Here is a 230,686-nt window from a genome sequence, read left to right as displayed (position 1 = left end):
GCCGCGACCGGTCCGGCGGCCTGGAGCAGCTGGAAGGCCGGGCTGATCAACGACCTGGTCAAGCGAGTGCACGTGCTGATCGGCCAGGGCGCGGCGCCGACCGTGAGACCGCGGCCGTTCGAGGTGTTCGCGGCGTCGGCGGCGTTGCCGGAGCCGGGCGAATGCTCGGTCGCCGTGCACGGCGACGAGGTCTCGGTGATCGGTGGTGAGGGCGTGCAACAGCTGCTGAGCCGGGCCGCGGGCATCTGCGCGATCCACCGGCTGGACGTCTACGCCGCCGACGCCGGGGTGTTCGACGGACACCCGGTCGTCGTGCTGCGGGCCGCGCCGCGGTTCGGCCGGCTGCCCGACACCGCGCTGCTCTCGGCCGACCTGCGCCGGGCCGTGGCGGGCAACTACGACGTGGCCGCCGCGCTCGCTCGCCGGGAGGCCGAGGCGAGAGAAGGTGCCGATCCGGTGCCGCCGCAGATCAGCTGGCTGCCCGACGCGTCCGCCGAGGCGACCGTGCTGGAGCTCCGGGCCGAAGACCGGCGCGGTCTGCTGCACGACGTCACGGCCGCGCTCGAAGAGGCGGGCACCGACGTCAGAGGCGCGAGGGTGAGCACGTTCGGCTCCGCGGTCGTCGACGCGTTCTACCTCAGCGACCCGGACGAGTCCCGCCTGGACCAGATCGGCAAGGCCGTCCTGGCCGCGGCCGGCAGCTAGTCTCCGCACTCGTGCCGGGTGGGGGTGCGGTCCGGGCCCGGCGGCGGCGGTGGGTTCAGCTCGCGGGAGCGGCGCGGAACGTGCGGCGGTAGGCGTGGGGAGACGTGCCCACTGAGCCGGCGAAGTGCTGGCGCAGGGATGCGGTGGTGCCGAAACCGGCCCGGTGGGCGACGCGATCGACCGGGAGATCGGTCTCCTCGAGGAGCTGCCGGGCCCGGTCGACGCGGAGAGCGGTGAGCCAGGGCACCGGGCTCTGGCCGGTCTCCTGCCGGAACCGCCGGGTGAACGTCCGGACGCTCATCCCGGCGTGGGCGGCCAGCGCGGCCAGGTCGAGCGGCTCGTCCAGGTGCTCCAGGGCCCAGGCCCTGGTCGGCCCGGTCGAGGTGTCCGAGGTGATCGGGATGGGGCGCTCGACGTACTGTGCCTGACCACCGTCGCGCCACGGCGGTGCGACGCACCGGCGGGCGGCATGGTTCGCGACCTCGCTGCCGAAGTCGCGCCGGATCAGGTGCAGGCACAGGTCGATCCCGGCAGCCACACCGGCGGACGTCGCGATCGCGCCCTCGTCGATGAAGAGCACGTCGGGGTCGAGCGTCACCTGCGGGTACCGGGCCCGGAACGCGTCGGCCCAGAGCCAGTGGGTGGTCGCGCGCCGGCCGTCGAGCAGGCCGGTGGCGGCGAGTACGAACGCGCCGGTGCAGATCGACGCGATCCGGGCGCCCCGGGCGGCGGCCGCGCGGATCGCGTCGAGTGCCTCGGCCGGGAACTCGCGGGTGCCCGCGGTCCGCCCCCGGATACCGGGGATGAGCACGGTGTCGACGACCTCCAGCTCCTCCAGGCCGTACCGGGGCGTGATCGTGTACCCGGCCGTCGACTCGATCGGTGCGGCCCCCGGCGAGCAGACGTGGACGCCGTAGAGCCTCCGTCCGTCGCGCTCGGCCGCTCCGAACACCTGCCCGGGGATGCCGAGGTCGAACGGAACGGCGTCGTCCAGTGCGAGCACAGCGATCCGGTGCATGGAAATCTCATTCCGGCTTCGGGTGGGGGAGCGTAGCGGCTGGATGGCCGAATTCTTGCACAGGATGTCCTACGGGCCACTGGTCGGAGCCCGGGGCATCGGTGACGCTGAAGCCGTGGTCAACACTGCTGTAGTCGGGAAGCGCAAGCTCCACCGCGCCTGGCTGGTCGCCGGGGTCGCGTTCATCGCCCTGATCGGGGCGGCCGCGTTCCGGGCCGCGCCGAGCGTCCTGATCCTGCCGCTGCAGCAGGAGTTCGGCTGGTCGACGGCCGACATCTCGCTCGCGGTCACGGTCAACCTCGTGCTGTTCGGCCTCACCGCGCCGTTCGCTGCCGCGCTGATCCAGAAGTTCGGGCTCCGCTGGGTCACCGCGACCGCGTTGTTGCTGGTCGCCACCGGTGCGGCCGCCACCATCGGGATGTCGGCCCGGTGGCAGCTCGTGCTCTGCTGGGGCGTCCTCGTCGGGCTCGGCACCGGCTCGATGGCGCTGGTGTTCGCCGCGTCGGTCGCCGACCGGTGGTTCGTCGCCCGGCGCGGGCTCGTCATCGGCATCCTCACCGCCGGCAGCGCCACCGGCCAGCTGATCTTCCTGCCGCCGATCGCCGCGCTCGCCGAATCCCAGGGCTGGCGTGCCGCCTCCCTGGCCGTCTCGGCCTGCGCGCTCGCGGTGGTGCCGCTGGTGCTGCTGTTCCTCCGCGACTCGCCCGAGGACGTCGGGACGACCCGGTACGGCACCGACGAGCCGAGCCCGGAACGGCCGACCGGCGGAGCGGCCCGCTCGGCGTTCAACGGCCTCGCGCTCGGCGTCCGGAGTGGGACGTTCTGGTTGTTGGCCGGCGGGTTCGCGATCTGCGGAGCGTCGTCGAACGGACTGGTGGGGACCCACCTGGTGCCGGCGGCGCACGACCACGGCCTGCCCACGACGGCGGCCGCGGGCCTGCTGGCCGTGATCGGGATCTTCGACATCGTCGGGACGATCGCGTCCGGCTGGCTGACCGACCGCTACGACCCCCGGTTGCTCCTGCTGGCGTACTACGGGCTGCGCGGAGCGTCGTTGTTGCTGCTGCCGGCGTTGCTGCCGTCGCTGGGGCACGGCGTGGGGCCCTCGATGCTGGTGTTCATCGTGTTCTACGGGCTCGACTGGGTGGCCACCGTGCCGCCGACCGTGGCGCTCGCCCGGCAGACGTTCGGGGCCCAGGCCCCGGTCGTCTTCGGGTGGATCTTCGCCTCCCACCAGCTCGGTGCGGCCCTGATGGCGAGCGGTGCGGGCTGGATCCGCGACACGTTCGGGACCTACACGCCGGCCTGGTACACGGCCGGGGCGCTGTGCCTTCTCGCCGCCACTCTCTCGGTCGGCGTCGGACGTGGTAACGGGGCGGCTACGCTCAAGGGGAAGGATCTCAGCCCGGCTGTAGTCGCCGCCAGCTAAACCCCGTGAGGACCGATGTTCGACACGCTTTCCGACCGGCTCTCCGCCGTCTTCACTTCGCTTCGGTCGAAGGGACGTCTGACCGACGCCGATATCGACAAGTCCATGCGGGAAATCCGGGTGGCACTGCTCGAAGCGGACGTCGCGCTACCGGTCGTGAAGTCGTTCGTCCAGTCGGTCAAGAACCGGGCGCGCGGCTCCGAGGTGCACCAGGCGCTGAACCCGGCCCAGCAGGTCGTCAAGATCGTCAACGAGGAGCTCGTCGGCATCCTCGGTGGCGAGACGCGCCGGCTGCGGTACGCGAAGACCCCGCCGACCGTCATCCTGCTGGCCGGTCTGCAGGGCGCCGGTAAGACGACGCTGGCCGGCAAGCTGGCGCTCTGGCTGCGCAAGCAGGGGCACACGCCGCTGCTCGTCGCGGCCGACCTGCAGCGCCCGAACGCGGTGCAGCAGCTGCAGGTCGTCGGTCAGCGGGCCGAGGTCGAGGTGTTCGCGCCCGAGCCCGGCAGCGGTGTCGGCGACCCGGTGAAGGTCTCCCGCGACTCGATCGAGTTCGCGAAGCGCCAGCAGCACGACATCGTGGTGGTCGACACCGCCGGCCGGCTCGGTATCGACGCCGACATGATGGCGCAGGCCGCGGCGATCCGCGACGCGGTGAATCCGGACGAGATCCTGTTCGTCGTCGACGCGATGATCGGTCAGGACGCGGTCACGACCGCCCAGGCGTTCAAGGACGGCGTCGGGTTCGACGGCGTGGTGCTGACCAAGCTGGACGGTGACGCCCGCGGTGGGGCCGCGCTGTCCGTGCGGCACGTGACCGGCGAGCCGATCATGTTCGCCTCGTCCGGCGAGAAGCTCGACGAGTTCGACGTCTTCCACCCCGACCGGATGGCGTCCCGCATCCTCGGCATGGGCGACATGCTGACGCTGATCGAGCAGGCCGAAGGCGTTTTCGACGCCGAGCAGCAGCAGCGCATGAGCGAGAAGATGCTCGGCGAGGGCGATTTCACGCTCGACGACTTCCTCGAGCAGATGGTCGCGGTCAAGAAGATGGGCCCGATCAGCAACGTGCTCGGGATGCTGCCCGGCATGAACCAGATGAAGGGTCAGCTCGACAACCTCGACGACAAGCACTTCGACCGGGTCGCTGCGGTCATCCGGTCGATGACGCCGCTCGAGCGGCAGGACCCGAAGATCATCAACGGGTCGCGCCGGCTGCGCATCGCGAACGGCTCCGGGACGACCGTCACCGACGTGAACCAGCTGGTGGAGCGGTTCTTCGAGGCGCGCAAGATGATGCGCCAGATGACCAGCCAGCTCGGGTTCGGCGGCGGGATGCGCCGGGGAGGCTCGAAGAAGGGCGGCAAGGGCAAGAAGGGGCGCAAGGGCGGAGGCGGCGGTGGCCGGCCGCGTCAGGGCCTGCCCGGCGGGATGCCCGGTGCTCTTCCGCCCGGGTTCCCCGGTGCGCTGCCGGCCGCGCAGGAGGCGCCGGAGCAGCCGGACGCGTTGCCGGGCGGCTTCAACATGCCGAAGATCGACTTCTCGAAGCTGCCCAAGAAATGAGCCTAGTGCGGGGGCGGTCCGCCGATCGTTCGCTCAGCCGGCACTTCGGTGACGGCGTGCGGCGGTGCGTTCGGTTCCGCACCAGTCTCCGATGACGCTGGTGGTCGACGGCGCCAACGTCGTCGGCTCGGTGCCGGACGGATGGTGGCGCGATCGGTTCGCCGCCGCCGTACGGCTGCGGGACGCGTTGGTGCCGGTCGCGGCGGCCGGGTTGCCGGGCGTCGTCCCCGGGCCGGTGCGGGTGGTACTCGTCGTGGAGGGCGCGGCCCGGGGCGTCGAGCCGGTGGACGGGGTCGACGTGGTGTCCGCGCCCGGCTCCGGCGACGACACGATCGTGTCGGTCGCCACTGGGGCCGGGGCCCCGACGTGGGTCGTGACCGCCGACCGCGCTCTCCGCGAGCGCGTGCGCGCGGTGGGCGCGCAGGTGCTCGGCCCGACCTCGGTTCCGCGCCGCTGAGCGGACGGCGGCGGCCGGCCGGGCGCGCCCGCTCGGCGCACCCCACCTGGGCCGGAGCCGAAGGCGGACGGCGCTTCTCCCCGGACCGCGCGGGTAGCGCAGAATCAGCCGGGTGACTCCTCTTCACTTGCGGGGCGTGGTTCTGCCGGACGACGTCGAGCGCGACGTCTGGGTCGTCGGAGACCGGCTGACGTTCGAGCCGGTTCCGGACGCGGAGACCGTGGCCTCGGGAGGCTTTCTGCTGCCCGGCCTCGTCGACGCGCACTGCCACCCCGGCATCGCCCCGGGCGGCGCCGTCACCGAGGTCGCCGAGGCCAAGCGGCTCGCCCTGATCGACCGCGACGCCGGGGTGCTGGCGATTCGCGACGCCGGTTCGCCGATCGACTACCGCGAGCTCGACGACGACCCCGACATGCCCCGGCTGATCCGGGCCGGGCGTCACCTGGCGCCACCCCGCCGGTACATCCCCGGGCTGGCGGTCGAGTGCACACCGGCCGAGTTCGTGGAACAGGCCGCGATCCAGGCCAAGGCCGGGCACGGCTGGATCAAGATCGTCGGCGACTGGATCGACCGCGGCGCCGGAGATCTCGGCCCGACCTACGACGACGCCACGTTCGCGGCCGCCGTCGCCGCGGCCCACGAGGCCGGCGCGCGGGTCGCCGTGCACACGTTCAGCGAGGACGCGTTGCCCGGGCTGGTCGCGGCCGGTGTCGACTCGATCGAACACGGCACCGGGCTGTCCACCGCCCTGATCGACACGATGGCGGCGAACAACACCGCGCTGGTGCCGACGATGACGAACATCCTCACGTTCGGCGGTATCGCCGAACAAGCCCAGGCGAAGTTCCCGGAGTACGCCGACCACATGCGGCGCCTGCAGGCCGGCTTCCCGGCGGTGGTGCGGGCCGCGTACGAGGCCGGCGTGCCGATCTACGTGGGCACCGATGCCGGCGGGGGAGTCGCGCACGGCCTGGCCGCGAGCGAGATGCTGCTGCTCGCCGACGCGGGCATGTCCCCGATCGACGTCCTCGCGGCGGGTTCGTGGGGTGCCCGCGCCTGGCTCGGCCTGCCCGGACTCGAGGAGGGCGGCCTCGCGGACGTCTGCGTCTACGCCGAGGACCCGCGCCACGACCTGCGCGCGCTGCGGTCCCCGAGCCGCATCGTCCTGCGGGGCCGAGTGATCGCCTGACGGTTACTCGGTCACGGTGCGTGGGCGCGACGCCCTAAGATCTCGGGGCATGGCAAAGGCTCCCGTTCTCACCCCCCAGGGCGAGGACTTTCCCCGCTGGTACCAGGACGTGATCGCGAAGGCCGAACTGGCCGACAACGGGCCGGTCCGCGGCACGATGGTGATCCGACCGACCGGGTACGCGCTGTGGGAACGGATGCAGCGCGAGATGGACGACCGGATCAAGGTCGCCGGCGCGCAGAACGCCTACTTCCCGCTCTTCATCCCGGAGTCCTACCTCCGCAAAGAGGCCGAACACGTCGAGGGGTTCAGCCCCGAGCTCGCGGTCGTCACCCACGCCGGGGGCAAGCAGCTCGAAGAGCCGGTCGTCGTCCGCCCCACCTCCGAGACGATCATCAACGCGTCGTTCTCGAAGTGGGTGCAGTCCTACCGCGATCTCCCGCTGCTCGTGAACGCGTGGGCGAACGTCGTCCGCTGGGAGATGCGCCCCCGGGTGTTCCTGCGCACCACCGAGTTCCTCTGGCAGGAGGGGCACACCTGCCACGCCACCCAGGACGACGCCCGCGCCTACGCCCGCGGCATCCTGCACAACGCGTACGAGGACTTCATGGTCAACGTGCTCGCGATGCCGGTCGTCGTGGGGCGCAAGACGGCCAGGGAGCGGTTCGCCGGTGCGATCAACACGATGACGCTCGAAGGCATGATGCGCGACGGCAAGGCGCTGCAGATGGGCACCAGCCACGAGCTCGGCCAGAACTTCGCCAAGGCGTTCGACGTCCAGTACCTGTCCGCGTCCGGCGAGCGGCACCACGTCTGGCAGACGTCCTGGGGTACCTCGACGCGGATGGTCGGCGGCCTGATCATGGGCCACGGCGACGACCACGGGCTGCGGCTGCCGCCCCGGCTCGCGCCGACCCAGGCCGTCGTCATGGTGGTCAAGGACGGCGAGGGCGTCGGTGAGGCGGCGGCCGCGCTGGTCGCCGAGTTGCGCGGGGCCGGCGTCCGCGTCGCTCTGGACGACCGGACCGACACCCCGTTCGGCCGCCGCGCCGTCGACGCCGAGCTCAAGGGCGTCCCCGTCCGGGTCGAGGTCGGCCCGCGCGACCTCGTCGACGGCAACGTGACCGTCGTCCGACGGATCGTGGGGACGAAGACCCCGACGGCGGTGGGCGCGACCGCGAGTGCCGTCACCTCCGCCCTCACGGAAGACCAGCAGGCCCTCTACGACGAGGCGCTCGCGCGCCGCGAAGAGAAGACCGCGGACGTCACCACGATCGAGGACGCGATCGACGCGGCCGCCACCGGTTGGGCGCGGATTCCGTGGGCGACGCTCGCCGAAGGCGGCGAGAACCGGCTGGCGCAGGACGCGATCACGGTCCGCTGCCTGGTCCGGCCCGACGGCTCGGTGCCGGAGTCGGACGACGAGCCCGGCGTGGTCGCGATCGTCGGCCGGTCGTACTGATGTCGTTCGAACCCGGCCGGACCGTGCTGGTCCGGCACTGCCGGGCCGGCGTCGTCCAGGCCGTGCGGCCGTGCACGGTCGTCTCGGACGACGCCGACGGGGTGCTCCTCTGGCTGGCCAGGGACACCCCGACCCGGGTGTCGCTCTTCGAGGACGACCGGCCGGTCCGGGACGTCCCGCTGGCCGAGCGGTTCACCCGGCCCTGGCACACCGGCCCGGGGGTCTGGGCGGGCACCAGCGTCCTGGAGTGGATCCCACCGGGGGCGCCCTGGCACACCGTGTACTGGTTCTTCGACAGCGCGGGCCGGTTCCGCAACTGGTACGTGAACGTCGAGACGCCCCCGGTGCGCTGGGCCGGTGGGTTCGACTCCGACGACCTGGAGCTCGACGTCGTCATCGCGCCCGACCGCTCGTGCGTGCTGAAGGACGACGACGAGCTGGAGGCGGCGGTCGAGGCGGGCGACCTCTCGCCGCGGGTCGCGGAGCGCACCCGGCTGGAGGCGTCGGCGGCGATCGACGCCGCCACCTCGGGCCGGCCGCCGTTCGACGGCCGCTGGACCGACTTCGTTCCGGTCGCGTCGTGGGTGCGTCCGGAAATGCCTTCCGGCTGGGATCTCCCGGCCGTCTCGACGCCGGCCGAGGCCCTGCTGAGCCGCACTTCGTGACGTCCGCCGAGGCCCGGCCGAGCGTCCGGCGGCGGCCTAGCCGAGCGTCCGGCGGCGGCCCGCCGGAGCGTGAGGCCGCGGCCCGACGGCCCGATTCGGAGCATCGGCCGCGGATCTGGCAGAATAGGCGTCTGAACTGACCACCGTGTGGGCCCTCTATCCCACCCACGGTGTGCGGTCCGCCGGGTCGGCGCACCATCGTCCCCACGTGGCGTCGGCGGCCCAACCCGTACCGGAACCCAGGAGCATCCACACCAGTGGCCACCAAGATCAAGTTGCTGCGCCTCGGAAAGATCCGCGCGCCGCACTACCGCATCGTTGTCGCCGACGCCCGCACCAAGCGCGACGGACGGGTCATCGAGACGATCGGTAAGTACCACCCCAAGGAAGACCCGAGCTTCATCGAGGTCGACTCCGACCGGGCGCAGTACTGGCTGGGCGTCGGCGCGCAGCCGACCGAGGCCGTCGCGGCGATCCTCCGGGTCACCGGCGACTGGCAGAAGCACAAGAACGAGCCGGCTCCGCCGCCGATGAAGGTCGCGGCGCCGAAGGCCGACAAGAAGGAAATCTTCAACCAGATCGCGCGTCAGTCGGCCGACGGTGCCCCGGTGGCCGACGCGACCACGCCGAAGAAGAAGGCCGCCAAGAAGGCGGACGCCGACAGCGCTTCCAGCAGCACGGCTCCCGCGGAGTCCTGACGTGGTCCTGCCGGCAGCGCTGGAACACCTCGTCCGCGGCATCGTCGACAACCCGGACGACGTCCGGGTCGACCTGGTGCACGGCCGCCGGGGAAAGGTACTCGAGGTTCGGGTCCACCCGGAGGATCTCGGCAAGGTGATCGGCCGGGGTGGCCGTACCGCGAAGGCCCTGCGTCAGGTGGTCACCGGAATCGGTGGCCGGGGCGTGCGGGTCGACGTGGTCGAGACCGACCAGCGCTGACCCGTGCAACTGGTGGTGGGGCGAGTCGGGCGTGCCCACGGCATCCGTGGCGACGTCTTCGTCGAGGTGCGTACCGACGATCCGGATGATCGGTTCGCGGCCGGGTCGGTGCTGGTCACCGACCCGGCCGACGCCGGTCCGCTGACGGTGGCTGACGCGCGGTGGCACTCGGGCAAGCTCGTCGTGCGTTTCGACGGGTCCGACGACCGGAACGCGGCCGAGCGGTTGCGCGGGCTGCTGCTGGTCGTCGATTCCGACGATCTGCCGCCGTCCGACGACCCGGACGAGTTCCACGACTACGAGTTGGTGGGGCTGGCGGTCTTTTCCGTGGAGGGCGCGTCGCTCGGGTCGGTGGTGGACGTGATCCACAGCGCCGCGGGCGAGATCCTGGTGCTCTCGGTCAACGGGGCCGAGCGCCTCGTGCCGTTCGTCCGCGAGATGGTGCCGACGATCGACGTCGCCGGCGGCCGGGTCGTGGTCGATCCACCGGAGGGGCTGTTCGACCTGTGAAGATCGACGTCATCTCGATCTTCCCGGGGTATCTGGCGCCGCTGCGGGAGTCGTTGATCGGCAAGGCCGTCGAGCGTGGCCTGATCGAGATCGGGCTGCACGACCTGCGGTCGTGGACGCACGACGTCCATCGGACGGTCGACGACTCGCCCTACGGTGGCGGTCCCGGGATGCTCATGCGTCCGGAGCCGTGGGGCGCCGCCCTGGACACGGTGGCGCCGGTGGGCGGGCCGCAGCCCCGGTTGGTGGTCCCGTCGCCGGCCGGGCGTCCGTTCACCCAGGCCCTGGCGCGCGAGCTCGCCGCCGAACCCTGGTTGCTGTTCGCCTGCGGACGCTACGAGGGCATCGATTCGCGCGTGGTTTCGTATGCCGCCGACCGGATGGTGGTCGACGAGGTGAGCCTCGGCGACTACGTGCTGGCCGGCGGCGAGGTCGCGGTTCTGGTGATGGTGGAAGCCATCGGGCGGCTGCTCCCCGGCGTGCTGGGGAACGCGGCCTCCCACCAGCAGGACTCGTTCTCGGACGGTCTGCTGGAGGGACCGGCGTACACCCGTCCGGAGGTCTGGCGGGATCGTCCGGTGCCCGACGTGCTGCTCTCCGGGCATCACGCGGCGATCGCCCGGTGGCGCCGGGACGAGTCGTTGCGTCGTACGGCGGCGAGGCGTCCGGATCTGCTGTCGGGTGTGGCGCTGGACGATTCTGATCGCAGGGTCTTGGCGGAGGCCGGGTTTCCGGTTACCCCGAAAGATGTGGCACTCTAGGAGAGTTGCCGCTGACGCCATCGGCGTTTCAGCGTGCCCTGCTCCGTCACTAATGCAGTCACGACGAGTTACAACGAGGAAAGCGAAGTCCGCGATGAACACCCTGGATGAACTGGACGCCGCGACTCTGCGTTCCGACATCCCGGCCTTCCGGCCCGGCGACACCCTCAAGGTGCACGTCCGCGTCGTCGAGGGCAACCGGTCCCGTATCCAGGTGTTCCAGGGTGCGGTGATCCGGCGGCAGGGTACCGGTGCACGCGAGACCTTTACGGTCCGCAAGGTCAGCTTCGGTGTCGGCGTGGAGCGCACCTTCCCGGTGCACACCCCCGTCATCGAGAAGATCGAGGTCGTCACCAGGGGTGACGTCCGCCGCGCCAAGCTCTACTACCTCCGTGGTCTGCGCGGCAAGGCCGCCAAGATCAAGGAGAAGCGCGAGACCGCTGGAGCCTGAGTCGGCGGACTCCGGCGTCGCGGCGTGACTGCGCCCGATCGGTTCGGCCGCTCCGATCCCGGAGCGGCCGACGGTCATTTCGACGAGCTGGCTCGTCGGCTGGGGCGCAGTCAGCGTGCCAACCCGTCCCGTGCGACCTCTGCTGGTCGCGACGGGTCGGGTTCTCTTGTTTGGCCCGGTGATCCGGTGCCTTCTGCTCGTGAGCCGCTCGCGGATGAACAAAACGGCCGTCCCGGCCGTGATCCCGGTGTGGGAAGAATGGGCGGCGTTGAGCATCTTCCGGCCGATCGATCCGGTCGGCGTCCGGACGGTCGCTCCGGCGACGGCCGGGGCCAGCGGCGTCCCGACCCCAACTACGACCCCTATGCGGACGCTCCGCGCTCGCCGGTGGACGGCTACGCGCCACGCTCGCCGGTCGACGGGTACGCGCCGCGCTCGCCGGTGGACGGGTACGCGCCGCGGTACCGGGAGCCGGAGCGCTATCCCGAGCCGGAGCCGGATCGCTATCGGCCCGAGGACGACTCGGCGTACTACCGGCAGACCTACGGACAGCCGCGGCCCACGTCGTCGGGGGGATCGTCATCGGGCGGGTCGGCGTCGGCCGACCGGGCCGGTGGCCGCCATCGGGCCGGAGCGCGGCCGTACGCGGGCGCGGCGACGAACCGCAACCGTCGGCGGGCGCTGCCGCTCTGGCAGGAGATCCCGCTCCTCCTGATCATCGCGTTCGTGCTGGCGACCGTCATCAAGACGTTCGTGGTCCAGGCGTTCTTCATCCCGTCCGGCTCGATGGAACGGACGCTGCTGGTCAGCGACCGCGTGCTGGTCAACAAGTTCGTCTACGACCTGCGTGAGCCGCGCCGCGGCGAGGTCGTGGTGTTCCGGGGCACGGATTCGTGGGTCCCGGAGAACGCGGTCGCCCAGAAGACCGGCACGCTGGCCACCGCCGGCCGGATGGTCGGTGGCCTGGTCGGCGCCGCACCCCCGGACGAGAAGGACTTCGTCAAGCGGGTGATCGGCGTCGGCGGCGACACCGTCCAGTGCTGCGACAAGAACGGCCGGGTACAGGTCAACGGCGTCTCGCTGGTCGAGCCGTACGTGTTCGAAGACAACCCGCTCGACGAGCGTCAGTTCGGGCCGGTGAAGATTCCCGCCGGTCGGCTGTTCATGATGGGCGACCACCGGGCCGCGTCCGCCGACTCCCGGGTGTACCTGAACGACCAATGGCGCGGAACGATCCCGGTCAACGCCGTCATCGGGCAGGCCTACGCGACGGCCTGGCCGATCTCACGCTGGAGGTTGCTCCAGACTCCCGATACTTTCGGCAATGTTCCGACCGCTCTCGGTGAGCCTGGCCGGTCTCCGGTCCGCCCGGCCGGAGCAGGGGTTTTGCTGGTTTTCCCGCTGCTGTTCGGTCCGTTCGGGGTGGTGAGTGTCGGACGTGCCCCCAGGTGGCTGTTGCGCCCAGATTCGCTCCGACACCGTAGGCTGCGTAGGTGATGCCCGAGACCTCCCGTCGGAAACAGCGGTCATTCTGGATCGAGCTTCCGATCCTCCTTCTCGTCGCGGTGATCGTCGCCGTGCTGGTTCGGACGTTCCTGGTACAAACCTTCTACATACCGTCCGGATCGATGGAAACCACGCTCCTGATCAATGACCGGGTGCTGGTGAACAAAATGGTTTATCGCTTCCGCGAGCCGCGGCGCGGCGAAGTAGTGGTGTTCGTGCCGCCCAAGGAGTGGGACGCCGGGCCGAGCAAGGACGACTACATCAAGCGCGTCGTCGCGGTCGGCGGTGACAAGGTCGTGTGCTGCGATGCGTCCGGCAAGATCACGATCAACGGCCGTCCGCTGAACGAGGACTACCTCTACGAGGACGACGTCCCGTCGGCGCAGCCGTTCGACCTCACGGTCCCGCAGAACCGGTTGTTCGTGCTGGGTGACCACCGGTCGGCGTCGGCCGACTCGCGGTTCCACACCGATTTCAAGAACGGCACGATCCCGGTCGACGCGGTGGTCGGGCGCGCCTTCGTGATCTTCTGGCCGTTCGGTCACGTCTCGACGCTTCCGGTGCCGAAGGGGTACAACGCGATTCCTGCGCCGTCGGGTGGCTGAGGAGCTTCTGGCGGCGGGTTCCTCGCCGCCGGCCGGAGCGCCGCCGCAGCCGTGGCGGCTCTCCGGGCGGCTGCTGGTCCTCGACCCGGCCGATCGACTCCTGGTCATCCGGTCCCGGGACCCGGACTATCCGGAGCTCGGGGAGTGGTGGGAGGTCCCGGGCGGTGGCGTCGACCCGGGTGAGGACACGGTGGGTGCCGCACTCCGCGAGGTGCTGGAAGAAACCGGGATCGAGCTTTCCCGCGAGGTCGTCGCCCCGGTGACCTGGCACTGCGAGATGACGTACTGCTGGCTGGGGCGTCGGCGCTGGTCCCGGCAGGCGATCCACCTGGCTCGCCCGGACTCCACGCCGGAGCCGGTCGCCGCACTCCGGTACACGCCGGAGGAGCGGGAGACGTTCCTCTCGGCCGAGTGGGTGCCGGCCTCCGTGCTCCCTCGGATCCGGACGTTCCCGGACGGCGTGGCGGCGGGGCTGGCGGCACTGGCCGCCGGGACGTCGATCGACACGGGGTTCGCGGTCTGGTGCTGAGCCGGTCTGGTGCTGAGCGGGTCCGGTCGGTCGCCGGAGGCGACGCCGGTCGCGGGTAGCGGCTAGGCTCGGGTGCCGATGGACAACTCGATTCCGCGGCGGGCGGCCCGGGTGCTCGTGCTCGATGGCCGCCGGGTACTGCTGTTCCGCTGCACCAGCGCACACCGGCCGCAAGACGGCCCCTGGTGGATCACCCCGGGTGGCGGCCTGGAGTCCGACGAAGACGTCCGCACCGGAGCGGTACGCGAACTCGCCGAAGAGACCGGGCTGGTCGTGGCCCCGACCGAGTTCGAGGGGCCGGTGTTCGAAGAAGAGATCGAGTACTCGACCTCCACCGGTCGCCAGCGTCAGCGGCAGCAGTACTTCGTCCTGCGGCGGCCCGAGTTCGCGATCGACCGAGCGTCCCAGACCGAGTGGGAGCGCGAGTTCATGGGTGAAGCCCGCTGGTGGAGCAGCACCGAACTGCGGGCGACCACGGAGACGGTCTACCCTCCGAATCTCGCCGATCTGCTCGACGGGCTGAAGAAGGAGGCCTGACGTGCTCGTCCCCCCGCGCGCGGTGGTCCGCCGCGACGGTGGTCTGTACGCGCTGGAACGGACGCTGCGCCGGCGCGGTTTCATCCGCGTCGCCGGTGCCGACGAGGCTGGTCGTGGTGCGTGTGCCGGTCCGCTGGTCGTCGCGGCCGCGATCCTGCCCCCGGGACCGCGCGGCGAGGTACCGGAGCTGGCCGACTCGAAACTGCTGACCCCGGCTGCCCGCGACCGCGTCTACGACGAGGTCGTCAAACGGGCCGAGGCGTTCTCGGTCGTCGTGGTCCCGCCCGGCGAGGTGGACGCCCGGGGCCTCCATCGCAGCAACATCGACGCGATGCGCCGATCGGTGGAACAGCTGGCGGTCCGGCCCGACTACACGCTCACCGACGGGTTCAGCGTCGCCGGGCTGGGCCTGCCCGGGCTCGCGGTCTGGAAGGGCGATCGGGTGGCCGCCTGCATCGCCGCGGCGAGCGTCCTGGCGAAAGTGACGCGAGACCGGATCATGACCGATTTGCACGAAACATATCCCTGGTATGACTTCGCCCAGCACAAGGGTTACGTGACCGCGGCGCACGCGGAGGCGCTCGCGCTGCACGGTCCGTGCCCCGAGCACCGGATGTCGTACGCGAACGTCGCAGCGGCGGGACGCGGGGCTGGCGCTCTGGTGTCGGTGGCGGTGAGCCACAATGGTCGGGTGGAGGACGACGCATGAGCGCTGAGGATCTCGAGAAGTACGAGACCGAGATGGAGCTGCAGCTCTATCGCGAGTACCGCGACATCGTCCGCCAGTTCTCCTACGTCGTGGAGACCGAGCGCCGCTTCTACCTCGCGAACTCGGTCGACCTGCAGGTACGCAACGCCGACGGCGAGGTGTACTTCGAGGTCGCGATGTCCGACGCCTGGGTCTGGGACATGTACCGGCCGGCTCGATTCGTGAAGAACGTCCGGGTCGTGACGTTTAAGGACGTCAACGTCGAGGAGCTCGACAAGCCCGACATCTCGCTGCCGGGCGGCGGTTCGTTCGGTTCCTGACGCTCGTTCCTGGGTAGGGCAGGGCCATGGACGAGGCTCGTGATGTCAGCGCGACCGAGCGGCAAGCACCGGGGGAGACCCCGGACAGCAACCCCGTGGCCGACCCGATGGACCCCACGGCGCGGGAACGGGTGGGTGACCTGCCGCCGACCATGCCGGAGCCGGCCCGGACCGGCGAGGGCGAGCAGGCCGATCCGGTGGACGCTCCGGCCGGGGGAGCCGGTGGGGTGCCGCCGGGCACCGCTCCCGAGGTGGCCGCCGCGCTCGGGACGTCCGAGTCCCTGGAGCCGGTCGACGGCGTGCACACGCCGGACGTCGGGCCGGGGGGTGAACAGTTCGACACCGCGTCCCGGCCGCTGACGCAGCGGCCGGAGGCGGCTCGCTAGCGTCCTAGTCGGCGGGCATTTCCAGCGGGGTCGCCAGGTCGGCGTGGGCGTACGTGGCGAAGGACTCGTACAGCTCTTCGAACTTGAGCAGGGCCGCGACGAACTCCTGTTCGCGTTCGGTGTCGCGCGGGGCCCGGGAGAGCCGGGCCGCGTAGTAGTTCACGGTCGGGACGTGCATGAGCAGGTCCGAGAGCCTCCTCGAGGCTTCCGGGCCGCCGTGCGCGGACACCCCGGCCAGCAGCGGCGCTGACCGATCGATGTCGGGCGGCAGGAACTCGGCGTTCTCGCCCCGCCCGACCTTGCCGTACTCCAGCCGGGCGGCGTCCGCGTACTCGAGCGCCCCGGTGTAGGCGTCCCGGCGCTCGTCCTCGCGGGCCATCAGCACGGCCTGCCGATGGCCCGCGGTGATCACCTCGGAGATCTGACGATGGCCCCGGCGGGCGATTCCGATCGCGGTCGCCGCGCCCAGCAGCGCGACCAGGAGACAGACCCCGGCGACGGTGCCTAGTGAGACCCATTCGTCCGTCATAGTCGGTAAGAGTAGTAAGTCCGATCTATTTCCACTGTTCGATACCACCGCACGGGGTGGCGTGCCGTTCTCCACAGGCCCGTGGGTTGTCCCCAGGGTAGGGATTCCGGCCCTGCACCGGCCCTCGCTCGAACGCACTCTGGACGCCGTTCGCAGGCGATCGGAGGGCACTGACCATGGGGGCGAAGCAAGCCGTCGGCGCGTACGGCGAGCGGGTGGCCGTCCGCCATCTCCAGCAGGCCGGGCTCACCGTGCTCGACCGGAACTGGCGCTGTTCCGACGGTGAGCTCGACATCGTGGCCCGTGAGGGCGACGCGCTGGTGTTCTGCGAGGTCAAGACCCGGCGCTCGGGCCGGTACGGCGTCCCGGCCGAGGCGGTGGTGGCGGCCAAGGTCGTCCGGCTCCGGCGGCTGGCCGCGCAGTGGATCCGGGCGTCCGGGCTCCATCCGGGCACCGTGCGGTTCGACGTGGTGAGCGTCCGGCCGCAGCGGTCCGGCGCGGCGCACGTCGAGCACCTGCGTGGGGCGTTCTGATGGCCGGGTTCGCACGGGCGTTCGCCGTCGGCCTGCACGGCGTCCACGGGCGGGTGGTGGAGGTCGAGGCCCATCTCGCGCAGGGGCTGCCCGGGCTGGTGATCACCGGCCTGCCCGACGCCGCGGTGACCCAGGCGCGCGATCGGGTCCGGGCCGCGGTCCTGCACTCGGGCCAGCGCTGGCCCGATCAGCGGATCACCGTCGGCCTGGGGCCGGCCTGGCTCCCGAAACACGGCACGAGCTTCGATCTGGCGGTGGCCACCGCCGTGCTGACGGCGGCCGGCGTCGTCCCGCCGGTGTCGCTCGAGGGCGTGGGGCTGATCGGCGAGCTCGGGCTCGACGGGCGCATCCGGCCGATCCGGGGTGTGTTCCCGGCGGTCGCCGCCGGCGCCCGGGGCGGGCTCGCGCGGTTCGTGGTGCCCGCGGGCAATTGGGCCGAGGCCGAACTGGTGCCGGGCGTCGAGGTGATCGGCCGCGCCACGCTGCGGGGTGTCCTGGCGCTGCTCCGGGGCGAGGAACTGCCCGCTGACGACGCGGCGACCGAGCCGCCGGCCGTCCGGGCCCGTTCCGTCGTACCGGCCGAGCCGCCCGGCGACCTGAGCGATGTCGTGGGCCAGGAAATCGGTCGGCGGGCGGTCGAGGTCGCGGCCGCGGGCGGCCATCACCTGGCGATGTTCGGGCCTCCGGGGTCGGGCAAGACCATGCTCGCCGAGCGCCTGCCGGGCGTCCTGCCACCGCTGGCCGAGGACGCGGCGCTGGAGGTGACCGCCGTGCACTCGATCGCCGGCACGCTTCCGGTCGGCTCCGGGCTCGTCCGTCGTCCGCCCTACCAGGCGCCGCACCATACGGCCACGGTGGCGTCGCTCGTCGGGGGTGGTACCGGGCTGGCGCGGCCCGGTGCGGTCTCGCTGGCCCACCACGGCGTGCTGTTCCTCGACGAGAGCCCCGAGTTCACCCCCAAGGCCCTGGAGGCTCTGCGTCAGCCGGTGGAACGGGGCGAGGTCGTGCTGGCCCGGTCCGGTGGGATGGTCCGGTACCCGTCCCGGGTCCAGCTCGTGCTGGCGGCCAACCCGTGCCCGTGCGCGAGCCCGGCCGGTGACCGGGCCTGCACGTGTACGGCCAACGTGCGGCGTCGCTACCTCGGCCGGTTGTCGGGCCCGTTGCTCGACCGCATCGACCTCCGGGTGATGCTGCTGCCGGTCGCGTCGGCCGCGCTCTACGCCGGCCTCGACCGGCCGGAGCCGACCGTGGTGGTGGCCCGCCGGGTCGTCGAGGCCCGCAGCGCCGGACACGACCGCTGGGGGCATCTCGGCTGGTTCGCGAACGCCGCCGTACCGGGCACGGCATTACGTGCGGAGTGGCGTCTGCCCTCGATCACCACGGCCGCCGCCGCCCGGGCGGTCGACACCGGCGAGCTGTCGGCCCGGGGCTACGACCGCGTCCTGCGGATCGCGTGGACGCTGGCCGATCTCGCCGGGCGGGCGGTGCCCGACAACGGCGACGTGAACGAGGCGTTGGAGCTGCGCCGAGGGGTGATGGCGGCGTGAGCACCGATCCGGGCTTCCGGGCGGCCGAGCGGCTCGCCTGGGTGGCGCTGAGCCGTCTGGTGGAGCCCGGGCGGCGCACCGTGCTCAGCGCGACCGCCGCGGGTGCCGCCATGGTCGTCGAGCGGGTGCTGGCGGGCGCGCGAGACCGCGTCAGCAGCGGCCTGCGCAACCGTCTGGCGGGTGTCGACCCGTGGGAGCGGGCCGAGGCCGACCTGGCCGCCGCGGCCAGGGCCGGCGTCCGGGCGATCACCCCGGCCGACCCCGACTGGCCCGCCGAGGCGCTGGCGCCACTCGCACCGGTCGCCGAGGCCGAGGCCATCGACGTCGCGCCGCCGCTGTGCCTCTGGGTACGCGGCCCGCTGGATCTCTCCACGGCGTTCCGGCGCTCGGTCGCGATCGTGGGCGCACGGGCGGCGACCGCGTACGGAAAGCACGTCGCGGGCGAACTCGGGTACGGCCTCGCCCAGCGCGGCTGGGTGGTCGTGTCCGGCGGTGCGTTCGGCATCGACGGCGCCGCCCACCGCGGTGCCCTGGCCGGGCCGGGTGCCACCGTCGCGGTGCTGGCCGGCGGCGTCGACGTGCCGTACCCGTTGGCGCACGCCGGAATGCTCGACCGGATCGCCGAGGACGGCCTGCTGGTCAGCGAGGTGCCGCTGGGGGAGTCGCCGCAACGGCACCGGTTCCTGACCCGCAACCGCCTGGTGGCGGCCTTCGGAGCCGGCCTGGTCGTCGTCGAAGCCGGGGCCCGCTCGGGTACCAGCGTCACCGCCGAACGCGCGCACCAACTCGGGCGCGTCCTGATGGCGGTCCCCGGCCCGATCACGTCGTCCCAGTCGGTGGGGACCCACCGGATGATCCGCGACTACGGGGCGGTGCTCGTGACGTCGGCCGCCGAGGTGATCGAGGAGGTCGGCCCGATCGGAGGCGTGCCGGGCGACACCGGCCAGCACGATCCGGCTGGCCCACACGATCCGGCCGGCCGGCGCGATCCGGCCGGCTGGGACGCGTCGATGCCTGCCTGGCGGGACGGCCGACGCCGAGAGGAGCTGCCGGGCGCACTCCAGGCCGTCCTGGAGGCCATCCCGGCCGGCCGAGCCGTCTCGATCGAAGACATCGCGCTCGCCGGTCGCCTGCCCCCGACCGAGGTGCGTCGCGCCCTCCCGACCCTCCGGTCGGAGGGCTACGTCCGGGCCGTGAAAGACGGCTACCGCCTCACCGAGGCGGGCCTGGGCCCACCCACGTTCGCCGCAGCCGACAGCGGGGGCGGCGAGACGTGGAACGACGCCGACTGGGGCACGACGCCCCCTCCCCGGCCGACCCGCCCTGACCAAGACCCCACCCTGACCAAGACCCCACCCTGACCAAGACCCGCCCTGACCGGGGCTCGTCCTGACCGGGGTCAGTCCTGAGCAGGCCCGCCCTGGGCGGTGCCCGTGCTGACCGGCGAGGACAGCCAGGGGGACGGCATCAAAGCTCAATCGGCGAGTTGCGCGGCAGTCTGTGCCAGTTGCGGCAGCACCTTCTCGCGCCACCCGGGGCCCATGCGGTTGAAGGCGTCACGGTCGGATTTCTGCTCGAAGTCAAATCCGCTGTGCTCGAAGAACAGCCTGGTGCCGTTGCCTTCCGCGGCCAGACGCCAGGTCAGCGTCCAGGTCTCGTTGAAGGTGTAGACCAGCTTCTCCTCGGGCACGGCTTCGAGGACTTCGCAGGGCACCGCTCCCCACCCAGGCATCTGGAGATGGAAGCGGTGGCCCACCGTGGGGACGATGTCGCCCGGCACCCACCAGCGGGCATGCAGTTCGGGGTCGGTGAGAGTGCGCCAGACCTTGCTCGGTGGTGCGGCGACGAACTGGTCGACAGCGATGGTTTGGGAGTTGGTGGTGGTCATTGGTCCTCCTCGGTGACATCGGCGAACGAGCGCAGCCGCTCGCGCCAGAACCGTTCGAATGGACGGAGCCAGTCGCCGACATGGGCGAGCGGCTCCGCGGTCAGTTGGTAGTGCCGGTGCCGGCCTCGGGGCTCGTCGTGCACCAGCGCTGCGTGTCGGAGCACCTGCAGGTGCTCCGCGACCGCCGGCCGGCTCAGGTCGAACTGGTCGGCGAGATCGCCCGCCGTCCGAGGTCCCTCCATGAGCAGTTGCAGCAGCCTGCGGCGAATCGGGTTCGCCAGGGCGAGGAAAACGTCGTCTTCAGCCACCGCGACAAAATACGTCGGAGATAGCCGACATGTCAACGATCTCCGACGCGTTAGCTCGGCAACTTCGGCTCAGATGTCCAGTCAGACCCTTGAGTCGTCGTCGTCGAACCGATCCGGACAAGTACCTACGGAACGCCCTCTGCCGGTGGGTCGGAGCGTGGGTGGGCCGAGCGTGGGTCGGCTTGAGCAGGGGGCTGCCTGAGCAGGCGGCTACCTGAACGGAGGTCGGCCCGAACGGGGCTCGTTCTGAGCGGGGCGTGTGCTGAATTCGTCCCAGCCCGGCGGTGGGCCAACCTGGGGTGGGCCGACCCTGGTGGTGGGCCGACCCTGGTGGTGGGCCGACCCTGGTGGTGGGCCGACCCTGGTGGTGGGCCCACCTGGCGGCGGGTCGGCTTGCCGGGGCGGGGTCGGACGGGGCACGGTCGGGGGCATGGCGCGTCACCGACCGCGCGTGGCGGAGCTGCGCGCCGCACTCCCGCCCGCGCTCGCGGAAGCCGTCGACGCCTTCGAGGTCTACCTCGAGCACGAACGGAGCCACCCACCGACGACACTCCGGGCCTACGTCGCCGACGCCGTCCTGCTGCTGGATCACGTCGCCCGCACCGGTGCCGACCAGATCGACGCGGTCGACCTCGCGTTACTCCGAAGCTGGCTGGCCCGCCAACGCAGCACCGGCGCCGCGCCGCGCACCCTGGCCCGGCGAGCCGCCGCCGCCCGTGCGCTCACCGCCTGGGCCCAGCGCACCGGCCGACGCCCCGACGACCCCGGGCGAGATCTGGCCAGCCCCAAACTCCCGGCCCACCTGCCCCGGGTCCTGGATGAACGCCAGGCCGCCACTCTCCTGGACGGCTCCCGAGCCGCTGCCCGTCTGGACGGCCGCCGCAAGCGCGCCGCCCGAGGTGTCAGCCCCTCGCCGGGCGGCGACCGCCCCCCGACCGCCGACACCCCGCCGGGGAGCGACCCGGTGTCGGGGGGTGGCCTGGCGTCGGCTGCCGCTACCTCGTCGGGCGACACGGCCGCAGGCGATGCGGCGGACGGTGCCCCCCGGGACGGGGGAGACCCGCTCACGGCGGCGGCCTTGCTCCGCGACTCGCTCGTGCTCGAGTTGCTCTACGCCACCGGCGTGCGGGTCAGTGAGCTCTGCGGACTCGACGTCGACGACACCGACCGGGAACGACGACTGCTCCGCGTCCTCGGCAAGGGCGGGCGCGAACGCAGCGTTCCGTACGGCGTGCCGGCCGAACGCGTCCTCGGCGACTGGCTCGAGCACGGACGCCCGCTGCTCGCCACCCCCCGCAGCGGCCCCGCGCTGCTGCTCGGCGTCCGGGGCGGACGCCTCGACCCCCGCACCGCCCGCCAGATCGTGCACGACCGTCTCCGCGAGGTGCCCGGCGCGCCCGACCTCGGCCCGCACGGCCTGCGCCACACCGCCGCGACCCACCTCCTGGCCGGCGGCGCCGACCTCCGCACGGTCCAGGAACTGCTCGGCCACGCGACGCTGGCCACCACGCAGATCTACACCCACGTCACCGTCGATCGCCTGCGCCAGGCCTACCGCCAGGCCCACCCCCGCGCCTGACCCCGCCGTCCCGACCCGAGCGGATCGCGCTCACCCAACCGAGCCCAACCCGGTCCACCCACGCGAGCCCGCCGACGCCCCGCGCCCCCGCGCTCCGCTCCGCTCCGCTACGCGGCCGCCGCCTGGTTCGCCTCGCGGCGTTCTGCCCCGTGGCGGCCTGCCTCGCCTCGGCGGCTCCGCCTCTCGCCCATCGCATGCTCGCCGGAGCCGGAGCCGGAGCCGGAGCCGGAGCCGGAGCCGGGGCCGGGGCCGGGGCCGGGGCCGGACCGGACCGAGGGCGGGGCGGGGCCGTCGAGGTGTCGGCTGGCCCGGATAGCGTGCGGGGGTGGCGGATGATCTGGTGCTCCTCAGCGACCCGGCGATCGCGGCAATCACCACCGTCGAGTCGGGCGAACCCGCAATCGACGCTACCGACCGCACGTCTCTCCGCGTCGATCGGCGCGAAGCCCGGTACAACCCGCTGCTCCACTACGTGCGCGCAGGGCTCCGCGAGCGTCTCGTCCGAGCCGAGGCCGGCCTGCCCCCGGGCGTGCACCTGCTGCTCGTCGAGGGGTATCGGCCGCCCGCCGTGCAGCTCCAGCAGTACACGGCCTACGCCGAGCTCCTGGGCGGACGATTTCCGGACTGGAGCCCCGACCACGTCCGCCGGGAGGCGTCGCGGTTCATCTCGCCGCCCGAGGTGGCTCCGCACTGCACCGGTGGCGCGATCGACCTGACGCTGTGCACCGGCGACGGCGCCGAGCTCGACCTGGGCACCGAGGTCAACGCGAGCCCGGTCGCCAGCGGCAACCGCTGCTACACCGCATCTCCCGACATCAGCGCCGAGGCGGCCGCGAACCGCCGGGTGCTCGGCGACGCCCTGACGGGGGCGGGGCTGGTCAACTACCCCACCGAGTGGTGGCACTGGTCGTACGGCGACCGGTACTGGGCCTACGCGAACGCCACCAGCGCGCGGTACGCACCGCTGGCCACCGATCAGGTCGTCACCGGGTAGAGGCGCACGCGCGCCGGGGCGAGCAGGGCCATCGGGTCGCGGTACGAGTCCGCGACGATCAGGCCCCAGTGCAGGCAGGCCGGTGCGGAACAGCCCGGATGACCCGCCACCAGCACGCCGAGCGGGGTTCCGGCGGCGACCCGGGCGCCGGCGCGCACCGAAGCGCGCAGCGGTTCGTACGTGGTGCGGGCGCCACCGGGATGGTCGACGCTCACCACGCTCCGGCCGCCCACCGGACCCGCGAACCGCACCACACCGGCCCCGGCGGCCAGCACGACCGCGCCCGGTACTCCGGCGAGGTCCACCCCCCGATGCCCGGCTCCGTACCGATCGAGCGGTGGCGAGAACCTCCGGACCACCGGCCCGTCCACCGGCACCCGCCACCCACCCGCCTCGACCACCGGCCCACCCGGCTCGCCGCCGAGAGGCTCAGCCACACCCGGCGACGCCGCCGGCATGCCCACCACTGCCGCGACCAGCACGGCACCCACCACCGACCGCACCCACGACCACCCAGGGCAAGCGTCCGCAAGAGGCATGGACGCGAGCGTGCCCGTCCGCCTCGGCCCGGTCCAGCCACCCTCCGCGGCCTGTGGAAAACCGCGCGTCAGCGCGCCCAGGCGCCCGGCTGATCGACCGTGCCGGGCATCCGCCTCGGCGCGGGCTCCACCACCGGCCCACCGTCGCGCAGGCCGGCCAGCCGTCTGACGGCCTCCTGCAGCACGTCGTCCTTCTTGCAGAACGCGAACCGCACCAGGGACGACCCCGGCACCACGTCGTGGGCCTCCTGGTCGTAGAACACGCCGACCGGCACCGCCACCACGCCCGCCCGCTCCGGCAGCGCCCGGCAGAACGCGATTCCGTCGACGCCGCCCAGCGGCGCCGCGTCCGCCGTCACGAAGTACGTGCCGGCCGGGATGTGGACGTCGAACCCGGCCGCGACCAGCCCCTGGCACAACAGGTCACGCTTGGCCCGCAGGTCCGTCGACAGCCCGGCGAAGTACTCCCGGGGCAACCCCAGCGCCGCCGCCACCGCGGGCTGGAACGGCGCCGCGTTCGTGAACGTCAGGAACTGCTTGACCCGCGCGATCGACGCGACCAGGTCCGGCGCGGCGCACACCCAGCCGACTTTCCAGCCGGTCGCGCTGAACGTCTTGCCCGCCGACGAGATCGTCACGGTCCGGTCGCGCATGCCCGGCAGCGTCGCCAGCGGCAGGTGCTCGCCGTGGAACACCAGGTGCTCGTACACCTCGTCGGTCACCGCGATCAGGTCGTGCTCGACGCAGAGCCGGGCGATCTCGGTGAGTTCCTGCCGGTCGAACACCGCGCCGGTCGGGTTGTGCGGCGAGTTGATCAGGACGACCCGGGTCCGCGACGTGATCGAGGCGGCCATCGCCGCGGTGTCGAGCCGGTAGTCCGGCGCACGCAGTGTGACCGGGCGCCGCACCGCTCCGGCCAGCGCGATCACCGCGGCGTAGGAGTCGTAGTACGGCTCGACGCACAGCACCTCGTCGCCGGGCTCGCACAGCGCCATCATGGTGGCCGCGATCGCCTCGGTGGCGCCTGCGGTGACCAGCACCTCGGTGTCGGGGTCGTAGTCCAGCCCGTACCAGTCGCCCTGATGGCGCGCGATCGCGGTGCGCAGGTCCGGCGTCCCGGGGCCCGGCGCGTACTGGTTCTGGCCCGACTGGATGGCCTTCACCGCGGTGCGCAGCATCAAGTCGGGACCGTCGGTGTCCGGGAAACCCTGCCCCAGGTTGATCGCCCCGGTGCGGGTGGCCAGTGCGGTCATCTCGGTGAAGATCGTGGTGCCGAAGCCGCGCATGCGCGCGATGCCTCGACGTGTTTCCGAGGATGGGCCGGACGTGTTACCACCAGGGGTCATGAACCCAGACGATAGGCGGTGTCTTTCCTGTTCAGTGCGCGGGGCGGGGTTTTTGGCCCACCATATCTTGACTTAAGGTCCGGATAAACGGCGGTTTCACTGGTTGCACCGGGTCGGTCACCGAGCCTCCGAAGACGAGTCGGTAACGTCTGCTATCGGCGTTGGCTCCAGGACGCGCCGATGCGGGAGGAGTGCCGATGGTCGAGGATTCGCCGTCAGCGGACGTGCCCGAGGAAGCGCCCCGTCCGGCCCGGGCGCCGCGCAAGCGCACGTCGGCCGCCTCCACGCGGGCTCCCCGCCGCGCCGTCGCGAAGGCACCCACCGATTCTCCCGAAACGCCCCAGCCGCCTACGGCTCCGAAGGCCAAGCCCCGCAGCACCGGTTCCCGTTCTTCTCCGCGGACGCCGGGCAGCCGCCCGTCGGCGGCAGCCGCCGATCCGGCCGGCGACGGTGCCCCCGACGCCACCGCGCGAAGAGGTGTCGCGAGCCGCCGACCGGCCGACGACGACCTGGCACCCGCTCCGGCGCCGGCTCCGGTGGAGCACCAGGCCGCGCTCGACCTGATCCAGGCGTACCGCTCCCTGGCGGTGCCCAAGCCGCTGCCCCCCACCCCGCCCGGGCCGCTGCCCCCCACCCGGCCCGGGTCGTTGGCCCCCAGCCCGCCCGGGTCGCTGGCCCCCACCCCGCCCGGGCCGAGCGACGGCTCGCCGGTCGGGAACGACACGGCGGCGTCACACTGGTCCGACACCGAGTCGGTGTTGCAGCGGCTGGGGCTGGTCGACGCCGACGGCCGCCCGATCGAGGGCTCCGCCGAGCGCCCGGTGGAACACCCGGGCGTGTTCGCACTCGACGGCACCACCGTTCCTCCGCCTCCCCACCCGATCACGATCGCCGAGCCCGTTCCGGCGTTCGACGACCTGGTCGCCCGCACCCGCGCCCGGGCCCGCGCGTCCGAGGAGACGACCCAGAAGCTCCCGCAGCCCGGCCCGTTCGGCCCCGGCCCCGACACCGCCGAGGTCCCGGTCGAACATCCGCTCTCACCGCGCCCCGGCACGTACGCGCTCGACGCCGCCCCGGCGTCGGCCCAGGCCGCCCCGGCGTCGCTCCGGGCCGCCCCGGTGTCGGCCCCGGCCGCGCCGGCGTCGCTCCAGGCGCTCCCGGCGGACGTCGAACCGCCCACCCCGGCGGATGCCCGGCCCCCGGCCCAGCGAGCCGAACCCCGCCCCGGCCACGCGCTCCTCCCGGTACGCAAGCTCGTGCAACGCCTGCTGCTGCCCGGGCGTCCACCGAGAACGCGGGAAATGCCGGTCGGACCGCCGGCCGCGGAACCCGCGCGGAGGGGCCCGGACGCGATGGAGGCTCCGCCGGAGCCGTCCGCGTCGCCGGAGCGACCCGCCTCACTCGAACGCGCGGTGCCGATGCCGGAGCCGCAACCCCGGCCGGTGCGACGCCGGCCGACGCCGAAGCAGTGGCGGCGGGCGGGCCGGATCGCCGGGATCGTGGCCGTGTTGCTGGTCGCGGCTATCCCCGCCGCCGGGCTGAGCTGGCGCGCGGCCTGGGGCGCTGACGCGGACCCGGCCGGCGCGCTCGGTGGGGGGTTCGGAGTCGTCGGCCTCGCGCTGCTCGCGGCCGGCGCGATCGCCCGGGTGCGGTCCGGGCCGGGGGAGCGGCGGCCCGCGACACTCCCGCAGGTGCTCGCCCGCCCGGGCGCGCTCGCGATCGTCGTGGGGCTCGCGATCCTGTTCTGCGCCGCGCTGGCCGTCAACTGACCTGCTGACCCGCGCAGACGGGCGGGTTCGTCGTTCCGGGCTCCCGCCGCGTAGACTCATTCCCGGCGACCCGCTCCCGTGGGTCGACTTCGCGTGCCCACCGTGCGAACGCTGGAGCTCTGGCTCAGCGGCGCGGCGGTCTCCTCGGTCCCCTGCTGGGGGCCAACGACCGTAGGGCACCAGGGCGACGGGCCCGGCCGCACCAACAGCCGACAACCCGACGCACAACCGAGGAAATGCGGCGCGCCGCAAGGCCGCCGCCCGAGCAAGGAAAGGACGCGCCTTTCAATGGCCGTCGTCGGAATGCGCCAGCTCCTCGAGAGCGGCGTGCACTTCGGGCACCAGACCCGACGCTGGAACCCGAAGATGAAGCGCTTCATCCTCACTGAGCGCAACGGCATTTACATCATCGACCTGCAGCAGACGCTCACGTACATCGACAACGCGTTCGAGTTCGTGAAGCAGACCGTCGCGCACGGCGGGACGATCCTGTTCATCGGCACCAAGAAGCAGGCCCAGGAGGCCATCGCCGAGCAGGCCCGCCGGGTCGGAATGCCGTACGTCAACCAGCGCTGGCTGGGCGGCATGCTCACGAACTTCCAGACCGTCTACAAGCGGCTGCAGCGCCTCAAGGAGCTCGAGGTCATCGAGCAGACCGGTGGCGACAACGTGCTCACCAAGAAGGAAGCGCTCGTTCTCAAGCGCGAGAAGGACAAGCTCGAGCGCACGCTCGGCGGTCTGCGCGACATGCAGAAGGTGCCCTCCGCGGTGTGGATCGTCGACACCAAGAAGGAGCACATCGCGGTCGACGAGTCGCGCAAGCTCCACATCCCGGTCGTGGCGATCCTCGACACGAACTGCGACCCGGACGAGGTCGACTACAAGATCCCCGGCAACGACGACGCGATCCGTAGCGCCGCCCTGCTCACCCGTGTGATCGCCGACGCGGTCGCCGAGGGTCTGATCGCCCGCGCCGGTGGCAGCAAGGCCGACACGAAGCCGGACGCGCCGGCCGCGAACGAGCCGCTGCCCGAGTGGGAGCGCGAGCTGCTCGAGACGAAGACCGACGCGCCGACGACCGGTGAGGCTCCGGCCGCCCTGGCCGAGGCGCCGATCTCCGCCGAGGCCCCCGTGGCCGAGGTCGAGGCAGTCGAGGCCGCGGTCGCGGCTGAGCCGGCTCCGGCCAGCACCGAGTCCTGATCACCCGCCGGTGGGCGGGCGGAGCCGCCCGCCCACCGGCACACAACTTCGATGTGAGAGAACGGACAATGGCGAACATTTCCGCCGCTGACGTGAAGAAGCTCCGCGACCAGACCGGCGCGGGCATGATGGACGCGAAAAAGGCGTTGACCGAGGCTGACGGCGACTTCGACAAGGCCATCGAGGTGCTGCGCATCAAGGGCGCCGCGAAGGCCGCCAAGCGCGGCGGCGAGCGGACGGCCGCCAACGGCCTCATCGCCACGGCCGAGGGCGCGATCATCGAGCTCAACTCCGAGACCGACTTCGTGGCCAAGAACGACGAGTTCCAGAGCCTCGCGGCCGACATCGTGGCGCACGCCGCCGCGGCGAAGGTCGGCGACCTCGACGCGCTGCTCGCCGAGAAGCTGAAGGACGGCAAGACCGTCGCCGAGAACATCGAGGCCGCCTCGATCAAGATCGGCGAGAAGCTCGAGCTGCGCCGCGTCGCGCTGCTCGACGGCCAGGTGGCCACCTACATGCACCGCAAGGACCCGTCGCTGCCGCCGCAGGTCGGCGTGCTCGTCGAGTTCACCGGTGACGACGTCGAGGCCGCCCGTGGCGCTGCCATGCAGGTCGCCGCGATGCGTCCGGTGTACACGACCCGCGACGAGGTGCCGTCCGACACCGTCGAGAACGAGCGTCGTATCGCCGAGGCCACCGCCCGCGAAGAGGGCAAGCCGGAGCAGGCGCTGCCGAAGATCGTCGAGGGGCGGGTCAACGGGTTCTTCAAGGAGAACGTGCTGCTCGAGCAGTCCTCGGTGCAGGACAGCAAGAAGACCGTGAAGGCCCAGCTCGATGGTGCCGGTGTCTCGGTGAGCCGGTTCGTCCGGTTCGAGGTCGGACAGGGCTGACGAGCCGGCCCACCGGGCCGGCTCTCGAGTCCAGACGACTCACGAAGCCGCCGGTGGCGATCGCCACCGGCGGCTTTTCTCGCGCTCAGAGGAGACCAGTGATGACTCTCGAGACCCGTCCCGCGCCGGATTCGATACCGGTGGGCCACGATCGCCCGTGGTCGCGGGTGATGCTCAAGCTCTCCGGCGAAGTGTTCGGCGGCGGGCAGTTCGGCGTCGACCCCGACGTCGTGCAGGCGATCGCCGTGCAGATCGCGGAGGTCGTCCGGCAGGGCCTGCAGGTCGCGGTCGTGGTCGGCGGTGGCAACTACTTCCGCGGCGCCGAGCTGCAGCAGCGCGGCATGGACCGCGCGCGCTCGGACTACATGGGCATGCTGGGCACGGTGATGAACTGCCTCGCGCTCCAGGACTTCCTGGAGAAGCAGGGCATCGACACCCGGGTGCAGACCGCGATCAACATGGCGCAGGTCGCCGAGCCGTACATCCCGCGGCGGGCGATGCGGCACCTGGAGAAGGGCCGGGTCGTGATCTTCGGCGCCGGTGCCGGCATGCCGTACTTCACCACCGACACGGTCGCCGCCCAGCGCGCGCTCGAGATCGGTGCGGACGTGCTGCTCAAGGCCACCCAGGTGGACGGCGTCTACGACGACGACCCGAAGAAGAACCCGGCCGCGGTCCGGTTCGACCGGATCAGCTACAACGAGGTGCTCACCCGCGGCCTCGGGGTCGCCGACGCCGCGGCGATCAGCCTCTGCATGGAGAACGATCTGCCGCTGGTCGTGTTCGACCTGCTGGTTCCGGGCAACATCGCGCGAGCGGTCCGTGGAGACCGGATCGGAACGTTGGTGACCACGGAGCTGGTCACGACGACTTCCGCAGGCTGAAATACTCTTCTCGCCGGCAAGCGACCGAGCCCAGGAGGCGACACCAGTGATCGACGAAACTCTCTTCGAAGCCGAAGAGAAGATGGAGAAAGCCGTCGAGGTCGCCAAGGAGGACTTCGGCTCGGTGCGTACCGGCCGCGCGGCGCCGGCGATGTTCGGCAAGATCTTCATCGATTACTACGGTGCGATGACGCCGTTGCCGCAGCTGGCCTCCATCACCATTCCGGAGGCTCGGATGGCGGTGATCAAGCCCTACGACAGCTCGCAGCTGGGCGCGCTGGAGCGGGCGATCCGCGACTCCGACCTCGGGGTCAACCCGGGCAACGACGGTTCGATCATCCGCGTCGTGTTCCCGCAGCTGACCGAGGAGCGTCGTCGAGACCTGGTGAAGGTCGCCCGGTCCAAGGGTGAGGACGCCAAGGTCTCGATCCGCAACATCCGTCGCCGGGCCAAGGAAGCGCTCGACAAGATCGGCAAGGACGGCGAGGCCGGCGAAGACGACGTGCGTCGCGCCGAGAAGGAGCTCGACGACACCACCGGACGTTACGTCCACCAAGTCGACGAGCTCATGAAGCACAAGGAAGCCGAGCTCCTCGAGGTATGAGGTCGTTCTCGTGGAATCTACGGCGACGGTGACGCCGCCGGCGTCGAGTCGGGCGGGGCGTAACCTCCCCGCCGCGATCGGCGTCGGTGTCGGCCTCGCTGCGCTCGTGCTGGTGACGCTGTTCACCTCGACGGTCGCGTTCGCCGCGGTGATCGCCGCGGCGGTCGGCGTCGGTACGTGGGAGCTGGTGCGCGCGATCCGGCCGGTCGAGGCGCGGCCGCCGATGATCCCGCTGATCGTCGGCGGGGTCGCGACGACCGCGATGACGTACACCGGCGGCACCGAGGCGTTGTTGCTCGGGCTGCTGCTGACCGTGGTCGCGGTGGTGATCTGGCGCATCCCGGACGGCCCGATCGGCTTCCAGCGCGACGTCACGGCCGCGGTGCTGGTCGCCGCGTACGTGCCGTTCCTGGCCGGCTTCGCGGTACTGCTGGACGTCGAGAGCGACGGCGTGATCCGGATCCTCGCGTTCATCGCCACGGTCGTCTGCAGCGACGTCGGGGGCTATGTGGCCGGTGTGCTGGCCGGGCGTCACCCGATGGCGCCGACCGTGAGCCCGAAGAAGTCCTGGGAGGGCATGGCCGGGTCGCTGATCGCCTGCGCGATCGGCGGGGCCGCGTTCCTCGAGCTGGGCTTCGACGACGGAGCGTGGTGGGAGGGCGTGATCTACGGCCTCGCGATCGCGGTCGCGGCCACCCTGGGCGACCTGACTGAATCGATGATCAAACGTGACCTCGGGGTCAAGGACATGAGTTCGCTCCTACCCGGTCACGGCGGCCTGATGGACCGGCTCGATTCGCTGCTGTTCGCCGCTCCGGTGGCGTACCTGCTGTTGACGGCGTTCGCTCCGGCGGGGTGAGCGCAACGTTCCAGCGGGTGAGAGCCTGCTGCGAAATGGTGCGAACCAGTGGCCCAGAGTATTTCTGTGGCTACGGATAGAGACGAAACGCTCGTAGATCACTGTGGGACATGCTTTCGTGGCGGATGCCTCTCGCCGAGACCGGTCGCGCGCCCCACGTGGCGTGTGACAATGAGCAAGCGATGACGACGACACTCCCTTTGGTGCTTGACGCGCCCCGCCGAACCGCCCCGCCCCGCCATCTGGCGGATCTCGACCCAGCGGAGCGTCGCGAAGCCGTGTCCGCCCTGGGCCGTCCCGCCTTCCGGGCCAAGCAGCTGTCCGCGCACTACTTCGGGCGGCTGAACGCCGATCCGGCCGGGATGACCGATCTCCCGGCCGCCGATCGCGAGACGCTGGCCGAGGCGTTCCTGCCCCAGTTGCTGACCTCGGTGCGCTCGGTGGCGTGCGACGACGACTCCACCCGCAAGTGGCTCTGGCGGACGTTCGACGGCTCACTGGTCGAGAGCGTGCTGATGCGCTACCCCGACCGGGCGACGGTCTGTATCTCCAGCCAGGCCGGCTGCGGCATGGCGTGCCCGTTCTGCGCGACCGGCCAGGGTGGCCTGAAGCGGAACCTCTCGACCGGCGAGATCGTCGAGCAGGTAATGGTGGCAGCGCGAGAGATGGCAGCGACGGGCGGACGCCTGTCCAACGTGGTGTTCATGGGCATGGGCGAGCCGCTGGCGAATTACAAGCGCGTGCTCTCGGCGTTCCACCGCATCACTGATGCTGCGCCCGACGGACTAGGCCTCTCCCAACGGTCGGTGACCATATCCACCGTCGGGCTCGTACCTGCGATCAGGCGGTTGACAGCCGAGGGCATTAACGCCACTCTCGCGGTGTCCCTGCACGCCCCTGACGACGAACTTCGAGACACGCTGGTGCCGGTGAACTCCCGATGGAAGGTCGCTGAGGTACTCGGGGCGGCCTGGGAGTACGCCGAGCGAACCGGGCGTCGCGTTTCGATCGAGTACGCCATGATCAAGAACGTGAACGATCAGCCGTGGCGAGCAGACCTGCTAGGTCGGTTGCTGGCAAAGCGGCTTGCGCACGTGAACCTGATACCGCTCAATCCGACTCCGGGTAGCGACTGGGACGCCAGCCCGAAGCCGGTGGAGCGGGAGTTCGTGAACCGGTTGCGGGCCGCTGGCGTCCCGACCACGGTCCGGGACACACGCGGTCGAGAGATCGACGGCGCATGCGGCCAGCTCGCGGCAGCGGAGGTATGAGGACGATGGCTCAGGGCGACAGGTTTCGCCGGAAGGCACTGAAGCGGGGCTACAAGGTCGACGAAGTCGACGAGTTCCTCGACCGGGCCGAGGCGACGCTGGCGCGGCGACCCATTGGTGATCCGCTGACGGCCGCGGACATCCGGGACGTCGTGTTCCGGACGCGGTTCGGCGGCTACGACGAGTGGCAGGTCGACCTGCACCTCGATCGGCTCGAGAAAGAGCTGGACGAGCTGGCGTCGGGTCTCCCGCCGCGGGGCTCGAACGGGTTCCGCGCGCTCGAAGCCGGTCCGTCGGCGTACCGCGACGAGCGCGAAGAAGTGCCGGCGTACGGCGCGGCCGCGCCGCAGCCGGAGCCGGCCTACGGCGGCGGGTACGGGCGGCCGGGCTTCCAGGAGCCCGAGTACCGCGAGGAGCCGTCCTACGGCGGCTACCGCGAAGAGCCCTCCTACGGCGGTGGTTACCGCGAGGAGCCGTCGTACGGCGGTGGTTACCGCGGTGAGCCGGGCTTCGGTGCCGGTGGTTACGACCGTCGCGAGCCGATGCGCGAAGCCGCGACGATCCATCAGTCCGCGCCGCCGATGTCCGCCCCGCCGATGCGTGAGCCCGACGGCTACCGCGGCGTGCCGGTGAGTGGCGGCGGCTGGAACGAGCAGGGCGCCCCCTACCGCGACGACCGGTACCGCGACGACGTCCCGTACCCGGAGCAGGCCCCGTACCGCGGCGACGACCGTTACCGCGAGGAACCGTCGTACGGCGGTGCCGGTGGCTACCGCGGCGGCGAGCGCTACGACAACGCGCCGCCGTACGTCGAGCAGCCGTCCTACGCGGAGGGTGCGCCCTACCAGGAGCAGCCCACGCAGTACGGCGGCGGCCGGTACCAGGAGAGCCCCTCCTACGGCGACCAGCCGCAGCAGTACCTGGACCAGACCGCGTACGCCGAGGTGCCGCCCTACGGGTCGGCCGGCGGGTATCGCGAGAGCCCCTCGTACGCCGAGGGCACGCCGTACCGCGAGGGTCCGTCCTACGCCGAGGGCCAGCCGTACTCCGGCGCCGGGTACGGCGGGCGTCCGCGTAGCGGCGGGTACCCGGAGCCGTACCAGGAGGCCCCGTCCTACGGTGGCTACCGCGAAGAGCCGTCGTACGGCGGCGGGTACCGCAACGGTGGAGGCCGCTACCCGGAGCCCGACGGCACCGGTCCGCAGCCGGTCGTGTCCGGGGTCCCGGTGTCGGGTTCGGTGCCGCCTCCGCGCGGTGGCCGCCAGTACAGCGGCGTCGAGCCGTCGCCGTTCGCCGGCCGTGAGCTCCCGGCCGGGCGCGGTGGCGTCGAGCCGGAGTACGCCGGGCGGTACGGCAAGGAGATGACGATGGAGATGGGGGCCGTTCCCGGCCTCGTCTCGCCGTTCACCAACGAAGACAAGGCCGTGGTGGCCGAGCTGCGGTCGAGCTTCCGTCCGCGCCGGTTCGGCTCGGGGTACGACCCCGGCCAGGTCGAGCGTCTGTTCGACGCCATCCAGGCGATGATGGAAGGCCGCAGCGGCGGCCAGGTCACCGACTCGGACCTGATGCCGGGCCAGTTCGGCCTCGTGCAGGGTGGTTACTTCGAGGACGACGTGGACGAGGCGCTGCGCCAGGTCCGTGGCTTGTACGGCCGCCGCGTCGGCTGAGTACCAGCGCACGACGCTGAGTGCCCATGGCACGACGAAGGCCCCGGGAAATTTCCCGGGGCCTTCGTTCTGTCTCAGCGCTTGACGCCGTACCGCCGCTGCACGCCGTCCCACACGATCAGGGCCAGGATGGTGAGCGCGCCGCCGATCAGGAACAGGTCTTCGACGTGCCCCTGGTGGTTGCCGACGACCATCAACAGCAGCGAGATGGCCGATACGACGGCAAGCCCGCGCCACAGCCTGGGGTGACCTTCCCTCAGCTGGTCAGGCGCGATTACCGGCTCTTCCTCCGCCACGGTTCCTCCTCGTCCGGCCTCGTTGAGCCGCATTCTTCCACGGGGTGATCACGCTGCCACGACCGGGCGCCGACACGCCGTAGAACAGCGTCCGAAGCACCGTTCTTGTGGTTCTGACGTGGAGCCCGCTGAGGGCGGCGGTGCCGATCGGGCGCGACGACGCCGCGTACACGTCGTACTCAAGTCGTCGCGCCCGCTCGGCACCGCCGCCCTCAGCGGGCCGTGCAACTAGATCTTGGTCCAGGCTTGGGTCAGGACGGCGCGCAGGATCTGCTCCATCTCGTCGAAGTGGGACTGGTCGGCGATCAGGGGCGGCGAGAGCTGGATGACCGGGTCGCCGCGGTCGTCGGCCCGGCAGTACAGACCGGCCTCGAACAGCGCCTTGGAAAGGAACCCGCGCAGGAGCCGCTCGCTCTCGTCCGAGTCGAACGTCTCCTTGGTCGCCTTGTCCTTGACCATCTCGATGCCGTAGAAGTACCCGTTGCCCCGGACGTCGCCGACGATCGGCAAGTCGTGGAGCTTCTCCAGGGTTGCCCGGAACGCGTCCTCGTTGGCGAGCACGTGGCCGTTGAGGTCCTCGCGCTCGAACAGGTCGAGGTTGGCCAGCGCGACCCGCGCCGACACCGGGTGGCCGCCGAACGTGTAGCCGTGGGGGAAGTAGTTGCTGCCGTCCAGGAACGGCTCCATGATCCGGTCGGAGAAGATCGCCGCGCCGATCGGCGAGTACCCGGACGTCATGCCCTTGGCACAGGTGATGATGTCGGGGACGTAGTCGAACTTGTCGCAGGCGAACATCGTCCCGAGCCGTCCGAACGCACAGATCACCTCGTCCGACACCAGCAGGACGTCGTGGCGGTCGCAGATCTCGCGCAGCCGCTGGAAGTATCCGGGCGGCGGCGGGAAGCAGCCACCGGAGTTCTGAACCGGCTCCACGAACACCGCGGCGACGGTGTCGGGGCCCTCCATCACGATCGCCTGCTCGATCTGGTCGGCGGCCCAGCGTCCGAACGCCTCGAGGTCGTCGCCGTGCTCGGGCGCCCGGTAGAAGTTCGTGTTCGGAGCCTTGAACGCGCCCGGCACCAGGGGTTCGAAGTACTTCTTCGCGTCCGGGATGCCGGTGATCGAGAGCGCGCCCTGCGGCGTGCCGTGGTAGGCGATCGAGCGGCTGATCACCTTGTGCTTCATCGGCTTGCCGGTGAGCTTGAAGTACTGCTTGGCGGCCTTCCAGGCGGTCTCCACCGCCTCGCCGCCACCGGTCGTGAAGAAGACCCGGTTCAGGTCTCCGGGTGCGTAGTGCGCCAGGCGCTCGGCCAGTTCGATCGCGGCCGGGTGCGCGTGGCCCCAGAGCGGGAAGAACGCGAGCTCCTGGGCCTGCTTGTACGCGGCCTCGGCGAGCTCGACCCGGCCGTGCCCGGCCTGCACCACGAACAACCCGGCCAGACCGTCGAGGTACTTCCGGCCGTTGGTGTCGTAGATGTAGACGCCGTCGCCGCGGGCGATCGTCGGCACCGGCTCGGTCTCGTACGTCGACATCCGGGTGAAGTGCATCCAGAGGTGGTCGTACGCGCTACGGGAGAGCTTGTCGTCCGCTCCTGCCCCGGTGTTTTCGGTCGGGGTGGTGGTCATCTGGTCCCCCAGGAGTAGGTCTGCTTCACCAGGCGCAGGTACATGAAGATCTCGGTGCTCCGCACACCCGGTACCTGCCGGATCAGCTCGTTGACGACGCGCAGCAGGTGGTCGTCGTCTTCGGCTACCACCTCGAGCAGCACGTCGTACGAGCCCGCCGTCAGTACGACGTAGTCGATCTCGTCCAACTTGCCGAGCCGCTCGGCCACCTCCCGGAGGTCACCCTCCGCGCGGACCCCGACCATCGCCTGGCGTCGGAAGCCCAGCATCAACGGATCCGTCACCGCGACGATCTGCATGACGCCCGCTTCGAGGAGGCGCTGGATCCGCTGGCGTACCGCCGCCTCGGACAGGCCGACGTCCTTCGCGATGGCCGCGTAGGACCGGCGACCGTCCTTTTGCAGCTGCTCGATGATCCGTTTGGCGATGTCGTCCAGGACGACCGGCGGGCCTGCGGAGCGACCGGAGGTGGTGGGCTGCACTCGCCCATGGTTGCGGAGACCCACCGGTTCTGGCAAGTGATTCCGTTGCATAAGCTCCTCGATCTTGCGGATTCCGTTTTGGATGCACTGAGATAGGAGGTGCTCCGCGCATCCGGAGGCCGGTGGCACGACACTGGTCCGGCTCTGTGCAGGTCAGGCGAGGTTACGGAGAAACGATGACACTGCAGAACTTCGTCGGTGGCGCCACGACCGGCGCTGCGGACGGGCGGACGACCGACGTCGTGGATCCGAGTACTGGAGAGGTTTACACCAACGCTCCGCTCTCCAGCGCTGCGGATGTGGATAAGGCGGTGAAAACCGCGCGGGCGGCGTTCGAGTCGTGGCGCGATTCGACGCCGTCGGAGCGGCAGCGGGCGCTGCTGAAGATCGCGGACGCGATCGAGGAGCGCGCCGACGAGATCGTGAAGGTGGAGTCGGAGAACACCGGGAAGCCGATCCAGCTGACGCTGGAGGAAGAGATTCCTCCGATGGTCGATCAGATCCGGTTCTTCGCCGGGGCGGCCCGGGTGCTGGAGGGCAAGTCGGCCGGCGAGTACCTGGCCGGGCACACGTCGTTCATCCGCCGCGAGCCGGTGGGCGTGTGCGGGCAGGTGGCGCCGTGGAACTACCCGATGATGATGGCCGTGTGGAAGTTCGCGCCGGCGATCGCGGCGGGCAACACGGTGGTGCTCAAGCCGTCGGACACCACGCCGGCGTCGACGCTGCTGCTGGCCGAGATCGCGGCTGAATTCCTGCCCGAGGGCGTGTTCAACGTGATCACCGGTGACCGCGACACGGGGAGGGCGCTCGTCGACCACCCGGACGTCGACATGGTCTCGATCACCGGAAGCGTCCGGGCCGGGATGGAGGTCGCGGGTGCGGCCGCGCGCGACCTGAAGCGGGTCCACCTGGAGCTGGGTGGCAAGGCACCGGTCATCGTCTTCGACGACGCGGACCTGGAGGCCGCGGCCGAGGCGATCGCGGTGGCCGGGTACTTCAACGCCGGTCAGGACTGCACCGCGGCGACCCGGGTGCTGGTGGCGCCACATCTGCACAACGACTTCGTCGCGGCGCTGGCCGAGCAGGCGCGCGGTACGAAGACCGGTGCCCCGTCCGACGAGGACGCCCTCTACGGGCCGGTGAACTCCGCGGCGCAGCTGGAGAAGGTGACCGGGTTCATCAACCGGCTGCCGGATCACGCGTCGCTGGACGCGGGTGGCTCCCGGGTCGGCGACCGGGGCTTCTTCTACGCCCCGACCGTTGTCTCCGGACTGAACCAGGACGACGAGATCGTGCAGAACGAGGTGTTCGGCCCGGTCATCACCGTGCAGAAGTTCACCGATGAGGAGGAGGCCCTGCGCTGGGCCAACGGCGTCAAGTACGGCCTGGCGTCGTCGGTGTGGACCAAGGACCACGGCCGGGCGATGCGGATGGCCAGGCGGCTGGACTTCGGGTGCGTATGGATCAACACCCACATCCCGCTCGTCGCCGAAATGCCCCACGGCGGCTTCAAGCACTCCGGGTACGGCAAGGATCTGTCGATGTACGGCCTGGAGGACTACACCCGCATCAAGCACGTCATGTCCTCGTGGGCGGCCAGCTGAGAACGACGATGCCAAGCGGGCGCGACCACTTGAGTATGTCCAATACGGGGCGTGGTCGCGCCCGCTAGGCCTCGTCGTTCTCAGCTGGCTCCAGGTCAATGCCAACGCCTACCACTGCGTTTTGGGGGACGGTCAGCCGCCTAGGAGACGTTGCATGGCGCTGGCGCGGCGGGCGCGGTGGCCGGTGCGGGCTTCGATCTTGTCCGCGCTGGTCATGGCCCAGAGGCCGCCCGACATGCCGAGCCAGCGGAACGGCTCCGGCTCCCAGTTGGGGGAGCGGTGGCCGACCCAGGGGAGCCGGGTCAGCTCGGTGTCCCGCTCCAGCACGAGGTCGGCCAGCGTCCGGCCGGCGAGGTTCGTCGTCGACACCCCGTCGCCGACGTACCCGCCGGCCCAGCCGATCCCGGTCGCCGGGTCGAGCCCGACCGACGCGTGCCAGTCCCGCGGCACTCCCAGCGGACCGCCCCAGGTGTGGGTGATCGCGGCACCGGTCACGCCCGGGAACATGCCCAGCAGCGTGCGGTGCAGGGCGGCGAACACGCTCTGGTCGCGCTCCGCCTCCGGGCGCAGCTTCGACCCGAACGGGTACGGCGCACCCCGTCCGCCGAGCGCGATCCGGTCGTCGGCGGTGCGCTGGGCGTAGATGATCAGGTGCCGGCCGTCGGTGAGCGTCTCCCGGGCCCGCCAGCCGACGCTGTCGAAGAACCAGGCCGGCAGCGGCTCGGTCGCGATCATCAGCGAGTACAGCGGCGCGACCGCCCGCCGGAACCCCGGCAGCGCGGACGTGTACCCCTCGGTGGCCCGGATGACGGCGTCCGCGGTCACGGTGCCGTCCGCGGTGACGGCCCGGCCCGGCTCCAGCCGGAGCACCCGGGTGTCTTCGAACAGCCGCACCCCGCGCGCCTCGACCAGCGACGCCAGCCCCCGCGCGAGCTTCGCCGGATGGATCGCCGCGCAGTGCGGTGTGTACAGCGCCCCGCGTACCCCGGTCGCGACCCCGACGCGCGTCCGCGCCTCCTCCGGGCCCAGCCAGCGGTAGTCGTCCTCGCCGAACCCCCAGTCGCGCTCTTCCGCGAGCTCGGCGCGCAGGCGCTCCTCCTGGGCGGCGCCGGCGGCCAGCGTCAGCGTGCCGCCCTTGGCCCAGTCGATGTCGAGACCCTCGGTGTGGGCGACCCGCCCCACCTCGTCGACGGTTTCGAACAGGGCGCGCCGCAGCGCGATCGCCGCGTCCCGTCCGTGATCCCTGGCGATCCGGGCGGTGGACGCCGGGAACAGCGCCGAGCACCAGCCGCCGTTGCGCCCGGAGGCCCCGAACCCGGCGAACTCCGCTTCCAGCACCGCGACTCGTAACCCCGGATCCGCCTCGGCGAGGTAGTAGGCCGTCCACAGCCCGGTGAATCCGGCGCCGACGATCACCACGTCGACGTCGAGATCACCCGTCAGACCGGCGCGCCGGTCGGCCCGGTCGGGCGCCAGACCGTCGAGCCAGAGGCTGAGAGCTGAGTCGGCCATGCGGTCACTCCTCGAAACGTACCCACTACGAAAGGTCAAACGGACGCGGTACGGAGTCGGATCAACAACGGGCGGAATGAGACTGATGAGGTCAATGTGAAACGCGTGCCCGGAACGTAGTTACTGGATTGTTTCTTCCGCTCCACAACGGATTCATCATCCGAGACCGGATTGTTTCACGGATTCCTTGCCCCGCGGCACGTCAGCCTGACATTCTCAGCCCATCCGGCCGGAACCTGCGCCCGGATCGGTTGTCCCCCCACCGGATACCGTTCCCGCGTCGAAACCGGCATGACGTAATCTCGCGGCGCGAGAAGGGGACGGGCAACGGGTGCACCAGTACATCGCCGGGCAACGGGCACGCGGTTCCAGCGGGACGCCGTATGACGTCATCGACCCCTCGACCGGGGAGACGCTCGAGTCGATCGAGCTCGCCGATCCCGGGGACGTCGACCGTGCGGTCGGCGCGGCCGCGACCGCGTTCGACGACTGGTCCCGCGCTACGCCCGGCGAGCGGTCCGCGGTGCTGACGAAGCTGGCCACCCTGCTGGAAGCCGACGCCGCCGCGATCGCGGAGACCGAGAGCCGTCAGACCGGCAAGCCGATCCGGCTCTCGACCGAATTCGACGTTCCGGGGACGGTCGACAACACCGCGTTCTTCGCCGGGGCCGCGCGGGAACTCGCGGGCAAGGCGGCGGCGGAGTACTCGCCCGACCACACCTCGATGGTCCGGCGCGAACCGATCGGCGTCGTCGGGTCGATCGCGCCCTGGAACTACCCGTTGCAGATGGCGGCCTGGAAGATCCTGCCGGCCATCGCCGCCGGCAACACGATCGTGCTCAAACCGGCCGAGAACACTCCGCTGACCGCGCTGCGCCTGGCCGAACTGGCCACCGAGGCCGGGGCGCCTGCCGGCGTCGTCAACGTCGTGACCGGCACCGGGCCGGTCGCCGGCGAGGCGCTGATCTCGCACCCGGACGTCAGCATGGTGTCGTTCACCGGCTCGTCCGGAGTCGGACGCCGGGTGATGGAGCTGGCCAGCGGCGGCCCCAAACGCATCCACCTGGAGCTGGGCGGCAAGGCACCGTTCGTCGTCCTGGACGACGCCGACCTGGAGGCCGCGGCCCACGGTGCGGTCGCGGGTGCGCTGATCAACACCGGTCAGGACTGCACGGCGGCCACCCGCGCCTACGTCCACCGCTCGCGGTTTTCGGAGTTCGTCGACCGGGTGGCCGAGCTGATGGCGGCGGTGCGCCTGGGCGCGCCGCTGGACCCCGCGACCGACCAGGGCCCGCTGATCCACCGGGCCCAGCAGGACCGCGTAGCGGGCTTCGTCGACCGCGCGCGAGGCTACGGAGCCCGGGTCGTCGTCGGCGGCGAAATCCCGAAGACCGACGAACTGATCAGAGGTTCGTACTATGCGCCGACGCTGATCGTCGATGTTGCACAGGACGCAGAGATCGTCCAGAAGGAGGTCTTCGGACCGGTCCTGGTGGCGCTACCGTTCGGCAGTGGGAACGCCCGCCGTGGGAGCGATGACCCGGATCTGGATGAAGCGATCGCCTTGGCCAACGACACGCCGTTCGGTTTGGCCGCGTCGGTCTGGACTCGTGACGTCCATCGGGCGATGCACGCGACCCGAAGAATCCGGTCGGGCTGCGTGTGGGTCAACGACCACATCCCGATCATCAGCGAGATGCCGCACGGCGGCGTCAAGGCGTCGGGCTTCGGCAAGGACATGTCGAGCTACTCCTTCGAGGAGTACACGGCCGTGAAGCACGTGATGCTCGACTTGACCGCGACCGCAGCCAAGGCCTGGCACCGAACGGTGTTCTCCGGCGCGTAATTCTGCGACCCGCTGACACCATCCGCACCGTAGCGGCAGCATTACCCCGGCACACTCAAATAATCACGGTCCGCAGTCGCGGTCCAACAGAGGTTTGAAGGAGCAGCTCCGATGACGGATGTCGACCCGGACGTAATGCGGTCGCTGCGCCAGCTGCTGTCGCGTCGGTCGGTGCTCCGTAGCGCCAGTGCCGCCGGCTTATTGGCGGCCGGCGGTCCATTGCTCGCGGCATGTGGAACGAAGGGCGCCGCCAAGACCGAGGCCGACCAGGCGGCGTCAGCCGACCTGTCCGACAAGGACAAGGTCGTCAACTTCTCCAACTGGCCGCTCTACATCGACGTGGCCGAGAACGACGAGAAGGTGCACCCCACCCTCAACCAGTTCAAGTCGAAGACCGGGATCACGGTCAACTACGTCGAGGACATCAACGACAACGACCAGTTCTTCGGCAAGGTCCGCGCCGACCTGGCCGCCGGCAACGACATCAAGCGCGACGTCATGGTGCTCACCGACTGGATGGCCGCCCGGCTGATCCGGCTCAAGTGGGTCCAGAAGCTCGACGAGGCCAACGTCCCGAACGCCAAGAACATCCAGCCGTCGCTCACCGAGGTCGAGTTCGACCCGCAGCGTCAGTACTCGCTGCCGTGGGCCGGCGTCATGGCCGGGATCGCGTACAACACCGAAGTCACCGGGCCGGTCAACACGATGACCGACCTGCTCACCAAGCCGAACCTCAAGGGCAAGGTCACCGCGCTCACCGAGATGCGCGACACGATGGGCCTGATCCTGCTGGACAACGGGGCCGACCCCGCGTCGGTCACCGAGGCCCAGTTCGACGAGGCGCTGGCCACGCTCGAAGCCGCGGTGAAGAGCGGCCAGATCCGGCGCTTCACCGGCAACGACTACACCCAGGACCTCGCGGCCGGGAACGTCGCCGCGTGCGTCGCCTGGTCCGGTGACATCGTGCAGCTGCAGAACGACAACCCGAAGATCAAGTTCGTGACGCCCGAAGCCGGCGCGACCCGGGCCAGCGACAACATGATGATCCCGAACAAGGCGGCTCACAAGAAGAACGCCGAGCTGCTGATGAACTACTACTACGACCCCAAGGTCGCCGCCGAGCTCGCCGCGTACGTGAACTACATCTGCCCGGTCGTCGGGGCCCAGGAAGAGGTCCAGAAGACCGACCCCGACCTCGCGAAGAACGAGCTGATCTTCCCGACCGAGGCGACGCTCGAGAAGCTGCACACGTTCAAGCCGCTGGACGATGCCACCGAGCGCTCGTTCTCGGACAAGTTCTCGAAGGTCATCGGCGCGTGACCGCGGCGGGCACGGGGCGAGACCTCCGGCTGGTCGAGGTCTCCAAGCGATTCGGGCCGATGACGGCGGTCGACAACCTGTCGCTCACGATTCCGGAGGGCTCGTTCTTCGCCCTCCTCGGCCCGTCCGGGTGCGGCAAGACGACCACGCTGCGGATGGTCGGCGGGCTCGAGGAGCCGACCGCGGGCCGGGTCCTGCTCGGTGCGGACGACATCACGACGAAGAAGCCGTACCAGCGCCCGGTCAACACGGTGTTCCAGAGTTACGCGCTCTTCCCGCACCTGACGATCTTCGAAAACGTCGCGTTCGGGCTGCGTCGCCGTCGCCAGTCCGAGGTGAAGAAGAAGGTCGCCGAGGCGCTGGAGATGGTGGAGCTGGCCGACTTCGGCCAGCGCAAGCCGACCCAGCTCTCCGGCGGTCAGCAGCAGCGGGTCGCGCTGGCCCGCGCGCTGGTCAACCGGCCGCAGGTCCTGCTGCTCGACGAGCCGCTCGGCGCGCTCGACCTGAAGCTGCGCCGTCAGATGCAGCTCGAGCTCAAGCAGATCCAGACCGGCGTCGGGTCGACGTTCGTGCACGTCACGCACGACCAGGAAGAGGCCATGTCGATGGCCGACACGATCGCGGTGATGAACCAGGGCCGCGTCGAGCAGCTCGGCGGCCCGGTCGAGCTGTACGAGCGACCGGCCACGGTCTTCGTCGCGAACTTCCTCGGTCAGTCGAACCTGCTGGCCGGCACCGTGTCCGGCCGGTCCGGCGGCGACCTGCTGCTGGACGTCTCGGGATACCGGGTGGCGCTGCCGGCCTCGCGGTCGGCGTCCACCGGCAACCGGCTCTACATCGGCGTCCGGCCCGAGAAACTGCACCTGAGCCCGGTGAGCGCGCCGGTGCCCGACCGGCACAACCGGCTCGACGTGCAGGTCATCGACTCGAGTTTCATCGGGGTCAGCACCCAGTACCAGGTCCGGACGCGCTGGGGGCAGCCGCTCTCGGTCTTCACCCAGAACCTGACGTCCGACCTCGGGCCGCGGCCCGGGCACGAGGTGCAGGTGCACTGGGACCCGGCGTCCGCGTTCGGGCTGGACGGCAGTCAGGACGCGCACGCGGGCGAGATCCTCGACCCGGAGCTCGGCGGGGTACCGGTCCCATGAGCGAACGTTTGCGCGAGCGACGGCTAGCGGAGTGGCCCCGCCGTCGTGGCGGCACGGAGCGCAGCGAGGTGCTGCCATGACGGCTCGGAAGTCGACCGCGTACCTGCTGGTCCTGCCGGGGTTGCTCTGGCTGGCGGTGTTCTTCGTCATCCCGACGGTCACGCTGATCAGCCAGTCCCTCCAGGAGGGCTCGCTCGACCTCGGGTACTCGATGACCTGGAACTTCGGCATCTACGCCGACGTCATCGGTGACTACGCCCCGCAGTTCCTCCGGTCGCTGGTCTACGCCGGTCTGGCGACGCTCGCCGCGCTGGTGATCGCGTACCCCCTCGCGTACACGATCGCGTTCAAGGCCGGCCGCTGGCGGAACGTGCTGCTGATCCTGGTCGTCGCGCCGTTCTTCACCAGCTTCCTGGTGCGGACGCTGGCCTGGAAGATCATCCTGGCCGACCAGGGCGTGGTCGCCGACGTGCTGCGCACGCTGGGCCTGTTGTCGTTCACCGACGACCGGCTGCTGGCCACGCCGATCGCGGTGGTCTGCGGTCTGACGTACAACTTCCTGCCGTTCATGACGCTTCCGCTCTACACGAGCCTGGAGCGCCTCGACGGCCGGTTACTGGAAGCCGCCGGTGACCTCTACGCGAGCGCGTTCACGACGTTCCGGAAGGTGACGTTCCCGCTGTCGCTGCCCGGCGTGGTCGGCGGCACGCTGCTGACGTTCATCCCGGCGGCGGGCGACTACGTCAACGTCGAGTTCCTCGGTTCGCCGCAGACCTCGATGATCGGCAACGTCGTCCAGAGCAAGTTCCTGGTGTCGCTGGATTACCCGGGCGCCGCGGCGCTGTCGGTGATCCTCATGGTCGTCATCATCTCGATGGTGCTCGTCTACGTGCGCCGAGCTGGGACGGAGGATCTGGTCTGATGGCTGCTCCAACTCAGGCCCGGCCGGGCGAGTGGACCGGTGGCGGGCACCGGGCCGCTCCGCCCCGCTCCGGTGGCTCGGCGGCGCTCGCGTGGGTCCGCGAACACCTGGTGACGTTCGCCGGGCTCGCTGCGCTCGGGTATCTGCTGCTGCCGATCGTGATCGTCTTCGTGTTCTCGTTCAACAAGCCGGCCGGACGCTTCAACTTCGCCTGGCACGAGTTCTCGCTGGACGCCTGGACGAACGTGTGCGGGATCGGCGGGATGTGCGACAGCCTCTGGCTGTCGATCCGGCTCGGCCTGCTGGCGACGCTCGGCGCCACGGTCCTCGGCACCCTGCTGGCGTTCGCGCTGGTGCGGCACCGGTTCCGCGGCCGGGGCCCGACGAACCTGCTGGTCTTCCTGCCGATGGCGACCCCAGAGGTGGTCATGGGCTCGTCGCTGCTGGCGTTGTTCGTGCAGGGCGGTATCGACCGCGGGTTCCTCACGCTGTTCATCGCGCACGTGCTGTTCTGCATGAGCTTCGTCGTGGTGACGGTCAAGGCCCGGTTGCAAGGAATGGACCCGCGGCTGGAACAGGCCGCGGCCGACCTGTACGCGACGCCGTACCAGACCTTCCGGCGCGTCACGCTGCCGCTGGTGTTGCCGGGCATCGTGGCGGCGGCGCTGCTGTCGTTCTCGCTGAGTTTCGACGACTTCATCGTCACGAACTTCAACTCGGGGAACCAGGTGACGTTCCCGATGTTCGTCTTCGGAGCCAACCAGCGCGGGGTGCCGCCGCAGATCAACGTGATCGGCTCGATCATGTTCTTCCTGGCGCTGTTCCTGGTGCTGGCAGCGCAGTACCGCACGCGGTTCCGCTTCCGGAAGGCCGCGAAGTAGTAGCACTTCGCCGGCGCCCGCTGCCCCTGTTGGGGGGTGGTGGGCGCCGGCTTCTGCGTGGGTGGGGTGTTCGCGCTCCCGTGGATGGAGGATCCCTGAGGCGATGGCACCAGTGATCCTCCATCCACCGCCGGCGCCCCCGGTGCTCGCAGCGATCGGCTGGGTGGCTGTGGGGCAGGTGGGTTCGATTTGGGTGGGTTCGGGGGCTTGAGGGCGGGACGGGGGCTGCAAGTGGGGCCCGCCGCCGCGGCGCCCCCGCTCGGGGCCGCGCGGCGAGGTGAGCGGGGCGTGTGGGGCGCGCGGGGTGAGCGAGCCGTGGGGTGCGTCCGTTGGCGGGCGCGCGTGTTGGCGGGGGAGCGTGTTTGCGGCTGGCCAAGCGTGGCGGCCGCGCGTCCCGCCCGTGGGGAAGGTCCCGAATGGGCGGTCGTCGCCAGGGAGCGGGTTGATCCGGGAGGGCAGCTCCCCGCCCGAAGCGGCCAGATGCCGACACGACGATCGGCCGGGCGGACTGCCCACCAAGCGGACTCCTGCCGGGCGGGCTGCCTGCGGGGCGGGCTGCCCGTGCGAGGTGGGTTCACGGCGGGGCGAGTGGTGGAGGGGCGGGCGGCACGGGGTGGGCGGCGCGGGCGGCGCGGGGTGCGCGGTGCTAGGTGGCGGGCAGATAAGCGCTCAACGCCGACTGGCACTCGCCGAGGACGGCGACCCGCCCCGCGGCGGAGCACCACCCAACCCCAGAAACGACAAAAGCCCCTTCGCAGGGGCGGCTTCACGCTATGGGCTCGGGTCCCCCAACAACGAAAGCCCCTGGCAGGGGCTGGGGCTGGGGTACCACAGGACTACGGGACGGCGGCCGCGCCCGGCGCGGCTCCTTACGCGCTCACCGCCACCGGCATGTCGTCGATCGGAATGCCCGCCTGCCGCAGGACGTCCTCAGCCCAGATCCACCGCTTGCACGGCCACGGCACCGCGTACGCCCCCACCGCGCACGTGAGCGTCGGGCATTGCCGCTTGTAGTCGGGCCGGTGCTGCTGCACGAACAGGCGGGCGGTCTCGATCTGCTCGTCGGTCGGTCGTGCAGGCATGTCGGAGCCTCCGTGCATCATTCGAACCACTCCTTCGATCTCATTTCCCGTGACCCACAGTATGGTACCCCTGATTCCAACGTGTCAACGAGTAATCGTGAGAATGACCGTGGGTAGCGTCCGCCGTATGATCGATCCGCACGGTGACCGGGCTGTTTACCGTCAGCTCGCCGACCAATTGCGTGCAGAGATCGCCGGCGGTGAGTACGGCCCGGGCTCGGCGATCCCGTCCGAGACGACGCTGATGCAGCGCTACGGCGTCGCTCGCAACACCGTCCGGCTCGCCATGACCATGCTCCGGGAAGAGGGGCTCGTCGTGACCTACCACGGTCGCGGCACCTTCGTCCGGGACGCGTTGCCGATCCGCCGGATCTCGTCGGGCCGCTACCGCACCGCCGCCACCGCGGCGGCCGATGGCAGTGCGCAGGAGGCGAGCGCCTACCGCGCCGAGGCGACCCATCAGGAGGTTCCGGCCACGGAGCAGGTCGCCGAGTTGCTCGGAGTCGAGCCGGGCACCCTCGTCCTGGAGCGGCGGATCATCTTCTTCGACGGCAGCCTGCCCCAGCAGCTCAGCTGCTCCTACGTGCCGCTCGACCTGGTCGCGGGCACGCCGGTGGTCGATGCGTCCAACGAGCCGTGGGCCGGCGGCACGGTCGCGGCGCTGGCCGGCATCGGCGTGACGGTCACGTCGGTCCGGGAGCGCGTCCGGGCGCGGATGCCGCAGCCGGAGGAGACGCGCTCGCTCGCGGTCGCGGTCGGCACCCCGATGCTCACGGTCACCCGCACGATGTTCGCCGGCGAGCGTCCGGTCGAGGCCGCGGTCGATATCGTGGTTCCTGGCGACCGCGGCGAGCTCGAGTACCTCATCGACCTGACCTGACCTCGTCGGGCGCGACCCGGCGAGGAGCACAATGGCCGACCCCAGACGTGACGAGACCGAAGCTCAGCGGCTCGACCGCAACCTGGGCGAGCTCCTCCAGGAGCTCCGCGTCGCCCAGACCGGCGTCCAGATCCTGTTCGCCTTCCTGCTGACGCTGGCCTTCCAGCAGCGCTTCGCGGAGGTCGACGCGTTCGGGCGCTGGGTCTACGTCATCGCGTTGTTCTGCGCCCTGCTCTCCAGCGGCTTCCTGATCGCCCCGGTCGGCTACCACCGGCTGGTCTTCCGGCGGGCGATGAAGGAAGAGGTCGTCCGCACCGCGAACGTCTTCGCGCTGGTCGGGCTGGGCTGGCTGACGATCGCGCTCGGCGCTGCGCTGACCGTGATCCTCGACGTGCTGTTCAGCCAGGAGGCGGCGATCGCCGGCGGCACGGTCGCGCTGGTCTTTTTAGTCGTGCTCTGGTTCCTGATCCCGTGGTTCCGGCTCCGGGAGAAGCGCGGCTAGTCCTCGCCCTCCGCGATTTCGCCGCGCTCGTCCGCGGCCAGCACGGACACCGCCCAGCGGTGCCGGGCGCAGGGCCACAAGGCCGGCGTGTAGTGCGTGGCGCTCGCGCAGTAGGACCGCTCGTGGGCGTCCGGCGCCGAGGGCTGATGCATCGTGAGCAGCCGGTGGGCCGTCTCGACGTCCTCCTGCAGCAGTGGCCGGTGGTACTGCACTGGCCCTCCTCTCGGTCCGCGCTCGTCTCGAGCCTCGTTGCCCCATCACGGATCGCGCGGACGATGTCACAGTTCCCGTACCACGCTGTTCGCATCCCGGCTGCCGGTCCACCGTTTGGGGCCAACTCGACCGAAATGCGGATACCCGGATCCGCCGTGAGCGAACGCGCCCGGGCCGGGGAATGATCGCAACGCTGTAAGCATTGAGCGGGGTGCACTCAACTTTCCGACTGCTAAGAGGTACGGCGATGGATCGATCCCCCGGCGGGCCGCGCGGGCCCGTCACCACCTTCACCCTGCCGGTGCTCCCGCTGGCCGACGCAGTCGTGCTTCCCGGAATGGTGATCCCGGTCGAGCTCGACGGTGAAGCACGAGCGGCTGTGGACTCGGCGAAGGCCAAGGACGGCGAGGACGCCAAGCTCCTCGTCGTCCCCCGCATCGACGGCAAGTACCACGAGGTCGGCGTCCTGGCGACGATCGACCAGGTCGGCCGCCTCCCCAACGGACGCCCGGCCGCGGTGCTGCGCGCCGAGACCCGGGCTCGCGTCGGCCAGGGCGTCAACGGCCCCGGCGCCGCCCTCTGGGTCGAGGCGACCACCATGCCCGACCGGATCCCGGCCACCGACCAGGAGAAGGTCGACACGCTGGCGGCCGAGTACCGCGAGGTCGTCCAGGAGATCCTGGGCCACCGTGACGAAGACTCCCAGGGCGCGGGCTGGCAGATCGTCGAGATGATCCGCCGGATCACCGAGCCGGGCGAGCTCGCCGATGTCGCCGGTTGGGCTCCCTACCTGGAGATCGACCAGAAGCTCCGCCTGCTCGACACCCCCGAGGTGGCCATCCGGCTGCAGAGCGTCCTCGACTGGGGCAAGAACCAGCTCGCCGAGCTGCAGGTCACGGCCACCATCCGGAACGACGTCCGGGAATCCATGGAGAAGACCCAGCGAGAGTTCCTGCTGCGTCAGCAGCTGGCCGCGATCCGCAAGGAGCTCGGCGAGATCTCCGGCGACGACGACAACCCCGAGGCCGACCCCCGGGCCCGCGTCGAGGCCGCCGACCTGCCCGAGAAGGTCAAGAAGGCCGCCCTCCGCGAGGTCGACAAGCTGGAGCGCACCGGCGACCAGTCGCCGGAGGCCTCCTGGATCCGCACCTGGCTCGACACGGTTCTCGAGCTCCCGTGGAACGTCCGTACGGACGACGCCACGGACGTCACGAGCGCCCGCACGGTTCTCGATGAAGACCACGCCGGCCTCGACGACGTCAAGGACCGGATCGTCGAATACCTGGCGGTCCGTAACCGCCGGGCCGCCCGCGGTCTGGAGATCGTCGGCGGACGCGGCAGCGGCGCGGTGCTCGCGCTCGTCGGTCCTCCCGGTGTCGGCAAGACGTCGCTGGGGGAGTCGGTCGCGAGGGCGCTCGGCCGGAAGTTCGTCCGGGTGGCGCTCGGCGGCGTCCGCGACGAGGCGGAGATCCGTGGTCACCGGCGTACCTACGTCGGCGCGCAGGCGGGCCGCATCGTCCGGGCGATCAAGGAGGCCGGGGCGATGAACCCGGTCGTCCTGCTCGACGAGGTCGACAAGATCGGCGCCGACTACCGCGGCGACCCCGCGGCGGCCCTGCTCGAGGTGCTCGACCCGGCGCAGAACCACACGTTCCGCGACCACTACCTCGAGGTCGAGCTCGACCTGTCCGACGTGCTGTTCCTGGCCACCGCGAACGTCGCCGAGGCGATCCCGGAGGCGCTGATCGACCGGATGGAGGTCGTCCGGCTGGACGGCTACACCGAGGTCGAAAAGGTCGCGATCGCGAGGGACCACCTCTGGAAGCGCCAGATCGAGCGCGCCGGGCTCGACGAGAAGGACGTCACGATCGACGAGGGCGCGCTGAGCCGGATCGCCGGCGAGTACACCCACGAGGCCGGCGTCCGCCAGCTGGAGCGCGCGCTCGCGAAGGTGCTCCGCAAGGTCGCGACGAAGCTGGCCGGCGACAACCCGCCGGCCACCCCGGTCGAGATCACCGAGGAAACGCTCAAGGACTACCTGGGACGACCCCGGTTCCAGCCCGAGTCCGCCCAGCGCACCGCGGTCCCCGGCGTGGCGACCGGTCTGGCCGTCACCGGCGCCGGTGGCGACGTCCTCTTCATCGAGGCGAACGCCGCCCCGGGTGGCGAGAAGAGCGGCGAGCCCGAGCTCGTCCTCACCGGCCAGCTCGGTGACGTCATGAAGGAGTCCGCGCACATCGCGCTCTCCTACCTGCGGAGCCAGGGTGACCGCTTCGGCGCCGACCCCGAGGAACTGCGGGGCCGCCGGCTGCACGTCCACGTGCCGGCCGGTGCGGTGCCGAAGGACGGCCCGTCCGCGGGCGTCACGATGGTCACCGCGCTCGCGTCGCTGCTCACCGGGCGGCTGGTGCGGGCCGAGGTCGGCATGACCGGTGAGGTCTCGCTGACCGGCCGGGTGCTGCCGATCGGTGGCGTCAAGCAGAAGCTGCTCGCCGCTCACCGGGCCGGCCTCACCGAGGTGCTGCTGCCCGCGCGCAACGCCGCTGACCTGGACGACGTCCCGGCCAGCGTCCGCGAGGCGCTCACGATCCACCTGATGGAGGACGTGGCCGACGTGGTCCGGCTCGCACTCGAGCCGGCCGCGGCGGCGCAGGAGGCCCACGCCGCCTGATTCAGCCCGAAGGGCGCCGGGGGAACATTCCCCGGCGCCCTTCACTGTGTCCAGGTTAAGCCAGCGTGTCCGGCTGTGTCAGGATCTGGGCGCGGTATAGAGAGAGCGTGCCGAAAGCGCTGCGGGGAATGGGGCGTCCGCTCGCGGGCGTCCTGCCGCTGTGCGTGATGCCGATCGCGCCGCCGCACCTCGCGGTCGCGCTGTTCTTCGCCACGACGTTCTGGCTGATCTGGACCACTCTGCAGGACCAGGTCGCCGAGATCGGCTACGCCACCCGGGGAGCGCCGGTCGCACTGATCGGGATCGCGGTCGTGCTGATGGGCGACGGGCTGGCCGGGGCCCGGCTCGCGGTCGGCGGCCGTCCGGACGCGATGCTCCTGCTCGCGATTCCGCTGATCGGCCTGCTGACCGTCGTGGTCGGCCTGGTGCAGGTCGTCAAGGCGCTGACGTCGACCGGCCGCGGCGGCGGGCTGATCGACGTCACGGTGGTCGTGTTCGGCGTCGGCACCAGCATCGCGACGCTGGTCGGCACGCACCGCGTCGAGCTGCCGGCAGACCTGTCCGGGCGGCTGACCGTGCTCGTGCTCACCGGGATCTCGATCGTGGGCTGGGGCGTGATCATCCGTCTGCTGCTCACGGCCGAGGGCCGGACCGAGACCGGGTTGCTGGTCACCGCGGTGGCGCTGCTGCTCGTCTCCAGCCTGGTCTGGTGGAAGCCCCTGTTCGAGGGCGGCGACCCGCGGTGGGGGCTGACGATCACGCTCGCCGCCGGCACCACCGCGGCGTACGCGTCCCGCTGGTGGACCCTGCACTCCGCCGGGCAGCCGGCCGGACTCGGAGTGGATACCCGCATGCCGTTGTTCCTGCTCGCGGTCGTCGCGCCGCCGATCGCCCTGACCGTGGCGGCACTGAACGCGACCGAGCTCGACCCGGTCCGCAACGTCGTGCTCCCGGCCGCCGGGATCGCGGTGCTCTCGATGGCGCTGTTGCTCCGGGTGCACCGGCAGGCGCGCGAGTCGCAGCACCGGGCGCTGCACGACGCGCTGACCGGTCTCGCCAACCGTGCCGCGCTCACCGACGCGCTGGATGCCCTCCCCCCGAGCCGGCCGGCCCTCCTCCTGCTCGACCTCGACGGCTTCAAGGCCGTCAACGACGGCTTCGGCCATCCCACCGGTGATGCGCTGCTCCGTGCCGTCGGCGCCCGGCTCTCCGCCGTTCTCTCCGCGGACGCCGGACCCGACGGCGTCGACGTCGTCTGCGCACGTCTGGGCGGCGACGAGTTCGCGGTCCTGCTCAGTCGGGCCGACCGGGAGAGCGCGGTCGCACTGGGCCGGCGGATCGTCGAGGTGATCGCCGAACCGTTCCGGGTCGACGGCCGGGAGCTGTGCGTCACGGCCAGCGTCGGTATCCGGGTCGTCGCGGGCGAGGTCGGCGCGCCGCTGGCGTTCGTCCTGTTCCGGGACGCCGACCTGGCGCTGTACGCGGCCAAGCAGAGCGGCCGGAACCAGGTCGTGGAGTTTTCGGCCGACCTCGGTGCCGCGCACGTCGAGCGGGCGGCGCTGGCGGCCGGACTGCACGAGGCCGTGGCCCGGGACGAGTTCGTCCTGCACTACCAGCCCGCGGTGGACGTCGTGACCGGTCGCGTCCACACGGCCGAAGCGCTGCTCCGATGGGCCACGCCGAGCGGGGAGCTCCGGCCCTCGACCGACTTCCTGGCCGTGGCCGAGAGCGCCGGGCTGGGCATTCCGATCGGCACCTGGACGCTGCGCACCGCGTGCCGGGAGGTCCGTCCGTGGTACGAGCGGTACGGCGTCCGGGTCGCGGTGAACCTCGCCGCCCGGCACCTGCGCGATCCCGGCCTGCCCGCGACGATCGCGGACGCGCTGGCCGAGAGCGGGCTACCGCCGCACGCGCTGGTCCTGGAACTGAGCGAGTCGACGGTCAGCGGATCGGCCGACCGCACGGCGGAGGTCGCGGCCCGCCTCGCCGAGCTGCGCGCCCGCGGCATCCGGGTCGCGGTCGACGACTTCGGTACCGGCCAGTCGTCGCTGGCGCTGCTCCGGCAGCTCCCGGTCGACACGCTCAAGCTGGACCCGGCGCTCGGCGGAACCGACGCGGTGTTCCGCCCGGGAGCCGAGGAGGCGGTTGTGGACGCCGCCCTGACCCGGGCCCTCCTGCAGATCTGCGAGTCGCTGAAGCTGTGTGCGGTGGCCGGGCGGGTCGAGACCGCGGAACGCGTCGAGTGGCTCCGGGCGCTCGGCTGCCGGTACATGCAGGGCGACTACTTCAGCCCGCCGCTCCCGGCCGACCAGTTCGACACGTTCCTGGCCGCTACGCAGCAACCGGTAACGACCGGGACGGAGCCAGCCGCTCCGCCACGTGAGCGCTCACCGCGCTGAGGGCGGCGTTCCAGCCGATCGTGACCTCGTTGGTCGCCCACGAGCCCGGGTCGTCGATCCAGCAGAGCTGCGGCGGCGCGGTGCCGAGCTCCGCCGCCGCGACCGGGTCCTCCAGGCCGCTGTTCGGCCCGCCGACCAGGATCCCGGGCGGCGCCGCCGGGAACGACGGGTCCACCGAACGCGCGAAGAACCGGTGGTGCGGCCGGGACGCGGCCCGCGTCCCGTACCCGGTCACCTGGCTTACCCCGGACGCGTTCCGGCCGAGCAGGTGGTCGAGGCAGGCGAGCTCGCCGGCGAAGAAGCGGTGATCGCCGGTGTGATCGGCGGCCGCGCCGAGCGTCAGTGCGTGGGCCACCACCCGCGAGTTCGAGCCCCAGCAGTACCGGCCGTCGGACGGCGCGTACGGCGTTCCGTGGCCTTCCGCGTCGATCGTGGCCAGCAGCGTCTCGCCCGCGGTGGCCAGCGCGGCCCGGGCGGTGGTGGCCGAGGAGGCCGCCGTCCAGCCGGAGCTGAGCGCGAGCGTGAGCAGCCCGAGCGGAACCGTGGACCGCCAGTCGAAGCCTTCCCGAAGCGCGGCGATCGGATCGAGACCGGCCTGCAGCATCGCGTACCGGTACTCCTCGGCGCCGGTCAGCGCCGCCAGTTCGGCCGCCGCCCAGTACCGCTCGTCGCGGACATCGTTGTCGTCGTACGGCCCACCGCCCAGCCCGGACGAGTCCGCCGCGCTCGCGTACACCACCGGGTGGTGGGTCGCCGCCCGCCAGGCGAGGTCGGCGACCGTGCGGCACCGGCCCGCGAACGCCGGGTCGTGGACCTCCCAGACCCGCGCACCCTGGGCCGCCACCGCCGCCAGCCCGTAGGTCGCCGCGGTGCTCGGCGCGCGGGCCATCCGCGGCTCGGGGTCCTGGTCGGGACGCATCGGAATCCCGGTCCAGCGGACGTCGTGCACGGCGTGGAACACCATGCCCGCCTGCGGGTCCGTGAGCGGGAGCTGGCAGCCGAGAAGGAATTCCAGACCCCAGCGGGCCTCGTCCAGCAGCGCGGCCTCACCGGAGCGCTCGACCGTGTGCTGCAGCATCCAGACCGTCACCGCGGTCGTGACCGCGTATTTACCGTGGTCGCCGGCGTCGTACCAGCCGCCGCGGAGGTCGTGGCCGCGGCAGCCGAGCAGGAGGCGGCGGCGGGGACAGTCGTGCCGCTTGCAGGCCACCGAGCCGTCGCCGCGGTTCGGCGGGACGTCGACGTGCCCGGCCGGGCGTCCGGGGACGGGGGTGCCGCTGCGCTGCAGGTTCAGGAAGCGGGCCGAGTCGGTGGCCAGCGTGCGGTATCCGTCCGCGGCCACCCGGCCGAGCGCGAACGGGGGGCTCTCCACCTCGTCGACCACCAGCTTCCAGCCGGTGCCCTCGGCGGTGACCGGCGGGGTCGTGATCGTGTGGACCTGCTCGCCTGCGGCGCGGTCGAGCCCGTGCCTGGTGGTGGTGCCCGCGGTCGCGATCCGGCCGGTCGCGTCGACCAGCCGCCAGGCCCGGGGGCGGTCGACGTCGGTCGCGACGGTGGCGCGGAGGGGCCACCCGGCCGGGTAGCCGAGCTGATTGACCCGCACCGCGCGCGTGCTCACCCCGCGGTGTCCCCGCCGTCGACGTGCGCCCCACCGGCGTCCGCGTACCCGTCGGCGCGGTCACCGTCGGCGCCGGGCTCGTCGGCGTCCGCGAAATCGTCGTCGGCGGGACCGTCGTCGGCGGGACCGTCGGAGACCGAGCCGCTCCAGTCCTGCCTGCGGACCTCGTAGCAGGCGATCGCGGCCGCGGTCGCCACGTTGAGCGAACCGACGCGGCCGATCAGCGGGACGTACCCGATCGCGTCGCAGCCGGCCAGGCCGGCGGCCGAGATCCCGCGCTCCTCGTGGCCGAGCACCAGACAGACGTCGGTCGCCAGGTCGACCTCGGCCAGCGGCGACGCCGGATCGGCGAGTTCGATCCCCACCACGCGGTACCCGTCGGACCGGGCGGCTGCGATCGCCGCGGTGATCGTTTCATGTTCTGACCAGCGCAGATACCGGTCGGTGCCGAGCGCGGTCTTGGCCGCTTTCGGCGCCCGCGGCGATACCGACGACCCGGACAGGTACAGGTGGTCGACCCCGAATGCGGCCGCCGACCGCGTGATCGATCCGACGTTGTACGGGTTGCCGACGTCGTCCAGCAGCAACGCCAACCGGTTGCCGCTACGCCGGCGCCAGGTGCGGTGCAGACGCTTGAGCTCGGTGCCCCGGAGCTGGTGGATCGGGTGAGTCACTGACCGTCCGTTCTCACTGCCAGAATTCGATATCCCTTGCGGGAGGCTAGCCGGTCGGTCGGGAAACCCTCGGACTCCAGCCACCGGTGCAGCGAGTCGGCCCCCAGATGCCGCTGCACCACCAGGTACGCGACCCCGTCCGCGGTCAGCCGCGGCAACCACTGCCGGAGCATCCCGTGCAGGACCGGCTTCCCCACCTTGATCGGCGGGTTCGACCAGATGGCGGCGAAGCGTACGTCGTCGGGTACCCCGCCCGTTTCTTCGATGCGGACGTTGGCCAAGCCGGCGGTGTTGAGCCGGGCGAGATCCCGGGCCCGCTCGTTGACGTCGACGCCCCAGACCGTCGCGCCGGGCGCCCGGTGGGCGAGCGTCACCGTGATCGGGCCGTAGCCGCAGCCGAGGTCGAGCAGGTCACCGGTGGCCGGCGGAGGCGGAACGGTCTCCAGCAGCACGACCGTGCCCGCGTCGACGGCGGTGGGGGAGAAGACGCCGGTGTCGGTCGTCAGGCCGGCCTGCACGTCACGGAGGGCCAGCCGCACCTGCCGCCGGGCGCTCTTGGCCGTGGGCTGCGCGGAGAAGTAGTGGTCGGACACAGTGCGACAAGACTACGGGGTGCGCCCCGGAGTCGGATCGAGGAACACCTCCCGGAGCGCCGGGATCGCCTCCTTCAGACGACGCTCGGCCTCCTCCGCGGTGCGCTCGATGTCGTCCGCGCCGTCGTCGGTGAAGTCGACCTTCGCGGCGACCAGCAACTCGTGCGGCCCCAGGTGCTGGGTGTAGAGCATCATGACGTCGACCACGCCCGGCGTCTCGTTCAGCGTCCGCCGGATCAGGTCCTGGACGGCCGGCGCGGCCGAGCGTCCGACGAGGTAGGAGGCGTTGTCGCGGCCGAGGGTCACCGCGACGAACGCCAGGAGCACACCGATGAGGATCGAGGAGACGCCGTCGAAGAGACCGTTGCCGGTGATCTCGGTGACGGCCAGGCCGAGGGCCGCCACCACCAGTCCCACCAGGGCCGCGGAATCCTCGAACGCGACCGCCTTGAGCGCGGTGTCCGGGGTCCGGCGCAGGTAGCGAGCCGGATGCATGCGCGACCGGCGCGCACCGCTGCGGACCTGCCGGATCGCCTGTCCCAGCGAGATCGACTCGATGACGAACGCCACCCCGAGGACGATGTACGACACCAGGTAGTCGCCGGCCTCCTCGCCCTCGAGGATCGTGTGGACGCCCTGGAAGATCGCGAACACCGAGCCGGCCGTGAACGTGGCGAGCGCGGCGACGAACGCCCAGAAGTAGTGGGCCTGGCCGTAGCCGAACTGGTGCTGGTCGTCGGCCGGGCGGCCGCCGCGCTTCACGGCCGTGAGCAGCAGCACTTCGGTGATCGTGTCGGCCATCGAGTGCGCGGCCTCCGACAGCATCGCCGACGAACCGGCCAGGATGCCGCCGACCGCCTTGGCGATCGCGATCGCCAGGTTCGCCGCGCCGGCGACGACGACGGTGAGAGTGCTTTCGCCGCCGCCCTCGTTCTCGGTGGTGACGTCGGCCGCTTCGATGGTCTCGCTCACGGGCGGGGTATTACCGGTGGATGCGGAGTGCAACCGTGAGTAGGGCCTTCCGGCCCTGATTTCTGCCGGGCCGCTACGGTAGGAATCGAGTGCGACGAAGTTCGGTCGAAGTTGGCAGCGGCGAGACAACTCGTCGCAGGAGGGTCGGAACGCTGTGCGAGTGACGGGCTTGGGCCACGCGAGTGCCTTGATCGAGACCGCTCACGGCAGTGTGCTCTGTGATCCCTGGGTGAACCCGGCCTACTTCGGCTCGTGGTTCCCGTTCCCCGACAACTCCGAGCTCGACTGGGACGAGATCGGCAAGGTCGACTACCTGTACGTCTCGCACCTGCACCGTGACCACTACGACCCGGAGAACCTCAAGCGGATCTCCAAGTCGGCCACCGTGCTGCTGCCGGAGTACCCGACCGACGAGTTGCACGACGCGCTCCACGACCTCGGCTTCACCAAGATCTTCCGGACCGTCAACGGCGAGGTGCACGACCTCGACGGGCTGAAGGTGATGATCCAGGCGCTGAAGTCGCCGACCGACGGCCCGATCGGCGACTCGTCGCTCTGGCTCGACGACGGCAACCTGAAACTGCTCAACCAGAACGACGCCCGGCCGACCGAGCTCTCGACGTTCGCCGAACTCGGGCACGTCGACATCCACATGCTCCAGTACTCCGGCGCGATCTGGTACCCGATGGTGTACGAGCTGACCGACCACGCCAAGCAGGTGTTCGGCGAGCAGAAGCGGGCCCGGCAGTTCGACCGCACGATCCGCTACATCGACGATCTCAAGGCGAGTTGGATCGTCCCGATCGCCGGCCCGCCGTGCTTCCTCGACGAGCAGCTCTGGCAGTTCAACGACCTCGGCACCGACCCCGGCAACATCTTCCCCGACCAGCAGGTCTTCATCGATCACCTGCAGGAGAAGGGCTACGACAACGGGGTTCTGCTGTTGCCGGGGTCGAAGGCCGACTTCGCCGCCCCCGGGGCGCCGGTCGAGCACCCGTACGAGCCGTCCTCTGTGTTCGGTGAGAACAAGGAGCAGTACCTGCGGGCGTTCCAGGAGCGCAAGAAGGGCGTGCTCGAGGCCGAGAAGGCGTCCTGGTCGCACCCGGAGATCGACCTGTTCCCGGCCCTCAAGGAGTGGATCGAGCCGCTGCTCGCCCAGGCCGACAAGCTGGCCGCGGGCATCAACGGCCCGGTGCGCTTCACCGCGGCCGACGCCGAGCGCGGCGACGTCGACCTGGTGATCGACTTCGTCGAGCGCGAGGTCCGGCTCTACGACGGTGAGCGCGCGCGGTACCGCTTCACCGCGCCGCGGAACCTGATCGAGCACCTGGTGGCGATCCACGAGATCGACTGGGTGAACAGCCTGTTCCTGTCGTGCCGGTTCAGCGCGGCGCGGGTCGGACCGTACAACGAGTACGTGTACGCGTTCTTCAAGTGCCTCAGCGAGGAGCGGCTGACCTACGTCGAGGGCTGGTACGCCGAGCAGAGCACCGACGACGAAGACTGCGAGATCGACGGCTGGGCCGTGCAGCGGCGCTGTGCACACCTGAAGGCCGACCTGACCCGGTTCGGCAAGGTCGAAGACGGCGTCCTGACCTGCCAGATGCACGGGTGGAAGTGGCGGCTGAAGGACGGCTCCTGCCTCACCTCGGTGGGTCACCCGATGCGCAGCCGTCTCGTCGGAGAGCCCACGCCGGCGGAGTGACCGTTGTCGTGACCGTGCGGCCGGCGCGGCGGGGCGGCCTCGCGGGGCGGTTCCGCCGGAAACCGGCCGAGCCGCCCGGGCCGCGTGGCCTCGCGCTCGGCCCGGACTTCTTCGCGGTGCTGGCGCGGGTGCCCGAAGGGTGGACCCGGACGCTGGACCCACTGGGCGTTCTCTCGGACGAACTGGTCTGGGGCGCCCTGGAGATCCGGATGGCCGTGACCGAGCTGAGCCGGATCTCGCCGTATGCGGAATCCTCCGCCGAACGGGCCGAGTTCTCGGCGTTCCGGGAACTGGTCGGCTCCGTGCCACCGGATTCTGAACTCGTGCTTCGGAATCACTCGTGACAAGCGCCAGTTAACGCGGTTATCGTTGCCCCAGGCTGCCTGGGAGGCTGAATCTGTATGCGCGTTCTCGTCGTCGGCGCGGGTGGAGTGGGAAGCGCGGTCGCCGCGATCGCGGCCCGCCGGGAGTTCTTCGAGACGATGGTGGTGGCCGACTACGACGTGTCCCGGGCGTCGCGGGCCCGGCCGGACGATCCGCGGTTCACCGCGGCCGCCGTCGACGCGTCGGATTCGGACGCGGTCGCCGCGCTGATCGCCGAGCACCGGATCACGCACGTGCTGAACGCCGTCGACCCGCGGTTCGTGATGCCGATCTTCACCGCGGCGCAGGCCGCCGGGGTCGACTACCTCGACATGGCGATGTCGTTGTCGTCACCGCACCCCACGTCACCGCACTCGGAGGTGGGCGTGGCGCTGGGGTCGGAGCAGTTCGCGGCCGATTCGGCCTGGCAGGACGCCGGGCGGCTCGCGCTGGTCGGGATGGGCGTCGAGCCCGGGTTGTCGGATGTCTTCGCCCGGTACGCCGCCGACCACCTGTTCTCCGAGATCGACGAGATCGGCATCCGCGACGGGGCGAACCTGGTGGTGACGAACGAGGCCGGCGAGGAGGTCTTCGCGCCGTCGTTCTCGATCTGGACGACGATCGAGGAGTGCCTCAACCCGCCGGTCGTCTACGAGGAAGGCCGGGGCTGGTTCACGACAGCGCCGTTCAGCGAGCCCGAGGTGTTCGACTTCCCCGACGGCATCGGGCCGGTCGAGTGCGTGAACGTCGAGCACGAAGAGGTACTGCTGGTGCCGCGCTGGGTGAAGGCCAAGCGGGTCACGTTCAAGTACGGGCTCGGCGCGGAGTTCATCGGGGTGCTGAAGACGCTGCACCAGTTGGGGCTCGACCGGACGGCGCCGGTGAACGTGCGCGGGGTGGCCGTCTCGCCGCGGGACGTCGTCGCGGCCTGCCTGCCCGACCCGGCGACGCTCGGCGACCGGATGAGCGGCAAGACCTGCGCCGGAACCTGGGTGACCGGCACTGGCGTCGACGGCCGCCCGCGCGAGGTCTACCTGTACCACGTCGTCGACAACGCCTGGACGATGGCGGAGTACGGCTCCCAGGCCGTGGTGTGGCAGACCGCGATCAACCCGGTGGTGGCGCTGGAACTGCTCGCGGCCGGGACCTGGTCGGGCAGCGGTGTGCTCGGCCCCGAGGCGTTCGACGCGGTGCCGTTCCTCGACCTGCTCACGGCCTACGGTTCGCCGTGGGGCGTGCGCGAAGGCTAGCGACGACCGCACCGGCGGCGGCCGCGACCGTCCGGGCCGGACGCAGTTCCGCGCGGCTCCAGCAGTGCTCGTGCCGCCGTCCGCACACCAGCAACCCGACGGCTTCCCCGGCCGACACCAGCGGGAACAGCACCATCGACCGGGCACCGGTGGCGGCCAGCCACGCTTTCTCGGCGGTGTTCGGCGCGACCGTGCCGGCCAGCACCTGACCGACCGCCCGCTCGTCGACCACCTGGCGGGCGATCGGAGCGCGGCTCAGCGACCACCGGCCGCCGAAGTCCAGAAGGGGCCGGTCGAGCACGGCGAGACCGACCGACTGGCAGCCGAGCAGCGTCGCCGTGCCGGCCAGTACCGCGGCGGCGTCGGCGAGCGTCCGGACCTCGGCCAGGGTCTCGAGCACCTCGGCGAGGTCGAGCAGCGGCCCGGGTGCCGCGGGGCCGGGTGCCGGGCGACCGCGCCCGGTGTGGCAGGCCTGCCGCGCCACCGGGTCGACGGCCGCGAAGTCCGCGGTCGGACGCCCGATCACCCAGCCCTGCCCGAGACCGACGGCCAGGTCGGTGACCACGGCCAGATCTTCGACGGTCTCCAGGCCCTCGGCACAGACCCGGGCCCCGGTCCGGGCCCCGAACTGCACGATGGCCTCCACCATCGCGGCCTTCCGCGGCTCCCGGCTCACGCCGGTGACGAGGGCCCGGTCGAGCTTGAGGACGTCCGGCGTCACCTCGACGAGACGACGGAACCCGGCATACCCGGCGCCCACGTCGTCCACCGCGATCCGGGCGCCCCGCCGCCGCAGCCGGTCGAGTGCCTCGTGCAACGCCGCACTGTCGTCGGCCAGTTCGTGCTCGGTGACCTCGAACTGCAGGCCGGTGAGGTCGGCGGGCAGCACCGCCTCCAACTCCGGCGTGCCCAGGACGCTCGGGCTGACGTTGACCGACAGCACCGTGCCGGGTGGCCGGCCCGCGCCCAGCCGCAGCGCCTCGGCCACCGCGAACGCCTCGAGCTGGGCACCGACGCCGCCGCGATGAGCGGCGGCGAACCAGTCGTCCGGGGTCGCGGCCGGGAACTGGCGGAACCGCGCCAGCGCTTCGTATCCGGACAGCGTCCCGGACACCAGGTCGAGGATCGGCTGGGCGTAGACCACCGGCCCACGGTCGTCCCGATCGGCGAGCAGCCGCCGGACGTCCGCGGGACCCGGGCGGCGGCCGCTCGCCCGCCGGGGTTCCGGGGTGCGGCAGTGCAATGCGGGCACTAGTGCAGCGCGGGCTCGACGTCGGTGATGTCGAGACGCGCCGCGATCTCCGCCAGCTCGCCCTCGAAGAACGGCTCGGGGTCGGGCAGGGCGAAGCTCATGTGGTTGAACACCTCCAGGCTGACCAGGCCGTACAACCGCATCCAGCACCCGAACACCACTGCCAGCGCACCCAGCGGAAGGCTGCTGCCGAGCCGCTGCCGGTAAGCCGCCAGCTGGTCGGTCAGCCGCGGAGGCAGCGAGTCGGACTCCGGCGTCGGGAAGCGGCGCTCCCGCCAGACGTCCGCGAACGCCGACAGGAACAGCCGTCCGAACCGGGCGCCGCCGTTGTCGAGCCGCTCGGTGGCCGGCGTGCTCTGGTCGGTGTCCGAACCGGCCGAGTCACTGGCCGCCGTCCGGCTGGTCTGCGTCGGCGTCAGGCCGCTGGGCCCGGCGTTGTACGCCGGGGTCCCGTATCCCGGCGTCGGTGCGCCGAAGATCAGCCCGAACTCCGCCGGGTGCCCCACTGACCAGGCCCGGAACGCCCGGCACACGGCGAGCAGCCGCGCACCGGCATCGTCCGGCGACGCCAGATCGCGGGCGTGCTCGACCGCCGCACACAGCTCCGTCGACAAATCGGTCACCAGCGATTGCACCAGGTGATCGAAACTCGGGAAGTACCGGTACAGAGCCGGTGCCGTCATTCCCATTTCGCGGGCGATGGCCCGCAGCGAGACCGCTGATGGCCCGTCGCCGACCAGCTGCCTCCGCGCCACGTCCTTGATTTCCTGGACCGTCGCCGCCCGGACGCGCTCCCGACGGTTCACCATCACAGTCACGACTCCAAGACCCCCTCGCGAACTTCCGCTCCGGCGATTTCGCCGTATGCCGTGGAGCCGCCCGGTGCTCCATCGACTCGGCGTAACCGCCCTGACACCCGACACAACGACGCCGACGGCTTTCGGTAACCGCCCGAGTTCGATCTGTTCATCTTCCGTGTCATCGGCCGGGTCCCGTCCGGCCGTTCGGATGATTTGTCGTTCGGTGTCTTGTCTGTCCCAACTGGCCTGAGGAGCGGTGGGCCCAGGGGGTACGAGACAATGGCCGCATGAGTTCGCGCGAGGTCATCCTCCTCGGCAGCACCGGTTCGATCGGCACCCAGGCGCTCGACGTGATCCGCCGCAACCGCGACCGGTTCCGGGTGGTCGGTCTGGCCGGCGGTGGCGCCCAGGTCGAGCTGCTGGCCGCCCAGGCGCTCGAGTTCGAGGTCGACGCCGTCGCGGTGGCCAGAGCGACCGCGGCCCAAGACCTCCAGCTCGCGTTCTACGCCGAGGCCCAGCGTCGCGGTTGGAGCGAGGGCCGGTTCGCGCTGCCGAAGATCCTCGCCGGTCCCGACGCCGCGACCGAGCTGGCGTCCTGGCGGCTCGGGGAGAACGGCCTGGTGCTCAACGGCATCACCGGGTCGATCGGTCTGGCGCCCACGCTCGCCGCGCTGGCGGCCGGGTGCACGCTCGCGCTGGCCAACAAGGAATCGCTGGTCGCCGGGGGGCCGCTGGTGCGGGCGCTGGCCAAGCCGGGGCAGATCGTGCCGGTCGACAGCGAGCACTCGGCGCTGGCCCAGTGCCTGCGGGGCGGTGCGGCGTCCGAGGTACGCAAGCTGATCCTCACTGCGAGCGGCGGGCCGTTCCGGGGCCGCACGCGCGCCGAGCTCGCCGGCGTCACGGTCGAGGACGCGCTGGCGCACCCGACCTGGTCGATGGGGCCGGTCGTCACGATCAACTCGGCGACGATGGTGAACAAGTCGCTCGAGGTGATCGAGGCCCACGAGTTGTTCGGCCTGCCCTACGAGCGGCTGGAGGTCGTCGTCCACCCGCAGTCGCTCGTCCACTCGATGGTCGAGTTCGTCGACGGATCGACGCTCGCCCAGGTGAGTCCGCCCGACATGCGGCTGCCGATCGCGCTCGGCCTGGCCTGGCCCGACCGGGTGCCGGAGGCGGCCGCGGCGGTCGACTGGACGAAAGCCGCCACCTGGACGTTCGAGCCGCTGGACGACGACGCGTTCCCGGCGGTCCGGCTGGCGCGCGAGGTGGGTCGGGCCGGTGGCTGTCTCCCGGCGATCTACAACGCCGCCAACGAAGAATGTGTCGCGGCTTTCCTGGCCGGAGCCCTCCCGTTCACTGGGATCGTTGACACTGTACGTTCTGTAGTTGAATCGGCAGAAAAGGCTGATTCGCGAGTAGGCGGACTACTGGACGAGCCAGGTAGCGTCGAGGACGTTCTTTCCGCCGAGCGCTGGGCGCGAGCGGAAGTGAACTCCCGGGCGTTCGGGTCGGACGCCGGGCTGGCTGCAGAAGGGTCGAGGTAAGCGCCGATGGCGTATACGGGTGGAATCATTCTGTTCGCCCTGGGCATCTTGATCTCGGTAGCGCTGCACGAAGCCGGCCACATGTGGAGTGCGCGGGCGTTCGGGATGAAGGTCACACGATTCTTCATCGGCTTCGGCCCGACGCTGTTCTCGTTCCGCCGCAAGGAGATCGAGTACGGCTTCAAGGCGATCCCGGCCGGCGCGTTCGTGAGCATCGTCGGCATGACGCCGCTCGACGAGGTGGCACCGGAAGACGAAGACAAGGTCTTCTGGAAGCGCCCGCTGTGGAAGCGGACGATCGTCCTCGCGGCCGGTTCGATCACCCACTTCATCCTCGGTGTGCTGATCCTCTTCGTCACCGCGATGTTCATCGGGCTGCCGAACCCGGCGCGGGCCGACTACGACGCGAACGAACACCCGGCCGTCCTGGGCGTGGTCAACGAGTGCGTCCCGGCGACGCCCGACTCCTACGAGTGCTCGGTGGCCAAGGGAGACCCGAGGTCACCGGCGTCGGCCGCGGGCCTCAAGGCCGGCGACCGCATCACGTCCTTCAACGGCGTCACCACGCCGACCTACGGCGAGCTGGTCACGACGGTGCGCAAGACGCCGGCCGGCCCGGTGCCGCTGACCTACGAGCGTGACGGCAAGACCGTGTCCACGACGATCACGGTCATCCGGCGCAACCTCGACATCAGCACGACCGAGACGCCGAACGTGCAGAACGTCGGATTCCTCGGCGTCTCGCCGAAGGGCTCGGACGCGCCGCTGACCGTCACCTACGGCCCGATCGACGCGGTCGGTCAGACGTTCGACTACACCGGCCAGATCTTCGCCGGCACGTTCCGGGCGATCGGCAACTTCCCGGAGAAGATCCCGAAGCTCTGGGACGCCCTGCTCGGGCAGGAGCGCGACCCGGAGACGCCGGTGAGCGTCGTCGGGGCCAGCCGCATCGGTGGCGAGGTCGTCGAGCGCGGGGTCTGGCCGATCTTCTTCCTGCTGCTGGCCAACCTGAACTTCTTCATCGGCGTGTTCAACCTGTTCCCGCTGCTGCCGCTGGACGGCGGGCACATCGCGATCGCCTGGTTCGAGAAGATCCGGTCGTGGTGGGCGCTCAAGCGCGGGAAGCCCGACCCGGGCCGGGTCGACTACACGAAGCTGTTGCCGGTCACCTACGCGGTGGTGCTGATCTTCGGTGGCATCACGCTGCTCACGGTCGCGACCGACATCATCAACCCGATCACGCTCACGCGATAAATGAGGACACCGCTGTGACCGCCGTCTCGCTCGGCCTGCCCCGCCCCCCTGCTCCCAAGCTGACCGACCGCCGGGTCTCCCGCCAGATCATGGTCGGCACCGTTCCGGTGGGCGGCGACGCGCCGGTCAGCGTGCAGTCGATGACCACGACGCCGACGTCCGACGTCAACCGCACCCTGCAGCAGATCGCTGAGCTCACCGCGGCCGGCTGCCAGATCGTCCGGGTCGCGGTGCCCAGCCAGGACGACGCCGACGCGCTGCCGGCCATTGCGAAGAAGAGCCCGATCCCGGTGATCGCCGACATCCACTTCCAGCCGAAGTACGTGTTCGCGGCGATCGACGCCGGCTGCGCGGCGGTCCGGGTCAACCCGGGCAACATCAAACAGTTCGACGACAAGGTCAAGGAGATCGCGCACGCGGCGTCCGAGGCGCGCGTGCCGATCCGGATCGGCGTCAACGCGGGCTCGCTCGACAAGCGGCTGCTGCAGAAGTACGGCCGTCCGACGCCCGAGGCGCTGGTCGAGAGCGCGCTCTGGGAGTGCTCGCTGTTCGAGGAGCACGGTTTCCGCGACATCAAGATCTCGGTCAAGCACAACGACCCGGTCGTGATGATCAACGCCTACCGTCAGCTCGCCCGGGCCTGCGACTACCCGCTGCACCTCGGCGTCACCGAGGCCGGGCCGGCGTTCCAGGGCACGATCAAGTCGTCGGTCGCGTTCGGCGCGCTGCTGGCCGAGGGCATCGGCGACACGATCCGGGTCTCGCTGTCGGCTCCTCCGGTGGAGGAGGTCAAGGTCGGCAACCAGATCCTGGAGTCCCTCGGCCTGCGCGAGCGGGGCCTGGAAATCGTCTCCTGCCCCTCGTGCGGCCGCGCCCAGGTCGACGTCTACACGCTGGCCGAGCAGGTCACGGCCGGTCTCGAGGGCCTGCCGGTGCCGCTGCGCGTCGCCGTGATGGGGTGCGTCGTCAACGGGCCCGGTGAGGCGCGGGAGGCCGACCTCGGCGTCGCGTCGGGCAACGGCAAGGGCCAGATCTTCGTCAAGGGCCAGGTCATCAAGACCGTGCCGGAGTCGCAGATCGTCGAGACGCTGATCGAGGAGGCCCTCCGCCTCGCGGAGGAGATGGGAGCGGAGCTCCCGGAGGAGCTACGCGGCCTCACGCCCACGGTCGAGGTGCACTGAGCTTTGGCCTGTCGGGTGGTCCGTGGCAGGCTGAGGTCGTGAGTTCCGAACACGGGCGGAGTCGGTCGTGCTGACGACCCGGCCGGTGCGGGTCCTGCGGGACGCCGACCGCGTCGACGTCGAGGCGTTGCTGGACGCCGATCCGGTGTCCAGCGTGTTCGTCGCCGCCCGGGTGGGGACGCACGGCATCTCGCGCTGGCGCCTGGGCGCCCAGCTCTGGGGCTACACGCTCGACGGCGAGATCTGCGGGCTCTGCTACTCGGGCGCGAACCTGGTACCGCTCTCCACCGAGCCGAGCGCCGTGCGGGCGTTCGCCGACGTGGCCCGGGAGCAGGGGCGGGTCTGTTCGTCGATCGTCGGGCCCGACAAGGCCGTGCTGCCGCTCTGGGACGACCTGGCGCGAGACTGGGGGCCGCCGCGCGAGATCCGGGCGGCGCAGCCGCTGCTGGCCACCTCCGTGCTGCCCGGCGTGACGCCCGACCCGTGGGTGCGGCGGGCCGACATGCGTGATTTCGACGCGCTGCTGCCGGCCTGCATCGCGATGTACACCGAGGAGATCGGGGTCTCGCCGGTCGAGTGGGACGGCGGGGTGGCGTACCGCGCCCGGGTCGCCGAACTGGTGCGCGCCGGGCGCTCGTACGTCCGGATGGAGAACGGTCAGGTCGTCTTCAAGGCCGAGCTGGGCGCGGTGAGCTCGCGGGTCGCGCAGGTGCAGGGCGTCTGGGTGCACCCCGACCGGCGCGGCACCGGCGTGGCCACCGCGGCGATGGCCGCGGTGGTCGCCGACACCCTCCGGACGGTCGCGCCGATCGTCAGCCTGTACGTCAACGACTTCAACCACGCCGCCCGCAAGGTCTACGACCGCTGCGGCTTCGTCCAAGTGGGCACCTTCTCAACCGTTTTGTTTTGAGGGCGGCTCGCCCAGGGCTCCAGGTCAGAGCCGGCTGCGCCGGGCGGAATCCGCTGGGCCACGGCGTCGGCGCGCTCGACTGTCGGCGTCGTTCTGGGTGGGCTCCGGGTCAGAGCCGGGACTCGCTTCGTGACGTCTTTTCACGCTAGCTCGGCGACGGCCGCGTCTAGGACCTGGAGGTGGGCGTCGACGTCGGCTCGGGTGGTGTCCGGGCAGACCAGGGCCATGTTGTGGAACGGCGTGAGCAGGATGCCCCGGTTCGCGGCGTAGACGTGCAGGTAGTCGTCGAGCTCGGCGTTCTCGGCGGCGTGTGACTCACCACCGGTGCGCGGCGCCGGGTCGGCGAACCGGAACTCGGCCCGGGCACCGACCTGGGAGACCGACCAGGGCTGGCTCTTGATCGCGTTCCGAGTGCCCTCGGCCAGGTACTTACCGAGCCCGGTCATCTTCTCGAACGCCTCGTCGGTGAGGACGTGTTCGAGCGTCGCCCGGGTGGCGGCGACGCTCAGCGCGTTCCCGGCCAGGGTGCCGCCGACGCCGCCCATGTCGATGAGGTCGAGGTCCGTCCTCGCCTCGATCCGTTCGCTCACCTCGGCCGACAGTCCGTAGGCGCCGACCGGCACGCCTCCGCCGATGGCCTTGCCGATCGTCACGACGTCCGGCTCCAGGCCCCAGGCCCGGGTGGCGCCACCGGGGCCGGCCGAGAACGTGTGGGTCTCGTCGTTGATGAGCAGCACGCCGTGCTCACGGGTGAGCCGCCGGACCCCTTCCAGGTAGCCCGCCTCCGGCAGCACGATGCCGATGTTCGTCAGGGCCGGCTCCATCAGCACCGCGGCCACGTCGCCGTGTGCGAGTTCGGCCGCGAGGCCCTCGAGGTCGTTGTACTCCGCGACCCGGCTGGTGACCCGGGTGTCGACCGGCGCACCCACGTTGCCCTCGCGGATTTCCGCCGTCCCGTCCGGGCCGACCACGATCAGCGACTCGTCGACGCTGCCGTGGTAGCAGTAGCTGTTGACCAGGATCTTCGGTCTGCCGGTGATGGCGCGGGCCAGCCGGATCGCCCAGCGGTTGGCGTCGGTGGCGGTCAGCGCCAGGCTCCACTGCGGGAGGGCGAACCGGCGGGTGAGCTCCTCGCCGACCCAGGCCGCGTCCTCGGTCGGGAGCATCGCGGTGGCGCCGCCGAGGTCCTTGAGCCGGTGCTGCACGGCCTCGACGACCGGGGCGGGGGAGTGCCCGGCCATCGCGCCGGTGTCACCCAGGCAGAGGTCGATGAACGTGTGCCCGTCCAGGTCGGTGACCCGCGCTCCGCGCGCGGTCGCGAGGTAGAGCGGGAACCCGCCGGCCTGCTTGGCCATCCAGGTCATCGGCGTGCGGCCGAAGAGATGCTTCGCGTTCTTGAATGCGGACGCCGAGCGAGGGTGCTGCTCGGCGTAACGCGCGCGCTCGCGGCCGAGAAGTTCGTGCAGACGGGTGTTCATCCGAACAGTTTGCCGTGCGGTGTCGGCGTTGCACCCGGGGCAGGGCGGGGTTACTGTAGAACATGTTCGAACACTAGTTCGAACACTCCGGAGCGGGTGTCGCGACCCACTCCGGGTCCCTTCGCCGCCGGTGGTCCGACCCTACTTACCGGCGGTGAAGGCTGCTGCCGGCTCGGGTAAGGCGAGGGGAAGCGCCTTGCCCGGGCCGGCGGTGCCGCTCCCTTCCCCTTCGGGCGGCGCCGGGTGTCCGTCCGGGCTCCCGGCAGAGCGGCGTGGAGGGGAAACGGTGGCCGAGGAGACCGAGGTCCGGCGCGGTGGTGGCGCGGACGCCCCGGTGGAGTTCCGCTGGAACGGTCAGATCCACCGGGTGCGGGAGGTTCTGATCCATCACCGCATCCGGTACTCCTCGGGATCCGGGTCCTCCGTGCGCCCCGAAACCCCGCCTTCCCCGCCCGTGGTGGACGAGTTGGAGGCGCGCCGGGCCGCTCGTGCGGCCGAGCCGCCGTCCGAGCTCTCCGAACCGCCACCCGATGCGACCCGCCCGCCCGACCACGAGGTCTGGCGGGTCCGGGCGAGCCCGTCGGCATTGCAGCCGGCTCCCGCGCTCGCCGGAGTCTTCGACCTGCGCTTCGACTGGACGGTCGGGCGCTGGAGCGTCACCCGGATCGACATCCTCGAGGAGGACCTGTGATTTTGTGTCCCGCCCTGTTCCTTCGCTCCGCTCCCCACTCGCTAGCGCTCGCTGCGATGCTCACTCCGGGGGCGGGACGATGACTTACCCCATCCCCGTCTCCCTCCGGCCGTCCACGGCCGTCGGAGACACGTCTCGTGGGACACCGGTCGCGATCCCGGCCTCGGCGCTGCCGCACCGCTCTCCACGGGAGCTGCTGGCGCTGGCCCGGCACGGGCTGGGAGAGGCGGCGGTGACCCGGGCCGCCGGTCCCCGCTACGCCACCGCGCACCTGGCCGCGCTGCGGGCCGCCGCGGCGGTGCTCGCGGTCCGTGCCCGTCCGCTGCCGCCGGGCGTCCGGCGGCCGCGGTCGCGGCCGGCCAGCGTCTGGGTGCTGCTCACCCAGGTCGCGCCGGAGCTGGGGGAGTGGGCGGCGTTCTTCGCGACGGCCGCGGTGAAGCGGGCCGCCGCGGAGGCGGGGCTGCCCCGGGCGGTGACGGCCCGTGAGGCCGACGATCTGCTCCGGGACGCGGAGCGGTTCTGCACGCTGATCGAGACGACGCTCGGCCTCCCGGCCGAGCTACCCGCTCACGCTCCCCGGGCCGGCTGACCCGCACTGTTTTCGTCGGTTCCGGGCGAGTTCAGGGCGAAGAGAGCAGGGGGGCGTGGCGCGATGGATGCGCAACGGGGGAGAGGTGCCTGGGCGCGCCCGGCCGGCGCGGTCGGGTGGGTGGGGTGAGCGCGACGGGTGCGGCGCGGGCGGCGCTGGCCGAGAAGGTCAGGGCCGCGACCACGCTGAGCGAGAAGCACCAGGTCACCGATCTGTTGCCGGTCCCGGCGGCGTTGGCGTCGCTGTTTCCGGCGGGCGGGCTGCGGCGCGGTTCCGCGGTCGCGGTCGCCGGGTCGACGAGCCTGCTGATCGCGCTGCTCGCGGAGGCGTCGGCGGCCGGTTCCTGGTGTGCGGTCGTCGGGCTGCCTGCGTTCGGGGTGGTGGCGGCGGCCGAGGCGGGTGTGCCGGTCGAGCGGCTCGCGCTGGTGCGTGATCCGGGGCCCGACACCGCCGGGGTGGTCGGTGCGCTGCTCGACGGGTTCGACCTCGTGGTGGTGGGAAACCCGGCGGCGCTCGGGCTCGCCGAGGTCCGGCGCCTGGCCGCGCGGACCCGGCAGCGTGGCGCGGTGCTGGTGGGGGTGGGTTCCTGGCCGTCGGCCGAGCTGCGGCTCACGCTCACCGACGCGGTTTGGCAGGGTGCCGGCCGGGGAGACGGGCGGCTCCGCCAGCGCCGGGTCGTGGTCGTGGCCGAGGGCCGGGGGAGCGCGGCGCGCCCGCGCGAGGCGACGGTCCTCCTCCCCGCCGTCGGCGGAGGCATCGCCCCGTTCACGGATCCCGCCCGCCCCGCACTCCGGCCCGCACCCCCGGCGGTTGGGCGCTCCGGGCCCGCGGCGGTTGGGCGTTCCGCGCCTGCGGTGGTTGGGCGTTCCGCGCCTGCGGGGCTCGGGGAGCGGTCGCCTGCGGTGCGGATCCGGCCGATCCTGCCGTCCCTGGTTCCGGCCGGCGAGGCCGATCCCGCTACCGGCTCAGTCGGCTCGGCTGACTCGGCCGGCTCGGCTGACTCGGCCGGCTCGGCCGGCTCGGCCGGTCGGCAGCGTCCGGCCGCGGCCGCGGCACCGGAGGCGGGATGAGCGCGGTGGCGCGGGTGGCGGCGGTCTGGTGTCCGGACTGGCCGGTGGTGGCGGCGGCACAGGCCGCGGACGTGTCGTTGCACCTTCCGGTCGCGGTGCTGTCCGCGAACCGGGTCGTGGCCTGCTCCGAGGTGGCCCGCGCGGACGGCGTCCGCCGGGGGCTGCGCCGACGGGAAGCCCAGTCGCTCTGCCCCGAGCTCGTACTGCTCGACGCCGACCCCGACCGGGACGCCCGTGCGTTCGAGCCGGTGGTCGCCGCGGTGGAGGAGCTGGCGCCGGGCGTCGAGATCATCCGGCCCGGGCTGTGCGCGTTCCGCGTCCGGGGCCCGGCCCGCTACTTCGGCTCCGAGACCGCGGTCGCCGAACGCGTCGTCGACGAGATCGCCGCCCGCACCGGCGTCGAGGTGCTCGTCGGTATCGCCGAGGGGGTGTTCGCGGCCGGGCTCGCGGCCCGCCACGGCGGGATCGTCCCGGCCGGTGAGAGCCCGGCATTCCTCGCCCCGCTCGACCTCGCGGTCGTCGACCGGCCCGACCTCGTCAGCCTGATGCGGCGGCTGGGCGTCCGGACGGTGGGAGCGTTCGCCGCGCTCCCGGCGCAGGACGTGCTGTCGCGCTTCGGCCCCGACGGCGCCGCCGCGCACCGGCTCGCCCGCGGGCTGGAGCCCCGCCCGCTGGTGGCTCGTCTGCCCCCGGTCGACCTCTCGGCCAGCCGGGAGATCGACCCGCCGGCCGAACGCGTCGACACGGTCGCGTTCGTCGCCAGGACGCTGGCCGAGGAGTTCGCCGAACGGCTCGCCGGCTACGGCCTGGCCTGCACGCGCCTGGTGATCGAGGCGGCCACCGAGAACGGCGAGGAGCTCAGCCGCACCTGGCGGCACGACGGCGTCCTCACGGTCGCCGACATCGCCGACCGGGTGCGCTGGCAGCTCGACGGCTGGCTGACCGGCCGCTCCCGGGAAGACCGCCCGACCGCGGGCGTCACTCTCGTCCGGCTGGCCCCCGAAGACGTCGTCGAGCACGGCGGCGCCCAGCTCGGGCTCTGGGGCGACACCGGCGCCGACGACGAGCGGGCGCACCGGGCGCTGACCCGGGTCCAGGGCCTGCTCGGCCCGGAAGCCGTGGTGACGCCGGTCCTCGGCGGCGGCCGTGACCCGGAGAGCCGGGTCCGGTACGTCGCCTGGCGCGACGCCCGCGAGCCGTCGCTGCCCCCCGAACCACCGTGGCCGGGGCTACTCCCCCCGCCGGCTCCGGCCACGGTGCCCCCCGACTCCCCGCCGGTCAGCGTCCTCGGGACCGACGGCGAGCCGGTCGGCGTCACCGGCCGGACTTTTCTCACCGGTCTGCCCGCGCGGGTGAGCCTCGGTTCCGGCCCGGACCGGAACGTGGTGGCCTGGGCCGGCCCCTGGCCGTCCGACGAACGCTGGTGGAGCCCGGTCCAGGCCCGGCGGCGCGCCTGGATGCAGGTCGTTCTCGACGGCGCCGAGCCCTCGGCGTTCCTCCTGGCACTCGAGGCCGGAAGCTGGCAACTAGCGGGGGTCTACGACTGATGGGCTTCGACAACCCGGTGCTGCCGTGGAAGACGCTGGAGCGCGCGCTCTCCGGGGAGATCCCGGACGGCGGCGACGCCCCCGCCTGGTCCCGCAAACGGGAGACCTACAAAGCCGGCCCGATCCGGCACGAAGTGACCACCCCCTACGCCGAACTGCACTGCCACTCGAACTTCAGCTTCCTCGACGGCGCCAGCCACCCCGAGGAGCTGGTCGAGGAGGCGGTGCGGCTCGGGCTGACCGGACTCGCGCTCACCGACCACGACGGCATGTACGGCGTCGTCCGGTTCGCCGAGGCGGCCGCGGCCCACGGTCTGGCCACCGTGTTCGGGGCCGAGCTGAGCCTGGGCCTCGGAGGCCCGCAGAACGGCGTCCCCGACCCGGAGGGTGACCATCTGCTGGTGCTGGCCCGCGACCCCGCGGGTTACCACCGCCTCTGCTCGGCGATCAGCGAAGCGCAGCTGCGCGGGAAGGAGAAGGGACGGCCGGTCTACGACCTCGACGAGCTGGCCGAGGCGGCCGACGGACACTGGCTGATCCTGACCGGCTGCCGGAAAGGATCCGTCCGGAAAGCCGCAGACCCGTCCGAAGCCCTCACGGACCTCATGACCCGCTTCGGCCGGGACAACGTCGTCGTCGAGCTGACCGACCACGGCGATCCGCTGGACTCCGAGCGCAACGACCTGCTCGCCGAACTGGCCGCCGACCACGGACTGCGGACCGTCGCGACGAACAACGTCCACTACGCGACCCCGTCGCGGCGCAAGCTCGCCACCGCCCTCGCGGCCGTCCGGGCCCGGCGCAGCCTGGACGAGATCGAGGGCTGGCTCCCCGCTGCGGCCACCGCCCACCTGCGGTCGGGTGAGGAGATGTCACAGAAATTCGCGCGCTACCCGGGCGCGGTGGCGAACGCCGCGGCGATAGCGGCCGAGTGCGCGTTCGACCTGACGCTGATCGCCCCGAAGCTGCCCGACTGCGAGGTCGGGCCCGGTCACACCGAGATGAGCTGGCTCCGTCACCTGACCGCGAAGGGCGCCGCCGACCGGTACGGCACCCGCGAGCAGCACCCGCACGCCTACGCCCAGATCGACCACGAGCTGGAGGTGATCGAGCGCCTGGGCTTCCCCGGCTACTTCCTGATCGTCGAGTCGATCACCACCTGGTGCAAACAGAACGACATCCTCTGCCAGGGCCGGGGCTCGGCGGCGAACTCGGCGGTCTGTTACGCGCTCGGCATCACGAACGTGGACGCGGTCCAGTACGGGTTGCTGTTCGAACGGTTCCTGGCCCCGGAGCGCGACGGTCCGCCCGACATCGACCTCGACATCGAGTCCGGCCGCCGCGAGCTGGTCATCCAGCACGTCTACGACACCTACGGACGCCGCCGGGCGGCGCAGGTCGCGAACGTGATCAGCTACCGGCCGAAATCCGCGATCCGGGACGTCGCCAAGGCGTTCGGCTTCTCGCCCGGCCAGCAGGACGCCTGGAGCAAGCAGCTGGAGCACTGGGGCAAGATCGGCGACGCCGAGATCCCGGAGCACGTCACCGAGATGGCCGAGCAACTGCTGAACTTCCCCCGGCACCTGGGCATCCACTCCGGTGGCATGGTGCTCTGCGACCGGCCGGTGACCGAGGTCTGCCCGGTGGAGTGGGCCCGGATGGAGAACCGCACGGTCCTGCAGTGGGACAAGGACGACTGCGCGATCGCCGGGCTGGTCAAGTTCGACCTGCTGGGGCTGGGCATGCTGACCGCGCTGCACCACTGCGTCGATCTGGTCCGCGACCACCACGGCCTCACCGTCGACCTGCACAAGATCCCGCTCGACGACGACGCGGTCTACACGATGCTCTGCGAGGCCGACTCGGTCGGGGTGTTCCAGGTCGAGAGCCGGGCCCAGATGGCGACGCTGCCCCGGCTGCGGCCGCGGGAGTTCTACGACCTGGTCGTCGAAGTCGCGCTGATCCGGCCCGGCCCGATCCAGGGCGGCTCGGTGCACCCGTACATCCGCCGGCGCAACGGCCTGGAGAAGCCCCGGTACGCGCACCCACTGCTGGAGAACGCCCTGCACAAGACGCTCGGAGTCCCGCTGTTCCAGGAGCAGTTGATGCAGATGGCGGTCGACGTCGCCGGGTTCAGCGCATCCGAGTCCGACCAGCTGCGCCGGGCGGTCGGCTCGAAGCGGTCACCGGAGAAGATGGCCGCGCTGAAGGCCCGGTTCTACGACGGGATGGCCGCGAACGGCATCACCGGCGAGCTGGCCGACCAGATCTTCGCCCAGCTCGCCGCGTTCGCGAACTTCGGTTTCCCGGAGAGCCACTCGGTGAGCTTCGCCGCGCTGGTGCTCTACAGCTCCTGGTTCAAGCGGTACTTCCCGGCCGCGTTCTGCGCCGCGCTGCTCGCGTCGCAGCCGATGGGGTTCTACTCGCCGCAGTCGCTGGTCGCCGACGCCCGGCGTCACGGCGTCACGGTGCGAGGGCCGGATCTCAATGCGAGCCTTGAACAAGCCACGCTGGAAAGTCTAGATTTGCCCACTATGTCGGAGTGGCCGTCGTCCGGCTCGGAACCGCGGCTGAGCCACGCCGTCCGCATGGGCCTGGCCTCGGTGCGGACGATCGGCGACGACCTGGCCGGGCGCCTCGTCGCCGAGCGGGACGAGAACGGCCCGTTCACCGACATGACGAACCTGACCCAGCGGATCGCGCTCACCACCGCGCAGGTCGAGGCGCTGGCCACGGCGGGGGCGTTCGACGGGTTCGGGCTCTCCCGGCGCGCCGCGCTGTGGGCGGCGGGCGCGGTCGCGCAAGGGCGTCCCGACCGGCTGGCCGGGGTCGTGGTCGGGGTCCAGGCCCCGATGCTGCCGGGGATGTCGGAGGTGGAGGAAGCGGTCGCCGACGTCTGGGCCACCGGCGTCTCGCCCGACAGCTACCCGACGCAGTTCGTCCGCGATCAGCTGGACGCCCGCGGCGCGCTGCCGATCTCGGCCCTCCGCGAGGTCGCGGACGGCACCCGGGTGCTGGTCGGCGGCGTGGTCACGCACCGGCAGCGGCCCGCCACCGCCGGGGGCGTCACGTTCGTGAACCTCGAGGACGAGACCGGCATGCTCAACGTCGTCTGCACCGAGGGTTTCTGGGCCCGGTACCGGCGGGTCGCCCGGGGCTCGGCGGCGCTGCTGATCCGGGGGCGCCTGCAGAACGTCGAAGGCGTGATCGGAGTGACCGCCGAGATGATGGAGCCGCTCCCGCTCCGGGTGGCCAGCACTTCGCGCAACTTCCGGTAATAGGCTTCGGTCCAGACGTCACGACGAGAGGTGGGACCAGTGCCCCGCAGCCCGCGCAACGCCGTGGTCTGGGCCGTACTCGACGCGGAACTCGACCGCCGCGGACCGGCGCACGTCGTGGACGCCGGCGGTGGCACCGGCGGGTTCGCGGTGCCGCTCGCACAGGCCGGTCACACCGTCACGGTGGTCGACCCGAGCCCCGACGCGCTGGCCGCGCTCGCCCGCCGGGCCGCCGAGCGAGGCGTCTCCGACCGCATCACCGCCCACCAGGGTGACGCCGACGACCTGCCCGGGCTGCTCGAACCCGGCACCGCCGACGTCGTGCTCTGCCACAGCGTCCTGGAGGTCGTCGACGACCCCGGGCGCACGCTCGCCGCGGTCGCCGGTGCGCTGAAGCCGGGCGGCTGCGCCAGCATCCTGGTCGCCAACCGGGTCGCCGCCGTGCTGGCCCGGGCGCTGGCCGGGCATTTCGGGGCGGCGCGCGATTCGCTCGACGGTGAACTCGACCCGCGCCGTTACGACCTGGAGGCGGTGTCCGCGCTGATCTCCAAGGCCGGTCTCGTGCCCGAACGCGCGCACGGCGTGCGGGTGCTGGCCGACCTCGTCCCCGGCGCCGTCGCCGACGTCGAGCCCGGTGCGGCCGAGGCGCTCACCGCGCTCGAGCTCGCGATGGCCGAGCGTCCGCCGTACCGCGACATCGCCACCCAGCTGCACGTGCTGGCCCGCCGGTGACGGCCCTTCCGGAGCCGCCTGCCTACGGCCGCCGATCGGCCGCGGACCTGTTGCCCGCCGTCGTGCGCGCGCTCGGTGCGAAGCTTCCGGACGCCACGAAGGGCACGGACGACACGGACGACACGCTCCGGCTGCCGGCCGCCGACCGGATCTGCGTCCTGATCCTGGACGGGCTGGGCTCGGGGCTGCTGGCGGCGCACGCGTCCGACGCCCCCTTCCTGGCGTCGCTCGACGGGGCGCCGCCGCTCACCGTGGGGTTCCCGTCGACGACCGCGACCAGCATGGCCAGCTTCGGCACCGGCCTGCCGCCGGGCGAGCACGGGATGTTCGGCTACCAGGTGCGCGACCCCGAGCGCGGTGTGCTGCTCAACCTGCTGCGGTGGGACCGGACGGCGGTGCCGGAGCGCTGGCAGCCGCTGCCGACCGTGCCCGAGCGGGCGGTGGCCGCCGGGCTGCCGGTGTTCCACGCCGGCCCGGCGGCGTTCTCGAACTCTCCGCTGACCCGGGCGGTCTGGCGCGGCGCGGAGTACCGCCCGGCCGACGGTGCCGGGCCGCTCGTCGCCACGGCTGCCGCCGCCGTGGCCCAGGAGCCGCGTTCGCTGACGATCGCGTACTACGCCGGGGTGGACCATGCCGGGCACGTGTACGGGTCGGAGTCGGCGGCCTGGCGGCACGAGCTCGCGATCGCCGACCGGCTGGTCGAGCGTCTGGCCGGCGCGCTGCCGCCGGACGCGGTGCTCGTCGTGACCGGCGACCACGGGATGAGCGATCCCCCCGGGCCCGGCCGGGTCGATCTCGACGCGGTTCCGGCGCTGGGGGAGGGCGTGGCGCTGCTCGGTGGCGAGGCGCGGGCCCGGCACGTCTACACCGAGCCCGGTGCCGGGGACGACGTGCTGGCCGCCTGGACGTCGGTCCTGGGCGACGCGGCCTGGGTGCTCTCGCGGGAGCAGGCGATCGAGGCCGGGTGGTTCGGGCCGGTCGTGCGGCCCGAGCTCCTGGGGCGGATCGGCGACGTCGTGGTGGCGGCGAGGCCGGGGTCGGCGCTGATCGCCACCGAGCTGGAGCCCCGCGAGTCCCGCCTGGTGGGACTACACGGCTCGCTGGCCGCCGAAGATCTTCACGTTCCACTCCTTCTCGCGCGGGCCGGGCAATCTGTCGGTGGGGCCGCCTAGGCTCTGACCATGGGCCGGAGCCAGTCGTTGCCGCGAAGTGGGCCGGGCGGCGAACTCGGTGACGACACCGGGTGCACGATTCTGCACGTCGACATGGATGCGTTCTTCGTCTCGGTCGAGGTGCGGCGAGACCCGTCGCTGCGCGGGCGTCCGGTCGTGGTGGGTGGCACCGGCCCGCGTGGGGTCGTCTCGTCCGCGAGCTACGAGGCCCGCGCGTTCGGCGTCCGCAGCGCGATGCCGACGGCCCGGGCCCGGCGGCTGTGCCCGCAGGCGATCTACATCCAGCCCGAGCACGGTGCCTACGGTGAGGCCTCGGCCGCCGTGATGGCCATCTTCCGCGACGTCACCCCGCTGGTCGAGCCGCTCAGCCTGGACGAGGCGTTCCTCGACGTCAAAGGGGCCCAGCGTCTGCTCGGCTCGCCGGCCGAGATCGGCAGGCAGATCCGCCGGCGGGTCGCCGACGAGCAGCAGATGACGTGTTCGGTCGGGGTCGCGTCCACGAAGTTCGTGGCCAAGCTGGCGTCCACCCGCTGCAAGCCCGACGGGCTGGCCGTCGTCCCGGCCGACGGCGTGCTCGAGTACCTGCACCCGTTGCCGGTGGGCGCGCTCTGGGGTGTCGGTGACCGCACGGCCGAGCAGCTCGACCGGCTCGGGCTGCGCACGGTGGGCGATCTGGCCCAGCTCCCGCCTGCGGTGCTGCGCCGCTCGGTCGGGGAGGCGCAGGCGGCCCACCTGCATGCGCTGGCCTGGGGGCGAGACCCGAGGCGCGTGGTCGTCGGCACCCCCGACAAGTCGATCGGCGCCGAAGAGACGTTCGACGAAGACCAATCGGATTCGGATTTGATCAACCGGGAACTACTTCGGCTGTCGGAAAAGACCGCGGCCCGGCTGCGGTCGACCGGGCAGGCGGGGAGAACGGTCGTGATCAAGGTGCGGTTCGCCGACTTCTCCACCGTCAACCGCTCCCGCACGCTCCAGTCGCCCACCGACGGCACCCAGGAGATCTACGACATAGCGCGACGCTTGTATGTTGGATTGTCGACCACGATGCCGATTCGTCTTGTCGGCGTCCGGGTCGAGGGCCTGGGCCCAGCCGCCGCGGTGGCCCGTCAGCCGACGCTCGACGAGCCCGATCGGGGGTGGGCCGAAGCCGATCGTGCGGTCGATGCCGTCGCGCGTCGCTTCGGAAGCGGAACGATTCGTCCGGCGGCTCTCGTACGCCCGAACGCTCGAAGCGGCTCGGACGTTGAAGAGATCAGGATGCGTCCGGACGGACGCGGGGAAAGAAAAAGTCAGAATGGGCCTAATAAGGGCCCCAAGGAAGGAAACGGACGGGTGTGATCGGGTTTCGGGGTAGTGAACGCCAACTCGTGACCGACACCTGTCCGAGTCCCGACTACCAGCGTGGCCGTCTGTCTTTCCGACATCGCGGACCGCTCGTAAACTCATGGTCGGATAGCCGCAACGGCCGTTCCACAGCGGTCGCCCATGCCCGGGCCTCCGGCCCCCGTGGAGTGGCCCTGAAGAGCGGGGAGGAGTGCCGTGCCGCTCTCTGAGAACGAGCAAAGGCTGCTCGAGCAGATCGAGCGCGGCTTGCTCGCGGACGATCCCAAGTTCGCGGACAAAGTTCGCTCGACCGACCCTCGGCATCGCGCGGTCCGGCGTGGTGCGCTCGCGGTCGCGCTGTTCCTCGTTGGTGTTGCGATCATGGTGTTCGGCCTGGTCAGCAAGATCGCTCCGGGTGGAGTGCCGCTGCTGGGCATCCTCGGTTTCGTGGTGATGTTCGGTGCCGCGGTGCTCGGGGTGCAGTCCTACCTGTACACCGGTCGTGGTGATCAACGACCGTTGCACGCCGTCGGCAGCGAGCCGCCGAAGACGCGGGGACGCAACCGGGGCCACCGGTCGTCGCTGCTCGACCGGCTCGAAGAGCGGTGGCGTCGTCGGGCCGACGAGGATCGCTGAGCAAGCAAGCAGGAAAGATGCGCGCGCTGACCGGGTGAAGTCCGGTCAGCGCACCTGTCTCACCTGACCGTGCCGTCACACTGGCCGCCGCCCCTCGGGCGGCGGCCAGTGTGTTTTCGCTCACCCCACGGGCGCCGCCCGCCTGCCTACTTGCCGCGGGCTTTCGCCGGGAGGGAACGCACCGCGGAGCCGACCCGCTCGAGCGTCGAGGCGGGGGCCCAGTCGGCCATGATCCGCCGGCGCCGGGGCGACTTCTGGTGCAGGGCGGCCCGTACGGCCACCACCGCCTCGGCCAGGCCCGGCGTCGCGGCCACGCGCGGCGCGTACCGGGCCTGCTCCTCCGCGTGCGCGAGCAGCGTCAGCGCACCCTGAGCGGAACCGTCGAGCCCGTCCGAGGAGAGCCGCTTCGAGAGCCCTCGGGGTGTCTCACCGCTGTCGCCGCCCGCGTCCAGGTCCACGAGCGTGTCCAGGACCTCGTCCCAGGCCGCGTGTGCCGCCGCCGACGGGTCGTCCGGACGCTGCAGCGCCGCGAGCCGCCTGGCCCGCACCCGCCGCCGTACCAGCGCCGGTGTGATCGCCAGCGCCAGCACGATCAGCACCCCCAGCACCCACACCAGGATCGTCCGGATCGTCTTCAGCAGCGACGCGGAGTCTCCGGCGGACTTGTCGTCCGAGGTCGCCGCGGCGGCCGCGTCGTCGCTCGGCTCCGGCTCCGGCGCGGCCGAGGACGGACCGGCGGCCTGCTCCCGCTCGTCCGGCGCCGTCTGCTCGGTGCTCTGGCCCTGGTCGCTGACGTTGTTGTCGACCCAGGCCAGGTCGCCGGTGCGGCCCTGACCGGTCGGCGGCGTGGGGTCGAAGGGCACCCAGCCGATCCCGCTGAAGTAGACCTCCACCCACGCGTGGGCATCGTGGCTGGTGATCGTCGTGTAGTTGCCCTGGGGCGTCCCGTACCCGAATCCGATCGCCACCCGGGCCGGTAGACCGGCGACCCGGGCCATGTACGCCATCGCCGACGCGTACTGCTCGCAGTAGCCGCGCCGCTTGTCGAGGAAGTTGACGATGTCGCTCTGGCTGGTGCCGGCCTGGGTCTGCAGGTCGTAGACGAACCCGTTCTCGGGCGCGAAGAAGTTGTTGAGCGCGACCGCCCGGTCGTACTCGTTCGACTTACCCGCGACGAGTTCCTGGACCTGCTTCTTGACGCTCGGCTCGGGGTTGTCGAGCTGCGTGTACCGGACGATCGAGCCGTCGGTCGGCGGCGGAGGCGCGCTGCGCAGCATCTGCGCGGTGTAGAGCACCCGGCGCGATTCGAACGTGTACTTCATGTTCTTGGTGGTGTCGACCGTGCTGAACACGGCCTCCGAGCCCCGGTCGAACCGCCAGTCGCCGTCGGCGGCCACCGCGGTCGGATTCGAGTACAGCGGCAGGTACCGCGACTGCGACAGGCCCCGGATCTCCACTGTCGTCTTCTGGGACCGGGTCGGCGTCCCGCCGCTGATGCCGGAGACGTTCGGCACGCCGTTGCTGACCCTGGCCTCGGGCTTGGCCGACATGTCCTTCAGCGTCCAGCCGTTGCCGGTGAACCGCTCCAGCGTCGCCAGCCGCAGGTAGAACGGGTCGGGGTCGCTCGACCGGATCCGCAGCAACTCGACCGGTTCGCTCTGGGTCAGCTGGCCGCGCAATTCGGTGACCGGGTTGATCGCGGTGACGGTCCGGCCGTTGCCGGTGCCCGGCAGCCCTCCGTTGAACAGCGAGTGCAGGCCCTCGGCGGAGAGCGCGGGCACACCGGCGGGCAGCAGCACGGCGAGGACGATCCCGAAGACCGCGAGCCGCCCGGCGACCAGCGATCCGGAGCGGGACGGCTCGGCGGCCGAGCCCGATCGGAACGGGCGGCCCCAGCGCCGGATCGTCGTACCGTGCTCGGCGCTCAGCAACCAGCAGAACCCGGCCGCACCCAGCGCGAACGGAATCCAGCCGATGCCCTCGCGGTCGACCGCCACCGGCACCGTGTAGAGGCCCAGCAGCGGCAGACCGGCCAGCGCGGCCCGGCCGAGCACCGACGCCAGCAGGTCGACGAGGATCGCGACCAGCCCCACCCCGGCGACCGTGAGCAGCAGGATTCCCGGCCGCGGCGGCACCGGGGCGGCCAGTTCGGCGATGTCCGCGAACGCGGCCTGGACGTCGGCGCGCAGCCCGGTGATCGTCGCCGGGGTCGGCACGATGCCGAGGAAGCGGTCGTGGCCGAACACGATCGTGGTGTAGAGCAGGACGGCGACGGCGCCGACCACCGGCTGCAGCCAGGGCGGCGTCCGCAGCGCGCGGGCACCGAGGCCCGCCAGCGTCACGACGATGACGCTGCCGGCCACGACCGGGAACCACGACATCCCGTCGAAGATCCCGGAGAGCGAGGTCGCGGCCAGCAGGGTGGCCGCACCGGCCACCACCGATACGTACGTCCGACGATTCATGGGGACACTCCGTGGAACCCGTTCGAACGGGGCTCGTACTCGGGGGCCGGCGGGATGTGCAGGCCGGGTGACGAGGACGGCGGCCCCGAACCCCGCTCGGACGGCACCCAGAGGCTGCTGATCCGTGCACCGGGCCGGGCCGGCATCACCCGCCAGCCGCCGGCCGACAGGCGCGCGATGTTCTCCTGGTAGCGCCGGTCGGCCTCGGCCTTCGCCGCGGACGGCATCGACGCCCAAGCGGTCGAGTCGATCAGCACCGCGATCGACGTGCCACCGGTGCGGGCCGCGGCCAGCCGCGTGCACTCCTCCGGCGTCAGCAGGCCCACGACCGCGACGAGCAGCTGGTCGCGCTCGTGGCGGAACCGGTCGAGCGCCATGCCGAGCGACTGGATCCGGCTCGGCTCGACCTCGGCCAGCAGCCCGAGCGCGAGGTTCTCGCCACCGGCTCCGGCCGACAACGACTGGTCGACCCCGGAGTCGGTGACCAGGTTCAGGTCGAACCCGGCCCGGAGCAGGTGGCACGTGATGCTGGCGGCCGCGCTGACCGCCCATTCCAGGCTGGACGCGGGCCCGGATCCGCGGTGGGCGGCGAAGCGGGCGTCGAGCAGCACCGTGCCGGTCGATTCGCGGGGCTGTTCCTCGCGGCGGACCATCAGCTCACCGGTGCGGGCCGTCGACCGCCAGTGCACCCGGCGGTAGTCGTCGCCGTGCCGGTACTCGCGGGTGGTCGCCGCGTCCTGCCCCCGGGCCGCTGTCGACCGCGGCTGGCTCAGCGAGCTGCCGGACCGGTCGCCGTCCAGCGGGATCGGCGCCAGCGGCGCCACCTGGGGCGTGACGATGATCCGTTCGGTGCGGGTGAACGACCGGGTCAGCTCGCAGAGGCCGAACGGGTCGGACAGCCGGACGGTCAGCGGGCCGATCTCGTACCGGCCCCGGACGTCGACCCGGATCGGATAGTCGACGCTGCTCCACTGCCGGCTCGACAGCCGGTCGAGGACGAACCGCGGCGGCTCACCGAGCGCGGGCGGCAGTTGCTCCTCGAGCAGCAGCACCCCGGTCGGGACCCGGGACAGGTTCTCCAGCCGGAGCGTGACCGAGGCCGCCGTACCGGCCTCGATGCGGCCCGGGTGGACGGAACGGGTGCACGACAGGCGGTAGCGGGTGCGGGCCACCGCGATCACGGCCAGTACCGGCAGCGCGGCCAGCAGCCCGGCCACTTGGAGCAGCTCGCGTTCCCCGAGAACGAAGGCGGACAGCGTCGCGGCGGCGGCCGCCGCCAGGAAGCTGCGGCCGCGGGTGGTGAGCCCCCGGAGCGCGGCTCGGATCACCGGGTCCGACGCCCGCCCCGCGCGTCCGGTACCGGGACCCTCGCGACGAGATCGGCCAGAATGACCTCGGCCGTCCGCCGGTTGAACACGGCTTCCTCGGTCGGGATCAGGCGGTGGGTGAGCACGGGTGCGGCGAGCCGCTGGATGTCGTCGGGAAGAACGTAGTCGCGGCCCTCGATCGCCGCGAAGGCCCTGGCCGTGCGCAGCAGTTGCAGGCTGGCCCGGGGGCTCGCGCCGAGCCGCAGGTCGGGGTTGTTGCGGGTCGCGCTGACCAGATCGATGACGTACCACTTCACCGGCTCGGCCACGTGGACGCGGTGCACGGCGTCGATCAGCATGCGGATCTCGTTGCCGTCGCACACCGGGCGGAGGTTGTCGAGCGGGTCGGCCTCGCCGTGCCCGTCGAGCATCGCCAGCTCGGCCCGCCGGTCGGGGTAACCCATCGCGAGCCGGGCGGTGAACCGGTCGCGCTGCGCCTCGGGCAGGGGATAGGTACCGGCCATCTGGGTCGGGTTCTGCGTCGCCACGACCATGAACGGGTGCTGCAGCGGGTAGGTGATGCCGTCGACCGTGACCTGCCGCTCCTCCATGCACTCCAGCAGCGCGGACTGGGCGTGCGGCGACGCCCGGTTGATCTCGTCGCCGACGACCAGGTTCGCGAACACCGGACCCGGCTTGAACTCGAACGAGCGGTTCTCCGGGTTGTAGATGCTGACACCGGTGACGTCGGAGGGAAGCAGGTCGGGCGTGAACTGGATGCGCCGCACCGAGCCGTCGATCGACCGGGCGAGTGCCTTCGCGAGCTTGGTCTTGCCGACGCCGGGCACGTCCTCGATCAGGAGGTGGCCCTCGGCCAGGAGAACAGCGACCGCCAGCGTGATCGTCGCGGTCTTGCCTTCGATCACCCGCTCCACGTTGGCGACGATCCGGTCGGCGACGACCCGGACCCCGCCGAGCTCGGCCGGGGGTCCGTAGTTCTCCAGTGTGCCGTGCGTCGTCACCGACTGCCCTCTTCCTGGGGTGTATTGAAGGCTGATGGCCCGCAGCCATTGTTCCAGGATCCCGCACGACTGCCAGGCGATCCGAATTGCTCTGCACTTCCATACCGGTTGATGCAGTTATGTTCTCAGGGTTATCGGGTTCGTCAGGCACATCCGGCGAGCGGTATGATGCGCGCATGATGAGCGCAGGAGTGCTCCTTACCAGGCCGTGCTGACGTCTGATCAGCACGGCTACCCCTCCATGGCGAGGGGTTTTTTCGTGTCTTGAGACGTTCACCCGGTAACTGGTGACCCCGCAGTTCTTTATCCAGTTTTAAGCCCTGAGGAACCCCACGATGAGCGAGCAGAATCCCGCCGACGCGCCGGCCCACCGCTACACCGCCACGCTGGCCGCGGCGATCGAGAAGCGCTGGCAGGACCGGTGGGAAGCCGAAGGCACGTTCCACTCGCCCAATCCGTCCGGCCCACTGGCCGCCCCGACACCGGGCTGGCACAACGACGGCGGCAAGCCGCTGTACGTGATGGACATGTTCCCGTACCCCTCCGGCGCGGGCCTGCACGTCGGTCACCCGCTGGGCTACATCGGCACCGACGTCTTCGCGCGTTACCACCGGATGCTGGGCTTCAACGTCCTGCACCCGATGGGTTTCGACGCGTTCGGCCTGCCGGCCGAGCAGTACGCGGTGCAGACCGGGACGCACCCTCGGAAAACGACCAACGAGAACATTCAGCGGTACACCGCGCAGCTGCGGCGGCTGGGCTTCGGGCACGACAGCCGGCGGCAGCTGGCCACCACCGACGTCTCCTATTACCGCTGGACGCAATGGATCTTCCTGCAGATCTACAACTCCTGGTACGACGAGAAGGCCGGTAAGGCCCGCCCGATCGCCGAGCTGGAGGCCGAGTTCGCCGGCGGTCACCGCGTCGCGTCCGGTGCGCCGTGGGCCGAGCTGTCCCGCATCGAGCAGCGCAAGCTGATCGACAGCTACCGGCTGGCGTACCTGTCCGAGGCCCCGGTCAACTGGTGCCCCGGCCTGGGCACGGTGCTGGCCAACGAGGAGGTCACCTCCGACGGCCGGTCCGACCGCGGCAACTTCCCGGTCTTCAAGCGACGGCTGCGCCAGTGGAAGATGCGGATCACCGCGTACGCCGACCGGCTGGCCGACGACCTGGACGAGGTCGACTGGCCGGAGTCGATCAAGGTCATGCAGCGCAACTGGATCGGACGCTCGACCGGCGCGTACATCGATTTCCGGATCGTCGACACGGCCCCGCAGAACGGCCGTCACAGCGCACCGGCCGAGCCGATCCGCGTCTTCACCACCCGGCCCGACACGGTGTTCGGCGCGACCTACCTGGTCCTGGCGCCCGAGCACCCGCTGCTGAACGCGATCGTCCCGGACTCCTGGCCCGACGGCATCCCCGCCTCCTGGACCGGTGGGGCCGACGATCCGTCGACCGCCGTCGCGACGTACCAGGCGCAGGCCGCCTCGAAGTCCGATATCGAGCGGTCCGCCGAAGCGCGCAAGAAGACCGGCGTGTTCACCGGCGCCTACGCGATCAACCCGGCCACCAGCGAGCGCGTACCGGTGTTCGTCGCCGACTATGTTCTGACCGGTTACGGCACCGGCGCGATCATGGCCGTTCCGGGCCAGGACGAGCGCGACTGGGAGTTCGCCGAGGTCTTCGAGCTGCCGATCGTCCGGACCGTGCAGCCGACCGACGGGTTCGACGGCAACGCGTTCACCGGTGACGGCCCGGCGATCAACTCGGGCTTCCTGGACGGCCTGCGGGTGGCCGACGCGAAACGGCAGATCATCAGCTGGCTGGTCGAGAACGGCCACGGCGAGGCGACGACCACCTACAAGCTGCGCGATTGGCTGTTCAGCCGTCAGCGCTACTGGGGCGAGCCGTTCCCGATCGTCTACGACACCGACGGCCTGCCGGTCGCGCTGCCCGAGAACATGCTGGCCGTCGAACTGCCGGAGATCGACGACTACTCGCCGCGGACGTTCGATCCGGACGACGCCGACACCGACCCCGAGCCCCCGCTGGCCCGCGCGCAGGACTGGGTGAACGTCACGCTGGACCTGGGTGACGGCCCGAAGCCGTACCGCCGGGAGACCAACACGATGCCGCAGTGGGCGGGTTCGTGCTGGTACGAGCTGCGCTACCTGGACCCGACGGACGAGAACGAGTTCGTCAGCCCGGCCAACGAGCAGTACTGGATGGGCCCGCGCGACGACAAGCCGGCCGGCGGCGTCGACCTGTACGTCGGTGGCGTCGAGCACGCGGTGCTGCATCTGCTGTACGCCCGTTTCTGGCACAAGGTGCTGTTCGACCTGGGGCACCTGCGTTCGTCCGAGCCGTTCGGCCGGCTGTTCAACCAGGGCTACATCCAGGCCTACGCCTACACCGACGCCCGTGGCACCTACGTCGCCGCGGACGAGGTCGTGGAGGAGGACGGCAGCTACCGCTGGCAGGGCGCGCCGGTGAACCGCGAATACGGCAAAATGGGCAAGTCGCTGAAGAACGTCGTGACCCCGGACGACATGTGCGCCGAGTACGGGGCCGACACGTTCCGCGTCTACGAGATGTCGATGGGGCCGCTGGACGTCTCGCGTCCGTGGGAGACCCGGGCGGTCGTCGGCTCGATGCGGTTCCTGCAGCGGCTGTGGCGGACCGTGATCGACGAGGAGTCGGGCGCGACGCGCGTCACCGACGACGCGGCCGACGAGAAGACCCGCCGGTTCGTGCACCAGACGATCGACGGCATCCGGGGCGACCTGGAGGGGCTGCGCACGAACACCGCGGTTTCCAAGCTGATCGAGCTGACGAACCACGTGACGTCGGCGTACGGCAGCAAGGGCGCGACGCCGCGCGAGGTGGTGGAGCCGATGGTGCTGATGGTGGCGCCGTTCGCACCGCACCTGGCCGAGGAGCTGTGGGAGAAGCTGGGCCACGCCGAGACGCTGACCTACCACTCGTTCCCGGCCGCTGACGAGAGCCTGCTGACCGCACCGGAGATCGAGTACCCGGTTCAGGTCAACGGCAAGGTGCGGGGCCGCATCACGGTGCCGGCCGATGCGGACGAGGCCGCGGTGCGCGCGGCCGCGCTGGCGGAGCCGAAGGTCGCCGCGATGCTGGCCGGTGCCGAGCCCCGGAAGCTGATCGTCGTCCCCGGTCGAATCGTGACGATCGTGGTCTGATTTTCACATCTGCAACTCCCGTCCCATAGGGCCGGTGTTTCCGAGTAATCGGCAGCACCGGCCCTTCGTGTGTGTGCCAACCTGCTCCCGCCCGCCAAACCGCTCCACCTGCGCTCCACCGTGCTGACCTGCGAAGACATCGGTCCGATATCTGGCAGCTACAGGTTTGAGTCGTTGACGGTGGGGGGAAGTGGAGTACAGTGGGGCGTGATGGAGCGTCTGGGATGCTCCGATCCAAGGGGTGGTGGGTGCGTTGTTTCTCGGCACGCACACGCCTCGCTTGGACGAGAAGGGTCGGCTATTCCTGCCGGCGAAGTTTCGTGACGAGCTGGCAGGAGGTTTGGTGGTGACGAAGGGGCAGGAACGATGCCTTTTCGTCTTCCCGATGGCCGAGTTCAGCCGCGTCGCCGAGCAGCTTCGCGCGGCACCGATGACGCACAAGGCAGCCCGGGCCTACAGCCGGGTGTTCTTCGCCAGCGCCCACGACGAGGTTCCTGACCGTCAGGGGCGCATCACGATCCCCGCTCACCTCCGCGAGTACGCCGGTCTCGACCGGGACTGCGTGGTGATCGGGGCCAGCACGAGGGTCGAAATCTGGGATCGGCAGGCCTGGGACACCTACCTGGCCGACTCCGAGGAAGCGTTCGCAGAGGTGGAAGAGGAGGTGCTGCCCGGCATCTTCTGACGACGTTCACGTCCCGTGGCGTGAGGTCTCCAGCCGCTTGGCGAATCTCCTGGCGCACCTTCCCCGGCGCCAGGCCACGCGAAGCGGATGGGGACCTGGCGGCATGGGCCACCGACGAGGGGGCGGCATGGCGGCTGACGAACAGGCGTGTCCGCACGCCTCCGTTGACGCCGGGGCCGCCCCCGAGCCGCACGTTCCTCCCCATTCCCGGATACACCGCCCCGTCCTGCTCGACCGCTGCCTCGAGCTGCTCGCCCCGGCGATCAGTGGCCCCGGCGCCGTCGTGGTCGACGGCACGCTGGGCCTCGGCGGCCACACCGCGGCGATGCTCGCCGCGCATCCCTCTCTCACCGTCGTCGGTATCGATCGTGATCCGGACGCGCTACGCCGCGCCGCCGAACGTCTGGGTGCGGACGCGGGCCGCGTCCGGTTCGTCCACGCTATCTATGACGCGATTCCGGATGCTCTGGTTCAGGCCGATGTGGACTCGGTTGACGGGTTCCTTTTCGACCTGGGTGTCTCGTCGCTCCAGCTGGACGAGGACGACCGGGGCTTCTCGTACGCCCGGGACGCGCCGCTCGACATGCGGATGGACACCAGCCGCGGCATCACTGCGGCCGACGTGCTCAACACGTACTCGCACGGCGACCTGACCCGGGTTCTGCGGACGTACGGCGAGGAGAAGTTCGCCCCCCGGATCGCGTCGGCGATCCTGCGTGAACGGGAGAAGGCGCCGCTGACGTCCAGCGCCCGGCTCGTCGAACTGGTCCGGGACTCGATTCCGGCGCCGGCCAGGCGCACCGGCGGCAACCCGGCCAAGCGCACGTTCCAGGCGCTGCGCATCGAGGTCAACGGCGAACTCGACGCGTTGCGCGACGCGCTCCCGGCCGCGCTGGACGCCGTCCGGCCGGGCGGCCGGATCGTCGTGATGTCGTACCAGTCGCTGGAAGACCGCCTGGTCAAGCAGGCGTTCGCCGCGGTGACGCAAGACCGCACACCCCCGGAGCTGCCGGTGGTTCTGCCCGAATACGGGCCACGGTTCCGGCTCCTCACCCGAGGGGCCGAGGTGGCCGGGCCGGAGGAGATCGAAGCGAACCCCCGCGCGGCGTCGGTGCGCCTGCGGGCGGTGGAACGGCTGGGAACTTCTGAGAGCGGGGTGACATGATGTCGAGCTCACGTACCGGTGTGCGATCGCGTCCGGGCGCGGTCCGCGAGGGACGGCCGATCGCGCCGAAGGCTCCGGCGCAAGGCCGGCCGGCGGATCGCCGGTCAGCGCGGGACAGGTCCGCGCAGAGCAGGCGTCGGTCCGCCGCTCCGATCAGCGTGCCGCCGTCGCCGTCGGTGCCGTCCCGGCGGTCGGCGGCGTCGGCGCGGGCGCCGTTCGTCGTCCTCGTGCTGACGCTGGCGATCGGGGGGCTGATCGGGCTGGTGCTGCTGAACACCGCGGTCAACGAGAACGCGTTCCGGCTGCACGACCTCGACACCCGGCAGGACCGGCTCGACCAGGAGGAGCAGCGGCTGCAACAGGCGCTGGACAGCCAGGAGTCGCCGAAGAAGCTCGAGGAGCGGGCCGGCAAGATGGGGCTCGTGCCGGCTGGTGACCCCGGGTTCGTCAAGCTGCCCGACGGGGAGGTCGCGGGGACGCCCGCCCCGGCCACCGCGCCGCCGTCGCCCACTCCGTCGGCGTCCGACGCGGCGGCGGGTTCTCCGAAGCCCGGCACGTCGCCTCCGGGGGAGACCAGCACGTCGCCCTCGGCGGACCGGTGATGGCAGCGCCGCCCCCGAAACGACGGCGCGCCGACGAGAACGTCGTGCCGTTCCGACCGCGCCGCCAGACGCTGTCGGACGCTCAGCAGTACCACCCCCGGGGCCAGACCGTCCGCGAGGGCGGCCCGGCCAAGCCCGATGGGGCCAAGCCCGGTGGGTCCAAGGCCGGTGGGTCCAATGCCGACCGGGCCAAGCCTGACCGGGCCAAGCCCGGCGGGTCCAAGTCAGCCGCCGGCCGCAGCGGTGCGTCCGGCACCAGCACGTCCGGCACCGGCCGCAGCGGTGCGTCCGGCACCGGCATGTCCGGCACCAGCCGCAGCGGTGCGTCCGGCACCGGCCGTGCGGCTGCGTCCGGCAGCGGCGGCAAGGCACCTTCCGGCGACAGCCGCGGTGGCGCCCGCAACAGCGCATCCAGCGGTGCCCGCGAGAGCGCGTCCGGAGGAGGCCGCGGCAGCACGTCGGCCGGTGCGCGCGGCAGCACGTCGGGCGGTGCGCGCGGCAGCGCGTCGGGCGGTGCGCGCGGCAGCGCGTCGGGCGGCGGCCGCGGCAGCGCGTCGGCCGGTGCTCGGGGCAGCGCGGCCGGAACGGGCCGGGCCGGTCCGGCTCGGGCACCGCGTGGCGGGCAACCGGTGCGGCGCCGCCCCGCCCCGCACGACCGGCCGAGGCGCGGCAGCAGCTCCGCGCGGTGGGAATCCACCGGCGCACCCCCACCGGGGCGGCGTCAGTCGGTCCGGATGCCCCCGCTGCCGCCTCCACGACGGCAACGGAGGCACCTCCCGCGCCTGGGCAACCCGAACGCACGGCTGCGCATCTCGCTCGCGGTCATGCTCGCGTTGTTCGTCGCGGTCGGCGGCCGCCTGGTCCAGATCCAGACCACCGAGGGCACTCAGTACGCCGAGCTCGCCGCACACTCCCGCCGGGTCAGCCTGGTGGTCTACGCGCCCCGCGGCGCGATCCTCGACCGCGACGGCAACGCGCTGGCCCACGACGTCGAAGGCGCGACGATCGCCGCCGACCCCGGCTACATCGCGAACAAGTCCGAGGTCGCCGCCGCCGTCGCCCCGCTGCTGCAGATGACGCCCGCGCAGGTCGAGGAGAAGCTCTCCCACGACAAGCACGCGGACGGCAGCGCCAACCGCTACGTGATCCTGAAGAAGAAGGTGTCGCTCGCGGTCGGCGACGCGGTCAACCGGCTCCGCACGAAGATCCCCGGGCTGATCGTCCAGTCCGACCAGGTCCGCGAGGTGGCCGGCGGTGACTTCGCCGCGAACGTCATCGGCTACACCGGCACCGACGGCACCGGCCTGGCCGGTCTCGAGTCCGGCTTCAACGACGTGCTCCAGGGCGTCAACGGCGAGCGGGTCTACGACGAGGGCACCGGGGGTCAGGAGATCCCGGGCGGCTACAACCGGACGACCGCCGCCAAGGCCGGCTCCGACCTCGTGCTGACGCTCGACCGCGACCTGCAGTACCAGGCGAACAAGCTGCTCACCGCCCGGCTCAAGGCCACCAAGGCGTGGAACGGCTCGGCGATCGTCATGGACGTGAAGACCGGCGAGATCCGGGCGATGGTCAGCTCGCCCAGCTACGACGCGTCCAACCCGTCGACCGCCAAGCCCGGCACCACGCTCGACCTCGCGACGACCGCCATCGTCGAGCCCGGCTCGGTCCACAAGGCGCTGACGATCTGCGGCGGCCTGGACGCCGGCGTGATCAAGCCCGATTCGGTCCTCACACTGCCGCAGACGATCGAAAAGGGCGGTGTCACCTACCGGGACACCCACAAGCACGGATCGCCCGACTACACGCTGATGGGTGTGCTCGCGCAGTCCAGCAACGTCGGCACGATCATGGTCGCCGACCGGCTCGGCGCCGACCGGCTCTACGCCTACCAGCGCGCGTTCGGCCTCGGCACCAAGACCGGTGTGGGGCTGCCCGGCGAGTCCGCGGGCATCGTGCAGCCTCCGGCGAACTGGAGCGGCCCGTCCGCCGGGTCCATTCCGATCGGGCTCGGCGTCGCGGCGACCCCGCTGCAGATGACCGCGATCTACGCGACGCTGGCCAACGGCGGCATGAAGGTGCAGCCGCAGCTCGTCAAGAGCATCGTGAGCCCGGACGGCACCGTGCGGCCCATGCCGCGGGCGAAGCCGAAGCGGGTCGTCAGCGCGCAGGCCGCCGAGACCGTCGTCCGCGACATGACCGCGATCGCGACCAAGGAGGGGACCGCGCCGCTGGCGGCCGTTCCGGGGTACATCGTCGCGGGCAAGACCGGTACCGGAAAGCGCGCCGAAGGCAACAAATACATGCCGGGCAATGTCACCTCGTTCATCGGCATCGTCCCGGCCGACTCCCCGCGCTACGTCATCAGTGTGTTCATTCACACTCCGGAGGGTGTCGGCGGGGCCATCGCCGGACCCACGTTCTCCGACCTGGCGGGTTTCACGCTGCGTCGTTACGGGGTGTCACCCTCGGGCGCCCCGGCCCCACCGATCACCTTGTACGGCTAGGGCGGCGGTAGGGTCTGTGCCCGTGTCCAACGCCCCTGTCCCGCGACCTACGGTCGAGGCCGGAATCCCGGTGGTGGAGCTGGCGGAAATCGCCGGTGGCCGCCTGATCGGGAAGCCGTCTTCCGACGTCACCGGGGTGACGCACGACAGCTCCGCGATCCGGCCCGGCGATCTGTTCGCCGGTCTGCCGGGCGCGCGTACGCACGGTGCGCGCTTCGCGGCCCGCGCCGCCGAAGCCGGTGCGGTCGCGATCCTCACCGACCCGGCCGGCGTCGAACTCGCGCGGGAGACCGGGCTGCCGCTGATCGTCGTCGACCGGCCGCGGGCCGTGCTCGGCGCGGTGAGCGCCCGCGTCTACGGCGACCCGAGCGCGTCGCTGACCGTCATCGGCATCACGGGGACGAACGGCAAGACGACGACGGCGTATCTCGTCGAGGCCGGATTGCGGGCGGCCGGTCACCGGACCGCGCTGCTGGGCACGGTCGAGACGCGGATCGCCGGTGAGCGGCTGAACTCGGCGCGCACCACGCCGGAGGCTCCGGATCTGCAGGCGTTGCTGGCGGTCGCGCGCGAGCGGGGCGTCACCGCGGTCGTGATGGAGGTGTCCAGTCACGCGCTGGCGCTCGACCGGGTCGCCGCGGTGCGGTTCGCGGTCGGCGCGTTCACCAACCTGGGCGCCGACCACCTCGACTTCCACCGGGACGTCGAAGACTACTTCCGCGCGAAGGCGCGGCTGTTCGACGGCCGTTCGCGGCGCGCGGTGGTCAACACCGACGACGCCGCCGGCCACCGCCTGGCCGCGGCGATCAGGGCCGGTGACGGCGACCTGCGGCTGACCGGGGAGCTCGTCACCGTCTCGCCGGCCGGTGACCCCGGCGCCGACTGGCGGGTCGTCGAGCGGGGGCCGGACGCGTTCGTGCAGGACTTCACACTGGCCGGTCCCGGCGGGGCCGACACGAACGCTCAGGTCGCGATGCCCGGCGCGTACAGCGTCGAGAACGCGCTGCTGGCGATCGCCCTCCTGGTCACCGTGGGGGTTGTGACCGCCACGGCGGTGGACGCGGTGGCCCACGCCGGTCAGGTCCCGGGCCGGATGGAACGGGTCGGCGGCCCGGGCGGCCCGGTCGGCGTCGTCGACTACGCGCACGACCCGGGCTCGGTGGCGGCCGCGCTGGCCGCGCTGCGCCCGGTGACGTCCGGACGGCTGATCTGCGTGCTCGGCTGCGGCGGGGATCGGGACGCGGGCAAGCGTCCGCTGATGGGCGAAGCGGCCGCGCGCGCGTCGGACGTGTTCGTGGCGACGGACGACAATCCGCGCTCGGAGGAGCCGGCCGCGATCCGGGCGGCGATGCTGGCCGGGGTGGCGCGGGTACCGGCCGCGGAGCGGGCCGAGGTGATCGAGGTCGGTGACCGCGCCGCGGCGATCGCGGCCGCGGTCGAACGGGCCCGGCCCGGAGATTGCGTCGCCGTACTGGGCAAGGGACACGAGCAGGGCCAGGAGGTCGCCGGAGTGGTGCACCCGTTCGACGACCGGGAGGTCCTCGGCGCCGCGCTGACGGCCCGCGAGCAGGGGGCACACGCATGATTCCGCTCACGCTGGCCGAGGTCGCGGCCGCGACCGGCGGTGACCTCCGGAACTGCGACCCGGCCGCGGTCGTGACCGGCACGGTCGAGTACGACTCGCGGCGGGTGACGCCGGGCGGGTTGTTCGTCGCGCTGGAGGGCGACCGGGTCGACGGCCACGACTTCGCCGCCGGTGCGATCGAGGCCGGTGTCGTCGCCGTGCTGGCCACCCGGCCGCTGACGGTTCCGACGATCCTGGTCGAGGACGCGCTGATCGCGCTGGGCAAGCTGGCTCGCGCGGTCGTCGACCGGCTCGGGAACCTGACGATCATCGGGGTGACCGGGTCGAGCGGGAAGACCTCCACGAAGGACCTGCTGGCCGCGGTCGTGCGCAGGCTCGGTCCGACGGTGGCGCCGCCGGGCTCGTTCAACAACGAGCTCGGCCATCCCTGGACCGTGCTGCGCGCCGACCACGACACCCGGTACCTGGTGCTGGAGAAGAGCGCCCGTGGTGTCGGCCACATCCGCTGGCTCACCGAGATCGCGCCGCCGCGGATCGGCGTCGTCCTCAACGTCGGCACCGCCCACGTCGGCGAGTTCGGAACGGTCGAGGTGACCGCGCAGGCCAAGGGCGAGCTCGTCGAGGCGCTGCCGGACGGGAACTCGGGCGGCCTGGCGATCTTGAACGCGGACGATCCCCGGGTGCGCGCGATGCGCGACCGGACGAAGGCCCGCGTCGTGCTGGTCGGTGTCGCACCCGACGCGGACGTGCGGGCGACGGACGTCGAGCTGGACGCGGCCGGACGGCCGAGCTTCCTGCTGCACGCCCGCGACGCCACCACGAAGGTCGCGCTGCGCCTGCACGGCGAGCACCACGTCGGCAACGCGCTCGCGGCCGCCGCGGTGGGCCTGGAGCTGGGCCTGGCGCCGGACGAGATCGCCGAAGTGCTGGCCGCCGCGGTGCCGGTGAGCCGGCGCCGGATGGAGGTCACCGAGCGGGCCGACGGCGTCACGATCGTCGACGACAGCTACAACGCGAACCCGGACTCGGTGCGGGCCGCGCTGAAAGCGCTGAAGGCCATGTCGGTCCGGTCGGAGGGCCGTCGGAGAGCCTGGGCCGTGCTCGGGTTCATGGCCGAGCTGGGCGAGACCAGCCGGGAACAGCACGACGCGATCGGCCGGCTGGCCGTGCGGCTCGACATCGACCGGCTGGTCGTGGTGGGACCCGAAGCGGGTGCCGTTCACGCCGGTGCGGTACTCGAAGGGTCCTGGGGAGAGGAATCGGTGCACGTGCCGGACGTGGACGCCGCTGTGCGGCTGCTCGAGGAGCAGCTCGCACCGGGGGACGTGGTGCTGGTGAAGGCGTCCCGGTCGGCGCGCCTGGACCGGGTGGTCGACGCGCTGGCTGAGCCGGCCGGGGGTGTCCCGGCGTGAAGAGTGTTCTGGCCGCGGCGTTCGTGGCCTTCGTCGTGTCGATCTTCGGTACCCCGGTCGCGATCCGGTACCTGCACCAGCTGAAGTTCGGTCAGGAGATCCGCGACGACGGCCCGAAGCACCACGCCTCCAAGCGCGGTACGCCGACGATGGGCGGCATCGTCTTCATCCTGGCCACGGTGATCGCGTACATCGTCGCCCAGCTCGTGATCGGTGACGGCCGGGTCAGCCCGACCGCGGTGACGCTGCTCGGGCTGTTCGTCGGCATGGGGCTGGTCGGCTTCCTCGACGACTTCATCAAGATCCGGAAGAAGCGCAGCCTCGGCCTGAACAAGCGGGGCAAGCTGATCGGCCAGGCCGTGGTCGCGGCCGGGTTCGCGTTCCTCGCGCTGAACCTGCCGGACGAGAACGGCTGGGCGATCGCGTCCGAGAAGCTCTCGTTCACCCGCGACCTCGACTGGGCCAACCTGACCCAGGTCGGCGCGGCGCTGTTCTTCGCGTTCGTCGTCATCGCGGCGGCCAACGGCGTGAACCTCACCGACGGCCTGGACGGTCTGGCGACCGGGCCGTCGATCATGGTGCTGTCCGGCTACATCCTGATCGGTTTCTGGCAGTACCGGCACATCTGCGGCGAGGTCTCCGGCCCGAACGGCTACTGCTACGAGGTCCGCGACCCGCTCGACACCGCGCTGATCGCGGCCGCGGCCGCCGGGGCGCTGGCCGGGTTCCTCTGGTGGAACGCGCCACCGGCGCGGCTGTTCATGGGCGACACCGGCGCGCTGGGCATCGGTGGTCTGATCGCGGGCCTGGCCCTCACCACCCGGACGACGCTCCTGCTGCTGATCCTGGGCGGGCTGTTCGTCATCGTGACGATGTCGGTCGTCATCCAGATCATCTCGTTCCGCAGCACCGGTAAACGGGTGTTCCGAATGGCGCCGCTGCAGCACCACTTCGAGCTGGCGGGCTGGCAAGAAACCACGATCGTGGTCAGATTCTGGATCATCGCCGGGTTCTTCGTGGCCGCCGGTCTCGGTGTCTTCTTCGCCGACTACCTGGGCGCGCTGAAATAGTGAGCGCGTACGCGGGCCGGCACGTCCTGGTCGGTGGTACCGGCGTGACCGGTGCCGCGGTGGCGCGGGCGCTGCAGGTGGCGGGCGCGCGGGTCACGGTGTTCGACCAGAAGGACTCGACGGCCCTGCAGACGCTGGCCGAGACCGGGGTGGGGGTGCTGGTCGACCCGGCCGCGCTCCCGGGCGACACCGACGAGGTCGTGGTCTCGCCGGGGTTCAAGCCCGACCATCCGCTGCTGGCCGCGCCGATCGCCGCGGGGATCGAGGTCTACAGCGAACCGGAGCTGGCCTGGCGGCTGCGGCCCGCCGGTGCGGCCCCGTGGCTGGCGGTGACCGGTACCAACGGCAAGACGACCACGGTCACGATGCTCGCGACGATCCTGAAGGCGGCCGGGCTGCGGACGCTGGCCGTCGGCAACATCGGCATGCCGCTGATCGACGCGGTGCTCGACCCGGTCGGCTACGACGTCCTCGCGGTGGAGCTCTCCAGCTACCAGCTGCACTGGTCCTCGACGCTGGCCCCGCGAGCGGCCGCGCTGCTCAACCTGGCCGACGACCACCTGTCCTGGCACGGCGACTTCGCGGCGTACTCGGCGGCCAAGGCCAAGCTCTGGAACTTCGCCGACACCACCGCGGTGGGCAACGCCGACGACGCGCTGGTGGCCGCGCTGCTGGCGAAAGCACCGGGCCGGCGGGTCGGCTTCACGCTGCGGGCCCCGGCGCCGGGCGAACTGGGCGTCGTCGAAGACCTGCTGGTCGACCGGGCGTTCACCGGCGACCCGTCGGAGGCCGCCGCCGTCGGGACGATCGGCGACGTGCGGCCGCCGGGCGCGCACAACGTCGCCAACGCACTGGCCGCGGCCGGGCTGGCCCGGGCGTACGGCGTCGCTCCGGAGGCGGTGGCCGACGGGCTGGCGACCTATCTGCCGGAACCGCACCGCAACTCCGTGGTGCTGGCCGGACCCGACGTGACCTGGGTCGACGACAGCAAGGCCACCAACCCGCACGCGGCCGAGGCGTCGCTGCGCGCGTACCCGCGCATCGTCTGGATCGCCGGTGGTCAGCTCAAGGGCGTCGACATCGAACCGTTGGTGTCGGCGGTGGCCGACCGGCTGGCGGGCGCGGTCCTGCTCGGGGCCGACCGGGGCGAGGTCGCCGAGGCGTTGCGCCGACACGCGCCGCACGTCCCCGTGCGCGAGGTGCGGAGGACCGATGATGGTGCCATGACCGAGGTCGTCGCTGCCGCCGCCGGGCTGGCCCATCCCGGTGACACCGTCCTGCTGGCGCCGGCCGCGGCGTCGCTGGACATGTTCCCGAGCTACGCTGCACGCGGGCAGGCGTTCGCCGAGGCGGTCGAGAAGCTCGCCGCGGGCGGCTGAAGTGGCGGCGCCGGCCGAGCTCACCGAGCACAGCTCTCCGGTCAGGGCGAAGGAGGCCGTCAGCGGGCTGCTGCGGCGTCCGATGGCGTCGTACTACCTCCTGCTGGCCAGTTCCGGGCTGCTGCTCGGTCTGGGCCTGATCATGGTGCTCTCCGCCTCCAGCATCGACTCGTACGCGAACTCCGGCTCCGCGTTCACGATCTTCATCAAGCAGCTGACGTTCGCGCTGATGGGGCTCCCGGCGTTCTGGCTCGCGCTGCGCCTGCCGATGCGGGCCTGGACCGTGCTCGGCTGGCCACTGGTCGTGCTCGCGGTGATCCTCCTGCTGCTGCTGCCGTTCTTCGGCAAAGAGGTCAACGGGGCCAAGCTCTGGCTGGCCATCGGCCCGGTCCAGATCCAGCCGGTCGAGGTCGCGAAGCTCGCGCTGGTGCTGTGGGGATCGGCGGTGCTGGTGCGCAAGCGTCCGCTGCTGACCGAGTGGCGTCACCTCGCGGTGCCGCTGCTGGCCGGTTCGGTCGTGCTGTTCGGACTCGTCGGCATCGAGGACTTCGGCGGCATGATCCTGCTGCTGTTCATCCTCGTCGCGCTGCTGTGGACAGCCGGTGTGCGGTTCCGGGTGTTCGCGACGCTGGGCGCGATCGGCGTCGTCGGGCTGGTGCCGCTGATCGCCGGCAACCCGGAGCGGATCTCCCGGCTGACCAGCTTCACCGACCCGTTCGCCCACCAGGACCAGGCCGGCTACCAGGTCGTCCGGGGCTTCTACTCGCTCGGCACCGGCGGCTGGTGGGGGCTGGGACTCGGGCAGAGCCGGGAGAAGTGGGGCCACCTGCCCGAGGCGCACAACGACTTCATCTTCGCGATCATCGGCGAGGAGCTCGGAGTCCTCGGATGCCTGGTCGTCGTGGCGCTGTTCGGCGTCCTGACCTATGCCGGTATCCGGGTCGCCAGCCGGGTGGACGACCCGTTCCGACGGTTGGTTGCCGCCGCCGGTACGGTCTGGCTGGCCGGGCAGGCTCTCGTCAACATGGGGGGCGTCGTGGGACTGCTGCCGATCACCGGCGTCCCGCTCCCGCTGATCTCGGCCGGCGGCAGCTCGCTGGTGCTGACGATGTTCGTCGTCGGCATGCTGGCCAGTTTCGCCCGTCACGAGCCCGAAGCCGTGCTCGCACTGCACGCCCGCGGACGCGCCTGGTGGATGCGCTGGACCGGCATCCCGATGCCGGAGCTGCCCGGCCGACCCGGGCGGGCGCGGCAGGCGTTACGGTCTGGGCGGGCCGGGCGCCCCTTAGGCCGGTCCACTCACCGAACACGTACAGGAGGTCGTCGGTGACCGTGTTGCGATCGGTCGTCCTCGCCGGTGGCGGGACGGGCGGACACATCGAGCCGGCGCTGGCGCTGGCCGAGTGCATCCGCCGGTACCACCCGGACGCCCGGATCACCTGCCTCGGCACACCGAAGGGCCTGGAGACCGAGATCATCCCGGCCCGCGGCTGGGATCTGGAACTCGTCCCGGCGTATCCGCTGCCCCGGCGTCCGAACGCGGATCTGGCGCGCACGCCGGGCCGGATCCGCAAGGCCGTCGCCGCGGTCGGCGAGGTGCTCGACAAGGTCGAGGCCGAGGTCGTCGTCGGCTTCGGAGGGTACGTGGCGCTGCCGGCCTATCTGGCCGCCCGCAAGAACAAGATCCCGGCCGTCGTCCACGAGGTGAACGACCCGGCCGGTATCGCCAACAAGGTGGGCGCGCGCTTCACGCCGTTCGTCGGTCTCGGCGGCGAGCACGTCACGCTGCGCAACGGCACGGTCGTCGGGGTGCCGCTGCGGCGCACGATCTCCACGCTCGACCGGTCGGCGGCCCGCGCCGCCGCCCGTGAGCACTTCGGGCTCGACCACGACAAGCCGGTGCTGTTCGTCTCCGGCGGTTCGCAGGGCGCCCGCTCGCTGAACCTCGCCGTCACCGCCGCCGCGAAGGCGCTGGGGGCCGCGAACATCCAGGTGTTGCACGTGATCGGGGCCCGCAACACGCTCGACATCATGCCCGAGCCCAGCGGTACGAAGTACGTGACGCTCCCGTTCCTCGACCGGATGGACCTCGGGTACGCCGCCGCCGACCTGATGCTCTGCCGCGGTGGCGCGCTGACCTGCGCCGAGGTGGCCGCGGTCGGGCTGCCCGCGGTCTACGTCCCGTACCCGCACGGCAACGGCGAGCAGCGGCGCAACGCGCTGCCGGTGACCCGCGCGGGTGGCGGCCTGCTGGTGGAAGACGCGGAGTTGTCCGCACCCTGGCTGGAGGAGAACGTGATACCGCTGTTGAGTGAACCCGACCGGATAGCCGCCATGGGCCGCGCGGCAGCCGGATACGGTCGCCGGGACGGTGACGAGGCGCTGCTCGCCCTGGTCTACCAGGCGGTGCGCGAGAACCAGCGTGCGGAGGAGCAGGCGTGACGGACCTCGCGAACCTGACGGCCGAGGACCTCGGCCGGGTGCACGTGATCGGCATCGGGGGCGTCGGCATGCTCGGCGTCGCCCGGCTGCTGCTCACCCGTGGCATCCCGGTCAGCGGCAGCGACATCAAGGAGTGGCCCGCGCTGGAGACGCTGCGCGCGCTCGGTGCGAGGATCCATCTCGGACAGGCGGCCGGGAACCTGGACGGCGTCGACACGGTCGTGTACTCGACCGCGATCCCGGCCGACAACGTCGAGCTGGTCGAGGCCCGGCGACGCGGCCTGCGCGTGCTGCACCGCGCCGAGGCGCTGGTCACCGCGATGAACGGGCGCCAGGGCATCGCGGTCGCCGGCACCAACGGCAAGACCACGACCACGTCGATGGTCACCACCGTGCTGCAGCACTGCGGCGTCGACCCGTCGTTCTTCATCGGCGGCGAGTTCGCCGACGCGGGCGTCGGCGCGCACCACGGCTCCGGGCCGCACTTCATCATCGAGGCCGACGAGAGCGACCGCTCGTTCCTGCTCTACGCGCCGTACGTGGCGATCATCACCAACCTCGAGGCCGACCATCTCAACACCTACGGCGACATGGCCGGGCTCGAGGCCGCTTTCCGCGAGTTCATCGACCGCGTCGACCCGAAGGGCTTCGTCGTCGTCTGCGCCGACGACGAGGGCGCTGCGCGTCTCGGTGACTACGCCCGGTCGACCGGCCGCCGCGTCTTCACCTACGGACGCTCGGTCGACGCCGACCTGCGGCTGGCCGAGGAGGCCAGCGACGTGGCCGGAACCTCGTACGTCGCGGTGCTGGACGGCACGAAGATCGGCGCGGTGAGCGTGCCGGTCCCCGGTGTCCACCTGGCGCTGAACTCGGCGGCCGCGCTGCTGACCGCGATGAAGCTCGAGCTGGAGCCGGCCAAGGCGGTGGAGTCGCTGGCCCAGTTCCGGGGCGTCCGGCGGCGGTTCGAGCTGAAGGGCGTGGCGGCCGGCGTCCGGGTGTACGACGAGTACGCCTACCACCCGACGTCGATGACGGCCGCGATCTCGACGTTGCGCACGCTGGCCGGCACCGGCCAGCTGATCGTCGCGTTCCAGCCCTACCGGATGTACCGCACGGTCGCGTTCCTGGACGAGATCGCCGAGTCGCTGGGGATGGCCGACCAGGTCGTCGTCATGGAGGTCTTCGGGCCGGGCGAGGAGCGCGCACCGGGCGAGGGCGGCGCGCCGCTGGCCCGGGCGGTCCCGCTGCCGCGCGAAGACGTGGTGTTCGAACCGTCCTGGTCGGCGGTCGCTCCGGAGGTCGTGCGCCGGGCCCGCCCCGGCGACCTCGTCGTGACGATGGGAGCGCCGCCGATCTCCATGCTCGGCACCGAGATCCTGGCTGCACTGGAAGAGCAGCGCGTCGATCGGTGAGCGTGGCGCACGGGCCGGCCCGACCGTCCGGGCTAGAGTGTCGCGGTTATCGCCGGGGGATCGGCGGCCGACTCCCGGGAGGATCGCATCGTGAAGCCCGACCGGCCGGCGCGCCGCTGGCGCCTCCGCCGGGACGCGGCCACGACCACGGCCAGAGCCGGTGGCCGGCGCGCCCTCCGTCGTGGCCGTAGGGGCCTCCGCGCGGTCGCGCCCTACGCCCTTGTGGCCGGCGTCGTCGTGGTGGCCTCAGTGGCGGTCTGGGCGCTGCTGGGCTCGGCGCTGCTCGGCGTCCGGACGGTCTCGGTGCGTGGCGAGCGGACGGTGACCGCGGAGCAGGTCGCCCGCGCGGCGGCGATCCCGGTCGGGACGCCGCTGGCGCGGCTCGACACCGCTGCCGCGGCGGCCCGGATCCGCGCACTGCCCGCGGTGGCCTCGGTGCAGGTGCGGCGGGCGTGGCCGAACACGGTCGTGGTGACGGTCGCCGAGCGCACGGCGGTCGCGGTGGCCCAGCGGGGCAAGCAGTTCGTGCTGATCGACGCGGGCGGATTTCCGTTCCGGACGGTGACCGCGCGCCCGGCCGGGCTGCCGCTGATCCGGGTGAAGAAGCCGGCCGAGGGCGATCCGGCCACCCACGCGGCGCTCACGGTCGCGGTCGCGCTCACGAAGCCGCTGCGCGAGGTGGCCACCGCCGTCGTCGCGAACTCCCCGCAGCGGGTCGAAGTCCGCCTGGACGACGACCGGGTGGTGTTCTGGGGCACCGCCGACGACAGCCCTCGCAAGGCGACGATCGCCACGGCCCTGCTGGGGGAGTCCGGGAAACGGATCGACGTCAGTGCACCGGACGTGGTGACCGTGCGCTAAACAGTGCTCATTGACAAGTGGACCTCAGCCTCAGGATGAGGGACGGGCCGGGGTGGCGGACCGGACGGGGTTGCGCAAGGCTTGTCCGGTCTGAGTGTTCAGATCCGGACCAACAGCGATCACTTTGGACATTCAACCCGTATGGGGAACAATGTTGCATAGACGGTCGAGTCGGGGCGGGCCCCGCGATCCTCCCGAGACACGCCCGCGTGGCTGCTTGAATCACTCCCGCGTGGACGCTTACCGTCCCATCACATCAACACTTGACATAATAGTAACGCTCTACTAGAGGGTGAGAGTTCGGCCGCGTGAAGCTGGGTCGCCCTCATGGGACCATGCGCACTGCTTAGGGAAGGCACACCGATGACACCTCCGCACAACTACCTGGCGGTCATCAAGGTCGTCGGCATCGGCGGCGGTGGCGTCAACGCCGTCAACCGGATGATCGAGGTGGGCCTCAAAGGGGTCGAATTCATCGCGATCAACACCGATGCGCAGGCACTGTTGATGAGCGACGCCGACGTCAAGCTCGACGTCGGCCGTGAACTGACCCGCGGCCTCGGCGCCGGGGCCAACCCGGACGTCGGCCGCAAGGCTGCCGAAGACCACAAGGACGAGATCGAAGAAGTCCTCAAAGGCGCGGACATGGTGTTCGTCACCGCCGGAGAGGGCGGCGGGACGGGCACCGGCGGCGCGCCGGTCGTCGCCAGCATCGCCCGCAAGCTCGGCGCGCTGACGATCGGCGTCGTGACGCGTCCGTTCGCGTTCGAGGGCCGTCGCCGCGCCGTCCAGGCCGAAACCGGTATCGACGATCTGCGCAACGAGTGCGACACGCTGATAGTCATCCCGAACGACCGGCTGCTCTCGCTCGGCGATCGCGACATCAGCATGATGGACGCCTTCAAGATGGCCGACCAGGTCCTCCTGCAGGGCGTCCAGGGCATCACCGACCTGATCACCACGCCGGGTCTGATCAACCTCGACTTCGCCGACGTGAAGTCGGTCATGAGCGGCGCGGGCTCGGCGTTGATGGGAATAGGGAGTGCGCGCGGGGAGAACCGTGCCGTCGAGGCCGCCGAGGCCGCGATCTCCAGCCCGCTGCTGGAGGCCAGCATGGAGGGTGCGCACGGCGTGCTGCTCTCCATCGCCGGCGGGTCGGACCTGGGGCTGTTCGAGATCAACGAGGCTGCCTCGCTGGTCGCGGACGCCGCCCATCAGGACGCGAACATCATCTTCGGAACGGTCATCGACGACGCGCTCGGCGACGAGGTCCGGGTCACGGTCATCGCGGCCGGATTCGACAGCGGCGCGCCGGCCTACCGGGCCGCGACCACCCGGGTGTCCTACGCCGACCAGCACCAGCAGCGCTACACCGACCAGTCGGGGTACGCGCCGCGTCAGCCGGCCAACCAGCCGGTGTCCGCTGCTCCGGCTCCGCAGCCGCCGGCTCCGGCCCCGAAGCGTGTGATCTTCGACGACGTCGACGTCCCCGACTTCCTCAAGAACGGGGCGTGACCTCGTCGGCCGGCCGCACCGGCTCCGCCGGGCGGCCGGCTGACGGTGGTGCGGCGGATGGGTGGAACTTCATGCATGTCCTGACCGGTGTGAAGTTCCATTCATCGATCGGCATCCCCGTCCTCGAGGGTGGGGCACGATGACCCCGTCGGCGTCGGCGTCGGACGTGCGACGGGCCGAACTGGCCGAGGGTCTCGCCGACGTCCGGGGCCGGATCGCGGCCGCGTGTGCCGGCGCCGGACGAGCGCCGGGCGACGTGACGCTGATCGCGGTCACCAAGACGTGGCCCGCGAGCGACGTGGCGGCGCTGGTGTTACTCGGCGTCCGCGACGTCGCGGAGAACAAGGACCAGGAGGCCCGCGCCAAGCACGCGGAACTGCCCGATCTCGACGTGCGGTGGCACTTCGTCGGCCAGCTCCAGCGCAACAAGGCGCGCTCGGTCGTCCGGTATGCCGACGTCGTCCACAGTGTGGATCGTCCGGAGCTGGCGTCGGCGCTCGGGACCGCGTCCGAAAAAGTGCGGGACCGACCGCTGGACGTTTTGCTCCAGGTGGACTTGGGTGACGGCGAGGCGGCCGGCCGCGGCGGGGTGGCTCCGTCCGGAGTGGCCGCGCTCGCGGACGCGGTCGCCGACACGCCGGCGCTGCGGCTGGCCGGAGTGATGGCGGTCGCACCCCTGGGTGGGGAGCCCGACCGGGCCTTCACCCGGCTGGCCGAGCTCAGCGCCGAGCTCCGCGCGACACACCCGGGATCGACGTGGATTTCGGCTGGAATGAGCGGCGACCTCGAGTCGGCAGTCCGACACGGAGCAACACATGTGCGTGTCGGATCCGCTTTGCTCGGGAAACGGGTGTCCGGACACGCTAGTGTGAGGCCTTGAAAATGCGGAATTACACGCGTGTCATTTAGATTCGGCTCAGCTGATCGTCACGTCGAGGAGGAGGGGGCGCTCCATGGGTGCATGGCGGAAGGCAGGCGTCTGGCTCGGCCTCGTTGAGGACGACCCGCGCTACGAAGACGACCCTCGGTACGAGGACGGCCGATACGACGGCCGTCGCTTCGACGAGCGTCGCTACGCGGACGACGACCTCGACACCTATGAGGACGAGTTCGAGGAGCCGGCGGCACGCCCCGCTCGGCTGGAGCGCACGGCGAGTCGCCCGGTCAGCCGGATGCCCGCTACGCCGGCGCCGCCGACACACGACAACCTGGCCCTCGCGCCGCAGCTGTCACTTCACGAGAGGTCGGTGGTGAGTGACGTGAGCGCGCCAGACGAGACGTCGTACCGGATCACCACGCTTCATCCGACGAACTACAACGAAGCTCGGATGATCGGAGAGCAGTTCCGTAATCACATTCCGGTGATCCTGAACCTCACCGAAATGGACGAGGCGGATGCTAAGCGACTGGTTGACTTCGCGGCCGGACTTACTTTCGGCCTTCGCGGTAGCATCGAGCGCGTGACCAACCGGGTCTTCCTGCTCTCGCCGGCCAATGTCACCGTTACCGCGGAGGACAAGGCACGGATCGCCGAGGGCGGATTCTTCAACCAGAGCTAAGGACGTCGTACTCCGTGTTGCTCGTGTGGCAGCTCGCCTACCTGCTGCTGTATTTGTTCCTTTTGGTACTTCTCGGGCGACTTGTAGCGGAGTACGTGCTCGTGTTCGCGCGGCGCTGGAGGCCGGGCCGCGCGGCGTCTGCTGCTCTCGAGGTCGTGTACAGCACCACAGATCCGCCGCTCAAAGCGTTGCGCCGGGTGATCCCCCCGCTGAGGATCGGGAGCGTTAGCCTCGACCTCGGTTTCCTGTTGCTGCTCATGATCGTCACCATCCTCATGAGCGTGGTCCGACGGCTGTCAGAGACGTCATACTGACCCCACGCCGTCCAGCCACCCCGACGTGTCCGGAGGAGTTTCGATGCCGCTGACCCCCGCCGACGTTCATAACGTCGTCTTCAAGAAACCGCCGATCGGTAAACGCGGTTACGACGAGGACGACGTCGACGCCTTCCTCGACGAGGTGGAGCGGGAGCTCGCTCGGCTGATCGAGGAGAACAACGACCTCAAGGCGCAGGTCGAGCGCGGCCGCACCGGTGGTCCGGCGACGGCTGCGCCCACCGCCGCGCCGGGGGCCGACCCCGACGTGCGCCGCTTGCACGCCGAGAACGGCGAGCTCAAGCAGCAGGTCGACCGTCTCCGGCAGGAGACCCAGCAGGCCAAGCAGGCCGCCGCGGCTGCACAGCAGCAGGCGCAGAGCGCCGCCGCGCAGAGCCAGAACACCGGTTCCGTGCTGCCCGCCGTTCCCGGCAGCGACGACCAGGGTGAGAAGGCACTGCGGGTGCTCATGCTCGCGCAGCGGACGGCTGACGACCACGTGGCGGACGCCCGCCGTGAGGCCGACAAGCTTCTCTCCGAGGCCCGGTCCAACGCCGAGGAACTCACCCGGGACGCCCGGGCGAAGGCCGAAGCGCTGGAGCGGGACGCTCGGCAGCGTCACCAGGAGGCAATGGGCGGCCTCGAGGCGAAGCGCACGGCACTGCAGAAGCACATCGAGCAGCTGAAGGCGTTCGAGCGCGAGTACCGCACCCGGCTCAAGGCCTACCTGGAGAGCCAGCTGCGTGACCTCGAGGCTCGTGGCCAGGCGACCGAGGCGGAGATCAGCCGCGAGGGTGTCGGTACCTCCAGCTTGTCCGGTGCGTTCGGGGGTCCGCATGCCGGATTGCCCCGGTCCGGAGACGTCGCCGACACCCACGGTCGCTGACCTGGGTCTGGTCGAGGCCATGGGCCAGGATTCTGCTACGCCGTGATCGTCGTCAGCCTCCTCTTCGTGTGCGCGTCTGCCGTGCTTCTGGGTGCGGGAGTCGTGCAGCCGAACGACGGCCTCGTTCTGGGCTCCATCGCAACCTGCCTCGTCGCGGGCGTGTTTCTGGCGTTCGGCATCCGCCGGCAACGCGCTCGCGCCTCGGTGGCTGCGGGAGAGGTCCCGGAAGAGGAGCCGTCCGAGCAGCCTGCGCTCTTACGGGTCAAGGCGGAGCGGCTCATGGCCGTGGGGGAATCCGCGGAGCAGGGCTCCGAGGATTCGCAGTACCGCCGGGACGGGGAATACCGGCCGCCGGAGTACCGGCAGGAGCCGTACCGACCCACCGGAGCTCCGGCTTCGCCGTCCGGCGAGCGCTCGGGGGCCGACCAGGCGCGTCGGGATTCCGCGCGGCCTGACGGTGGTCGGCAGGAGTACGCGCGCCCTGAGGGTGCGGTTCGGCCGGACTACGCCCGTGGCGAGAGCGTTCGGCCGGAGTACGTGCGTTCTGAGGGTATTCGGCCTGAGGGCGTTCGGCCTGAGGGTGTGCGGGCGGATTACGCGCGGTCTGACGGCGGTTGGACGGATGGCGGTCGGCCGGGCTCGGGGAGGCCTGAGCCGGGGCGGCCGGGTGGGTCGTCGTATCGGCCGCCGAGCGGCCACCCTTCTTCTTCGCCACCCTCAGCGCAGCCGGCGGGCACGCGACCGGGTGCGGCGCGCCCGGCGGCTGCCCAGGCAAGTCCTGGCCGTCCGCCCGGTACCCCGTCCGGTCCGCAGCGCCCGGCGGGACAGCCCGGTGGGGCGCGGCCCGGCTTCGAACAGGCGGGTGGGACGCGGCCGGGCTTCGAGCAGGCTGGTGCGGCATCCGCCAGCGGGTTGCGGCCGGGCTCTGAGCAGCCTGGTGGGGCGCGGCCCGGGTTTGAGCAGCCTGGCGGGGCGCGGCCCGGGTTTGAGCAGCCTGGTGGGGCGCGGCCCGGGTTTGAGCAGCCCGGTGGGGCATCGCATGGCGGGGCGCGGCCGGGCTACGACCAGCCCGCTGCGGCGCAGCCCGGTGCGGGCCGCTCGGCCGGTCCTGTGCACGGTGAGTCGTGGGTCACACCTACTCGTTCCCAGCCCGACCAATCACCTGCGGCCCAGTCGGCGTCGGCCCAATCGGGGGCCCCTGTGGGGGCGGCCCAGCCGGGGGCGGCGCAGTCCGGGGCGGCCCAGTCGGCGGGGGCGAAGCCCTCGGAGGGTGGTCAGTTCCCGATCGGGGCACCGCAGCAGCGGCCGGCCGAGGGTTATGCGAGCGGGCGCTCGTCCGATCGCAGCTACGGCCAGAGCCCAGACCCTCGGCGTCCCGAGTACGCCGAGCGCCCCGACCCGGGCGCGCGTGCCGGCTACAACGAGCAGCTCGCCGACCGATCCCCGTACAGCGCTCGGCCGCAGGAATCCCGCGCCGAGGGCGGTCGCTCCGACAGCGGCCGTCCCGAAGGGATCCGCGCCGACCCCCGGATGTTCGATGGGACCCGGTCCGGCGATGGCCGGTCCGATGGCGTGCGGTCCGATGGCGTGCGGTCCGGGAGCAGCCGGCCCGATGGCGGCCGGCCCGGCGATGGCTGGTCCGACGGTGCTCGGTCCGGGGGCGGACGGTCAGACGGCGGCCGGGCTGGTGATGGCCGTCCGGACGGGGGCTGGCGGGAGGACGGCCGACCTGAGGTCAGTCGCCCGGAGAGCGGCCGTCCTGTCAGCGGGCGACCGGACAGCGGGCGACCGGACAGCGGGCGACCGGACAGCGGGCGACCGGACAGCGGGCGGCGAGATGGTGGCCGGGCCGGGGCTGGGCGCTTTGACGACGATCGCCTCGAGGGTGGGCGTCGTGAGGAGGCCCGCGCCGAGGGTGGGCGTCGTGACGAGGGCCGCTCCGAGGGTGGGCGTCAGGAGGCCCGCGCCGAGGGTGGCCGTCGTGACGAAGGTCGCCCTGTCGGCGGTCGTCCGGACGGCGGACCGCGCGAGGGTCGGCCCGGTAGCGGGCGGTTCGACAATGGCCGCCCAGACGGCGGGCGCCCAGACGGCGGGCGCCCGGACGGTGGGCGGCCGGACGGTGGGCGGCCGGACGGTGGGCGGCCGGACGGTGGGCGGCCGGACGGTGGGCGGCCGGACGGTGGGCGGCCGGGGGCTGGGCGCGGGGAGCCACCTCGGCAGCGGCCGGCGGCGGAGGCGCCTCTGCGGGTGCAGTCGGAGCCGATAGAGCCCGATCTTGCCGACGCCGAGACCGTGATCGTCACCGACGCTGACGTGATCGCCGAGGTCGTGAACACTCCGTCGTCGAGCGCACGGAACGTGGACGAGCCCGTCATCGACGCCGAGTCGTCCGACACGATCCGCCTGGACGGCGCTCCCGTTCTGGTCGTGAGCTCGACCAGAGTCGAAGACACCTCGCCCGAGCGTCCGTCCGACCAGGACGACCGGGACGACCAGGACGACCGGGACGACTGGCGCCGCGCCTCCGACGGCAGGACCGCCGACCAGCGCCGCCAGTCCGATCCACGACCCGCGGACCGGGGCGGACGCGACGACCTGCGCCGCCCGTCCGACGCCCACTCCGCGGACCGGCGCGGACTCGACGACTCGCGCCGCCCCTACGAGCCGCCGAGGTCCTTCGATCAGCCCCGGTCTTCCGACCGGCTGCTGTCCTCCGACCGGCCGGGGATCTCCGACCGGACTGGGGGGCCTTCCGACCAGGTGCGCCCGGACGAGCCACGGCGGTCGTCGGAGCCACCCCGCTCGGCTGACCCGTGGGGCTCGGGTGAGTCGCGGCGGTCACCCGGGGAGAGCAGGTCCTCCGACCCGCAACGTCCGGACGACTCCTGGCGGCAAGCCGAGCCGCCCCACTCCGGCCCGTGGGAGGACGACGCGCTGGGCTCGTCCGACTACCCACGGTCGCGGGACTCGCGGTCCGAGGACGCCCGGCGGTCCGGCGACGGCGGCCGTGGCCCGGCTCCGCGAGACTCCGAGTCACGGGACTCCGAGCTGCGGGGCTCGTCGGAGCCGTCGTGGTTCTCCGAGTCGCGCCCGGCCGAGCCGACCGGCGAGACGTCCACCCCGGACGGCGACCCCGTGACCGAGCCGATCTCGCTCGCCGACCGACGGGCGCAGAAGGCCGGCGGCACGGCCCCGAGGGCCACCACTCCGGCCCAGCGACCGGAGCCGGCCTCACCCGCTCCGTCAACAGGCGACCGGCCGACGTCTCCGGCCCAACGACCCCCCTCCGACCAGCGCGAACCCGCCGCGACCGCTGCGCCGTCCAGGCACGCCGAGGCACCGGCCAGGCCCGCGGCGGCGAGCGGACCGACGCCCTCGCCCACCGGGGACGACTCCGACCCGGAGCCCGCGGCCGAGTTGCTCCTCTCGTCCGAGAAGAAGAAGCTCGCCACCGCCGCCGACGACGTCCTCGTTGTCGACGGACGACCGCGCTACCACCTCGACGGCTGCGCCCAGCTCGACGGACGGACCCCGGTCGCGATTCCGGTGACCCAGGCCATCGACCTCGGCTTCACTCCTTGTAGTCGGTGCGCGGCGGCGACGCGGCTCTTGGTCGCACTGCGCCGGTGACCCACGGTTACGAATTCGTCGTTCCGGTGCGCGTGAAACCGGGTGTTTCCCGGCCTCGCGTGGGCGGCTCGCACGACGGCCCCTACGGAGCGGCGCTGGTCGTCGCGGTCTCCGCCCGTGCGGTCGACGGCAAAGCCACCCGGGCGACCCTGGACGCGGTCGCGGCGGCGTCCGCTCGTCCGGCGTCACGCTGGTGGCCGGCCGGACGAGCCGGGACAAGCTCGTCGCGCTCACCACCCCACCCCCCGACGCCGCCGACCGACTCGCCACCCTCCGCGACGCCTGAAGCCCGCCGCCCGGAAACCCGCTGCCCGGAGGCCCGCTGCCTACCGACTCGCCACCGCTCGACTTGCCACCCTTCGCGACGCCTGAGCCCCGACACCCGGAAGCCGACGCTCGAGGCCCTACCTTTGAGGCCGACGCCGACGCCTGAGGCCCGCCGCCTGAGGCCCGACGCCTGAGGCCCGACGCCCGCCGCCCGTGGCTCGAGGCCGACGCCGCGGTGCCGGGCGCAGGGCGGCTCGCGTGCGGCGCCTGAGTCCCGACGCCCGCCGCCTGAGGACTGAGGCCCGAGGCCGACGCCGCGGCGCCGGGCACACAGGGCGCCGGAGGCTCGAGCCCGGCGCCCGGCGCCCGGCGCCCGCCGCCCGCCGCCCGCCGCCCGTGGCCGACGCCGCGGTGCCGGGCGCAGGGCGTCGGAGGCTCGCGTGCGGCGCCTGACGCCCGAGGCCCGACGCCTGGGCCTGGGGCTCGAGGCCTGACGCCCAGCACCCCGAGGGCCGAGGCTTGGGGCTTGACGCCGGGGGCCCGGTGCTCGAAGGCCGGTCGGGGGCTGGAGACGCCACTGGGGCGGACGCATACGGCAGTCCGGTTCGGGAGGTTTGAGGGAGTCAGCCGGAACGGTAGGTGAGAGAAGACTCACAGTGCGCGCAGGCTCCGACAACGCTCGGCTGCGACCGACGCGGCCGTGTACGGCGTCAGCATTGGTGCGCGTCGCATTGTCGGGGCGGCATCGGCTACGTATCCTGAGCGCTCTGACCAAAGCCGGGTTCGATCCGGCGATAGGGGCGGAGGTGGCCGCGATGGCGGAACGGGCGAAGGCCACGAAGGAGACCCCACGCCGGGCGACGGCGAAGACCGGTGTTCGCCGGTCGACGCGAACGGCGGCGAACGGGGCAGCGGCCACGGCGGAGCCGGCGGCTCCGCGCACGCGAGCGAAGACCGCCACCAAGGCGGCTCCGATCGCGGACGACCGGCACGAGGAGCTGAAGAGCGTCCTCGAGGCACGGCTGCACGAGCTCAGCACCGAGTACGACGAAGCAGTCGTCTCGCTGACCGAACTGCAGCGCAGCCGGGTCGCCGACGGCGCGGGTGACGATCAGGCCGATACCGGCACCAAGACGTTCGAGCGGGAGCAGGAACTCGCGCTCGTGCACGGTCTCGGTGAGCGCGTGCAGCAGGTCGAGCACGCGCTGGCGCGGCTGGCGGAGGGGCAGTACGGCTCGTGCGAGCGATGTGGGAACCCCATTCCGACCGCACGGCTGGAAGCATTCCCTAGTGTGACCCTGTGCGTGAGTTGCAAGCAGATCGAGGAACGCCGCTGAGCCGGGCAACGGACAGCGATCCATCGGGCGCCCCGGCGGCGAGCGAGGCGGAGCCGCCCCCGGCGGCCCCACCTGCTCCCCCCGCCGTATCGGCGGACCCACCCCCCGCGGCGGCTCCAGCCGCCACTCCGGCGACCCCAACCGGGATCGGAGCGAGCCCGGACCCCACCGGGGCCGATCCGGGCGGCCCGGCTGACGCCGCGCCTGCCGGCCCGTCCGCCGCAGCCGATCCGGACGCCCCGGCGGATGCCGCGCCCGCCGGCAGGGCGGATGCCGCGCCTGCCGGTCCGGCCGACGCCGCGCCTCACGGCGTCTCCGACACCGCCGCCGCCCCGGACAGCGTCCCCGACGACGCAGCCGTCGCCGCTGACGGCCCGGACGATCCCCACGGGCCCCCGCCCCGACCCCGGGTGCGGCGGGGGCGGTGGCTGTTCGCGCTGATCGCGCTCCTCACCCTCGCCGCCGACATCGCCAGCAAGCTGGCCGTCGTCGGGAAACTCGAGAACACCGATCACCCCCCGATCGAAGTGATCCCGAACGTCCTGTACTTCGTCCACACCCGGAACACGGGCGCCGCGTTCTCGATGGGTGAGAGCTACACCTGGGTACTCACCGGCGTCGCGCTCGGCGTGATCATCGTGATCATCCGGTTCGCGCGGAAACTCGCCTCCAGCGGCTGGGCCGTGGCGCTCGGCCTGGTGCTCGGCGGTGCGTTCGGCAACGTCATCGACCGGCTGTTCCGCGAGGGCGGAGGGGTGGTCGACTTCCTGGCGATCGTCGACCCGTTCGACCCGCCGTGGCCGATTTTCAACCTGGCCGACTCCGCGCTCTGCGTCGGCGTCGCGATCCTGGTGTTCATGGAACTCACCGGGCGCCGGATCGACGGCACGAGGGTGACAAAATCGGGGAGTGCGAAATCGAAGGATGACTGACACCGAGCCGCCCGTCCCCGACGGAGCGGCGACGGTCGGCGTCCGCGGTGAGCACCGTTCACTCCCCGTCCCCGACGGGCTGGAAGGAATGCGGCTCGACGCCGCACTCGCCCGGTTGTTCGGTCTCTCCCGTACCGCGGCCGCCGGCGTGATCGAGGCCGGTGACGCCTACCTGGACGGCGCACCGGCCGGAAAGTCCGACCGGGTGTCGGCCGGCTCCTGGCTGGACGTCACGCTGCCCGCGCCACCGGCCCCGCCGTCCGCGAACCCCGAGCCGGTCCCCGGCCTGCGGGTCGTCTACGCCGACGACGACATCGTCGTCGTCGACAAGCCGGTCGGTGTCGCGGCCCACCCCAGCCCCGGCTGGACCGGCCCGACCGTGGTCGGGGGGGTGGCCGCGATGGGTTACCGGGTCTCGACGTCCGGCGCGGCCGAGCGGCAGGGCATCGTGCACCGCCTCGACGCCGGGACGACCGGCCTGATGGTGCTGGCCACCAGCGAGCGGGCCTACACGCTGCTCAAGCGGGCGTTCAAGGAGCGCGAGGTCAGCAAGATCTACCACGCGCTGGTCCAGGGCCACCCCGATCCGAGCCGCGGCACGATCGACGCCCCGATCGACCGGCATCCGTCGTCCGACTGGCGGTTCGCGGTCGTGGCCGGAGGGAAGCCCAGCGTCACGCATTACGACACGCTGGAGGCGTTCCGGGCCGCGTCGCTGCTCGAGGTCACGCTGGAGACCGGCCGGACGCACCAGATCCGGGTGCACTTCTCCGCGCTGCGGCACCCCTGTGTCGGAGACCTCACCTACGGAGCCGACCCGACGCTCGCCGCCCGGCTGGGCCTCACCCGGCAGTGGCTGCACGCGATGCGGCTGGGCTTCGAGCACCCCTCCACCGGCGAGTGGGTCGAGTTCACCAGCGAATACCCCGCCGACCTGCAGTCCGCGTTGGACCGCGTCCGCGCCGAGTCGTGAGGCCGGCCCTCCGCCGGCTCGCGCGCGGCGCGCGGCGGCTGTCCCGCTCCTGGACGGCGCTGGTGACGGTGCTGCTGGCCGTCGGGCTGGTCGTCGTCGCCTACCGGGCCGGGACCCGGTCCACCCCGGTGGACGACACGGTGTCCGACGTCCCCCGCGTCGGCCCGGCCGAGGGACAGCAGGCGGACGCCTACCGCGCGGCCGCGTCCCGGGAGCTGGACGCCGCGCCCGCCGGCCGGCCGGTGTGGGCGCTGGTCTCGCTCACCGCCTACCAGCGCCCGGCCGCACTCGACGCGTTGTTCGCCACGACGTCGGTGACCCGGGTGATCGCACGGGTGCCGCTGCCGGACGTCCAGACGCAATTGGTGACGCTCGTCGTCGACCGGCTCGCGGTGGACGTCGCGACCGGCATGCGGCGCACGGCGACCGCGAAGGAGCAGGCGGCGGCGACGGCGGCGAGTTCCGCGGCGTCCGCCGGAACGGACGAGCTGAAGCAGGTGTACGCGGCCGACGCCGCGGTCGAACGGCGGGAGGCCGCCGCCTACCGGAGCCTGTGCGCGTGCGTCTACGGCGCGGTGATCCGGGCGACGCCGGAGCAGCTGCGGGAGCTCGCGCAGCGGGCGGGCATCCGGGTCGTGGACCCGGCGCCGGAGGTGACCAGGCTGGATCGGGCGACGTTCGTGCCGCTGCGGCCGGAGCAATCCGGAACTGTCGGTCCGCCGTCGGATACTGCTGCCGGTCCGAGTGCGACGCCGTCTCGGTCCGCGGCCGGGTGAAACCGGCGGTGACGTGAAGTGCTGTTCCGATACGTGCGAAGGGCCTCGGCAATGCATATGAAGTCTGGCTCGGGCTCACTCTGGGTCACGGAGTCGACGCCGGCGGAGATGCCGGCCGTGTTCGCGCTCCGTCACGACGTGTTCGTCGTCGGGCAGAACGTTCCGGCCGATCTCGAGCGGGACGAGTTCGACGGTGTCGCCGTGCACGTCGGCGCCTGGGAAGCGCAGCCCGACGCGGCGGTCGGGGTGGCCCCGCGGCTGGCGGGCACGGGCCGCCTGCTCGGTGAGCCGCCTGCGCCCGGCCGGGTCGGGCGGATGGCGGTGCGGCCCGATCTGCGCGGCCGCGGGGTGGGCCGGGCGGTGCTGCGCGGCCTCGAGCGGGCCGCGATCCGGCGGGGCAATCCCGAGATCGTGCTCCACGCCCAGCTGCACGCGCGCGAGTTCTACGCGAAGGCCGGCTACCGCGTGCGCGGTGACGAGTTCGACGAGGCGGGCATCCGGCACGTCGAGATGCGCAAGGCGCTGCCGGTGATCCGTGAGGTGGCCGATTCCGACTCGGCCGCTCTGATCGCCCTGATCGGTGCGGCCTGGGCCGAGTACCCGGGTTGCGTGCTCGACGTCGACGGTGGAGAGCCGTGGCTGCGCGCCCCGGCCACCTACTACGCCACCCACGGCGGGCGGCTGTGGGTGGCCGAGCTCGACGGCGCGGTCGTCGGCTCGATCGGCATCCGGCCCAGCGGGCCCGACGTCGCCGAGCTGAAGTCTCTCTACGTGAGCGCGTCCGCACGCAGGCACGGCCTGGGTGAAGTGCTCACCTCGCTGGTGGAAGACGAGGCTGTGCGCCTGGGCGTCCGGCAGCTCGAGCTGTGGAGCGACACCCGTTTCGCCGACGCCCACCGGTTCTACGCGCGGCTCGGCTACGAGCAGCTGTCCGGGTCCCGTGAGCTGCACGACCTCTCCGCCACCGTCGAGTTCCCGTTCGTGAAGGCGTTTCCGTACGCCCCCTACGCGGCCGATCTGGTCGGATGACCGATCAGTTCGTCACCGGCGAGCACAACGAGGCAGAAGATACGTAGGCTGATCCCAGCGGCGTCGAGCTCGGGGAGGTGGCGGTGGGGCCCACTGAGCCCGCCGACCGGGGTGAAGCGGTCCGACGCTGGCGCGCGTTACTCGGCCGGTCCCGCAGCAGGCCGCGTCCCGCCGTCGGTTCCCGGCCCCTCGCGCCGCCTCTCGCACCTCCGCTGGCACCCCCGTTGGCCCCGTCGCCGCCTCAGCAGCGCACGGGTTACGAACGACCCCTGGTCCCCGACTACCCGCCGCAACCGCCGCCCCCGCTCGTCGGGACGGTCCCGGTGCAGCAGGCGATCGAAGTGATCCGGGGCGACGTGGGGCGTCCGAAGGCGGTCTCGTTCGTCAACCCGAAGGGCGGCGTCCACAAGACCACCGCGACCGTGCTGGCCGCGGCGACGCTCGGCAGCGTGCGCGGTGGCGGAGTCCTGGCCTGGGACGACAACGAGCTGCGGGGCACGCTCGGGTTACGGGCCGGCACCGCCAGGCACGCCCGCACGATCAAGCACCTGATCCACGACCTGACCGCGGTGGAGACCGCGATCAACCAGGGCCACGGCATCACCGAGGTGCTGGAGAACTACCTGCGGCACTCGTCCGACGGGTCGTTCGACGTACTGGCCGGTGACGAAGACCCGCGGGTGGCCAGGCACCTCGACCCCGACACGGTCCGTCGGCTGATGACGTTGCTGACCAGGGCGTACGACATCGTTTGCGTCGATACCGGCAACAACGTCGAGAGCCCGAACTGGAAGACGGTCATCGAGCAGACCGACCGGATGGTGATCACCACCCTCCCGCGGGAGGATTCGGCGTTCACCGCCGACTGGATGCTCGATCTCCTCGAGGAAGACGGCTACGGCGACCTGGTCGCCGACGGTGTGACGATCCTGTCCTGCCCGAGCCCGATCCCGTCGCCGCTGCTCGACGAACTGGTCGATCACTTCTCGCACCGCACCCGCGCGGTCGCGGTGATCCCGTACGACCCGGCGCTCGAATCGGGGTCCACGATCTCGTTCTCCGGCATCGCCGAGCAGACCCGGCGCGCCTGGCTGGACGCGTCGGCGGCTCTCGTCCAGGGCTGGGGGCAGTGAGCACTATGGTTGAGCGGTGCGCCATGAATCGCCGAGTCCGGACGGCGTGACCACGCCGCCACCGGCGCCCGGGCCGCGACCCGGTGGCCCACCGGCGGCCGGTCCTCGTTTCTCGTCCGAGCTCGTTTCGGTGCGCCGCCGCCATGCCGGTGACGAGCCCGAAGACCCGCCCGGGTTGTCTCCGGCGGCCATGATGACCGGCATCCGGGCGTCGGTGGCCTGGCGGGACGCGCTCGTGGCCGTGCTGCTGGCGATCGTGGTCGCGGCGTCCGGCGCCGCCAACGGCGTCCTCTGGGCCCTGATCGGGCCGCACGTCCCGGTGCTGATGACCGCCAACGGGCCGATCCTGGCCGAGTACTACGGCGAGTCGTCGTTCGGGGCCCAGGCGACGTACGGCGGGCTGGCGCTGGCCGCCGGGTTGCTGCTCGGTCCGCTCGCGTACCTGGTCCGGCGCCGCCGGGGGCCGATCGTCCTGCTCGGGCTCGCTCTCGGATGCCTGGCAGCGGGATACGTCAGCTGGAAGACCGGCACCTGGTGGGGCCGCGACGAGTACGACTCGCTGTTGCAGCACGCGGCGCCCGGGCGCCAGTTCCCGATGCCGGTCGAGCTGAACGCGAAGGGTCTGCTGTTCCTCGAGCCCCTGCTGGCCGTGCTCGGATACGTCGTCGTGGCGGCCTGGAGCCGTTACCCCGACCTCAAGGTCGACCCGGGCCTGAACCGCGACGTCGGCCGCCACTGGGGAGATCGCCCGCCGGACCAGTGACCCCGCCGAACCGGTGACCCCGACGGGCCCGGCCCGGCCCGGCCACTTACTTCAGTTCGGAGACTGGTCGACCCGCAGTTCGGCCAGCGGCACCGGCACCGCGTGCAGCCGCGAGAGCATCGTCGCCTCGCGCTTGAGCAACCGGAGCTGCCTGCGCAGCCGGCTGACCGTGTCGTCGATCGCCAGCAGGCTCTGCTGGTCGTCGATCGTGAGCGGCGCCGCCGAGCCGACCAGGTACGACAGCATCGCCGGGTCGCTGGGAAGCGGCAGCGCGGGCAACGCCGGGGCCTTCGCCGACTCGGACGCGGCCTCTCCGGCGCGCAGCGTCGCGTGCAGCAGCGTCCGGCACCGCGCGAACACCTCACGCACGCCCGCTGCCAGCACCTCGGCCTCTTCTTCTGCCCGCTCGTCGAGCCCCGGTTCGGGCAGGCGCTCGATCCGCCCCCGCAGGTACGGCACGTCGGATTCGCCCGGCAGCACCTCGATCAACCGGAACCGGTCACGCCCCACCGAGACGACGTCGAACCGTCCGCCCGGGTAGGGATGCACCTGACGCAGCTCGGCGGTGCACCCCACGTCGTGCAGTGCGGTCACCGAGTCCTCACCGACCTCCCAGCCCTGCCGGATCGCGAGCACCCCGAACTGCCTCCCGTGAGGCTCCGCGGCCATCAGGTCGCGGATCAGCGCGCGGTAGCGCGGCTCGAAGATGTGGAGCGGCAGCACCACTCCCGGAAACAGGACGGTGCCGAGTGGAAAGAGCGGAATGATCTCGGCCACGTGGTTCAGCGTAGGAGCGGAGCGGCCACGCTGCGCGCTGAACGCCAGGGCTGCGTCGGTTACCACACCGGCCGGGCCCTACCGCCGGGGCGGTAACCACGGCAGAAACCTCTCGTGCTCGCTCCGTAGACTCTTACCCGTGCTGACCCGAATCGACCTCCGCAGCTCAGCCGGTGCCCCGCGCCGCTCAGCGGCCGAACTGCGGGGCGTCCTGCCCCGCGCCGCCCTCGACGTCGACGCTGCCCTCGCGCAGGTCCGTCCGGTGGTGGAGGCCGTCCATTCCGAGGGTCTGCCCGCGGTGCTGGCGGCCACGGCCCGGTTCGACGGCGTCGAATCCACCGGGGTCCGGGTGCCGGTGGAGGCGATCGCGGCCGCCGAGGCCGGTCTCGACCCGAACGTCCGCGCCGCGTTGGCCGAGGCGATCCGCCGCGCCCGGCTGGTCCACGACGATCAGCGCCGCGTCGATGTGACGACCCGGGTGGTCCCGGGCGGCACGGTCACCGAGCGGTTCGTCCCGGTCGGCCGGGTCGGGCTCTACGTCCCCGGTGGCCTCGCCGTCTACCCGTCCAGCGTCGTGATGAACGTGGTCCCCGCGCAGGCGGCCGGGGTGCCGTCGCTCGCGGTCGCGTCGCCGCCGCAGAAGGAGTTCGGCGGCCTGCCGCACCCGACGATCCTGGCCGCGTGCGCGCTGCTCGGCGTCGACGAGGTCTACGCGGTCGGTGGAGCGCAGGCGGTCGCGGTGTTCGCCTACGGGCTGGCCGACGCGGGTGACGGTGCCGGCCCGGTCGAGCCGGTCGACCTGGTCACCGGTCCGGGCAACATCTTCGTCACCGCCGCCAAGCGGCTGCTGCGCGGTGTGATCGGCATCGACTCCGAGGCCGGCACGACCGAGATCGCGGTGCTGGCCGACGACACCGCCGATCCGGTGCACGTCGCCGCCGATCTGATCAGCCAGGCCGAGCACGACCCGGCCGCCGCGTCCGTGCTGGTCACCGCGTCCACCGCGCTGGCCGGTGCGGTGGAGGCGGAGGTCGTCCGGCAGGTCGCGCTCACCAAGCACGTCGAGCGCGTGCAGACCGCGCTCTCCGGGCCGCAGTCCGGCATCGTGCTGGTCGACGATCTCGACGCTGGGCTGCGGGTCGTCGACGCGTACGCCGCCGAGCACCTCGAGATCCAGACCGCGGGCGCCCGCGAGGTGGCCGCGCGGGTGCGGAACGCGGGGGCGATCTTCGTCGGGGCCTGGTCGCCGGTCTCGCTGGGCGACTACTGCGCCGGCTCGAACCACGTGCTGCCGACCGGTGGGTGCGCGCGGCACTCGTCCGGGCTCTCGGTGCAGACGTTCCTCAAGGGCGTCCACGTGATCGAGTACACCGAAGACGCACTGCGCGACGTCGCGTCGTTCGTCACGACGCTCGCCGACGCCGAAGACCTCCCCGCCCACGGTGCCGCGGTCAAGGCCCGGTTCCGGTGACCGGTCCCGGGCCCGACGGGCGCCGGCCCGGCCGCGACGTGCGGCTCGCCGACCTGCCGATCCGCGACGAACTGCGCGGCAAGGAGCCCTACGGCGCCCCGCAGCTCGACGTCCCGGTCGCGCTGAACACGAACGAGAACTCGTATCCGGTCCCCGGGCCGGTCGTCGACGCGATCGTGGCGGCCGTCCGCGCCGAGGCGTCCGGCCTCAACCGGTATCCCGACCGTGAGGCCACCGCGCTGCGCGAAGACCTCGCCGGCTACCTCGGCCACGGCCTCACCGTCCACGACGTGTGGGCGGCGAACGGGTCCAACGAGGTCCTGCAGGAGCTCCTGCAGGCGTTCGGCGGCCCCGGCCGCACCGCGCTCGGCTTCACGCCCGCGTACTCGATGCACCCGATCCTCGCTCTCGGCACCGGTACCGCCTGGGTCGACGGCCGTCGCAACGACGACTTCTCGGTCGACGCCGAAAGCGCCGCCGCCGACGTGCGGAAACACGATCCCGACGTGGTGTTCCTCTGCTCGCCGAACAACCCGACCGGCACCGCGCTGGGGCTGGACGTCGTGGACGCGGTGCTGGCCGAGTCACGCGGGATGGTCATCGTCGACGAGGCCTACGCCGAGTTCGCCCGCGCGGGCACCCCGAGCGCGCTCACCCGTCTGGGCGCCGACCACCGCCTGGTCGTCACCCGCACGATGAGCAAGGCGTTCGCGCTGGCCGGTGCTCGCCTGGGCTACCTGGCCGCCCACCCCGCGGTGGTAGACGCGATCCAGCTCGTGCGGCTGCCTTACCACCTGTCGTCGCTCACCCAGGCCGCCGCCAGGGCCGCGCTCGCGCACACCGGCGTGCTGCTCGCGACCGTCGAGGCGATCAAGGAACAGCGCGACCGGATCGTCGCGGAGCTGGGTGTCCGGGGCCTCCCGGTGGTGCCGAGCGACGCGAACTTCGTGCTGTTCGGTGGACTCGGCGACCAGCGGGCGGTCTGGCAGAGAATCCTCGATCACGGCGTCCTGATCCGTGACGTCGGACTGACGGGCTACCTGAGGGTGACCGCCGGAACCCCGGCCGAGACCGACGCTTTCCTCGCGGCCCTCGACGCCGCGCTTGACGAGAAGGGCCAGCAATGAGCCGCATCGGGCGGATCGAACGGGTCACCGGCGAGTCGAAGGTGCTCGTCGAGATCGACTTGGACGGACAGGGCCGGGTCGAGGTATCCACCGGCGTCGGCTTCTACGACCACATGCTCAACCAGCTCGGCAAGCACGGCGGGTTCGACCTGACCGTGCAGACCGTCGGCGACCTGCACATCGACGCCCACCACACGGTGGAAGACACCGCTATCGCGCTGGGCCAGGCGTTCAACCAGGCGCTCGGCGACAAGGCCGGCATCCGCCGGTTCGGTGACGCGCTGGTGCCGCTCGACGAAGCGCTGGTGCAGGTCGCGGTCGATCTGGCCGGGCGTCCGTACCTGGTGCACGAAGAACCGTCGGTGATGGAGGTGGCCACGATCGGGCCGGCCTTCCCGGCGACGCTCGTGCGGCACATCTGGGAGGCGTTCACCCACAACGCGTCGATCGCGCTGCACGTGCTCGTCCGCTCCGGGCGCGACCCGCACCACATCGCGGAGTCGCAGTTCAAGGCCGTGGCCCGGGCACTGCGCGACGCGACCGCGTTCGACCCGCGGGTGACCGGCATCCCGTCCACGAAGGGGCGGTTGTCGGGATGAGCCCCCGGGTGGTGGTTCTCGACTACGGCTCGGGCAACCTGCGGTCGGCCGAGCGCGCGCTGGTGCGGGCCGGCGCCGAGGTGACCGTGACGCCGGATCTGGCCGTCGCCGCCGACGCCGACGGGCTGGTCGTGCCGGGGGTCGGGGCGTACGCGGCGTGCATGGCCGGCATCGAGAAGCTCGGTGCGCAGGACGTCGTGCGCGCGCGGGTCGCCGACGAGCGGCCGGTGCTCGGGATCTGCGTCGGGATGCAGGTGCTGTTCGAGTTCGGCGTCGAGCACGGCGTACGTACGCACGGGCTCGGGGTGTTCCCCGGCGGCGTCACCCGGCTGACCGCGGAGCGGATCCCGCACATGGGCTGGAACACGGTGTCGGCGGGTCCGGGGTCGGTGCTGTTCCAGGGGGTCGAGGGGGAGCGGTTCTACTTCGTGCACTCCTACGCGGCCGCGCCGGCCGGTATCGAGGGCGTGCTCACCACGTCGGCGCACGACGAGCCGTTCCTCGCCGCGATCGAGCGCAGCGCGGTCGCCGCGACCCAGTTCCACCCGGAGAAGTCCGGCGACGCCGGCGCCACCGTGCTCGCGAACTGGGTCCGGGCGATCTCGTGACCGCAACCCTCCCCGCTGCAGCCGCTGCGCGGCCGGCCGGCGATCCGGGTCGGGCCGGGGCCGCGAACCGCGCCCGGGGCGCGCGATGACCAAGGGGGTGCGGGCGCGCGCCCGCGCTGTCCGGGAGGCCGAGGCCGAGCGGGCGCGGCTGCGGGCGCGCCGGCGCGCGATCCTGACCGCACCGTGGCGCGCGGTCCGTGCTCTGGTCCCGGGCCGTGCCCCCTCCCGCGGCGGCCGGTCCCGCAGCGCCCCGTCGCGCGCCCGTCGGTGGTTCGGCCTCGGCCAGACCGGGCGGATACGGACGCGGCGCGATCGGGCCCAGCTGTCCGCGATCGCGATGGGGCTGATCGTCGTGCTCGTGTTCGTGTTCCTCACGATCGACTCCTGGGCGCTGCGGATCGGCGCGGTCGTCCTCGCGTTGCTGCTGGCCCCAGTCCTGCTGGCTCTGACTCGTACTGATTACTCCCGGAGTGTGCGCTGAGATGACAAGGCTCGAACTGCTTCCCGCGGTCGACGTCGCCGACGGCCAGGCGGTGCGGCTGGTGCAGGGCGAGGCGGGCAGCGAGACGTCCTACGGCGACCCGCTGGAGGCCGCGCTCACCTGGCAGCGCGACGGCGCCGAGTGGATCCACCTGGTCGACCTCGACGCCGCCTTCGGCCGGGGGTCGAACGCGGCCCAGCTCGCCCAGGTGGTGGGTGCTCTCGACGTCCAGGTCGAGCTCTCCGGCGGTATCCGCGACGACGCCTCGCTGCGCGCCGCACTCGCGACCGGCTGCCGGCGCGTGAACATCGGCACCGCCGCCCTCGAAGACCCGGAGTGGTGCGCCAAGGCCATCGCCGAGCACGGCGACCGGATCGCGGTCGGCCTCGACGTCCGGGGCACGACGTTGTCCGCGCGCGGCTGGACCAAGGACGGCGGCGAGCTGTTCGAGGTGCTCTCCCGGCTGGACTCCGAGGGCTGCGCCCGGTACGTCGTCACCGACGTGCGCCGTGACGGCACGCTGACCGGCCCGAACGTCGAGCTGCTGAAGTCGGTGTGTGCGGCGACCGACCGTCCGGTGATCGCGTCCGGCGGAGTGTCCACGCTGGACGACCTGCGCGAGCTCGCGACGCTGGTCCCGCAGGGCGTCGAGGGCGCGATCGTCGGCAAGGCGCTCTACGCCGGAGCGTTCACGCTGCCCGAAGCCCTCGCGGCGGTGGCGGAGTGACCGTCGCGGTCCGGGTCATCCCGTGCCTCGACGTCGACAACGGCCGGGTCGTGAAAGGCGTCAACTTCACCCGCCTCCGCGACGCCGGTGACCCGGTCGAACTCGCCCGCGCCTACGACGCGGCGGGTGCCGACGAGCTCACGTTCCTCGACATCACCGCGTCCTCGTCCGGCCGCGAGACCACGTTCGACGTCGTGCGCCGGACAGCCGAGACCGTGTTCATCCCGCTGACCGTCGGCGGGGGTGTCCGGACGACGGCTGATGTCGACGCGCTGCTGCGGGCCGGTGCCGACAAGGTCGGCATCAACACGGCCGCGATCGCGCGGCCGGAGCTTCTGCGGGAGGCGGCCGAACGGTTCGGTTCCCAATGCGTCGTGCTTTCGGTGGACGCCCGGCGAGTGGTCGACGGCCCCCCGACGCCGAGCGGGTTCGAGGTCACGACGCACGGCGGACGCCGGGGCACCGGAATCGACGCGGTCGAGTGGGCCGAGCGGGGGCAGGAGTTCGGGGTGGGCGAGATCCTGCTCAACTCGATGGACGGTGACGGCACGAAGGACGGCTACGACCTGCCGCTGATCACCGCGGTACGGAAGGTCGTCGACGTCCCGGTGATCGCGAGCGGCGGCGCGGGAGCGCTCGAGCACTTCCCGCCCGCGATCGCCGCCGGTGCCGACGCCGTGCTCGCCGCCAGCGTCTTCCACTTCGGCGAACTCACGATCGGCCAGGTCAAAGACACCCTGCGCGCGTCCGGCGCCGCTGTCCGCTAGCAACGCACAACGGCGACCCGCCGAGGGCGGGTCGCCGTTGGTCCGACGTCGAGCGCCGAATCAGAGCTGGAGCAGACGCCCTATCACTTCGCGGTGCCGCAGGAGCGCCACGCGCAGGTCTTCGGTGCCGTCGGCGGCTTCGGCGGCATCCGTCACCGAGCGGCGGAGCTTCTCCAGCCCCCGGCCGATCGCCGCGATCGAGTCTTCCAGCACGACGCTGGCCTCTCGCACCGCGCTCTCCGGGTCGTCGACGAAGGCCGACTGCACGCCGAACCAGCGCTCGCGCACGGTGGCCGCGTACTCGGCGTCCAACAAAGCCTGGACGTCGGGACGGGCCGCCGCGGCACCGTCGTTCAGACCGGACCGCCCTCCACCGGCCGACGGCCGGGAGGCCGGGACGAGGCCGGCCGTACCGCCGTCCGTTCCGGCGGCGGGCGGGGTAGTGGGGGTCCCGTTGGGCGTGGGCGAGCTCGACCCCGACGGGGTACCGAACGTGGGGTTCGTCCCTCCGGCCGGCGGGGTGGTGCCCGACGTGCTGCTCGACGAGCCACCGGGGGTGGACGACGGGCCGGTTCCGGCCGGCGTCGTACTTCCGGGGGCGCCGGGCGCACGCGTAGCCGGTGTGGCCGGCGGCGTGGTGCGGGCGCCGTCGCCGGGCCGGTCGCTCGTGTCGACGTCTGACTGCACTCGAGGCTCCTGTCCTTTGCTCCGCTGGAGGGCCGCCCAGAGATTGTCGACGACCTCCTCGGCCGACTGCCCGGCCGGGTCGTCCCCGGTGGAGGCAGCGGGCGGCGCCGAGGGGGATGGCGAACCGGGGTGCATCTGAGGGTCCTCTCCTGGGGTCTCAGATGCGGACGTTACCAGCAGCTATTCGCGGGAATGCTGTTTCCTGGCAGCCTCGGACGCCACCCCGCCGTGGAGCAGCCGTTACTCTCAGATACCGAGATCGGTGGAGCGCAGCTGCCCGGCGGATTCCTCGTCGCCCTCGATCGCCACCTGCGCGTGCTCCTGCCTGCCCATGCAGAACAGCACGAGCTCGGCCGGTTCGCCGATCAGCCGCAGCATCGGCTCACCCTTCTTCGACAACCGCTCGCCGTATCCGGGCGACACGAGCGTCACGCCGGAGGGCACGGAGCGCAGGAACAGCCGGGCGCTGCCGAGCGTCCGCCAGAGTGCGTTCTGGGTGTCGTCCGGCAACGCACGCGGTTCCCAGCCGTCCTGGGCCCGGCGGACGTCCTCGTGGTGGACGAACATCTCCGTCGAGTTCGCGAGCCCGTCGACGCCGGGAAGCCCGAACGGGCTCAGCAGCGGAGGGCCGGACCGCAGCTCGCGGATCAGCGTGTCGTACCCGCGGGTGAGCGCGCCGCGGCGGACGCGATCGGTGTAGCCGGCCAGCGCGGTGAGGCGGATGCCCGGCAGGCTGTCGGGCCGCCGCTCCCGGACGACGAGGTGCGCGGCGAGGTCGGCGGTGGTCCATCCGGCGCACAACGTCGGCGCCTCGGGGCCCAGCGACGTCATCAGGTCGGCGAGTGCGGCACGCTCGGACTGCGCGATCGACGGCATGCCCCCAACCTAGAGCGTGACCAGTTCCCCCGTTCGGCCAGTCGGGACGGACGCTCGACTAGTCGTTCGGCAGGCCGAGCGGCTCGGTCAGGTAGCGCTGCACCGTGGCACCGATACCGGCGACCAGTTCGTCCGGCGCGGCCTCGACCATCGCCGGCAGTTTGATCAGGTACCGGGTCATCACCAGACCGGCCATCTGGGAGGCCACCATCGCGGTCCGCAGCTCCGGCCGGTCGGCGTCGATGGCTTGGACGATGCGGCCGAAGATCGCCTGCGTCGCGTACTCGCGGAACATCGCGGCGGCCTTCTCGTGGGTGACCGCGCTGCGCAGCAACGCGATGAACGGGTTGTACGGCCCGGCGGTGTCCCAGACCGACAACAGCATCCGCACGATCCGCTCGCCGAGACCGTCCAGACCGGGTTCGATCAGCGCGGGAATGACCACGGCCGGATCGAACGGCAGCTCCGTCGTCGCGACGAAGAGCTGTTCCTTCGTGCCGAAATAGTGGTGGACCAGCGCCGGATCGACCCCGGCCTGTCCGGCGATGCCCCGGATCGTCGCGCCGTCGTACCCGGACTCGCTGAACGCGGCCCTGGCGGCGTCGAGGATCGCGTCCTGCGTCCCCGATCCGCCGCCCGGCCGTCGTCCGGTTCGTGCCATGTAGCCCCTTACTCAGTGCGGCGGCGCAGGGTCGCGGCCGCCAGGCCGAGCGCTGCGACCGCGGCGCCGCCGACGATCGCCAGGTCGCGTACGAGGATGCCGGTGACATCCGCGTGCGCCGTCACCTCGTTGAGCGCGTCGACCGCGTAGCTCATCGGTAGCACGTTACTGATCCATTCCAGCCAGCCGGCCATCGCCTCGCGCGGGGTGAACAGCCCGCAGAGCAACAGTTGCGGCAGCACGAACGCCGGCATGAACTGCACGGCCTGGAACTCGGTACGGGCGAACGCGCTCACCCAGAGCCCGAGCGCCATGCCCAGCGTGGCGTCCGCGACCGCGATGACGACGACCAGCCAGGCCGGGCCGCTCGTGTTCAGGTCGAGCAGCCAGTACGCGGTCGCGCAGGCGATCACGGCCTGCACGGCGGCGGCCAGCGCGAACGCGATGCCGTACCCGAGCAGCAGGTCGAGTTTGCCGAGCGGGGTCGTGAGCAGGCGCTCCAGCGTCCCGCTGGTTCGCTCGCGGAGCATCGCGACGCTCGTGACCAGGAACATCACGATGAACGGGAAGACGCCGAGCAACGCCGGCGCGAGCCGGTCGAACAGCTGCTCGCTGTTGAACACGTACCGGAGCAGCACCATCAGGACGCTCGGGACGATCAGCAGCAGCGCGACCGTCCGGCGGTCGCGGAGGAGCTGCGTCAGCACCCGCCTGGCCGTGGCGGCCGTGATTCGGGCCGACATCTCAGGCCACCTCCATCGACTCGGCGCGGATCAGCCGCAGGAATGCTTCTTCGAGGTCGTCGGTACCGGTGGCGGCCCGCAGCGCGGCCGGGGTGTCGTCGGCGATGAAGTGGCCGTCGCGCATCAGCAGCAGCCGGTCGCAGCGACCGGCCTCGTCCATCACGTGGCTGGACACGATCAGCGTCGTGCCGCCCGCGGCGAGCTCGTGGAACCGCAGCCAGAGGTCGGCCCGGAGCACCGGGTCGAGGCCGACGGTGGGCTCGTCGAGCACCAGGACGTCGGGGCCGCCGACCAGCGCGCACGCGAGCGAGGCCCGGGTGTGCTGGCCGCCGGAGAGCGCGCCGACGAGCTGGGTGGCGTGATCGTCGAGACCGACGTCGTGCACCGCCTGGTCGGCCTTCGCCGGATCGACGCCGAGGATCGTCGCGAAGTAGCGCGCGTTCTCCCGGACGGTCAGGTCGGCGTAGACCGACGGCGCCTGCGTGACGTAGCCGACCCGGGAGCGCAGGGGAGCGGACCCGGCCGGCGCGCCGAGGACGCTGACCGTGCCGGACCGAACTTTCTGGACGCCGACCAGGCAGCGCATCAGCGTCGTCTTGCCGCATCCGCTCGGCCCCAGCAGGCCGACCACCGCACCGGCCGGTGCGGAAAAGCTCACGCCGCGCAGTACTCGGCGCTTACCGCGATCAACGACCAGTTCGTCGACCGCGATGGCGGCATCCATGGCGTTCCTCCTTGAAGTCATCGTCTGTTGAATTCAACGGTAGAGGAATTAAGGCCATCGGCGCAAGGCTGACCTAGGCTGGAGTCATGACGACCGTGCAGGAAGCGGCTGACAAAACCGGGCTGACCGGACACACGCTGCGGTATTACGAGCGGATCGGCCTGATCTGGGACGTCGAGCGGGATCCGTCCGGGCACCGCCGGTACACCGAGAGCCAGGTCGGGTGGCTGGTGATGCTCACCCGGCTGCGCGCGACCGGCCTGCCGATCGCCGGAATGCGCCGCTACGCCGACCTGGTGCGTTCGGGCCGGGGCGAGGCCGAGCGGGTCGAACTGCTCCGGCGTCACCGCACCGCGGTGGTGGCGCGGATGGCCGAGCTCACCGCTGACCTGGCCGTCATCGACGGCAAGATCGAGTCCTACGAGCGGGCGTTGGGGAAATCGGCCTGACAGACTGGGGGCGTGTTGGATCCCTCGATCGCCGCTCAGCTCAAACGTGACGACCGCGGCCTCGTCGCCGCCGTCGTCCAGCAGGAGGGCACCGGTGAGGTGCTGATGGTCGGCTGGATGGACGACGAGGCACTGCACCGGACTCTCACCACCGGCCGCGCCACCTACTGGTCGCGCAGCCGGCAGGAGTACTGGGTCAAGGGCGAGACGTCCGGGCACCGGCAGTGGGTCCGGTCGGTCGCGCTCGACTGCGACGGCGACACGCTGCTCGTCACCGTCGACCAGGAGGGTGCGGCCTGCCACACCGGCGACCGCACCTGCTTCGAAGCGAACGTGCTGCTGGCCCCGGCCGTCGACTGAGGCGCCCGGTGCCCCCGTGCGCCGGGCACGTGGCTAGCGAAGCCACTCGATCAGGAGCACGGTCGCGTCGTCCTGGAGGTGGCCGTGCTGGTGATCGAGGATCGACCGGATCAACCGGCGCAGGGTCTCCGGCGCCGGTAGGCGGTCGGCGTCCGCCCGGATGACGAAGTCGACCAGCCGCTCCAGCCCGAACTCCTCGCCCTGCTCGTCACGCGCCTCGGTGACGCCGTCGGTGTAGAAGATCAGCCGGTCACCCGGCTCGAGCTGCACCGTGCCCAACTCGGTCGGGCGCCGCAGGCCGATCCCCATCGGCAGCCCGGGTTTCAGCTCGAGCGTCTTGATCCATTTGCCGTCCCGGAACACGACGGGCGGCGGATGGCCGCGGAGCACCCATTGGAGCTTTCCGGCCGCCGCGTCGAAATGGGCCAGGACACCGGTCACCAGGTCGGGTGGCCCGAAGCGGTTGGCGAGCGTGGCGTCGATCTCGTCGCCGAGCTCGAGCAGGTCCAGCCCGGCCCGGCGTCCCCGCCGATAGGCGGCGGCGGCCAGGCCGACGACGACGGCGGAGGTCAGATCGTGGCCTGCCGCGTCGAACAACGCCACGTGGACGCCGTCGTCGACGACGCCGTAGTCGAACGTGTCGCCGGCGACCTGATAGGCCGGCTCCAGCGCGCCCGCGACCACGATGCGCTCGGTGGAGAACGTCAGCGGGGGCAGCAGCCCCCACTGCATCTCCGCCGACAGGCTCAGGTCACTGCGGCGGGTCAGCTCGACGAGCGTGTCGCTGTAGGCCTTCTTCGTGACGACGAGCAGCGCGACGAGGGACGCCAGCCGCCGGGCCCGGCGCGCGATCACCGGGTCGATCAGGCCTTGCGGGGTGCCGTCGACGGTGAGCCGCAACACGCCGATCCTTTCGACGCCCTCGAGGAGCGGGATCCAGATGTGGAAGCGCCCGCCGTCGATCGGCACGTTGCGTACCTGGTTGTGGCGGTAGACCCGGCCGATCGCGGTGGTGTCGACCGGGTGGCGCTCGACCGGCTCGATCGGCGGGTGCTGCCGTCCGCGCGGGACCCGGACCAGCGACACCTGCTGCAGATCGGCCAGGTACAGCGCGGGATCGTGCAGACCGACCGGAGCGGCGTGCTTCGTGACGAGATCGACCAGATCCTCGGGGTGACAGAGGTGCGAGTCGTGCAGGAGGCCGTCGAACATCTCTTCACCGAGCTCGGTCACCCCGACCCCCTTCCGCCCCTCGGGATTACCTGGCCGTCCGAGCCTACGTACCCCACTTCCCGAATCTGGCACGTCCGCCACAATGGGATCCGTGACTACCGGAACGCTGAGCCCCACCCGCGACGAATTCCTCGGCCTGGTCCGTGACCGGCGGGTCGTGCCGGTGACCCGACGCCTGCTGGCCGACGGCGAGACGCCGGTCGGGCTCTACCGCAAGCTGGCCGGCGGCCCGGGCACGTTCCTGCTCGAGTCCGCCGAACACGGCGGCGTCTGGTCGCGCTACTCGTTCGTCGGGGTGCGCAGCGTGGCCACGCTGACCAGCCGGGACGGGGCCGCGTACTGGCTCGGAGACCCACCCGCGGGCCTGCCGGTGTCCGGCGACCCGCTGACGGTGCTCGGTGAGGTGGTCGAGGCGCTGGCGTCACCGGTACTGCCCGGGCTGCCGACGCTGACCGGCGGCCTGGTCGGGTACCTGGCCTACGACATCGTCCGCCGGATCGAGAAGCTGCCGAGCAACGGGATCGACGACCTCGAGGTGCCGGAGCTCGGCATGATGCTCGCGACCGACCTCGCGGTGCTCGATCACAGCGACGGGTCGCTGCTGTTGATCGCGAACGCGATCGTGCCGTCGGGTGCCTCGGCCGATCTCGCGTCCGAGGCCTACTTCCGGGCCGTGGGCCGGTTGGAGTCGATGACCACGGCGCTGTCGCGGCCGACGCCGCCGGGCGTGTCGACGATGACGCGGCAGGGGCCGGGCAGCTTCCGCAGCCGGACGCCCGCCGGGGAGTTCCCCAAGGCCGTGGAGATCGCGAAGGAGGCGATCCGGGCCGGTGAGTGCTTCCAGATCGTGCCGAGCCAGCGGTTCGAGGTGTCGACCGACGCCGACCCCCTGGACGTCTACCGGGTGCTGCGGACGACGAATCCGAGCCCGTACATGTACCTGCTGCGGTTCGACGGGTTCGACATCGTCGGGTCGTCGCCGGAGGCGCACGTCAAGGTCACCGACGGGCGGGCGCTGCTGCACCCGATCGCCGGGACGCGCTGGCGGGGCGGGACGCCGGAGGAGGACGCGCGGCTCGCGGCCGAGCTGATCGCCGACCCGAAGGAGCGGGCCGAGCACGTGATGCTCGTCGACCTCGGGCGCAACGACCTCGGGCGGGTGTGCCGGCCGGGCACGGTCGACGTGGTCGACTTCATGGAGATCGAACGGTACTCGCACGTGATGCACATCGTGTCGACCGTGGTCGGGGAGATCACCGCCGGACGGTCGGCGTTCGACGTGCTGACCGCGACGTTCCCGGCCGGGACGCTGACCGGGGCGCCGAAGGTGCGGGCGATGGAGATCATCGACTCGCTCGAGCCGACCCGGCGAGGGCTGTACGGCGGGACGGTGGGGTATCTCGACTTCGCGGGCAACCTCGACATGGCGATCGCGATCCGGACCGCGCTGATGCGCGACGGGACCGCGTACGTGCAGGCCGGGGGCGGTGTGGTGGCGGATTCCGATCCGCTGGCGGAGGAGCGGGAGTCGCAGAACAAGGCCGCGGCCGTGCTGTCGGCGATCGCGACCGCCGAGACGCTGAGGGCCGCACGATGAGCGATCCCGAGCCTCCCGAGGGCGTGGACGCTCCGGGCCGGGCCGAGGGAACCCGGGCCGAGGGAACCCGGCCGGGTCGGCGGGGGCTGGCCGTCGCGGTGGCGGCCGCGGTGCTGGGCGGGGCCGCGGGCTGGCTCGCGACCGGGCGGGTGTGGGTTTCCGAGACCGTCGAACGGGTCGCGCCGCTGCCGCCGCACGTCGTGCACACGACCGGGCGCGACCTGGTGCCCTGGGCCTCCGCGGCGGCGGTCGTCGGCATCGCCGGTGGCCTCGCACTGCTCGCGACCCGCGGACGCTCCCGGCTGGCGGTAGCGACGCTGCTGGCCGTGGCGGGCGTCGGCACCGCGGCCGGTGGGCTGCGCGGTCTGGCCGACCACGACTCGACGTTCGTCTGGCCCGTGCTCTGCGTCGTCGGCGGCGCGCTGATCCTGGCGTCCGGGCTGGTCTCGCTGGCCCGGGGACGCCGGTGGGCCGCGATGGGGGCCCGCTACGACGCTCCTGCGGCCCGGGCCAGGGCTCACGCCGCGGCCGGCCCCGACGCGCCCCCCGCAGCCCTCTGGGACGCCCTCGACCGGGGAGACGACCCGACCCGCTGACGGGATCCGAGCCACCGGGTTCGGCCGGGGGCTAGATCCGGGCTTCGGTGCGCCGGGAGACCCCTAAACGGGGGATTTGTGCGGCGGTGCGACGTCCAAGGGGCACCCGGAGTCACCCCGGATCATTCCGGTCTGGCACTCTCGTTACGATTCCGCCATGGCACCACGGGATGGAGCCGCATGACGAGCGCGCTGGACGAGATTCTGGTCGGTGTACGAGCCGACCTTGCTGACCGCGAGAGCCGCGTACCGTTCGATCGGGTGAAGGAACTGGCCGCTGCGGCCCGGCCGGCCCGCGACGCGTGGGCTGCGCTGCGCGCGCCCGGCGTCGGGGTGATCGCCGAGGTGAAGCGTGCCTCGCCGTCGCGCGGGGCGATCGCCGACATTCCCGACCCCGCCGCACTGGCCACCGACTACGAGGCCGGCGGCGCCCGCTGCATCAGCGTCCTGACCGAGCGGCACCGCTTCGGCGGCTCGCTCGACGATCTGGACGCCGTGCGCGCCGCGGTCGAGGTCCCGGTGCTGCGCAAGGACTTCATCGTCTCGACGTACCAGGTGCACGAGGCCCGCGCTCACGGCGCCGACCTGGTGCTGCTGATCGTCGCGGCGCTCGAGCAGAACGTGCTGATGGGCCTGCTCGAGCGGGTCGAGTCGCTGGGCATGACCGCGCTGGTCGAGGTGCACACCGAGCAGGAAGCCGATCGGGCGATGGAAGCCGGCGCCCGCGTGATCGGCGTCAACGCCCGTGACCTGCGCACACTCGAGGTCGACCGGTCGGTGTTCGAGCGGATCGCGCCCGGTCTGCCGTCGCAGGTCGTCAAGATCGCCGAGTCCGGTGTCCGCGGCCCGCACGACCTGATCTCGTACGCGGCGGCCGGTGCCGACGCGGTGCTCGTCGGCGAGGGCCTGGTCACCGACCGCAGCCCGCGCCAGGCCGTGGCCGACCTGGTGACCGCCGGTTCCCACCCGGCGACCCCGCGAAGCCCCCGCTAAGAGCATGGCCACGACCTACCGCACCGGGGACGACAGGGCTCGTCCCGACGGGAGACGATGGCGCAGCGGCTGAGCCGTTGCCCATTACTTCCTAAGGAAAGACCATGACCGCAGTCCCTGACAGCACAGGGCACTTCGGCCGCTTCGGCGGTCGCTTCGTGCCCGAAGCACTCATCGCCGCGCTCGACGAGCTCGACGCCGAGTACACCAAGGCCCAGTCCGACCCCGCCTTCCGCTCCGAGCTCAAGAACCTGCTCGACGACTACGCCGGACGCCCGAGCCGGCTCTACGACGCGACCCGGTTCTCCGAGAAGGCCGGCGCCCGCGTCCTGCTCAAGCGCGAAGACCTGAACCACACCGGCGCCCACAAGGTCAACAACGTGCTCGGCCAGGCGTTGCTCACCCGCCGGATGGGCAAGCAACGCATCATCGCTGAAACCGGCGCCGGCCAGCACGGCGTCGCCTCGGCCACCGCGGCGGCGCTGTTCGGCCTCGAGTGCACCGTCTACATGGGTGAGGTCGACACCGAGCGCCAGGCGCTCAACGTCGCCCGGATGGAGCTTCTCGGTTCGACGGTCGTCCCGGTCAAGTCGGGCAGCCGGACGCTCAAGGACGCGATGAACGAAGCGTTCCGCGACTGGGTCACGAACGTCGACACGACCCACTACCTGATCGGTTCGGTCGGCGGGCCGCACCCGTTCCCGATGATCGTCCGCGACTTCCAGAAGATCATCGGCGAGGAGGCCCGGGAGCAGACGCTGGTGCTGACCGGAGCGCTCCCCACCGCCGTCGCGGCGTGCGTCGGCGGCGGCTCCAACGCCATCGGCATTTTCCATGCGTTCCTGGACGACACCGACGTGAAGCTGTTCGGTTTCGAGGCCGGCGGTGACGGCATCACGACCGGGCTGCACGCCGCGGCCATCACCGGCGGCGCGCCGGGCGTCCTGCACGGGGCCCGTTCGTACGTGCTGCAGGACGAAGACGGCCAGACGATCGAGTCGCACTCGATCTCGGCCGGCCTCGACTACCCGGGTGTGGGCCCCGAGCACGCGTACTTGCACGACGAGGGGCGGGTGACCTACGAGCCGGTCACCGACGCCGAGGCGATGGACGCGTTCCGGCTGCTCTGCCGCACCGAGGGCATCATTCCGGCGATCGAGAGCGCCCACGCGCTGGCCGGTGCGCTCCGGGTCGCGAAAGACCTCGGCCCGGACGCGACGATCCTGGTCAACCTGTCCGGTCGCGGCGACAAGGACGTGGCGACCGCCGGTCGCTGGTTCGGGCTCCTCGACGAACGCGACCTCGAGGCGAGCGAGGGCCGCTGAGATGGGTGTTGCAGAGGTCTTCGCGAAGGCCAAGGCCGACGGCCGCGGCGTGCTGGTCGGCTACCTGCCGGTCGGGTTCCCCGACGTCCAGGGCTCGTTGGACGCCATGCGCGCGCTGGTGGACGCCGGGGTGGACGTCTTCGAGATCGGGATTCCGTACTCGGACCCGGTGATGGACGGCCCGACGATCCAGGCCGCGGCCGAGCAGGCGCTGCGCGGTGGCGTCCGGGTGAAGGACGTGTTCAAAGCCGTCGAGGCGGTGACGTCCGCCGGGGCGCCCGCGCTGGTGATGACGTACTGGAACCCGGTCGACCGGTACGGGGTGTCGCGCTTCGCGGCCGATCTCGCCGGTGCCGGGGGAGCGGGGCTGATCACGCCCGACCTGATCCCCGACGAGGCCGGTGACTGGCTCGCCGCGAGTGACGAGCACGGGCTCGACCGGGTGTTCCTGGTCGCGCCGTCGTCGACCACGGCGCGGATCGCGTCCACCGTCGCGGCGTGCCGCGGGTTCGTGTACGCGACCGCGGTGATGGGTGTGACCGGGGCGCGGGAGTCGACCAGTGCCGCGGCTCCGGCGCTGGTGGAGCGGGTGCGGGCGGCGACCGACCTGCCGATCGGGATCGGTCTCGGCGTCTCGACCGGAGCCCAGGCCGCCGAGGTGGCGGGCTACGCCGACGCGGTGATCGTCGGCTCCGCACTGGTGCGCTGCCTGCTGGACGCGCCGGATCGCGCGTCGGGCGTCCGCGCGGTCGCCGACCTCGGAGCGCAACTGGCCCAGGGCGTGCGTCGGCGCTGATCGCGCACGCCGATTTCGCGAACGGCCCGCCGTGAGGCGGGCCGTTCGTGTCGGTGCGGAGGCGTCGGCGTCACACCGCCAAAGCGGGCAGGGCTCGCGCGACGAAAATCCGCGTGTGAAAACGCGGTCCTGAGGGGACTGAACTGTCGTGACCGCGAACGTTGAGACCACAGCGCCCAAGGCCATGGATCGCCTCCGCACCCGGGTGCTCCCGGCTCGGAAAACCCGACCGGCCAAGCCCGCGAAGGCAGCCGAGCCCGCGAAGGCGGCCAAGCCCGCGAAGGCAGCCGGGCCAGTGAAGCCGGCCAAGTCGGAAGCCGACAAGGCCCCCCGGCGCCCGTTCCTGCGATTCGGCTGGATCCTGCTCCTGCTGGTCTACCTCGCGGTCATGGCCGCCGTCACGCTCGGCCCGGGCGACCCCGAGGCGGCCGCCGGTGCCGGTGCCAGCGACAACTTCACCCCGTTCGCCGAGATCAACCGCTCGCTCGCGGACGGCTCGCTGCGCTCGCTGGCCCAGATCGTCGGCAACGCGCTGCTGTTCGTCCCGTTCGGGATCCTGGTGCCGCTGTCGTTCCCGCGCCTCTCCATCGTCACCGCGGTTCTCGCCGCGGCCGCGGCGTCCGCGGTCGTCGAACTCGTGCAGCTCACCCACCTCGCCGGGCGCATGTTCGACATCGACGACGTGATCCTGAACGTCGCCGGTGCGCTGTTCGGTGGATTGTTGGTCGCCACTTGGCGTGGTGTTGCCGCCCTGATCCGTCTGGTGCGGCGCTGACGGTCTAGCGTGGGCCGCGTGACGACCGGAGAGACCCTCGCCTCGCTCCCGAGCCCGACGACGAGCGTCTGGCACCTCGGCCCCTTGCCACTGCGTGCCTACGCGCTCTGCATCCTGGCCGGCGTCCTCGTGGCGGTCTGGTTGTCCGACCGGCGCCTGCGTGCCCGCGGCGGCCCGCCCGGGCTGATCGTCGACATCGCGGTCTGGGCGGTGCCGTTCGGCATCGTCGGGGCGCGGATCTATCACGTCATCACGTCGCCCGATCACTACTTCGGTGCCGGTGGCCAGCCGCTGGACGCGTTCAAGATCTGGGAGGGCGGCCTCGGCATCTGGGGCTCGATCGCCGGTGGCGCGGTCGGCGCCTGGATCGGCGCCCGCCGTTCGGGTCTGCCGCTCGCGGTTCTCGGCGACATCGTGGCGCCCGGCATCGTGCTGGCCCAGGCGATCGGACGCTGGGGCAACTGGTTCAACAACGAGCTCTACGGCAGCGAGACCTCGCTGCCGTGGGGCCTCAAAGTGCACGCGATGGGCGCGGACGGCCGGTCGATGGGCGAACTACCGGGCACCTACCACCCGACGTTCCTCTACGAGTCGATCTGGTGCGTGGTCGTCGCCCTCTTCCTGCTGGCCGCCGAACGGAAATGGAAACTCGGCGCCGGCCGCATCTTCGCGCTCTACGTGATGGCCTACACGGTCGGCCGGGCCTGGATCGAGCACCTGCGCATCGACGAGGCCCACCACTTCCTCGGCCTGCGCCTGAACGAGTGGACGTCGTTGGTCTGCTTCATCGGGGCCTTGATCTGGTTCCTCACCCACCGGGGCATCACCGAGCGGCTCGCGGTCACCGAAGACGGGCGGGTCGAGGTTCTCCGCGACGGCGCGACCGCCCCCGTCGCTACCCAGACGACCGGCGCGACCGACGTCCGCCACAGCCACGTCGACGAGGACGACGACGACGCCGAGCCCGGCCCGACGTCCGCGGACGAAGCGGATTCCGCCGCAGACGAGACGACTACCGAGGGTGCGGATTCCGCACCCCGGCGGGCCGACTGAGCCCGAGTAGGGGCAGGACCTGCGGGGTTCCGAAACTGGATCGGTGTCAATTCGCCCGTCGTCGGGCATAGTAGAAGGATCGGCCCTGGGGCGGGCCCGGCCCGAGGGCGCCCAGTCGAACCGGAAAGTGGTTCTCGTTCGGGAGGGAAGACTCTTTAGCAGAGGTCCGCACTACGAGCGGACGGGCGAGTGGCCGTGCGGGACGGCCGCAGGCCCCGTGAACGCTCCGGACCGACCGACGCCGATGGATTTGAGCAGGTCCCGGACGGTGTCAACGCCGTGCCGGTGACCTTGTTCACTTCTTCGCATGTTACCGGCGGGTCGCCAGATGTGTAACCTCTAGGAAACTTGGGCCGACGTCGTCCCGCAACGACCTTCGCCCCGCTGATCGCGCATCCAGCCGTTCAGCGAGGCCGACGACGGAAGGAGCCCGCGCGTGACCTTCTCCGCGCTCCCCCCGGCTCAGGGCCTGTACGACCCCGCGAACGAACACGACGCTTGTGGCGTCGCGTTCGTGGTGGACGCCCGGGGCCGTCGATCGCACCGCATCGTCGAGCAGGGAATCACCGCGCTGGCCAACCTCGACCACCGCGGTGCCGCCGGCGCCGAGGCGAACTCGGGTGACGGCGCCGGACTGATGTTGCAGGTACCTGACGCGTTCCTCCGGGAAGTCGCCGGCTTCCCGCTGCCCGAGGCCGGCGCGTACGTGGTCGGCAACGCGTTCCTTCCCGCCGACGCCGCCGACCGGGCCCGCGCGATGGAGCTGGTCGAGCGTCTGGCCGTGGAAGAAGGCGTCGAGCCGCTGGGCTGGCGCACGGTTCCCACCGACAACGACGGCGCCGACATCGGGCAGATGGCCCGCCGGGTCGAGCCGCACGTCGCACAGTTCTTCTTCACCGACAGCGTGGTCGATGAAGAAGCCCGAACAGGGCTCGACCTGGAGCGCGTCGCGTTCGTCATCCGCAAGCGGGTCGAGCACGCCTCCCGCGCCGCCGGTGTCGAGGTCTACTTCACCTCGCTGTCGTCGCGGACGCTGGTCTACAAGGGCATGCTGACGACGAGCCAGCTGCCGTTGTTCTTCCCCGATCTGCTGGACCCGCGGGTCGAGAGCGCGATCGCGCTGGTTCACAGCCGCTTCTCCACGAACACGTTCCCGTCCTGGCCGCTGGCCCACCCGTACCGTTTCATCGCCCACAACGGCGAGATCAACACGGTGCGGGGCAACCGCAACTGGATGCGGGCCCGCGAGGCGCTGCTGCGCTCGCCCGGCACCACCGAGCTGTTCGGCGGCGACATCGAGCGGATCTTCCCGATCTGCACGCCGGGAGCGAGCGACTCGGCCACGTTCGACGAGGTGCTCGAGCTGCTGCACCTCGGTGGCCGGTCACTGCCGCACGCGGTGCTGATGATGATCCCGGAGGCCTGGGAGAACAACACCGCGATGGACCCCGCGCGGCGGTCGTTCTACCAGTTCCACTCCACGATGATGGAGGCCTGGGACGGCCCGGCCGCGGTCTGTTTCACCGACGGTTCGGTGATCGGCGCGGTGCTCGACCGCAACGGTCTGCGTCCGGCGCGCTGGTGGAAGACGAAGGACGACCTGGTCGTGCTGGCCAGCGAGGCCGGTGTCCTCGACATCGACCCGGCCGACGTGGTGGCCAAGGGCCGCCTCCAGCCCGGCCGCATGTTCCTGGTCGACACCGAGGCCGGTCGCATCGTCGCCGACGACGAGATCAAGGCCGAGCTCTCCGGGGCCGAGCCGTACACCGAATGGCTGCACGCCGGGCTGATGGACCTCGCCGACCTCCCCGATCGTGAGCACGTCACCTACGGCCACGAGTCCGTTCAGCGCCGTCAGCAAACCTTCGGCTACACCGAGGAAGAGCTGCGGATTCTGCTGACGCCGCTGGCCCGCACCGGTGGCGAGGGCCTCGGCTCGATGGGCACCGACACCCCGATCGCCGTGCTGAGCAGCCGGCCGCGGATGCTGTTCGACTACTTCAGCCAGCTGTTCGCGCAGGTCACGAACCCTCCGCTGGACGCGATCCGGGAAGAGATCGTGACCGCGGTCAGCGGCTCGATCGGCCCGGAGCAGAACCTGCTCGAGCCCGGCCCGGCGTCGTGCCGCCAGATCACGCTGCCGTTCCCGGTGATCGACAACGACCAGCTCGCGAAAATCGTCCACATCAACGAGGACGGCGACAAGGCGGGCTTCCAGGCCGTCACCGTCTCGGGTCTGTACCGGGTCGCCGACGGCGCCGCCGGCATGAAGGCCCGGCTCGACCAGATCTGCCAGCACGTCTCCGAGGCGATCGAAGACGGCGCGCGGCTGATCGTGCTGTCCGATCGCGACTCGACGCGTGACCTGGCGCCGATCCCGTCGCTGCTGCTCACCGCGGCCGTGCACCACCACCTCGTGCGCGAGCGGACGCGCACCCAGGTCGGCCTGATCGCCGAGTCCGGTGACGCCCGCGAGGTGCACCACGTCGCGTTGCTGCTGGGGTTCGGCGCGTCGGCGGTCAACCCGTACCTGGCGTTCGAATCGGTCGAGGACATGATCTCGACCGGCGAGCTGGCCGGGCTCGACCCGCAGAAGGCCGTTTACGACTACCTGAAGGGCCTCGGTAAGGGCGTCCTCAAGGTGATGTCGAAGATGGGCATCTCCACGGTGGCGTCCTACACCGGCGCGCAGGTCTTCGAGGCGATCGGGCTCTCCCAGGAACTCGTCGACCAGTACTTCACCGGCACCACGTCGACGCTCGGCGGCATCGGCCTGGACGTCGTCGCGGCCGAGGTGGCGGCGCGGCACGGGCGGGCCTGGCCGGCCAACCCGACCGAGCTGGCCTACCGCCGGCTCGAGGTCGGCGGCGAGTACCAGTGGCGCCGCGAGGGCGAGGTGCACCTCTTCAACCCGGAGACGGTGTTCCTGCTCCAGCACGCGACCCGCAGCCGCCAGTACGAGGTCTTCAAGAAGTACACGTCGGCGGTCGACGAGTTGGCGGCGAAGTCCGGCACGCTGCGCGGTCTCTTCACGCTGAAGTCCGGTCGCACACCCATCCCGATCGAGGAAGTCGAACCGGTCTCGGAGATCGTCAAGCGGTTCTCCACCGGTGCGATGAGCTACGGCTCGATCTCGATGGAGGCGCACCAGACGCTGGCCATCGCGATGAACCAGCTCGGCGCCAAGTCCAACACCGGTGAGGGCGGGGAAGACCCGGAGCGCCTCTACGACCCGACCCGCCGCAGCGCGATCAAGCAGGTCGCGAGTGGACGTTTCGGCGTCACCAGCGAATACCTGGTCAACGCCGACGACATCCAGATCAAGATGGCCCAGGGCGCGAAGCCCGGCGAGGGCGGCCAGCTGCCGGGCCACAAGGTGTACCCGTGGATCGCCAAGACGCGGCACTCGACGCCGGGTGTTGGCCTCATCTCGCCGCCGCCGCACCACGACATCTACTCGATCGAGGATCTGGCGCAGCTGATCCACGACCTGAAGAACGCGAACGACGCCGCCCGGGTTCACGTCAAGCTGGTGGCGGAGATCGGAGTGGGCACGGTCGCGGCGGGCGTCTCCAAGGCCCACGCCGACGTCGTCCTGATCTCCGGGCACGACGGCGGCACCGGCGCGGCGCCGCTGACCTCGCTCAAGCACGCGGGTGCGCCGTGGGAGCTCGGCCTGGCCGAGACCCAGCAGACGCTGCTGCTCAACAACCTGCGCGACCGGATCGTCGTGCAGGTCGACGGCCAGCTCAAGACCGGCCGCGACGTGGTGATCGGCGCGCTGCTCGGCGCCGAGGAGTTCGGTTTCGCGACCGCTCCGCTGGTGGTCAGCGGCTGCATCATGATGCGGGTCTGCCATCTCGACACCTGCCCGGTGGGCGTGGCGACGCAGAACCCGGTGCTGCGGGAGAAGTTCAGCGGCAAGCCGGAGTTCGTCGTCACGTTCTTCGAGTACATCGCCGAGGAGGTGCGTCAGTACCTCGCCGAGCTGGGCTTCCGTTCGATCGAGGAAGCGGTGGGCCACGCCGAGATGCTCGACGTCGCCGGTGCGATCGAGCACTGGAAGGCCGACGGGCTCGACCTGACGCCGATCTTCGAGGTCCCCTCCCTTCCGGAAGGAGCCTCGCGGAAGCAGGTCGTCCTCCAGGACCACGGGCTCGACCGGGCGCTCGACAACACGCTGATCCAGCTCTGTGAGGGCGCGCTGCTCGACGGGGCGCCGGTGAAGTTCGAGATCCCGGTACGCAACGTCAACCGCACCGTCGGCACGATGCTCGGCTCGATGGTGACCCGTCGCTACGGCGGTGAGGGTCTGCCGGACGGGACGATCGACCTGACGTTCACCGGCTCGGCCGGTCAGTCGTTCGGCGCGTTCGTCCCGAAGGGCATCACGCTGCGGCTGTTCGGCGACGCGAACGACTACGTCGGCAAGGGTCTGTCCGGTGGGCGGATCGTCGTCCGCCCGGCACCCGAGGCGCCGTTCGTGCCGCAGGAGAACGTCATCGCCGGCAACACGATCCTCTACGGCGCCACCCAGGGCGAGGTGTTCCTGCGCGGCCGGGTCGGCGAGCGGTTCTGCGTCCGTAACTCGGGCGCGACCGCGATCGTCGAAGGCGTCGGCGACCACGGATGCGAGTACATGACCGGTGGCACGGTGGTCGTGCTCGGCCCGACCGGCCGGAACTTCGCGGCCGGCATGTCCGGCGGCACCGCGTACCTGCTCGACCTCGACCCGGTGCTGGTCAACACCGGGATGGTCGATCTGGAAGAGCTCTCGGCCGACGACGCCGCGACGCTGCGCGCGCTGATCGGACGGCACCTGGACGAAACCGGATCGACGGTGGCCGAGGGGCTGCTGTCGGACTGGAACCGGCACGTCCGGTCGTTCACGAAGATCATGCCCCGCGACTACAAGCGGGTCCTGGAAGCGACTCGTCAGGCGCAGGCCGCTGGCCGCCCGGTCGACGAGGCGATCATGGAGGCGGCACGTGGTTGATCCGTCCGGTTTCTTGAAGAGCGGGCGGGAGCTGCCCGCCCGGCGCCCGGTCGACGTCCGGATCATGGACTGGCGCGAGGTCTACGAGGAGTTCCCGGAGAAGAACCTGCGCACGCAGGCCTCCCGGTGCATGGACTGCGGCATCCCGTTCTGCCACAACGGCTGCCCGCTCGGAAACCTCATCCCGGAGTGGAACGACCTGGCCCGCACCGGGCAGTGGTCGCTCGCGATCGACCGGCTGCACGCGACGAACAACTTCCCGGAGTTCACCGGGAAGCTCTGCCCGGCCCCGTGCGAAGCGGCCTGCGTCCTCGGCATCGCCGACGACCCGGTCACGATCAAGCAGATCGAGGTCGAGACGATCCTGCGTGCTTTCGACGACGGGCTGGTGGTGCCGCAGCTCCCGGAGAAGCTCTCCGGCAAGAAGGTCGCGGTGATCGGCTCCGGCCCGGCCGGCCTGGCCGCGGCCCAGCAGCTCACCCGGGCCGGGCACGAGGTCACCGTCTACGAGCGCGCCGACAAGATCGGCGGCCTGCTCCGCTACGGGATCCCCGAGTTCAAGATGGAGAAGTCGAACATCGACCGCCGTCTGGACCAGATGGCGGCCGAGGGCACCCGCTTCGTCACCGGGGTCTCCGTGGGTACCGACCTCCCCGTCTCGGAACTCGACGCCGACGCCATCGTGCTGGCCACCGGGTCGACCGTGCCGCGCAACCTGCCGGCGCCGGGCCGGGAGCTCGCCGGCATCTACGCCGCGATGGAGTACCTGGTTCCGGCGAACAAGGCCGCGCTGGGTGCCACCGACGTCGAAGGGCACATCGACGTCCGCGGCAAGCACGTCGTGATCATCGGCGGCGGCGACACCGGCGCGGACTGCCTGGGCACCGCCCACCGGCAGGGCGCGAAGAGCGTCACGCAACTGGAGATCATGCCGCAGCCGCCGGAGGCCCGGGCCGCGCACATGCCCTGGCCGACCTACCCGATGCTGTACCGGGTCACCTCCGCCCACGAGGAAGGTGGCGATCGGGTCTACGCGGTCAACACCGAGAAGTTCGTGGGCGACGCTCACGGGAACGTGCGGGCGCTGGTCCTGCACGAGGTCGTCTCCGAGGGCGGGAGGTTCGTGCCGGTCGAAGGGTCGTCGCGCGAGATTCCGGCCGAGGCGATCTTCCTCGCGATGGGCTTTGTCGGCGTCGAGAAGGGCCCGCTCTACGACGAGCTGGGCGTCGAGATCGACGACCGCGGCCGAGTCGTGCGGGACGCGAACTGGAAGACCACCGCCGACAACGTCTTCGTCACCGGCGACGCGGGCCGGGGTCAGTCGCTGATCGTCTGGGCGATCGCCGAGGGCCGCGCCGCCGCCGCCGCGGTCGACAAGCACCTGGCCGGTTCGACGTTCCTGCCTGCACCGATCGCGCCCACGACGATGGCGCTCTCGCCCCGCTGAGTAGCTCTCCGGGGTGACGCTGCGGCGGCGATCAGGCCGTAATCTCGTCGCATGAAAACGGTCGCGTCCTACGTCCTCGGGGTGTGGGACGCGGCCGTCCGGGCGCCGATCAAGCCGACGCAGGGGCGCCCGTGGCTGCCCCGCCGGGGGTGGCGGCGCTGGGTGCTCGGCGCCGTCTCGGTGGTTCTCGGCGTCGGGCTGGCCGGTGGTTCGATCGCCGAACTCGTCGCGCTGCTCAAGGTCCCGAGCGTGGTGGCCGCGTTCCTCGGCCTCTCGCTCTCGTTGCCGGTCGCCGTCGCGCTGGTCCGGCCCCTGCTCGCGTGGCGGATCCAAGTCGTCAGCATGTTGTGCACCCCGCTGGCGGTCATGTTCGGGCCGCGCGAGGGCGTGGTCTGGCCCTGGCCGATCACCGCGTGCGTCGCGATGCTGGTGACGCTCGGGCCGGTCGGGGCGTCCCACCCGCGGCGGATCTGGGTCGGCGTCGGCATACTGACCTCGGCCGCCGTCTTCGGCCTCGGCTGGATCGCCGGGATGCCGTTCTGGATCGGCGACATCCTCGCGGCCACCGCGTTCCTCGCGCTGCTCTTCGGCGACGCGACCGGCGGCCGGCGCAGCGTCCAGGCCCGGCTGGACGAGCAACGGGCGCTGCGCAGGCAGGACCTCGCGCGCCAGGCCGTCCTGGAGGAACGCGGCCGGATCGCCCGCGAACTGCACGACGTCGTCGCGCACCACATGACGATGATCGCCATCCAGGCCGAGGCCGCTCCGCTGAAGGTGCCCGACGTGCCGCCGGCCGCCGCCGAGATCTTCGCCGCGATCAACCGGGCCGCGCGGGAGGCGCTCACCGAGACGCGCACCGTGGTCGGATTGTTGCGCTCCGACGACGAGGCCGCCGAGCGTGCGCCCGCGCCCGGCCTGGAGTTGCTCGACGACCTCGTCGAACGCGCCCGGTCGGCCGGGCTCACGGTCGCGTCGACCGTGGTGGGGGTCCCGCGGCCGCTGTCCGCCGCCGTCGACGTCTCGGCCTACCGCATCCTCCAGGAGGCCCTCTCGAACGCCTCGCGCTACGCGCCCGGCAGCGCCGTCCGGGTCGAGGTCCGCTACACCGCCGCGGCCGTGCACCTCGCCGTCACGAACTCCGCTGTGGACGCCACGCAGCGCGCCGCCGCGCCGTCCGGTGCCGTCTCGACCACGGTGGGCGGCCCCGCACCGGCCGGCGACCCGAAAGCCCCCGCGGGCAGGTCGGTCGACGGCTCGGCCGGCGGTTCGGTCGAAGGTTCGGTCGAAGGCTCGGTCGGCGGTTCGGTTGGCGGCGGGTCGGCCGGCGGCGGGCCGATCGGCGGCGGGTTGGCTGGCGGCGGGTCGGTCGGCGGCGGGTTGGCTGGCGGCGGTTCGGTCGGCGGGTTGGCTGGCGGCGGGCTGGTGGCTGGCGGTTCGGTCGGTGGCGGTTCGGTCGGTCGCGGGCTGGACGTCAGCGATTCGGTCGGTGACGGGCCGGGCCGGAGCCGGGGGGACTCGCGGGCCGATGCGCGCGCGGCGGCCGCCCGCAACGGCGCGGTCGGTGGCCGCGGCTCGGCCGCCCGCAACGGTGCGACCGGTGGCCGTGGCTCGGCCGCCGAGCGGGCAGCGGCGGAGGCCGCTGAGCGGGCCAAGCTCGGCGGCGGCCACGGGCTGGTCGGCATCCGCGAGCGAGCGGCGATGCTCGGCGGACAGATGACCGCCGGCCCCCACCCGGCCGGCGGCTGGTCGGTCACCGCCGTCCTCCCCACCGCCGACTGAACGCCGTCCTTCCCGGGCCGGCTGACCCCACCCTTCCCACGGCGGGTTGACCGCCGCGCGTGGCCGCCCGCACCGTGCCCGCGGTCGCCGGTCGCCGGCCGCGCGGGCGAGGGCTGCCCGGCGACCAGCGACGGCCGCTCGGCGAGGGCCGTCCCGGAGACTGCCGCCCACCACCCGCCGAGGGCCGACCGGAGACGGCTGCCCGGCGAGGGCCGGTGGTCGCCCGGCAAGGGGCGCCCGCTGAGGGTCGCCCGGCGAGGGCCGACGGCTGCCCGGTGAGGGCCGATGGCCGCCCGGCGAAGGCCGATGGTCGCCCGGTGAGGGCCGATGGCCGACCGGCAAGGGCCGTCCGCCGCCCGCCGAGGGTCGCCCGCTGAGGGTCGCGCGGCGAGGGCCGACCGCCGACCGGAGACAGCTGCCCGGCGAGGGCCGACGGCCGACCGGCAAGGGCCGTCCGCCGCCCGCCAAGGGTCGGCCGCTGAGGATCGTCCGGGAAGGGCCGACCGCCGTCCGCCGTCCGCGGACGGGCCGACTGCCGCCCGGCGAGGGCTGACCGCCGACCGGAGACTGCCGCCCGGCGACCACCGCCAGCCGCCAGCCGACGGACGGCCGGCCGCCCCGCGACGGCCGACCGGCAAGGGCCGTCCGCCGCCCGGCGACCACCGCCAGCCGACGGTCGACCGCCAGCCGCCAGCCGCCAGCCGCCAGCCGCCAGCCGCCAGCCGCCAGCCGCCTGGCCGTTGGCCGGCAGGCAGCAGACCGGCGACCGGGGGCTGGATCAGGCGGCTTTCTTCGGGCGCTTTTTCGAGGCGCGCTTCTGCTCCTCGGCCGCCGCCTCGAGCGCGTCGCAGAAGGCGTTCACCGACTTGCGGAGCCGGCGCGCCTTGCGGAGTGCGTTCCGGCGCTCGGCAGCGCTCGAATTCGAGTAGACGTCGAAGTCGAGTGCGGCCGAACGACGGCAATCAGCGAGCTCGTACGACGCGATGAGGTCGAGACCTTCACCGTCCGCACGCAGCTCGACTTGGGACAGGACGAACGCGGTGCTGTGGAATCCCGGGCGGTTCAGCCAGAACCGCCGGTAGAAGATTCGGCCGCGCAAAGGCCGTGACATGGGTGCTCCAGGCGGAAGAGATGGGCCGGGATCCGCCGTGATGCTCAGCGGATCCCGCTGGGCAAGCACTCCCCGCGAGGGGAAGCAGCCCTCTCTTCTGTGGTCAGCACCCCGTCATTATGCGTCGCCGGACAAGGCGCGCCAACCGAATAAGGTGCGTGCATGACGATCCGGGTAGTGGTCGCCGACGACCAGGTGATGATCCGCGACGGCCTCGCGACGCTGCTGACCGCGGCGGGCGACGTCGAAGTGGTCGGCCAGGCCGGCAACGGACGTGAAGCCGTCGAGCTCGCCCGCACGCTCAGCCCCGACGTGATCGTGATGGATGTCCGGATGCCGATCCTCGACGGCATCGCGGCCACCGCCGAGATACTCGGTGAAAACCCCGAGGACGACGCGCCGAAGGTCCTCGTCCTCACGACGTTCGATCTCGACGAGTACGTCTACGACGCGCTCTCCGCCGGCGCCAGCGGCTTCCTGCTCAAGGACGCACCCGGCGCCGACCTGCTCAACGCGGTCCGGATCGTGGCCCGCGGCGACGCGCTGCTCGCCCCCTCGATCACCCGGCGCCTGATCGGCGACTTCGCCCGCCGCCGCAAGCGTGACCTGCCCGGGGGCGCGGTCACCGAGCTGACGCCACGCGAGCGCGAGGTGCTCAGCCTGATCGCGCGGGGCCTCTCCAACGCCGAGATCGCCGGTGAGCTGTTCCTCGCCGAGCAGACGATCAAGACCCACGTCGGCCATATCCTGACGAAGCTCAACCTCCGCGATCGCACCCAGGCCGTGGTCTTCGCCTACCAGCGGGGCCTGGTCAGCTGAGTCAGGGTACTAAGGGTTGAGGCCGGTACCGATACCTGAGAGGGAGGCGAGCCGGACTCCGCAGCGTGACGATTCGGGTAGCCGGAATTCCTAGCTTCTTAGGCATGAAGGCCACCATCGTTCTCCTCCTCAGTGGACTCGTCCTGGTCGGTTCGCTCGCGGTGACCGGCTGGTGGGCGACCGGCAACTCTTCCTCCCGTCCGCAGCAGCCGCTGGGTGCCGAAGCATGGACCAGCGTCGTTGCCGCGATCGCCCCGAACCTCGACCGTGCGGACGTGCCCGACCCGGCGTCCGCGTCGCCGGCCGCCGTGGCAGCTTTCGTCCACCGGCTGACCCCGCGTCAACGCGGCGAGCTGGTCCGGCTGGCACCGGCGACGATCGGCAACCTCGACGGCGTCCCGATCACGATGCGTTACCAGGCGAACGAGAGCGTGCTCGCCGGGACGGCACCCCGGGCGGTGGAGAACACGCTCACGGTGGCGTCAGCATCCAACGTCCGGAAGGACCGGACAACGGACGTCCGGCCGGGGCGGACGCTGGCGTACGACCCACGCGGGGACGGTCGCGTGGTGCAGGTCCTCGGCGACCTCGACCGGGCCAAGCACATCGCGGTGCTGGTGCCGGGGAGCAAATGGCGGGGGCCGGACATCCTGCGCTGGCCGCACGGCAGGCGGCTCTCGCCGCTGGCCAACGCGGTCGAGCTGCAGCGGTCGGCCGGGCCCGACACCGCGGTCGTCGTATGGCTCGGCTACGACGCTCCGGAGCGGATCGACATGGCCGCGGTCGGGTCGGCCCGGGCGATCGCCGGTGCGCCGGCGTTACGGCGGTTCCTGCAGAGCCTGCCGGCCGCCCACACGACGCTGATCTGCCACAGCTACGGGTCGGTCGTCTGCGGCCGCGCGGCGGCGGGCTCACCGGTCGACGAGATCGTGGCGATCGGGTCGCCGGGCCTGGACGCGAACTCGGTCGCCGGCCTGCACACCGACGCCCGGGTGTGGGCGGCGCGGACGGCCGACGACCCGATCCAGATCACGCCGCCGGTGCGGATCTTCGGGCTGGGCCACGGAACGTCGCCGGTCAACCCGGCGTTCGGCGCCCACGTGTTCCGGACCGGCACGATCACCGGTCACGACCAGTACCTCCAGGCCGGGTCGGAGTCGCTGGAGAACATCACCCGGATCGTCGTGGGCCGGGACGCCGAGGTGACGCTGCGATGAGCTTCGCGACGAAGATCGAGGCGGCCACCCCGGTGGGCCGGGACCGCGCGCTCGACGGGCTGCGCGCACTGGCCGTGGCCGGCGTGGTGGTGGGGCACTTCCTGGTGATGGCGCTGGTTCCGGACGCGGCGGGTGCGCTGCGGGTGAAGAGTCCGCTGACCGGGCTGCCCGACTTCGCGCCGCTCAGCTGGGCGCTGCAGTTGCTCGCGTTGTTCTTCCTGGTGGGCGGCTACTCGGCCGCGCGCTCGCGGGAACACCGGGAGTACCGGCCGTGGATCCGGCGGCGGCTGGTGCGGCTGGTCCGGCCGGTGGTCGGGGTGACCGCCCTGCTGGCGCTCTCGTTCCCGGCCCTCGCCGTTCTCGGCGTTCCGTCCGGCACCCTGCGGACGACGACCGCGCTGGTGATTCAACCGCTCTGGTTCATCGGGGTGTACGGCGTGGTCACCGCGCTGACGCCGGTGGCGGCCGGGATGGTGCGGCGCTGGGGCGCGTGGGCGGTGGTACCGCTGGTGCTGGTCGTGGCGGTGGTCGACGTGCTGCGGTACGGCGGGTTCGCGCCGGGGTGGATCGGGCTGGTCAACGTGCTGCCGGGGTGGGCGTTCGCGTACGTGCTCGGGGTGGCGTGGGCGCGGGGAGCGCTGTCGCGGCGGTTCGCGCTCGGGCTCGTCGGCCTGGGGGCGGTCCTGCTGGTGGCGCTGGTCTGGCGGTTCGGGTATCCGGCCAGCGTGGTCGGGGTGCCCGGGGCCGGGCGGGTGAACTCGCATCCGCCGTCGTTGCTGGTCGTGGCCCTGGCGATGGCGCAGTGCGGGCTGGCGGTGCTGGCCCGCGACCGGCTCGGGGCGTGGTTGCGCCGACCGCGGCGGTGGGCGGCGGTGGCGATGCTGAACCTGGTCGCGATGACCGTGTTCTGCTGGCACCAGGTCGCGCTGGTGCTCCTGACATCGGTGACGCTGCCGCTCGACTTGCAGGGCCTGCACCAGCCGCCGGACGGTCTGGCCTGGGCCGGCTGGCGACTGGCCTGGCTGCCGGTGCACGTAGGGGTGCTGGCCGGGTTGGTGTGGGCGGCCCGTCGCTTCGAGGCGCCCTGGACCGGAACGCTGAAGCGCCTGGCGCCGGTCGCGGCCCTGGCCGCACTGGGGTTCGGCGCGTACGCGCTAGCGGTGCTCTGACGTGGTCGCGCGGACGTCGTGGGCGGTGACCGGCCGGCCGCAGGTGCCGCAGGACAGGGTGGGGGAGAGCTCGCCCTCGCAGTCGCGGTGGGTGAGGCGCACGGGCGCGCCGTTGCCGTCGTCCATGTGCTGATCGCCCCAGCTCATCAGCGACACGATCACCGGGTACAGGTCCACGCCCTTACGGGTGAGCCGGTACTCGTACCGGTCGGGCTTCTCGGCGTACCGCACCCGCCGCAGGATGCCCGCCTCGGTGAGCTGACGCAGCCGATCGGAGAGCACCGGCCGGGCCGCCCCGGTGCGGTGCTGGATCTCTTCGAACCGCCGGACGCCCATGAACGCCTCGCGCAGCACGAGCATCGTCCAGCGCTCGCCGATCACCGACAGCGTGCGTGCGACCGAGCACCGCTCGCCGCCGATCTCCGACCATCGCATGTCGCGATCCTACCTGAGCTGCTACGTTCTGAATTAGAACTTACGAACAGGAGCTGCCGTGACCACGACTGAGCTGACTGGGCTCGAGCTCATCCGCGCGATCCGCGACGGCAACGCGCCGCCGCCGGGTATCGCCCAGCTGCTCGGGATGGACATCACCGAGGCCGAAGAGGGCCGGGTCGTGTTCACGCTCGACGCGAAGCCGGAGTTCTCGAACCCGCTCGGCACCGTGCACGGCGGCATCCACGCGACGATTCTCGACTCCGCGATGGGGTGCGCGGTGCACACCGCACTGCCGGCCGGCGTCAGCTACACCACGCTCGAGCTCAAGGTGAATTACGTCCGCGCGATTTCTCTCGATGCGGGGACGATCAGCTGCGTCGGCTCGGTGATCCACCTCGGCAAGCGCGTCGCCACCGCGGAAGGCAAGGTCACCGACAGTGCCGGCCGCCTGCTCGCCCACGGAACCACCACGTGCATGGTCTTCCGCTAGTGGGCGGCCCGCTCAGAACGACGCCCTGAGCGGGCTCCAGGTCCGTGCGGCGCCTGCGGCGCTTCACAGGTAGTTCCTCATCGCGTCTCAGCGTTCCGCAAGCTTCGCGGGAGATCGTCGGCTCCGTGCTGGAGACTGCGACCCCCACGCGGAGGCTGACCGAGTGACCGCGCCGTGCCCTACCCCTACCGACGCCGAGGTGCTCGCACCTGCGGAGCCGCCGCCCGGAGGGCGCCGTGTCTTCCGTGTTTTCCGTGGCCGCCCGGATGACCCCGCGTGGGTGCGCCCGGTCCTGCTGGTGATCCTGGCCGCCTCCGCGATCCTGTACCTCTGGGACCTCGGCGCCTCGGGCTGGGGCAACGACTTCTACGCCGCCGCTGTTCAGGCCGGCACGAAGAGCTGGGAGGCGCTGTTCTTCGGCTCGTCCGACTGGGGCAACGTCGTCACGGTCGACAAGCCGCCCGCGGCGCTCTGGGTGATGGCGCTGTCCGGCCGGATCTTCGGGTTCAACAGCTGGAGCATGCTGGCCCCCCAGGCGCTCATGGGCGTCGCGTCGGTCTGGCTGTTGTACGCCGCCGTCCGCCGGTGGTCCGGCCCGGCGGCCGGGCTCGCCGCGGCCGCGCTCCTGGCGGTCACACCGGTCGCCGTCCTCATGTTCCGGTTCAACAATCCGGACGCTCTGCTGGTGCTGCTGGAGATCGCGGCGGCGTACTGCGTCGTCCGTGCGGTGGACGCCGCGGCACGGCGGGCGGGCACGGCCTGGCTGGCGCTCGCCGGGGTCGCGCTGGGGTTCGCGTTCCTGACCAAGACCCTCCAGTCGTTCCTGGTGCTCCCGGCGCTCGCGCTGGTGTACCTGGTGTGCGCGCCGACCGGGCTCTGGCGCCGGGTCCGGCAACTCCTCCTCGCCGGCCTCGGGCTGGTCGTGGGCGCCGGGTGGTTCATCGTCGCGACGATGCTCTGGCCGGCCGGCAGTCGTCCGTACATCGGCGGCTCCGGAGACAACACCGAGCTCGGGCTGGCGTTCGGCTACAACGGCCTGGACCGGGTCGTGTCCGGTGGCAGCGGCCCAGGTGGTGGCCGCGGGATGGGCGGCGGTGGGTTCGGCGGCGGGACCGGCCTCGACCGTCTGTTCAACGAGCAGATGGGGACGCAGATCGCCTGGTTCCTGCCGGCCGCGGTGATCGCGCTGGTGGCGGGGTTGTGGCTCACCCGCCGGGCACCACGAACCGACCGGACCCGGGCCGCGCTGATCCTCTGGGGCGGCTGGACGCTCGTGACGGCCGGGGTCTTCAGCTACATGGAGGGGATCTTCCACTCGTACTACAACGTCGCGCTGGCCCCCGGGGTGGCCGCGCTGCTCGCCGTCGGCGGCCGGGAACTCTGGCTGTCGCGGGAGTCGGTGGCGGCGCGGGTCGGGCTGGCGGCGCTGGTGGGCATCACCGCGATCACGGCCTGGGACCTGCTCGGCCGGGCGTCCGACTGGAACCCGTGGCTGCGCTGGGTGGTCGCGGTGGCCGGGGTGCTCGGCGTCCTGGTGGTGCTGGCCGGTGCGCGGGTCGCACGGCGGGTGGCGGTCGTCGGCGTGGCGGTCGGTGCGGTGGCGGTGCTGGCCGGGCCGGCGGCGTACGCGGTCCAGACGTCGGGCACTCCGCACACCGGTTCGACGCCGACCGCGGGCCCGGCCGGAACCGGCGGTTTCGGCGGCCCCGGAGGGGGCTTCCTCGGCCGGAACGGCGGCGAGTTCCCCGGCGGGGGTGCCTTCCCCGGCGGAGGTACCTTCCCCGGTGGCGGGAACGGCAACAACCGGTTCGGAAACGGCGGCCAGCTGCCCGGCGGCAGCCAGAACCAGCTGCCCGGCGGCAGCCAGAACCAGCTGCCCGGCGGCAGCCAGAGCCAGGAGCCCGGCGGGGCCCGGACCGGCGGCGGGACGTTCATGTCCAGGGGCGGTCGCGCCAGCGCCGAACTCGTCGCGCTACTGAAGAAAACGACCACCAAGTGGGCCGCGGCCGCGATCGGCTCCCAGAGCGCCTCGATCCTGCAGCTGGAGAGCGACCGGGCCGTCATCCCGATCGGCGGCTTCAGCGGAAGCGACCCCGCCCCGACGCTCGCCACGTTCGAACGGTGGGTCGCCGAGGGCAAGATCCACTACTTCGTCGCCGGCGGAGGCAGGGACGGCGGCCCCGGCGGAGCCAGCAGCCCCGGCGGCGCCAGCCCCGGCGGAGCCAGCAGCCCCACCGGAGCCAGCAGCCCCAGCGGCTCCGGCGGTCCCGGGAACCTCGGCGGCCGGGATGCCCGGGGCACCGGCAGCGAGATCAGCACCTGGGTCGAGCAGCACTACACCGCCACCACCGTCGGCACCGAGACCGTCTACGACCTCACGAAACCGAAGGCCTAGCCGCAGCATCCGCCCCCGCAGCACCCGCCACCCCCGGCGGGTGCCGCGGGGGCGAGAGAACCACCGGTCACCGACACCGCGGAGAACACCCGCGTGGTCTCGGCGTGCCCGGACGGGCAAGCGACGCTCGACGGAGCGCTGTCGTGCATCGAGCGGCGGACCTCGAAAACGGTCTCGCACGCCCGGCATCGGTACTCATACGCGGCCACCTCCACAGGGTATCCGCGGCCCCCTACACGGTGGCGTGACGCTATAGCACTTGAACTGCCACCTTTCGTCCATGGGAGGGATGTGAATCGGTTCACTACGGGGTCTAAGTTGGCCTCATGACGCGTCGAGCCAAGATTGTCTGCACCATCGGACCGGCGACAGCGTCGGCGGAGCGCCTCCGCGCGCTGGTCGACGCCGGTATGAACGTCGCCCGGCTGAACTTCAGCCATGGTGCCCACGCCGACCACGAAGGCGTGTACAAGCGGGTCCGGGAAGCGGCGGAAGCCACCGGAATAGCGGTCGGCGTGCTGGCCGACCTCCAGGGCCCCAAGATCCGCCTCGGCAAGTTCGCCGACGGTCCCACCGAGTGGAAGACCGGCGAGGTCGTCTCGATCACCACCGACGACATCGAGGGTGACCACGACCGGGTCTCCACCACGTACAAGAAGCTGGCCGCCGAGGTGGCGATCGGCGACCGGCTGCTCATCGACGACGGCAAGCTGGCGCTCGAGGTCACCGGTGTCGAGGGCAACGACATCCGCTGCCTCGTGCTCGAGGGCGGGCCGATCAGCAACAACAAGGGCCTCTCGCTGCCCAACGTGAAGATCAGCGTGCCGGCGCTCTCCGAGAAGGACGCCGAAGACCTGCGGTTCGCGCTGCGGCTCGGCGTCGACATGATCGCGCTCTCGTTCGTCCGCTCGCCCGACGACATCAAGCTCGTCCACGCGATCATGGACGAGGAGGGCCGCCGGGTCCCGGTGATCGCCAAGATCGAGAAGCCCGAGGCGGTCGAGTACCTCGAGCAGATCGTGCTGGCGTTCGACGCGCTGATGGTCGCCCGGGGCGACCTCGGCGTCGAGCTCCCGCTCGAGCAGGTGCCGCTGGTGCAGAAGCGGGCGATCCAGATGGCCCGCGAGAACGCCAAGCCGGTCATCGTCGCGACCCAGATGCTCGACTCGATGATCGAGAACTCCCGCCCGACCCGTGCCGAGACTTCCGACGTCGCCAACGCGGTGCTCGACGGCGCCGACGCGGTGATGCTGTCGGCCGAGACGAGCGTCGGCCGCTACCCGGTCCTCACCGTCCGCACGATGGCCAAGATCGTCGAGACCGCCGAAGAATCGCGGATCCCGGTGCCGCCGCTGCAGCACGCACCGAAGACGCAGGGTGGCGCCATCGCCGCGGCCGCCCGCCAGATCGGCGAGGTGATCGAGGCCAAGGCGCTGGTGGCGTTCACGCTCACCGGTGACACCGTCCGCCGGGTGGCCCGCCTGCACACCGGGCTGCCGCTGCTCGCGTTCACGCCGATCGAGAGCGTGCGGAACCAGCTCGCGCTGTCGTGGGGCGTCGAGACGTTTCTCTCACCGTCGGTGGAGCACACCGACGACATGGTCGCGCAGGTCGACTCGCTGCTGCAGGAAGCGCACTGGGCGAACCACGGCGACAGCGTGGTCATCGTCGCGGGCACCCCGCCGAACGAGGCCGGCGCCACGAACACGGTCCGGGTGCACCGGATCGGCTCGCTGCGCTGAGGCCGGTTGCGCTGCGCTCCGGACGAAACAAGGGCCTGGCCGGGTGGCCAGGCCCTTGTCGGTGGTGCCGGGAGCGGGATTCGAACCCGCACGCCCTTTCGGGCAGACGCTTTTGAGGCGTCCGAGTCTGCCATTCCTCCATCCCGGCCTACCGCAACGGAAATATCACCGTACGAGTGTCCTCCGCAAGCGAATCTCGCTGTGGAGCAGCGCACGCCGAGGCACCCGCAGCCGGCGGATCGAGCCGCGCGCGGAAACGTTGACAGCTTAGCCCGGTACGCTGCTCGGCAGCAGGTACCCGGCTCCACATCGATCCAGAGGAGGCCCCATGGCTGAGTCTCCGGCGTCCACCCCGGCCCCGGCCGCTAGCGAAGCCGCCGCCGTGACGCGACGCGTCCTCATCGCCGAGGACGAGGCACTGATCCGCCTCGACCTGAAAGAGATGCTGGTCGAGGAGGGCTACGAGGTCGTCGGCGAGGCCGGCGACGGTCAGAAGGCCATCGAGCTCGCCGAAGAGCTCCATCCCGACCTGGTCATCCTGGACGTCAAGATGCCGGTTCTCGACGGTCTCGCGGCCGCCGAGCGCATCGCCGGTGACCGCATCGCCCCGGTGGTCATCCTCACCGCGTTCAGCCAGCGAGACCTGGTCGAGCGTGCGCGCAGCGCGGGCGCCATGGCGTACCTGGTGAAGCCGTTCCAGAAGAAAGACCTGCTGCCGACGATCGAGATGGCGGTGTCGCGGTTCGCCGAGATCACCGCGCTCGAGAAGGAGGTCACCGACCTCACCGAGCGGCTGACCACTCGCAAGGTCATCGAGCGGGCCAAGGGCCTGCTGCAGGAGCAGGGCATGAGCGAGCCGGAGGCGTTCCGGTGGATCCAGCGGACCGCGATGGATCGCCGGACCACGATGAAGCTCGTCGCCGAGACGATCGTCGAAACCCAGACGCAGCGCGCCGGCAGCTAGCCCGCAGCGTGCCCGGGCGCCGACCGGCCGCAGCCATCGTGGCTGCGGCCGTTCTGGTCGTGGGTGCGGCCTGCACCGGTCCGGCTCCGCGTCCGGTGGCGTCGCTGCCGCCGGACTGGCGCGCGGTCGCGCTGCCCGCGCCGGGCATCGGGCCCGCGGAGGTCAGTGATCTGGTCTCGTGTGCCGGGCACTGGTTCGCGGTCGGGTCGACCGGCGCGGCCGGTCACTCCACCGGTCCGGACGCCACCCGCGGCCCGGCCGCGTGGGTGAGCACCGACGGGCGGCGGTTCGTGCCACTGCCGGTGGGGCCGCGGTCGGTGTACGGGCGGGTGAGCCGGCTCTACGCGGCCGCGTGCGTGGGGCCGGACCTCGCCGCGCTCGGCGCCGGGGTCGGTGGCGTCCACGGCAATCCGCGGACGGCGGCCTGGCGGCTGTCCGGGGGCGTGCTGCGGGAGCTCCCGGCCCCGTTCGAACTCTTCGGCGGCCCGGACGCCCTCTCCGTCGACCGGGTGGCCGGTGGCCCGGCCGGCTGGCTCGTGGTCGGCGGCCGAGTCCTCGACACCCGAGGCGGCGCCGCCGCCTGGCGCGCGGCCCCGGGCACCGCCCCGAGCGCGGTCCCGGGCACCGCCCCCAGCGCGGCCTCGAGCGCGGACCCCGGCGCCGCCCCGGCGGGAGAGTTCGAGCCGGCCAGCGTTCCCGGCGCGCTGGTCAGCGCGCCGGGCGAACAGACCGCGGCGGCCGACGCCGCCGCGCTCGGCGGCGGCTGGCTCATCGGCGGGGCCACCTCGATCCTCACCGGCGCCGACGCCGGGGCCCGCCGCCCACTCGCCTGGGCCTCCACCCCCGGCGGCTGGCGCCGCGAACCCCTCCCGAGCACCGGCACCGGCACCGACGCGGGCATCGACCGGGTGGCCGCGGCCGGCTCCGAGATCCTCGCCGCCGGCACCGAGGGTGACCACTTCGTGCTCTGGCGCCGGACGGCCTCGGGCCACTGGACCGGGCCGGCCACCGTCGCGAGCTACCCGGGCAGCAGCGCGGTGCTGCCCCGGGTCCGGAGCCTCTCGGCCGACGGCTCCGACGTCGCGCTGGCGGCCGGCGACGGCCACCGGCTCCGGTTGTGGACCTCGCGCGACACGGGCCGCACCTGGCGCGAAACGCCGCTGCCGGGCCCGGCGACGGATTCCGGCGAGGCGCGATATTCCGTCACTCTTCGTGGTGACGCAGTGTTGCTGACGTTAGGGAATGGGGACGTTGCGCAACTGTGGGGCATCTCGCTCCCCGCGTGACGAAGTGCAGGTCAGCGGGGTGCCGTCCGGCCACGATGGGGTAACGGTCGGACCGCGCAATCCACGCCGCGGACCACGGTCCACATCCTCCGAACGGACAGATCCGAGCGCCCAGAGGCTGTCGTGGGGTCACGACCCTGTTACGACGACCGCCAAGGCTGGTTCCCGAAACTCACCGCTCCTATAGTCCACCCGATAACAGGGGGACGGATGTGACCTCGGCCGCGCTGGCCGGGACGCGCCGCGCCCACACGTTCAGTGGAGGTTCTCTGTGCGCTACCGGCACATCGCGCGGATCGCGGCCATCGGTGCCGCCGTCGCGCTTGCCGCAGCCGGATGTAGCTCGAGTGACAGTGACTCGAGCTCCGGTGGCAAGGCTTGCGACCTGAAAATTGCGTTCTTCGGCGCCCTGACCGGCAGTGCCGCCAACCTCGGTATCAACGAGCGGAACGGCGCGAAGCTCGCGGTCGACGAGTACAACGCGAAGAACTCGGACTGCAAGGTCACCTACCAGGAGTTCGACTCCGAGGGTGACCCGGCCAAGGCCCCCGGTCTGGCCCGTCAGCTCGTCAAGGACGCCAAGATCGTCGGCGTCGTCGGCCCGGGCTTCTCCGGTGAGTCCGAGGCTGCCGACCCGATCTTCGAGTCGGCCGGCATCCCGACGATCACGCCGTCGGCGACCCGTCCGAGCCTCTCGACCAAGGGCTGGAAGGTCTTCCACCGCGCCGTCGGTAACGACGAGTCGCAGGGCCCGGCCGCCGGCAACTACATCAAGACGGTCCTGAAGGCCCAGAAGGTCTTCGTCGTCGACGACCAGTCGGCGTACGGCGCCGGTCTGGCCGACGAGGTCAAGAAGATCGTCGGCAGCGCGGTCGTCGGCACCGACAAGGTCGGCGCGGACGGCAAGCAGACCGACTTCTCGGCCACGGTCACCAAGATCAAGTCGAGCGGTTCGACCGTCGTCTTCTACGGCGGCTACTACCAGAACGCCGGCCTGCTGCGTAAGCAGCTCACCGCCGCGGGCGTCACCGCCACGCTGGTCGCCGGTGACGGCGTCAACGACCCCGGCTACATCAAGACCGCGGGCAACGCCGCTGCCGAGGGCACGATCCTGACCTGCCCGTGCGCCCCGGCGTCGGAGGCCAAGGGTGACTTCGTCAAGAACTACAAGGCCGCGTTCAACGTGGACCCCGGTACCTACAGCGACGTCGCCTACGACATCGGCAACATGTACCTGAAGGGCATCGAGGCGGGGAACACCAACACCGCCAAGATGCAGAAGTACGTGAACGGCCTGAACTACACCGGCATCGCGAACACCTACAAGTTCACCGACAAGGGCGAGCTCGACCCCAGCCTGGTGATCGTCTGGGCGTTCAAGGTCACGGCCGGCAAGGTCGTGCCGGACCAGGAGGCTCCGAAGTCCTGACGAGTCGCTGACAGCGAGATCGTCCGCGTCGGCGACTGACGTGAAACACCGACGCGTCAGCGGGTGTGGCCGGAAGGCTCTTCCGGCCACACCCGCCTTTACTCTTCATCGACCGGAGCAACGTTGGACGTCCACGAGCTTGTATCGAACTTCTGGGACCTCTCCATTACCGGGCTTGCTCAGGGCGCGATTTATGCCCTGTTCGCCCTCGGATATACGCTTGTTTACGGTGTGTTGCGGCTGATCAACTTCGCGCACTCCGAGGTTTTCATGGTCGGCACGTTCGCCGCGATCCTCACCTGGAACGCGTTCGGCAAGGACACGAACTCGGCCATCCCGGGCTTCGTCGCGGTGATCGGCCTGCTGCTGATCGCCCTCCTGGCCGCCGCGCTCGCGTCCGCGGCCACCGCGGTCGCGGTCGAGCGACTGGCGTACCGGCCGCTCCGGCGCCGGAACGCGCCCCCGCTGGCGTTCCTCATCACGGCGATCGGCGCCTCGACGGCGATCTCCGAGGCAGTGGGCGTGTGGACGAATCGCAATCCCAAAGGCACGCCCTCGCTGATCCACCAGAAGGTGCAGTTCCATCTGTTCGACGCAAACGTCACGAACCTGCAGATCGGGATCGTGCTGCTCGCGCTGGTCATGATGGTCGCGCTGGATCTGTTCATCAACCGCTCGCGGCTGGGCCTGGGCGTCCGCGCGGTGGCGCAGGACCCCGACACCGCGGCGCTGATGGGCGTCAACAAGGACCGCGTGATCGGGCTGATCTTCGTCATCGGCGGTCTGATGGCCGGTGTCGCCGCGGTCATGTACGTGCTGAAGATCGGTAACACCCGCTACGACGCCGGCTTCATGCTCGGCATCAAGGCGTTCGCGGCCGCCGTCCTCGGTGGCATCGGCAACCTGCGCGGCGCGCTGCTCGGCGGGTTCCTGCTCGGCGTCATCGAGAACTGGGGTTCGGCACTGTTCGGCACCCAGTGGATCAACGTCGTCGCGTTCGTCGCGCTCATCATCATTCTCCTTTTCCGACCGACCGGCCTTCTGGGCGAGTCCCTGGGGAAGGCGAGGGCATGAGCGCACTGGACACACTTCGCGACAACTGGGCCGCGTTCACCAACCGCTGGCGCCGGACCTGGGCGGGCCTGCCCCGGCCGGCCAAGTGGGGCGTCATGGCCCTGGTGCTGATCTTCTTCGTCGCGCTGCCGAACCTGACGTTCCCGGGCATCGACTTCTTCGTGACGCAGGAGACCGACTGGGCGACCACGCTCTTCACGGTCTCGTACTACGTCCTGCTGGCGATCGGCCTCAACGTCGTCGTCGGCCTGGCCGGTCTGCTCGACCTCGGGTACGTCGGCTTCTTCGCCGTCGGCGCCTACACGGTCGCGGTCCTGACGTCGCCCGACAGCGACCTCGACCTGAAGTGGGCCTACCTGGCCGCGGTGCCGGTCGCGATCGCGCTCGCCGCGCTCTCCGGCCTCATCCTCGGCTGGCCGACCCTGCGGCTGCGCGGTGACTACCTGGCGATCGTGACGCTCGGCTTCGCCGAGATCATCCGGATCGCGGCGGACAGCTCCTCGTTCCTCAAGGGCGACCGCGGTATCTCCAGCATCCCGCCACCGCCGGGGACGAAGGGCGACGGCATGCCGCTCTTCGGCGTGACCGACGCCCGGCCGTACTACTGGCTGGCGCTCGCGGTCATCGTCGTGATCCTGATCGGCGTCCGGAACCTCGAGCGCAGCCGGGTCGGCCGCGCGTGGGTGGCGATCCGCGAGGACGAGGACGCCGCCGAGGCGATGGGCGTCCCGACGTTCAAGTTCAAGCTGTGGGCGTTCGCGATCGGTGCCTCGATCGGTGGTCTCTCCGGCGCCTTGTTCGTGGGAGAGCAGGGCTTCATCAACTCGAGCACGTTCCAGCTGCAGTTCTCGATCCTGGTGCTGGCCGGAGTCGTCATGGGCGGCGCCGGAAACCTGCCCGGCGTCATCCTGGGCGGCGCTCTGATCGCCTATCTGCCGGAGCGCTTCCGGGGTATCAAGATCGCGGGCACCGACGCGTTCGAGTACCGGTACATGTTCTTCGGGCTGGTGCTGATCCTGGTGATGATCTTCCGGCCGCAGGGCCTGATCCCGAGCCGGCGGCGCGCGGCGGAGTTCATCGACCGCAAGAAGGAGGCGACTCCCGTTGAGTGAGGCCACTACCGAGGCAGCCCCGCCGGGAGCCTCCACGCCCCGGGCGTTGCTCGAGGTCGACGACGTCGTGCTGAAGTTCGGTGGTGTCACCGCGCTCAACCACGTCAGCTTCACCCTCAACGAGGGCGAGATCCTCGGTCTGATCGGCCCGAACGGCGCCGGGAAGACGACCTGCTTCAACGTGATGACCGGCGTGTACCAGCCGACGTCGGGGCAGGTCCGGTTCGACGGCAAGACGCTGTCGAAGGTGAAGCGCAACGAGATCACCCGGCTCGGGATCGCCCGGACGTTCCAGAACATCCGGCTGTTCCCCGAGATGACGGCGCTGGAGAACGTCCAGGTCGGTGCCGACGCCCGGCACAAGACCAGCGTCCCCGGTGCGCTCTTCCGGGTCTCGCCTCGGCACTACAACGAGGAGAAGGCGGCGAAGGAACTCGCCCGCGAGCTCCTCGAACTGGTCGGTATCGCCGACCGGATGAACGACACGGCCCGCAACCTGCCGTACGGCTACCAGCGCCGGTTGGAGATCGCCCGCGCGCTGGCGACCGAGCCGAAGCTGCTCTGCCTGGACGAGCCCGCCGCGGGCTTCAACCCGGCCGAGAAGGCCAACCTGATGGATCTGATCCGGACGATCCGCGACCGGGGCTACACCGTGCTGCTCATCGAGCACGACATGCGCCTGGTCATGGGTGTGACCGACCGGATCGTGGTGCTGGAGTTCGGCAAGAAGATCGCTGACGGGCTGCCCGCGGAGATCCGCGACAATCCGGACGTCATCGCCGCCTACCTCGGCACGTCGGACGAGGACGAGGAGCCGACGGATGTTGCTTGAGATCGAGGACCTGGTCGTCGAGTACGGCCGGATCCAGGCGCTGCACGGCATCTCGCTGTCGGTCGAGGCGGGTGAGATCGTGTGTCTGATCGGCGCCAACGGGGCCGGCAAGACCACGACGATGAAGGCGATCTCCGGTCTGCTGCCCGCGGTCCGGGGCCGGATCCGGTTCGACGGCGAGGACATCACCACGCTGCGGGCCGACCGTCGCGTCGTGAAGGGCATCTCGCAGGCCCCGGAGGGGCGTGGGATCTTCCCCGGCATGACGGTCATGGAGAACCTGTCCATGGGCGCGTACACGCGGTCCAAGAAGGGCACCGAACGTCAGGCCGACCTCACCCGGGTGCTGGAGCTGTTCCCGCGGCTGGCCGAGCGCCGGACGCAGATCGCCGGCACGATGTCCGGTGGTGAGCAGCAGATGCTCACGATCGGCCGGGCCCTGATGGCGCACCCGCGGGTGCTCCTGCTCGACGAGCCGTCGATGGGCCTCGCGCCCAAGCTGATCCAGCAGATCTTCTCGATCATTCGTGAGATCAACAGCCAGGGCACGACGGTCCTGGTCGTCGAACAGAACGCCCAGCAGGCGCTCTCGATCGCCGACCGGGCCTACATCCTCGAGACCGGCGCGGTCGTCAAGGAAGGCCCTGGACGGGAGCTGCTCGGCGACCCCGCCGTGAAGGCGGCGTACCTCGGCGTGGCGTAGTACCCCGCGGGTCGGCTCGATGCCGTCGCCGGCCCGCGGGTTATGTTCCGAACACCGGTTCCGCAGCTGGTGGCAGTACCAACGGTCGTGGCAACGGCCGGTGGCGGTTCCGCCGGATCCCCTCGACCGGCGGCAGTTATCCGGGAGGTAACTCCAATGCGCTCGCTCCCCGTCGGCCGAGGCCGTCGAATGTTCGCCACCGTTGCCGTGCTCGCCGCTGTCGCGGCCGGGCTGGCCGGTTGCGGCGACGACCCCAGCGACAGCTCGTCCTCGTCGTCGCCGGCGCCGACCGCCTCGGCGGATACGGACCTGGCCTCGAAGGTGCCCGACGCGATCAAGTCGGACGGCAAGATCCTGGTCGGCACCGACACCACGTACGCGCCGAGCGAGTTCCTGGCCGCGGACGGCAAGACCGCCCAGGGCTTCGACATCGACCTGTTCACCGCGGTCGCGCAGAAGCTCGGCCTCAAGGCCGAGTTCCAGACCGCGGACTTCGGGACGATCATCCCGGGCATCGGGTCGGGCAAGTACGAGGTCGGCGTCTCCTCGTTCACGATCAACGCCGAGCGCAAGCAGAGCGTCGACATGATCAGCTACTTCTCGGCCGGCACCCAGTGGGCCACCAAGAAGGGCAACCCGAGCACGATCGACATCGAGAACGCCTGCGGCAAGAAGATCGCGGTCCAGAAGAACACGGTCCAGGCCGACCCCGACCTGAAGGACCGATCGAAGAAGTGCACCGACGCCGGCAAGCCGGCGATCACGATCGACCAGTACGCGGGTCAGGACCAGGCCACCGCGGCGGTCGTCTCCGGCAAGGACGCGGCGATGCTCGCCGACTCGCCGGTGACCGCGTACGCGGTCAAGCAGGCCAACGGTCAGCTCGAGCTGCTCGGTGACATCTACGAGTCGGCGCCGTACGGCATCGTCATCAAGAAGGGCCAGACCGAGTTCGGCCAGGCCATCGCGGACGCCGTGAAGGCGTTGATCGCGGACGGCACCTACAAGACGATCCTGGAGAAGTGGGGCGTCGAAGCCGGCGCGATCACCGACCCGGCCGTCAACCCCTGATCATGGCCGATCCGGAGGACGATTCCCCGGCGGACGACACCACCTCGGCGGGCGCCAACACGGCGCCCGCCGAGCGGGTTCGTCCGGAGCCGATCCAGGCCGTGCCGGTCCGTCACCCCGGCCGTTGGGTCGCGGTGGCGGTTGTCGTCGTATTGGTCGCCATGTTCGCTCACATGCTCGTGACGAACCCGGCGTTCCAGTGGTCGTTCATGCTCAACCACATGTTCCGGAGCCCGATCATCGAGGGCGTCCGGACCACGCTGGTGATGACGGTGCTGGCGATGATCGCCGGTGTCCTCCTCGGCGTCGTCGCGGCCGTGCTGCGGCTCTCGCCGAACCCGGTGCTCTCGGCCGCGGCCTGGGTGTACATCTGGTTCTTCCGCGCGGTGCCGCGGTACGTGCTGCTGGTGCTGTTCGGCAACCTCGGCATCCTGTACGCCCGGTTCGAGTTCGGGCTGCCGTTCGACCACCAGATCGGTGAGCTGCTCGGCGTCGATTTCAGTGCCCGGATCTTCGGGCTGGACGCCAACACGTTCCTGACCGGCTTCACCGCGGGTCTGATCGGGCTGGCGCTCTCCGAGGGCGCGTACATGGCCGAGATCGTCCGGGCCGGTATCCAGTCGGTCGACCCGGGCCAGGGCGAGGCCGCGCAGGCGCTCGGCATGTCCCGCACGGTCACCATGCGGCGGATCATCCTGCCGCAGGCCATGCGGGTGGTCGTCCCGCCGACCGGCAACGAGACGACCGCGATGCTGAAGGACACCTCGCTGCTGGTCGCGGTCCCGGTCACCAACGAGCTGTTCTTCCAGCTCGCGGCCGTTGGCAGCCGCACGTTCCAGGTGTTCCCGATGCTGGTCGCGGCGTGCCTCTGGTACCTCGCGCTCTCCAGCGTCCTGATGGTCGCGCAGTACTTCCTCGAGCGGTACTTCGGCCGCGGATTCGGCACCCAGACCCGCACGCGGATGCGGCTGCTGGGCCTCAACGCGAGCCACGGCAAGGGGGGTGCGGCATGACCGAGGTCCGGCCGATGGTGCTGGCGGAGAACGTCCACAAGTCGTTCGGGCACCTCGAGGTGCTCAAGGGGATCGACCTGAAGGTCGACCCCGGCGAGGTGATGTGCATCCTCGGCCCGTCCGGTTCCGGCAAGTCGACGTTCCTCCGGTGCATCAACCACCTGGAGAAGATCAACGGCGGCAAGCTCTGGGTGGACGGCGAGCTCGTCGGGTACCGCGAGCGCAACGGCAAGCTGCACGAGATGACCGAGAAGCACATCGCCGAGCAGCGACGTGACATCGGGATGGTGTTCCAGCGCTTCAACCTGTTCCCGCACAAGACCGTTCTCGACAACGTCATCGAGGCGCCGGTGCAGGTCAAGCGGGAGAAGAAGTCCGAAGCGCGGGAGCGGGCGGTGACGCTGCTCGACCGGGTCGGGCTCGGCGCCAAGGTCGACAACTACCCGTCGCAGCTCTCCGGCGGGCAGCAGCAGCGGGTCGCGATCGCCCGGGCGCTGGCGATGCGTCCGAAGCTGATGCTGTTCGACGAGCCGACCTCGGCGCTCGACCCCGAACTGGTCGGCGAGGTGCTCGACGTCATGCGTGGCCTGGCCGTCGACGGCATGACGATGGTGGTCGTCACCCATGAGATCGGGTTCGCCCGTGAGGTGGGAGACAGCCTCGTGTTCATGGACGGCGGGGTCGTGGTCGAGGCCGGCCCGCCCCGTGAGGTGATCACGAACCCCCAGCACGAGCGCACGAAATCGTTCCTTTCCAAGGTGTTGTGAGCCGCTGAGCCCTGACGTCGCCATTGCCTGGTGGTAACGTCAGGGCTCATGGGCGTCCAGATCGGGCCTTTGATCGCGCAGCGCGAACGGCGCCGCACCAGGACGCGGAACGGTCTGGCTCTGCCGCCGGGGCCGGGTTTCTCGTTCGACCGGATGACCGCCTTCCGGCGGGAGCACCTGCCGTGGATCATGCGGGCGACCGCCCGGCGGTGGCCGGGCGTCGCCTACCTCGGGCTCCTCGGACGGCGGCTCTACCTGGTCTCCGACCCGTCGCTGGTGCGCCAGGTACTGGTCGCCGACGGGAAGAGGGTCGACAAGGGCGAGGCGCTGCGGACCGCGAGCATCGTGCTCGGCGAGGGTCTGCTGACCGCGCGCCGCCGTCTGCACCTGCCCCGCCGCCGGCTGGTGAACCCCGCGTTCGCGCACTCCAGGATGGCCGGTTACTCCTCCACGATGGTGGACGCTCTGCAAGCCGCGTCCGCGCGCTGGCGGGACGGTGAGCGGATCGATCTCTCCCGCGAGCTGTCCCGGGTGACGCTCGACATCATCGGCCGCACGGTGCTGGGCAGCGATCTGGACGCCCGGTTCGCGCACGTCGGCAAGGAGCTGACGCTGGCGCTGCGCGGCTGGGAAGCGATGATGGTGCCCGGTGGTTCGTCGTACCTGCGGTTGCCGCTGGCGGGGCCACGCCGGTTCTGGGCCGCGGCCGACAACCTGCACGCGGTGGTCCGGGACGTGCTGGGGTCGCCGGCCGGCGCCGAGAGCGTGGTCGCGGCCATGCGCCAGGCCCGTGACGAGGGCGCTTCGCTGGACGAGGCGGCCCTGCACGACGAGACGATGAACCTGATGCTCGCCGGCCACGAGACGACCGCGCTGGCGCTGACCTGGGCGTTCTGGCTGCTCTCGCGGCATCCGTCGGAAGCGGCGGCGCTGCGGTCGTCGTTGTCCGATGTGCTCGGTGATCGCGCGCCCGGCTACGCCGACCTGCCGGACCTGCACCGGGTGTACGCGGTCGTGGCCGAGACGTTACGGCTGTTTCCGCCGGCGTGGATCCTGGAGCGGGAGGCCACCGAGCCGCTCGCGCTGGGGGAGTGGGTCGTCCCGGCCGGTGCCACGGTGCTGGCGTCACAGTTCGTGCTGCATCGCGACCCCCGGTTCTGGCCGTCACCGGACTCGTTCGTTCCGTCGCGCTGGCTCGACGCCGACGGGCGGTTCAGCGAGGAGAACCCGGGCGTGCCGCGCGGGGCCTGGTACCCGTTCGGAGCCGGGACCCGGATCTGCATCGGCGAGTCGTTCGCGTGGACGGAGGCGGCGCTCGCGCTGGCGGTGCTGGCCCGTCGCTGGGAGTTCGCCGCCGACCAGGGACACCGGATGGCGTTGCACGCGGCGATTACGTTACGGCCGGCGAACGGCTTGCCGGGGACGTGGCGATCGGTCGGATAGGACCGGGCCGGTCACAGGGCCAGGTTCTGCAGGCGTACCTGGCCGCGGGCGACGAGCCGCTCCTGTTCGTCGCGGGTCTCGACGACCCAGACCTGCTGCGTGCGGCCGCGGTGCACGGGGGTGGCCTTGCTCATGAGCTTGGCCCCGTCGTTCGTCGGGCGGTAGAAGTCGGTGGTGTTGGACGCGCCGACGACCTTGCCCGTCTCGCCGATCCACACTGCGGCCCCGGTGCTGGCCAGGCTCTCGACGACCGCGCAGTGGACGCCGCCGTGCAGGATGCCGTAAGGCTGGAGCAGATCGGCCCGCACGGTCCAGCCGGCGGAGACCTCGTCGGCCGTCACGGTCTCGAGTTCGAGCCCGAGGAACTTCGCGAACGGGCCGAGATCATCCATGGTCAGCATGCCGATCAGACTAGGTGCAGGAAATGTCGGTGGTCGTGACTAGGCTCGGGGTGTGAGCCAGACCGCCTCCCGACTGCTTCTGCTCGATGGCCATTCGCTGGCCTACCGCGCGTTCTTCGCGCTGCCGGTGGAGAATTTCTCCACGACCACCGGCCAGCCGACGAACGCGGTGTACGGCTTCACGTCGATGCTGATCAACGTGTTGCGCGACGAGCAGCCGACGCACCTCGCCGTCGCGTTCGACGTGTCGCGCACGTCGTTTCGCACCGAGGCCTACGCGGAGTACAAGGCCGGGCGCTCAGAGACGCCGTCCGACTTCAAGGGCCAGGTCAGCCTGGTCCAAGAGATCCTCGACGCGCTGAACGTCCCGTTCCTGAGCGTCGAGAACTACGAGGCCGACGACATCCTGGCGACGCTGGCGACCCAGGCCAACGCCGCCGGGGCCGACGTCCTGATCTGCAGCGGTGACCGAGACGCGTTCCAGCTCGTCAACGAGCACACGACCGTGCTCTACCCGCGCAAGGGCGTCTCCGACCTGGCGCGGATCGATCCCGACGAGGTCGTCGCCCGGTACGGCGTGCCGCCGTCGCTCTACCGGCACCTGGCCGCGCTGGTCGGCGAGTCGAGCGACAACCTGCCCGGCGTCCCGAAGGTCGGGCCGAAGACCGCGGCGAAGTGGCTCACCCAGTACGGCTCTCTCGAGGGCCTGGTCGAGCACGTCGACGAGGTCAAGGGCATGGCCGGAGAGAATCTGCGCACCCATCTCGCCGACGTGCTGCGCAACTTCCAGATCAACGAGCTGCGCCGTGATCTCGAGCTGCCGCTGGGGCTGGCCGACCTCGAGCGCAAGTCGTGGGATCGCGAGAAGGTCCACCAGGTCTTCGACACGCTGCAGTTCCGCGTGTTGCGTGACCGGCTCTACGCCACGCTCGAGGCGGCCGAGCCCGAGGCCGATTCGACGATCGAGGTGGCCGGCGAGCTGCTCGGCCCCGACACGGTGGCGCCCTGGCTCACCGCGCACGCCCCGGCCGGCGTCCAGACCGGGGTGGCGTTCGGTGGCACCTGGGGCCGCGGCACCGGTGAGCTCACCGCGGTCGGCGTGGCCGGTGCCGACGGCGCCGGGGCCTGGTTCGACCCGACTCAGCTCACCGCGGCCGACGAGACGGCGGTCGCGGCCTGGCTGGCCGACGAGAGTCGCCAGAAGGTCGTTCACGACCTGAAGGGCCCGCTGCTGGCGCTCACCGCCCGCGGCTGGAGCATCGAGGGCGTCAGCGCCGACACCGCGCTGATCGCGTACCTGGTCAAGCCCGACAACCGCACGTACGACCTGGCCGACCTGACGCTCCGGTACCTCCGACGTGAACTGCGCGCGGAAGGGCCCGGCGACGGTCAGCTCTCACTCGACGGCCTCGACGAAGACGCCGAGAAGAAGCACCTGATGGAGCGGGCGCAGGCGACGCGCGAACTCGCCGAGGCGCTGGTGGCCGAGCTCGACCAGCGCGGTGGCACCGCGCTGCTCACCGGCGTCGAGCTGCCGCTGGTGGCGGTGCTGGCCGAGATGGAAAAGGTCGGTATCGCGGCCGACACCACGCACCTGGCCGATCTGGAGTCGCACTTCGCCGCCGAGGTGAAGGCCGCCGCGCAGGCCGCGTACGGGGTGGTCGGGCGCGAGTTCAACCTCGGGTCGCCGAAGCAGCTGCAGGTCATCCTGTTCGACGAGCTCGAGCTCCCGAAGACCAAGCGGATCAAGACCGGCTACACCACCGACGCCGATTCGCTGCAGTGGCTCTACGCGCAGACCGAGCACCCGCTGCTGGAGCACCTGCTGCGTCACCGGGACGTCGCGAAGCTGAAGACCACGGTCGACGGGCTGCTCAAGACCGTGGCCGACGACGGGCGTATCCACACCACGTACAACCAGACGATCGCGGCGACCGGGCGGCTCTCGTCCACCGACCCGAACCTGCAGAACATCCCGGTGCGCACCGAAGAGGGCCGGACGATCCGCAAGGCGTTCGTCGTGGGGGAGGGGTACGAGACCCTGCTCACGGCCGACTACAGCCAGATCGAGATGCGCATCATGTCGCACCTGTCGGCCGACCCGACGCTGATCGAGGCGTTCACGTCCGGGCACGACTTCCACGCGGCGACGGCGGCGAGCGTGTTCGGCGTCGAGCCGGCATCGGTCAACGGCGAGCAGCGCAGCAAGATCAAGGCGATGAACTACGGCCTGGCCTACGGCCTCTCGGCGTACGGGCTCTCGCAGCAACTCGGCATCACGACCGAAGAGGCCCGGGCGCTGATGACCGACTACTTCGAGCAGTTCGGCGGTGTGCGCGACTACCTGGCCGAGGTGGTCGCGCGGGCGCGCGGCGAGGGCTACACCGAGACGATCCTCGGCCGGCGCCGGTACCTGCCCGACCTGACGAGCGACAACCGGCAGCGTCGCGAAATGGCCGAGCGGATGGCGCTCAACGCCCCGATCCAGGGGTCGGCGGCCGACATCATCAAGGTAGCGATGCTCGCCGTCGACCAGCGTCTGCGCCAGGAGGGTTTGCGCTCGCGTCTGCTGCTGCAGGTGCACGACGAACTGGTTTTCGAGACCGCGGCAGGTGAGCGGGAGGCGCTCGAGGCGCTGGTGAGGGATGCGATGGGAGCGGCGTATCCGCTGGACCTACCCCTGGACGTGAGCGTCGGCGTAGGCCGCACCTGGGATGACGCCGCCCACTGACCCAACGCGGAGGTGCCGGGCGGCCGGGGCCCGGCGGCGGCCTGGCCTGGCGGCCGGGCTGGGCGGCCGGGCAGCCGGGCCTGGCGGCGGGGGTCGGGCCGGTGACGGCGCGGGGCGGGGCCGGATGGCGGGGAGGGGCCGAGCGGGGCTCGGGGGGTCGGCGGGGGCGGGCTCGGATGCCGTGCGCGCGGGGCTAGGTGGGTTGGTCGATCGGGAGCCATCCCCCGGCCGGCCGGGGGTCTCCGGCGGCTGCGGATCGCGCCGCGTCGTGCGGTGGCCGGTGGCCGGTGGGTCCGGGCGGGGGTGGTCGGTGGTGCTGTGGGCGGCGCTGGCGATCTGCGGCGGGTGTGCGTGGTGGCGGCCGGCCGGTGTGGTGTGCAGTGGCATCGGCAGCCTTCGGCCATGCGCGGTGGCATTGGCAGCCGTGGGCAGTGGCAATTGGCGGTCTTCGGCTGTGGACGGTGGCACTGGCAGCCTTCGGCCTTGCGTAGTAGCGCGGGCCGATGGGGCTGCGGGCCGTTGGCTCCGCTACGCGGCGGGGTGGCGCGCCCGGCCCAACGGTCTGAATCGCCACGAGCATCGCCAGCACGCGTGCGCACACAGTGCGATTCAGGTCGCCGCCAAAGCCACCTTCCGCGAAACCCGCACCGGGCCTCGCGCCGGCATGGAGTGCAGCGCCCGGCGCGACAGGGGCGTGCTACCAACCCCTGGCCACGATCGGCGCGGCGGTCGACACCACCGAGCGTGGCGCCTCCGCACCACCGGGCTGCCAGCCGGATCACGGGTGTTAGCGGCATCCAGGGCCGGGTGCCAGGCGCGGTGTGGCACCGGGTGGATGGCGGATCGTCCATGCCCTGACACGGAGGATCTTCCATCCACCGCGCGAGCGACAGGGAGATCTTCCGTCCACCCGCGCGGGTGCGGCACGGAGAAGCCGGCGTCCACCCGCGGGAGTGGCCGGAGGATCCGACGGGCGGGCGGTCGCAGGGGACCCCTCGCTGAGGCGGGCTGGTAGCGAACCCCCGGAGCTAGCGGAGGCCTTCCAGGACTCGTTGGGCCTCGTTGTGATAGGCGGTCGACACCAGCACGTCGTAGCGCCCCGCGGCCAGCGAGCTGCGGGACGCGAAGTCGCGCTGGCCGCCGGTGAGCGAGTGCGCGACCAGAGCGAACACCGCGCCCCAGACGGCGCCGATCACTACCGCGGTCAGGATCAGCGCGATCCAACCGCCGAAGCTGTTGTCGGTGAACAGCCCCAGCAGGAGGCCGAAGAACAGGCCGAACCAGGCTCCCGAGCCCGCGCCGGCCGCGGCCGCCTTGCCGAACGTCATCCGGCCGATCACCTGCTCGACGAGCCGCAGATCGGTGCCGATGATCGTGGTGTGCTCGACCGGGAACTTCTGGTCGGACAGGTAGTCGACGGCACGCTGGGCGGACAGGTAGTCGCCGTAGCTCGCGAGCAGCGTCCGGTCGACGTTGTTCACGGAGTCGGTCGGCGGTCCGGTAGGGATGGTCATCTCGAACTCCCGGGCAGTACTGACCAGCGCGGCGGTCTGCACGCTGCGCCGCCCGTATACCCCTGTGCCGAGCAGCTGAATCGGCCGTTACGGCACTGTGACCAGCAGTGTCGTGCCGTAACTCACCGTCACGGCGGAGCCGGGCTGGGCTGCGTCGTGTTGGGCCGCGCGGCGGTGGGTGCGCTAGGCCACCGGTGCGGGGAGCGGTAGCGGCGCGGTGGCTCGCGACCTTGCCAGCAACGCCGCGACCAGCACGCTTCCCCACGCGGCCGCCACCGCGACCACGGCTGTGTGTGTCAGCGAGTACGGGCGCCACGCCAGCACCGCGCCGACCTCCAGCAGCGCCGCCGCCCACAGCGGCGACGCGATCCAGCGCGAGCCGCCCGCGATCCGGGCGGTCAGCAGGAGGTTCACGAGCGCCCAGCCGGCACCCGCGGCCGCGAACAGCCAGACCTCGCCGGCCAGCCCGGCGTACTCACCCTTCCCGGCGACCGCGACCGCGAGACTCCCGAACAACGCGCACGCCCCGACCGCCACCAGCCCGACGAACCCCACCACGAGCATGCTCAGCGGCAACGCCCGCCGGTGCCCCTGCGCCAGCCGCGGCAGCGCCACCACTCCCACGACCTGCGGCGCCCAGTAGGCCGCGTTCGTCAGGATCGCGCCGACCGCGTACTCGCCGCTCACCTCGGCCGGCAGCACCGCCCGCGCCAGCAGCAGGTCTGCGTTCACCAGTGCCAGCATCGCCAGCATCGCGCTGCACGCCCCGAGCATGTCACCCATCCGCGGCGACCCGGCGGAACGCACCGAACGCACGGGCCTCGACAACACGTAGGCCGCCACCAGCGCCAACCCGCCCCCGATGGCCACGCCGAGCATCGTCGTGAACGCGCTGCGACCCACCAGCAGGCCGATCAGCCCGCCCCCCGAGCGTCCGAAAGCAACGACGCCGGTGAGTACGGCGAGCCGGCCGAACCGCTCCGCGCCCTGCAGCAACCCGAGGTGGATCCCGGCCGCGTTCAGCGGCCCGACCGCGGCGGCGAGCGCGAGCGCCGGCCACAGGCCCGGCAGGTGCAGCACGGCGGTGATCACCGGCGACGCGAGAGCCAGCACCGCGGACGTCGCCACCGACAGCCGGACGCCGAGCGTCACCAGGCCGGCCGGGTCGGTGTCACCCTTCGCGATCCGGACCGCGGCCGCGGTCTGGGTACCGACCTGTAAGACGGTGGCGACCGTGAGCAGCGCGATCAGCGCCCCGAGCGCGCCGTTCTCACCCGCGTCGAGCAGCCAGTTACCGGAGAGCCGCAGCCCGTACGCGAGCACGTTCGCGGCCATCGCGGCGGCCGCGACCAACGCGGCTCCCGCGGCAAATCGAACTGCTCCCGTCTGCGGCGACGACATGTGGCTCCCTTGCACGACGCGTCCGGATACGGTGAGGGTGCCAGCCTAGCTACTGGCGGGTAAGTTTTGGGGCGGTCTCGGACAGGTCGGAGGGTGCGTGGCGCGCGGTCGTGCCGAGCACGTGCTCGCCGCGGTGCTGGCCCTGCTCGCGCTGGCTCCGGTGCTGAGGCCCGGCTACGTGCTGGCCTACGACATGGTGGCGACGCCACGGGTGCCGTTCACCGCGGCCGCGCTCGGCTGGGGCGACGGGTTACCGCGAGCGGTCCCGCAGGACGCCGTCGTCGCGGTGCTCACGTCCGTGGTGCCGGGGTGGGTGGTGCAGGTCGTCGCGCTGGTCGCGGTCGTGTGGGTCGCGGTCGTGGGCGCGGCCCGGCTGGTGCCGAGCGATCGGGTCGCGGTCCGGCTGGTGGCGGGAGCGGCGTACGGGTGGAACGCGTACGTCGCCGAGCGACTCCTGATCGGACACTGGGGGTTATTACTCGGCTACGCCGCGCTCCCGTGGATCGTCCGTAGCGCCCGGGCCGCCCGTGCCGGCGCCCACCCCGCGCCGGTGGTCCTCTGGTCCGCGCTCGCCGCGCTCACCCCCACCGGCGGCCTGCTGGCCGCGATCACCGCCGCGGTAGTCCTCTGCCGCCCCGCCGCCCACCCTCCGGACCCCGCCGATCCGGACGCAGCCAATTCGGACGCCGCTCTAACGGACCCCGCCGATCCGGACGCCGCTCTGACGGGCGCCGCTCTGACGGGCGCCGCTCTGACGGGCGCCGCCTTGACGGGCGTCGCCGTGACGGACGCCGACCTGACGGACCCCGCCCCTCCGGACGCCGCTCTGACGGACGCCGGTCAAACGGACGCCGCCCTGACGGACGCCGGTCAAACGGACGCCGCCGTGACGGACGCCGGGCGGCTCCGGGATCGGGCGCGTCCGCTCTGGGTGCTGGCGGTGGTCGCGCTGAACGCTCCCTGGGTCGTGGCCGGGGCAATGGCGAAGGTCAGCGCGGTGTCCGACCCGGACGGGGTCACGGCGTTCGCGGCCCGGGGCGAGAACTGGTCGGGGACGCTCGGCGCACTGCTCGGGCTGGGCGGGATCTGGAACGCCGAGACGGTCCCGGCCAGCCGCACGTCGGTGGCCGCGCCGCTCGTCACGCTGTTGGTACTGGCCATCGCCGCCGCCGGACTGCGCCCGCTGCTGGCCCGCTGGGGCCGCGGGCCGGTGATCGCCGCGTCCCTCACCGCGGCCGGTGGCATCGTGATCGCCGCAGCCGGTGCGTTCCCGGTCACCCAGGGCCTGCTCGGCGCCCTCGTGGCCCACGTGCCCGGTTCCGGTCTCCTCCGGGACGGCCAGAAGTTCCTGGCCCCCTACGCCCTCCTCCTGGCCGTCGCCTTCGCGCTCGGCGCCGACCGCCTGGCCGCGCCCGTCAGCCGCTTGGCTGCCCACGCCAACCGCCCGGCCGCGCCGGTCGACCGCCCGGCCGCGCCCGTCAATCGCTTGGCCGCCCACGCCAACCGCCTCGTGGCCGCTGCCCTCACGGTCGCGGCCGTCGCCTTCCCCGTGCTCGCGCTGCCCGACCTGGCCTGGGGCGGCGCCGGACGGCTGCACTCGGTGCAGTACCCGGACGACTGGGACCGCGTCGCCGCCGAGCTCGCCCGGGACCCGCACGGCACGCTCGCCGTCCTCCCGTTCTCCACGTTCCGCGCCTACCCGTGGAACGGCGACCGCACCGCGCTCGACCCCGCCCCGCGCTACTTCCCGGTCGACGTCGTCGCCGAGGACGCCCTCGTGGTCGGCACCGCCACGGTCTCCGGCGAGAGCCCCCGAGCCGCCGCCGTCCGCGACGCGATCGCCCGGAGACGGTCCCTCGTCACGGCCGGCATCCGCTGGATCCTGATCGAGCGCACGACCCCCGGCGACGCCCCGGCCAGTGCCCTGGCCGGTTACGACCAGGTCTGGCGGGGCCCCGACCTGGTGCTCTACCGGGCCGACCCGGCCCCGCGGGTCGTCGAGCGAGCTGAAACGGTGCGGAAGGCCGCCGTACTGGCCGGTTACGCCCTCGCGCTTGGTGTTCTGCTCGGAGCCTTGGCATCATGGGCCCTCCCTCGGCGGGACTAGTCCCCCAACTAGTATTTTCGGTTTCCCGCCCTCGCATCGGGTACAAGACTTCCCGAGCGCAGCTACTGCTTGGTAACGTCACCCCCGCGTCATATTGGAAGGAGCCGTAATGAGCTCGTTTCTCTCGATCATCGTGGCGGCCGTAGTCGGCGTCGTACTCGCGGTGTTGACCACGATCGGGATCGTGAGTGTCACTAAGCAGTCGCCTGAGAACACACCGGCGGTCAGCAAGCCGCTGGTGCAGTACGGGCACCGCTAAGCCTGCTGACCAGCAGATTCGTGGGTCAGGGGTCGGCCCGGCCGTCGTCGTGCGACGATCGCCGGGCCGACCCCTTTCTCGATTGAGGACGGTCGGGTGGTGACTGTCCGTGCATCCTCGCGGCGGCCTCGGCTCGGTGGCGACATGAATTGCGCGAAGCATTTTTAGCGTCCGCATTACAATTCGGCGGCGACAGTTTTGAATTTCGACGCGCAGGCACCCGAATGTATTCGGGCCGGCAGCGACCGACCGCGCAAAGTATCCGTGACTTAACTACGAGTGATCGACAAATGGGACACCTGGTACCGTTCGGTTCCACAACGACCGAGCGGTGGTGTCAACAGGTGATCTCGTCTACCAGCGCCGCAAATCGCTTGCCGGTCTCGTCCCAGGTGAAACGGCCGGCGTGCGCACGGGCCGCCTCACCCATCGCTGCCCGTAACGCGGGATCGTCGACCAGCCGGGCGCAGTACGCGAGGAATTCCTCCTCGCTGTCGGCGAGGAAGCCGGTCTCGCCGTCGATGACCGACTCGGCGACGCCACCGGCGTTGCGGAACGCGACGGCGGGCGTCCCGTGGGCGGCGGCCTCGATGACCGAGAGCCCCCAGCCCTCCTTGAGCGACGGCACGAGCATGGCCCACGACTGCGCGAGCAGGCGCCGCTTCTCGTCCTCGTCGACGAACCCGGCGAACCGCACCCGGTCGGTGATGCCGAGCCGGGCCGCCTCCTCGCGTAACGGCTCCAGCCACCAGCCCTGGCCGGCCACGACCAGCCGGATCTCGGGGAACCGCTGTACGGCCCGTAACGCGACCTCGACGCGCTTGTGCGGCACCAACCGTCCCAGCACCAGCAGTGTCGGCGTGGACGCCCGGGGCGCCGCGACGCGCGACGGGGGCGGCGTCCCGTTGTGGATGATCGTGATCCGCTCGGCGTCCACGCCCAGCTCGGCGAGCTCGTTGCGCGTCGACTCGGAGACCGCGACGTACCGGCAGCCGCGGTGCACCCGCGGCGACAGCCAGGACTCCACCCACCACCCGAACCGGGCCGCCATCGGACCCAGTACGACCCGCCACTGCTCCCGGTGCACGTGGTGCACGAGCAGGACGACTGGCGATCGCGCATACAGCCGGGACAGGAACGGCAGCCCGTTCTGGACGTCGATCACGACCCCGGGCCGGCCGAGCCGCCCGCGTAAGTACTCCCAGGCGGCCCGCGCGTACACGGTGTGCCGCCCGCCCCGCCGCAGGATCCGGACGCCGTCCGGTGTGGTCTCCTCGGCCGCGCCGTGGGAGTGTGCGGCGCACACGATCGTTACCGCGTGACCCCGCCGGGCCAGCGAGGCGGCCACCTGCTCGGCGTACAACTCCGAGCCGCCGCCTTCGGGATTGCGAAGATCCCGCCAGTTCAAAATGAGTACGGCGGGTAGAGCAGCGGTTTCCACCACGCGTCTCCCTACCAATCAGTAACCTGTGCCGCGACACCGTACGACACTTGGCCCGTCCGGAGGGACGAATCGCGTTGATCGACGTTTCAGGGAGCTCGACCGGCATCGCGGCCGACGGGCGCCGACTGATCGTGCCACCGCCCGGTACGTTCCGTCGCTCGGTCGAACTGTTCAAGGCGTTCCGGGTCGAGCAGACCGACCCCGACTACTTCTACGGGATGCTCGCGGCCGACTCGGCGCGCCAGGTGAGTCAGTACACCGACCTCACCGGCAAACGGCTGCTCGACGTCGGCGGTGGCCCCGGCTACTTCGCCGACGCGTTCCGCCGAGCCGGCGCTACTTACGTCGGAATCGACGCTGACCTGGGCGAACTCGCCGCGCGTGCAGAGCCGGGACCAGACACGGTGCTGGGCAGCGGCATGGCGTTGCCGATCCAGACCGGTGCGATCGATGTCTGTTACTCCTCGAACGTCCTCGAACATGTCGACAAACCGGAACTCATGGCCGACGAGATGGTCCGGGTGACGAAACCGGGCGGAATCGTCTATCTGTCGTACATGCTCTGGTGGGGCCCCTTCGGCGGACACGAGACCGCGCCCTGGCATTACCTGGGTGGGCACTACGCGGCCCGCCGGTACGCCCGCAAGGAGGGCCATCCGCCGAAGAACGTGTTCGGCGAAAGTCTGTTCAGGATCACCGCGGCCAGGATGATGCGCTGGGCCAAACAGCGCCGCTCCACCGGTAGGGTCGAGGTCCTCGATATCGTCCCGCGCTACCACCCCGACGGCGCCAAGTGGGTGGTCCACGTGCCTGGTGTACGGGAGATCGTGACCTGGAACCTCGTGCTCGTGCTGAGGGTTCGGTGACCGCCACCGCGCTCACCGGTCCTGACGACACGTCCGAACAGCGCGTCCCCGACGCGCCGAAACCGCCTGCGCCGCCCACGGTTCGCCGGCTGCGCCTGATCGGCGTCGCGCTCGCGCTGGTCGTCCTGGCCTTCCTGCAGAAGCCCGGCGAGATCGCCGCCGACACCAAGCTCGACCTCGTCGTCGACCCGCTGGCGTTCCTCGGCCGCGCGTTAGGCCTCTGGGACCCGACCGGGTACGCGGGCCAGCTGCAGAACCAGGCCTACGGCTACCTGTTCCCGATGGGGCCGTTCTTCTCGCTCGGCAACCTGCTGCACGTCGACGCCTGGATGGTGCAGCGGCTCTGGTTCGCCGCGCTGCTGGTCGGCGCCTGGGGCGGCACCTACCGGCTGCTGAACGCGCTGCGGATCGGCACGCCGACGGTCCGGGTCATCGCCGCGCTGACCTACGCGCTGGCGCCCCGGATGCTCACCGAGCTCGGCGGCGTCTCGGCCGAGATCATCCCGTTCGCGGTGGCGCCCTGGGTGCTCGCGCCGCTGGTGCTCGGTTCCCGCCGCGGCTCGCCGCGCCGCGCCGCCGCGGCGTCCGGGGTGGCGTTCCTGTTCGTCGGCGGTATCAACGCGGCCGCGGCGATCGCGATCCTCCCGCTGCCGGCCTGGTGGCTGCTGACCCGCGAGCGCGGCAGACGCAAGAACGCGCTGATCCGGTGGTGGGTGCTCGCGATCGGGCTCGCGTCGCTCTGGTGGGTCGTCCCGCTCCTCGTTCTCGGTAAGTACAGCCCGCCGTTCCTCGACTGGATCGAGTCGAGCGCGTACACCACGTCCGCCACCGACCTTCTGGACGCGTTCCGCGGCACCACGCAGTGGGTGGCCCGCATCGCCGGGCCGGACGGCCCCGAGTGGACGGCCGGCTGGGTGCTGCTCACCGCGCCCGCCGCGATCATCGCCACCGTGCTGGTGGCCGCCGTCGGCCTGATCGGCGCCGTCCAGCGCAGCAACCCGCACCGGCTGTTCCTCGGCGGTGGCCTGATCATCGGGCTGGCGTTGATCACGTTCGGACACACCGGACCGGTCACCCCGCCCTGGGCGCCCTGGGCGCAGGACATGCTCGACGGGCCGCTCAGCCCGTTCCGCAACATCCACAAGTTCGACCCGATCATCCGGCTGGTGCTCGCGGTGGGCCTGGCCCACCTGCTCGCCGCGATCCGGCCGCTGCGGGGCATTCAGTTGCGCGACCTCCCCGTCGCCGCGCTGCTGCGCGTCGCGGTCGCAGCGACGCTGCTGGTCAGCGCGGTCCCCGCGGTCAGCGGCGACCTCGTGAACCGGTCCCGCCCGACCGAGTACCCGACGTACTGGGCCGACGCCGCCGACTGGCTCGGCGCCAACGCCGGCGAGAGCCGCGGCCTGGTCGTCCCGGGCGCGCCGTTCGGCCTTTACTACTGGGGACGCACGAACGACGACGTGCTGCAGCCGCTGGCCAAGAGCGGCTGGCTGGTGCGCGACGGCGTCCCGCTCAGCTCGGCCGGCAACATCCGGCTGCTCGACGCGTTCGACCAGCTGCTCGCCGACGGCCAGCCATCGGCCGGTCTCGCGACCGCGCTGGCCGGCGCCGGCATCGGGTACGTCGTCGTCCGCAACGATCTGGACTGGCGGCGGGGCCGCGCCACGCGTCCGGAACTGGTGCACGAAGCTCTGGACGGATCACCCGGCCTCCGGCGGGTGAAATGGTTCGGGCCGGAGCTGACCGCGGCCGGTGACCTGGTCGACCGGAAGCTCTACGATCCGAAGATGGCCGCGTACCACGCGGTCGAGATCTACCAGGTCGGCGATGCGCCGGCGACGGTCCGGAGCGTGCCGCTCGACAACGTGCTGCGGATGGCCGGCGGTCCCGAAGCCACGCTCTCGCTCGCGGAACAGGGGCTCGCCGTCGGACGGCCGACCGTGCTGGAGGGCGACGACCAGGTGCTCGGCGACTCGGTCGGCACGCCGGTCGTCACCGACACGCTGAGACGGCGGGAGGTCAACTTCGGCGAGGTCCGGCACAACGTGTCGGCCACGATGACGAAGAACGAGCCGTACGTCGGCCGGCGCTCCGCCTACGACTACCTCAACAGTGACGACCCGTCGCTGCTGACCGTCGCGCGGTACACCGGCGTCTCCGGTTTCCGGGCGTCGTCGTCCGGCTCCGACGTGGATGCCGCGGTCTCGCACGATGCCGCGCACGCGCCCTGGTTCGCGGTGGACGGCGACCAGCACAGCAGCTGGACGACCGGCAGCCCGGGCGCGATCGGCCAGTGGCTGGAGCTCGACTTCGACCACCCCGTCGACCTGAGCCGTTTCGCGCTGCAGTTCGACGGTCAGATCAAGCTCGGCCCGCTGCCGACGCAACTCGACGTCACCACCGACCGGGGCACCCAGCGGGTCGCGGTGACACCGGACGGGAAGCCGCAGAACGTGGCGGCGCCCCCGGGCACCACCCGCAAGCTGCGGCTCACCGTGCGCGCGGTCGACGGCGACCCGGCGAAGGCCGGTGGCGTCGCGATCGCCGAGATCACGGTGCCGGGCGTCAAGCCGACCCGGACGCTGGTCACCCCGCGGGTCACCGGCACCGACCCGGCGATCGTCGTGTTCCGCGCCGCGACCAGCGGGCACGGCGACTGCCTGACCTTCGACGACCGGCCGATCTGCCTGCCGGGCCTGTCGACGCCGGCCGAGGAGCCGACCGGGATCGACCGGACGTTCACGCTGCCCGCCCCGGCGTCCTACGCGGTCACGGTCACCGGCCTGCCGATCTCCGGCGCGGCGCTCGACGCGCTGCTCTCGCCGGGCGACGGCGCGGCGACCGCGTCCAGTGCGGACACCGGGTACAACGACCCCAGGACCCGGCCGCAGGCGGTGTTCGACGACGATCCGACCACGGTCTGGATCGCCAAACCCGGGGTCCGGGCACCGGCGCTGACCGTCGCACTCCCGAAGCGCCGGACGATCACCGCCCTGGAGATGGACCTCGAGCCGACCTCGACCGTGGCGCCGCCGCGGTACGTGCAGGTGACCTCGAACGAGGGCCAGATCCAGGTCCGCCCGGTAGTGCCCAACGGCCGGACCAACACGGTGAAGCTCGACAAGCCGATGAGCGGGACGTCGTTCGGCATCCGGATCCTCGAGACGACGCCGTCGGTGACGACGAACGCGGCGAACGGACTGCAGGAACTGCTGCCCGCCGGCATCGGTGAGCTCCGGCTGATCGGAGCCGAAGACCTCGTCAAGCCGGTGCCCGCGAACAAGGTCGTCGAGCTCGGCTGCGGCCAGGGTCCGGAGCTCGCGATCGACGGCTTCATCGTGCAGACCCGGGTGGTCGGCCCGGCGACGTCCGCCACCGCGGACGCACAGGGCAACGGCGCCGGGCAGCGGCCGCTGACCGTGGGCGACCTGCTGGAGGAACGCCCGGTCAAGGTCGAGCCGTGCTCGCCGAGCGGCTCGGCCGCCGGGCAGCCGGCGGCCGACCTCCAGCTGTCCGCCGGTGAGCACCGGATGCAGCTGATCGGCAACGACGCGCTCCGGCCGGTCTCGGTGATGCTCGCGCCGCTCGGAGCGACCGGCATCCGGTCGACCCAGCGGACGGCGGACGTCCGGAACTGGGGTTCGACCTCGCGCAGCGTCGACCTCGGCCCGTCCGATCAGCCGAGCCTGCTGGTCGTGCCGGAGAACTTCAATCGTGGCTGGGTCGCGCACCTGGGCGGGCAAGACCTGGTGCCGATCCGGGTCGACGGGTGGCAGCAGGCCTGGGTCGTGCCGGCCGGTGACGGCGGCACGGTGCAGCTCAGCTATCGCCCGAAGTGGGTCTACTGGGGCGGTCTGATCGCCGGGCTGCTCGCGGTGCTGTTGCTGCTGGCGCTGTGGCGGTCCGGACGTCCGGCCGGGCGGACGGTGCCGGCGACGGCGAAGGCCGGGACGCCGGAGGCACTCGAACCGGTCGAGGCCGGTCGGCTGCCGCTGGCCCGGCGGTTGCCGCTGGTGCTGCCCGCGCTGATCGGGGGGCTGCCCGGGCTGATCGGGACCGTCGTGCTCTGGGTGGTCGTCCGGCGGTTGCGCTGGGGGAACGTGCTGGTGCGGTGGCTCCCGCTGGTGGGCGCGGCGGCGCTGGTCGCGGCCGGGATCGCGGGTGCGGTCCGGCCGTACGCGGGCGACCACGAGCCGTGGGCCGACACCTGGTGGGTGCAGGCGTTGTGTCTGGCGGCGATCGTGATCGTCGCGGTGGTCGCCTCGCATCCGTCGTCGGCCGAGGACGCTCCCGAGCTCACCGAGGACGACAAGACCTGAGGCCCAGGCCCCGGGCCCCCGACCCCGAGGGCCCCGGAGACCCCGGGGCGTCAGCCCCGGGGCGGGGGGATCCGGGGGATCGGCTCGGTGGTGCGCTCGGACTCCGGAATCGGGTCGGCGGACGCGGCCTGCGGGGGCACCCACGGGCCGAGCGTCACCGGCTCCTCGTACCAGGCGACCGGAGCCGCCGGTGGCGGTGCGGCCTCCGCGTCAGCGGGCCCGCCGGTCTCCGCGTCAGCGGGTACGGCGGCACCCGCGTCAGCGGGTACGGCCCGCTCCTCGGGCGCGGTCGCCGGCGGCTGGGCGTCGCCGGGCGATCCGAGGTCGGTCGCGCCCCGACGGGTGCGGCGGCGGACGTAGTTCTGCGCCGGACGCTCGAGCACCCGGTAGCTCACCCACGCCGCGAGCACCGCACCGAGCACGGTCAGCGGGAACAGCGTGCTGAACCCACCGCGGAACAGCTCCAGGTTCAATGCGTCCACCAGCGAGAACATGATCACCAGGTGGAACAGGAAGACGCCGTAGCTGATCCGGCCCAGGAAGAGGACCCGCTTGTCGGCGAGCACCGCCCGCAGCGGATGCGTCCGCCCGTCCGCCGGCGCCGGAGACACCAGCGGCAGCAGCATGAAGAACGCGGTCGCCCCGTAGAGGAGGTGCTTCGCGATCCACTGCGAGGTGGTGGCCGGGGCCAGCGTGTACGGGCCGGCGACCGGCGTCATCGACAGGACGAACAGGATGCCGGCGATGATCCAGCACGAGCCCGGCGCCGCGGTCAGGTCCTCGACGAGTTTCCGCAGCCGGGGCCACACCCCCGCCGACGCCGCCGACGGCAGGCAGGCCAGGATCATGCCGAGCGCGAACCAGTCCAGGTAGGCCGGCAGCCACTGCAGCGCGAGCTGCTTCTGCAGCGTGGCGCTCTGGTGGATGAGCAGACCCCAGATCGGTCCGGCCGCCAGCAGGAGACCGAGCGCGATCGTCTGGCGCTTCATGATCCGCTTCGGACGGCGGCCCTTCAGCGAAACCGCCGCGATCAGCGGGAGCACCAGGTAGAAGGACATCTCGACGGCCAGGCTCCAGATGTGCGTGAGCGCCTGGTGCGGGTTGTCGCCCAGATAGATGTGGGTGAGCGTCGCGTATTCGATCCAGTCGGTCCACGTCGTCCGCTGGACGCCGAAGCCGACCGTGTGCTCCCACGGGCGAACCAGCATCGTGATCGCGAGCAGGGCCCAGTACGCGGGGAAGATGCGGGTGAACCGCCGCATCAGGAACGGCCGCGTGGCCGGCTTCGGGCGCAGATCGACGGCGGCCTCGACGAACGGCCGGTAGAGCAGGAAGCCCGACAGCAGGAAGAACAGCGTCACACCGAAGTCGAGCCGGGCCAGGAACGGCGCCCAGAAACCCTCTACGGCCCGCCCGGTCTGGAACCCGGCGTGCGTCCCGACGACGGCGAACGCGGCCAGCGCGCGCACGCCGTCGAGCACGTCGAGATGGCCACCGGCTTTGGCGCGGAGCGTCGCGGCCGTCACAGGGCCGGCTCCGGACGTCCGGCCTTCGCGGCCAGGCACAGGGCGGCGGTGGGGTCGGTGCTGGTGACCACTACCCGATCGAAGCCCCTGTTCGGCGTGCCGAGCATCAGCGACGTGAACGCGCCGGTCGTCAGCGTCACCTCGGAGAACCGGCGTGGGGCGAACGTCGTCGCCCCGTCGGCGAGCCGGACCGAGACGCTCGTGGGCGTCTGCGTCAGGTAGTCCAGCCGGAGGAACCCGTCCGGGTGCGGGATCTTCTTGTCCAGCATCACGGTCACCGATCCGACTCCCCGCAACGGATGTGCGCATAACACGCCGGGCTGGTCGACACTGGTGGCTTCCTCCACGAAACGGGCCGGGAGCAGATGGCCGCCCTGATCGAACATCAACATCGGTCCGGACGCATCGTCCCATCGGACGTCGGCCGGTAGATGCCGTTCGACCGGGCGGAAGACGTCCGAGACGCGCCGGTTGCCACTGATGAAGTTCGCGACGGTGCCGGCCACATAAGTGTCGAACACCGAGATCGGGCCCTTCGCCGTGTTTCGGTCGAGGTCGCGGAGCGCGGTCGTCATGTAGTCCCGCACCGGGTTCTCCACCCAGCGCTTCTCGAACTCGCTGACGGTCGTGCCGTAGCTCACGGCGTAGGCGAAGACGGCCACCACGAGTCCCAGCCCCACCGGTCCGAGCGCGCGATGGTCCGGTGGCGGTGGAGCGTCCGCCGCCGGTTGGCCGGTCTTGGCCGCGGGCCACAGGCCCGAGCGGCCTCGGGCCGCGACCGCCACCGGGTCGGGGACGACGACCAGCAGCAGCTCGGCGAGCACGAGCGCGATCGTGATCTCGGAGAGGTAGTGGAAATTCCGGGCCAGGATCACGCCGACGTAGTCGTACCGGCCGGCCGCCAGCAGCACCGCGGTGCCGGCGAGCACCGTCGCCGGGAGGAGCCAGGCGCGCAGCGCCCACCACCCGTTCCGGCGGACCGCCACCACGCACAGCACCACGGCCGTGACCTGGCCGGCGATGACGGCGATCGCGCCGGGAGCCGACGCGCTGTAGTAGACGTTGTCGAGCGAGAACCAGGTCCACGGCCCGCCGATCGCCGCCGGGGCGATCGAACCGGTCCAGGCATCCGAGAAGAGGTCCCAGATGGCGCTGAGCGACGGGGTCTCGCGGGAAGACGCGTAGTCGCCGGTCAGGAACACGACCGCGAACGCGACCATCGGCAGGAAGTAGACCAGCCAGGCGGGCCACGAGCGGAGCAGCGCGCGCAGGCGTGCGCGCAGGCCGCCGCTGCTCAGATAGAACAGCGTCAGCATCGGCGCCAGCGCCACGCTGAGTGCCGCCTTCTCCCAGAACACGACCGCGAGCAGCACCCCGAGCGCTCCGAACGCCGCGTACTTCAGCCGGCGGGTGGCCTCGTATCGGACGTGCATCACCAGCAGCAGGAGAATGCCGATGTGCGTGGGCAGCAGGTTGACGCCGCTGGAGAGCGAGAGCAGCGAGGGCACCAGCAGGGGTGAGAACGCGTAGAGGCCGACGCCGATCGCCGCCGTCCGGCCGGGGCCGAACAACAGGGCCAGCAGGTATGCCATCAACAGCGTGGCGATCGTCTGCATCACGATCCGGGCCAGCATGGTCGAGTCGTTGTCGTACGGCGCGAGGTAGGCGCTGATCCAGTAGAAGGTGCGCAGGCCCGGGGTGAGGTGGTCGTTGACCGGGAGCGTGAGGTAGTCCCACCCGAACGGATGCCGGGCCGCTTCGGCGGTCATGTCGATGTCGTCGAGGTAGAAGTACCCGGCGACCCCTAACGCCCCGATGACGACGCCGTGCACCGCGGCGATCGCCGCGGTCACGAGCGCGTACGGGTGGAGTGCTCTCGCTCCACCCAAGTGCCGGCTCGGCTCCCCGTGTGTCGGTGCGGCCGGCACGTACGTCGTCATTTCCTCACACACCGTCCTCGTTGACGCTCTCTACCTGCGGAGTTAATCGCGAAAAACTGCTTCGAGGGAACCCTGGAGAATGCGCCCCCGCCGAGTTTACTCACTGGTAACCTCTCCGGGATCGCTCGGGGAAAGCTTTGAAGTGCAGGTCTCCTGGGAGGAACCTCATGCGTCGTGTCGTGGGTGCCGTGGTTTTGGCACTCGGAACATTTTTGGTGGTGGCGGCGATCCTGTTGCCCACCTACGTGGCGTCGAACTTAGTGAAAACACCGCTCGACCAGTACACGGTCAGCGTCGCCACGTCGGACAACGCAACGGTCTTCGACGTGCCCAGCCTGTCGGTGAAGCCGAACGTTCCGGTCGAAGCCACCCGCACGGTCCGCGCTGATCCCGAGAAGAGCACCGACGGCGTCGTCGTCTTCGACGAGTTCCTGGTGCTCGAAGACAGCCGTAACAACAGCCAGATCACGTTCTCCAGCGACCGCGTCGGCCTCGACCGCCGGACCGCGGAGTCGCAGGACGGCTTCGACGCGGCGGTGGACGACCAGCCCACCCGGCACGAGGGCCTGGTCTACAAGTGGCCGTTCAACTCGGAGAAGAAGTCCTACCAGTACTTCGACACGACGACCCGTAAGGCCTACGAGGCCAAGTACGTCACGACCGAGAAGATCAACGGCCTCGAGACGTACAAGTACCAGATGGAGATCCCGGCCACCCAGATCGGCGAGCTCGACGTGCCCGGTGACCTGGTCGGGAGCACCGAGCCCGACGTGAACGCGCCGCGTTTCTACAGCAACACGCGGACGGTGTGGGTCGAGCCCAAGACCGGCATCATCATCAAGGGCCAGGAGAAGCAGAACCAGACGCTGCGGGACGCTTCGGGCGCCGACAAGCTGACGCTGTTCTCCGCCACGCTGACGTTCGACGAGCAGACCGTCGACGAGGGGGTCAGCCTGGCCAAGGACACGATCTCGCAGATCAACCTCGTGACGATCATCGCGCCGATCGTCGTCGGTGTTCTCGGCGTGATCCTGATCGTGGTGGGGCTGTTCCTGGCCCTGCGCCGGGGCGGCACCGACAAATCGTCGTTCCGTCCGGTGAAGCCGACGGACACGCGTACGCCGGTCAACTCCTAGGTACGGATACGTACCGGCAAGTCTGACAAAACAGTGGCGGCCCCCGGCTCCGGGGGCCGCCATTTGTTCTGAATTAGTCTCTGCGACAGACGTAAATCGCGGTGCCGGGAACGAGCCCGCCACGCAGCGGGCTCCACTGCCCCCATACCTCCTGGTGGCCTTCCGGCCACTCCGGCTCGATCAGGTCCACCAGCTCGAAGCCGGCCCCCACCAACTCCCGGACGCGGTCGCCCAGCGTCCGGTGGTGCTCCACGTACGTCGCCCGCCCGGTGTCGTCGAACTCGGCGTAGGGCGTCCGATCGAAGTAGGAGTGGTAGACGGTCAGGCCCTCCGGGCCCGGGTCGTCCGGGAACGCCCAGCGCAGCGGGTGCGTGGTGGCGAACACCCAGCGCCCGCCGGGACGCAGGACCCGGTGCACCTCACGCATCACCGCGGCCGAGTCGTCGACGAACGGGACCGCGCCGAACGCGGAGCAGGCGAGGTCGAAGCGGCCGTCCGGGAACGGGAGCTCGGCCGCGTCCGCGAGGACCAGCGGGACCGGTACCCCGGAGCGGTCGTTCGCCTCGCGGGCGTGGCGCAGCATCCCGGCGGACAGGTCGAGCGCGACCGGCCGGGCGCCCTGGGTGACGAGCCATCGGGAGCAGGACGCGGCCCCGCAGCCGACCTCGAGGACGTCCCGGCCCTCGACCGGGCCGAGCAGCCCGGCCTCGGACTCGATCAGACCCTCCGGGCACCACCGGAACCGGACGTCGCCGAGGAACTCGCCGTGCGAGGCCTGGTAGTCGTCGGCGTCGGCGTCCCACCAGAGCCGGCTCGCCGAGCGGCTCTCGGCCGGGCCGACCGGCCGGTGGACGATGCCGGTCGTGCCGAGCGCCTTGACCGCACTCACGTGCCCACCGTCGATGAACTCCGCGTCGTCGGAGCCCGTGTCCGTAGTGTTCTCCACCGGACCAGTCTGCCGATTCGACGCGGCGCGTCGAAATTTCGGACCCGTCATACCCGGAATTCCGCTTACGGGAGGCGGAAAAACCCGTCGGTGACCGGGTCGGGAGAGAGTGTCCGAGCGCCGGTTGAGGTAGGGGGTACCTCGCGTTGGACCTTAAGCCCGCCTGCACGGTAGTCTGGAGAACGCGTTATGGGCTGACCGTGCCTCAGTAGGGAGCAGGCTCGCAGCCGTATGCGTGATCGGGTCTGAGTCCGAGTCGCGCCCGAGTTGCCACCCGGGGTGTGACTGGAGTGTTTCAGCCCGCGTCCGCGGCGGGCCCACGACGCACGGTACGACCCAATGTCCCAATCCGGAGCAACCGCCCACATGACGAGCAGCACCGAGGCCCAGCCGACCACCCCGCAGGTAGCGGTCAACGACATCGGTTCGGAAGAGGCCTTCCTCGCCGCTATCGACGAGACCATCAAGTACTTCAACGACGGCGACATCGTCGAGGGCACGATCGTCAAGGTCGACCGTGACGAGGTCCTGCTCGACATCGGCTACAAGACCGAGGGCGTCATTCCCTCGCGCGAGTTGTCGATCAAGCACGACGTCGATCCGGCCGAGGTCGTCTCCGTGGGTGACCACGTCGAGGCGCTTGTCCTCCAGAAGGAGGACAAGGAAGGCCGCCTGATCCTCTCCAAGAAGCGCGCTCAGTACGAGCGGGCCTGGGGCACGATCGAGAAGATCAAGGACGAGGACGGCGTCGTCACCGGCACGGTCATCGAGGTCGTCAAGGGTGGTCTCATCCTCGACATCGGCCTCCGTGGCTTCCTCCCCGCCTCTCTGGTGGAGATGCGCCGGGTCCGCGACCTGCAGCCGTACGTGGGCCGCGAGCTCGAGGCGAAGATCATCGAGCTCGACAAGAACCGCAACAACGTGGTTCTGTCCCGCCGCCAGTGGCTGGAGCAGACCCAGTCCGAGGTCCGCAGCGAGTTCCTCAACAAGCTGCAGAAGGGCCAGGTCCGCAAGGGCGTCGTCTCGTCGATCGTCAACTTCGGTGCGTTCGTCGACCTGGGCGGCGTCGACGGTCTGGTCCACGTCTCCGAGCTCTCCTGGAAGCACATCGACCACCCGTCCGAGGTCGTCGAGGTGGGCCAGGAGGTCGAGGTCGAGGTTCTCGACGTCGACCTCGACCGTGAGCGTGTCTCACTGTCGCTGAAGGCCACGCAGGAAGACCCGTGGCGTCAGTTCGCCCGCACGCACCAGATCGGCCAGGTCGTCCCCGGCCGGGTCACCAAGCTGGTGCCGTTCGGTGCGTTCGTCCGCGTGGACGAGGGCATAGAGGGTCTGGTTCACATCTCCGAGCTGGCCGAGCGTCACGTGGAGATCCCGGAGCAGGTCGTCAACGTCGGCGACGAGATCATGGTCAAGGTCATCGACATCGACCTCGAGCGTCGTCGTATCTCGCTGTCGCTGAAGCAGGCGAACGAGGGTGTCGTCGACCCCGACTCGTTCGACCCGACCCAGTACGGCATGGCGGCCACGTACGACGAGTCCGGCAACTACGTGTACCCGGACGGCTTCGACCCCGAGACGAACGACTGGCTCGAGGGCTACGAGAAGCAGCGTGAGGAGTGGGAGCGCCAGTACAGCGAGGCGCAGACCCGCTTCGAGGCCCACCAGAAGCAGATCACCGAGGCCCGCGCGGCCGAGGCGAACGCTGCCGAGGAGACCTCGTACTCGTCCGACTCCTCCACCACCACCGGTGGCGGCGCGGCGAGCAGCAGCAGTAGCACGAGCAGCACCAGCCGTGACGACTCCGCGGCGACCGGCACGCTGGCAACCGACGAGGCGCTCGCCGCGCTTCGCGAGAAGCTGGCCGGCGGCCGCAGCTGAGCACCGGGCGGGCGTCCAGACGCCCGCCGGCATCACCCGAGGGGGTGTCCCGTTCCGCGGGGCACCCCCTTCGGGTTGTCGGGCGGGCCGTCCTGCTGGCCGCGATCTGGGTGACGCTGTGCGTGGCCGGGCTCGTGGTCATGCTGTCGTCGGGCGTGCCCGATCGTCCGCCCGGTGAGGCCGTGCTCGACGGGCGCGTGTCGTCCGACCTGACCGGGTGGACGGTGGCGTCCGCGGGCGACCCGGTGACGATGGTCCGCCGCACCGGCCTCACCGGCGGCCCGCGGCGCGTCGACACCGGGGTCGAGTTCGCGCGCTCCGGCAGCAGTGGGCCGTGGGCGTTCGCACTGGCCGGGCTGGCCGACCCGGAGCGGTTCTTCCGGGTCGGCGGCGTGTACCGGATGCAGCTGTGGGTCCGCGACCTGAACGCGTCCGGACGTCCGGTGACGCTGCAGGTCGCGAACGGTGCCGGCCGGCACAGGCCGACGACGGCGACGGTCCGCGGCGGCTTCTCCGACCGGGCCTGGCACCGGCTGACCCGGACGTTCGTCGTGACCGCTCCGGCGTCCGACGACACCGCGCTCTACCTGGCGCTGCCGCCCGACGGACCGCTCCGCTGGCAGGCGACGCTGGCCAGCGTCGAGCCGGCGGACGCGCGGCCGCCGCCGCGGGTGGGCGCGTCCGCCGGCCGGCCCCTTCCGGCCGGTGCGGCGGTGCCGCCCGGCTCCTACGTCGAGGTCGAGATCCCCGCGCGGGTGAAGCCGGTGTTCACGCTCGGCGCTTTCGACGTGTTCGGTCCGGACGGTACGGCCCCGGTGGACGACGGCGCCGCGCACCGGTACGGCGTGTATCTCGACGCCGGGAGCGCCTGGTTCTTCGTCGACCGGCAGGAACGCGGTGTGCTGTTCGCCCGGGACGTGGAGCGGGCCGGCCGGGTGTGGGCGTTCGGGGCGCCGGCCGCGCCGGGTCCGATCTCGATCTGGTCGGGTGGGGTCCCTTCCTGAGCCGGGCCCCGATTGCCAGGATGGGCACATGCTGCGGATCGGACTCACCGGCGGAATCGGCGCGGGGAAGAGCGCGGCGGCGTCCGCGCTCGCCGGATTCGGCGCGGTGGTGATCGACGCCGACCGGCTGGCCCGCGAGGTCGTCGAGCCCGGGACGCCGGGCCTGGCCGCGATCGTCGAGGCATTCGGCGCGGACGTGCTGACCGCGGAGGGCCGCCTCGACCGGCCCAAGCTCGGCGCGATCGTGTTCGCCGACGCCGAGGCGTTGAAGACGCTCAACGGCATCACGCATCCGCTGATCGGTGCGCTGACCGCGGAGCGGGCCGAGGCGGCGCCGCCGGACGGCGTGGTCGTGCACGACATCCCGCTGATCGTCGAGGGGAACTCCGGGGCGGGTTTCCACCTGGTCGTGGTCGTGATGGCGCCGGAGGAAGTCCGGCTCCGGCGGTTGACCGAGCTGCGCGGCATGCCGCTCGAGGACGCCCGGGCCCGGATCGGCGTCCAGGCCACCGACGAACAGCGGGTGGCCGCCGGCGACGTGCTGCTCGACAACGCGGGTTCCCCGGAGGACCTCCGGACCGCGGTGGGCGAGCTCTGGACGGAACGGCTGGTCCCGTACGCGAGCAACCTGGCCCGGCACACCCCGGCGCCGCTGCCGGCGAGCCCGGTGGCGACCGACCCGCTGGTGTCGGGCCGGGCCGCGTTCGCGCCCCTGCTGGCCGGGGCGGGCACCCCGGATGCGTCGGCGGCCGGAGAGTTCGGCCGGGCCGCGGCCCGATTGCGGGCCCGGCTGCACCGGCCGGATCTGCCGGTCGACTCCGGCCCGGGCCAGCCGGGCGTGCTGGACCTGCGAGCGACTCTTCCGGACGCCGAAGCGGTGCGGTCGGCGACGGCGGCGCTGGCCGGTTCCGGCTGGATCGTGCAGCCCTACCCGGACGGTGCCGTCGCCCACTCCGCGGATCCGGGGGCGCCCGGCCGCCTGTTCTTCGACGTGGGCGCTTAGCGGATATCGCGCCGGCGCAGGCCGGCCAGGCCCGCGGCGGTCGAGGCCGCGGCGACCGCCACCAGCCACAGATACGGCGCGGGTGTGGCGTCCGCTGCCGGTAGTAGAGGCAGGTGGCCGAACGGCGACAGGTCCCGCACCCAGGAGTCGAGCCGCAGCAGCGGACCGAACTGGGTGATCACGACCGAGAGCAGCAACCCACCCCAGGCGGCCGCGGTCCAGCGCGGCCGTAGCCCGAACAGGGCCACCGCGACGCCGGCGAGCACCCAGACGGCGGGGAGCTGGCCGAGCGCGGTCCCGAGCAGCCGGCCGATCGCGCCGTGATCACCGGTACGGACGGCATACGCGACGCCCGACGCGAACCCGGCGGCGGCCAGGATCGCCACCGGTCCGAGCACGGCGGCGAGCACGTGGCCGGACGCCCAGCGCAGCCGGGAGACGGCGGCGGCCAGCAGCGGCTCGGCCCGGAACTCGGTCTCCTCGGTCAGTGCCCGCAGCACCGCCTGCACGGCGAACCCGGCCACGACCATGCCGACCAGCAGGAACACGATCGCCAGGTAGACGTCGGCCAGGTCGCCGGAGGCGCCGGAGTACGTGGTCAGCGCGTCCGCGGTGGCGGAATCGCCCTCGGCCGCGGTGACGATGTCGGGCGCCAGGCCGCCGAACACCGCTCCGGCGATCGCGGTGCCGACCGCCCAGCCGAGGATGCTGCCGCGGTGCAGTCGCCAGGCCAGCCCGACCGGGCCGCGCAGCGAGGGCGGCGCGGACGCCGGGCCGAGCCGCGCGGCCAGCAGGCCGGCCCCGGCGTCCCGGCGCGACCGCAGCGCGAACACCGCGGCCAGCAGGACCAGAGTCACCCCGGCCGGGACGAGCAGCACCCACCAGCGGTTGCCCGCGTACGCACGGACCTGTTCGGTCCAGCCGATCGGCGACAGCCAGATCAGCGCGGATCCGCTCCCCGATCCGTGCCCGTCGACGGACGCGGTGTCGCCGGCCGCGCGGAGGAGGAACGCGGCGCCGAGCAGCGCCCCGGCCAGACCGCTCGCCGGACGCGCGTGTTCGGTGAGCTGCGCGGTCAGCGCGCCGACCGCGGCGAAGACGAGACCGGTGCTGCCGCAGGCGACCGCCATCGCGATCGACCCGGCCGCGGGTAGGCCGGTAGCGATCAGCGCGGCCACGCTCAGCAGCGCGATGACGCCGTTGAGCAGTCCGACGTAGAGCAGCGCGGCGGCGAGCCGGGCGTGGCGGCCGACCGGACCGGCGTCGAGGAGGTCGGAGCGCCCGGCCTCCTCCTCGGCCCGGGTGTGCCGGACGACGAGCAGGTAGCTCATCAGCGCGAGGATCGTCGTCTCGAAGACCACGACCTGCCAGGCGGTGGCGCCCCCGTAGGTGTTCAGCGCGACCGGCGGCCCGGTGATCGCGGCGATGCCCGGGTTGGGATTGTTCTGGTACGTGGCGGCCAGCCGATCGAGGTCGGCCTGGGCCGGGTAGAGCTGATACATGCTGGCGGCCTGGCTGTAGACGAAGGCCAGCACCCCGGCCGTCCAGACCGTCGCACGGATGCGGTCGCGGCGCAGAGCGAGCCGGAGCAGCGAGCCGGTACCGGTGAGGCCGTCGCGGTCGCGGCGGGCCGGGGCCGCGGTGGGCCGCTCCAGGACGGAGGTCATGACGCCTCCGAGTAGTGCCGGAGGAACAGTTCCTCCAGCGTGGGCGGGCGGCTCACCAGGCTGCGGACGCCGTAGTCGTCGAGCCGGCGGAGCAGCGCGCCGAGCTGCGGCTGATCGACCTGGCAGCGGACGGTCGCGTGGGTCACGGTCAGGTCGTGCACGCCGGGCAGGGCGTCGAGGCCGGTCGGTGGCCGCTCGAGCTCGGCGTCGATCGACGTCCGGGTGAGGTGGCGCAGCTCGGAGAGCGTGCCGGTCTCCACCGTGCGGCCGCCGCGGATGATGCTGACCCGGTCGCAGAGCTTCTCGGCCTCGGCCAGGATGTGGCTGGAGAGCAGCACGGTACGTCCGGCGGTGCGCTCCTCGGTGATGCAGTCCTGGAAAACGGCTTCCATCAGCGGGTCGAGGCCCGAGGTCGGCTCGTCGAGGATCAGCAGCTCCACATCGGAGGCGAGGGCGGCGACGAGCGCGACTTTCTGGCGGTTGCCCTTGGAGTAGGCACGGCCTTTCTTGCGGGGGTCGAGCTCGAATCGGTCGAGCAGGTCCTTGCGGCGGCCCTGGTCGAGGCCGCCCCGCACCCGGCCGAGCAGATCGATCGCCTCGCCGCCGGAGAGATTGGGCCAGAGATTGACGTCGCCGGGCACGAAGGCCAGCCGCCGGTGCAGGGAGACGGCGTCCCGCCAGGGCTCGCCGCCGAGGAGGCGGGCCGTCCCCGCGTCCGCCCGGAGCAGGCCGAGCAGGACGCGGATCGTCGTGGTCTTGCCCGCGCCGTTGGGGCCGAGGAACCCGTGGACCTCACCGGTGCGGACCGTGAGGCCGAGTCCGTCGAGTGCGCGGACCGGCCCGAACTTTTTCACGATCCCGTCGAGTTCGATCGCATTGGCGTTCATTGTTCTGACGCTAGCGAGTCTTCACAACTTTGTGAAGATTGAACAGGGTAGAGTGCCCTGGCATGAACGAGGATCTCCGCGTGGAGTACCGGGAGCGGTTCGCGCTGCTCATGACGAGCATGGGGCTCCAGCGGATGGTCGCCAGGGTCTACGCCGCGCTGGTGGTGACCGAGGAACCGACGACCACGATGCCCGAGCTGGCCGAGACGCTGCAGGCCAGCGCCGGCGCGATCTCCGGTGCGATCAAGACCCTGACGACGATCGGGCTGGTCGAGCGGGTCCCGGCGCCGGGCAGCCGTCGTGATCACTACCGGATCGCCGACAACGGCTGGTACGACTCGGTGATGCACAAGTACAACGTGCTGATGGGGGAGGTCATCAACCTGGCCGCCGACGGGGTGGAGGCGGTCGGCGCCGACACGGTGGCCGGGCACCGGCTGGGGGAGATGCGTGACTTCTACGCGTTCATGTCGTCCGAGGTGCAGGACATGCTGCCGCGGTGGGAGAAGGCCCGGGATTCGCGCCGGGCCGAACTGTCGGACCCCCGACGTACCGTTGAATCATGAGCCAGTCCACCCGTCCCGCGTCCGGTCCGAACGCTCCCGAGGGCCTGCGCGGCGACGCCGTCGCTCATGGCGCGACGACCGCGATCGTCCGACGTCCGGGCCGGTTCGAGGTGATCAGCGAATACGAGCCGGCCGGAGACCAGCCGGCCGCGATCGACGAGCTGGAGCGCCGGGTCAGGGCGGGCGAGAACGACGTCGTGCTGCTCGGTGCCACCGGTACCGGTAAGTCCGCGACGACGGCGTGGCTGATCGAGCGGCTCCAGCGGCCGGCGCTGGTCATCGCGCCGAACAAGACGCTCGCCGCCCAGCTGGCGAACGAGTTCCGCGAGCTGCTCCCGAACAACGCGGTCGAGTACTTCGTCTCGTACTACGACTACTACCAGCCCGAGGCGTACGTCCCGCAGACCGACACGTACATCGAGAAAGACTCGTCGGTCAACGAGGAGGTCGAGCGGCTCCGGCACTCGGCCACGATGTCGCTGCTCACCCGGCGCGACACGATCGTGGTCGCCACCGTGTCCTGCATCTACGGCCTCGGCACCCCGCAGGAGTACATCGACCGGTCGATCCCGCTGAAGGTCGGGCAGGAGATCGAGCGTGAGAAGCTGCTCCGCTGGCTGGTCGACGTCCAGTACACGCGCAACGACCTGAACTTCACCCGGGGCACGTTCCGGGTCCGCGGTGACACGGTCGAGGTCATCCCGGCCTACGACGAGCTCGCGGTGCGCATCGAGATGTTCGGCGACGAGATCGAGAGGCTCTACCACCTCAATCCGCTCACCGGCGAGGTCGTCAACGAAGAGACCGAGCTGCACGTCTTCCCGGCCACCCACTACGTGGCCGGTCCGGAGCGGATGGAACGGGCGATCCGCGGCATCGAGGCCGAGCTGGAAGAGCGGCTGGCCGAGCTCGAGCGGCAGAACAAACTGCTCGAGGCGCAGCGGCTCCGGATGCGGACGGCCTACGACATCGAGATGATGCGCCAGGTCGGCTTCTGCTCCGGTATCGAGAACTACTCCCGGCACATGGACGGCCGTGAGCCCGGCTCGCCCGGCTTCTGCCTGATCGACTACTTCCCCGACGATTTCCTGCTGGTCATCGACGAGTCGCACGGCACCGTGCCGCAGATCGGCGGCATGTACGAGGGCGACATGTCCCGCAAGCGGACGCTGGTCGACTTCGGTTTCCGGCTGCCCAGCGCGATGGACAACCGGCCGCTGCGGTGGGAGGAGTTCCAGGACCGCGTCGGCCAGACCGTCTACCTGTCCGCGACGCCGGGCAAGTACGAGCTGGGCCGGTCGAAGGGCGAGTTCGTCGAGCAGATCATCCGCCCGACCGGCCTCGTCGACCCGGAGGTGCTGGTCAAGCCCACCAAGGGCCAGATCGACGACCTGGTGCACGAGATCCGCCTGCGCGCCGAGCGCGACGAGCGGGTGCTGGTCACGACGCTCACCAAGAAGATGGCCGAAGACCTCACCGACTACCTGCTGGAACTCGGCATCCGGGTGCGGTACCTGCACTCCGAGGTAGACACGCTGCGCCGGGTCGAGCTGCTGCGCGAGCTGCGGAAGGGCGATTTCGACGTGCTCGTGGGCATCAACCTGCTGCGCGAGGGTCTCGACCTGCCCGAGGTCAGCCTGGTGTCCATTCTCGATGCCGACAAGGAAGGCTTCCTGCGCAGCGAGACCTCACTGGTGCAGACGATCGGCCGCGCCGCCCGGAACGTGTCCGGCCAGGTGCACATGTACGCCGACCAGATCACGCCGTCGATGAGCCGGGCGATCGAAGAGACCAACCGGCGGCGCGAGAAGCAGATCGCGTACAACACCGAGCGGGGCGTCGATCCCCAGCCGCTGCGCAAGAAGATCGTCGACATCCTCGACGACATCTACCGCGAGGCCGCCGACAACGAGAGCGGTGAGTTGATCGGTGGGTCGGGGAGGCAGCAGTCGCGGGGGAAGTCGCCGGTGCCTGGCCTGAAGTCGAAGTCGACGACGGTCGGGGTCGGTGCGCGCCGCGAGGGCATGGCGAGGGCTGACCTCGCCGATCTGATCCAGCAGCTCAACGACCAGATGCTGGCCGCGGCGCGCGAGTTGCAGTTCGAGCTGGCGGCCCGGTTGCGCGACGAGATCGGTGAGCTGAAGAGGGAGCTCCGGGGAATGGACGCCGCAGGCGTCAAGTAGGTCGCGCCCGCGGGCGTGCGGGCTCGAGCTCGGTGGGCGTGCTTTGGCCCGGTCGGCGTCGGCCGTGCGTCGCCCCCCGGCGTCCGGCTCTGCGGGCTCCGGACTCGGCGTGGGTATCCGTCGGGCGTGGTGCGCTCCGCCGATTCGGCCCCCGGTTCCGCGGGGGCTCCGGCCCCGGCGCAGGACATCCGCCGAGCGGCGTGCGTTTCGCTGCTCTGGCTTTCGGGGGCGTGCGGCCTCGCGCTCGGTGCGCGCGTCTTCCGGGCGGCATTCGTTGTCGGGTGGCTCTGTGCTCGGCGTGGGTGTCTTGCGGGCGAGGCCTGCCGTACTCGCGGCCGGCTGGGGAGCGGGGGCGGTGCGGCCGCGAGCATCGAGGGCTCGCACCCGATCGGCTCCTGGACGACACTCGGCGCGTAACCAGTCGCCTCCGATATGTCTCTCGTCAGAACACGGATTGTTCTTACGGGAGGAACTGACGATGGATCGTCGTAAACTGCTCGGCGCCGTTGCCGTAGCCGTACCCGCTGTCGCCGGCGCCGCCCTGCTTAGTGACCTGGACTTCGGCCGCGACCCGCGCTCGGAGTCGTCCGAGGGCTTCTCGGGCCAGGCCGAAGAGGTCTCCGGCGACGCCGCCGTCGCGCAGAACGCCGCACCGCCGGCGATCGGCGTCCAGTTCCACGGCACGTGGGACATGTACTGGAACGGCACCACGCCGAACACGATGTTCTACAAGCACCTCGACACGCTCTCGTCGAAGGGCGTCCAGGTGCTCCGGCTCGACGTGGGCTGGTCGTCCGCGCAGCCGACGAACGCCGCACCGACGGCGAGCCAGTGGTACCACCAGCGCGTCAACACGGTGCTCGACGAGGCGCGCTCGCGCGGCATGCAGGTCTTCGTGACCGTGCACCAGTCGCCGGCCTGGAGCCGCCCGAACACCGGCAGCGAGGTGAAGCAGTACCCGACCGACCCCAACAGCATCAAGCCGTGGCTGACGTTCTTCGCGTCGACCTACGGCTCCAAGATCCTCGCGATCGAGGTCTGGAACGAGCCGAACCTGCCCGACTTCACGCAGATCAGCGACTCCGGGCAGCGCACCGCGCGTTACGTCGCCCTTCTCAAGGCCTCCTACGCGGCGATCAAGGCCGGACGCTCGTCACTGCCGGTGATCTTCGCCGGGCCGTGCCAGACCGACGACGTGTTCATCCGTGACTGCTACGCGGCCGGCGCCAAGGGCAATTTCGACATCATGGGCGTCCACCCCTACCAGGGCAACCAGACCAAGCCGCCGGAGTCGACCGACATCACCGGCAAGGCCCGTATGACGAACATGCCCGCGATCATCGCCGTGATGGCGCAGAACGGCGACTCGGCCAAGCCGATCTGGTGGACCGAGTTCGGCTTCAGCGTGCACTCGAACGACGCCGTCCCGGCCGGTCAGGTGTGGCTGTACGGGGTGCCGGACGAGCAGACCTCGGCGTCCTACGTCTCGCGGGCGTACTACCTGGCCTGGCAGCAGTGGCCCCAGGTGAAGCTGGCCGTCACGTACTGCGGGTACAAGACGCCGTCCGACAGCCTCGGCCACCAGTACGGCTTCCGGATCATGGAGTCGGACGGCACGGCGAAGCCTCAGCTCGTTGCGCTCTCCAACATCCGTCAGGCGTTCGGATCGTTGCAGAAGCTGTAGGACCCCTCAGGGCCGGCCGCTAACCCCTAGCGGCCGGCCTTCCTGCGCGCCGCGCCGGCCGCCCGCGCCGGCCGCCCGCGCCGACCTCCCGCCCGCCGTCTGGCCGCCGGTCATTCCCGCCGTCCGGCCACCGGTCATTCCCGCCGTCCGAACGCGGTCATCCCCGCCGTCCGGCCACCGGCATCCCCGCCGTCCGAACTCCGGGCGTCCTGACGGCCGGGCGTCCTGACGGCCGGGCGTCCTGACGGCCGGGCTTCAGGCCTTATTCGGTCTCGACGTCGGTGAAGTGCTCGACGTGTGGCGGCCCGGCGAAGTACGGCCCGATCGCCGCCCGCCAGCGCGCGAACCGCTCGGTAGCCCGGAAATTCTGTTCGTGCGCCTCCACCGAGTCCCACTCGACGAGCAGCACGAACCGGCTCGGGGTCTCGATGCCCTGGGTCATCCGGACCGATCGGCACCCCTCGACGCCGATCAGCTCCTTCACCGCCGAGCGGTAGGCCGTCGCGAAGTCCGATTCCTGACCCGGCGCTACATCGATGAGCGCAACTTCCAGCACCATGCCCGGGAGCCTGCCAGCACTCGTCGAAGACCCGGCGCCCGGGGTCGGAGAATGCGGCCAGAAAATTCCGCTGAGCATCGCGCTATCTGCAACTTTCGCGCCCGAAATGATTTAGCATCGGAGTCAAGACGCTTGGACGTTGATCACACTCCGCCACCACCGGCGTGACAGATGCCGTGAAGGCGGGATGAATGCCCGTTTCACCAGGTGAGTTATCCACGACTCTTGCCGACCCTGCGGTTGCGCGCGCGCTCTGGCGCCCTACTATGGGAAATCGACGAGGGGAGTAGCCCCACGGTGTACCCGGTCAATACGGCTAGCGCGGAACGATCTTCCGCTGCGAAACCCCGGGCATCGGCCCGTTTCGGCGGGTAGCGAGACCTCGGACACGTAATGCTGCGCGTGATCCGGGAGAGTCATGACTGTTTCGTTGTGGGTATGGGCCGCGACCATCGCGGGCCTGTTGGCACTCGTCGCCATCGACATCTGGCATGCGCGGCGCCCCCACCACGTCGGGTTCCGCGAGGCCACCACCTGGTCGGTCATCTACATCGCGGCGTCGATCGTCTTCGGCGTACTCATCCTGGTGTTCTCCGGCGCGGAGCCGGGCACCGAGTTCTTCGCCGGCTGGCTGATCGAGAAGAGCCTCTCGGTCGACAACCTGTTCGTGTTCGCGGTGATCCTGTCGACGTTCGGCGTGCCCGACAAGCATCAGCAGAAAGTGCTGCTGATCGGCATTCTCGGCGCGCTGGTCATGCGGGCGATCTTCATCGCGGTCGGCGCCGCCGCCATCCAGCGGTTCGCGTTCACGTTCGTGATCTTCGGTGCGTTCCTGATCTACACCGCGATCAAGCTGGTGCGTTCGCACGGTGAGCAGCCGAACGTCGGCGACAGCCGCGCGGTGCGCATGCTGCGCCGCGTCATCCCGGTGACCGACGACTTCCCTGAGAACAGCGCGCTGACCGTGAAGCGCGACGGGAAGCGCCTGGCCACCCCACTGCTGGTCGTGGTCGTCACGATCCTGTCGGTCGACCTGGTGTTCGCGCTCGACTCGATCCCGGCGGTGTTCGGGGTGACCGAGAGCCCGTACATCGTCTTCACCGCGAACGCGTTCGCGCTGCTCGGGCTGCGTGCGCTGTACTTCCTGCTGATCGGCCTGCTCGACCGGCTGGTGCACCTGCACTTCGGTCTCGCGATCGTGCTCGCCTTCATCGGCGTCAAGCTGATCCTCCACTACGCGCACACGGTGTGGTCGTGGGTACCCGAGATCCCGACCGCCGTCTCGCTGGCGGTCGTGATCCTCGTGCTGGCCGTGACCACGGTGACGAGCCTCAGAGCGACGCGGAGAGCCGGAATTGCCCAGAGTGTGGGACCAGATCGTGGGTAAACAGAGCATCTCGCGACACTCGGCGATGAATCTGTCGCACCATGTAATCCGGGTGTCGGCTTCTGGGTATGTATGCGCCAGTCAAAGAGAGGCCTGACCGGTGGATCTGTCCCCCTGGCTGGAATGGGGCGTGCTGGGCACGCTCTTCGTTCTGCTGGCTTTCGACGTCTGGGTGATCGGTCGGCGGCCGCACGAGCCGTCGATCCGGGAGAGCACGCTCGGCGTCGTGGGCTACGTCGGCATCGCGCTGATCTTCGGCCTCGGCATCTGGTGGCTGGCCGGCGGACGGTACGCGGGCGAGTTCTACGCGGGCTGGCTGACCGAGTACAGCCTCTCGGTCGACAACCTGTTCGTGTTCCTCGTGATCATGAGCCGGTTCAAGGTGCCCCGGGTGTTCCAGCAGAAGGTGCTGCTGATCGGCATCATCCTGGCGCTGGTGCTGCGCGGCCTGTTCATCGCCGCCGGTGCCGCCGCGATCGAGCGCTTCATCTGGGTGTTCTTCCTGTTCGGCGGCTTCCTCCTGTACACGGCATGGAACCTCGCGTTCCACCACGAGGAGGAAGAGGATTTCAAGGAGAACGCGCTCATCCGGTGGTCCCGGCGGCTGCTGCCGATCTCGAAGGACTTCGGCGACGGCAAGCTGCGCACGCATCAGAACGGCAAGCGGCTCTGGACGCCGATGGTCGTCGTGCTGATCGCGATCGGCACCACCGACCTGCTGTTCGCGTTCGACTCGATCCCGGCGATCTTCGGCCTCACCCGGGAGCCGTTCCTGATCTTCACCGCGAACGTGTTCGCGCTGATGGGGCTCCGGCAGCTGTACTTCCTGCTCGGCGGCTTGCTCGACCGGCTGGTCTACCTCTCGGTCGGCCTCGCGTTCATCCTGGCGTTCATCGGGGTGAAGCTGATCCTCGAAGCGCTGCACGAGAACACGCTGCCGTTCATCAACGGCGGTCACGAGGTCAGCTGGGTGCCTGAGGTGCCCATCTGGCTCTCGTTGGTGGTGATCATCGGGACGCTGGCCGTGACGACGCTGGCGAGCCTGTGGCGGTCGCGCCGGCCGGCCCGCGACCGGGAACTCACGACCGCGGAGCGGTGACCGCGGCGGCCACGACGCAGGCCGCGAGCAGAGCCGGGTAGAGGTCCGGCGCGGCCGGGGAGTGGCCCAGCAGCGTCTCGATGCGTTCCAGGCGCTGGTACAGCGACTGACGACGCAGGTGCAGCGCGTCGGCGGTCTTGGTCGCGCTGGCGCCGTGGCGGAGGTAGAGCTCCAGCGTTCGCACCAGCCCGGTGCGGTGGCGCTGGTCCCAGGCGACCAAGGGCCCGATCGTCCGTTCGACGAACGCGTCCAGCCGGCCGGGGTCGGCGCCCCGGCTGAGCTCGAGTTCCAGCGCGAGTGTGCGGGCGGAGACCACCACCGGCCGGCTGCCCGGCCGCGCGGCTCCCCGCTCGGTCCGGACCAGCGCCAGTGCCAAAGCCGCCCGGGCATGCTCCAGCGAAGACGCCCAAGCCCCCGTCCCGCCCCCGGAGGCGCTCCCGCCCCCGGAGGCGCTCCCGCCCCCGGAGGCGCTCCCGCCTCCCGAGATGCCCCGTCCCGAGGCGCTCCCTCCCGAGGCGCTCCCGGCCCCGGAGGCGCCCCCGCCGCGAGAGGTGCTCCCGCCGCCGGAGGCGCTCCCGGCCCCGCCGCCGGAAACGGCCCGGGGGCCGCCGCGAGAGGCGGCGCGGCCTGCTCCGCCGGCCGGAACGCTCCCGCCCACCGGGTAGCCCAGCGCAACGGTGACCTGCGGGGCTCCCGATCGCCGGCCGGCGTCCGCGAAAGCAGTTTCGACCGCGCCGACCGGATCCGCGGCCTCGGGCGTGACCACCAGCGCCAGCACCGATTCGCGGACCCGCGCGCGCAGCGCGGACGTGCCCAGCAAGCGGGCCGCCTGGTCGATCAGCGTGATCGCCGGGCGCGTCTCCGGCGCGTCGACCGCGACGCCGATCAGCAGCCGCCCCGGCGGCGGGCGGAAGCCCGCGAGGCCGGTCCGGACGACGGTCTCGGCCGACGCGGGCGCCGCACCGCTGACCAGGTCGGAGAGGAACGCGGCGGCGTGCCGCTCGCGCTCGGTCGGCGGGTCACCGGTGCGCAAAATCTCCAGCGCGAGCGCGGTCGCGGTCCGCTCGACGGTCGCGGCCAGGTCCTCCGGCGGGAGCGGGGAGCCCGGCGCGGCCACCAGCTTCCCCAGGACCGGCCGTGCACGATCACCTCCGAACCGGCCGCGGCCGAATCCACCGCGCGCCAGGCGGCGTGGTCGTCCGGGACGCCGTACGAGGCCACGAGCGCCCCGCTCGCGGTCGTGAGCACCACCGCGGCGCCGGCCACGTCGGCTGCGGTACGCAGCAGCCCGGCCACGCCGGCACCGGAGATCAACGCGTCGTTCAGTGCCCGGGTCACCCGGTCGCCTAGCCGCAGACGCCGGGCCGCCTCGTCGACGATCGCGGTGTTCGCCGCCTCGCACATCCGGATGAACGGCACGACCGCGTGCAGCGCGATCAGCGGGAGGTGGCGCCGGGCGGCCTCGTCGACCAGTTCGGGCGGGATGTCGGGGAAGCTGCGGCCGAGTTCGAGCGCGAGCGCGCTGACCCCGGCGTCGGTGAGCTCGCGGACGTAGTGCCGCCGGGCGCCCGCGTCACTGCCGGCCAGGCCGAGACCGGTGGTGAGCAGCAGTTCTCCGCCGGAGAGCAACGGACCGATCTCGTAGATCTCGCTGGAGTGCACCCAGCGGACCGGGCGGTCGAGCACGTCGTGGCCGGTGAGCACCTCGGGCCGGGCGTCCCGGACCGCCTCGAACTGGAGCACCTCGGCCAGCGTCAGCAATGAACCCTCCGGTACGAGATGTCAGTCAACGGCCCCGTCAGTATGGACGCGGCGTCAGTTGTCCCGGTGTGATACCCGGGCGCACCCTAGAGGGCATGACCATCCAGCCCGCCGCATTGCTGGCCGTCGCGATCGAGGAAGCCCGAGCCGGACTCGCCGAGGGCGGTGTTCCGATCGGCGCCGCGCTCTTCGACGCCGAGGGCACGCTGCTCGGCCGCGGTCACAACCGCCGGGTGCAGGACGGCGACCCCTCGCTGCACGCGGAGACGGCCGCGTTCCGGAACGCCGGGCGGCGTCCGATCTACCGCGACACGATCATGGTGACCACGCTCTCGCCCTGCTGGTACTGCTCGGGGCTGGTCCGGCAGTTCGGGATCGGGCACGTGGTGATCGGTGAGGCGAAGACGTTCTCCGGCGGGCACGACTGGCTGGCCGAGCACGGTGTGACCGTGACCCTGCTCGACGACCCCGAGTGCATCGGGCTGATGACCGACTTCATCCGGGCCCGCCCAGAGCTCTGGGCCGAAGACATCGGTGTCGAGGTCAGCGAAATCGAGGCCACATGATCACGTCCATCGACCTGCGCGACGACCGCGCCTCGGTCGCCAGAAGAGTCGACGAAGCCCTGCAGCGATCCGGCTTCATGCTGGTCACCGGCCACGGCGTACCCGCGGAACTGCGGGCCGCGGTGCGCACGGCCTCCCGGGAGTTTTTCGCTCTGCCCGAGGCGGCGAAGCGGCGGTACGCCGCCACCGTCGGCGGTCGCGGCTGGTTGCCCACCGGCGTCGAGGCAAACGGTTACGCGGAGGGCACCGAGACGCCGCCGGATCTGAAGGAGACGTTCGCGATCGGCGCCGACCAGCGCGTCGGCGACCCGGCCGTCGACGACGCCTGGTTCCTCCCGAACGTCTGGCCGGCCGAGGTGCCGTCGCTGCACGAGACGCTGAGCGTCTATTCGGCCGCGATGCGCACGCTCGCCGACCGGCTGCTCCAGGTGTGCGCAGAGGCCCTGGGCCTTCCGGACGACTTCTTCGTCCCGACCACCGACCACCCCACCTGGACGCTGAACCTCAACTGGTACCCGCCGATGGGTGTGGTCGGTGAGCCGGAAGAGGGCCAGTACCGGATCGGTCCGCACACCGACTTCGGGACGCTCACGCTGCTCGACCGCGAGTACGGCAGCGGTGGCCTGCAGGTCTTCACCGCCGACGAGGTCTGGGAAGACGCGCCGTACGACCCGGACGCGTTCACGATCAACGTCGGTGACCTGCTCGCCCGCTGGACCGGGGACCGCTGGCTCTCCGCGCGCCACCGGGTGCTGCCGCCGCAGGCCGACGCCCCGGACGAGGACCTGGTGTCGCTCGTCTACTTCTACGAGGCGAACCACGACGCGGTCGTGGAGACGCTCGAACCCCCGATCGGCCGAACGCCGCACGCGCCGGTGATCAGTGGTGACTTCATTCGAGAACGGCTGGATGCCATCACCATCGGCTAATACGGAGGTCAGCATGGCTGTAGACGTCGAACCGCTTCGCGAGGGTGAGTACGGCACCAAGGTCGTCGCCGTCGAACCCGGCGGCATCGAGAAGATCCCGCCGTCCGACCGGCACGGACGCCCGCTCGGCCTGTTCTGGACCTGGGCGTCCCCGAACCTGGAATTCGCGACGATCTACCTGGGTGTGCTGGCCACGCTCGTTTTCGGCCTGACGTTCTGGCAGGCCGTGCTCGCGATCGTCCTGGGCAACGCGCTCTCGTCGATCGCGCACGGGGTGTTATCGGCGCGCGGGCCGGTGCACGGCGTCCCGGAGATGGTGCTCTCCCGGGCGGCGTTCGGGTTCTGGGGCAACCTGCTGCCGGCCGGCTTCCTGGCCGTGACGGCCGGCATCGGGTGGTTCGCGGTCAACAGCGTCAGCGCCACGTTCGCGCTGAACTCGCTAACCGGCGCGCCGAAGTGGCTCTGCCTGGTGATCGTGGTGCTGGCCCAGGTCGCGATCGCGTTCTTCGGGCACAACTTCGTCCACTCGTTCGAGCGGTGGGTGTTCCCGGTACTGACCGTGGTCTTCGTGATCGGCGCGATCGTCGTGCTGAGCAAGTCCCACCCGGGCGCGCCGGCCGGTGCGGGCATCCCGCACGTCGGCACGGCCGGCGGGTTCTTCCTCACGCTCGCGGCGGTGTTCGGGTACGGGTCGGGCTGGAATCCTTACGCCTCGGACTACACCCGCTACCTGGCCCCGGAGACGAGCAAGCGCGCGGTCGGCTTGTTCGCCGGTGCCGGGATCTTCGTCTCCTGCACCGTGCTGCAGATCGTCGGCGCGGCGTCGGTCACGATCGGTCCGCCGGCCTCCGACAACCCGACGACCGCGTTCGTCGACACGATGCCGTCGCTGCTGGCGAACCTGACGTTGCTGGCGATCGCGATCGGCGGCGTGTCGGCCAACGTGCTGAACATCTATTCGGGGTCGATGTCGTTCCTGACGATGGGTGTGAAGCTGCCCGCCCACCTGCGCCGGGCCCTGGTCGCCCTCACGTTCGGCGTCATCGGGTTCCTGGTGGCGCTCTCCGGCCTCGACGACGCCGGGCACAAGTACGAGAACTTCCTCCTGGTGATCGGGTATTGGATCGCCCCGTGGCTCGGGATCGTGCTCGTCGACATCTGGCTCCGGCGGAAGGACACCGACGGGTCGCTGGTCGCGCCGGTGCTCTACGACCGGCGGTACACGAACTGGGCCGGGCCGATCGCCATGGTGGTCGGGCTGGTCGTCTCGATCCGGCTGTTCTCGAACCAGGAGCAGTACACCGGAGTGGTGGCCGAGTCGAATCCCGGCATCGGCGACATCACGCCGATCGTCGGGTTCCTGCTCGCTGCCGTCGTCTACTTCGCGATCCGGGTACCCGTCATTAGGTCACACAAGTAACTTTTGGTACATATGGTGTCACCAGGTGCGAGCTTTGCGGGAGGCTGGCGTGGGTGACACAACGGGTGAAGACGGCGCCGAGTACCGGGAGATGGTCGACGCCATCACCGACTTCGGCCTGGTCCGGCTGGACGATGACGGCGTCATCCGGGGCTGGCACGGTGCGATGGCCGACATGACCGGCTACCCGCCGGACGAAGCTCTCGGCCGCTCGGAGGCGATGCTGCTCCCGGGCGACGACGCGCAGGCGGTCCTGCGCGAGGAGCTCGCCGCCGCGAGCTCGACCGGCCGCTACGTCGCCGAGGGGTGGCGCCTCAAGCGGGACGGAGGCCGGTTCTGGGCCACGGTCACGATCACGCCGCTACCCCACACCGGCGGCTACGTGATGCTGTTCCGCGACCTCACCGAGCGTCGCGACCAGGAGATCGCGCTGCGCAGCATCGAGGAGATGATCAACGGCATCACCGACTACGAGGTGATCCGCCTCGACGCGGACGGCAACGTCCAGTCCTGGAACCCCGGGGCCGAGCGGCTGCGCCAGTACTCGGCGGCCGAAGTCATGGGCCAGCCGGTCTCGATGTTCTACGCCGAGGACGAGGTCCGGCGCGGTGTCCCGGAGCGGGAGATCGCCGCCGCGGTGCGCGAAGGCCGATACGAGGGTGAAGGCTGGCGCGTGCGCCGGGACGGCAGCAGATTCTGGGCCAACGACGTCCTCAGCCCGATCACCAGCCCGGACGGCACCGTGATCGGCTTCGTCAAGATTGCCCGGGACCAGAGCGAGCGACGCGAGGCCGAGCAACTGGTGGCCCGCCAGCGCGACGAGATCCTCGAGCTCTCCACGCCGGTCATCCAGGTCTGGGACGACGTCCTCGTGCTGCCGGTGATCGGGACGCTGGACAGCGCCCGCGCGGCCCGGCTGACCGAGAACCTGCTCGAGCGGATCGCGCGCGACCAGGCCGAGGTCGTGATCCTCGACGTCAGCGGCGTGCCGGCGGTCGACACCGAGGTCGCGCAGCACCTGCTCAAGACCGTCGAGGCGGCTCGCCTGATGGGCAGCATCAGCGTGCTCTCCGGCATCCGGCCGGAGACCGCGCAGGCGATCGTCCACCTCGGCATCGAGCTCGGTTCGCTGCGCTGCCGCAGCAACCTCAAGGACGCTCTCCAGCTGGCTCTGCGGCTGGTGGGTGCACCGGCCGGGATCGAGAGGCCGACCGTCGATGCCTGACGAGGTGCCGATGATGCGGATCGGCTCGAACCTGCTGGTGACGCTGCAGGGCGAGCTGGAGGACGCCATGGTCGAGCAGATCGAGCGGGTCGTGACCAAGGAGGTCGCGCGCACGCACGCCAAGGGCATGCTGATCGACATCAGCGGGCTGTCGCTGGTCGACTCGTTCGTCGCCAGGGTCATCGCCCGGCTGGTCGGGATGGCCCGGCTGCTCGGCGCCCAGGCGACGCTCGTCGGCATGCAGCCGGCGGTCGCGATCACGCTCGTCGAGCTGGGTGTGTCGATGAAACACGTGCACACCGCGCTCAACGCCGAGCAGGGTCTGGCCCGTCTCCAAGGGCTGCGGGATGACCGGCTCGACTGACGTCCACACGGTGTCGATCGGTGCCGAATCCGACCTGCTGCGGGTTCGCACGACGCTCCGTGCGGAGTCCCAGGTGGCGGGCCTCGGCCTGACGTCGGCCACGAAGTTCATCACGGCCGGCAGCGAGCTCGCCCGCAACATCGTGCGGTACGCGACGCACGGCCAGGGCGAGGTGCTGATCGAGGCTCTCGAGGAGGGCGCCCGGAAGGGCGTCCGGGCCACGTTCACCGACTCCGGCCCCGGCATCCCCGACCTGGACGCGGCGATGTCCGACAACTTCACCACCGGCGGCGGTCTGGGTCTCGGGCTCCCCGGCAGCCGGCGGCTCGTCGACGAGTTCTCGATCGACACCGGGCCCGGCCGGGGGACGACGGTGGTGATCACCCAATGGGGTCGGTAGACGACCGGTCGGGCGTCCGGAGCACCACCCACACGCGCGTCGTGGTCTCGGAGGACTCCGCCGTCGGCGAGGCCAGGCGGACCGCCCACCAGCTGGCCGCCGAGCTCGGCGCGGATCAGCTCGGCATCACCCGGGCCGAGCTGGTCGCGACCGAGCTGAGCACGAACCTGCTGCGTCACGCCGACCCGGACGGCTGGATGCTGCTGCGTCCGGTGGCGCCCCGCTGGGTGGAGATCCTCGCGGTGGACCGAGGGCCCGGGATCCGCGACCCCGAGGCCGCGCTCAGCGGTCGCGCACCGGCCCCGAAGGGTCTCGGTTGCGGTCTGGCGTCGGTCCGCCGCGCGTCCGGCCTGGTCGACCTCCACACCCGGGCCGGGTCCGGCACCGTCGTGCTCTCTCTGGTCGACGTACTCCAGGCGGACGCCGCGCCGCTCGCGCGCCGAGCGGCCGCGGGCGTCTCGGTCGGGCTGTTCGAGGCGAACGGTGACGGCTGGTCCACGATCGAAGCCGACGACGGGCGGCTGGCCGTCGCGGTCGTGGACGGTGTGGGGCACGGCGTCGCCGCGTCGGTGGCCACCGACGTCGTCCTCGACGTGTTCGGGGCCGCGCCGACGGAACTCGCGTCGTTCGCGGCCAGGGCCAACGACGCCGCACGAGGCACCCGGGGCGCGGTGGTCAACCTGTGCGTGCTCGACCCGGCCGCGGACCGGATCTCCTCGCTGGCGCTGGGCAACGTCAACGGCCGGATCTTCGCCGGGAACGCGGAGAAGGGGATCGCGACGTTCAGCGGGAGCGTGGGGCTGAGCGCCCAGGCGCCGCGCGCGCGGGTCCAGCACCACGACTGGCCGCCCGGCGCCACGCTCGTGCTCTGGACCGACGGCCTGCGCAGCCGGCTCGAGGCCGACGGCTACCGCGGGCTGTTCGAGCACGACGCCGCGGTGGTGGCGGCGGTTCTGCACCGCGACCACACCCGCGGTACCGACGACGCCACCGTGGTCGTCGTCCACCGGAGTTCGTCGTGACCGGGGAGACGCCCGACGTCGCCGCGCTGGTCGCCGAGGTCACCGCGCTCCGCGCGGAGTTGAACGAAACCAGCCGGGGGCTGATGGCGTTGTACGCGGAGCTGTCCGCGCAGACCGACGCCCTGGAGCAGGCCCGGGTCGCGGCCGAGGCCGCGACCCGGGCCAAGGCGGCGTTCCTCGCCGACATGGGCCACGAGATCCGCAACCCGCTGAACTCGGTGATCGGCTTCGCGGAACTGCTCGGGGAGACCGAGCTGAGCGGGGAGCAGGCCGACTACCTCCGGCCGATCCAGGCGGCCGGAGAGCACCTGCGCAGCCTGATGGACGACCTGCTCGACTTCTCCAAGCTCGAGGCGGGCCACTTCACGTTCGAGTCGATCACGTTCGACCTGATCAGCTGCGTGGAGGACGCGCTGGCGATCGCGGCGCCGCAGGCCGCGGCGAAGGACCTCGGGCTGGCGGCGGTGTTCGAGCCGAACACCCCGCGAACCGCCCGCGGCGACCCGACCCGGATCCGGCAGATCCTGGTGAACCTGCTGGTCAACGCCGTGAAGTTCACCGCCGACGGCAACGTCTGGGTGCAGCTGACGACCCAGCGCGGTGACGACGGCCGCGCCTGCGTCTCGTTCGCTGTCCACGACACCGGCATCGGGATCTCGCCGGACGCGCTGGAGCGGATCTTCGTGCCGTTCGCGCAGGCGGACGTGTCGACGACCAGGCGGTTCGGTGGCACCGGCCTGGGCCTCTCGATCGCCCGTGAGCTGAGCCATCGGATGGACGGCGAGCTCACGGTCGCGTCCGAGCTCGGGGTCGGGTCGACGTTCACCAGCACCGTGCACCTGGAGGTCGCCGCCGAGTCGATCACCGATCCGGACGACCAGCCCCTGTCCGGCCGGAGCGTGCTGCTCAGGCACGAGGACGCGATTACCGCGAAGGCGCTCGGGGTACATCTGGCCAGCTGGGGCGCCGACGTGCGGACCGAGCCGGACGGAGAGGTGCTCGCCGTGGTGGGAACCGAGCAGTTGCCGGGCCGCGACCCGGGCGTGCCGGTTCTTGTCGTGGCGCCGCTCTCCACCCGCCGGTCGGAGCTCGACGACGCTCCCGGCGTGACGGCCGTGCTGCACACCCCGCTCCGGCGGGCGCATCTGCGGACGGCGGTGGAGGAGGCGCTGGCGACGGCGACCGACCCGCACCCCGCCTGACCTCGTTCACCGGGCGTTCATGCGGCTGAGCGACGGTTGCGGCGGACTGTGGCCGATGCACGGAAGGGGCCGGAATGAGCGACCGGACGGTGAGCGAGCGGGACGGCTCGGAGCTTTACGACGAGACCGGTCGCTTCGTGCTGGCGCGGGCCGGCGGGTACAAGGTCCAGGACAACCCCGAGGACGACCCGGTGCTGCTCCACGCGGACGGCAGCCCGGTCGACACCTGGCGCGAGAGTTACCCGTACTCGGAGCGGATGTCGCGGGACGAGTACAACCGGGTGAAGCGGCTCCTGCAGATCGAGCTGCTCAAACTGCAGAACCACATCAAGGACACCGGCGACCGGATGGTCATCCTGTTCGAGGGCCGCGACGCCGCGGGCAAGGGCGGGACGATCAAGCGGTTCATGGAGCACCTCAACCCGCGCGGTGCCTCGGTGATCGCGCTGGAGAAGCCGACCGACCGCGAGCAGAGCCAGTGGTACTTCCAGCGCTACGTCGGGCACCTGCCGGCCGCGGGCGAAATCACGATGTTCGACCGGTCCTGGTACAACCGGGCCGGGGTCGAGCGGGTCATGGGTTTCTGCTCGGACGAGCAGTACGAGCAGTTCTTCAGCGACGTGCCGAAGTTCGAGCAGATGCTGGTCGAGAACGGCATGCACCTGATCAAGCTCTGGTTCTCGGTGACGCAGTCCGAGCAGCGCACCCGGTTCACGATCCGCGAGATCGACCCGGTGCGGCAGTGGAAGCTCTCGCCGACCGACATCGCGTCGCTGGACAAGTGGGACGCGTACACGAAGGCCAAGGAGGCGATGTTCCTGAACACGGACCTCGCCGAGGCGCCCTGGACCGTGGTGCGCAGCAACGACAAGAAGCGCGCCCGGGTCGAGGCGATGCGGTACGTGCTCTCGCGGTTCGACTACGCGAACAAGGACGAGGAGATCGTCGGCGCGCCCGACCCGCTCATCGTCGGTAGCGCCGCGCACGTGCTCCCGGACTGATCGACGGGTGACGGGCCGGCCGCGGGCCTGCAGCCCGGCCCGTCACCCGAAGAAGCGGGCCGGGCTGAAGGCCCGCCAGCTGAGCCAGGCGGTGAGGAGCAGCCCGAGAAGCGCCACCGCGAGACGCGGTGCACCGCGGTCCAGCGCGTCGACGAGCACGCACGAGACCAGCAACACGACTCCCGGCGCCGCGGGGTGAACTCCGCTCTTACGGCGGGTTCCCGCGGCCGATAACGGTCCGATCACACATCGATGGTGGGGGTTCCCGCACACGACGGCTGGTCCGTGCGGTGAACGTCCGGCGAACCTGCCCCGACCAGCGATCGGTAGAAGCCGAGATGCGCGCGGGCGGCGGCCTCCCAGGTGAACCGTTCGGCCAGCGCGCGTCCGGCCCGCGCGCGGACCGGTCCGTCGTCCAGGGCCGCCCCGATCGCGGTCGCCAGGCCGGGGACGTCGGCGGCGAACGTGACGGTGTCGCCGAACACCTCCCGCAGGACCGGGAGATCGCTGGTCACCACCGGAACTCCGGCGGCCAGGGCCTCCAGCGCGGCCAGCCCGAAGCCCTCCTTCACCGACGGGAACGCGAACACGTCCGCGGCGGCCACCAGCGACGGCAGCGCGTCGTGGTCCACCGGGCCCAGCACGACCGGGGAGAGCCCGAGTTCCACCGCCCGCGATTCCCACCGTGCGCGGTAGGCGCGGTAGTCGAACAGCGTCTCGCCACCGGCGATCACCAGGTTCACGTCCGGCCGGCCCAGGAGCGCGTACGCCTCCAGCAGCTCGAGCGAGCCCTTGCGCGGCTCGATGCCGCCGACCGCGAGCACGTACCGGCCCAGCCGGGCGCGCCACCGGGTGTCTCCGGCGGCGGCGCGGAACCGGGCGGCGTCCACGCCGTTCGGGATCACCGTCGGGGTCAGGCCCCACCCCGACCGCACCTCCGCCGCGACCGCGGCCGAGACGCACACGTGCGCGGCCGGCTCCACGATCGCCCGCTCGTGGCACGCGGCCAGCTCCGGCGTCGTGAAGTGGTCGAGGTGGTGCACGGTGCGGACGTACGGCACGCCGCGGACCGCGTTCGCGCTGATGCAGTCCTGGGCGTGTACGACGTCGTAGTCCGAGGGCTCGAACGCGTCTCGCAGCACCGCGATCGACCGCAGGATCCTCGCCCCCACGGACTCGCCCTCGACCGCCGGGAACGGCACCACCCGCACCGGGACCGAAACGGCCCGGAAGAACCCGCCGTCTCCGTCCCGCCCGAGCGTCCACACGGTCACGTCCACACCCAGGGCCGCCAGCGCCTCGGCCAGCGCCAGCGTGTGCACCACTCCGCCGCGCGGCTTCGTCGAGTAGGTCAGCAGCGCCACCCTCACGAGTACGCCCCCGGACGTCGTTCGGACAGATGGGCCAGCACCCGGCGGGCCCGCGCGATCTCCGCCGCCACGTCCAGCTCCGCGACCGCCGTCCCGGCCTTCGACCACGTCCGCGCCAGCACGTCACCGCCCGGACCGACCACTTTGGCCTGGCCCAGGAACCGCATTCCGCCCAGCGTCCCGGTCTGGTTCGACGACGCCAGTACGACCTGGTTCTCCGCCGCCCGCGCGCAGTCGTACAGGTCGAACAGCCGCGACTGCCGGTCGTCGGCCATCCGCGGCGCCCGGTTCGTCACGCTGGTCGGCCACGCCGACAGGCAGGCCAGTATCTCGGCGCCGTCGAGCGCGAGCGTCCGCGCGGATTCCGGGAACGTCTTGTCGTAGTCGACGAGCATGCCGAGCCGTCCGATCGGAGTGTCGAAGGCCGTGAACTCGTCGCCGGCGGTGTACGCGACGGCTTCGCCGGCCGGCTGGTGCACTTTGCGGTGCGTGCCGAGGATCCCGTCCCCGGACAGGCAGACCGCGGTGTTGTACCGGTGCTCACCGGCCGCCTCGCGAAGGCCCAGGCAGACGATCATCTCGCCGGCCATCGCCCGGACCCGCTCGATCAGCGGCCCGTCCAGCTCGATCGGCGGCGGCAGCGTCTCCGCGTCGGGTCGCTGCAGGTCGAGGTACCCGCCGAGGGCGGCGTCGGGGAGCACGAGCAGCCCGACCCGGTCGGCGCGCGCCTGCTCGATCAACCGGGCGATCCGCTCGAGATCGAAGTCGAGGTTGCGGCCGAAGTGGGCCGAGACCGCTCCGATGCGGATCACGCCCATGGCGTTCAGGGTAACGCCGCCGCGGGGCGTCCTCCCAGGACCGGGTACGCGTCCGGACGCCGGTCGCGGAGGTGCCCCATCGACCGCCGGGCGGTTTCCAGCGCCTGCGTGACGTCCAGCGACGCGACCGCCAGTCCACCGGCGACCCCGGTGTCCGCGAGCACCTCGCCGCCCGGGTCGACCACCTTCGCGCTGCCGACGAAACGCAGCGACCCGTACGTCCCGGTCTGGTTCGCGGACAGCCAGACCACCTGGTTCTCCAGCGCCCGGGCCTGGTCGAACAGGTCGAACCGGCGCTTCCAGCGGTCTCGGCTGAGGTCGGCGGAGGCGTTCGTGCGGCTGCCCGGCCAGGCCGAGACGCAGACGATGATCTCGGCGCCGTCCAGCGCCAGCGCCCGCGCCGACTCCGGGAACGCCTTGTCGTAGCAGATCATCGTGCCGATCCGCCCGACCGGAGTGTCGAACGCGGTGAACTGGTCGCCCGCGCCGTAGGACGCGTCCTCCGCCAGCGGCTGGTGCACCTTGCGGTGGTTGCCCAGCACCCCGTCCCCGCTGACGCAGACCGCGCTGTTGTACTTCGTCCCGTCGTCGACCGCCTCGCAGTACCCGGCGACGATCACCATCTCTCCGGCGAGGGCGGCCAGCCGGGCGATCTCCGGACCGTCGACGGCGAGCGCGGGCGGCCCTTCGGCCGCGCCGTCCAGGTCGGCCAGGTATCCGCCGAGCGCTGCTTCGGGCAAGGCCATCAGGCGGACGCCCTGCGCGCGGGCGTCGGCGATCAGGGACCGGATCCGCGCGAAATCGGCGTCGAGATCGCGGTCGAACGGCGCCGCGACGGCCGCCATCGTGAGCGAGTTCGCGGTCATTGCTGCCTCCTGGGAGCGTCGAGCGTGTGCGGTGACCCGCCCGGACCCGCTTCGCCCGGACCCCATCCGCCCGGACCCCATCCGCCCGGGCCCGGGCCGGTATCGGTCCGGCCCGGGTGGGCGGCGCCGAGGCCGGTGACGCCGGCCGCGATCACGTCGGTCGTTTCGCCGTCCGGCCAGCGCAGTGCCACGCCGGATCCGGGTTCGAGCCCGCCGCAGACCGCGCCGGTCGCCGGCCCGGCGGGCGGCGCCGGTGCGCCCGGGACGTCGGTCGTGAGCATGCCGAAGCCGGGAAAGCAGGTGAGCCAGTCACCGAGTGGTGCGCCGGGCGGGACGGGTACGGCGTGCACGTCCAGGACGGCGCGGCAGCCGCTCGCCTCGGCCAGCATCCCGAGCGTCCCGGCGATACCGGCCATCGAGACGTCTTTGGCGGCGGCCGGGCGGGCCGCGGCGACCAGCCCGGTCATCGCCCGCAGTTCCTCGGTGGTGCGCAACGACGTCGAGTCCCACTGCCGGCCGGTGTACCCGGGGCGCCAGCTCCCGCCGAGGTCGACCGTGAGCCGGACGTGGTGCCCCGGGCGTCCGCCGCCGCCGGGCACGGCCGCCGCGCCGGACGGGAGACGGCCGAGCGCGGTGATCGCGAGCGCACCCGGCACGCCGAGCTGGGTGTGACCGCCGAGGATCGGGACCCCGTAGGCGCGCGCGGCCGCGCGGACGCCAGCCAGCACCCCGGCGGCGTGCGCCGGGTCGCGGGCGCCCAGCGCGTCGAGCAGGCCGACCGGGTGCGCTCCCATCGCGGCCAGGTCGTTGACGTTGACCAGCACGCCGCACCAGCCCGCCCAGGCCGGATCCCGCTCGACCATCGACGGCAGGACCGCGTCGCAGGCGGCGATCAGGTCGGACCCGGGTACCGGCGCGCCGTCGTCCCCGACCCACCCGGCGCCGCCCGGCGCGAGCCCGTGCAGCAGCCCGCCGAGGTCGCGTTTGGTCGCCGCCACGAGGTCGGCGATCCGTCCGATCGGCCACCGCATGAGCTCGTGCGGACGCCCGGCCGCGCGCACCTCGCGCACGCGGTCCCAGCCCAGACGCCGGAACATCGTCGCGGCCCGGGGCTGCACTGTCGCTTCGAACCGCAGCACCCCGGCGTTCTCGGCGTAGGCGCAGGCCGCCCGCACCAGAGCCGGTCCCACGCCGGAAGTGCTCCGGCCCGATCCGGCTCCGCGGCGACGCGCCCCCGCGCGCCAGCCGGGTGCGACGGCGAGGCGGCCTCCCGTCCACCAGCCGATGTCCGGCCCGTCCAGCGCCGGGCCGAGCCGCACGCCACCGACGACCGTCCCCGAGTGGTCGCGGGCCACGAGCACGACCGTGCGCGGATCGTCGTCCCGGTCGTCGAGGTCGTGGCCGGCGAAGAGCCCCTGCTCGTCGACGAACACGGCTCGCCGCAGGGCGTGGTACGGCGCCAGGTCGTCGGCGCGCCCGATCGTGAAAGCCGGGCGGTCACCGCCGGTCAGCGTGGGCACGTCCAGCAGTGGACGGACGCCACCGCCCACGGTGTTCCGCTGCCTGTCGTGGATCAAGGACACCTCAACCACCAGCTGACGGGAGCGCGCTGCAGGCGCCGCAGGCGGCACAGCCGGCGGTCTGGTCGGCACCGGACATGCCGGCCGCGCGGAGCAGTGCGCCGACGCGCGCGGTGACGTCGCGCACCAGCGACGGCGGGGGAGCGGTCACGCCGTCGCGGCGGGCCAGCGTGCCGGGCATCGGACGGAAGGGCACCACGAACGGGTAGACCCCGCGGTCGATCAGGCCGGCCGCGCCCGCGACCAGCTCGTCCGGGTCCTCCCCGAGACCGACCAGCAGGTACGTCGAGACCCGGTTCGGTCCGAAGACGCGGACGGCCTCGTCCCAGGCGGCCGTGTACTCGGAGAGGGGAACACTGCCCTTGCCGGGCATCCAGGCGCGACGGACGTCGTCGTCGAGCGACTCGGCGTGGATGCCGATCGCGGTCGTACCGGCGTTCTTCAGGTCGGTGAGCACGGCGAGATCGCCGGGCGGCTCGATCTGGACCTGGATCGGGAGCCCGGGCACCCGGTCGAGGACCGCCCGGACGCAGCGCACCAGGTTGCGGGCGCCGCGGTCGGGTCCGGTGGTGGTGCCGGTCGTCATCACCATCTGGGTGATGCCGTCCAGGCGGACCGCGGCCTCGGCCACCTCGGCGAGCTGCGCCGGGGTCTTGGCCGCGATCGTCGCGCCGGAGCGGAGCGACTCCTCGATCGTGCAGAACCGGCACCGCTGGTCCTCGGCGTACCGGATGCAGGTCTGCACGACGGTGGTGGCCAGGACGTTCCGGCCGTGCAGACGCGCGATCTGTTCGTAGGAGATGCCGTCGACGGTCGCGAGGTCGTAGAAGCGCGGGCGGCGAACCACGTCGAGCGAGAGTCCGGTGTCTTCGCCGAGATAGAGCAGACGCCCGTCGTGCGCCGTGTACGGGCTGTCGAGGACCAGAGGGATGGCCGCGTTGGCGCCGTCGAGCACGACGTGCCCGTCGTTGCTCGGACCGGCGCCGTCGGGCCGGCGAACCGGGGCGTCGAGCACGACGCCCCGGGTTGCTACGCCGACCCGTGTGCCTAGTGCGTCGCGCGACGCCACTGGTCCTTCGGTTGCTACGCCGACCCGTGTGCCTAGTGCGTCGCGCGACGCCACTGGTCCTTGGGCCGCCGCGTCGACTCTCGTGCTGAGAGTCATGGTCAGAACATGTACGTGGAGTTGATGATCGCGCCCTTGCGCGCGTAGTGGATCAGCGCGTCCTGGACGTCGAGCGGGTGCGTCGGGATCACGCCCTCGATCAGGTCCTCCTCGCGGGCGCCGTGCAGCGACAGCCCGAACCGGCAGCAGTAGACCTTGCCGCCCTCGGCGATGAACGTCTTCAGCGAGTCGTTGATGTTGAGCTCGCCCGGGAACGCCGCGCTGCCGGTGGTCGGGAAGCCGCGGGTGGCCAGGCAGTTCAGCGAGCCCGGGCCGTAGAAGTAGATCGCGGACTCGAAGCCCTTCCGCTGTGCGCGAGTGGCCTGCAGGATCGCGACGAAGCTCACCGAGGACTCGTGCGCGATGCCGTGTACCAGCGTGAAATACGTTTCTCCGGGCTCGGCCTGGTAGTCCGGGAAGACTTTCGTGCCGCCGTAGAGGCTGCTGCCCGGCGGAAGCGACGGGTGGGGGATCTCGGTCAGGCTGGCCTGCTCGGTCTCGGTGAGGGCCGGGGTGGTGGTCTCCGCGGTCATGATTCGTCCTTAGCGGTAGAGGGTGTCGAACGTGTCGGTGAAGATGTGGCGGGCGAGTTCGCCGTCGCCGGTGACGGCTCGGAGCCGGGCGTGCTCGCCGGCGAAGTCGCCCCAGGGCTCGTCGCTGGCGAAGAGGATCCGGTCGTGTCCGATCCCGCGGCGCTCGATCTCGGCGGCGAGCCAGCGCGGGGCGAAGCCGATCGCCCAGGACAGGTCGGTGTAGACCTGCTTGCCGGACGCGATCCAGTCGAAGAACCGGCCCGAGATCAGCTTGATGTGGCCGCTCATCCCGCCGCCGAAGTGCACGAGGTGGATCCGGGCGTCGCCCGCGTAGTCCTCGACCAGGGACCCGATCTCGTCGATGTCGGACGCGGCGCCGGGCGAGGTGTGGACGTGAACCGTGAGGTCGTGCTCCCGGGCCGCGGCGAAGATCGCGTCCAGGCCGGGCCGGATGTCGGCGTCGGTCACCCGGCCGCCGAGCAGGAAGCTGAGCTTGAGCGCCCGGACGCCGGGTTCGTGCGCGAGCCTCAGCGCGTCCGCGGTGCGGGACGCGTCCGACGGCTTCGCGGAGACCCAGAGACCGGCGCGGATCCGGTCGTCCTTCTGCGCCGCCTCGACGACGAGTTCGTTGAAGCCGAACGCGACGGCCGGGTCGGGTACGCCGTAGTTCGGGATGACCAGCGCGCGCTCGGTGCCTTCGGCGTCCAGGTCTGTGATCAGCTCGGACAGGGTGGCCCGGGCGGAGACGTCGGGATGCACCGGCGGTCCGCCGTAGAACGGGTAGGCGGGCAGGACGCCGAGGTGGCGGTGGGCGTCGTTCATGCCGACCGCGCCGGGGCCCACTCGGTGGAGTAGGTCTCGGTAGGTGTGCCCGCGAGCCAGTGGACGCCGGTCCGGGGCACGCTGATCTGCTCGGCGAGGTACGCGGCGTCGGCGCCGACGCCGCCGAACCGCCCCGAGCCCCACGTCCACTGCCAGGGCAGGCCGAGGAAGTACAGGCCGGGCACCGGGGTGACGCCCCGGTCGTGCACCGGGTAGCCCCGGCCGTTGAAGACCGGTGCCTCGATCCAGCGGTGGTCAGGGCCGAAACCGGTGCTCCAGACGACCGCGGCGAGGTGTCCCGGGTCGAGTTCGCGCACGTCGTGCTCCGCGTCGGCCGGGGTCCAGACCGGCGTGTAGCGGGGCTCCTCCGGGGCGTCGACGCCGGTCGCGGCGATGTACTCGTCGATCGAGTCCTTGATCGACTCGGAGACCCGGTCGGCACCGTCGAGGTTGGCGGCCAGGTCGTCGTCGAAGCGCAGCGTGTCCCCGACCGACCGCAACCGGCCGTACAGACGCATGCCCTGCCGGGCGAACGCACGCAGGTCGATGTCGCGACCGCCGTCCCGGCCGGTGACGTAGTGGTTGACCCGGAACCGGACCGCGTCGGCGTCGGCGAAATCGTCGATCGTGCGGCGGTAGTAGCCCAGCTCGTCCAGCCAGGCGACGACGTCCCGGCCCCGGTAGAACCGGGCGACCCGGGGCGCGCTGCCGACGGCGAGGTGGACGGTCCGGCCGGCGAGGTGCAGGTCTTCGGCGATCTGGGCGCCGGACTGGCCGCTGCCGATCACCAGGACGTCGCCGTCGGGGAGCTGACCGGCGTTGCGGTAGCCGGACGAGTGGAGCTGGGTTACCTCGGCGGGAAGGCGCTCGGCCAGCCGCGGGACGACCGGGACCTGGTACGGGCCGGTGGCGATCACGACCTGGGCGGCGATCAGCGTGCCCAGCGTCGTCCGGAGCTCGTAGCGTCCGTCCGGGCGGCTGCGCAGCCGGGTGGCTTCGACGCCCTCGACGAGGGGAACCGGGAACTTCTCGACGTACGCGCCCAGGTAGTCCAGGATCTCGTCCCTGACCATGAATCCGTCCGGGTCGTCGCCGCTGTACGGGTGCCCGGGGAGGTCGCACTGCCAGTTCGGGGTGACCAGGCAGAACGAGTCCCATCGACGGGTGCGCCACTCGTGACCGACACGATGACGCTCGAGGACGAGGTGGTCCACACCGCGCTGGGTGAGGTGCCAGCTGATCGAGAGGCCCGCCTGGCCGCCTCCGATCACGACAACCGGTAACTCACGTCCGTCCAGCGTTTCCGGGACCATTCGCATGGCTCGAATCCTTCGAGTAGGAAGTCCGGCAGCGGGTAGGATGCGGCTCGCGTAGGCGTTTCGCCGTCCCTGTATTGAGTGAAGACTCGAACGATTTCTCCGATGTCTCATCCGGAACAACTGCCCGTTTCGTCGGTAACAGCCGTGTTTTAGAGATTCCGCAAAACGGGCGATAAAGGCTGGACGCACGAGGGTGCCGCGGGCGTCGCGGCATGACGGGGCCGCACAGAGCGAGGGGCTACCGGGAGGACCGAGCCATGAGCTTCGGAGTGGGCGATCACCGGAGGATCAGGCGGCCGGCGCATCTGCGTGACGACGGGCCCGCGCCCGTGCCGGTCGGAGCCGCACCCGTGCGGGGCGGGCGGGAGGCGCTCGTGTTGGCGCTGGTGCTCGTCGCGGTGCTGGTGGCGGTGGGTGCGGCGGCATTGTTGACCGTCGTCGTGCTCGCGGTGGGCGAGAGCAGCATGAGTGACTCGGTCGTGCAGGGCGTGCTGATGGGGCTGCGGATCAACCAGAACTGATCCGGTGGGGCCGGCCCGGCGTCGCGGGCCGGCCCCGGCCGGTCAGGCGCTGTCGGCCCGGGTGCGCTCCAGCGTGGCCACCGTGTCTCCGGCGAGTTCGTGGAGCGGGTGGTCCTCCGGCGTGGCCTCGCGCAGCGTCCGGTAGGCGGCGATCGCGGCCTCCAGGTCGGCGAGTGCGCCCCGCCGGTCGAACCGCTCGCTGAGCGCCAGGCCCAGCCGGAACGTCACCGCGTTCCGACCGTCCTGCTCGGACGTGCTGTCGCCCGGCACCTCGCCCGGCACCTCGCCCGGCACCTCGATCGGCGGCTCGACCGGCACCTCGTCCGGCTCCGGTGCGTCCGGCCCGGTGGGAACGGAACCGGCGATCGGCGGCGTGCGCAGCGGGGCGCGGAGAGCCTCGCGGAGGAGGCCGACGGCCTCGTCGAGGTCGGCGTCCCGGCCGGGGCGGTGGCTGCTGGTCTGCAGCAGGTACCCGAGCGAAGCGACCCGCGACGGCAGGTCGGGGTGATCGTCGCCGGTCGCGGCCACCGCGGCCTGCCCGAGCTCGAGCGCCTCGCCGATGTCGGCCTCGGCGCCGTACCGCTCGTAGCGCTCGGCCAGCACGGTCGCGAGCCGGATGTTCACCGCGGCGGGCTCCGGCGTGCCGGTGCGCTGCGCCGACACCGACGCCTGCCGCAGCGTCGCGACCGCCTCGTCGAGGTCATCGCGACGCTCGTGCAGTTCGAACCGCTCGAACAGCGCGTCCCCGAGCTGCCAGCGGCGCACGGCGAGGCCGGGGTGGCCGCTCGGCCCACTGGCGATCGACGCCCGGGCGCAGGCGATCGCGTCGTCCAGGTCGGCCGCGCTGCCGTCGGAGTCCCAGCGCTCCTTGAGCACGGCGGCGAGACACCACGAGGCCTCGTGCTGCTCCGGGCTCTCCGGTGGCAGCCCGTCGACCGCCAGCCGCAGCGCGTCGATGGCCTGGTCGAGATCGGAGCGCTCGCCGGCCAGCGCGTGCCGGTCGGCGAGCGCGAGGCCGAGGTTCGCGAAGAAGCCCGGCCGGTTCGGGTCCGCGTCCGAGGCGAGCTCGGCCGACTGGCGCAGGGTCGTGACCCCGGCGTCGATGTCGGCCGGACGTCCCCGGACCCGGAATCGGAGCCGGAGCGCGAGCCCGAGCGTGCACAGCGCGCTCGGCGTCCGCGGGTCGCCGGTGGGCATCGCGTCCACCGCCGCACCGGCGGCACGGATCGCGTCGTCCAGTACCTGGGTGTCTTGCGCGGCCTCGGCCCGGGCGAGCAGCGCGTCGGAGTACCCGGCCAGGAAGCCCGGGCGGGCCGGGTGGCTCGCGGGCAGGTTCGGTAGCCCGCTCTCGTAGAGCGACAGCGCCTCGGCCAGGTCGGTCTCCTGCTCGGTCTCGCGGTACCGGCCGAGCAGCGTGTCGGCCAGGTCGGCCCGGGCGTCGACGACCGCCGGGTGCTGGCCCGGCGTGCCGGCCAGCAGCTCGCGGAGCAGCGCGACCGCGTCGTCGAGGTCGGCCGGGTGCGCGTAGACGCCGTACCGCACCTGCAGCGCGGACTTCAGGCTCCACAGCGGAGCGAGCCGGGTCGGGTCGTCGGCCGGAAGCTCGGCAGCCACTCCCCGGAGCAGCACGACGGCCTCGTCGAGCAGGTGCGGGTCGTGCTCCTCCATCGCCCGCTCGATCAGTCGGTCGGCGTGCTGAACCCGAGCCGTCGTATCCGGCTCGGTGTTTTGTGCGGGGGCTGCCACCATTCCTCCACCATCGTTTACCGGTGACCCAAATGTCGTCTGGTGGCTCTCAGTATCGAGTAAGTCACTGAGATGTGGGGGACAGCCACCTCCCCGAAACGGCTGTTAGTCGAGCGGCAGGCGCACGCGGACCGCGGTGCCGGTCTCGGCCGAACTGAGGATCTCGACGTCGCCGCCGAGCGCCCGGGCCTGGTCGCGGATTCCGGCCAGCCCGCCGTTCGGCTTCGCCTTCGCGCCGCCGCCACCGGCATCCTTGACTTCGCCCACCAGCATCGGGCCCTCGACGACGACGCGCACCGCGACCTCGTCGACGCCGGAGTGCCTGGCCGCGTTGGTCAGGGCCTCGGCCAGCGCCAGGTACAGCGCGCGCTCCAGCCCCGGCGACGGCCGGACGTCGGTCACCTGCAGGTCGACCTCGAGATCGAGCCGCTCGGCCAGGCTCTCCAGCGCGGCCGGTAATCCTTCCTCGGTGAGCTGCCCCGGGTGGATACCGCGGGCGAACGCGCGCAGCTCGGCCAGCGCCTGGGTGGCCGCCTCCCTGGCCTCGCGCAGCTGCTCCCGGGTCTCCGGGTCGTCGACCGAAGCCTCGACCGCACCGAGGCGCATCGCCAGCGCGACCAGCCGCTGCTGGGCACCGTCGTGCAGGTCGCGCTCCATCCGCTGACGCTCGGTCGCCTCGGCCTGCAGCAGCCGCATCTGGGCCGCCCGGACCTGCTCGATCCGCGCCTGCACCTCGGTCTGCAGCTGTGCGTTCTCCAGCGCCCGCCGCCCGGCCAGCAGCGCCGACGTGACGAGCCCCTCGTGCCGGCGCAAATCCGCGTCCACGTCGACGATCGCCAGCCGCTGGGCGCGCTCGGTCTCGACGTCCAGGCGCCACCGCTCCGGGTCCTCCGACGGCGGTCCCACCACCCGGCCGGCGTAGTCCACGTACTGGCCCTGCCGCGGCACCCAGAACCAGACGTCGAGCGTCGGGTCGCGCAGCACCACCCGGAACGCGTCCCGGACCCGGTCGGCCGACGGCGGCCGGGTCAGCTGCAGCAGCTGGTCGGCGACCGCGACCTCGGCCCAGCGCCGTCGCAGCCCCACCGCCAGCAGCGCCAGTGGCAACGCCAGCGCGAGCGTCCCCTGCACCAGGTAGGCGTCGAGTTGCCGGTCGAGCCCGCTGATCGCTCCGGTCTGGACGAACGCCGACAGCAGGCCGACCACCGCGACCGCCGCCAGCACCGGCAGCGTCATCGCCCGCTCGACGCCCCGCAGCAGCCGCTGCCGCCACCAGATCACGCCGGCGAAGCTCGCCGCGAGCGCGATCGTGAGCGTCGTCACCACCGCGAACGTCAGCGTCTCGATCGCGTGCGACCGGAACACCCACGGCCAGACGATGTCGTCGTCGAAGCCGTACCGCGAGGGCGCGGTGGCCAGGCACAGCGCGACCTGCCCGCCGATCAGGACGATCGCGGCGGAGATCGCCCACCACCGTTCCGGCCGGCCGTGCAGGCGGCCGTCGGGGTAATACAGGATGCCGACGCTGCCCGAGACGAAGAAGAACGACTGCGCGAACACGCCGAGCAGCGGCCCGGCCCCGGCGTCCCAGGCGGCCAGCCAGGTGAGCGCCCAGCAGAACGCCGCGATCAGCAGCAACAGCCCGCTCCGACGCGTACGCCGGGACGTCGCGAGCAGCACGCCGGCCGCGGCGGTCGTGCCGCACTCCAGCACCGTGATCGCGGCCGCGATCGAGTGGACCTGCCAGTGTGGCCACCCACTCGCGACCGCGGCCAGCGCGGCGCCGACCCCGGCACCGACCGCCGGCGGGCGGGGGTCGACCACTTTCACCACGTCGTCACCCTAGGGGTACGACGGGGGTGCTGTGATTGCTTGTGGTCGCTCTGTATTTGTGATGGGCGTGCGCACCAACCGCGCTGGGCCGTTCTACAACTCGGGGCCGTCGCCGTGGCGCCGTGCCCGCAGGTAGGCGAGAACAGCGGAAACCCGCCGGTGGTGGCCGGTTTCGGTGGCCGGTAAGCCGAGTTTGGAGAAGATGCTCGCGATGTGTTTCTCGACCGTTTTCTGGTTGAGGACGAGTAACTCGGCGATGCCGCTGTTCGAGCGGCCCTCGGCCATGTGGCGCAGGACGTCTTTCTCGCGCTCGGTGAGCTGCGAGACCCCGGGGCTGGTCGAGCGTTTGCGGCGCTGCTCGAGCAGCCGCTCGACGACCTCGGGTTCGATCACGGTGTCGCCCGCGGCGATCCGCTGCAGCGTGTCCTGCAGCGTCGCGACGTCGGCGACCTGCTCTTTCAGCCGGTACCCGACCCCGCGGGAGCCGATCTCGAGCAGCCGCATCAGGTACGGCGTCTCGGTGTAGTGCGACAGCATGAGGATGCCCAGGTCGGGCAGCTTCGCGCGTAACTGCTCGGCGGTGGCGAGCCCGCCGTCGGGCTTGGGAGGCATCCGGATGTCGAGGATCACCACGTCCGGCGGATCCGCCTCGACCTGGCGGACGATCTCGTCGCCGTTGTCGGCCACCGCGGCGACCTCGACTCCGGCGGCGGAGAGCAGCAGGCAGAGCCCGTCGCGGAACAGCGCCGCGTCGTCAGCGACCGCTACGCGCACGGGATCCTCGTCGCCACTGCGTAGTTCTCGTCGTCGGCGCCTTCGGCCGGCGCGAACAGTTCGCCCCCGATCGCGCGGATCCCGCTGCTCAGCGGCGCGAAATATTTCGCGCTCCTGGCCGCGTCGATGCTCATCGCCCCCACTCCGGTCGTCCGTACCCAGAGGTCGCCACCCAGGGCCGAGACCTCGACCCGGATCTCGGCGGCGTTCAACTGTCTTGTCACGATCGTCAGCACCTCGGTCGTCGAGTAGTACGCCACCGCTTCTACCACCGGCGGGAAGCGGCGCGCTGGTGCGGTGATCGTGACCGGTACCGGAAACCGGTCGGCCACCGCCTCCAGGGCCGGCCCGAGCCCGGCCTCGGTCAGTGTGGACGGATGGATGCCGTCCGCCAACTCGCGGAGCTCACGCAGCACCTCCCGGATCTCGTCCTGGATTTCGCCGACCAGGTCCTTGGCCCGGGGTTCGAGCGGCACGGTGGCACTGGCGGCCCCGAGACGCATGGTCAGGGCCGCCAGCCGGTGCTGCGCACCGTCGTGCAGGTTCTGCTCCAGACGTCTTCGCTCGGCCCACCGGGACTCCTCCACCTCGCGGTGGGCCGCGGTCAGATCGCGCCGCTCGGCGCTGAGCCCGGCCTGGAGGCCGGCCACCGCCAGTGCCGGCCCGGCCGCGCGCACGGCCGTCGCGACCAGGTCGGTCCGGTGGCGGTGGTGCGGGCCTCCGACCAGGATCGCCACCGGCTCCGCGTTCATATGGACGTCGATCGGGTGCACGTCGTTCCTGGGGACGTCGGACCGGGTGCCGCTCCCGCCGGGGACGCCGTTCGTGGCGGCGAGGGCGAACGGGCGGAGGTCGTCGGCCGTCCGGTCGTCCTGGCAGATCATCGCGAACCGGTCGTCGCCGGGAACCTCGACCTCGCGCCCGTCCGCGTCGACGTAACGCCGCAGGCCCGGGACCCAGTAGCCGACCTCGATCGACGGGTCGCGCAGGGCCCGGCGCAGCGCCGACTGCAGGCGGTGCGGGCTGGCCGGCCACGACAGGCCGGTGACCGCGTCGGCCACCTCGGCGCGCTCGGCCGCGAGCCGGGCGGTCGCGACGACGACCGTGAGCGGCAGGGCGAGCAGCGCGATGCCGATGACGGTCGGTAGCCAGAGCAGGCCGCCCCGGTTGGCCGTGTCGGCCAGCGGCCAGGCGATCAGCACCGCGAGCCCGGTGATCACGGTCGGTAGTTGCGCGGTGCGCAGCGCCCGGCGCTCCAGCCCGCGGGCCTGGCCGAGCCGCCGGACGACCAGCGTGAGGAACGCGATGATCATCAGCAGGCCGAGCCCGTTGACCAGCGACCGGGCCGCCGTGGAGGCATCGGTCGCGGCCATCGCGAGGTCACCGACGAGCAGCGCGCATCCCGCCGCCACCAGGTACCGCCGCTCCCACCGGTTCGCCCGGTGCGTCCAGAGCAGCAGCGCGACGGACATCAGGAGCCAGAACGCGGAGTTGAACAGGTAGCCCAGGATCGGCGGCACGGAGTGGCTCCACCAGCCGACCCAGGTGCCCGACCGGCAGACCCCGGCCAGGCCGAACGCCCACGGCACCGCGTTGCGGGGCTTGCCGTCCCCGGCCTGGCGCAGCAGCGGGGCGACCGCGGCGTGCAGAACGGCCAGCAGCAGATTGACCGAGAACAGCAGCGGGTTGGGCCGCAGGAGCGGCCACTGGAGAGCCATCGACGCCGCGGCGGCGGCCACCACGACCACGAAAACCGTGGTCGCCAACCGGGCCCGCTCGGGAAGAGACGGCCGAGCCGGCCGGGTCAGAGTGACCCTCTCCGCATACATGTCCTGTGCTTATCCGGTCGCGCGCTCCGAGGACAGGGTGCCTGCCCCCAAGTCCGCTCCGGGGGTCAGCCCGACCTCATTCGGGGGAGCGCACGGGAGCCACATAGGACTGTCGCTGGGCACTCTGTTCTACGCGGTCGGCGTCTGGGAGGGGTGATGCCGACCGCGCTCCGCTACCAGCCTCGCTCGCGCCATTCGTTCAGGTGCGGGCGCTCGTTGCCGAGGGTGGTGTCGTCGCCGTGACCTGGGTAGACCCAGGTCTCGTCGGGGAGCCGGGCGAAGATCTTCCGCTCCAGGTGGCTCATCAGCGATCGGAAGTCTTCGGGGCTGTTGGTCTTGCCCGGCCCGCCGGGGAACAACGAGTCGCCGGTGAACAGGTGCGGACGGCCGCCCGGCTCCCGGTAGATCAGTGCGATCGCGCCCGGAGTGTGCCCGACCAGGTGCACGACGTCCAGCGTGACGTCACCGACGGTGATCGTGTCACCGTCGTTCACCAGATCGGTGGCGACGACCGGCAGCGCCTCGGCGTCCGCCGGGTGGGCCACCAGCCGGGCGTTGGTCTCCTTGGCGACCTCGGCCAGCGCCTGCCAGTGGTCGCCGTGCCGGTGCGTGGTGACGATCGTCGCCAGTTCCGCGTCGCCGAGCAGCCGGAGCAGCGTGCCCGCGTCGTTCGCCGCGTCGATCAGCAGGGTTTCGCCGGTGGAATTACTGCGTAGGAAGTAAGCGTTGTTGTCCATCGGGCCGACCGAGACCTTGGTGATCGTCAGCGGGCCGGCCTCGCGGGTAGCCGCAGCTCCCTGGGGATCGACGTGCCCGGTGTAGTCGCTCTCGAGACTCATGAGGGCATCGTACGTTCGAACACCCGGTCGAGTCCGGGCAGAAACTGTCGGACCCCGCAGCTAAGTTTGAAGCGATTGGCATCTCCGTCGACGACTGGAAGAGAAACACCGTGGCCGACCGGCTCCTCGTGCGCGGAGCACGCGAGCACAACCTTCGGGACGTCAACCTCGATCTGCCCCGGGACGCGTTGATCGTCTTCACCGGCCTGTCCGGTTCGGGTAAATCGAGCCTCGCGTTCGACACGATCTTCGCCGAGGGCCAGCGTCGCTACGTTGAGTCACTTTCCGCCTACGCCCGGCAGTTCCTCGGTCAGATGGACAAGCCCGACGTCGACTTCATCGAGGGTCTGTCGCCTGCGGTCTCGATCGACCAGAAGTCGACCAACCGCAACCCGCGGTCGACCGTCGGCACGATCACCGAGGTCTACGACTACCTGCGCCTGCTGTTCGCGCGCGCGGGCGTGCCGCACTGCCCGGTCTGCGACGAGCAGATCAGCAGGCAGACGCCGCAGCAGATCGTCGACCGGGTGCTCGCGATGCCCGACGGGGTGCGGTTCCAGGTACTGGCGCCGGTCATCCGCGGCCGGAAGGGCGAGTACCTCGACCTGTTCTCCGAGCTCCAGGCGAAGGGTTACGCCCGGGTGCGGGTCGACGGCGTGGTTCAGCCGCTGACCGAGTTCACCGAGGGCGACACCAGGCTGAAGAAGCAGGAGAAGCACACGATCGAGGTGGTCGTCGACCGGCTCGCGGTGAAAGAGAGCGCGCAGCGGCGGCTGACCGACTCGGTGGAGACCGCGCTCGGCCTGGCCGGCGGCATCGTCGTACTCGACTTCGTCGACCTGCCCGACGACGACCCGGGGCGGGAGCGGAAGTTCTCCGAGAACTTCGCCTGCCCGAACGACCACCCGCTCGCGATCGAAGACCTCGAGCCGCGCACGTTCTCGTTCAACGCCCCGTACGGCGCTTGCCCCGAGTGCAGCGGTATCGGCACCCGGAAAGAGGTCGACCCCGAGCTGATCATCCCCGACCCCGAGCGGACGCTCGGCGAGGGCGCGATCCAGCCGTGGTCGACCGGGCACAATCTCGAGTACTTCCTCCGGCTGCTGTCCGGGCTCGGCGACGCGCTGGGCTTCGACCTCGACACGCCGTGGGAGAAGCTCACCGCGAAGCAGAAGCGGGCGATCCTGCACGGGCACGACACCCAGGTGCACGTCCAATACACGAACCGGTACGGGCGCAAACGGTCGTACTACGCGAGCTTCGAGGGCGTCATGCCGTTCCTCGAGCGGCGGCACTCGGAGACCGAGTCCGAGTGGAGCAAGGAGAAGTACGAGGGCTACATGCGGGACGTGCCGTGCCCGGTGTGCCGCGGTTCCCGGCTCAAGCCCGAGGTGCTCGCCGTCCGGTTGTCGGGCCGCAACATCGCCCAGGTGTCGGCGCTGGCGATCGACGAGTGCGCGGCGTTCCTGGCCGACCTGCAGCTCGACAACCGGCAGCGGATGATCGCCGGCCAGGTGCTGAAGGAGATCAACGAACGGCTGCGCTTCCTGCTCGACGTCGGGCTCGACTACCTGTCGCTCGACCGGCCCGCCGGCACGCTGTCCGGTGGCGAGGCGCAGCGCATCCGGCTGGCCACCCAGATCGGGTCCGGGCTGGTCGGCGTCCTGTACGTGCTGGACGAGCCGTCGATCGGCCTGCACCAGCGCGACAACCGGCGGCTGATCGAGACGCTGGTGCGGCTGCGCGAGCTCGGTAACACGCTGATCGTCGTCGAGCACGACGAAGACACGATCGCGGCGGCCGACTGGGTGGTCGACATCGGCCCCGGCGCCGGTGAGCACGGCGGCAACGTCGTCGTCTCCGGCACCGTGCGCGACCTGCTGGCCAGCAAGGAATCGCTGACCGGGGCGTACCTGTCGGGGCGGCAGAACATCCCGGTGCCGGCGATCCGCCGTCCGGCCGACCCGAAGCGGCGCCTGGTCGTGAAAGGCGCGCGCGAACACAACCTCCGCGGGCTCGACGTGGCGTTCCCGCTCGGCACGCTGACCGCGGTCACCGGCGTCTCCGGCTCGGGCAAGTCGACGCTGGTCAACGACATCCTCTACACGGTGCTGGCGAACACCCTCAACGGGGCGCGGATGGTGCCCGGACGCCACCAGCGCATCACCGGGCTCGACCAGGTCGACAAGGTGGTCGGCGTCGACCAGTCGCCGATCGGCCGCACACCGCGGTCGAACCCGGCCACCTACACGGGAGTGTTCGACCGCATCCGCAAGCTGTTCGCCGAGACCACCGAGGCGAAGGTGCGCGGCTACGGGCCGGGGCGGTTCTCGTTCAACGTCAAGGGCGGGCGCTGCGAGGCCTGCACCGGTGACGGCACGATCAAGATCGAGATGAACTTCCTGCCCGACGTCTATGTGCCGTGCGAGGTCTGCAAGGGCGCCCGGTACAACCGGGAGACGCTCGAGGTGCACTACAAGGGCAAGTCGATCGCCGAGGTCCTGGAGATGCCGATCGAGGAGGCGGCGGAGTTCTTCGCGCCGATCACCGCGATCAAGCGGTACCTGCAGACCCTGGTCGACGTCGGCCTCGGGTACGTGCGGCTCGGCCAGCCCGCGCCGACGCTCTCCGGCGGTGAGGCGCAGCGGGTGAAGCTGGCCACCGAGCTGCAGAAGCGGTCGACCGGGCGGACGGTCTACGTGCTCGACGAGCCGACGACCGGTCTGCACTTCGAAGACATCCGGAAGCTGCTCGGGGTGCTGGAGAAGCTGGTCGACCAGGGCAACACGGTGATCGTGATCGAGCACAACCTCGACGTGATCAAGACCGCCGACTGGATCATCGACATGGGGCCCGAGGGCGGCAACAAGGGCGGCCAGGTCGTCGCCGAGGGCACGCCCGAGGAGGTCGTGGCGGTCGAGGCGAGCCACACCGGCCGGTTCCTCGAGCCGCTGCTGCGCGGTGAGGGCGCCGGCCAGGCCGCGCTCCGCGCCAGTGTGGCGGCGCAACGTCCCAAGCGCACCCGCAAGCCGGCCCCGGTCGGCTGAGCGGCAGACCACGACGGGCGCCCCCCCGCCCGGGGGGGGGCGGGGGGGGGGGCGGGGGGGGGGGGCGGGGGGGGGCGGGGGGGCCCCGCCGCGGTGTG

The 230,686-nt window shown here is 71.5% G+C and carries 203 protein-coding genes, 1 tRNA gene and 1 pseudogene (1 of these 205 only partly in view); 146 read left to right on the top strand and 59 right to left on the bottom strand.

Translation table 11 applies throughout. The annotated features are described in order from the left end of the window. Positions 1-705 carry the final stretch of a [protein-PII] uridylyltransferase gene (locus tag ACIBZJ_RS26155; protein ID WP_395933929.1) on the top strand. It extends 1,605 nt beyond the left edge of the window, so 705 of the gene's 2,310 nt are visible here — the last part of the coding sequence; the start codon falls outside the window, past its left edge; it ends in the stop codon at positions 703-705. A 55-nt stretch (positions 706-760) separates the two neighbouring features. Here ACIBZJ_RS26155 and ACIBZJ_RS26150 read toward each other — a convergent pair whose 3' ends face one another. Further along, positions 761-1,723 (bottom strand): GlxA family transcriptional regulator, encoded by a 963-nt coding sequence (locus ACIBZJ_RS26150; protein WP_395933927.1) that lies wholly within the window; start codon positions 1,721-1,723, stop codon positions 761-763. A 64-nt stretch (positions 1,724-1,787) separates the two neighbouring features. Between ACIBZJ_RS26150 and ACIBZJ_RS26145 the strand changes: the two genes are divergently transcribed. The 18 genes and pseudogenes from ACIBZJ_RS26145 (at position 1,788) to ACIBZJ_RS26060 (ending at position 15,741) form a co-directional block, all read left to right on the top strand. Beyond that, positions 1,788-3,152 carry an MFS transporter gene (locus tag ACIBZJ_RS26145; RefSeq protein ID WP_395933925.1) on the top strand — a complete coding sequence of 455 codons (1,365 nt, stop codon included), beginning with the start codon at positions 1,788-1,790 and terminating at the stop codon, positions 3,150-3,152. A 15-nt stretch (positions 3,153-3,167) separates the two neighbouring features. Further along, positions 3,168-4,715, top strand: coding sequence for a signal recognition particle protein (ffh, locus tag ACIBZJ_RS26140; RefSeq protein WP_395933923.1), 1,548 nt, complete (start codon positions 3,168-3,170; stop codon positions 4,713-4,715). 91 nt (positions 4,716-4,806) lie between these two features. Continuing rightward, positions 4,807-5,172, top strand: a complete 366-nt coding sequence (locus ACIBZJ_RS26135) for an NTP pyrophosphohydrolase (RefSeq protein WP_395933921.1) — start codon at positions 4,807-4,809, stop codon at positions 5,170-5,172. Between the two features lie 112 nt (positions 5,173-5,284). After that, complete coding sequence (locus ACIBZJ_RS26130; protein ID WP_395933919.1) at positions 5,285-6,361, top strand: amidohydrolase family protein; 1,077 nt, start codon at positions 5,285-5,287, stop codon at positions 6,359-6,361. A gap of 49 nt (positions 6,362-6,410) precedes the next feature. After that, a complete protein-coding gene (gene proS, locus ACIBZJ_RS26125) occupies positions 6,411-7,823 on the top strand; it encodes a proline--tRNA ligase (RefSeq protein ID WP_395933917.1) in 1,413 nt (470 codons plus the stop codon). Beyond that, positions 7,823-8,488: a DUF402 domain-containing protein gene (locus tag ACIBZJ_RS26120; protein ID WP_395933915.1), complete on the top strand. Its 666-nt coding sequence runs from the start codon at positions 7,823-7,825 to the stop codon at positions 8,486-8,488. The genes proS and ACIBZJ_RS26120 overlap by 1 nt, the downstream gene beginning before the upstream one ends. A gap of 257 nt (positions 8,489-8,745) precedes the next feature. Further along, the gene (rpsP, locus tag ACIBZJ_RS26115; protein ID WP_395933913.1) at positions 8,746-9,186 is read left to right on the top strand and encodes a 30S ribosomal protein S16; all 441 of its coding nucleotides are present in this window, start codon (positions 8,746-8,748) and stop codon (positions 9,184-9,186) included. Between the two features lies 1 nt (position 9,187). After that, a complete protein-coding gene (locus ACIBZJ_RS26110; RefSeq protein WP_395933911.1) occupies positions 9,188-9,427 on the top strand; it encodes an RNA-binding protein in 240 nt (79 codons plus the stop codon). Positions 9,428-9,430: 3 nt separating this feature from the next. Beyond that, positions 9,431-9,937, top strand: a complete 507-nt coding sequence (gene rimM / locus ACIBZJ_RS26105; RefSeq protein ID WP_395933909.1) for a ribosome maturation factor RimM — start codon at positions 9,431-9,433, stop codon at positions 9,935-9,937. Then, positions 9,934-10,698, top strand: coding sequence for a tRNA (guanosine(37)-N1)-methyltransferase TrmD (gene trmD / locus ACIBZJ_RS26100; RefSeq protein WP_395933907.1), 765 nt, complete (start codon positions 9,934-9,936; stop codon positions 10,696-10,698). Before rimM ends, trmD begins: the two co-directional genes overlap by 4 nt. 94 nt (positions 10,699-10,792) lie before the next feature. Beyond that, positions 10,793-11,149, top strand: coding sequence for a 50S ribosomal protein L19 (rplS, locus tag ACIBZJ_RS26095; RefSeq protein WP_395933905.1), 357 nt, complete (start codon positions 10,793-10,795; stop codon positions 11,147-11,149). A gap of 663 nt (positions 11,150-11,812) precedes the next feature. Then, positions 11,813-12,646: pseudogene (lepB, locus tag ACIBZJ_RS26090) on the top strand (signal peptidase I); the annotation flags it as partial. Then, positions 12,643-13,260 carry a signal peptidase I gene (gene lepB / locus ACIBZJ_RS26085; protein WP_395933903.1) on the top strand — a complete coding sequence of 206 codons (618 nt, stop codon included), beginning with the start codon at positions 12,643-12,645 and terminating at the stop codon, positions 13,258-13,260. The pseudogene lepB (ACIBZJ_RS26090) and the gene lepB (ACIBZJ_RS26085), both read left to right, overlap by 4 nt. Next, a complete protein-coding gene (locus ACIBZJ_RS26080) occupies positions 13,253-13,789 on the top strand; it encodes an NUDIX domain-containing protein (protein WP_395933901.1) in 537 nt (178 codons plus the stop codon). Before lepB (ACIBZJ_RS26085) ends, ACIBZJ_RS26080 begins: the two co-directional genes overlap by 8 nt. Positions 13,790-13,867: 78 nt before the next feature. Then, entirely contained in the window at positions 13,868-14,326 is a 459-nt protein-coding gene (locus tag ACIBZJ_RS26075; protein ID WP_395933899.1) for an NUDIX hydrolase, read from the top strand. Position 14,327: 1 nt separating this feature from the next. Further along, positions 14,328-15,035, top strand: coding sequence for a ribonuclease HII (locus tag ACIBZJ_RS26070; RefSeq protein ID WP_395933897.1), 708 nt, complete (start codon positions 14,328-14,330; stop codon positions 15,033-15,035). Then, the gene (locus tag ACIBZJ_RS26065; RefSeq protein WP_142705304.1) at positions 15,032-15,355 is read left to right on the top strand and encodes a DUF2469 domain-containing protein; all 324 of its coding nucleotides are present in this window, start codon (positions 15,032-15,034) and stop codon (positions 15,353-15,355) included. The genes ACIBZJ_RS26070 and ACIBZJ_RS26065 overlap by 4 nt, the downstream gene beginning before the upstream one ends. A gap of 26 nt (positions 15,356-15,381) precedes the next feature. Continuing rightward, positions 15,382-15,741, top strand: a complete 360-nt coding sequence (locus ACIBZJ_RS26060) for a hypothetical protein (protein ID WP_395933894.1) — start codon at positions 15,382-15,384, stop codon at positions 15,739-15,741. Between the two features lie 4 nt (positions 15,742-15,745). Here the strand turns inward: ACIBZJ_RS26060 and ACIBZJ_RS26055 are convergent, their stop codons facing one another. Further along, complete coding sequence (locus ACIBZJ_RS26055) at positions 15,746-16,270, bottom strand: hypothetical protein (RefSeq protein WP_395933892.1); 525 nt, start codon at positions 16,268-16,270, stop codon at positions 15,746-15,748. Between the two features lie 176 nt (positions 16,271-16,446). On the opposite strand from ACIBZJ_RS26055, the gene ACIBZJ_RS26050 reads away from it, so the two are divergent. From ACIBZJ_RS26050 to dprA, 3 genes are read left to right on the top strand one after another with little or no spacing between them, the layout of a single operon-like run. Beyond that, entirely contained in the window at positions 16,447-16,803 is a 357-nt protein-coding gene (locus tag ACIBZJ_RS26050; protein ID WP_395933890.1) for a YraN family protein, read from the top strand. After that, the gene (locus tag ACIBZJ_RS26045; RefSeq protein WP_395933888.1) at positions 16,803-18,350 is read left to right on the top strand and encodes a YifB family Mg chelatase-like AAA ATPase; all 1,548 of its coding nucleotides are present in this window, start codon (positions 16,803-16,805) and stop codon (positions 18,348-18,350) included. Before ACIBZJ_RS26050 ends, ACIBZJ_RS26045 begins: the two co-directional genes overlap by 1 nt. After that, a complete protein-coding gene (dprA, locus tag ACIBZJ_RS26040; protein ID WP_395933886.1) occupies positions 18,347-19,711 on the top strand; it encodes a DNA-processing protein DprA in 1,365 nt (454 codons plus the stop codon). Before ACIBZJ_RS26045 ends, dprA begins: the two co-directional genes overlap by 4 nt. 113 nt (positions 19,712-19,824) lie before the next feature. Here dprA and ACIBZJ_RS26035 read toward each other — a convergent pair whose 3' ends face one another. Beyond that, positions 19,825-20,238 carry an SRPBCC domain-containing protein gene (locus ACIBZJ_RS26035; RefSeq protein ID WP_395933884.1) on the bottom strand — a complete coding sequence of 138 codons (414 nt, stop codon included), beginning with the start codon at positions 20,236-20,238 and terminating at the stop codon, positions 19,825-19,827. Beyond that, entirely contained in the window at positions 20,235-20,546 is a 312-nt protein-coding gene (locus ACIBZJ_RS26030; RefSeq protein WP_395933882.1) for an ArsR/SmtB family transcription factor, read from the bottom strand. Before ACIBZJ_RS26030 ends, ACIBZJ_RS26035 begins: the two co-directional genes overlap by 4 nt. A 430-nt stretch (positions 20,547-20,976) precedes the next feature. On the opposite strand from ACIBZJ_RS26030, the gene ACIBZJ_RS26025 reads away from it, so the two are divergent. Further along, positions 20,977-22,125, top strand: coding sequence for a tyrosine-type recombinase/integrase (locus ACIBZJ_RS26025; protein ID WP_395933880.1), 1,149 nt, complete (start codon positions 20,977-20,979; stop codon positions 22,123-22,125). A gap of 325 nt (positions 22,126-22,450) precedes the next feature. Further along, positions 22,451-23,119 carry a M15 family metallopeptidase gene (locus ACIBZJ_RS26020; RefSeq protein WP_395933878.1) on the top strand — a complete coding sequence of 223 codons (669 nt, stop codon included), beginning with the start codon at positions 22,451-22,453 and terminating at the stop codon, positions 23,117-23,119. Here ACIBZJ_RS26020 and ACIBZJ_RS26015 read toward each other — a convergent pair. Both ACIBZJ_RS26015 and ACIBZJ_RS26010 read right to left on the bottom strand, forming a co-directional pair. After that, positions 23,101-23,658 (bottom strand): murein hydrolase activator EnvC family protein, encoded by a 558-nt coding sequence (locus ACIBZJ_RS26015; protein WP_395933876.1) that lies wholly within the window; start codon positions 23,656-23,658, stop codon positions 23,101-23,103. The two genes, ACIBZJ_RS26020 and ACIBZJ_RS26015, sit on opposite strands and share 19 nt — an antisense overlap. Before the next feature lie 68 nt (positions 23,659-23,726). Further along, positions 23,727-24,944 (bottom strand): pyridoxal phosphate-dependent aminotransferase, encoded by a 1,218-nt coding sequence (locus ACIBZJ_RS26010; RefSeq protein ID WP_395933874.1) that lies wholly within the window; start codon positions 24,942-24,944, stop codon positions 23,727-23,729. A gap of 257 nt (positions 24,945-25,201) precedes the next feature. Between ACIBZJ_RS26010 and ACIBZJ_RS26005 the strand changes: the two genes are divergently transcribed. From ACIBZJ_RS26005 to ACIBZJ_RS25970, 8 genes are all read left to right on the top strand, one after another. After that, a complete protein-coding gene (locus ACIBZJ_RS26005; protein ID WP_395933872.1) occupies positions 25,202-26,773 on the top strand; it encodes a hypothetical protein in 1,572 nt (523 codons plus the stop codon). Between the two features lie 288 nt (positions 26,774-27,061). After that, positions 27,062-27,973, top strand: coding sequence for a 30S ribosomal protein S2 (gene rpsB / locus ACIBZJ_RS26000; protein ID WP_395933870.1), 912 nt, complete (start codon positions 27,062-27,064; stop codon positions 27,971-27,973). Between the two features lie 68 nt (positions 27,974-28,041). Continuing rightward, the gene (gene tsf, locus ACIBZJ_RS25995; protein ID WP_395933868.1) at positions 28,042-28,863 is read left to right on the top strand and encodes a translation elongation factor Ts; all 822 of its coding nucleotides are present in this window, start codon (positions 28,042-28,044) and stop codon (positions 28,861-28,863) included. Positions 28,864-28,964: 101 nt separating this feature from the next. Then, the gene (pyrH, locus tag ACIBZJ_RS25990) at positions 28,965-29,747 is read left to right on the top strand and encodes a UMP kinase (RefSeq protein ID WP_395933866.1); all 783 of its coding nucleotides are present in this window, start codon (positions 28,965-28,967) and stop codon (positions 29,745-29,747) included. Positions 29,748-29,793: 46 nt separating this feature from the next. Then, entirely contained in the window at positions 29,794-30,351 is a 558-nt protein-coding gene (gene frr / locus ACIBZJ_RS25985; RefSeq protein WP_395933864.1) for a ribosome recycling factor, read from the top strand. A 10-nt stretch (positions 30,352-30,361) separates the two neighbouring features. After that, entirely contained in the window at positions 30,362-31,210 is an 849-nt protein-coding gene (locus ACIBZJ_RS25980; RefSeq protein WP_395933862.1) for a phosphatidate cytidylyltransferase, read from the top strand. 182 nt (positions 31,211-31,392) lie between these two features. After that, positions 31,393-32,481, top strand: a complete 1,089-nt coding sequence (rlmN, locus tag ACIBZJ_RS25975) for a 23S rRNA (adenine(2503)-C(2))-methyltransferase RlmN (protein ID WP_395933860.1) — start codon at positions 31,393-31,395, stop codon at positions 32,479-32,481. A gap of 5 nt (positions 32,482-32,486) precedes the next feature. Beyond that, entirely contained in the window at positions 32,487-34,148 is a 1,662-nt protein-coding gene (locus ACIBZJ_RS25970) for a DivIVA domain-containing protein (RefSeq protein WP_395933858.1), read from the top strand. Positions 34,149-34,222: 74 nt separating this feature from the next. Here the strand turns inward: ACIBZJ_RS25970 and ACIBZJ_RS25965 are convergent, their stop codons facing one another. The 3 genes from ACIBZJ_RS25965 to ACIBZJ_RS25955 all read right to left on the bottom strand — a co-directional run bounded on the left by ACIBZJ_RS25965 (position 34,223) and on the right by ACIBZJ_RS25955 (position 36,603). After that, positions 34,223-34,444: a DUF2631 domain-containing protein gene (locus ACIBZJ_RS25965; protein WP_395933856.1), complete on the bottom strand. Its 222-nt coding sequence runs from the start codon at positions 34,442-34,444 to the stop codon at positions 34,223-34,225. Positions 34,445-34,672: 228 nt separating this feature from the next. Continuing rightward, on the bottom strand, positions 34,673-36,070 hold the full coding sequence (locus ACIBZJ_RS25960; RefSeq protein ID WP_395933854.1) for an aspartate aminotransferase family protein: 1,398 nt from the start codon (positions 36,068-36,070) through the stop codon (positions 34,673-34,675). After that, complete coding sequence (locus tag ACIBZJ_RS25955; protein WP_395933852.1) at positions 36,067-36,603, bottom strand: Lrp/AsnC family transcriptional regulator; 537 nt, start codon at positions 36,601-36,603, stop codon at positions 36,067-36,069. The genes ACIBZJ_RS25960 and ACIBZJ_RS25955 overlap by 4 nt, the downstream gene beginning before the upstream one ends. Positions 36,604-36,728: 125 nt before the next feature. Between ACIBZJ_RS25955 and ACIBZJ_RS25950 the strand changes: the two genes are divergently transcribed. Beyond that, complete coding sequence (locus ACIBZJ_RS25950) at positions 36,729-38,156, top strand: gamma-aminobutyraldehyde dehydrogenase (protein ID WP_395933850.1); 1,428 nt, start codon at positions 36,729-36,731, stop codon at positions 38,154-38,156. Positions 38,157-38,288: 132 nt separating this feature from the next. On the opposite strand, the gene ACIBZJ_RS25945 is transcribed toward ACIBZJ_RS25950, so the two are convergent. Next, entirely contained in the window at positions 38,289-39,668 is a 1,380-nt protein-coding gene (locus tag ACIBZJ_RS25945; RefSeq protein WP_395933848.1) for an NAD(P)/FAD-dependent oxidoreductase, read from the bottom strand. 331 nt (positions 39,669-39,999) lie between these two features. On the opposite strand from ACIBZJ_RS25945, the gene ACIBZJ_RS25940 reads away from it, so the two are divergent. From ACIBZJ_RS25940 to ACIBZJ_RS25920, 5 genes are all read left to right on the top strand, one after another. Then, positions 40,000-41,514: a gamma-aminobutyraldehyde dehydrogenase gene (locus ACIBZJ_RS25940; RefSeq protein WP_395933846.1), complete on the top strand. Its 1,515-nt coding sequence runs from the start codon at positions 40,000-40,002 to the stop codon at positions 41,512-41,514. Positions 41,515-41,625: 111 nt separating this feature from the next. Then, positions 41,626-42,834, top strand: a complete 1,209-nt coding sequence (locus ACIBZJ_RS25935) for a spermidine/putrescine ABC transporter substrate-binding protein (RefSeq protein ID WP_395933844.1) — start codon at positions 41,626-41,628, stop codon at positions 42,832-42,834. Further along, the gene (locus ACIBZJ_RS25930; RefSeq protein ID WP_395933842.1) at positions 42,831-43,982 is read left to right on the top strand and encodes an ABC transporter ATP-binding protein; all 1,152 of its coding nucleotides are present in this window, start codon (positions 42,831-42,833) and stop codon (positions 43,980-43,982) included. The genes ACIBZJ_RS25935 and ACIBZJ_RS25930 overlap by 4 nt, the downstream gene beginning before the upstream one ends. Before the next feature lie 76 nt (positions 43,983-44,058). After that, complete coding sequence (locus tag ACIBZJ_RS25925) at positions 44,059-44,904, top strand: ABC transporter permease (protein WP_395933840.1); 846 nt, start codon at positions 44,059-44,061, stop codon at positions 44,902-44,904. Further along, on the top strand, positions 44,904-45,785 hold the full coding sequence (locus ACIBZJ_RS25920) for an ABC transporter permease (protein WP_395933838.1): 882 nt from the start codon (positions 44,904-44,906) through the stop codon (positions 45,783-45,785). Before ACIBZJ_RS25925 ends, ACIBZJ_RS25920 begins: the two co-directional genes overlap by 1 nt. Positions 45,786-46,654: 869 nt before the next feature. On the opposite strand, the gene ACIBZJ_RS25915 is transcribed toward ACIBZJ_RS25920, so the two are convergent. Next, the gene (locus ACIBZJ_RS25915) at positions 46,655-46,867 is read right to left on the bottom strand and encodes a hypothetical protein (protein ID WP_395933836.1); all 213 of its coding nucleotides are present in this window, start codon (positions 46,865-46,867) and stop codon (positions 46,655-46,657) included. A 127-nt stretch (positions 46,868-46,994) separates the two neighbouring features. Between ACIBZJ_RS25915 and ACIBZJ_RS25910 the strand changes: the two genes are divergently transcribed. Together ACIBZJ_RS25910 and ACIBZJ_RS25905 are read left to right on the top strand one after the other, a co-directional pair. After that, entirely contained in the window at positions 46,995-47,747 is a 753-nt protein-coding gene (locus ACIBZJ_RS25910) for a GntR family transcriptional regulator (protein WP_395933834.1), read from the top strand. A 31-nt stretch (positions 47,748-47,778) separates the two neighbouring features. Next, a complete protein-coding gene (locus ACIBZJ_RS25905; RefSeq protein WP_395933832.1) occupies positions 47,779-48,249 on the top strand; it encodes a DUF6328 family protein in 471 nt (156 codons plus the stop codon). Here the strand turns inward: ACIBZJ_RS25905 and ACIBZJ_RS25900 are convergent. Next, positions 48,246-48,461, bottom strand: coding sequence for a hypothetical protein (locus ACIBZJ_RS25900; protein WP_395933830.1), 216 nt, complete (start codon positions 48,459-48,461; stop codon positions 48,246-48,248). The genes ACIBZJ_RS25905 and ACIBZJ_RS25900 overlap by 4 nt on opposite strands. A 248-nt stretch (positions 48,462-48,709) precedes the next feature. Between ACIBZJ_RS25900 and lon the strand changes: the two genes are divergently transcribed. Together lon and ACIBZJ_RS25890 are read left to right on the top strand one after the other, a co-directional pair. Then, positions 48,710-51,133, top strand: coding sequence for an endopeptidase La (gene lon, locus ACIBZJ_RS25895; RefSeq protein ID WP_395933828.1), 2,424 nt, complete (start codon positions 48,710-48,712; stop codon positions 51,131-51,133). Between the two features lie 107 nt (positions 51,134-51,240). Continuing rightward, complete coding sequence (locus ACIBZJ_RS25890; RefSeq protein WP_395933826.1) at positions 51,241-53,532, top strand: putative bifunctional diguanylate cyclase/phosphodiesterase; 2,292 nt, start codon at positions 51,241-51,243, stop codon at positions 53,530-53,532. Here the strand turns inward: ACIBZJ_RS25890 and ACIBZJ_RS25885 are convergent. From ACIBZJ_RS25885 to ACIBZJ_RS25870, 4 genes are read right to left on the bottom strand one after another with little or no spacing between them, the layout of a single operon-like run. Then, positions 53,465-55,150, bottom strand: a complete 1,686-nt coding sequence (locus ACIBZJ_RS25885) for a glycoside hydrolase family 9 protein (RefSeq protein WP_395933825.1) — start codon at positions 55,148-55,150, stop codon at positions 53,465-53,467. The genes ACIBZJ_RS25890 and ACIBZJ_RS25885 overlap by 68 nt on opposite strands. Beyond that, positions 55,147-55,824, bottom strand: a complete 678-nt coding sequence (locus tag ACIBZJ_RS25880) for a TrmH family RNA methyltransferase (RefSeq protein ID WP_395933824.1) — start codon at positions 55,822-55,824, stop codon at positions 55,147-55,149. The genes ACIBZJ_RS25885 and ACIBZJ_RS25880 overlap by 4 nt, the downstream gene beginning before the upstream one ends. After that, positions 55,821-56,417, bottom strand: a complete 597-nt coding sequence (locus ACIBZJ_RS25875; protein ID WP_395933823.1) for a class I SAM-dependent methyltransferase — start codon at positions 56,415-56,417, stop codon at positions 55,821-55,823. Before ACIBZJ_RS25875 ends, ACIBZJ_RS25880 begins: the two co-directional genes overlap by 4 nt. Positions 56,418-56,429: 12 nt before the next feature. After that, positions 56,430-57,389: a cation diffusion facilitator family transporter gene (locus ACIBZJ_RS25870; protein WP_395933822.1), complete on the bottom strand. Its 960-nt coding sequence runs from the start codon at positions 57,387-57,389 to the stop codon at positions 56,430-56,432. A 160-nt stretch (positions 57,390-57,549) separates the two neighbouring features. On the opposite strand from ACIBZJ_RS25870, the gene ACIBZJ_RS25865 reads away from it, so the two are divergent. The 3 genes from ACIBZJ_RS25865 to ACIBZJ_RS25855 are packed head-to-tail and all read left to right on the top strand — an operon-like array spanning position 57,550 to position 60,707. Then, positions 57,550-59,094, top strand: a complete 1,545-nt coding sequence (locus tag ACIBZJ_RS25865) for a Rieske 2Fe-2S domain-containing protein (RefSeq protein WP_395933820.1) — start codon at positions 57,550-57,552, stop codon at positions 59,092-59,094. Continuing rightward, positions 59,091-59,438: a hypothetical protein gene (locus tag ACIBZJ_RS25860; protein WP_395933818.1), complete on the top strand. Its 348-nt coding sequence runs from the start codon at positions 59,091-59,093 to the stop codon at positions 59,436-59,438. Before ACIBZJ_RS25865 ends, ACIBZJ_RS25860 begins: the two co-directional genes overlap by 4 nt. A gap of 57 nt (positions 59,439-59,495) precedes the next feature. Beyond that, a complete protein-coding gene (locus tag ACIBZJ_RS25855) occupies positions 59,496-60,707 on the top strand; it encodes a saccharopine dehydrogenase family protein (RefSeq protein ID WP_395933816.1) in 1,212 nt (403 codons plus the stop codon). Here ACIBZJ_RS25855 and ACIBZJ_RS25850 read toward each other — a convergent pair. Together ACIBZJ_RS25850 and ACIBZJ_RS25845 are read right to left on the bottom strand one after the other, a co-directional pair. Next, on the bottom strand, positions 60,667-61,959 hold the full coding sequence (locus ACIBZJ_RS25850; protein WP_395933814.1) for an EAL domain-containing protein: 1,293 nt from the start codon (positions 61,957-61,959) through the stop codon (positions 60,667-60,669). The genes ACIBZJ_RS25855 and ACIBZJ_RS25850 overlap by 41 nt on opposite strands. After that, positions 61,959-62,768 carry a TetR/AcrR family transcriptional regulator gene (locus tag ACIBZJ_RS25845; protein WP_395933812.1) on the bottom strand — a complete coding sequence of 270 codons (810 nt, stop codon included), beginning with the start codon at positions 62,766-62,768 and terminating at the stop codon, positions 61,959-61,961. Before ACIBZJ_RS25845 ends, ACIBZJ_RS25850 begins: the two co-directional genes overlap by 1 nt. Positions 62,769-63,064: 296 nt before the next feature. Here ACIBZJ_RS25845 and dxr point away from each other — a divergent pair, with 296 nt between their 5' ends. From dxr to ACIBZJ_RS25825, 4 genes are all read left to right on the top strand, one after another. Next, positions 63,065-64,303, top strand: coding sequence for a 1-deoxy-D-xylulose-5-phosphate reductoisomerase (gene dxr / locus ACIBZJ_RS25840; RefSeq protein ID WP_395934114.1), 1,239 nt, complete (start codon positions 63,065-63,067; stop codon positions 64,301-64,303). A 6-nt stretch (positions 64,304-64,309) separates the two neighbouring features. Next, the gene (locus ACIBZJ_RS25835; protein ID WP_395933810.1) at positions 64,310-65,557 is read left to right on the top strand and encodes a M50 family metallopeptidase; all 1,248 of its coding nucleotides are present in this window, start codon (positions 64,310-64,312) and stop codon (positions 65,555-65,557) included. A 14-nt stretch (positions 65,558-65,571) separates the two neighbouring features. Continuing rightward, complete coding sequence (gene ispG, locus ACIBZJ_RS25830) at positions 65,572-66,738, top strand: flavodoxin-dependent (E)-4-hydroxy-3-methylbut-2-enyl-diphosphate synthase (RefSeq protein ID WP_395933808.1); 1,167 nt, start codon at positions 65,572-65,574, stop codon at positions 66,736-66,738. Positions 66,739-66,805: 67 nt separating this feature from the next. Beyond that, positions 66,806-67,648 (top strand): GNAT family N-acetyltransferase, encoded by an 843-nt coding sequence (locus ACIBZJ_RS25825; RefSeq protein ID WP_395933806.1) that lies wholly within the window; start codon positions 66,806-66,808, stop codon positions 67,646-67,648. Positions 67,649-67,788: 140 nt separating this feature from the next. Here ACIBZJ_RS25825 and ACIBZJ_RS25820 read toward each other — a convergent pair whose 3' ends face one another. Next, positions 67,789-69,126, bottom strand: coding sequence for a transaminase (locus ACIBZJ_RS25820; protein ID WP_395933804.1), 1,338 nt, complete (start codon positions 69,124-69,126; stop codon positions 67,789-67,791). Positions 69,127-69,412: 286 nt separating this feature from the next. On the opposite strand from ACIBZJ_RS25820, the gene ACIBZJ_RS25815 reads away from it, so the two are divergent. The 9 genes from ACIBZJ_RS25815 (at position 69,413) to ACIBZJ_RS25775 (ending at position 80,167) form a co-directional block, all read left to right on the top strand. Beyond that, entirely contained in the window at positions 69,413-69,817 is a 405-nt protein-coding gene (locus tag ACIBZJ_RS25815; RefSeq protein WP_395933802.1) for a DUF6504 family protein, read from the top strand. A gap of 79 nt (positions 69,818-69,896) precedes the next feature. After that, positions 69,897-70,406 carry an SAV_6107 family HEPN domain-containing protein gene (locus ACIBZJ_RS25810; RefSeq protein ID WP_395933800.1) on the top strand — a complete coding sequence of 170 codons (510 nt, stop codon included), beginning with the start codon at positions 69,897-69,899 and terminating at the stop codon, positions 70,404-70,406. A gap of 125 nt (positions 70,407-70,531) precedes the next feature. After that, a complete protein-coding gene (locus tag ACIBZJ_RS25805) occupies positions 70,532-71,476 on the top strand; it encodes a hypothetical protein (RefSeq protein WP_395933798.1) in 945 nt (314 codons plus the stop codon). After that, complete coding sequence (locus tag ACIBZJ_RS25800) at positions 71,473-73,023, top strand: DNA polymerase Y family protein (RefSeq protein ID WP_395933796.1); 1,551 nt, start codon at positions 71,473-71,475, stop codon at positions 73,021-73,023. Before ACIBZJ_RS25805 ends, ACIBZJ_RS25800 begins: the two co-directional genes overlap by 4 nt. Further along, the gene (locus ACIBZJ_RS25795) at positions 73,023-76,301 is read left to right on the top strand and encodes an error-prone DNA polymerase (protein WP_395933794.1); all 3,279 of its coding nucleotides are present in this window, start codon (positions 73,023-73,025) and stop codon (positions 76,299-76,301) included. Before ACIBZJ_RS25800 ends, ACIBZJ_RS25795 begins: the two co-directional genes overlap by 1 nt. A 30-nt stretch (positions 76,302-76,331) precedes the next feature. Continuing rightward, a complete protein-coding gene (locus ACIBZJ_RS25790; protein ID WP_395933792.1) occupies positions 76,332-77,033 on the top strand; it encodes a class I SAM-dependent methyltransferase in 702 nt (233 codons plus the stop codon). After that, positions 77,030-78,205: an alkaline phosphatase family protein gene (locus ACIBZJ_RS25785; RefSeq protein WP_395933790.1), complete on the top strand. Its 1,176-nt coding sequence runs from the start codon at positions 77,030-77,032 to the stop codon at positions 78,203-78,205. Before ACIBZJ_RS25790 ends, ACIBZJ_RS25785 begins: the two co-directional genes overlap by 4 nt. A gap of 9 nt (positions 78,206-78,214) precedes the next feature. Next, positions 78,215-79,546: a DNA polymerase IV gene (locus ACIBZJ_RS25780; RefSeq protein ID WP_395933788.1), complete on the top strand. Its 1,332-nt coding sequence runs from the start codon at positions 78,215-78,217 to the stop codon at positions 79,544-79,546. A 201-nt stretch (positions 79,547-79,747) separates the two neighbouring features. Next, positions 79,748-80,167, top strand: coding sequence for a DUF3040 domain-containing protein (locus ACIBZJ_RS25775; protein ID WP_395933786.1), 420 nt, complete (start codon positions 79,748-79,750; stop codon positions 80,165-80,167). 146 nt (positions 80,168-80,313) lie between these two features. Here the strand turns inward: ACIBZJ_RS25775 and ACIBZJ_RS25770 are convergent, their stop codons facing one another. Genes ACIBZJ_RS25770 through ACIBZJ_RS25760 form a run of 3 tightly spaced genes read right to left on the bottom strand, consistent with a single transcriptional unit; the run spans position 80,314 to position 84,943 of the window. Next, the gene (locus tag ACIBZJ_RS25770; RefSeq protein ID WP_395933784.1) at positions 80,314-82,632 is read right to left on the bottom strand and encodes a transglutaminaseTgpA domain-containing protein; all 2,319 of its coding nucleotides are present in this window, start codon (positions 82,630-82,632) and stop codon (positions 80,314-80,316) included. Continuing rightward, positions 82,629-83,957 (bottom strand): DUF58 domain-containing protein, encoded by a 1,329-nt coding sequence (locus ACIBZJ_RS25765; protein ID WP_395934112.1) that lies wholly within the window; start codon positions 83,955-83,957, stop codon positions 82,629-82,631. The genes ACIBZJ_RS25770 and ACIBZJ_RS25765 overlap by 4 nt, the downstream gene beginning before the upstream one ends. Further along, positions 83,957-84,943, bottom strand: coding sequence for an AAA family ATPase (locus ACIBZJ_RS25760; protein ID WP_395934110.1), 987 nt, complete (start codon positions 84,941-84,943; stop codon positions 83,957-83,959). Before ACIBZJ_RS25760 ends, ACIBZJ_RS25765 begins: the two co-directional genes overlap by 1 nt. Positions 84,944-85,296: 353 nt before the next feature. Here ACIBZJ_RS25760 and leuS point away from each other — a divergent pair, with 353 nt between their 5' ends. The 27 genes from leuS (at position 85,297) to ACIBZJ_RS25625 (ending at position 118,404) form a co-directional block, all read left to right on the top strand. After that, entirely contained in the window at positions 85,297-88,170 is a 2,874-nt protein-coding gene (gene leuS / locus ACIBZJ_RS25755; RefSeq protein ID WP_395933782.1) for a leucine--tRNA ligase, read from the top strand. 253 nt (positions 88,171-88,423) lie between these two features. Continuing rightward, entirely contained in the window at positions 88,424-88,855 is a 432-nt protein-coding gene (gene mraZ, locus ACIBZJ_RS25750) for a division/cell wall cluster transcriptional repressor MraZ (protein ID WP_142707859.1), read from the top strand. 127 nt (positions 88,856-88,982) lie between these two features. Further along, a complete protein-coding gene (gene rsmH, locus ACIBZJ_RS25745; RefSeq protein WP_395933780.1) occupies positions 88,983-90,020 on the top strand; it encodes a 16S rRNA (cytosine(1402)-N(4))-methyltransferase RsmH in 1,038 nt (345 codons plus the stop codon). A gap of 158 nt (positions 90,021-90,178) precedes the next feature. Then, positions 90,179-90,622: a cell division protein FtsL gene (locus ACIBZJ_RS25740; RefSeq protein ID WP_395933778.1), complete on the top strand. Its 444-nt coding sequence runs from the start codon at positions 90,179-90,181 to the stop codon at positions 90,620-90,622. Further along, positions 90,622-93,129 carry a penicillin-binding transpeptidase domain-containing protein gene (locus ACIBZJ_RS25735; protein ID WP_395933776.1) on the top strand — a complete coding sequence of 836 codons (2,508 nt, stop codon included), beginning with the start codon at positions 90,622-90,624 and terminating at the stop codon, positions 93,127-93,129. The genes ACIBZJ_RS25740 and ACIBZJ_RS25735 overlap by 1 nt, the downstream gene beginning before the upstream one ends. A 22-nt stretch (positions 93,130-93,151) precedes the next feature. Continuing rightward, entirely contained in the window at positions 93,152-94,714 is a 1,563-nt protein-coding gene (locus tag ACIBZJ_RS25730) for a UDP-N-acetylmuramoyl-L-alanyl-D-glutamate--2,6-diaminopimelate ligase (RefSeq protein ID WP_395933774.1), read from the top strand. Then, the gene (gene murF / locus ACIBZJ_RS25725) at positions 94,711-96,126 is read left to right on the top strand and encodes a UDP-N-acetylmuramoyl-tripeptide--D-alanyl-D-alanine ligase (RefSeq protein WP_395933772.1); all 1,416 of its coding nucleotides are present in this window, start codon (positions 94,711-94,713) and stop codon (positions 96,124-96,126) included. The genes ACIBZJ_RS25730 and murF overlap by 4 nt, the downstream gene beginning before the upstream one ends. Beyond that, positions 96,123-97,196, top strand: a complete 1,074-nt coding sequence (mraY, locus tag ACIBZJ_RS25720; protein ID WP_395933770.1) for a phospho-N-acetylmuramoyl-pentapeptide-transferase — start codon at positions 96,123-96,125, stop codon at positions 97,194-97,196. Before murF ends, mraY begins: the two co-directional genes overlap by 4 nt. Then, positions 97,196-98,575 (top strand): UDP-N-acetylmuramoyl-L-alanine--D-glutamate ligase, encoded by a 1,380-nt coding sequence (gene murD, locus ACIBZJ_RS25715; RefSeq protein WP_395933768.1) that lies wholly within the window; start codon positions 97,196-97,198, stop codon positions 98,573-98,575. Before mraY ends, murD begins: the two co-directional genes overlap by 1 nt. A 1-nt stretch (position 98,576) precedes the next feature. Continuing rightward, positions 98,577-99,905 carry a putative lipid II flippase FtsW gene (ftsW, locus tag ACIBZJ_RS25710; RefSeq protein ID WP_395933766.1) on the top strand — a complete coding sequence of 443 codons (1,329 nt, stop codon included), beginning with the start codon at positions 98,577-98,579 and terminating at the stop codon, positions 99,903-99,905. Next, a complete protein-coding gene (gene murG, locus ACIBZJ_RS25705) occupies positions 99,902-101,017 on the top strand; it encodes an undecaprenyldiphospho-muramoylpentapeptide beta-N-acetylglucosaminyltransferase (RefSeq protein WP_395933764.1) in 1,116 nt (371 codons plus the stop codon). Before ftsW ends, murG begins: the two co-directional genes overlap by 4 nt. After that, positions 101,014-102,429, top strand: coding sequence for a UDP-N-acetylmuramate--L-alanine ligase (gene murC, locus ACIBZJ_RS25700; RefSeq protein WP_395933762.1), 1,416 nt, complete (start codon positions 101,014-101,016; stop codon positions 102,427-102,429). Before murG ends, murC begins: the two co-directional genes overlap by 4 nt. A 90-nt stretch (positions 102,430-102,519) precedes the next feature. Further along, positions 102,520-103,290, top strand: a complete 771-nt coding sequence (locus ACIBZJ_RS25695; protein ID WP_395933760.1) for a cell division protein FtsQ/DivIB — start codon at positions 102,520-102,522, stop codon at positions 103,288-103,290. Between the two features lie 363 nt (positions 103,291-103,653). Next, the gene (gene ftsZ / locus ACIBZJ_RS25690) at positions 103,654-104,805 is read left to right on the top strand and encodes a cell division protein FtsZ (protein ID WP_395933758.1); all 1,152 of its coding nucleotides are present in this window, start codon (positions 103,654-103,656) and stop codon (positions 104,803-104,805) included. A 139-nt stretch (positions 104,806-104,944) separates the two neighbouring features. After that, the gene (locus tag ACIBZJ_RS25685; protein ID WP_395933756.1) at positions 104,945-105,685 is read left to right on the top strand and encodes a YggS family pyridoxal phosphate-dependent enzyme; all 741 of its coding nucleotides are present in this window, start codon (positions 104,945-104,947) and stop codon (positions 105,683-105,685) included. Positions 105,686-105,758: 73 nt separating this feature from the next. Beyond that, on the top strand, positions 105,759-106,364 hold the full coding sequence (locus ACIBZJ_RS25680) for a cell division protein SepF (protein ID WP_395933754.1): 606 nt from the start codon (positions 105,759-105,761) through the stop codon (positions 106,362-106,364). 14 nt (positions 106,365-106,378) lie between these two features. Further along, positions 106,379-106,678 carry a YggT family protein gene (locus ACIBZJ_RS25675; protein WP_073250795.1) on the top strand — a complete coding sequence of 100 codons (300 nt, stop codon included), beginning with the start codon at positions 106,379-106,381 and terminating at the stop codon, positions 106,676-106,678. A gap of 43 nt (positions 106,679-106,721) precedes the next feature. Then, on the top strand, positions 106,722-107,564 hold the full coding sequence (locus tag ACIBZJ_RS25670; protein WP_395933752.1) for a DivIVA domain-containing protein: 843 nt from the start codon (positions 106,722-106,724) through the stop codon (positions 107,562-107,564). A gap of 2,247 nt (positions 107,565-109,811) precedes the next feature. Beyond that, positions 109,812-111,194: a hypothetical protein gene (locus tag ACIBZJ_RS25665; RefSeq protein WP_395933750.1), complete on the top strand. Its 1,383-nt coding sequence runs from the start codon at positions 109,812-109,814 to the stop codon at positions 111,192-111,194. Then, positions 111,152-111,655, top strand: coding sequence for a DUF167 domain-containing protein (locus ACIBZJ_RS25660; protein WP_395933748.1), 504 nt, complete (start codon positions 111,152-111,154; stop codon positions 111,653-111,655). The genes ACIBZJ_RS25665 and ACIBZJ_RS25660 overlap by 43 nt, the downstream gene beginning before the upstream one ends. Positions 111,656-112,276: 621 nt before the next feature. Continuing rightward, positions 112,277-112,798: a TraR/DksA family transcriptional regulator gene (locus tag ACIBZJ_RS25655; protein WP_395933746.1), complete on the top strand. Its 522-nt coding sequence runs from the start codon at positions 112,277-112,279 to the stop codon at positions 112,796-112,798. 410 nt (positions 112,799-113,208) lie between these two features. Next, positions 113,209-113,730 carry a signal peptidase II gene (lspA, locus tag ACIBZJ_RS25650; protein ID WP_395933744.1) on the top strand — a complete coding sequence of 174 codons (522 nt, stop codon included), beginning with the start codon at positions 113,209-113,211 and terminating at the stop codon, positions 113,728-113,730. Next, a complete protein-coding gene (locus tag ACIBZJ_RS25645) occupies positions 113,723-114,703 on the top strand; it encodes an RluA family pseudouridine synthase (protein ID WP_395933742.1) in 981 nt (326 codons plus the stop codon). The genes lspA and ACIBZJ_RS25645 overlap by 8 nt, the downstream gene beginning before the upstream one ends. Continuing rightward, positions 114,700-115,479 (top strand): hypothetical protein, encoded by a 780-nt coding sequence (locus tag ACIBZJ_RS25640; RefSeq protein WP_395933740.1) that lies wholly within the window; start codon positions 114,700-114,702, stop codon positions 115,477-115,479. Before ACIBZJ_RS25645 ends, ACIBZJ_RS25640 begins: the two co-directional genes overlap by 4 nt. A 57-nt stretch (positions 115,480-115,536) precedes the next feature. Then, the gene (locus ACIBZJ_RS25635) at positions 115,537-116,508 is read left to right on the top strand and encodes a GNAT family N-acetyltransferase (RefSeq protein WP_395933738.1); all 972 of its coding nucleotides are present in this window, start codon (positions 115,537-115,539) and stop codon (positions 116,506-116,508) included. A 323-nt stretch (positions 116,509-116,831) separates the two neighbouring features. After that, positions 116,832-117,641: a MinD/ParA family protein gene (locus ACIBZJ_RS25630; protein WP_395933736.1), complete on the top strand. Its 810-nt coding sequence runs from the start codon at positions 116,832-116,834 to the stop codon at positions 117,639-117,641. A gap of 16 nt (positions 117,642-117,657) precedes the next feature. Then, a complete protein-coding gene (locus ACIBZJ_RS25625; protein ID WP_395933734.1) occupies positions 117,658-118,404 on the top strand; it encodes a hypothetical protein in 747 nt (248 codons plus the stop codon). Between the two features lie 51 nt (positions 118,405-118,455). On the opposite strand, the gene ACIBZJ_RS25620 is transcribed toward ACIBZJ_RS25625, so the two are convergent. Further along, the gene (locus tag ACIBZJ_RS25620; RefSeq protein WP_395933732.1) at positions 118,456-119,181 is read right to left on the bottom strand and encodes an LON peptidase substrate-binding domain-containing protein; all 726 of its coding nucleotides are present in this window, start codon (positions 119,179-119,181) and stop codon (positions 118,456-118,458) included. Between the two features lie 139 nt (positions 119,182-119,320). Here ACIBZJ_RS25620 and hisD point away from each other — a divergent pair, with 139 nt between their 5' ends. From hisD to hisF, 7 genes are all read left to right on the top strand, one after another. Further along, positions 119,321-120,652, top strand: coding sequence for a histidinol dehydrogenase (gene hisD / locus ACIBZJ_RS25615; RefSeq protein ID WP_395933730.1), 1,332 nt, complete (start codon positions 119,321-119,323; stop codon positions 120,650-120,652). 38 nt (positions 120,653-120,690) lie between these two features. Next, entirely contained in the window at positions 120,691-121,779 is a 1,089-nt protein-coding gene (locus ACIBZJ_RS25610) for a histidinol-phosphate transaminase (protein ID WP_395934108.1), read from the top strand. After that, on the top strand, positions 121,776-122,378 hold the full coding sequence (gene hisB, locus ACIBZJ_RS25605; RefSeq protein WP_395933728.1) for an imidazoleglycerol-phosphate dehydratase HisB: 603 nt from the start codon (positions 121,776-121,778) through the stop codon (positions 122,376-122,378). Before ACIBZJ_RS25610 ends, hisB begins: the two co-directional genes overlap by 4 nt. After that, positions 122,375-122,986, top strand: a complete 612-nt coding sequence (gene hisH, locus ACIBZJ_RS25600; protein ID WP_395933726.1) for an imidazole glycerol phosphate synthase subunit HisH — start codon at positions 122,375-122,377, stop codon at positions 122,984-122,986. Before hisB ends, hisH begins: the two co-directional genes overlap by 4 nt. Positions 122,987-123,071: 85 nt before the next feature. Continuing rightward, entirely contained in the window at positions 123,072-123,467 is a 396-nt protein-coding gene (locus tag ACIBZJ_RS25595; RefSeq protein WP_395933724.1) for a hypothetical protein, read from the top strand. A 1-nt stretch (position 123,468) separates the two neighbouring features. Then, a complete protein-coding gene (gene priA, locus ACIBZJ_RS25590; protein WP_395933722.1) occupies positions 123,469-124,194 on the top strand; it encodes a bifunctional 1-(5-phosphoribosyl)-5-((5-phosphoribosylamino)methylideneamino)imidazole-4-carboxamide isomerase/phosphoribosylanthranilate isomerase PriA in 726 nt (241 codons plus the stop codon). Beyond that, positions 124,191-124,961: an imidazole glycerol phosphate synthase subunit HisF gene (gene hisF, locus ACIBZJ_RS25585; protein WP_395933720.1), complete on the top strand. Its 771-nt coding sequence runs from the start codon at positions 124,191-124,193 to the stop codon at positions 124,959-124,961. Before priA ends, hisF begins: the two co-directional genes overlap by 4 nt. A 60-nt stretch (positions 124,962-125,021) precedes the next feature. On the opposite strand, the gene ACIBZJ_RS25580 is transcribed toward hisF, so the two are convergent. The 5 genes from ACIBZJ_RS25580 to ACIBZJ_RS25560 all read right to left on the bottom strand — a co-directional run bounded on the left by ACIBZJ_RS25580 (position 125,022) and on the right by ACIBZJ_RS25560 (position 128,652). Further along, positions 125,022-125,648, bottom strand: a complete 627-nt coding sequence (locus ACIBZJ_RS25580; protein WP_395933718.1) for a hypothetical protein — start codon at positions 125,646-125,648, stop codon at positions 125,022-125,024. Positions 125,649-125,894: 246 nt separating this feature from the next. Next, on the bottom strand, positions 125,895-126,524 hold the full coding sequence (locus ACIBZJ_RS25575) for a TIGR03085 family metal-binding protein (RefSeq protein ID WP_395933716.1): 630 nt from the start codon (positions 126,522-126,524) through the stop codon (positions 125,895-125,897). A gap of 58 nt (positions 126,525-126,582) precedes the next feature. Next, on the bottom strand, positions 126,583-127,185 hold the full coding sequence (locus ACIBZJ_RS25570) for a TetR family transcriptional regulator (RefSeq protein ID WP_395933714.1): 603 nt from the start codon (positions 127,183-127,185) through the stop codon (positions 126,583-126,585). Positions 127,186-127,193: 8 nt separating this feature from the next. Then, positions 127,194-127,928, bottom strand: coding sequence for an ABC transporter permease (locus ACIBZJ_RS25565; protein WP_395933712.1), 735 nt, complete (start codon positions 127,926-127,928; stop codon positions 127,194-127,196). Position 127,929: 1 nt separating this feature from the next. After that, positions 127,930-128,652: an ABC transporter ATP-binding protein gene (locus tag ACIBZJ_RS25560; protein WP_395933710.1), complete on the bottom strand. Its 723-nt coding sequence runs from the start codon at positions 128,650-128,652 to the stop codon at positions 127,930-127,932. Positions 128,653-128,738: 86 nt separating this feature from the next. Here ACIBZJ_RS25560 and ACIBZJ_RS25555 point away from each other — a divergent pair, with 86 nt between their 5' ends. Both ACIBZJ_RS25555 and hisI read left to right on the top strand, forming a co-directional pair. Then, a complete protein-coding gene (locus ACIBZJ_RS25555) occupies positions 128,739-129,101 on the top strand; it encodes a MerR family transcriptional regulator (RefSeq protein ID WP_395933708.1) in 363 nt (120 codons plus the stop codon). A gap of 12 nt (positions 129,102-129,113) precedes the next feature. After that, positions 129,114-129,461: a phosphoribosyl-AMP cyclohydrolase gene (hisI, locus tag ACIBZJ_RS25550; protein WP_395933706.1), complete on the top strand. Its 348-nt coding sequence runs from the start codon at positions 129,114-129,116 to the stop codon at positions 129,459-129,461. A gap of 33 nt (positions 129,462-129,494) precedes the next feature. Here hisI and ACIBZJ_RS25545 read toward each other — a convergent pair whose 3' ends face one another. Further along, entirely contained in the window at positions 129,495-130,694 is a 1,200-nt protein-coding gene (locus ACIBZJ_RS25545) for a PP2C family protein-serine/threonine phosphatase (RefSeq protein WP_395933704.1), read from the bottom strand. Between the two features lie 91 nt (positions 130,695-130,785). Between ACIBZJ_RS25545 and ACIBZJ_RS25540 the strand changes: the two genes are divergently transcribed. The 10 genes from ACIBZJ_RS25540 (at position 130,786) to ACIBZJ_RS25495 (ending at position 146,051) form a co-directional block, all read left to right on the top strand. Continuing rightward, on the top strand, positions 130,786-132,291 hold the full coding sequence (locus tag ACIBZJ_RS25540; protein ID WP_395933702.1) for an anthranilate synthase component I: 1,506 nt from the start codon (positions 130,786-130,788) through the stop codon (positions 132,289-132,291). Continuing rightward, a complete protein-coding gene (locus ACIBZJ_RS25535) occupies positions 132,288-132,887 on the top strand; it encodes a Trp biosynthesis-associated membrane protein (protein ID WP_395933700.1) in 600 nt (199 codons plus the stop codon). Before ACIBZJ_RS25540 ends, ACIBZJ_RS25535 begins: the two co-directional genes overlap by 4 nt. A gap of 180 nt (positions 132,888-133,067) precedes the next feature. After that, positions 133,068-133,880: an indole-3-glycerol phosphate synthase TrpC gene (gene trpC / locus ACIBZJ_RS25530; protein WP_395933698.1), complete on the top strand. Its 813-nt coding sequence runs from the start codon at positions 133,068-133,070 to the stop codon at positions 133,878-133,880. 104 nt (positions 133,881-133,984) lie between these two features. Continuing rightward, positions 133,985-135,205, top strand: a complete 1,221-nt coding sequence (gene trpB / locus ACIBZJ_RS25525) for a tryptophan synthase subunit beta (protein ID WP_395933696.1) — start codon at positions 133,985-133,987, stop codon at positions 135,203-135,205. 1 nt (position 135,206) lies between these two features. Continuing rightward, positions 135,207-136,001, top strand: coding sequence for a tryptophan synthase subunit alpha (gene trpA, locus ACIBZJ_RS25520; RefSeq protein WP_395933694.1), 795 nt, complete (start codon positions 135,207-135,209; stop codon positions 135,999-136,001). A 148-nt stretch (positions 136,002-136,149) separates the two neighbouring features. Then, positions 136,150-136,776, top strand: a complete 627-nt coding sequence (locus ACIBZJ_RS25515) for a VanZ family protein (protein WP_395933692.1) — start codon at positions 136,150-136,152, stop codon at positions 136,774-136,776. A gap of 18 nt (positions 136,777-136,794) precedes the next feature. Next, positions 136,795-137,829: a prolipoprotein diacylglyceryl transferase gene (gene lgt / locus ACIBZJ_RS25510; protein ID WP_395933690.1), complete on the top strand. Its 1,035-nt coding sequence runs from the start codon at positions 136,795-136,797 to the stop codon at positions 137,827-137,829. A 436-nt stretch (positions 137,830-138,265) separates the two neighbouring features. Beyond that, entirely contained in the window at positions 138,266-142,825 is a 4,560-nt protein-coding gene (gene gltB, locus ACIBZJ_RS25505; RefSeq protein WP_395933688.1) for a glutamate synthase large subunit, read from the top strand. Continuing rightward, entirely contained in the window at positions 142,818-144,272 is a 1,455-nt protein-coding gene (locus ACIBZJ_RS25500) for a glutamate synthase subunit beta (RefSeq protein WP_395933686.1), read from the top strand. Before gltB ends, ACIBZJ_RS25500 begins: the two co-directional genes overlap by 8 nt. A gap of 51 nt (positions 144,273-144,323) precedes the next feature. Continuing rightward, positions 144,324-146,051 carry a histidine kinase gene (locus tag ACIBZJ_RS25495; RefSeq protein WP_395933684.1) on the top strand — a complete coding sequence of 576 codons (1,728 nt, stop codon included), beginning with the start codon at positions 144,324-144,326 and terminating at the stop codon, positions 146,049-146,051. 778 nt (positions 146,052-146,829) lie between these two features. On the opposite strand, the gene ACIBZJ_RS25490 is transcribed toward ACIBZJ_RS25495, so the two are convergent. Beyond that, positions 146,830-147,162: a hypothetical protein gene (locus tag ACIBZJ_RS25490; RefSeq protein ID WP_395933682.1), complete on the bottom strand. Its 333-nt coding sequence runs from the start codon at positions 147,160-147,162 to the stop codon at positions 146,830-146,832. Between the two features lie 162 nt (positions 147,163-147,324). Between ACIBZJ_RS25490 and ACIBZJ_RS25485 the strand changes: the two genes are divergently transcribed. From ACIBZJ_RS25485 to ACIBZJ_RS25475, 3 genes are all read left to right on the top strand, one after another. Continuing rightward, entirely contained in the window at positions 147,325-147,981 is a 657-nt protein-coding gene (locus ACIBZJ_RS25485) for a response regulator (protein WP_395933680.1), read from the top strand. Positions 147,982-148,085: 104 nt separating this feature from the next. After that, entirely contained in the window at positions 148,086-149,198 is a 1,113-nt protein-coding gene (locus tag ACIBZJ_RS25480; protein ID WP_395933678.1) for an alpha/beta hydrolase, read from the top strand. Further along, positions 149,195-150,367 carry an acyltransferase gene (locus tag ACIBZJ_RS25475; protein WP_395933675.1) on the top strand — a complete coding sequence of 391 codons (1,173 nt, stop codon included), beginning with the start codon at positions 149,195-149,197 and terminating at the stop codon, positions 150,365-150,367. Before ACIBZJ_RS25480 ends, ACIBZJ_RS25475 begins: the two co-directional genes overlap by 4 nt. On the opposite strand, the gene ACIBZJ_RS25470 is transcribed toward ACIBZJ_RS25475, so the two are convergent. Further along, on the bottom strand, positions 150,353-150,802 hold the full coding sequence (locus tag ACIBZJ_RS25470) for a winged helix-turn-helix transcriptional regulator (RefSeq protein ID WP_395933673.1): 450 nt from the start codon (positions 150,800-150,802) through the stop codon (positions 150,353-150,355). The two genes, ACIBZJ_RS25475 and ACIBZJ_RS25470, sit on opposite strands and share 15 nt — an antisense overlap. 58 nt (positions 150,803-150,860) lie before the next feature. Here ACIBZJ_RS25470 and ACIBZJ_RS25465 point away from each other — a divergent pair, with 58 nt between their 5' ends. After that, positions 150,861-151,295, top strand: a complete 435-nt coding sequence (locus tag ACIBZJ_RS25465) for a PaaI family thioesterase (protein ID WP_395933671.1) — start codon at positions 150,861-150,863, stop codon at positions 151,293-151,295. Positions 151,296-151,575: 280 nt separating this feature from the next. Continuing rightward, positions 151,576-153,690: an ArnT family glycosyltransferase gene (locus tag ACIBZJ_RS25460; RefSeq protein ID WP_395933669.1), complete on the top strand. Its 2,115-nt coding sequence runs from the start codon at positions 151,576-151,578 to the stop codon at positions 153,688-153,690. Here ACIBZJ_RS25460 and ACIBZJ_RS25455 read toward each other — a convergent pair. Continuing rightward, the gene (locus ACIBZJ_RS25455) at positions 153,687-154,130 is read right to left on the bottom strand and encodes a zinc ribbon domain-containing protein (protein WP_395933667.1); all 444 of its coding nucleotides are present in this window, start codon (positions 154,128-154,130) and stop codon (positions 153,687-153,689) included. The two genes, ACIBZJ_RS25460 and ACIBZJ_RS25455, sit on opposite strands and share 4 nt — an antisense overlap. Between ACIBZJ_RS25455 and pyk the strand changes: the two genes are divergently transcribed. Next, complete coding sequence (gene pyk / locus ACIBZJ_RS25450) at positions 154,017-155,432, top strand: pyruvate kinase (RefSeq protein WP_395933665.1); 1,416 nt, start codon at positions 154,017-154,019, stop codon at positions 155,430-155,432. The two genes, ACIBZJ_RS25455 and pyk, sit on opposite strands and share 114 nt — an antisense overlap. A gap of 62 nt (positions 155,433-155,494) precedes the next feature. Here the strand turns inward: pyk and ACIBZJ_RS25445 are convergent. Beyond that, positions 155,495-155,580: transfer RNA gene (locus ACIBZJ_RS25445), tRNA-Leu, on the bottom strand. Positions 155,581-155,760: 180 nt separating this feature from the next. Here ACIBZJ_RS25445 and ACIBZJ_RS25440 point away from each other — a divergent pair. From ACIBZJ_RS25440 to ACIBZJ_RS25390, 11 genes are all read left to right on the top strand, one after another. Then, positions 155,761-156,396, top strand: a complete 636-nt coding sequence (locus ACIBZJ_RS25440; RefSeq protein WP_395933663.1) for an ANTAR domain-containing response regulator — start codon at positions 155,761-155,763, stop codon at positions 156,394-156,396. A 38-nt stretch (positions 156,397-156,434) separates the two neighbouring features. Next, on the top strand, positions 156,435-157,682 hold the full coding sequence (locus tag ACIBZJ_RS25435) for a hypothetical protein (protein WP_395933661.1): 1,248 nt from the start codon (positions 156,435-156,437) through the stop codon (positions 157,680-157,682). Positions 157,683-157,953: 271 nt separating this feature from the next. Next, positions 157,954-159,111 carry a branched-chain amino acid ABC transporter substrate-binding protein gene (locus ACIBZJ_RS25430; protein ID WP_395933659.1) on the top strand — a complete coding sequence of 386 codons (1,158 nt, stop codon included), beginning with the start codon at positions 157,954-157,956 and terminating at the stop codon, positions 159,109-159,111. Positions 159,112-159,234: 123 nt separating this feature from the next. After that, on the top strand, positions 159,235-160,185 hold the full coding sequence (locus ACIBZJ_RS25425; RefSeq protein WP_395933657.1) for a branched-chain amino acid ABC transporter permease: 951 nt from the start codon (positions 159,235-159,237) through the stop codon (positions 160,183-160,185). Then, the gene (locus ACIBZJ_RS25420; protein WP_395933655.1) at positions 160,182-161,297 is read left to right on the top strand and encodes a branched-chain amino acid ABC transporter permease; all 1,116 of its coding nucleotides are present in this window, start codon (positions 160,182-160,184) and stop codon (positions 161,295-161,297) included. The genes ACIBZJ_RS25425 and ACIBZJ_RS25420 overlap by 4 nt, the downstream gene beginning before the upstream one ends. Next, positions 161,290-162,129: an ABC transporter ATP-binding protein gene (locus ACIBZJ_RS25415; protein ID WP_395933653.1), complete on the top strand. Its 840-nt coding sequence runs from the start codon at positions 161,290-161,292 to the stop codon at positions 162,127-162,129. The genes ACIBZJ_RS25420 and ACIBZJ_RS25415 overlap by 8 nt, the downstream gene beginning before the upstream one ends. Continuing rightward, entirely contained in the window at positions 162,119-162,832 is a 714-nt protein-coding gene (locus ACIBZJ_RS25410; RefSeq protein ID WP_395933651.1) for an ABC transporter ATP-binding protein, read from the top strand. The genes ACIBZJ_RS25415 and ACIBZJ_RS25410 overlap by 11 nt, the downstream gene beginning before the upstream one ends. A gap of 189 nt (positions 162,833-163,021) precedes the next feature. Then, entirely contained in the window at positions 163,022-163,903 is an 882-nt protein-coding gene (locus ACIBZJ_RS25405; RefSeq protein ID WP_395933649.1) for an ABC transporter substrate-binding protein, read from the top strand. 2 nt (positions 163,904-163,905) lie between these two features. Then, positions 163,906-164,916, top strand: a complete 1,011-nt coding sequence (locus ACIBZJ_RS25400; protein ID WP_395933647.1) for an amino acid ABC transporter permease — start codon at positions 163,906-163,908, stop codon at positions 164,914-164,916. Beyond that, positions 164,913-165,683 carry an amino acid ABC transporter ATP-binding protein gene (locus ACIBZJ_RS25395; protein WP_395933645.1) on the top strand — a complete coding sequence of 257 codons (771 nt, stop codon included), beginning with the start codon at positions 164,913-164,915 and terminating at the stop codon, positions 165,681-165,683. Before ACIBZJ_RS25400 ends, ACIBZJ_RS25395 begins: the two co-directional genes overlap by 4 nt. A 48-nt stretch (positions 165,684-165,731) precedes the next feature. Then, positions 165,732-167,126 (top strand): cytochrome P450, encoded by a 1,395-nt coding sequence (locus tag ACIBZJ_RS25390; protein ID WP_395933643.1) that lies wholly within the window; start codon positions 165,732-165,734, stop codon positions 167,124-167,126. An 11-nt stretch (positions 167,127-167,137) separates the two neighbouring features. Here the strand turns inward: ACIBZJ_RS25390 and ACIBZJ_RS25385 are convergent, their stop codons facing one another. Then, entirely contained in the window at positions 167,138-167,518 is a 381-nt protein-coding gene (locus ACIBZJ_RS25385) for a PaaI family thioesterase (protein WP_395934106.1), read from the bottom strand. 61 nt (positions 167,519-167,579) lie between these two features. Here ACIBZJ_RS25385 and polA point away from each other — a divergent pair, with 61 nt between their 5' ends. Next, complete coding sequence (gene polA / locus ACIBZJ_RS25380) at positions 167,580-170,258, top strand: DNA polymerase I (protein ID WP_395933641.1); 2,679 nt, start codon at positions 167,580-167,582, stop codon at positions 170,256-170,258. 1,028 nt (positions 170,259-171,286) lie between these two features. Here polA and ACIBZJ_RS25375 read toward each other — a convergent pair. Together ACIBZJ_RS25375 and ACIBZJ_RS25370 are read right to left on the bottom strand one after the other, a co-directional pair. Further along, on the bottom strand, positions 171,287-171,772 hold the full coding sequence (locus ACIBZJ_RS25375) for a general stress protein (protein WP_395933640.1): 486 nt from the start codon (positions 171,770-171,772) through the stop codon (positions 171,287-171,289). 183 nt (positions 171,773-171,955) lie between these two features. After that, positions 171,956-173,173, bottom strand: a complete 1,218-nt coding sequence (locus ACIBZJ_RS25370) for a polysaccharide biosynthesis protein (protein ID WP_395933638.1) — start codon at positions 173,171-173,173, stop codon at positions 171,956-171,958. Between the two features lie 97 nt (positions 173,174-173,270). Here ACIBZJ_RS25370 and ACIBZJ_RS25365 point away from each other — a divergent pair, with 97 nt between their 5' ends. Next, a complete protein-coding gene (locus ACIBZJ_RS25365) occupies positions 173,271-175,280 on the top strand; it encodes a hypothetical protein (protein WP_395933636.1) in 2,010 nt (669 codons plus the stop codon). Positions 175,281-175,389: 109 nt separating this feature from the next. After that, a complete protein-coding gene (locus tag ACIBZJ_RS25360; RefSeq protein ID WP_395933634.1) occupies positions 175,390-175,539 on the top strand; it encodes a DUF2613 family protein in 150 nt (49 codons plus the stop codon). A 337-nt stretch (positions 175,540-175,876) separates the two neighbouring features. Here the strand turns inward: ACIBZJ_RS25360 and ACIBZJ_RS25355 are convergent, their stop codons facing one another. Continuing rightward, positions 175,877-176,983, bottom strand: coding sequence for a glycosyltransferase family 4 protein (locus ACIBZJ_RS25355; RefSeq protein WP_395933632.1), 1,107 nt, complete (start codon positions 176,981-176,983; stop codon positions 175,877-175,879). A gap of 47 nt (positions 176,984-177,030) precedes the next feature. On the opposite strand from ACIBZJ_RS25355, the gene ACIBZJ_RS25350 reads away from it, so the two are divergent. Together ACIBZJ_RS25350 and ACIBZJ_RS25345 are read left to right on the top strand one after the other, a co-directional pair. Continuing rightward, positions 177,031-177,849 carry a class I SAM-dependent methyltransferase gene (locus tag ACIBZJ_RS25350; RefSeq protein ID WP_395933630.1) on the top strand — a complete coding sequence of 273 codons (819 nt, stop codon included), beginning with the start codon at positions 177,031-177,033 and terminating at the stop codon, positions 177,847-177,849. Then, entirely contained in the window at positions 177,846-182,168 is a 4,323-nt protein-coding gene (locus ACIBZJ_RS25345) for an alpha-(1->3)-arabinofuranosyltransferase (RefSeq protein ID WP_395933628.1), read from the top strand. The genes ACIBZJ_RS25350 and ACIBZJ_RS25345 overlap by 4 nt, the downstream gene beginning before the upstream one ends. A 50-nt stretch (positions 182,169-182,218) precedes the next feature. On the opposite strand, the gene ACIBZJ_RS25340 is transcribed toward ACIBZJ_RS25345, so the two are convergent. After that, on the bottom strand, positions 182,219-183,694 hold the full coding sequence (locus tag ACIBZJ_RS25340) for an acyltransferase family protein (RefSeq protein ID WP_395933626.1): 1,476 nt from the start codon (positions 183,692-183,694) through the stop codon (positions 182,219-182,221). Continuing rightward, the gene (locus ACIBZJ_RS25335) at positions 183,691-185,634 is read right to left on the bottom strand and encodes a hypothetical protein (protein WP_395933624.1); all 1,944 of its coding nucleotides are present in this window, start codon (positions 185,632-185,634) and stop codon (positions 183,691-183,693) included. Before ACIBZJ_RS25335 ends, ACIBZJ_RS25340 begins: the two co-directional genes overlap by 4 nt. Before the next feature lie 167 nt (positions 185,635-185,801). On the opposite strand from ACIBZJ_RS25335, the gene ACIBZJ_RS25330 reads away from it, so the two are divergent. After that, a complete protein-coding gene (locus ACIBZJ_RS25330; protein WP_395933622.1) occupies positions 185,802-186,770 on the top strand; it encodes a DUF3068 domain-containing protein in 969 nt (322 codons plus the stop codon). Between the two features lie 73 nt (positions 186,771-186,843). Here ACIBZJ_RS25330 and ACIBZJ_RS25325 read toward each other — a convergent pair whose 3' ends face one another. Continuing rightward, positions 186,844-187,716 carry a class I SAM-dependent methyltransferase gene (locus tag ACIBZJ_RS25325; protein ID WP_395933620.1) on the bottom strand — a complete coding sequence of 291 codons (873 nt, stop codon included), beginning with the start codon at positions 187,714-187,716 and terminating at the stop codon, positions 186,844-186,846. Positions 187,717-188,082: 366 nt separating this feature from the next. On the opposite strand from ACIBZJ_RS25325, the gene rpsA reads away from it, so the two are divergent. The 3 genes from rpsA to coaE are packed head-to-tail and all read left to right on the top strand — an operon-like array spanning position 188,083 to position 191,604. After that, complete coding sequence (rpsA, locus tag ACIBZJ_RS25320; protein WP_395933618.1) at positions 188,083-189,597, top strand: 30S ribosomal protein S1; 1,515 nt, start codon at positions 188,083-188,085, stop codon at positions 189,595-189,597. A 44-nt stretch (positions 189,598-189,641) separates the two neighbouring features. Further along, a complete protein-coding gene (locus tag ACIBZJ_RS25315) occupies positions 189,642-190,601 on the top strand; it encodes a hypothetical protein (RefSeq protein ID WP_395933616.1) in 960 nt (319 codons plus the stop codon). Positions 190,602-190,629: 28 nt separating this feature from the next. Further along, on the top strand, positions 190,630-191,604 hold the full coding sequence (gene coaE / locus ACIBZJ_RS25310) for a dephospho-CoA kinase (protein WP_395933614.1): 975 nt from the start codon (positions 190,630-190,632) through the stop codon (positions 191,602-191,604). Here the strand turns inward: coaE and ACIBZJ_RS25305 are convergent. Together ACIBZJ_RS25305 and ACIBZJ_RS25300 are read right to left on the bottom strand one after the other, a co-directional pair. Continuing rightward, positions 191,601-193,271 (bottom strand): ABC transporter permease, encoded by a 1,671-nt coding sequence (locus ACIBZJ_RS25305; RefSeq protein ID WP_395933612.1) that lies wholly within the window; start codon positions 193,269-193,271, stop codon positions 191,601-191,603. The two genes, coaE and ACIBZJ_RS25305, sit on opposite strands and share 4 nt — an antisense overlap. Beyond that, on the bottom strand, positions 193,268-194,158 hold the full coding sequence (locus ACIBZJ_RS25300; RefSeq protein ID WP_395933610.1) for an ATP-binding cassette domain-containing protein: 891 nt from the start codon (positions 194,156-194,158) through the stop codon (positions 193,268-193,270). The genes ACIBZJ_RS25305 and ACIBZJ_RS25300 overlap by 4 nt, the downstream gene beginning before the upstream one ends. Positions 194,159-194,220: 62 nt before the next feature. Here ACIBZJ_RS25300 and ACIBZJ_RS25295 point away from each other — a divergent pair, with 62 nt between their 5' ends. The 3 genes from ACIBZJ_RS25295 (at position 194,221) to ACIBZJ_RS25285 (ending at position 198,591) form a co-directional block, all read left to right on the top strand. Continuing rightward, on the top strand, positions 194,221-194,724 hold the full coding sequence (locus ACIBZJ_RS25295) for a GbsR/MarR family transcriptional regulator (protein WP_395933608.1): 504 nt from the start codon (positions 194,221-194,223) through the stop codon (positions 194,722-194,724). Further along, on the top strand, positions 194,721-196,907 hold the full coding sequence (uvrB, locus tag ACIBZJ_RS25290; protein WP_395933606.1) for an excinuclease ABC subunit UvrB: 2,187 nt from the start codon (positions 194,721-194,723) through the stop codon (positions 196,905-196,907). Before ACIBZJ_RS25295 ends, uvrB begins: the two co-directional genes overlap by 4 nt. A gap of 478 nt (positions 196,908-197,385) precedes the next feature. Next, positions 197,386-198,591 (top strand): cellulase family glycosylhydrolase, encoded by a 1,206-nt coding sequence (locus tag ACIBZJ_RS25285; protein ID WP_395933604.1) that lies wholly within the window; start codon positions 197,386-197,388, stop codon positions 198,589-198,591. A gap of 262 nt (positions 198,592-198,853) precedes the next feature. On the opposite strand, the gene ACIBZJ_RS25280 is transcribed toward ACIBZJ_RS25285, so the two are convergent. Beyond that, a complete protein-coding gene (locus ACIBZJ_RS25280; RefSeq protein WP_395933602.1) occupies positions 198,854-199,150 on the bottom strand; it encodes an antibiotic biosynthesis monooxygenase family protein in 297 nt (98 codons plus the stop codon). 418 nt (positions 199,151-199,568) lie between these two features. Here ACIBZJ_RS25280 and ACIBZJ_RS25275 point away from each other — a divergent pair, with 418 nt between their 5' ends. Further along, positions 199,569-200,537, top strand: coding sequence for a TerC family protein (locus ACIBZJ_RS25275; protein ID WP_395933600.1), 969 nt, complete (start codon positions 199,569-199,571; stop codon positions 200,535-200,537). A gap of 100 nt (positions 200,538-200,637) precedes the next feature. Then, on the top strand, positions 200,638-201,636 hold the full coding sequence (locus ACIBZJ_RS25270; protein ID WP_395933598.1) for a TerC family protein: 999 nt from the start codon (positions 200,638-200,640) through the stop codon (positions 201,634-201,636). Here the strand turns inward: ACIBZJ_RS25270 and ACIBZJ_RS25265 are convergent. Both ACIBZJ_RS25265 and ACIBZJ_RS25260 read right to left on the bottom strand, forming a co-directional pair. Beyond that, entirely contained in the window at positions 201,617-201,820 is a 204-nt protein-coding gene (locus tag ACIBZJ_RS25265; RefSeq protein ID WP_395934104.1) for a helix-turn-helix domain-containing protein, read from the bottom strand. The genes ACIBZJ_RS25270 and ACIBZJ_RS25265 overlap by 20 nt on opposite strands. A 701-nt stretch (positions 201,821-202,521) precedes the next feature. After that, the gene (locus ACIBZJ_RS25260; protein ID WP_395933596.1) at positions 202,522-203,397 is read right to left on the bottom strand and encodes a PucR family transcriptional regulator ligand-binding domain-containing protein; all 876 of its coding nucleotides are present in this window, start codon (positions 203,395-203,397) and stop codon (positions 202,522-202,524) included. A gap of 95 nt (positions 203,398-203,492) precedes the next feature. On the opposite strand from ACIBZJ_RS25260, the gene ACIBZJ_RS25255 reads away from it, so the two are divergent. The 9 genes from ACIBZJ_RS25255 (at position 203,493) to ppk2 (ending at position 211,526) form a co-directional block, all read left to right on the top strand. After that, positions 203,493-203,963, top strand: a complete 471-nt coding sequence (locus ACIBZJ_RS25255; RefSeq protein ID WP_395933594.1) for a nucleoside deaminase — start codon at positions 203,493-203,495, stop codon at positions 203,961-203,963. After that, on the top strand, positions 203,960-204,892 hold the full coding sequence (locus ACIBZJ_RS25250; protein ID WP_395933592.1) for an isopenicillin N synthase family dioxygenase: 933 nt from the start codon (positions 203,960-203,962) through the stop codon (positions 204,890-204,892). The genes ACIBZJ_RS25255 and ACIBZJ_RS25250 overlap by 4 nt, the downstream gene beginning before the upstream one ends. A gap of 13 nt (positions 204,893-204,905) precedes the next feature. Beyond that, positions 204,906-206,312 (top strand): purine-cytosine permease family protein, encoded by a 1,407-nt coding sequence (locus ACIBZJ_RS25245; protein WP_395933590.1) that lies wholly within the window; start codon positions 204,906-204,908, stop codon positions 206,310-206,312. A 49-nt stretch (positions 206,313-206,361) separates the two neighbouring features. Next, positions 206,362-207,537 (top strand): PAS domain S-box protein, encoded by a 1,176-nt coding sequence (locus ACIBZJ_RS25240; RefSeq protein ID WP_395933588.1) that lies wholly within the window; start codon positions 206,362-206,364, stop codon positions 207,535-207,537. Continuing rightward, positions 207,530-207,901, top strand: a complete 372-nt coding sequence (locus ACIBZJ_RS25235) for an STAS domain-containing protein (protein ID WP_395933586.1) — start codon at positions 207,530-207,532, stop codon at positions 207,899-207,901. The genes ACIBZJ_RS25240 and ACIBZJ_RS25235 overlap by 8 nt, the downstream gene beginning before the upstream one ends. Beyond that, positions 207,885-208,301 carry an ATP-binding protein gene (locus tag ACIBZJ_RS25230; RefSeq protein WP_395933585.1) on the top strand — a complete coding sequence of 139 codons (417 nt, stop codon included), beginning with the start codon at positions 207,885-207,887 and terminating at the stop codon, positions 208,299-208,301. The genes ACIBZJ_RS25235 and ACIBZJ_RS25230 overlap by 17 nt, the downstream gene beginning before the upstream one ends. Beyond that, positions 208,289-209,323 carry a SpoIIE family protein phosphatase gene (locus ACIBZJ_RS25225; protein ID WP_395933583.1) on the top strand — a complete coding sequence of 345 codons (1,035 nt, stop codon included), beginning with the start codon at positions 208,289-208,291 and terminating at the stop codon, positions 209,321-209,323. The genes ACIBZJ_RS25230 and ACIBZJ_RS25225 overlap by 13 nt, the downstream gene beginning before the upstream one ends. Next, the gene (locus tag ACIBZJ_RS25220) at positions 209,320-210,525 is read left to right on the top strand and encodes an ATP-binding protein (RefSeq protein WP_395933581.1); all 1,206 of its coding nucleotides are present in this window, start codon (positions 209,320-209,322) and stop codon (positions 210,523-210,525) included. Before ACIBZJ_RS25225 ends, ACIBZJ_RS25220 begins: the two co-directional genes overlap by 4 nt. 74 nt (positions 210,526-210,599) lie before the next feature. Next, entirely contained in the window at positions 210,600-211,526 is a 927-nt protein-coding gene (gene ppk2, locus ACIBZJ_RS25215) for a polyphosphate kinase 2 (RefSeq protein WP_395933579.1), read from the top strand. Between the two features lie 42 nt (positions 211,527-211,568). On the opposite strand, the gene ACIBZJ_RS25210 is transcribed toward ppk2, so the two are convergent. Genes ACIBZJ_RS25210 through ACIBZJ_RS25170 form a run of 9 tightly spaced genes read right to left on the bottom strand, consistent with a single transcriptional unit; the run spans position 211,569 to position 219,993 of the window. Continuing rightward, entirely contained in the window at positions 211,569-211,772 is a 204-nt protein-coding gene (locus tag ACIBZJ_RS25210) for a hypothetical protein (RefSeq protein ID WP_395933577.1), read from the bottom strand. Then, positions 211,769-212,896 carry an MSMEG_0565 family glycosyltransferase gene (locus ACIBZJ_RS25205; RefSeq protein WP_395933575.1) on the bottom strand — a complete coding sequence of 376 codons (1,128 nt, stop codon included), beginning with the start codon at positions 212,894-212,896 and terminating at the stop codon, positions 211,769-211,771. The genes ACIBZJ_RS25210 and ACIBZJ_RS25205 overlap by 4 nt, the downstream gene beginning before the upstream one ends. Continuing rightward, positions 212,893-213,714: a carbon-nitrogen hydrolase family protein gene (locus tag ACIBZJ_RS25200; protein ID WP_395933573.1), complete on the bottom strand. Its 822-nt coding sequence runs from the start codon at positions 213,712-213,714 to the stop codon at positions 212,893-212,895. The genes ACIBZJ_RS25205 and ACIBZJ_RS25200 overlap by 4 nt, the downstream gene beginning before the upstream one ends. Before the next feature lie 5 nt (positions 213,715-213,719). Then, positions 213,720-214,580, bottom strand: coding sequence for a carbon-nitrogen hydrolase family protein (locus ACIBZJ_RS25195; protein ID WP_395933571.1), 861 nt, complete (start codon positions 214,578-214,580; stop codon positions 213,720-213,722). Then, positions 214,577-216,109, bottom strand: a complete 1,533-nt coding sequence (locus tag ACIBZJ_RS25190) for an MSMEG_0567/sll0787 family protein (RefSeq protein ID WP_395934102.1) — start codon at positions 216,107-216,109, stop codon at positions 214,577-214,579. The genes ACIBZJ_RS25195 and ACIBZJ_RS25190 overlap by 4 nt, the downstream gene beginning before the upstream one ends. Before the next feature lie 55 nt (positions 216,110-216,164). Then, a complete protein-coding gene (locus ACIBZJ_RS25185; RefSeq protein WP_395933569.1) occupies positions 216,165-217,325 on the bottom strand; it encodes an MSMEG_0568 family radical SAM protein in 1,161 nt (386 codons plus the stop codon). A gap of 2 nt (positions 217,326-217,327) precedes the next feature. Then, complete coding sequence (locus ACIBZJ_RS25180) at positions 217,328-217,858, bottom strand: MSMEG_0572/Sll0783 family nitrogen starvation response protein (RefSeq protein ID WP_395933567.1); 531 nt, start codon at positions 217,856-217,858, stop codon at positions 217,328-217,330. Positions 217,859-217,867: 9 nt separating this feature from the next. Further along, complete coding sequence (locus ACIBZJ_RS25175) at positions 217,868-218,680, bottom strand: amidohydrolase family protein (RefSeq protein WP_395933565.1); 813 nt, start codon at positions 218,678-218,680, stop codon at positions 217,868-217,870. Further along, entirely contained in the window at positions 218,677-219,993 is a 1,317-nt protein-coding gene (locus tag ACIBZJ_RS25170; protein ID WP_395934100.1) for an MSMEG_0569 family flavin-dependent oxidoreductase, read from the bottom strand. Before ACIBZJ_RS25170 ends, ACIBZJ_RS25175 begins: the two co-directional genes overlap by 4 nt. A gap of 263 nt (positions 219,994-220,256) precedes the next feature. On the opposite strand from ACIBZJ_RS25170, the gene ACIBZJ_RS25165 reads away from it, so the two are divergent. After that, positions 220,257-220,520: a hypothetical protein gene (locus ACIBZJ_RS25165; RefSeq protein ID WP_395933563.1), complete on the top strand. Its 264-nt coding sequence runs from the start codon at positions 220,257-220,259 to the stop codon at positions 220,518-220,520. Between the two features lie 42 nt (positions 220,521-220,562). On the opposite strand, the gene ACIBZJ_RS25160 is transcribed toward ACIBZJ_RS25165, so the two are convergent. From ACIBZJ_RS25160 to ACIBZJ_RS25140, 5 genes are all read right to left on the bottom strand, one after another. Continuing rightward, positions 220,563-222,188, bottom strand: a complete 1,626-nt coding sequence (locus tag ACIBZJ_RS25160) for a tetratricopeptide repeat protein (protein ID WP_395933561.1) — start codon at positions 222,186-222,188, stop codon at positions 220,563-220,565. 183 nt (positions 222,189-222,371) lie between these two features. Further along, entirely contained in the window at positions 222,372-224,099 is a 1,728-nt protein-coding gene (locus ACIBZJ_RS25155) for a histidine kinase (RefSeq protein WP_395933559.1), read from the bottom strand. A 93-nt stretch (positions 224,100-224,192) separates the two neighbouring features. Beyond that, entirely contained in the window at positions 224,193-224,873 is a 681-nt protein-coding gene (locus ACIBZJ_RS25150; protein ID WP_395933558.1) for a response regulator, read from the bottom strand. Then, the gene (locus tag ACIBZJ_RS25145; RefSeq protein WP_395933557.1) at positions 224,864-226,702 is read right to left on the bottom strand and encodes a sensor histidine kinase; all 1,839 of its coding nucleotides are present in this window, start codon (positions 226,700-226,702) and stop codon (positions 224,864-224,866) included. The genes ACIBZJ_RS25150 and ACIBZJ_RS25145 overlap by 10 nt, the downstream gene beginning before the upstream one ends. 173 nt (positions 226,703-226,875) lie before the next feature. Then, entirely contained in the window at positions 226,876-227,541 is a 666-nt protein-coding gene (locus ACIBZJ_RS25140) for an MBL fold metallo-hydrolase (protein ID WP_395933555.1), read from the bottom strand. Between the two features lie 110 nt (positions 227,542-227,651). Here ACIBZJ_RS25140 and uvrA point away from each other — a divergent pair, with 110 nt between their 5' ends. Next, the gene (gene uvrA, locus ACIBZJ_RS25135) at positions 227,652-230,588 is read left to right on the top strand and encodes an excinuclease ABC subunit UvrA (RefSeq protein WP_395933553.1); all 2,937 of its coding nucleotides are present in this window, start codon (positions 227,652-227,654) and stop codon (positions 230,586-230,588) included. Positions 230,589-230,686 lie beyond the last annotated feature (98 nt).

This window comes from Cryptosporangium sp. NPDC051539, from assembly GCF_044454545.1.
GTDB lineage: Bacteria > Actinomycetota > Actinomycetes > Mycobacteriales > Cryptosporangiaceae > Cryptosporangium.
The sequence above is the reverse complement of the archived record's forward strand: the minus strand, read 5'-3'. Positions and strand labels throughout refer to the sequence as shown.

Coding starts and splice junctions, on each gene's coding strand:
- ACIBZJ_RS25400 (WP_395933647.1), top strand. CDS start 163,906: ATGGCCGATCCGGAGGACGATTCCCCGGCGGACGACACCACCTCGGCG.
- ACIBZJ_RS25950 (WP_395933850.1), top strand. CDS start 36,729: ATGACACTGCAGAACTTCGTCGGTGGCGCCACGACCGGCGCTGCGGAC.
- leuS (WP_395933782.1), top strand. CDS start 85,297: ATGAGCGAGCAGAATCCCGCCGACGCGCCGGCCCACCGCTACACCGCC.
- ACIBZJ_RS25670 (WP_395933752.1), top strand. CDS start 106,722: ATGCCGCTGACCCCCGCCGACGTTCATAACGTCGTCTTCAAGAAACCG.
- ACIBZJ_RS25810 (WP_395933800.1), top strand. CDS start 69,897: ATGACTTACCCCATCCCCGTCTCCCTCCGGCCGTCCACGGCCGTCGGA.
- rpsB (WP_395933870.1), top strand. CDS start 27,062: ATGGCCGTCGTCGGAATGCGCCAGCTCCTCGAGAGCGGCGTGCACTTC.
- ACIBZJ_RS25330 (WP_395933622.1), top strand. CDS start 185,802: ATGCGTCGTGTCGTGGGTGCCGTGGTTTTGGCACTCGGAACATTTTTG.
- ACIBZJ_RS25780 (WP_395933788.1), top strand. CDS start 78,215: ATGGGCCGGAGCCAGTCGTTGCCGCGAAGTGGGCCGGGCGGCGAACTC.
- ACIBZJ_RS26065 (WP_142705304.1), top strand. CDS start 15,032: ATGAGCGCTGAGGATCTCGAGAAGTACGAGACCGAGATGGAGCTGCAG.
- ACIBZJ_RS25955 (WP_395933852.1), bottom strand. CDS start 36,603: ATGCAACGGAATCACTTGCCAGAACCGGTGGGTCTCCGCAACCATGGG.
- ACIBZJ_RS25385 (WP_395934106.1), bottom strand. CDS start 167,518: ATGGATGATCTCGGCCCGTTCGCGAAGTTCCTCGGGCTCGAACTCGAG.
- hisB (WP_395933728.1), top strand. CDS start 121,776: ATGAGCCGCATCGGGCGGATCGAACGGGTCACCGGCGAGTCGAAGGTG.
- ACIBZJ_RS25360 (WP_395933634.1), top strand. CDS start 175,390: ATGAGCTCGTTTCTCTCGATCATCGTGGCGGCCGTAGTCGGCGTCGTA.
- ACIBZJ_RS25185 (WP_395933569.1), bottom strand. CDS start 217,325: ATGACTCTCAGCACGAGAGTCGACGCGGCGGCCCAAGGACCAGTGGCG.
- ACIBZJ_RS25280 (WP_395933602.1), bottom strand. CDS start 199,150: ATGGTGCTGGAAGTTGCGCTCATCGATGTAGCGCCGGGTCAGGAATCG.
- ACIBZJ_RS25410 (WP_395933651.1), top strand. CDS start 162,119: ATGTTGCTTGAGATCGAGGACCTGGTCGTCGAGTACGGCCGGATCCAG.
- ACIBZJ_RS25685 (WP_395933756.1), top strand. CDS start 104,945: ATGACCCCGTCGGCGTCGGCGTCGGACGTGCGACGGGCCGAACTGGCC.
- ACIBZJ_RS25655 (WP_395933746.1), top strand. CDS start 112,277: ATGGCGGAACGGGCGAAGGCCACGAAGGAGACCCCACGCCGGGCGACG.
- ACIBZJ_RS26075 (WP_395933899.1), top strand. CDS start 13,868: ATGGACAACTCGATTCCGCGGCGGGCGGCCCGGGTGCTCGTGCTCGAT.
- ACIBZJ_RS25595 (WP_395933724.1), top strand. CDS start 123,072: ATGACCAAGGGGGTGCGGGCGCGCGCCCGCGCTGTCCGGGAGGCCGAG.
- ACIBZJ_RS26025 (WP_395933880.1), top strand. CDS start 20,977: ATGGCGCGTCACCGACCGCGCGTGGCGGAGCTGCGCGCCGCACTCCCG.
- ACIBZJ_RS26060 (WP_395933894.1), top strand. CDS start 15,382: ATGGACGAGGCTCGTGATGTCAGCGCGACCGAGCGGCAAGCACCGGGG.
- ACIBZJ_RS25555 (WP_395933708.1), top strand. CDS start 128,739: ATGACGACCGTGCAGGAAGCGGCTGACAAAACCGGGCTGACCGGACAC.
- ACIBZJ_RS25390 (WP_395933643.1), top strand. CDS start 165,732: ATGGGCGTCCAGATCGGGCCTTTGATCGCGCAGCGCGAACGGCGCCGC.
- ACIBZJ_RS25375 (WP_395933640.1), bottom strand. CDS start 171,772: ATGACCATCCCTACCGGACCGCCGACCGACTCCGTGAACAACGTCGAC.
- ACIBZJ_RS25490 (WP_395933682.1), bottom strand. CDS start 147,162: ATGTCACGGCCTTTGCGCGGCCGAATCTTCTACCGGCGGTTCTGGCTG.
- ACIBZJ_RS25370 (WP_395933638.1), bottom strand. CDS start 173,173: ATGTCGTCGCCGCAGACGGGAGCAGTTCGATTTGCCGCGGGAGCCGCG.
- ACIBZJ_RS26035 (WP_395933884.1), bottom strand. CDS start 20,238: ATGACCACCACCAACTCCCAAACCATCGCTGTCGACCAGTTCGTCGCC.
- ppk2 (WP_395933579.1), top strand. CDS start 210,600: ATGAGCGACCGGACGGTGAGCGAGCGGGACGGCTCGGAGCTTTACGAC.
- ACIBZJ_RS25275 (WP_395933600.1), top strand. CDS start 199,569: ATGACTGTTTCGTTGTGGGTATGGGCCGCGACCATCGCGGGCCTGTTG.
- rlmN (WP_395933860.1), top strand. CDS start 31,393: ATGACGACGACACTCCCTTTGGTGCTTGACGCGCCCCGCCGAACCGCC.
- rsmH (WP_395933780.1), top strand. CDS start 88,983: ATGGCGGCTGACGAACAGGCGTGTCCGCACGCCTCCGTTGACGCCGGG.
- trpC (WP_395933698.1), top strand. CDS start 133,068: ATGACGAGCGCGCTGGACGAGATTCTGGTCGGTGTACGAGCCGACCTT.
- ACIBZJ_RS25480 (WP_395933678.1), top strand. CDS start 148,086: ATGAAGGCCACCATCGTTCTCCTCCTCAGTGGACTCGTCCTGGTCGGT.
- ACIBZJ_RS25165 (WP_395933563.1), top strand. CDS start 220,257: ATGAGCTTCGGAGTGGGCGATCACCGGAGGATCAGGCGGCCGGCGCAT.
- trpB (WP_395933696.1), top strand. CDS start 133,985: ATGACCGCAGTCCCTGACAGCACAGGGCACTTCGGCCGCTTCGGCGGT.
- proS (WP_395933917.1), top strand. CDS start 6,411: ATGGCAAAGGCTCCCGTTCTCACCCCCCAGGGCGAGGACTTTCCCCGC.
- ACIBZJ_RS25735 (WP_395933776.1), top strand. CDS start 90,622: ATGGCAGCGCCGCCCCCGAAACGACGGCGCGCCGACGAGAACGTCGTG.
- ACIBZJ_RS25305 (WP_395933612.1), bottom strand. CDS start 193,271: ATGACCTCCGTCCTGGAGCGGCCCACCGCGGCCCCGGCCCGCCGCGAC.
- ACIBZJ_RS25800 (WP_395933796.1), top strand. CDS start 71,473: ATGAGCGCGGTGGCGCGGGTGGCGGCGGTCTGGTGTCCGGACTGGCCG.
- ACIBZJ_RS25170 (WP_395934100.1), bottom strand. CDS start 219,993: ATGGTCCCGGAAACGCTGGACGGACGTGAGTTACCGGTTGTCGTGATC.
- ACIBZJ_RS25285 (WP_395933604.1), top strand. CDS start 197,386: ATGGATCGTCGTAAACTGCTCGGCGCCGTTGCCGTAGCCGTACCCGCT.
- ACIBZJ_RS25475 (WP_395933675.1), top strand. CDS start 149,195: ATGAGCTTCGCGACGAAGATCGAGGCGGCCACCCCGGTGGGCCGGGAC.
- ACIBZJ_RS25925 (WP_395933840.1), top strand. CDS start 44,059: ATGACGGCTCGGAAGTCGACCGCGTACCTGCTGGTCCTGCCGGGGTTG.
- hisH (WP_395933726.1), top strand. CDS start 122,375: ATGAGCCCCCGGGTGGTGGTTCTCGACTACGGCTCGGGCAACCTGCGG.
- ACIBZJ_RS25295 (WP_395933608.1), top strand. CDS start 194,221: ATGAACGAGGATCTCCGCGTGGAGTACCGGGAGCGGTTCGCGCTGCTC.
- ACIBZJ_RS25945 (WP_395933848.1), bottom strand. CDS start 39,668: ATGGCCGACTCAGCTCTCAGCCTCTGGCTCGACGGTCTGGCGCCCGAC.
- uvrB (WP_395933606.1), top strand. CDS start 194,721: ATGAGCCAGTCCACCCGTCCCGCGTCCGGTCCGAACGCTCCCGAGGGC.
- ACIBZJ_RS25245 (WP_395933590.1), top strand. CDS start 204,906: ATGGCTGTAGACGTCGAACCGCTTCGCGAGGGTGAGTACGGCACCAAG.
- ACIBZJ_RS25455 (WP_395933667.1), bottom strand. CDS start 154,130: ATGGCTGAAGTTCAGCCGGGCGACGTTCATACCGGCGTCGACCAGCGC.
- ACIBZJ_RS25405 (WP_395933649.1), top strand. CDS start 163,022: ATGTTCGCCACCGTTGCCGTGCTCGCCGCTGTCGCGGCCGGGCTGGCC.
- pyk (WP_395933665.1), top strand. CDS start 154,017: ATGACGCGTCGAGCCAAGATTGTCTGCACCATCGGACCGGCGACAGCG.
- lon (WP_395933828.1), top strand. CDS start 48,710: ATGGATCGATCCCCCGGCGGGCCGCGCGGGCCCGTCACCACCTTCACC.
- ACIBZJ_RS25915 (WP_395933836.1), bottom strand. CDS start 46,867: ATGCCTGCACGACCGACCGACGAGCAGATCGAGACCGCCCGCCTGTTC.
- ACIBZJ_RS26145 (WP_395933925.1), top strand. CDS start 1,788: ATGTCCTACGGGCCACTGGTCGGAGCCCGGGGCATCGGTGACGCTGAA.
- ACIBZJ_RS25180 (WP_395933567.1), bottom strand. CDS start 217,858: ATGACCGCGGAGACCACCACCCCGGCCCTCACCGAGACCGAGCAGGCC.
- ACIBZJ_RS26005 (WP_395933872.1), top strand. CDS start 25,202: ATGGTCGAGGATTCGCCGTCAGCGGACGTGCCCGAGGAAGCGCCCCGT.
- ACIBZJ_RS26150 (WP_395933927.1), bottom strand. CDS start 1,723: ATGCACCGGATCGCTGTGCTCGCACTGGACGACGCCGTTCCGTTCGAC.
- ACIBZJ_RS26135 (WP_395933921.1), top strand. CDS start 4,807: ATGACGCTGGTGGTCGACGGCGCCAACGTCGTCGGCTCGGTGCCGGAC.
- ACIBZJ_RS25910 (WP_395933834.1), top strand. CDS start 46,995: ATGATCGATCCGCACGGTGACCGGGCTGTTTACCGTCAGCTCGCCGAC.
- ACIBZJ_RS26055 (WP_395933892.1), bottom strand. CDS start 16,270: ATGACGGACGAATGGGTCTCACTAGGCACCGTCGCCGGGGTCTGTCTC.
- ACIBZJ_RS25250 (WP_395933592.1), top strand. CDS start 203,960: ATGATCACGTCCATCGACCTGCGCGACGACCGCGCCTCGGTCGCCAGA.
- ACIBZJ_RS25570 (WP_395933714.1), bottom strand. CDS start 127,185: ATGGCACGAACCGGACGACGGCCGGGCGGCGGATCGGGGACGCAGGAC.
- ACIBZJ_RS25820 (WP_395933804.1), bottom strand. CDS start 69,126: ATGAACACCCGTCTGCACGAACTTCTCGGCCGCGAGCGCGCGCGTTAC.
- ACIBZJ_RS25920 (WP_395933838.1), top strand. CDS start 44,904: ATGGCTGCTCCAACTCAGGCCCGGCCGGGCGAGTGGACCGGTGGCGGG.
- ACIBZJ_RS25200 (WP_395933573.1), bottom strand. CDS start 213,714: ATGGGCGTGATCCGCATCGGAGCGGTCTCGGCCCACTTCGGCCGCAAC.
- ACIBZJ_RS25335 (WP_395933624.1), bottom strand. CDS start 185,634: ATGACGACGTACGTGCCGGCCGCACCGACACACGGGGAGCCGAGCCGG.
- ACIBZJ_RS25300 (WP_395933610.1), bottom strand. CDS start 194,158: ATGAACGCCAATGCGATCGAACTCGACGGGATCGTGAAAAAGTTCGGG.
- ACIBZJ_RS25795 (WP_395933794.1), top strand. CDS start 73,023: ATGGGCTTCGACAACCCGGTGCTGCCGTGGAAGACGCTGGAGCGCGCG.
- ACIBZJ_RS25845 (WP_395933812.1), bottom strand. CDS start 62,768: ATGGTGAACCGTCGGGAGCGCGTCCGGGCGGCGACGGTCCAGGAAATC.
- ACIBZJ_RS25835 (WP_395933810.1), top strand. CDS start 64,310: ATGGCGTATACGGGTGGAATCATTCTGTTCGCCCTGGGCATCTTGATC.
- ACIBZJ_RS25175 (WP_395933565.1), bottom strand. CDS start 218,680: ATGAACGACGCCCACCGCCACCTCGGCGTCCTGCCCGCCTACCCGTTC.
- priA (WP_395933722.1), top strand. CDS start 123,469: ATGACAAGGCTCGAACTGCTTCCCGCGGTCGACGTCGCCGACGGCCAG.
- ACIBZJ_RS25560 (WP_395933710.1), bottom strand. CDS start 128,652: ATGGATGCCGCCATCGCGGTCGACGAACTGGTCGTTGATCGCGGTAAG.
- ACIBZJ_RS25440 (WP_395933663.1), top strand. CDS start 155,761: ATGGCTGAGTCTCCGGCGTCCACCCCGGCCCCGGCCGCTAGCGAAGCC.
- ACIBZJ_RS25645 (WP_395933742.1), top strand. CDS start 113,723: ATGACTGACACCGAGCCGCCCGTCCCCGACGGAGCGGCGACGGTCGGC.
- ACIBZJ_RS25635 (WP_395933738.1), top strand. CDS start 115,537: ATGAAGTCTGGCTCGGGCTCACTCTGGGTCACGGAGTCGACGCCGGCG.
- ACIBZJ_RS25565 (WP_395933712.1), bottom strand. CDS start 127,928: ATGTCGGCCCGAATCACGGCCGCCACGGCCAGGCGGGTGCTGACGCAG.
- ACIBZJ_RS25230 (WP_395933585.1), top strand. CDS start 207,885: ATGACCGGCTCGACTGACGTCCACACGGTGTCGATCGGTGCCGAATCC.
- ftsZ (WP_395933758.1), top strand. CDS start 103,654: ATGACACCTCCGCACAACTACCTGGCGGTCATCAAGGTCGTCGGCATC.
- ACIBZJ_RS25970 (WP_395933858.1), top strand. CDS start 32,487: ATGGCTCAGGGCGACAGGTTTCGCCGGAAGGCACTGAAGCGGGGCTAC.
- rplS (WP_395933905.1), top strand. CDS start 10,793: ATGAACACCCTGGATGAACTGGACGCCGCGACTCTGCGTTCCGACATC.
- ACIBZJ_RS25160 (WP_395933561.1), bottom strand. CDS start 222,188: ATGGAGGAGCACGACCCGCACCTGCTCGACGAGGCCGTCGTGCTGCTC.
- ACIBZJ_RS25905 (WP_395933832.1), top strand. CDS start 47,779: ATGGCCGACCCCAGACGTGACGAGACCGAAGCTCAGCGGCTCGACCGC.
- ACIBZJ_RS26015 (WP_395933876.1), bottom strand. CDS start 23,658: ATGCCTCTTGCGGACGCTTGCCCTGGGTGGTCGTGGGTGCGGTCGGTG.
- ACIBZJ_RS25195 (WP_395933571.1), bottom strand. CDS start 214,580: ATGACCGCGAACTCGCTCACGATGGCGGCCGTCGCGGCGCCGTTCGAC.
- pyrH (WP_395933866.1), top strand. CDS start 28,965: ATGACTCTCGAGACCCGTCCCGCGCCGGATTCGATACCGGTGGGCCAC.
- ACIBZJ_RS25575 (WP_395933716.1), bottom strand. CDS start 126,524: ATGCCGTCGATCGCGCAGTCCGAGCGTGCCGCACTCGCCGACCTGATG.
- murF (WP_395933772.1), top strand. CDS start 94,711: ATGATTCCGCTCACGCTGGCCGAGGTCGCGGCCGCGACCGGCGGTGAC.
- ACIBZJ_RS25470 (WP_395933673.1), bottom strand. CDS start 150,802: ATGCGATGGTCGGAGATCGGCGGCGAGCGGTGCTCGGTCGCACGCACG.
- trpA (WP_395933694.1), top strand. CDS start 135,207: ATGGGTGTTGCAGAGGTCTTCGCGAAGGCCAAGGCCGACGGCCGCGGC.
- ACIBZJ_RS25145 (WP_395933557.1), bottom strand. CDS start 226,702: ATGTATGCGGAGAGGGTCACTCTGACCCGGCCGGCTCGGCCGTCTCTT.
- ACIBZJ_RS25495 (WP_395933684.1), top strand. CDS start 144,324: ATGAAAACGGTCGCGTCCTACGTCCTCGGGGTGTGGGACGCGGCCGTC.
- ffh (WP_395933923.1), top strand. CDS start 3,168: ATGTTCGACACGCTTTCCGACCGGCTCTCCGCCGTCTTCACTTCGCTT.
- ACIBZJ_RS25535 (WP_395933700.1), top strand. CDS start 132,288: ATGAGCGATCCCGAGCCTCCCGAGGGCGTGGACGCTCCGGGCCGGGCC.
- ACIBZJ_RS25420 (WP_395933655.1), top strand. CDS start 160,182: ATGAGCGCACTGGACACACTTCGCGACAACTGGGCCGCGTTCACCAAC.
- tsf (WP_395933868.1), top strand. CDS start 28,042: ATGGCGAACATTTCCGCCGCTGACGTGAAGAAGCTCCGCGACCAGACC.
- ACIBZJ_RS25680 (WP_395933754.1), top strand. CDS start 105,759: ATGGGTGCATGGCGGAAGGCAGGCGTCTGGCTCGGCCTCGTTGAGGAC.
- ACIBZJ_RS26120 (WP_395933915.1), top strand. CDS start 7,823: ATGTCGTTCGAACCCGGCCGGACCGTGCTGGTCCGGCACTGCCGGGCC.
- ACIBZJ_RS26010 (WP_395933874.1), bottom strand. CDS start 24,944: ATGCGCGGCTTCGGCACCACGATCTTCACCGAGATGACCGCACTGGCC.
- ACIBZJ_RS25855 (WP_395933816.1), top strand. CDS start 59,496: ATGCGCGTTCTCGTCGTCGGCGCGGGTGGAGTGGGAAGCGCGGTCGCC.
- ACIBZJ_RS25140 (WP_395933555.1), bottom strand. CDS start 227,541: ATGAGTCTCGAGAGCGACTACACCGGGCACGTCGATCCCCAGGGAGCT.
- ACIBZJ_RS25235 (WP_395933586.1), top strand. CDS start 207,530: ATGCCTGACGAGGTGCCGATGATGCGGATCGGCTCGAACCTGCTGGTG.
- ACIBZJ_RS26045 (WP_395933888.1), top strand. CDS start 16,803: ATGGCCGGGTTCGCACGGGCGTTCGCCGTCGGCCTGCACGGCGTCCAC.
- ACIBZJ_RS26050 (WP_395933890.1), top strand. CDS start 16,447: ATGGGGGCGAAGCAAGCCGTCGGCGCGTACGGCGAGCGGGTGGCCGTC.
- ACIBZJ_RS25225 (WP_395933583.1), top strand. CDS start 208,289: ATGGGGTCGGTAGACGACCGGTCGGGCGTCCGGAGCACCACCCACACG.
- ACIBZJ_RS25960 (WP_395933854.1), bottom strand. CDS start 36,070: ATGACCACCACCCCGACCGAAAACACCGGGGCAGGAGCGGACGACAAG.
- ACIBZJ_RS25255 (WP_395933594.1), top strand. CDS start 203,493: ATGACCATCCAGCCCGCCGCATTGCTGGCCGTCGCGATCGAGGAAGCC.
- ACIBZJ_RS25770 (WP_395933784.1), bottom strand. CDS start 82,632: ATGAATCGTCGGACGTACGTATCGGTGGTGGCCGGTGCGGCCACCCTG.
- coaE (WP_395933614.1), top strand. CDS start 190,630: ATGCTGCGGATCGGACTCACCGGCGGAATCGGCGCGGGGAAGAGCGCG.
- ACIBZJ_RS25935 (WP_395933844.1), top strand. CDS start 41,626: ATGACGGATGTCGACCCGGACGTAATGCGGTCGCTGCGCCAGCTGCTG.
- ACIBZJ_RS25395 (WP_395933645.1), top strand. CDS start 164,913: ATGACCGAGGTCCGGCCGATGGTGCTGGCGGAGAACGTCCACAAGTCG.
- ACIBZJ_RS25485 (WP_395933680.1), top strand. CDS start 147,325: ATGACGATCCGGGTAGTGGTCGCCGACGACCAGGTGATGATCCGCGAC.
- rpsA (WP_395933618.1), top strand. CDS start 188,083: ATGACGAGCAGCACCGAGGCCCAGCCGACCACCCCGCAGGTAGCGGTC.